Raw genomic sequence first — 225,445 nt, forward strand, 5'->3', positions numbered from 1 at the left:
AAGCGCCCCGGACCAAGTGGTCCGGGGCGCTTCTGCGTGCGCGGCTTTACAGTGCGCTAACGGCTACTCGTGCAGGTGGTCGTCATAGTCCTTGCCGGCGTGCTGCTGGCGCAGCTTCCGGCCTTCCTCAATATCCTTCTCTTCCTGCTCCTGGCGCTTCTCCGTCTGGCGGGTGTCACGCGGCGGAAGCTGCACGGATTCCTCTGCCTGGATGCCTGCCTGGAGTTCGCGGCCGCGCTCCACCTCGGCGTCGAACTCTGCGCCGAAGAGCAGGGAAACATTGGCCAGCCAGATCCACAGCAGCAGGACGATGACGCCGCCGATGGCGCCGTAGGTGGCGTTGTAGTTGCCGAAGTTTGCGACGTAGAAGCTGAAGCCAAGGGTCACGATCGCCAGGATCACGAGGGCAATCAGGGAGCCCATGCTCATCCAGCGGAACTTGGGCTGCTTGACGTTCGGGGTGGCGTAGTAGAGGACGGCGATGATCAGCACGGCGAAGATCACCATGACCGGCCACTTGGCGATGTTCCAGATGGTCACCGCTTCACTGCCCAGACCGATGACGTTGCCGATGGCTTCGGCGATCGGGCCGGAAATCACCAGCATCAGCAGCAGTGCGGCCGCCATCAGGACCAGGATCAGGGTCACGAGCAGCTGCGTGGGAAGCAGTTTCCAGGCGGGTCGGCCTTCCTCAACTTCGTAAATCCGGTTCAGTGAACGGCCAAACGCCTTCACGAAGCCGGAGGCGGACCAGAGGGCGCCTACGATACCAATGATCAGCGTGAGGCCGGCAGCACTGGAGGAGGTCAGCTGCTCGATGGGTCCCTGAATGACCTTGGCGGCGTCTTCGGGTGCAAACTGCTTAACGAATTCCAGCAGGGCATTGGTGGTGCTTTCGCCCTGTCCCACGACCCCCAGAATGGAGACCATGGCCAGCAGTGCCGGGAAGATCGCCAGGACTGTGTAGTAGGTCAGTGCTGCGGCAAGGTCGGTGCACTGGTCCTTGGAAAACTCGCGGACGGTCTTCTTGAGGATGTATTTCCAGTTGGGTTTGGAAACCTCGGTGGGTTTATCCGGCTTGCGTGCGTCGTCCGGACTGGGTGCTGTCTCGGCTTTGCTGTTCGTTTCCTGCGCCACTGCGGCCTCCTGCTGGAATGAGTGTTCTGACCCCCATGCTATTAGTAAGCGTTCTTAGCAACAAAGAGATACCGCTGATGCACCCGGGCCGAGCACTTCAGCGCAGACCGTAGTAGTCCATCAGGATGCTCTCTTCACCGGGGCTGAGCGGATTTTCCGGATTGGCCCCGGGCGAGTGCACTACCTGGTCCTTGGAATAGTTCACGAAGATGTCCTGCCCGTTGCGGCGGGAACTGAGCAGGGGAACATAGTGTTCCTCAGGCTGGAACAGGCCGAGGTCAACAGTGATCCATACGGGCTCTCCGGTCTTCCGGTCCAGGTGCACTTCCCCCACCAGACCCAGCCGCTCGCCGTCGTTGGCCCAGACGCTGGAGCCCTGGATTTCATGGAGCACAAAGGCATCGGCCATCTTGTCATCCCTTCGCCGGGCCCGGCCGAACTGCCGGGGTTCTTATTCCCGCCCTGCGCAGCGCCTCCTGTCAACACTTCCGGGGTGCCGTTCCGCGGGGACCGGCAAGTCAGCGGCGCCCGTCGCCGTCGGCGTGTTCTTCCCGTTCGGCGAAGACGTCCTCGCCGGGGCCGGAGAAATTCGCCCGGCGTCCCACGGCATCCAGGGTGCCGGTGAACAACTGGGAGTCGCTGGTGTCCTCGCTGCGCGGCTGCGGCGCAGTGCGCGGGCCGCGGTGTGCCTCGCGGGCTGGCTGGCGGACTTCCTCCCAGCGCTGGCGCGGCAGTGCTTCCGGGTGCCATTCCTGGAGGTGGCTCACCATGGTTTCGCGGATGAGGCAGCGCAGGTCGAAGAGGGTGCCGCTGTCCACCGCGCTCACGAGAATGCGGATCCGCACCATTCCCTTCACCGCTTCCGTCACCTGCAGGACGCCGGTCCGCTGGTCCCACAGGTCGGTGTCGGCCAGGATCTGTTTCAGCAGGGTGCGCAGCTCCCCGACCGGGACGCGCCAGTCCAGGTCCAGTTCCACCGTGCCCAGGATGTCCGACTGGCGGCGGGTCCAGTTCTGGAACGGAGTGGTAGTGAAGTAGGTGGAGGGCAGGATCAGGCGCCGGTCATCCCAGATATGCAGCACCACGTAGGTCATGGTGATTTCCTCGATGGTGCCCCACTCGCCTTCCACCACAACGACGTCGTCCACCCGGATCGCGTCGGTGAAGGCCAGCTGCATGCCGGCAAAGACGTTGGTCAGGGTGCCCTGCACGGCGAGGCCGGCCACGATGGACAGCACACCGGCGGAGGCGAGGATGCCGGCACCCAGGGCGCGGACCTCGGGAATGGTCAGCAGCACGCAGGCCACGGCGAGGCTGATCAGGACGGCAACGCCGACCCGCCGCCCCAGAATGACTTGGGTCTTGAGCCGGCGGAGCCTGCGGTTGTCCCGCGTATCGGTGCTGTATTTCGTGAGGACCATGGCCTCGATGATCAGCAGGAGCACCACCGCCAGCCACGCCACGGCGCCGATCAGTCCCAGCACCAGCACGTAGTCCACCGCCGGCAGCCAGGAGGAACCGGCTGCGGTGGCTCCCAGGGCGATTCTCGCACCGATCAGCGAGAGGCCCAGCCGCAGCGGATTCCGGGCCTTCACGGTGATCTCCCGAATGCCCGGAATCCTCCGGAATGCCCGATGGACCACGTCCCGCAGGATCCGGGCCAGGACAAGGGCAATACCCACAGCCACCAGGACGGCAAAGAGCGGTTTGAAGCTGACGGCAAGGGAAAGCAGGTCTTCCATGCCTTCGATCATTGCAAACAGCGGTGGGTGGCTGTCCAATCAGGGTCTCGCGGCGGACCGTGCGGAGCCGGCCCGCCGGGCGGTTAAACAGCGGACACCCCGGAGGGATCCGGGGTGTCCGCGCGCCTTCCGGAGAAGGCGGAGAAATCGGGGTCCTACTTGGCGTCGTCGGCTGCCGTGGCCGCGTCGGCGATCATCGGCACCACGTTGTCGAGGGCGTAGGGAATGCTGAGCACGTTGATGGCCGAGGTGGAGAAGACGCGCGTCGGGTCGGCGTCGGCCACGAGGCCGCCGTTCTTCACAGCGGGGATCTGCCCAAGCAGCGGATCGGAGGGGATGCTGTCAGCAACCTCTTCGCTCGCCACCCAGCTGACAAAGATGTCGGAATCCAGCTGGTCGAGGTTTTCATCCGACCACGGGATGTAGAACTCGTCTCCCTTGGTGTTCTCCGCTACCACCGGCGCCATGGTGAGGCCGAGGGCTTCAATGAACTTGGGCCGGTTGTCCAGGGCGGTGTAGACGGAATTCTCCGCACCCGGGGCGAGGTTGCCGTAGATGAAAGACTTGCCCTCGAGCTGCGGGTATTCGGCAGCCTTGTCGGTGATGGCCTGCTCGGTGTCCGCCACCAGCTGCTCCGCTTTGTCGCTCTTGCCCAGAGCCTCGCCGATCATGGTGGTGGTGTCCTGCCAGGACGTGCCGTAGGCAGTCTCGGGGTAGGCGACCACGGGGGCGATCTTGCTCAGCTTGTCGTAGTCCTCCTGGGACAGGCCGGAGTACGCGGCGATGATGACATCGGGATTGGTGGCGGCGACGTCGTCGAAGGCAATCCCGTCAGTTTCGGAGTACTGCGCCGGCGCATTCTCCGACCCGATGGGCGCGTCGAGGTCTTCGAGTGCCTCGTCGATCCAGGGCGTGGTGCCGTGGTCATTGCCGCCGAATTCGATCAGCGGCATCCCCACGGGAACCACATCCAGGGCGAGGGCGGTTTCGGCATTGGCCCAGGCGACAGCGGCCACGCGCTCCGGCACGCCCTCGATGGTGGTCTCGCCGAAGGCATGCTCAATGGTGACGGGGAACTGGTCTTCAGCGGCGGCAGCACTGCCGGAGGTTTCATTTTCACCCGTAGCTCCGGTGGAGCAGGCGGAGAGGGACAGAACGGCGACGGCGGCAGCGGCGGCAGCGCGGCGCATCCGGGACAGGGCCATGTGGGGCTCCTTGGATCACGTAAACGAACGGAACGGACCCGGCGGTCGCGGATCCAAAAATAACGTTATCCCAGGTTCTCCCCTATTACGCAACGCAAACCTTTCGTAATCCCTGCGCCGACCGGAACTCCTGCAGAACTGGCGTCCGAAGCCTCTGTTCAGGCTTTCCCACGGGCCAGCCGGCGCACGTCGACGGCCGGGTCCTGCAGCAGCGCCGGGTCGAGGACGCGGCCGGATTCGATCAGTTTTCTGGCCGCCCGGACGGCGGTTCCGCCGTCGACGGCGGCCACGCCGGCCAGCCTCCCGTCCAGGCCCAGCCGGAAGGCCGTGAAACCGGGACCGGGTTCCCCGCGGAGGACGGTCTGCCCGGGGACGACCATGCTGCCGGCCACTTCCAGATGCACGCCGTAGCGGTCGGACCAGAACCAGTCTGCCGCCCCGGCGGGAGGGTCGATGCCGAGCATCCCGGCCGCTGCCGCCTCGCCCGTGCGGCGTGCCGCGTCCCAGTGTTCAAAGCGCCGGCCGGGCACCCCGCCGGGGCCGAGCCGGCGGGAGGAGTCGCCGGCGGCGAAAATGCGCGGATGCGAGGTACGCCCGGAGCCGTCCACCAGCACACCGCCGTCCACGGAGAGCCCTGCCGCTTCGGCGAGCGCCGTTTCCGGTTCGCTGCCCGCCGCGACCAGGACGGCGGTGGCGGAAAGCCTGCCGCCGGCGGCCAGTTCCACCCCCAGGGATTGTCCTTCCGCGGTGATTGCCGCCGCGGTGTCCCGTATATGGGCGGTTCCATGCCCGGCGTGGAGCCCCTGCAGGTAGCCGGCCATTTCGGGGCCCACAACCTTGGCGGAGGGCAGCTCGGCAGGATCCACAAGGGTCACCGCCGCACCCAGTGTCCGGGACGTTCCCGCCACTTCCGCACCGACCAGTCCCGCACCGAGGATCACCAGATGCGTGCCGGGGACCAGATGCGCCTGCAGGGCCTGGGCGTCGTCGGCGCTGCGCAGGGTCAATACGCCGGGCAGATCCATCCCGGGCAGCGGCAGCCGGCGGGCGCGGGCTCCGGTGGCGAGCAGGACGACGTCGGCGGCCAGGTCCCTGCCCGAGCGCAGGAGGAGGACGGGCGGGGTTGCGTCGTCGCCGGGCTCAAGCTTGTCCACGGTGTCGGCGATAACGGAGGTGTCGTTGTCCTCATACCACTGGGCGGGGGCAAGCTGCAGGCGGAGCCGGTCCAGGGTTCCGGCGAGGAACGCCTTGCTCAGCGGCGGCCGGTCGTAGGGCAGCCCGGCCGGGTCCACGAGGGACAGGGTGCCTGTGTAACCCTGCCGGCGGAGTTCGCGGACGGCGCTGAAGCCGGCAATTCCGCCGCCCACCACGGCGATCGACGCGGGGGCAGCAGCCATCAGGCGTCGAGCGGACTCACGTTGGGGTACAGCCAGACGGCACCGTCGCGTACGTCGACGCGGTGCGCCTTGGTGTTGGTGAGGGCCGGCAGGCACAGGGCCTCGCCTGTGCGAAGGCAGAACCGCGCGGAATGGACGGGGCATTCCACCTCGTCGCCTTCGATCCACCCGTCGGCAAGGGAGGCATCCTCATGCGTGCAGGTGTCATTGAGCGCATAGAAGCGTCCGTTATCGCTGTGGAACACTGCTATATCGTCCGCGGTGCCAGCCGTTTCAGCATCCACCGTGAGGGCTTCGCCCTCATCTATCTCGTCGACATCGGCAACGCGGATTCCCTCGCTCATGCCCTTCCTTCCTCCGGCACCAGGCCAATAACGTATTGCTCTTGGGTCAACACGTTACCCTTGCGGGTCGGAAGGCGCCGCCAGCGGGGACCCGTCGGGCGTACCCGCGAGGAGCGGCTTGCCGGGTGCCCGCTGCTGCTTGCCGTGTTCGAGTCCGCGGATGAGCATGATCAGCTCCGACCGCAGCTCCGGGCCGATTCCGGCCGTGGACTCATCCTGTTCGAGGTTTTCAGCGTCGGCGAGCAGCTTCTGCCCGCGCTCGGAGATCGCCATCCATCGGCCGGACCGGCCAACGGTCTCGGCCGGGACCTCCTCCACGAGGCCCTGCCCGGCCATGCTCACCAGCGCCGTACCCAAGGTCTGGGCGGTGACGCGGAGACGCCGGGCCAGTTCTGCACGCCTCATGGGACCGTCGGCCAGGAGCACCCGCAGCACGGTCACCCGCTCCTGGGTCAGTCCCACGGCACGCAGTTTGTTATCTACTTCTCGTCTTACCAGTCTTGCAGCCGTTGAGAGCAGCCGCACGGGTTCCCAGTCCCCCTCGTTCTGCATCTTCCTGCTTCCCTGATACGTCATTGGTAGGCGGTCCTGCTCCGCTGAAACAATCAGTGTGCTTACTATTTCAACGGCAAAGAGGGGGTACTTGTCAAGCCGGGAGATATTAGTCCGCTGCCCACTGCCTGAACATACGGACCGCGTCACCCCCGCCTTCGATGCTGACATTGGCCGCCGCGCGCCGGCCCATGGCATGCAGGGCGAGGTCCACCACGTCCCCCGAGACCAGCACCGAGGACTTGCCGCCCTTCACCCGGCGCCGTCCGGAACCGGGCAGCGCCAGTTCAACTCCCACGGGGCTGCCGCGGTATCCCATCCGCGCCATCAGGCCCAGCTGCCTCCACAGCGCCTGCTGCTGTCCGGCGGGGAGTTCGCGCGGCGCAGCCGTACCGTCGCCGCGGCGGATGTCCTCGTGATGGATGACATACTCCACGAGGTTCGCCGCATCCAGCCGGTAGGGCGAAAACCGGGCCGGCCCGGCGGCGAACCGGTCCACCAGTGCGGCATATCCCTCCGGTGTGGACGCCGCCGCGGCCACGGCACCCAGCTGCTTTTCCTGGCCGGGCTTCGGCCGGCGCACCGCATCGGCGGCAATCTTCCAGGGCGCGTGCTCACGGAGCACCAGGTGGGCCAGCAGCCGGCGCACGTCCCAGCCTTCACACAGCGTCGGTGCCAGCGGATCAGCCTCCCGCAGCGTCCGGACCAATTCCGCGCGTTCCGTCTCCACCCATGCCATGAGAATCTCCTTCAGGTTGATACCGCTGCCGGTTTTCCGCCATTTCCAGGCGGTTCCCTCCGGCATTGCAGCCTGCCGCCAACATTAGCCACCGAACCCCCTTTACCCCTACCTACTGACGCGTAGCATGGTCCCCACAGTGAGCCGATGCTGCTGCGCCGGTGTCGGCATCCGCACCGGGCAGCGCGGCCGTGACGGAGGAGAAATCCCATGAGCACCACTGACATTCACGACGCCAGCCGGAACAGAAGCGCCCGCCGAATCAAAGAACGCGTGGTCACGGAGAAGGACGCACGCAACGCCACCGAAGCCGCCCGCGATACCGGGGAATCCCGTCCGAGTTTCGCTCGGGGAATCTATCTGGGCAGCTACAACCTGGATTTGCTGGGTTCCCTGCCGCCGGCGGACCCCGACGAAGAGGCCCGTGCCCGGCTGTTCCTGGAGGCATTGACGGATTATTGCCGGACCATGGACGGCCTGGCCATCGAGCGCACCGGCGTAATTCCGGATGAGAACCTGCGCGGGCTCGCGGACCTGGGGGTATTCGGCATCAAGATCCCCCAGCAGTACGGCGGCCTGGGCCTGTCCCTGCTTCACTACGGGCGTGCACTGATGGTCCTGGGCAGCGTGCACCCCAGCCTCGGGGCCCTGGTCTCGGCCCACCAGTCCATCGGCGTGCCGGAGCCGGTGAAGGTCTTCGGGAACGACGCACAGAAGGAGGAGTACCTGCCGCGCTGCGCCGCCGGCGCAGTGACCGCCTTCCTGCTCACCGAGCCCGACGTCGGGTCCGACCCGGCGCGGCTGCGCACCACTGCCATCCCCTCCGACGACGGCAGCGAATACGTGATTGACGGCGTCAAGCTGTGGACCACCAACGGCGTAATTGCCGAGCTGGTGGTGGTGATGGCCGCCGTTCCCCCGCACGGCGACTCCAAGGGCGGCATCAGCGCGTTCGTGGTGGAAATGGACTCACCGGGCATCTCGGTGGAGAACCGCAACAACTTCATGGGCCTGCGCGGCATCGAGAACGGCGTCACAAGGTTCACCAATGTCCGCGTTCCGGCAGCCAACCGCTTGGGCCGCGAGGGCCAGGGCCTGAAGATCGCCCTGACCACGCTGAACACCGGCCGCCTCTCCATTCCGGCCATGTGCGCCGCGTCCGGCAAATGGTCGCTGAAGATCGCCCGCGGCTGGTCCGGCGCCCGTGAACAGTGGGGCCGGCCGATCGGCAGGCACGAGGCAGTGGCCAAGAAGCTGGCCTACATCGCGGCCACCAGCTTCGCACTGGAGGCGGTCTTCGAGCTCTCGGCCGAACTGGCCGACGCCGGCACCAAGGACATCCGCATCGAGGCGGCGCTGGCCAAACTGTGGGCCAGCGAAATGGCCTACAACGTTGCCGACGAACTGGTCCAGGTGCGCGGCGGACGGGGCTTCGAAACCGCGGACTCCCTCGCCGCCCGCGGCGAACGCGCCGTCCCGGCCGAGCAGCAGCTGAGGGACCTGCGCATCAACCGGGTATTCGAGGGCTCCACCGAGATCATGCACCTGTTCATTGCCCGTGAGGCAGTGGACGCACATTTGTCCGCGGCCGGAGACCTGGCGGTGGCGGACGCCCCGGTGGGGGCAAAGGCCCGCGCGGCGCTGAAGGCCAGCGGCTTTTACGGCAAATGGCTGCCGACACTCGCGGCGGGCAAGGGCAACATGCCTCGGTCCTACGCCGAGTTCGGCGTTCTCGCCCGGCACCTGCGCTACGCCGAGCGGGCCTCCCGCCGGCTCGCCCGCTCCACCTTCCTCGGTATGGCCCGCTGGCAGGCCGGGCTGGAACAGCACCAGGTCTTCCTGGGCAGGATTGTGGATATCGGTGCGGAAATCTTCGCGATCTCGGCCTCCTGCGTCCGCGCGGTGAACATCCGGCGGGAGGATCCGGCGGAAGGTGCGGGTGCGTTCGAACTCGCGGATGCCTTCAGCCGGGAGTCCCGGGTGCGGATCGAGTCCCTGTTCAACGGCCTGTGGCACAACGCGGACGACGCCGACCGGAAGCTCTCCAAGGGGGTGCTGGACGGGCGCTACACCTGGCAGGAGGAAGGGGTGCTGGATGCGTCCGAGGGCACCGGACCGTGGATCTCCGAGACCGCCCTCGCGTCCGGGCCGAAGGAGAACCTGCACCGCCGGTACCGGTAGGTCCGGCGGTTACGGCGCCCCCACCGCGCCGCGGCAGATCTGCACGTAGCGCACCGCCAGTTCCTCCGGGCTGAGCGGACCGCCGGCGCGGTACCACTGGGCCACCCCGGTGCACATGGTGGTGACCGCCCGGCTGGCGTCCTTGGGGTAGCCGGTGGCGAAGCGGCCGCTGCGGACTGCTTCCGCCACGACGTCGTCGAGCAGTTTCTGCTGCCGGTCGCGGGCGGCAATATGCCCGGCCCTGGCGGTGCCTTCCAGGCTGCGGATCTCGCTGGCCGCGATGAATGCATGTTCCCAGCGGTAGGCGTGGACAAGCACGAGGCACTCGACCAGCAGCGCAAACCGCTCCTCGACGTCGTCCCCTGCCTCCGCCAGGGCGGCGGTGCTGCGGGCATAGAGGTCCGCCATCGCGGATTCGGCTATCCCCACGAGCAGCGCCTGCTTGGAAGGGTAGTGATGGTAGAGGCCGGGCACCGACAGGCCCGCGCGGGTGGCCACGGTGCGGATAGCCGTGCCGTGGTAGCCGTGCTCCACGAAGCAGTCCATCGCGGCACGCAGCAGCGGCGGGAGGGCGGGGACGGAGAAGTCCCGCCACCCGGGCTGCGTATCGTCGGCGGTCATGGTCCCCTCAATGGTGGAAGTGTGACCCTTGACACTTTACGGGGTCTGCACCAGACTATCCGTACCGAGCGGTCGCTCGGTAGTACTTGGAAGCGGAAGTTGGCGGAGCACATGACGGAACAGACGCCGGAGCAGTTTGCGCGCAGACCGCGGCTTGAGGGTAAAACCGCGGTCGTCACCGGGGCCAGCCGCGGCATCGGCCTCGCCATTGCCCGCCGGCTGGTGGCCGAAGGTGCGAAGGTCTGCATCACGGCCCGCAACATCGGTCCGTTGAAGGAAGCCGCCGCCGAGTTCCCGGAAGGCACAGTGCTCGCGATGGCCGGCAAGTCCGATGATCCGGACCACCGCGCCGAGGTGCTGGACACCGTGGCCGAAACGTGGGGCCGGCTGGACATCCTCGTGAACAACGCGGGGGTGAACCCGGTGTACGGCCCGCTGAGCGAACTGGATCCGGAGGCCGCCCGCCGGATCCTGGACGTCAACGTGCTCGGCACGCTCGCCTGGGTCTCCGCCGTCTGCGCCCACGAAGCCCTGGACTTCCGGGGGCGCGGCGGCTCCGTGCTGAACCTGTCCTCGGTCTCGGCCCAGACCCCGGCCACCGGCATCGGCTTCTACGGGATCAGCAAGGCCGCGGTTGAGCAGCTCACCCGGACCCTCGCCGTCGAACTGGCTCCCACCGTCCGCGTAAACGCGCTGGCACCCGCCGTCGTCAAGACCCAGTTTGCGCGCGCCCTCTATGAGGGCCGCGAGGAAAAGGTCAGCTCCACCTATCCGCTGAAGCGGCTCGGCACCCCGGAGGACGTTGCCGGGGCGGCCGCCTTCCTGGCTTCCGACGACGCCGCCTGGGTCACCGGGCAGATCATCAACCTCGACGGCGGCCTGCTCGTGGCCGGCGGCGCGGCCTGACCGTTTCCACCGCCTCCCCTAAGGACCTTTCATGAGCCCCGCGGCCCTCCCCCCGGAAATCGAAGACCTGCGCCTGCGCACCCGCGAATTCATCCGCGGCACGGTGATGCCCGCGGAACCGCGGCCGGGCGCCGTCGTGCCGGACGAGCTGCTGCAGGACCTGCGCACCGCCGCAAAGGCAGCCGGGGTGTTCGCCCCGCACGCGCCCCGGGAGTACGGCGGGCAGGGCGTGCCGCTGGAACACTGGTCCCCCATCTTCCAGGAGGCCGGCTACTCGCTGATCGGCCCCTCGGCGCTGAACTGCATGGCCCCGGACGAGGGGAACATGCACATGCTGCACCTGATCGGCAGCGAGGAGCAGAAGCGCCGCTACCTCGCCCCGCTCATCGCCGGCGAGGCCCGCTCCTGCTTCGGCATGACCGAACCGCACCCGGGCGCCGGGTCGGATCCCGCCGCCCTGCGCAGCAGCGCCGCGAAGGTGGACGGCGGCTGGCTGATCAACGGTCACAAACGCTTCACCAGCGGCGCCAACAACGCTGCGTTCTGCATTGCCATGGTGCGCACGGACGCGGTGGACGGTGCTCCTGCCGGGGCCACCATGCTGCTGGTGGACATGGATGCCCCCGGGGTGCGGATCGGCGAGCAGCTGCACACCATGGACCGTGCGATCGGCGGCGGGCATCCGCATCTGCACTTCGACGACGTGTTTGTGCCCGACGGCGCCGTCCTCGGGGCGCCCGGGGAAGGCTTCCGGTACGCGCAGGTCCGGCTGGGTCCGGCCCGGCTGACCCACTGCATGCGTTGGCTCGGCCTGGCCCGCCGGTCCCTGGACATAGCCCTGGACCGCACCAACAGGCGGGAGATCTTCGGGTCGGTGATGAACGAACTCGGCCTGGCGCAGGAAATGATCGCGCAGTCCGTCATCGATATTGAAACCTCCGACGCCATCATCACCAAGACCGCTGCCCTGCTGGAAACCGATGCCAAGGCCGGTTCGGCCTTGTCCTCAGTGGCCAAGGCCCACACCTCCGAGGCTGTGTACCGGGTGATCGACCGCAGTCTGCAGCTGTGCGGCGGCGACGGCGTCACCGACCGGCTGCCGCTGGCCTCCTACCTCAATGAGGTCCGTGCCTTCCGCATCTATGACGGTTCCAACGAGACGCATAAGTGGGCCATTGCCCGCCGCGCCTCCGCACGCCGCCGCCGCGAGGCGGAGCATGGCGCTCCGGACCTTGCCGATGTCTCCTCCCCGGTGTCCGACGCCGACCTTCCCGCCGAATCGAAAGCCTGAACCCCATGCACTCCGCCCCTGACGGCATCGAAGTTGTAGCCACCCGTTCCGACGCCGAGGCGCTGGCCTCTCCGCCGCTGCTGATCCTGGACGAGGTCACGGCGTTTTTCGACGCGCACGGCCTCGGGTCGGGTCCGCTGTCCTGGACCCAGATCGGGGACGGCCAGTCCAACATCACCTACCGGATCCGGCGCGGGCACGAGGACTTTGTGCTGCGCCGCGGGCCGCGCCCGCCGCTGCCGCGCTCCACCCATGACATGGTCCGCGAAGCCCGCATCCAGCAGCTGCTGCGCGTGCAGGGGGTACCGGTGCCGGAAATCCTGGCGGTCTGCGAGGACGAGTCCGTCCTCGGGGTGCCGTTCTACGTGATGGCGTATCTCGACGGACTTGTGATCACCAATACCATCCCGCCGGGCCTGTCCGCGATGGAGGACCGCCGGGCCACCAGCGCCGCCGTCGTCGACGCCCTGGTGCGCATCCACTCCGTGGACGTGAGCAGCGGGGACCTCGCCTCCTTCGGCAGGCCGGAGGGCTACCTGCAGCGCCAGGTGGCCCGGTTCTCCGGGCTGTGGGACGTCAACACCACGCGCAGCCTGCCCGAGGTGGCGCGCATCGGCAGCTGGCTCGCGGACAACGTGCCCGAGAGCTCCGCCGCGGCGGTGCTGCACGGGGATTACCGGCCGGGCAATCTGATGTTCGCGCCGCAGTCCCCCGCGCGTGTCATTGCCGTCCTGGACTGGGAAATGTCCGCCGTCGGCGATCCGCTCGCCGATCTGGGCTATCTCACCGCCACCTATTCCGAACCCGGCAGCGCCTCCACACCCCTGGAGCTGACCGGAGTGACCCGCCACCCGGGCTATTACACCCGGGCAGATGTCATCGAGGCCTACCGGCAGCGGATGGACCTGGATCTCGGTGCGCTGCCCTGGTACCAGTCCCTGGCACTGTGGAAGGCGTCGATTTTCTGCGAGGCCATCTACACCCGCTGGCTCAAGGGCGAGCGGCCCAATGACAAGGTGTTCGGTCCGTCGCTGGAAGCAGGGGTGCCGCAGCTGCTGCGCGCCGCCGCCGGGTTCGCCGGGCTGGCCCCGGCACCGCTGTAACTGCCGCTTGTTACGGGGTTACGGTACGACGACGGCGCGGCCGAGCAGCTGGTTGTTCTTCAGCTTCTCGTAGGCCGCGGGAGCTTCGTCCAGGCTGAAGACTTCGGTGTGGACGTTGATGCCTTCACCCCGGGCCAGGTCCAGCACCTCGAAAAGCTCCGACCGGGAGCCCCAGTACGGGGCGCGGATGGAGGTTTCCCACGCCGCGGTGGCACCCAGACCCACCGGAAGGGTGCCGGCGCCGACGCCCACCAGCACCTGGTCGCCCTGGGAACCCACCATCGCCTGGCCCATATCCAGTGTGGCCTGGTTGGTCACGAAGTCGAAGAGGGCATCCACGCCCCGGCCGCCGGTCAGATCCCGGACCAGGTCCACAGCCCCGGGCTCGGATGGGAAGGTGTAGTGCGCGCCGACGTCGGTGGCCAGGTTCAGCTTCGCCTCGTCAATGTCCAGCGCCACGACGGTGGCCGCGGTCATGGCCCGCAGGATCTGCACGGCTACGTGCCCCAGCCCGCCGACGCCGATGACGACGGCGGTGGCGCCGGAGGGCAGTTTCTCCAGCGAACCCTTGATCGCGTGGTACGGCGTGAGTCCGGCGTCCGTCAGGGACACGTTCTGCACGGGATCCAGGTCCCCGAGCGGGAGCAGGTGCCGGGGACTGTCCACGATCAGGTATTCGGCCATGGCTCCGGGAGCGCCGAGCCCGGGCGGGACTATGCCGAATTTCGCCGCGTTCCGGCAGTAGTTTTCCCGGCCGCTGGAACACTCGTAGCAAAGTCCGCAGCCCCACGGGCCGTAGACGGCCATGGACGTGCCCTCTTCGATGTACTGCACGCCGTCGCCCACCCGGTCCACGACGCCGGCGCCCTCGTGTCCCAGGGTCAGGGGCAGCCCGTAAATGTACTCGTTCTCGGGCAGGCTCATGATGAATTCGTCGGAGTGGCAGACACCCGCAGCAGTGACTTTCAGGCGCACCTGGCCGGGGCCGGGCTCCGGGGTGTCGATTTCCACCACTTCGGGCGGCTGGCCGATGGCGCGGTATTGAAGGGCCTTCATGGCATGCTCCTGCTCTCCGCACCGGCGCAGATCCACGGCACGGGTGGATGGACTTTGCCCCTTAAGCGTGCACCCGTGTCCGGAGTTCCCACAGCCCTCCGGCGGCAGGTACGGTGTGGGCCATGAAGAATGTTCCGCTTTCGCTTGCCCTTGCTGCTTCCTCGGGTCTGTTTACCCTGCAGCGTCCGGCCGACTGGTCTCCGCGGGCACGCCGTAGCTTTGTGCTCATTCCGGGGGCCGCCCTGGGTGCCATCAGCATCCTGGCTGTCCGGAGGGGTTATCGGATCGGGCGGGAACCGGCGGCCGCCGGGACAGGGACCTTCGTCGCTCCGGTGACGGCCGGGACTCTCGGCGCTGCGGCCGACGCCGACGCCGCGACCGCCGCCGCATCCCCCGCGCGGAAAACCGTCGTCGCCGTGGCGGGTGCAGTGATCGCCGGCACAACCGCAAGCGGAGTGCTGGCGCTAAGCCTGGTACTGGATGAACGAATCGAAATCTGGCTGGTCCGGCGCGGTGTGGCCCGGCCGCGGCGGGTGATGGCGGTGGTCGCGGCGCTTAGCTCGCTGCTCCTGGACGTAATTATGGATTCGAAGGAAGCCAAGGATTCAAAGCCCCGTCAGTAGAGCCGGCGGATAGCCGGCACCAGAAAGGAACAGCCGGCAAACGGAAGCTGCATGCTTCCGTTTGCCGGCTGTTCCTGCGGCAGAACCGGGATGTCGTCCCAGCTGGACGTCTTCATCCCCGCAGTCCATTCGGACCGGGTCTAGCCGAAGAGCGCCGAAGCCTTGGTCAGGGTCTGAAAAATCCCGTAGGCCAGCGGAGCTCCCACCAGCACCCAGCTCACTGTCAGCTTTGCCTTAGTCATTAGCGTTCTCCGTTTACGGTAGCGGTCTGTTGCGGAGCCGCCGGTGAAGACGTCGGCTCGTGGTAGCGGGATGACACCGGTGTCACCAGCAGGTTGGCGATAAAGCCCACCACCAGCAGGCCCACCATGGTCAGGAGCGCGGGCTGGTACGCCGCGGCCGTGAGTTCACCGGGGGTGCCCTGGGAATCCAGGAATGAGTTGACGATCAGCGGACCGGCAATGCCGGCGGCAGACCATGCAGTGAGCAGTCGGCCGTGGATCGCGCCGACCTGGTAGGTGCCAAAGAGATCCCGCAGGTAGGCCGGTGCCGTGGCGAATCCGCCTCCGTAGAAGGAGATGATGATGAACGCCAAAGCTACGTAGAGGAAGGTGGAACCGCCCCCGAACAGGGACAGCAGGATGTACAAGGTGGCACCGAGGCCGAGGTAGACCATATAGATGCGCTTGCGGCCCACCAGGTCCGACGTGGCGGACCAGACAAAACGCCCGCCCATATTTCCAATGGAAAGCAGGCCCACAAACCCACCGGCAACGGCGGCGGAGACCAGGGAGACGCCGTCGGGCTGGCGGAAGAAGTCTTGGATCATCGGGGCAGCCTGCTCCAGGATGCCGATGCCGGCGGTGACGTTGCAGAACAGCACAACCCAGACCAGCCAGAACTGCTTTGTCTTGATGGCGTTAGCCGCGGAGACGTGGTTCGTGGTGACCATGGCCTTGGCCTTGACCTTGGAGGGGTCGAAGCCTTCGGGCTTCCAGTCTGCCGCCGGCACGCGGATGCTCCACGCTCCGTAAAGCATGTAGACCAGGTACACCAGCCCCAGGGTCAGGAACAGTTTGCCCACGGCGTCGCCGCTGGCCACCCATCCTTCGGTTCCGGACTCCGGATCAAAGAAGCCCAGGAGGGCCGAGGACAGCGGGCTGGCGACCAGCGCGCCGCCGCCGAAGCCCATGATGGCCATGCCCGTGGCGAGTCCCGGACGGTCCGGGAACCACTTCATCAGGGTGGAGACCGGGGAAATGTAACCGATGCCCAGTCCAATGCCGCCGATGACGCCGTAGCCCAGGTACAGCAGCCAAAGCTGTCCGGTAAAGATGCCCAGGGCACCGATGAGGAAACCGCCCGCCCAGAAAACGGCGGAGACAAACATCGCCTTGCGGGGGCCGTTGCGGTCCACCCAGGTGCCCATGACTGCCGCGGAGAGCCCGAGCATCACGATGGCGATCGAGAAGATGACGCCAATCTGCGTGAGACTGGCGTCGAAGTACTCCACCAGAGCCGTCTTATACACGCTCGTTGCATACACCTGGCCAATACACAGGTGCACTGCTAGCGCCGCGGGCGGGATCAGCCACCGGTTAAATCCGGGCGGCGCGATGGTTCGGTCGCGGTCCAGCCAACTCATAAAAACTCCTCTATTTAGCTAAAAAATGTTTCTACAATCCACGATGCCCCATATGGGCCCGGTTACCCCGGCCGACACGCATCTATACCGCGCAACCTACTCGCCGGTAACTAATTTTGAAAAAGCCTTGCTTTGTTACCGGCGGGTAGCTTAGATGTAACAGACATCACACCTATTCCGGCCGGCGGCGTCTCGATGTGGCGGCGGACCCGGTCGCTTGCACCCCGCGCAGGCTACGCCCACAGGCATATTGGTTGCCTCGTAGCGGTCTCAAAAATCCGTAAGAAGCAGAAAAAGGACATTCAATGACGAGTTCCACGTCCGGGCGCACCACTAACCGCCCGCATACACTTTTAACCGTACTTTTGGCGTTGTTCCTCATCCTCTTGCTTGCCTTCTTCGTGCTCTTTACGGGCAAGGTTGCCAGCGGAGCAGCGGAGCTGAGCGACGGCGCCGAGCGGGCGTCCACCGGCGCCGGCGACCTCAAGGACGGAGCCGCCCGGGCGCAGACCGGCGCCGCCGACCTCACCGACGGCACCGAGCAGGTCGACGCCGGCGCCAATACCCTGGCCAAGGGCATCGGCTCCGCGAAAGCGGGTGTGACCACGTTGAAGGAAGGCGCCACCACCTTGGATGAGGGTGCCGTTAAGCTCCTCACCGGTGCCGAGGCTGCCAACACCGGCGCCAACAAGCTCGCCACCGGTGCCACCAACGCCCGGACCGGTGCGGGCACGCTGGCCGCCGGCGGCTACACCTTGGCGACCGGCGCCGGAACGCTGGCTGACGGCGGTGCCGCCCTCCAGAGCGGCGCAGTCCGGATCCAGGACGGCACCAAACAGCTGGCCGGTGGAACCGCAGAACTCAAGAAGGGCGCAGGGGACGCCACGTCCGGCGCCGGGCAGATTGCCGCCGGTGCAGACCAACTGGCAGCAGGTGCGGCAAAGCTAAACGATCCCGACAAAGGTGTGCCGTACCTCGCCGCCGGGGCCCAACAATTGAAGGCAGGCACCGACGAGGCTGTCATCGGCTCGAAGAGCCTGGAAGCCGGTGCGCTCCGGATCAAGAACGGTGCAGCCCGGCTGCAGGCAGGCGTCAATGACCTGGCCGCTCCTACAGCCGCACCTGCACTGGCAACCGGTGCAAACGGCCTTGAAGCCGGCATCAACCAGATCATCGCCGCTCCCGAGGCACTCAACAAGGGTTCCAGGGACCTGGCTGCCGGATTGCCCCGGCTTCAGGCTGGCGCTGGATCCCTTTCGGATAGTGCCGCCGGCCTGGCAGCCGCAAACGGGCAATCGGCAGCTGCCTCACAACAGACAGTTGAGACTCTGACGGCCCTTCAGAACTCCGCAGGAACCATGACCCCGGCCGAGCTCAACGCTGCATTGGCCGATGCCCTGCGCACCGCCACAGTGGCGAAGGAAAATGTTGACGGAATTTCCACTTACGCCACCGCCTTTAACACCGGTTACGGCCAGGTGGGCCCCGGCCTGGACGCATTTGTTACCGGAGCCGGCCAGTACTCTGCAGGTGCAACCGCGTACAGCCAAGGACTGACCAATGTGAAGGATGGTGCCGCGCAGGTTGCCGCGGGTGCCACTGCAGTAAATGACGGCATTCTGCAGGTCCAGGCGGGGTTCAACGTCGGTGACGGAACAAATCCCGGCCTCGTCGAGGGAACCGAAGACCTGCATGACGGGACCGTAGAGCTGTCGACGGGCGCTGCGGAACTCCAAGCAGGCGCAAAGCTGGTTGCGGGTGGAACTACCGAGGTCAAGGGCGGCGTCAAGCAGCTTTCAGACGGTATCCAGGTTCTGCGGCAGGGTGCAAAGGCCCTCGAAGCGGGTAACGGCAAGATTGAAGCCGGAGCCATCCAACTGGATGCGGGCGCCAATGAGCTGGCTTCAAAGTCGCCGGAGCTCACGGCTGGAGCCGGCAAGCTTGCTGCTGGTGCAGGAGAACTCAGCACCGGAGCCGGCAAGCTCGCCACCGGCGCAGGAACCCTGGCCACCGGCCTGGACACCCTGGAAACCGGCGCTTACTCGCTGGCCGACGGCAACTACAAGATCTACGAAGGCACCATCAGCCTCTCCGACGGCACCAGCCGCCTGGTCACCGGCACCGAGTCCCTGGACGAGGGCGTGGTGAAGCTCAACGACGGCGGCAAGACGCTGACAGCCGGCACGGGCAAGCTGAAGGAAGGCGCCGAGAAGCTGGCCGCCGGCAACACCGAACTGGCCGAAGGCAGCACGACCCTGGCAGACGGCAACGTCAAGATCTCCGAAGGTGCCGACACCATGCGGGCCAGCACTACGGCGCTGACCCCCGGCGAAATCTTCACCTCACCGAAGATCCTGGCCGTGCTCATCCCGCTGCTCCTGCTGCTGGTTCCGATCGGCATGCTGATTGCCGGCGCCCGCCGCGGGACCCAGCACTAGGGTTCGGGCACCACACAGCCAGACAGCACCACATCACCTCGCATCACTGAGAAAAGGGCAGGGACCGCAGCCGCGGCACCTGCCCTTTTCCGTGCCCGGGAAAGAACGTCCTAGCGGTTCAGCTCGGCGGAGATCTTCGCCGCGGCTTCGCGCAGCAGCGGCACCGCTCGGTCCGCGAAGGCCTCGTCCACGCGCGAGACCGGACCGGAGACGGAGACCGCCGTGGGGGTGGGGGCGTCGGGAACGGCCATGGCGAAGCAGCGCACCCCAAGTTCCTGTTCCTGTTCGTCCACCGAGTAACCGCGGTCCCGGATCCGGCCCAGATCCTCCAGCAACGCCTCGGCACTGCCCAGGCTGTAGCCGGTGGGGGTAGGCATCCCGGCCCGGCCCACGATGCCGCGGACCTGTTCATCCGGCAGCTGTGCCAGGATCGCCTTGCCGACGCCGGTGTCATGGGTGTGCACCCGCCGGCCCACTTCGGTGAACATCCGCATGGAGTGCCGTGACGGAACCTGCGCAATGTAAACCACCATGTCGGCGTCGAGCACGGCCATGTTGGAGGTCTCCCCCAGCTCGTCCGCGAGACGTTTCAGCTGCGGCATTGCCAACGCGCCCAACTGCAGGTTGGCGCCTTCGCCCAGCCGGATCAGTTTCGGTCCGAGTGCGTAGCGCCGGTTGGGCAACTGCCTGGCATAACCCAGGCCCACGAGTGTGCGCAGGAGACGGTGAATGGTGGGCAGGGGCAGGGCTGCGGCGGCGGCAAGTTCACTCAGCGTCACTGCCCCGCCGGCGTCGGCGATCAGTTCCAGCAGGTCAAAGACGCGTTCCACCGACTGCACGCCGGATCCGGCAGCACGCTCAGCCATCATTGAACCTTCCCGACGATTTGCCCCAACTTTATCGCAGGGCGGAAACTTTCTTCCTTATCCCGTGCAACTGCACCGGCGTCAGGGGGTGAATCTCGATCCCGTTCCGGCCCGCAGCACCGTGGGGTGCAACGTCACCGAGATGGCCCCGGACCGCGTGGTCTGCGGCTGGGAGATGCTGTAGGAGGCAGCCTCGCGGATGTCTTCGAAGAGCCGCTTGCCCTGGCCAACCACCACCGGAAAAATCAGCAGGCGGTACGCGTCCACCAGTCCTGCCGCCGCCAGCGCCTGGACCAGCTGATAGCTGCCGTGCACCTGCACCTCGCCGCCGTGCCGGGCTTTCACCCGTTCGACGCTGGCCACCACCTCGCCCTCGAGCAAATGGGTGTTGTGCCAGGGCACCGGCGGCATGGTTGTGGAGACCAGATACTTCGGCAGCCCGTTCAGTGCCGCGGCTATGGAGTCTCCGGGATCGGTCACTGCCTCCCAGTAGGGCTGCATCATGTCGTAGGTGTTGCGCCCCAGCAGTAGTGCATCCGCCATGCCGTACCACTCGGAAACAATCTGTTCCAGGTCGGGATCCGCGTGCGGGGTCAGCCAGCCGCCGCCGGTGAACCCCCCGGACGCGTCTTCCTCGTTGCTTCCCGGCGCCTGCATGACGCCGTTCAACGTCAGGAAAGTGTTGACCGTCAGCTTCACCGAGCACCCCGTTCCTAGGTCCCCCTGCTTCTAGGTTCGGCCCGGCATCCGGGGGTGTCAACGGTCCCGGAGAACGCCCGGGGCGGCAGCGACGCTTAGGCCCAGGTGTGCGGCGCGGGCCGGCGGGTGCTTGGCAGGGCGACGGCGGCACGCCACTCGCTGATCCACTCCGGCAGTTCCAGGTCCGACGGCGGGACGGCGCCCACTGCCTCGAAGATCTCCTCGTTGCTTACCGGGCCGCTCTTGGACACCAGCCGGGTGCAGATGACGGCACTGGCGTAGATTTCCCCATCGGCCACCATGCGCTGCTCGATGTAGATGGCACGCTCGTCGAAGCCGATGACCCGGGTTTCGATGCTGTACCGCTGGTGCAGCTGCAGGGATTTGCGGAAGCTGATGGTCTCGTTGTTCGCCACCGGGCTCCAGCCGCGCTTCTTCATGACGTCCCAGACGCCGCTGCGGACCAGCAGGTCAAAGCGGCCCAGATCCATCAGTGAGAAGTACATGCCGTTGTTCAGGTGCATCGCGAAGTCGATGTCCGTCACCAGGACCTTCAGCGGCACTGAGGAGGTATCGAAGAAACCGAGCTTGGGCCGGCGTCGGGCACGGAAGAGGATCAGGATGGTGCGCAGAATCAGGTGCATGTGCGCTATATTACCGCTCAGTAACATAGTGTCCAGATGCGACGCGGAAGTTTCTCATCCCCGGGCGCCGGGATGCTTACGCCGCCCTCTTCCCGAGACGCGCATGGTGTCCGGCAGGTCCGGCGTCGGCGGCACCCTGTCCCGCCGCCGCCGGCCGCGCTACGTTGTCCGGCATGCACACCCTCGTTGTTCTGTTTGGCCATCCCCGAAACCCTGAGGCCTTCCGCCGGCACTACCGCAACGTGCACCTGCCGCTGGTGCGCAACATTCCCGGGATCCGCGCTCTGCGGGCCTCGCAGGAGCTGGGCTCCTCGGCGGCCACACCCCCGTTTTTCGCGCTGTTCGAAGCCGATTTCGACGACGAACCGGCCATGCAGGAGGCCCTCACCACCGCCGAGGGCCAGGCCGCCAATGCCGACATCCCGAACTTCGCCAGCGGCGGGCTGACCGTGTTCACCTACCGGCAGTAAGGCACCGTCCGGCAGCTCCTTCAGGCTCAATCGTCGTCGCCCGGCGCCTCCCGGAACCCGCGCTGCTTCGCGTCCATCCACAGGATCACGTCCATGGCCCGCAGGGTGGAAACCCGCACCGGCAGCGCGGCCCGGTCCTGGACGGCGGCCAGGTGCCGGACCAAGTGCCGGTCGTCCGCGGTCAGCAGCGCATGCCATTCCTCCCACTGGGTGAGGGAGGTGCCCGCCCCGATGCTGCGGGCCACCAGCGGATCCCAGATCGGAATCAGTTTCGGGCGTTTGCGGGCCAGCAGCTTGCTGGTTTTCGTGGCGCCCATCCTCCACTGGCCGCCCCGGTAGCCGCGGAAGATGTCCCAGAGCAGCCACGCCGGGCTTTCCTTGCCGAGCACGTGGACGTATTCGACGCCGGTGACATCCGCCAGCTCCAGGGTCACCGGAATCAGTTCCAGCAGTTCGCCGATTTCCGGCGCCTTGGTTTCGAGCAGGCCCACCACCGCAGGTCCCTTGATGTCCTCGCCCAGGAGGGACAGCGCCAGCAGATCATCCGCGGTGATCCGGTTGGCGGCCCCCGGCGAATCTCCGCCGCCGGCCCAGGTGTCGAATCTCGCCCCGGTCCGCACATGCCCGGAGTTCAGCTTCTGCGTGTAGTAGCGGTGCAGCAGGTCCGCGGCGGCGTCGGCCCGGCCGGCGTCGAGAATGGCTGGCAGGTCCACGGTGTCCACCTCACTCGGGAGCGGTGATCAGGCCCTTCCCAACCATCCAGTCGAACGCGACGTCGGCGGGTTCCTGGCCGTTGACATCCACGGCAAGGTTCATCTTCCGCAGTTCCTCGTCGGTAAGCAACGGAGATACCTGCGCGAAGATGTCCACCAGCTCCGGATACTCCTCCAGCGCCTCGGTGTTGAAGACCGGAGCCGCGTTGTACGCGGGGAAGTATGCCAGGTCATCCTCGAGCACGGTCAACTCCAGCGAATCGATGCGTCCGTCCGTGGCGAAGACCTCGCCGAAGTTGCATTCGCCGGCGTCGGTGGCCGAATACACCGCACCGGTGTCATAGATCCCCACGTTGGCGTCCGGCACCCCGTTGGGGTCACCGCGTGGCATGCCGTACTTTTCCAGCATCGGGTTCATGCCGTCGGGGCGGGAGTTGAATTCCGCCTCCAGGCAGAAGGTGCGTTCCTCCACCGGCAGGGCAGCGATGTCGGAGATGCTGTCCACCCCCAGCTCTTCGGCGGCTTCACTACGGATGGCGAAGGCGTAGGTGTTGTTCAGCGGTGCCGGGTCTCCCCAGGTGACGCCGTTGGCCAGGTCCGCGTCATGCACGGCCTGCCACTGTTCCTGCTTGTCGGGGATGCCAGCGCTCTGGCCGAGGTAGGCGATCCATCCGGTGCCGGTGTATTCCCAGGTCATGCCGGCCTGTCCGGAGAGCAGCAGTTCCCGCGCCGGCTGGCTACCGGGCACGTTGGTGAGATCGGTGACCTCGAAACCGGCAACCTTGGTGGCCAGCACGGCGATCTTGCCCAGGATTAGCTGCTCGGTGAAGTTCTTACTCGTAACGGTGAGTTTCGCGTCGTCGGGCAGGCCCTCGACGGGCTGGATCAGCCCGGGATCCGCCTCCGGCACGTAGGAGGCGGCGGGCTGCAGGCCGCAGCCCGCAAGCAGCAGGCCGACGGCGGCGGCTCCGGTGGCAGCGAGGCGGACACGTGCGTTTGGCTGCTTTTTCATTAGAGTCCCTTCGGCCGGGCGATGTGCTCGACCAGGCGGCCGATCCAGTCGACCACCAGGGCCAGCAGGGCCACCAGCAGCGCGCCGGCCACCAGTACGGTGGTGAGGTTCAGGTTCACGCCGGTGGTAATGAGGATGCCCAGCCCGCCGCCGTTGACGAACGTGGCCAGGGTGGCGGTGCCCACCAGGAGCACCAGTGCGGTCCGGACGCCGGAGAGCATCACGGGCACGGCGAGCGGCAGTTCCAGCTTAAACAGCACCTGGGAGTTGCTCATGCCCACGCCGCGTCCCGCCTCCACAATGCGCGGGTCCACCTGTTGCAGGCCGACCATCGTGTTCCGCATAACCGGCAGGAGGGCGTAGACCACCAGCGCGCCGATGGCGGCCCAGAAGCCGAAGCCGACCCAGAAGGCCAGCAGCACCAGCAGGCCGATGGCCGGGGCGGCCTGGCCGATGTTGGCCAGGGCCATGATCGGGCCGGTGAAGCGGCGCATCCGTCCGCGGGTCAGCAGGACGCCCAGCGGGATGGCGATGACCAGCACAATCACCGCGGACACGCCGGTAAGCAGCAGGTGCTGCACGGTGTACTCCCAGAGGGCTGCGGGGTCCAGCGTGGTGCGCTCGGTGACGCTGAGCTCGGCGGTGGTCAGCCAGAGCATCAGGAGCCCGAAGGCCACCGCGATGCCGGCCAGCTGCAGCAGCAGCGGCCGCCAGGATGTCGGGCCGGCGCCGCTCCCGGCTTCGGTCCGGGCCTGGGCGGCCGTGGAAACGGCGGTCATCGGGTGCCCTGGCCGGCGGCAGCACCGGCGTCGTCCTGCACCGGGACCTCCGTTTCGGTGCGCCGGATGACACCGCTGTTAATCCCGACCGGTGCGCCGGAGGACCCCAGCTGCGCGGCGTCGTTCGCCGCCGTGATGGCCTCCATGACGGTCTGGACGGTGACCGTCCCGAGGAAACGGTCACGCTGACCCGTCACCAGGGCTGCACCGGTGCTGGAGACCAGCATGGTGTCCAGGGCGTCGTTGAGCGTGGAATGTTCGCTGATCACCGGAAGTTTGGAATCAACGGTGTCGCTGTGCCGGTCCAGCCGGCTGAGCTGGCGGCGGGAGAGCCACTGGATGGGCCGCTCCCTTTCGTCCAGCACCACGGCGTTCTGCTCGCCTGCACCCTGCAGGCGGGAGAGCGTGTCGCTGGCGAGGTCCCCGATGCCGGCCGTTATGGGGGACGTCAGCTCCACCTCGTTCACGCGGGTCAGGGTGAGCTGCTTCAGGCCGGCGCCGGAGCCGATGAAGTTTTCCACAAACTCGTTGGCGGGGTTGGCCAGGATGCGTTCCGGGGAGTCATACTGCACCAGCTGGGCACCCTCGTCGAAGATGGCAATCCAGTCCCCGAGCTTCACCGCTTCGTCGAAGTCGTGCGTCACGCAGACGATGGTTTTGTGCAGCTCGGACTGGATGTGCAGCAGTTCGTCCTGCAGCCGCTGGCGGGTGATTGGGTCCACGGCGCCGAACGGTTCGTCCATAAGCAGCACGGGCGGATCGGCGGCCAGGGCGCGGGCCACGCCCACGCGCTGCTGCTGCCCGCCGGACAGCTCCTTCGGGTAGCGGTCCCGGTACAGGGCAGGGTCCAGGGAAACCAATTCGAGCAGTTCGTCCACCCGGGCCTGGATGCGGTCCTTGTCCCAGTTGAGCATCTTGGGCACGACGGCGATGTTCGCCGCCACGGTCATGTGCGGAAAGAGCCCGCCGGCCTGGATGACGTAGCCGATCCCGCGGCGCAGCTGGTCGCCGTCGATCCCGGTGACGTCTTCGCCGTCGAGGATGATCCGCCCGCTGGTGGGCTCGATGAGCCGGTTGATCATTTTCAGCGTGGTGGTTTTGCCGCAGCCGGACGGGCCGACCAGCATCACAATGCTGCCCCGCGGAATCTCCATGGTCAGGCCGCCGACCGCCGGTTTGTCCTGCCCGGGGTAGCGCTTGGTGACGTCCTCCAGCAGGATGCCGGTGGCTTTGGTTACGGTGCCGGTTTCGGTGGCTTCGGCGCCGGTGATTGGGGTGGGAGTCTCAGACACGGATACCTCGCGGGGTTGTGAGCCGGCCGAGGCCGACCAGGAGAAGGTCAAGGATCAAGGCCAGCAGGATGACGCCGACGACGCCGACCACCACGGACTCGAGGGAGTTGGCACCGCCTAGACGGGAGAGGCCAGTGAAGATGAAGCCGCCCAGGCCCGGGCCGAGGGCGTAGGCAGCGATGGCGGCGATGCCCATCACCATCTGGGCGGACACCCGGACTCCGGCCAGGATGACCGGCCAGGCAAGCGGCAGTTCAATGCGCAGCAGCGTGCGCATCCGACTCATGCCGACGCCGCGGGCGGATTCGACGACGGTCGGGGAAATCCCCGCCAGGCCCACCACGGCGTTACGCAGAATGGGCAGGGTGGCATAGAACGCCACCACGATCACGGCCGGAAGCGCACCGAACCCGAAGGGAGCGATCAGCAGGCCGATCAGAGCGAAGGACGGCAGCGTCAGCCCGACCGCGGAGACGCCGTTGGCCACGCCGCTGAGGGTCTTGTTGCGGTACACCAGGGCCGCGATGACCACGGCAATCACCGTGGCCAGGACCAGGCACTGAAGAACCAGGCTGAAGTGCTGCCATCCGGCGAACAGGATCTGTTGATACCGGTCCGCTACGAATTCCCACACATCAAGACCTCTTCACTTTGGTTACGTATGTTTGGTCGACGCCCGGCCTCACTTAGCCTCCGGGCGAAAACTACCAAGCAACCTTACCGTTACCTCCCTCACATTAAGCGCCGAAAAGAGCCCAACCGGAACAACGTGACGCTTTCGCAACGGTTCGGGGCCGGGGTTTGCTGAGTCTTTGCGGGGAGACCGGGCAGGGTTTCGGGGTGGGCCGGGAGGGTTCGTGGTTGTCTGGACGGTTCGGGGTGACGGGGGGGTCGGGGTGAGGGGCGACGGGGGCGTCGGGCTCTCGTGCTTTCAGAGCTGCCGGGCTCCCCCTCTGTATCGCTGATGCTGTCCGCCGCGCTTCGGGGGCGACGGGACGACCCGCCTTCTGTGCAGGTGGTGCTGTCCGCCGCTGCCGGAATCTCGCCTTCTGTACAGCAGATGCTGCTTGGTGGGTTTCCAGGCGACATCAGCTGTACATTAGCGCCATCCACCGGGCTACGCCGGGCACAGTGTCCCACGAATTGTTACAGGTGGGTCTGGGGTGGTTCCACCTGTAACACCAGCACCGCCGGCCGGCATGTTCGGCCCTAATGGAGGGCTCCGGTGCGTTCATAGTGCAGTAGATGTCCCCCAGCCGGCTGGCAGCCAGCATCTACTGCACTATGAACCTGCGGTGCGGCATCTAGTGAGCAGAAAACGGGGCTTAGCTGCATCTACTGAGCAGATAACGCGGCTATTCAGTAGGGATAGGCCCGTTAGCTGCTCAGTAGATGCAGGCAGAGGCTAAGCTGCCCGTTATCACCGGCCGGGGGCTGGGGGCGTCCCGCCGCCGGTGCCGTGCATCCACAGGACCACGTCCATGGCGCGGAGCCGGGAAATCCGGTGGGGTAGTTCCGCCCGACGCTGGATTTCGTCGAGGCGGAGGGCGAGCACCCTGCTGTCCTCGGTGAGCGCCGTGTGCCAATCAAGTCACCGGGTCAGGGAGTCCTTCAGCTTCGTCTCGCTTTTCGCCACCGAATCCCCCGATGGGGATCAAGCGATTCCCGCACACCAATCCCGGCCGCCCCGCACCCCGTCCCCTAGAGTGATCGCCATGGACACTCCGACCCAGTTTGCCGTCATTGCGTTCACTGCCTTCGTAATATGCGTCGGTCCCGCCCTGCTCGTGCCGGGTGTTCTCGCATATTCCGGCCGTTGGACCTCTTGGGTAGGTCCGTCCGGCTCCCAGTCGACGGCGAAGCACTCCCGGCTGGGCTTCATGATGTTCTGGGCCGGTGCACCGATGACCGTGATGGATGTTCTCCTCGGCCTTGAGGCGCTGGGGGTGGACGCATCGCTGACAAGGGAGCTCGTCCTGGCACCCATGATTCTCTGCATGCCCATAGTGATGATGCACATCTTCTTCCTCCCGAAGCTCCTCCGGCCCCTCCTGCTGCCTCAGTGGTACCGGGACTGGGAGGACCCGATCAACGAGCGCGATGATCAGGAGACCGAGCTGCGCCGGGCCAGGCGGAAACGCCTCCGGAAACTGCCCCGGGCTGAAAGACGCCGGGTTCGGCTCCAGGAAAAGGGTGCGGCTGGCCGCCTGATCGTCGTCGAGGTTGATCAGAAGGTCATCTGGGAGAAAACCTCGCGCTACTAGCCCTTCAGCCCGCCCCGCAGCGCCTTCCACGCACCGGTGGACCAGAGTGCCCTACACAGCACCAGCAGCGGCTGGAAGAACAGCTGGGCACGGACCCCGCATCCCTGCTCGATTTGCCGGAAGACGGAGAAATTAATACGCGAACCTCAGGGCCGGGTTAGGGTTATGCGAGACTGAACTGGTACGTACAGTATAGTTCGGTTATCACGTCACCCACGAGAGGTATACCGATGTCGATGACGACAACGACCGCCCCCACAGCAAGCGAGCTCATCGCCCGCGCGGAAAAGCTGGTCCCGCTGTTGCGGGAGCGCGCATCCCAGGCCGAGAACCTCCGACGGCAGCCTGATGAGACCATCGAGGATTACAGATCAGCCGGGTTCTTCACAGCGATGGTGCCCGCGGAACACGGAGGCTCCGCACTCGGCCTCAGCGAGTTCGCCGACCTCGTCCGCGTCCTCTCGCGGGGCGACGCCTCTGCCGGATGGATCGCCGCATTCCTCATCTCGCACTCGACCCTCCTCTACCGCTACGGCGCGGAGGCACAGGGTGAGTTCTTCGCGGAGAAACCGTACGGCCTGACCGTCGCCGCTGCGGGCCCTCCCGGAGCCGCAACCCCTGTGGAGGGCGGATATAACGTCTCCGGCACCTGGCGCTTCGGTTCCGGTGTTCTCCACGCCGAGTGGGCCGCGCTCAGTGCGATGTCACCCGATGGTCCTCTCAGTGTTGTGGTACCCGTCAATGCGACCGAGATCGTCGACACCTGGCACGTCCCCGGGATGAAGGCGACGGGCTCCAACGACATCAAGGTAGAGGGACTCTTCGTTCCGCGCCACCGCACGGTTTCCTTCCCCACGTACTCGTCTGAGCACAACGAGGGTGCGGCCCTGACTGACTACCCGCTCATCGGCTACCCCATGAACCGCACGCTCAACCTCATCCATTCCGCCGTGGCCATCGGCACCGCGGACGCGGCCCTCGAGTTGTTCGCGGCCGGTCTCGGTAAGCGGGTCCGGATGCAGACACAGCAGAAGCAGATCGACGAGCCGATCACCCGCCAGACCTACGGCAAGGCATGGGATCTCGTACAGGTCGCGGGCCTCCAGCTGCACGACGCACTTGCGCACACTGACCGGGTTTACGGCAGGCACTCGACCGATCCCGCGACGCTCGCAGACCGCGCCCGCATCAATCTGGGGCTGACCGGATCCGGGCAGAAAGCCTTCCAGGCCGTCGACCTCGTGGTGCGGGCAGCCGGCGCCTCCATCTTCCGCACCGGGGACCCCCTGGAACGGATCGTCCGCGACACGCAGGTCATGCGCAATCACGCCGCAGTCGACTTCGAGACCATGGCATCGGTCGCCGGCGGAGCGCTGCTCGGCGTTGGCATCGGCGACTACGCCGAGCCCATGTTCTAAGTCGATCCGACTGCCCGCCACCAACTGAAAAGGAAGACCGCATGACCGACATTGCTGCACTTGAACGCCGGATTTCCCGAACCGAGGCCTACATCGAGATCTCGAACATCATGGGAAGGATCGAGTTCCTCCACTCGGCCTACGCGAACGAGCCGATTGTGCCGTACTTCAGCACACGGCCCGACACCGTAATCGAGCTCCCCTTCGGCCGCTACACCGGCTCCGACGCCGCGCAGCGCTGCTTCGTCGGCGCGCTCGACGAGGGCCTGCCGCCCCGCGACCTCAGCGGTGAGTACGTCGAGCACCTCTTGTCCACGCCCGTCATCGAGGTTGCCGATGACCTCGAAACGGCGAAGGCCGCGTGGATCACGCCGGGTGCCGAGGCGCACCACCTCGGCTGGGTCGAGGGCAATCCCCTCCACGGGTTCTGGTACTGGGGTCGCTACCATCTGGTCTTCCGCAAGGAGGAAGGTGCTTGGAAGATCTGGAAGTACCGGAACTCCCTCACGTTCGTTGCCGACTACTACAAGAGCTTCACGGACGGCAGCCTCCCCCGTCCCCCCGCCCCGATCGGCAACGGTGGACCGGACAGCGCTCCGCGGTTCCAGGTCGAGTACACCCCGTCGTGGGATCCCAAGGAACTCGTGCATGCGCCCGAGCCCTATGCCACTTTCGTCGACGAGGACGAGTTCTAGGCACGCAGGAACACCAAAAAGCGGCCGGGTGAACAATTCACCCGGCCGCTTTCCGTTCTGCTGATCAGCTGAGGCGTTCCAGCACGATTGCCATTCCCTGCCCGCCGCCCACGCACAGCGTGGCCATGCCAAGCGTCTTGTCCTCGGTGGACAGGCCGTTGATCAGCGTGCCGATCAGTCGGGTGCCGGTCGCACCGAACGGATGCCCGATGGCGATCGCCCCGCCGTGCGTGTTGAGCTGACGGTCCACGTCGATCCCGAGCTCCCTCGCAGAAGCAACGACCTGGACGGCGAATGCCTCATTGATCTCGATCAGGTCGAGGTCAGCGATGGTCAGGCCGGCCCGGCGAAGCGCCCGCCGCGACGACTCGACGGGTCCGAGCCCCATGATCTCCGGCGACAGACCCGAGACAGCGGTAGAGACGATGCGCGCCAGTGGCTGCAGACCGTGCGCCTTCGCATACCGTCCGGAGACAACCACTGCGGCAGATGCACCGTCATTGAGCGGGCAGGCATTGCCTGCCGTGACCGTTCCGACGGGCGAGAACACGGGCTTAAGCTCGGCCAGCACCTCCGCGGTGGTTCCCGGACGGAGCGAGTCATCCTGATCGAAGATCGACCCGTCCGGCCGCACCACGGGCACGATCTCCCGCGCCAGGTAGCCGCTGGCCTGCGCTTCCCCCGCCAGACGCTGCGAGCGCGCAGCAAAGGCGTCCTGCTCCGCGCGGCTGACTCCGGTCAGCCGCGCCACATACTCCGCCGTGTGACCCATCTGAATATAGGCGTCGGGCATCCCGCCGTCGGCGCGTGGGTCGTGCCACGGCGCCCCCGACAGCATCGCCTGTGCCGTGCGTTCGGCAGCTGCGTCGAACGCGGCATTACCCGCCCCGGCCGGCGGTGCCGCGTGGGATGTCGACTCGGTGCCTCCGACGAGGAACGCATCCCCTTCGCCGGCCTTAATGGCGTGGAACGCCATCCGGGTGGTTTGGATCGAGGACGCGCAGAAGCGGTTCACGGTTGTGCCCGGCAGCGTGTCGTAGTTGAGCAGCGTTGCCACGACGCGGGCCATGTTGAACCCCTGTTCACCGTCGGGTGCCGCCGTGCCGAGCATCAGGTCGTCGACGTCGTCGATTGACAACCCAGGTACACGGTCGATGACGCCGGCGAAGACCTGGCGCGCGAGTTCGTCGCCGCGCACATCGGCCAGACCACCCTTGCGGGCACGGCCGATGGCGGTACGGGCGATGGAGACGATGACGGCGTCGTCGTCGGTAAGAGTGGTCATGCGGACTCCCGTAGGTGGGTTGTTTCAAGGGCTGCCATGAGGTTTACGGCGTCGTCAACGGTCTTTGCCGAGGCGAACCCGTGGAAGTCGGGACGGTAGACGACGGCAACGGCCGTATCGAAGACCTCACCGTATCGGCCGTCGACGTCGCTGCCGCTGTGCCGGTTGCGGGCCGCGGTATCGGCGGGCATGACCTCGATGACCTTGCACGGGAATCCGGCGGGTCTGGCCGCACGGATACGCTCCGCATCGTCCTCGCTGACCACGCGCCCGTCGACGAAGGCCACGAACTCACCCCAGGTAATCCGGTCTGCGGCCGTCTCGCTGCCGTCGAGGCCGCGCAACCGTCCCTGCACGCCGATTCGGCCGGCGACCGGATCGGTCCCGGGCGCACCTCCGGGGAAGAAGCCCGGCCCGAGGATCTCCGGCGGCATGGGGGGAAGTGCGTTCCAGGGGAACGGCCCGGTACTGAGGAAGTGGGCGTCCCGCGCCTCGACCTTGGCGGGGTCGGTCTCGCAGATCATCCGGCCGAGTTCGAGTGACATCATCAGCGCATGCTGCACGTGTGCACCCCGCTCGCTCCCATAGGTGTCGAGCAGGCTGAGCGGTGCGAGCCCGCTCAGCACGTGGTCAATCTTCCACACCAAGTTCGCGACATCGCGGACCCCCGACACCATCCCCCGCCCGAAGAAGGGCGGCATTTGGTGCGCGGCGTCGCCGGCGACGAACACGCGCCCGCGGCTCCATTCGGTGACGCAGCGCGCGTTGAACCTGTACATCGCCAGACGCTCGAGGTCCGCGTTCTCGGGAGTGACCTCCCAGGGAGCGACGAGTCCCCAGGCGTTCTCCGTGCTGGTGAATGCCGCAGCGTCCTCGCCGGGCATCAGCATGAATTCGAAGCGACGCCGGCCAGGACCGCCGGAGACGACAGACGTCGGACGCAGGGGGTCGCAGATCTGGCCGTTCTCGGGCGTCCATTCACGCTCGGCCATCCGGAGATCCATCACCAGCCAGTCCGAGCTGAAGGCCAGATCCGTCATCGCCAGCCCGGCGAGTTCCCGCACGGCCGAGTTGGCGCCGTCGCATCCCACGAGGAATTTGGCCCGGACCGTGGCCCCGCCGGCAGGTCCGTTGACGACCGCCGACACCCCCTCGGCATCCTGGTCAAACCCGGTAAGAGCGGTTCCCCAGCGAATCTCGAGCCCTTCGGCCAGCTCCTGGTGCCGCCGCAGCGCGGCTTCGAGGTCGGGCTGGGCGAACATCGTGGACTCCGGCCAGCCCTGCGGCCCGTCGAGGGGTGCCGGGAAGGTCAGCAGGAGCTTCCGATCGGCGTTGAGCCAGTCGTAGCTCAGGGCAGGCTCGCTGAACGTGGCCTGCTCCTCCGCATCCAGGCCCACTCCGCCTAGGAAGCGGTTGACGTCCGGGTCGTAGTGGACCGCCCGAGGCAGAGAATACGGCTCGCGGTGCTGCTCAACGGCCAGCACCCGGTACCCGCGCTGTGCAAGGTAGAGCGAGGTCAGTTGCCCCACCACACCCTGTCCCACAACAAGCACATCGACATCGTTGTCGCTCATTTTGCTTCGATTCCGTTCTGTTCGTTGAACACTCGGGCGCGCTGGACGAACCAGTCGACCGTGCCTGGGTTCTGCAGCGATCCGCGGTTGACCGCCTTGGCCTGGTCATACCCCAGAAACACCTTCTTCAAGGGCACCTCGATCCGTTTACCGGAGTACGTGACGGGGATGCCCGGCGCTGCCTCGATCGCGTCGGGAACGTGCCGTGCCGTGGCCCGGGAGCGGATCGCGGTCCGGATCCGTGCCACCAGGTCGTCGCTGAGGTCGACGCCGTCGGCCAGTTCGACGAACAGCGGCATCCAGTACCGCCCGCCCGGCATTTCGATCCCCAGAACGACGCCGTTACGCACCTCGTCCAGCGTCTGCAGCGCCGCGTAGATCTCCGCGCTGCCGAGCCGCACACCGTCGCGGTTGAGCGTCGCGTCGGATCTTCCGTGCACCACCACACCCCCGCGCGGGGTGCGGCTGATCCAGTCGCCGTGCGTCCAGACGGAGGGATCGGCCTCAAAGTACGCCGCGCGGTACTTGGCGCCATCCTCATCGCCCCAGAAGCGGACCGGCATCGACGGCATCGGCCCGGTCAGCACGAGCTCGCCCACTTCGTCGTCCGCCGCCTCGCGGCCGTCCTCGGCGCGGACCTGGACGGGAGTTCCCAGCGTCGGCCCCTGCAGTTCACCGAGGTGCACGCGCTGCCAGGGGTTGCCCCCGATGAAACCGCTACAGATATCGGTGCCGCCGGAATCGCTTGAGAGATGGACATCGGCCTTGACCGCCGCGTGGACCCAGCGCCAGGTCGAGGGGGCGAGAACCGATCCCGTTGACATGATCGTGTCCAGGCACGCGAGGTCGTAACGATCCCCCGGGCGCAGCCCGGACTTCTCCACGAGGGCGAGATATGCGGCACCGGTCGCGAGCATCGTCGCCTGCGTCTGAGCGACGAGGGCGAACTGGCGGTCGGCATCCGGCCACATGGACGCACCGGGGAAAGTGACCACGGATGCCCCGACGCTGAGCGTGTTCGGAAGAGTGTTCCACACCATCCAGGAGGTGTTCGCGGCGGTGAAGTAGCGATCACCCGGACCAAGGTCGAACTGCAGCCCGATTCCCTTGGCGGATTCCAGCAGCATTCCGCCGTGTCCGTGCACGATCCCCTTCGGTATGCCCGTGGTTCCGGAGGAGAAGAGAACCCACAAAGGGTGGTCAAACGGGAGGCGCCGGTAGTCCGCGGGTGCAGGCGGCAAGGCATCGAGGCCGTCGAGGTACACGACGTCGGTCACCGTAGGCAGCGCGGAGCCGACCGAATCGACCAGTGGCCGGGAGTCGACCGCGCGGCCCTTGAACGTGTAGCCGGAGAAACCCAACAGCACGCGGGGCTCCAGCGGTGCGAGCCTGTCGACGATGGCGGGTTTAGCGAAGTCGGGTGAGCACACCGACCAGATGGCGCCGAGGGATGCGGTCGCGAGCATCGCAGCGATCGCCTCGGGGATATTCGGAAAGATACCCGCGACGACATCGCCCTGCTCGACGCCGAGGCCGCGGAGGCGGGCGGAGAGGGCCGCGACACGATCACGGAGACCGGCCCAGGTCCACTCGATGCGCCCGTCCTCGGCCAGTCCGACGATCGCCACCTCGTCCGGCCTTGTGTCCGCATGCCGCAGGACATTCTCGGCATAGTTCAGCCGCGCCTCCGGGTACCAGACCGCACCGGGCATGCGGCGCTCCGAAAGGGCAGGTCCCACCAGCCCGTCGCCTATCAGGCCTGCATGCTCACGTACGAGATCCCAGAATGCCCCGGGCTCCTCGACCGACCACCGCCAGAAGACAGGGTAGTCGTCGAGGAGCACGCCGTGGCGTTCCAGGGCCAGCTCACGGAGGGACCACAGCTGGGTCTGCCGGATACTCTCCTCGGTCGGAGCCCAGGTGACCTCGGGCGCCGCAGACGTCTCGGTCACGGTGCCGCGGTGAACTCGTTCGTAAACGAGCCGAAGCCGTCGAGGGTGCTGGTGAGGCGATAGCCCGGCCGCATCAGGATCCCCCGCGAGAGTCCCACACCCGCGGGCGTGCCCGTGAAGATGATGTCCCCGGGCAGCAGCGTCACGATCTGCGAGAGCCGGTGGATGCTCTCGTCAATCGGGAAGAAGAGCTGATCCGTGTCACCATCCTGAAGGGTAATCGTCTCTTCTCCCGGGCGCTCCAGCACCGCGTGGAAGGAGATGGAGTCCCGGTCCGGGAATTCGTCCGGGGTGACCACGAACGGTCCGAACGGTCCGAAGTTCGGGAAGGACTTGCCCATCGAGAACTGCGGTACGGGGGGACGACGCTGCACCGTGCGTTCCGAGTAATCCTGCCCGACGGCCATGCCGGCCACGTGCTGCCACGCATCGGCCTTCGGGATCCTGCGGCCTCCCTTACCGATAACCACGACAATCTCGGTTTCGTAATCGACGTCGTCGCTCGGCAGTTCGACCTGCGCGTTGGGGGCTGCGAGGCAGGATTGGAACTTCGTGAAGACGATCAGGTCTTCAGGTGCCGGGATGTTCGCCTCCGCGGCGTGGTCCTTGTAATTCACACCGATGGCGAGCACCTGCGGCGGCCTCGGGACCGGGATGCCGAGATCGGCCGGTTCGAAGGGCACAGCCGCCGGCAGGGTCGCCGCAGAAGCCCAGGCAACGAAGTCACTCCAGCGCTCGTACACATCCATCGGGTCGGGCCCGAAAGCGCCGTCGGAGGCTTTCGCGACGTCGACTGCTCCCCCCTCGGTAACGAGGGAGGCGCGGCCGTTCAGGTTGGCAATGCGCATGTGTCAGGCCTCCGCTGCGACCGGGAAGGGAACTCCGCGCAGGAGTTCGGGATTCGCCGCGATCTTCTCTGCCCAGCGGTCGGGGAATGACGGGTTGGGCACTTCGACGGCGGGACGGAACTCGCCGGCATACGCCCGGCGGTGGATCTCGTCGTGGTCCATCCCCGCCTCGCGTGCGGCAACCAGCTTGTCCGGGTCGAACTGCGGTCCGAGCTGGTCCTCCGCGAACTCGCGGGAGGCCCACATCCACTCGCTCGACTTGCCCCAGTCATGGAAGTTGTCCACCTGGATCTCGATGCCGTTCCCGTCCGGGTCGGTGTAGTACATGGACATCGTCATGCCGTGGTCCATGTTGAAGGCGGGAAGGATGTCCTGGTCGCGCAGGCGGACGTAGTTGTCCAGCCACGAATCGAAGTCGGGGTACTCGAACGCCGTGTGGTGGATCCCGGCCGAGTGGGGTTTGTTCACAGGCGGGACCGTGCCGGGAATCCGGAGAAGCGCGATGCGGTGGTTCGCCTCATCGTTGACCAGCCAGGCGGCGTTCTCCGAGTAGAAGATCGGCTGCAAGCCGCAGACTGCCTCGTAGAACTTCACCATGGGGTCGATCTCCATGGTCATGAAGGTCGCGTGGTGGAGCTTCGGGGCCCGGATAGGGCGCGGTTTCGGCGTGGTGGCGTAGACGGACTGGGACATCATTGTTCCTTTACTCAGCGGCTGCGCTGCAGCCGATTCATTGCTGTACTTACGACTCAGTTTTGTAAGGAGGCCCTCAGGCGGCCGGCTCCACCGGGGTGAAGTGACCGAACCGGCGGTGCTGATAAACGAGGCCGGCAACATCGAAGCTGTCCGCAGCACCGACGAGTCCCGTCACGATCGTGTGATCGCCCGCCCGCACCAGGTCCACGACCTGGCACGCTGCCCACGACGCGATGCCGGCAATACGCGGCAATCCCTGATCCATCACCCAATTCACGCCGGCGAACCGATCGAGCCCACGCCTTGCGAAGGTCGAGGCGATCCCCGCCTGGTCGAAGGCAAGGACATTGAGACCAAACCGCCCGGACCGCGTGATCAACTCGAGCAGGTCCGAGTCGTGTTGAAGCGATACGAGGACCATCGGCGGATCGAGCGACAACGACGCGAACGCACTGACCGTTGTCCCATGCGGGACACCGAGAGTGGTCGTCACGATGGAGACGGGTGTGGCGACGGCTCCCATAGCTGCACGGAATGCCTGTGGATCAACGGAAACTTCTGCGTGCGTATCCACCGGTACCTCCTCATTGAGATTCATAGTCGTACTGTACGGTGTAGTGCAGGTAAGCGCAATGGGTTTACTGCTGCGACCCGGGGAACGTGTCGTACGGCTCCGGGGCGAGCGTGAGCTCACGGGGGTCCCAGACCGGTGAGTACGGCACCTGCCCGCGGGGCGGAGCATCCGGTCCGTTCCCGTCGACCGGCGGCAACGGCGGAGGGCTCAGCTGCGCAGCGACATCCGTGAAGCTGGCGCTGTAGTCCGTGATGAAGGTGGCCGAGAGCCGGAAGTGCCAGAGCCGCCAGGCATCGTCTTCACGGACGAAATCCGCCGAGTAACGTCCCCAGTACCAAAGCGCCCGAAGCGGGTTGCCTTCAACCCAGCCGAGGTGATGCGCCTCGGCGCCCGGTGAGATCCATGCCGCCCGAGCGGTGCGCCCGTCCTGGGCAACTTCCACCACCGGAGTCGTGAGCAGGTGCTCAACGTACTCACCGGTCAGATCACGCGAGGGCGCCTTCATGGGGGGCGGCACCCACGCTCTCCGTGCGGCATCCCGCCCGGTGAACGTACCGAACGGCATCTCCACGACCAGGTCCTCCCGGTCCGCGAACAGCGGTGGAATCAGGTCATCCCGGTAGGCCGAGTGGTAGAACGCATAGCGCCCCATGAGGTTTTCGATTTCATGAACAGCTTCGAGGCGCTCCAGTCGGCGGGTGATATCTGCGAGTTCGGACATGATGCCCTTTCGTAACGGAGGGGATGGAGGGGCGGTGTCGATTAAAAGAGGGGCTCGGGGAAGTCGCCGAGATCCTGCCCGAGAAGGACACCGCCGGCAACAGCGCTCATGGTCATGAAGTCTGCGGACGCATGATTGCGGATGACCTGCACGTCCCTGCAGATGCGCTCCAGCGGGTCACCCGTGCGGAAGATAGAGGCCCCCGACGAGCGCACCACAAGGTCCACTGCAGCGAATGCCTTGGTGCCCGCCCCGGTGAGACCCAGGTTGATCACGGCGCGATTCTCAAGGCTTGCCTCCTGCGAGCGCTCAGGCCCGTAGATGGCGGCCGTCATTTCGAGCGCGTCCTTCATCTGCAGCTGCGCGACGTGCAGCAGATCCCACGCGTGGGCGTATGCCGACCGCACGAGGGGCTCGTCCACGATTCGCTGCCCGGTCTGCATGCGGACACGCTTACCGGCGTTTGTGCGGAACAGCTCCAGGGCCGCATCCGCGGTGCCGAGCGCAACGGCAGCCTGGATGACGGGCAGAATGCGGTTGACGGGGTACGCAGCGAGCGGGTAACCGGGGTGCAGCGCAGCAGCCCGTTCCGAGTCTGCGGAGAACAACGCGAACTCAATCGTTCGGTGCGCGGGAACGAAGACGTCCTGTGCCTCTACATCGTTGCTCCCGGTGCCCTTCATACCGGGGACCTGCCACGTGTCGATCACCGTCACGTCCTCAATGGGCACCGCCACCGAGAGCGGCCCGGTTGGAGAAACGGCGCTGACCATCACCCATTGGGCGTGCATCACGGCGGAGGCGAAGCGCCACCGACCGCTGACCAGGTAGCCGCCCTCAGTCGCCACCGCCGTTCCGGGAGGGGTAGCCGCCGCCGCTGCCAGCGCGTACGTGCCGCCCTGGAAGAAGTCGGCCTGCGCCTGGGCACCATAACGAGCGAGCAGGAGATTGTGGGCCATGAGGAATGCGCCGACCCACCCGGCCGACGCGTCGCCCCGGGACAGGGTCCGGACGATGTCCACATACTCGATGAGGTCGATCTGGGAACCGCCCAGTGTGGCCGGGAGCATCGCGCTGAACAGGCCGGCCTTCTCGAAGTCGGAGATCGTTTCGTCCGGGAGGCGGCGAAGCTCCTCGGTCTCGGCCGCACGCTCCCTCAGCAGGGGCACCAGCGCTTCGGCATTCGACAGGAGTTCGGCAGGGAGGGGGGCGGTAAGCAGAGGGGACATGACGGGGAACCTTTTCTTAGTGATGGGACGTGGGCGTTGTGAAGGGTACTGCCGGAGGATGCGGCTACGGCCGCGGCGGGGCCCCGGACGGGGACCCGGACGGGGACCCAGGCGGGGGCGACCCCTGCGGCGGGGTCGCCGGGGAGCTGAGAGCAGCCATCATCGGGAACGGCGGGAGCCCAAACAGGTCCCGGCCGTTGATCTCGGCCATCGGATCGATCCGGAACGCCCCATGCGTGGCCAGGACATGAATCTCCCGCACCGCGCGCTGGAGCGGGTTCGAGAGCGCAACCGCCGACGATCCCAGGGCGAGGAGGAGTCCGTCCACAGTATGAAGGCACTGATGGATCAGGTGGACGAGGTCCATGGTGATCTCGGGCTCTTCCGACGGCAGATAGTCCTCTCCCGCGAGCGCCCGCCGATCGGCCTCGTCCATGTGCCGGGCGAGAACGGCGTCCGCCGCGTTGATGACCGCACGCGCTTTGCCGGCGACCATCTGGATCGAGGCCATCTCCGACATAGTCGGGTAGGGCAGATTGAACGGCGGACGCTTCGCGGCCTGCGCCAGGAACGAGTCCAGTGCCCCCTGTGCGATCCCGATGGCCAAGGCGGCGAACGCCCCGCTGCTGCCGATCATCATCCCGAACGCTCCGTGCTTGAAGCCCAACCCCGAGTAGGCGCCGCGAAGGGCATCGCTCAGACGCGGAAGGTCAGCGGTGTGGACGACGCGGTAGTCGGGGACGAAGATCTCCTCGTCCGCCCGGATGCTGTTCGAGTTCGTTGCCTGAAGCCCCATGACATGCCAGTCGTCGACGATCGAGTACTGGTCTCTGGACAGGACCCCCATCGCGCGTCGCCGCTCGCCGCTTGCCGGGTCGTCATATTCGAAACCAACGGAGCCCCAGGCAGCGTGCTTGCTGCCGCTGCCGAACGACCACTTGCCCTTCACCTGGTAGCCGCCGGCCACCTTGCGGCCGTCGCCGACCTTCGGAGCGAAGACGGTCGCCCCGAACACGAGCGGACCGACCCATTCGTCGATTCCAGCAAGTACTTCGTCGCGGAGCTTCGCATCGAATCCAAGGATGTTCCGGGTCGCGCTCGAGACGATGACCAGCCAGGCGGCTGCCGCATCGCCCTTGCCGAGTGTCCGCACGACCTCCGCAGTGTCGCGGGCCCCGAGTGCGTAGCCGCCCAACTCTGTAGGGATCGTGATTTTGAAGGCACCGACCCGATTCACCGCCTCCAGGGTGGCAGGAGCCAGTGCGCCGAGCGCTTCCCCCTCGGCGGCCTGTTGGCGCAGCAACGGGAGGAGCTGGACAATCTCGTCCCGCATTCGGCGACCCTCATCACTCAGGTACGGCGACTCGGGAAACTTCGCCCTGGCGGCGGACGGCCCGTCCGGCAGGATCGGCTCTCCGTTGGGGAAACCTGCCGGCGGCATTGTGCGTGATGTTGTCATCGAGGGATCCATTCTCTTCTTTGAGGCTTCCGTGATTAGGGGCGGGGCGCCGGGGAGCCCGACGGCAGCGTCGGGGGCGGCGGGCCTTCGGCACGGAGCGGCCCCAGCGCATGCGTCCACCGCAGCAGTTCCGTCAGCATCGGTGCGACGGCACCCTGGGCGGAAGGCGGCGGCACGAAGTCGCCTTCCTCAAAGTTCTGCATAACAAGCGGCAGTACGACGCCGTCCGGCAGCGGCATCATGCGAACAGTCGTGACGATCTGTTTCATGACCTGGACTGCACGGAGACCTCCCGCGATGCCGCCGTAGCTGACGAAGGCGACGGGAGCATACATCCACTCGCGCCCGAGGTAGTCGAAAGCATTCAGCAGGGCGGCCGACGGCCCGTAGTTGTACTCCGGTGAAACGAAGATGAACGCGTCCGCTTCCCTGATTTTCGCGGCCCACCGCTGCGTGTGCCCATGCTCGTAGCGTCCCAGGACAGGGTGGTGGCGTTCGTCGAGGACGGGCAGTTCATACTCCGCGATGTCGACGAGCTCTACCTCGAATCTTCCATCCGCCTCCGCTCGCTCGAAGGCCCACTGCGCTATGGGTCCGGCGAGGCGGCCGGGGCGAGTACTGCCGACAATGATCTGCAGTTTCGGCATCGGTCAGTCCCCCAGCGGATCCTGGCCGGGGACTGCCTTGCGGAAAGTGCTCCAATGCTCGGCAAGCTTGCCGTTGTGCACCCGAAAAACGGTGAGGATGTTCCAGTCGTAGGAGGCCTCCGGAATGACAGGATCCGGGACGACCTCGCGCATCATGAGGCACGCAACCTCGCCATCAAGAATGACACTCACCACCGGCGGCGGAACGACCCCGGTGACCGGGACATGCCGGAAGTGCTCGATAAGGTTCCCGAGGCCGTTACCGGCCGCGTTCGGGTCGTGCTGGACATAGTCTTCGGCGGCGTATCTGGTCATCACCTCGACAACCTGTTCCTGCACCTTGTCGTCGCGGACCATACGGGCCAGGTCTGCTTCGAAGTCGATAAGCAGGCGCTTGACCGCGGTGCGTTCCGGCGAAGAATCAGCAGCGACCGCCGCCTTGAACTCCTCATTGTCGAGCCAGTTCTGATAAATCGCGGGATCACTGATCTCTGCGATTCCATTGATGACGGTAAATCCAGCCATGGTGCGGATCCTCTCTGCAGCTGTCGGCGTCGTGTCAGGGGCAGACACCGCATCGAAACGCCATCGTTTCGATCAGCTCGAGGGTCACGCTACTGCCACGCCGCAGGGAGCGCAACCCCCCCCCCCCTCACATTCGCAGCCTGCTCCCGGTGCAGGAGCTCAGTGGCTTGGCCGGTCGGTTCCGGCATGGTTTGCCGCCGATGACCCGTGTGCGTAGAGGGGTTGCCGCCGGAGCCGATGTGGCGCGCGTGGGCGACGTCGGGGCGCGAGCGTGAAGTGTCAGCGGTGCGAGAGCACCGGGATCAGAATCGTGTCGACAAAGCCGGCCAAGTACTCGCGGTCCGGAAATGTCCCCTCCGCCAGGTGTTTGGCGAGCGGCATGGATAAGAACGCATGATGGCAGTACCGCCGAACGGTCGCATCGACGGAGATTTCCCGCCGCTCGACGGCGCGGTCGATGGCGCGGTCGAGCGGGGAACCCGCGGGAGCCGAGAGCTGCTCACGCATCGTCTCCGCAAGTGCCTCATCGCGCATCGACGCGTGGGCGAGGGCCGCGAGGAGCGTCATCTCGGATTCAGCCACATGGGCGACCTGCTCCATGACGGCGAGTAGATCGCCGCGTAACGTGCCGGTGTCTACATCGGCCGGCTCCCCTAGCTGGGAGTGTGAACGGAGGGCGGCCATCACTAGGCCCGGCTTGCCGTGCCACTGGCGATAGATCGTCGCCGTGCTGCATTTGGAGCGTTTCGCCACGGCGGGCATGGCCAGACCTTCATAACCGACCTCTTCGAGGAGGCCAAGGGTCTCGGCGAGGATCTCCGCCTCACGGTGCGGCGAGAGCCGGCTGTGCCGAGGCCGTTCAGCGGGATCGCTCACCGTTGCACCCTTTCCACAATCATCCTTAGCCCAGCGCCGGGCCCCACGGATAGTCGTAGCCGGGCTTCAGCACCAGGTCCTGCTCCCCCGCAATCGGACGCAGCCCGCGCAGGAAGACACGCACAATGTAGTCAACATGGGCTTCGAGCAGCTCGTCGGAGACGTCGACGTCTGAGATCAGTGCATCGAACTCGATGCCGGACACCGTCATCCGCAGGAGCATTGAGGCGTGCGCCTCCGGCCGATCTACTTCGAAGCCGTGCTCGGAGCCATAATCAACGAGCAGCTGCGCGATGATGCTGATGATGTCCGAGACGTCAGGCATTGCAATGGTCGTGAACGCTGCCTGGATCTCTCGCCGCCGGTTGTGCTCAGCGATCATCACGCGGAAGTACGCGATCGCCTGTGCGCCCGTGCCGGCCCTGGTAGCCGCGACCAGCGCGCCTACCAGCCGATCCTCAGCGGACCCCTCTCCGGATCCGTCGCGCTGTCGAAGCTCGCGCAACCGCTGCCCGAGCTCCATGCTTCCATGCTGCAGAACAGCTTTGAAGAGCTCAAGCTTGTCCGCGAAGTGCGCATAGACCGTCGTCTTGGACACTCCTGCCCGAGCCGCCACCGCATCCATGGATGTGCCGTCATACCCATTGAGCAACAACAGTTCAACGGCGGCGTCGAGCACCGCGTCGCGCTTGCTGCGCCTGCCGCTTGGTTTTGCCCGTGGCATTCGGCTCTCCTCTGTTTACGCTCCGACTCGACTCGCACCTGCGAGTTGCCGCTCATCGCCATCTTATGCTCTGGACCGACCAGTACGGAAAGAGGGCATGGACAAGGGGCGCACTGATCCGTACAGTACAGGCCACCCAACGGACGGAGATAATATGACTGACACGATTCCCCAGCACTCTGACGAACTGAGTCCCGGGCTCCCCCCTGAGCGGTCGAGCCCCCTGGATGCACCGGCGTCGAGATATCTCAGTGCGGAGGGGAAACGGCTCGCCGACGGGGTGCGCGACCTCCAGCACCGCATTCGGGAGCTCGCCCCCGAGGCCGAGCGCCGCGGCCGTCTCAGCACGGAGATTGTCGAGGCCTTTACCGAACTTGGCCTCTACCGCGCCTGTGCCCCCATCGAGTACGGCGGATCCGCTCTGGGTGCTCGCGATATCGCTGAGATTGCGCGGGCACTCGGACGAGGCGACGCCGCGGCAAGCTGGACCTTCTTCGTGGGCACCAGCCTCCGCATGGTCAGCACCTTCCCGAAGCCCTTGGTGGACGAGCTCTACAGCCGTCAGCAGGGCCACATCGGCCCGCTCGCCGCCGGGGGGTCGACGTTTGCCGCCGTGACGGGCAAGGCGGTCAGGGTGGAAGGGGGATGGAGCATCGAGGGGAAATGGACCTACGTATCGGGGAATCACGACGCCGCCTGGCTCTTCGGCGGTGCCGCCTGGGTTGATGGAGACCGCAGCGGTCATGCACTTTTCATGATGGACCCGGCCGACGTCCAGCCGGTTGATGACTGGCATGTGGCCGGCATGATGGCATCCGACTCCAACTCCATCATCACAACGAAGCCGATGTTCGTGCCCGACCATCGCTTCATCGATATGGCAGAGTTCCCGATGCACCTGGACAGTGCGGCGGAACGGTTCGCAGGCCTTGCCTACCGGGCGAAGACACGGGCATCCATGATGACCGCCACGGTATTGAACATGGCCACCCTGGTCGGCATGGGCGAGGGCGCCTTGGAGGTGTTCCAGGAGCTCGCGCCGAAACGGAAGCCGTTCAGCCCGCCGTATGACACGGTTGCCGAAATGGCGTCCAGCCAGGTTGCAGCCGGTAAGGCAAAGGCGCTTCTCGGCGTTGCGGGCGCGGCCGTACTCCAGTACGCGGACGAGATCGACCATCTCGCGGTTCGCGGTGAAGACTACACCGGCGATGAGGAGGCGCAGGGCTGCACGGATCTCGCCTTCGCCGGCCAGCTTGCGAAGGACGCAATCGACCTCCTCCTGCGCATCCTGGGTTCGTCGGGTATGGCACTGTCCAACCCGCTCCAGCGTTACTCGCGCGACGCCGGCGTCATACTCTCCCACGGCGCAATGCGGCTCGAATCGCTTGCAGAGATCAGTGGGCGTCGCCTCCTCGGACAGCCCCCGTTCAAGATGTTCGCGGGTGGGCTGCAGGACAAGGGTGCGCAGAAGTAACCGGCGCGAAAGACGCTGAGGATCATGGGTGGAGCTTTCGTTCCACCCATGATCCTCTTTTCAGAGCTAGCCGTGAAAAAGGGGGAGGTAGAGGCGCTGGTCGCCCCGCCTCCCCCCTCTGCGTGCAGCTCAGGAGGCCAGCATGCCCTCTTGGACGGAGGCTCCCGTAATCCAGCCGATGACGCTTTCCTTGTCGACTGACTGCGTCGCGATATCTGCCACCTTGCGCCCGCGGTTGAGGACGACGGTGCGATTGGACACGGCGAAGGCGAGGGGAAGGTTATGCGTGACCACGACGATCGAGGTGCCTCGCGCCGCGAGGGTCTTGATGAGCTCCTCGACGAGTTCGGTCTGCTCGTGTCCGAGCGCAGCCGTCGGCTCATCCATGAGGAGGATGCCCTGCTCGGGCAGGCGCGCGCTTGCCCGAGCGATGGCGATTACCTGGCGCTGCCCACCGGACAGCATCTCGACGGGGCGAGTCACCGGCGCCGTCCGGATTCCCAGTTCGTCGAGTTCGCGCTCCGACTCGCGCCGCATCGCCTTGTGGTCGAGAAAGCCGAGCCATCCGAGAGGACCACGCTTGAGTTGCTCCCGGCCCAGGGTGAGGTTCCCGGCAATATCCATCGCCTCCACCAGTGCGAGATCCTGGTACACCATCTGGACCCCTGCCCCGGAAGCATCCCGCGGCGACTTGAAATCCACCGGGCGCCCGTGCACCAGGATCTCCCCGGAACTGGGGCTATGCGCACCCGACATGACCTTCAGAAGCGTCGACTTGCCGGCACCGTTGTCGCCCAACAGCGCGACGACCTCGCCTGGCCGGACAGCCAGGGATACTCGCTCCAGGGCGCGCGCATATCCGTAGTGAACAGAGATGTCTTTCAGTTCCAGTGCGGCGTCGCTCATCGTGTTCCTCTTTTCGCGCCGTCGTCGCTGCTGGCGAGAAGGAGCTTTGACGTTGTGTTTGTCGTCCACATGTTGAGGCCGAGACCGCCGACCAGCAGCACGCCCGTCACCACGGAAGACCAGTCCGCCGGCACCTTCGCCAGCAGCAGTCCGGCGGAGATTGTCGCTACCACGATCACGCCGAGTCCGACTCGAGGGAGGCTCCCCCGCCCACCGACGAACGGCACCCCGGCAAGCGCAACAGCTGTCATTGCGGTGAAGACGGTGCCCACGCTGGCGCTCGGGACCGCGGTCGTAATGTAGGCCGCCGTCACGATTCCTCCGAGGGCTGCGCACAGACCCGAGATCGCGAAGCCGAGGATGCGGTACCAGTTAACCGCGATGCCGACGCGGCGGGCGGCCTCGGCGCTGCCGCCGACGGCCAGCAGACGCGTCCCCCCGCGGGTGAACTTGAGGAACACAGTGAGGATGATGAAGAGGACCACCGCGATGTACACCGGTGCGGGAATGCCGAAATATGTCCGCGTTCCCATGAACACCAGCTGGGTGAGCCCCGAGATGTTGTAGCTGCCGGCGATCAGGAGCGATGCACCACTGAGCACGCTGAGCATGGCGATGGTGACGATGAGGGGATTGAACCCCCGGAGCACGACCACGGCGTTGACAAGACCCACGACGAGTCCCGTCAGCAAGCCGAACATGATCGCCGCCCCCACCGGCAGCCCCTCCTGAAGGAGGCGCCCGGTGACGACGCCGGCCAATGCGGCTGTGCCAGGCACCGAGAGGTCCAGCACTCCCGTCATAATCCCCACAGCGACACCCGCGGCGAAGATGCTCGCGATCGCTGCCGCGTTCAATATCGAGATAGCGGTGGGGAGGGTGAGGAAGTACGGTGCCCCCCAGAACGCGAAGACGATGATGATCGCGATGAAGAGTGCCAGGAGGCCTTGGTCACGGATCAGGAGCAGACCACGGATCTTCCACGGCAGGGCGTTGTTCGGCGAAAGCTGACTCACCGTGTCGGCCCGGGTAACCAGCGCCATATTCAGTTACCGCCCGTAGCCTTAACCGGAGTCTCGATGATCCCGCCCTTGGAGGTGGGGTCAGACATCAGGCGAATGAGGTCTGCTCCGGCCTCGTCAACGGCGGTGGAGTAGTCCCAGCTGACGACCGCCGTGATGTCTCCGGCCTCCTGCGCGGCCACGGCCGCGTCACCGCCGCCTCCGGCCACGATGCAGGCCGGAGTCTTGTTGGCAGCCTTGAAGGCACCCGCCGCACCGAGCGCGGTCTCGTCGCTCGCCGCAATGATGACGTTCGCATCGGGGTTGGCGATGAGGAGCTGCGAGACGGTGGTCTGTGCACTCGAAATGTCCGCAGCCTCGCCGGTCGCGACGATGGGGACGTCCGGGGCTCCGGCTGCAAAGGAATCTTCGATGGCACCGATGACCTGCTCTGTGCCGCCGGCGGCATCAGGCGGCATCAGGAACAGCGCCTCGCGCCCTTCGCCGTCAACGGCGCACGTCGCTGCGGTGTCGCCGATCATCGTCCCGTACTTCATGAAGTCCGGCTCGTCGAACGCGATTCCCGGCTGAGGTCCCTCTAATCCGACCGACATGGGCGGACCCTCCACAACCACGGGAATCTTCGCCGCCTGCAGCGCCGCGATGCTCTGAGCAGCGGTCTCAGGCGCCACGGGCATGATCCACGCCCCCACGATGCTGCGCGTGTCGATGGCCTGCTGGATCTGCTGGGCCTGCTTCACCGCGTCGAAGCCAGCGTCCTGGATGGTGACGGTGTACCCCTCACCCTCGAAGTACTCGACCACGCCGTCGGCTAGCGCCGCGACGACGTCGATCTGGGAGGACGGAGTGAAGAAGGCGATCTCTCCCTTCGACTCCGCGCCGGCGGAACCGGCGGGCTTGGCAGCCGCTTCCTCGGAGGCGGCACATCCGGGTAGGGTCAACAGGCTGACCGCGAGCGCGGTGCCTGCGATTGCGAGGGAGCGAGTATTCTTCATTGAATCTCCTTGTGCACGGGGCAGCATTGCCTGCGAAAGACACCAGACATTATCGGTTTCTGCACTGTACCGACCAGTAGCCTAATGCGCAATACCCCCGGCGCCCGCGGCTTTCCTCCCTAAACCCGTAGGACGCGACCGTGCGCAGCTGATGCTGCCTGCAGGGGGTTCCGGCGCGGTTTTCCCGCACTGTGTGACGACAGGGGCGCGTGTTGTTACAACGGGAAGCGGACACCAGTGGCTGGATGTTGCGCCGGATTCGAAGGCTCCGGCGCGTTCATAGTGCAGTAGATGTCCCCGCTCCCTGAGAGTCAGCCCTTCAGCCCGCCCCGCAGCGCCTTCCATGCACCGGTGGACCAGAGTGCCCACAGCACCAGCGGCGGCTGGAAGAACAGCCGGGCCAGCCGGGCGCCGTCGGACTCCAGGCCGAACGCGTCCGTATGCGTGACGTACTGGGAAATGTTGCCCGGGAAGATCGCGATGAAGAAGGCAGCCGCGGCCAGGCCCACCGGCACCCGCCGCTTCGGCAGCAGGATCAGCGCCGCGCCGAGGCTGATCTCGGCGACGCCGGAGAGCAGCACCACGGCGTCCTCCCCCAGCGGTACCCATTCGGGCACCTGCGCCTGGAACTCCTGCCGGGCGAAGGTCAGGTGCGAGGTGCCGGCAAAGGCCAGGAACGTCCCGAGGCCGACGGCGGCCCAGCGGCGGGGTTTCGACGTCGGCGGTGCGGGGCGGGCGGCAAGGGCAAGGACCTTCGAGAAGGGAGACATGCTCCCGACGCTAACACCCCCGCCCCGGCCGGGGCAGGGGTGCGGTCAACGGCAGGTGTGCTCAGGTGAGCCGGTTGTAGGCCAGCTGCGCCAGGGCGGCGGCCTGGTCCCCCAGCACCGCGTCGTCGAAGACCACCCGCGGGGAATGGTTCCAGGCGGCGGTGACCGGATTGACTTCCGGCGGCGTCGCTCCCAGGAAGAGGAAGGTGCCGGGAACCTCATTGAGTATCAGCGAGAAATCCTCGGAACCCATCAGCGGATCCCGGGATTCGAGCACCCGGTCCTCGCCGAAGATCTCCCGCAGTCCGGTGACGGCCTCGCGAGTCCGGTCCGCGTCGTTGCGGGTGACCGGGTACCGGATGGTGAAGTCCACCTCCGCGGTGCACCCGTGTGCGGAGGCAATTCCCTCGGCGAGCGCCTTGGACTCCACGATCACCCGGTCCAGGGATTCCTCCGAGAGGGTGCGGACCGAGGCGCCGAGGCTGGCGGTATCGGGAATAACGTTGATCGCCTCCCCGGCGGAAAGCTGTGTAACGGTGAGCACAATCGGATCGAACGCGGAAAACCGGCGCGTGGCCATAATCTGCAGCGCCGTCGCGATTTCGGTCAGGGCGGGCACCGGATCGATGGCTGTCTGCGGCTGCGAGCTGTGCCCGCCGGATCCCTTCACCGTAATCCTCAATTCGTTCGCTCCGGCCATCAGCGTGCCGGGCTTGGTCCGGAAGACCCCCAGCGGACCGGGACGCACATGGATGCCGTAGGCGGCGACGGGACGTTCCCCGGCGGCGTCGAGCACTCCCTCGTCCAGCATCAGGCTCGCACCGTCGTGCCCCTCCTCCCCCGGCTGGAACATAAAGATCACGTTGCCGGAGAGGTCCTGCTGCTGGGCACAGAGCAGGCGGGCGGCACCCACGAGGCCGGCCACATGCAGGTCGTGTCCGCAGGCGTGCATGGCGCCGTTGGTGGAGGCATAGTCCAGATCGGTCAGTTCACTCACCGGCAGTGCGTCCATGTCGCCGCGCAGCAGGACCGTCGGGCCGGGTTCGGCTCCGCGCAGTACGGCGACCACGGAGGTGGTCTTGACCCCCAAAGTGATGTCCAGGTCCAGCCCCTCCAGGGCGGCAAGGACTTTTTCCTGCGTCCGGGGCAGGTTGATTCCGGTCTCCGGGTCCCGGTGCAGCTCCCGCCGCAGGGCCACCAGTTCAGGCAGGATCGCCTGTGCTTCCTGTACAAACATGCTGTAAGTCCTGTCATCTACGCTGATGGCCGGCTGCCGTCCGGGCTGCCTCTACTACGCAGTAAATCACTCCTTTCGCTCCAGCACAGCGGTGCGGGTCCCTCCCGGGCCGTTTCCGGTACGACGACGGCGGCAGACTGGGCAGCCCACCGGCACCCGGGGCATCCCCGGGCGCCGGGCTCGAGCCGCACCCCAGCGGCAGACTCTCTCATCCCCCGGTCGCTCATCCCCGCGGCGGAGCCCCCGCGCACCGTGCGGCTCCTAGACTGGGCACCATGATCGAGACCATGGCCTTCGACCGGGCCAACGCCGCCGCAGAGCAGCACCAGAAGACGCGGCCGCGCTGGCTCACCCGCCTCCCCTGGCGGACCGGCGAGGACTGGGAACGCCCGGGGCCCACCCGCGACCAGCAGCGCCACGACGTCGTCGGAACCCTGGTCCTGCTGCTGGCCTCCGCGTTCATTTTGGAGGTGAGCCGCGGAATCGGCGCCCTGGCCGGGGAAACCGAGCCCATCTGGATCCAGCACCTGGCGCTGGCTCTGATCATCCTGCCCTTGGTGGTGCGCCGACGTTACCCGGTGGCGGTCATGCTGGTCTGCAGCGCCGTGTTCCTGGGCCTGGGACTGCTGGTGCCCATGGTCGCCACCCAGATGACCTTCCAGGCGGCCTATTTCGCCTCGCTCTACACCGCCGTGGCATGGGCGAAGGACCGAAGGATGCTCTGGCTCGGCACCACCGTGGTTATTGCGGTGATGGCCTTGTGGGTCATCCTCTCCTTCACCGTCTCGTCCTCCTATGACGGCATGCTGGAACGGATCACGGAAGGCGATGACACCTACCGCGGATTCCTGCCGCCGCTGGTTTCCCTGGCCCTGTACAACCTGGCGATCAACGCGGCGTTCTTCGGCGGAGCCATCATGTTCGGCATGAGTGCCTGGCGCAGCGCGCACCAGCGTGAACTTCTTGTCCGGCAGTCCGCACAGCTGGAACTCCAGGCGACGGAACTGGCCCGGCAGGCGGTGCTGGACGAGCGGCTGCGCATTGCACGGGAGTTGCACGACGTCGTCGCGCACCACATCTCGGTGATCGGCGTCCAGGCCGGCGCGGCACGGCGCGTGCTGGAGAAAAAGCCGGAAGCTACGGCGGGCGCCCTGCAGACCATTGAGGCCTCCTCCCGGGAGGCGGTCGAGCAGATGCGCTCCCTGCTGGGCGTGCTCCGCGCCGGCGAGGACCCGGGCCCAGAGTCCGACGGCGGTGCGCGGCGCAGTCCGGAGCCCGGCCTGGCGGACCTCCCCGAACTGGTGCAGGAGCAACCGGGACTGTCGGTGTCCTACCACCGGTCCGAGGACGCTCCCGGCGCCCTGGACCGGGTCCCCGCACCCATGGGCCTCTCCATTTACCGCACCGTTCAGGAGTCCCTCGCCAACGTCCGCAGGCACTCCACCGCAGGGGCCGCCGTCGTGGCGCTCCGGACCGGCACCACGGAGACAGGGAACCGCTGGGTGGAAGTCGAAACCGTGGACAACGGCAGGCCGCGCGCCGGGGACACTGCGGGGTCCGGCTTCGGCATCCGGGGCATCCGTGAGCGTGCTGACCTGCACGGCGGCATCGCCGAAATAGGTCCGCGGTCCGGCGGCGGCTGGCGCGTCAGGGTCCGCTTTCCGGTGCGTTGACCGCTACCGTGGGTGCCGGGGGCGGTACCGTGCCGTGGGCTGGGGCATGCCCCTGCGAAAAGGAGAGACACAAGTCGATGGAACCGATCCGGGTCCTGCTGGCCGATGACCAGGCCCTGCTGCGGGCGGGGTTTGCCATGATGCTTTCAGTTGAAGACGAAATCGAGGTGGTGGGGCAGGCCGCCAACGGCCGCGAAGCGGTGGACTTCGCTGCGGCGCATCCCGTGGACATCATCCTCATGGACGTGCAGATGCCGGTGCTCGACGGCATCCGGGCCACCGAACAGGTGGTGCAGGCCGGCACCGCGAAGGTCATCATCCTCACCACCTTTGAACGCGACGACTACCTGTTTGACGCCATCAGTGCCGGGGCGAGCGGCTTCCTGCTCAAGAACTCCGATCCGGATGACCTGGTCGCAGCGGTCCATGCGGTGGCCTCCGGCCATGCCCTGCTGGCACCGGAGATGACCGTCCGGGTGATCGAGCGATTCGCCCGGCAGCTGCATGCCGAGGCCGCGGGGTCGCCGACAAATCCGGCGGACACCCCGGCTGCCGGGATGCGTCCGCCGGCCGGCTCCAGCCAGCAGCGGAAACTGCTGGCTTCGCTCACCTCCCGCGAGCGCGAAGTGCTGGTGAACGTGGCCGCCGGGCGCAGCAATGCCGAGATTGCCGCGGGCATGTTTGTGGCCGAAGCGACCGTCAAAACCCACGTCTCCAACCTGCTGGGCAAGATCCAGGTCCGGGACCGGGTGCAGGCCGTGGTGTTCGCGTACGAGTCCGGCCTCATCCTCCCGGGGGATAAGCCCGCCGCCGGCTGAGCCCCGCAGGTTCCACCCCGCGGCCGATCCGCTCCGGCGCCCTTCTGCCTAAGCTCGAAGCAGAAAACAACCGCCAGGCCCGGCTTCCGCTGAAAGGAACAGCCCATGTTGCAGGTCCGCAACCTCACCCGACGCTTCGGGGACAAGACCGCCGTCGACGACGTCACGTTCGACATTCCGTCCGGCCGCATGACCGGCTTCGTCGGCGCGAACGGCGCCGGCAAGACCACCACCATGCGCATGATCATGGGCGTGCTGACCGCCACCTCCGGCGACGTGCTGCTGGACGGTTCCCCGGTGACCGCCGCGCAGCGGGCACAGTTCGGGTACATGCCCGAAGAGCGCGGCCTCTACCCCAAGCAGCCCATCATCGACCAGCTGGTCTACCTCGGCCAGCTGCACCGGATGAGCCAGTCCTCCGCCCGGCGCGAGGCACTGGCACTGCTGGACCGGTTTAATCTGGCCGACCGGAGCAAGGACAAGCTCGAATCGCTCTCCCTGGGCAACCAGCAGCGCGTGCAGATCGCCGCCTCGCTGCTGCACCGGCCCACCGCCCTGATCCTGGACGAGCCGTTTTCCGGACTGGATCCGATCGCGGTCGACTCCATGGTGGAGCTGCTGCGCGAACGGACCGCGGCCGGCGTGCCGGTGCTGTTCTCCAGCCACCAGCTGGACCTGGTGGACCGGCTCTGCGACAACCTCGTGGTCCTGCAGAATGGCCGCCTGATGGCCGCCGGCACCGGCGACGATCTGCGCGCCACGGCACCCCGGCGGCACCGCATCACGGTCTCCCCCGACGCCGGCTGGCTGCGCGAGGAAACCGGGCTCACCGTCATCGATGTGGCCGGTCCCTCCGCACTCGTGGAGTTCGACGACGACGTACACGCCCAGCGCACCCTGGCCGCCGCGCTCTCCCGCGGCACGGTGCAGGAATTCGCCCCCATCCGTCCTTCCCTGAGCGACATCTACCGTGAGGTGACAGCATGAGCACCGAAATCCGCACCCCCGTCGCTACGCCCGGGCAGACTCCGGAAGCCCCGGACAACACCCCGGCCTGGGCAATCGTGACGCTGCGCGAAGTCATGGTCAAAATGCGCGACCGCACCTACCTGCTTTCCACCCTGGTGACCCTGCTGCTGATCGGTGGCACCGTTTTCTTCAACGCCTACATGTCCGCCCGCGGCTCGGACCACACGGTGGCCGTGGCCGATTCCGCCGCCACCGAAATCATCGCCGCCGCGGACGCCGCCGGCTCTGAAAATGACGGCAATACCTCCTTCGAAGCCGTGACAGCTGACTCCCCGGAGGCTGCCCTGCAGCTGGTCCGCGACGAAGAGGCCGACGCCGCGCTGCTGCAGGAGGAGAACGGCAACTGGACCCTGACCGGGAAGGACGAGATCGATTCCGGGCTGCGCGGGCCGGTCTCCGAAGCCCTGACCGGCTATGTCATCAGTGCCAATGCCGCCGCCGCGGGTACCACGGCCGCGGAACTGACGGCAGGCAGCGAGCTGGACGAAGCCCTGCTGGAAGGCGACGCCGAGCAGGCCGTCATCGCCTCCGTCATTGGCTTCGCGTTCAGTTTCCTTTTCTACATGGCCACGATCCTGTTCGGCATGGCCATTGCCACCTCCGTGCTCGAAGAAAAGCAGAACCGGGTGGTGGAGATCCTGGCCACCGCCATCCCCATCCGCCAGCTCCTCTACGGCAAGGTCATCGGCAACACCATCCTGGCCGTGGTGCAGCTGGCACTCTACGGCGGGGTGGCCCTGCTGACGCTGAACCTCACCGGAACCGCGGATATGGTGGGATCCATCATTCCGGTGTCCGGCTGGTTCCTGGTCTTCTTCCTGGTCGGGTTCCTGATCCTCGCCGCCGGCTGGGCGATGCTCGGCGCCATGGCCAGCCGTTCCGAGGACCTGAACAGCAGCTCCACTCCGGTGATGGCCATCATTTTCGCGGCACTCTTCGCCGGTCTGTTCGCCAAGGGACAGCTGCTGGTCATCGCCTCGTTCGTGCCGGTCATTTCCTCCGTAGCCATGCCCATCCGGATGCTCAACTCGGACGTGCCGCTGTGGCAGACCCTCGCGTCGCTGGCCCTTGCGCTGGCCGCGGCCTACGCGCTGCTGTCCTTCGCCGCCAGGATCTACCGGCGGGCCGTCCTGCAGAGCGGAGGCGCACTGACCATGCGCAAGGCCATGAAGCTGGAGCAGTAGCCCCGGAAGGGATCATCACAAATGGCAGGCGGGGAGCATCGGCTCCCCGCCTGTTTCATTTGTGCCGCACTCAACCCGAATACTGCCGGCGCAGCTCAGCCTTGCGGATCTTTCCGCTCGCCGTTCGGGGAAAGTCCTCCACCATCGTCACGGTGCGCGGCACTTTGTACCGGGCCAGCCGGCCGAAGAGGTGTTGCTGTACTTCTTCGGCCGTCAGCCCGTATCCCTTCCGCAGGCTGATGACCGCACGGGGCACTTCGCCCCATCTGCTGTCCGGCACTCCGATCACGGCAACGGCAGCCACGGCCTCCAGTTCCGCAATGGCCTGCTCAACCTCGGCCGGATAAATGTTCTCCCCGCCGGAAATGATCATGTCCTTCAGCCGGTCGGAAATGAACAGGTATCCGTCGTCGTCGAAATAGCCCATGTCCCCCGACCGGAACCATGCATCCTCCGCGTAGGCCTCCGCGGTGGCGTCGGGCCGGTTCCAGTAGGAGCGGATGACGTTGGGGCCGGAAATCTGGATCTCCCCCACCTCCCCCGCCGGGAGCACCCCGCCGTCCGGGCCCGCGACCCGCACGTCGGTGAAAAAGTGCGGCAGTCCGGCGGAGCCGGCCTTTTCCCGGGACCGCGCGGCGGGAAGCGCCGTGGCGCCCGGAGCCGTTTCCGTCATTCCGTAGCCGTTGGAGAAGGACAGGCCGCGGGCTTCGTAGGCCTCCAGGACGCGCAGGGGCACTGCGGATCCGCCGCAGGTAATGGTGGTCAGCGAGCTGATGTCCCGCTTGTCCCAGTCCGGATGTTCGCACAGCATCTGGTACGTGGTGGGCACGCCGCTGATGTAGGTAGCCGCATACTGTTCAATCGCGGCCAGCGTGCGGCCCGGTTCGAACCTGGTTTCCAGCACCACCGTTCCGCCCTTGAGGAGCACCGGCAGCACGCCCATGTCCAGGGAGGCGACGTGGAACATCGGGGAGATCATCAGGGCGACCTCGGTCCCGGACACGTCATAGTCCACCAGCACGTTGTAGCAGTTCCAGGCCAGGTTCGCGTGGGACAGCAGGGCGCCTTTGGGCTGGCCGGTGGTGCCGGAGGTGTAGAGGATCATCGCCCCGTCCTCTCCCCGGACGGGCAGGTCCAGCCGGTCCGGGGACGCCCCGGCAATCACGGCGTCGAAGTCGGACACGGGCTCCCCGCCCGACTCGTCCACTGTCGCCTCGTCCGCGGCCGGACCGACCTCCGGCGCGGCGCCGTCGGCGACCTCCAGCCGCACCGCCACCGCGGTGCCGGCCGATCCCAGCCGCGCCAGCCGGGCCAGCGCACCGGTGTACGCCAGGACCGTGCTGCCCGAATCCTGCAGCGCAAACCGGATCTCGGGCGGTGCCAGGCGGGTGTTCAGCGGAACAAAGACGGCGCCCAGGGTTCCGGCGGCGAAAAACGTCTCCAGGAAGGCGGGATGGTTATCCCCGAGGAAGGCCACCCGGGAGCCGTGGTCCACGCCGGAGGCCCGCAGTGCCTGTGCCAGCCGGTTGATCCGCTCGTCCAGCTCCGTGTAGCTGATGCCCCGGCCCTGGAAGACCAGTGCCGTCCGGCCGGCGGACTTCAGGCGCCGGCGGTGTATCCATGATCCCAGCCCCTGGTTTTCCATGGCGCTACTGCACCGTCATGGCATCGACGTCCGGTTCCTTTGCCACAAACTCGTACTTCAGCATGAGGGCACCCATATCGTCCAGCTGGTCGCTTCGAAGTTCGGCATCGAACTCCTCCATGGCCAGGTTCTCGGCGACTGCCGGGTCCATATCCATGAACGCCGGAAGGGTGGCGCGGACGTCGTCGATGTTGGCCTGCGCCTGGGTGAGCGTTTCGGTGACGGCTTCCTTGAACGCCGTGACGGTTTCCGCGTTTTCCTCCGCGTACCGGCCGGAGGTAAACGTGACCATCGTAGGCATCCCGGGGACCGCTTCCTGGTTCGGATAGCCCACCAGGACATAGTCGGGATTGGCCAGGGCGCGGCTCAGGAAAGGCTCGGGCAGCCAGATTGCATCCGTGTTGCCGAGCTCGAGCTGGGCTTCCATATCCGGGAAGGGCAGCTCGTTGAACTTGATCTGCTCCGGATCGGCGCCGGCCAGGGCGGCGCTTTCCATGATGGTCAGATCACCCTGGGTATTGACCGCGTTGACGGTAGTGGTTTTGCCTTCCAGATCCGCGAAGGACGTGATCCCGGAGTCCGCGCGGGCCACCACGCCGTTGATGTCATTGCCCTCGGAGAGGGAATTCGAGTACCCGGAGACGATCTGCATATCCAGGCCCTTGTCCTTGGCCACCATGACCGACAGCGGGTTACCCACGGCAAAATGGATATCACCGGTGGAGACCGCGGGCAGCATGGCCGCACCGCCCTGGCCCCGCTGGAGCTCTATTTCCAGCCCGTGCTTCTCGAAAATCCCTTCGTCAATGCCGTACTGCATGGCTGAGGACGGCGCGATGGACAGCACCCCCACCACTACCTGCTGCATTTCACCGGTACCGGAACTTTCACTGCCCGACGGCGACGACTCGGCCTCGGAGCCGCCAGTCGAACCGGAGCAGCCGGTCAGTGCCAGTGCCAGCAGCACGCCGCCTGCCGCAGCGGTGGACAGTTTCCTGGTGATCGTGTTCCTCATGACCTACCTCTTCATTGTGGTGGTAAGAGTGGTGCCCTGGCCGTGACCCCGGACGGTGGCTCCATGAACCCGTGACGGCGGCTGGCTCCATGCCACCCCGGATCGTTGAGAATGTCAACAGTATTATTTTTCCCATACCGGCAGGGACCCCGGGAAGCGCACAAAAAAGCGGTGCGGTGGTCCGCAAGGCAGACCACCGCACCGGTGCTGAGACGAAATCTCCGCAACGCCCGGAGGCGAGGGCGGAGTGGAACCCTAGATCCCCTTCTGCATCAGGGCTGCCAGGGAGCGGAACCTTTCGTTCTGCTCCAGGTCATCCAGCAGCACCGCCTCGCCGTCGGGACCGCAGAGGGGGATCCGCCAGTTCGGATACTCATCGGCCGTCCCCGGCTGGTTTTGGGTCTTTTTCTCGCCCACCAGATCCGCCAGGGCCACTCCCAGGAGCACAGAGGGAGTCTGCAGGATGAATTCGTGCAGCGCCTCCACGGTCTGCTGCACTTCCTCGCCGTGCATTTGCCCGGCCACCTGATCCGAGGCGGACTCCGGCAGCAGTCCGCGCTGCCGGAGCGCGTCCAGCACGGCCTCCTGCGCCTCGCTGTCCGCCTTCCGCTCTTCCTCCACCGGCCGGTTGAGCAGGCCCAGGGATTCGCGCAGGTTCACGTGTTCGCCGGCCAGGTAGCCGGCAGTCGGCGGGAGGTCATGGGTGTTGACGCTGGTCAGCGCGCCCACCCGGTATTCCTCGGGTGCCCGGGGGCCGTCCTCGGTCTGCTCGAACCACAGGATGGAGGTGCCCAGCACCCCGCGCTCGGCGAGGTATTCCTGGACCCACGGCTCGAATACGCCCAGGTCTTCGCCGATGACGACGGCGCCGGCCCGCTGGGCTTCCAGCGCCAGGATGCCGATCATCGCCTCGTGGTCGTAGTAGACGTACGCGCCCTCGCCCGGCGACCCGGCCTCCTGCGGGATCCACCAGAGCCGGATCAGGCCCAGGATGTGGTCCACGCGGATACCGCCGGCATGCCGGAGGATGGTGCGGATCATGTCCCGGTAAGCGGCATAGCCGGACTCGGCCAGGCGTCCCGGATGCCACGGCGGCTGGCTCCAGTCCTGGCCGCGCTGGTTGAACATGTCCGGCGGAGCGCCCACGGAAATGCCGGAGGTCAGCACATCGCGGAGCATCCAGGCGTCGGCGCCGCTGGGGTGCACCCCCACGGCGAGGTCATGAATGACGCCGATTCCCATGCCGGCCTTCTTTGCGGCCCGCTGGACGGCTTCGAGCTGCTCGTCGCAGATCCACTGCAGCCACTTGAAGAAGTCAATCCGTTCCTGCAGCCGGGGCAGCTGCCGGATCACGTAGTCGCTGTCCGGGCCGGTGGCCTCGGCCCATTCCGGGGCGCCGGGGGCCAGTTCCTCGGCCAGGGCACACCAGCGGGCGAAGTTTTCCAGGCCCTGCCCGGCGTCGGCCTTGAAGGCGTCGAACTGCTTCTGCCGGCCCGGGCTGCGCTCCACCTGGTACACATCCTGCAGTGCCTGCAGTTTGGCGGCATAGCTGGCGTTGCGGTCCAGTTCCGCCGCGGAGGTGTTGGCCGGGTACAGCGATCGGGCCGCTTCTTCGGCCGCCTGGCGCCGGTCGTCGGTGAGGTAGGCGTATTCGGGTACTGCTTCCACCCGGATGTACAGCGGGTTGAAGAACCGCCGAGTGGTGGGGAGGTACGGGGAAGGCTCGATGGGGGGAACGGGCTCCGCAGCGTGGAGCGGGTTGATCAGGACGAACCCGGCGTCGTAATCCGTGCCCGCAACGGCGGCAAGGTCCGCCAAATCGGTAAGGTCTCCGATCCCCCAGGACCGGGAGGAGCGGACGGAGTACAGCTGCGCCTGCACGCCCCAGGCGCGGTCGGCTTCCAGCGCGTCCGCAGTGTCGAGTCGGTCCGGGGTGACCACCAGCACGGCGCTGCCGGAGGTGCCGCCGCTTACCGCTTCCAGGCGGTGCCAGCCCAGTTCCAGTCCCTTGGGCAGGGGAACCATGGTGCGTGCCACGGCTGAGCCGTCCACGTCGCGTTCCTCCTCGGGCGTGGAAGGCCAGTCCAGTTCCTGCTCCGAGCCGTCTTCCAGGCGGAGGGTCAGCTGCGCGGAGCTGCCCGGCGGCAGGTGGACCGGCACGCTGCCGGGCTGACCCTGGCGGACGACGACGGTGGGCGGCAGCGGGCGCTTCCATGCGGCTGCCTTTGACTCGGTCAGGGACCGCTCCAAGTCCTGCTCTGAATCGGTGGCCAGGCCCATGGCGGAAAGGACGCTGCGCAGCGTGGAGTCCGAAACCGGTTGCTCGGAACCGTCCCATCCGGTGAAGGTGGTGGCTACCTTGTGAAAATCGGCAAGCTGATGGAGAAGATCCGGGGTGGACGGGGCTTTGGGCTTTTCACTCATAAAACCAATCTATGGCCCCGGCCCCGCCGAACGCACCTCCGGGGTCCGCCGCCCGCCCGCTAGGGGTGTTCCTGCGTGAGGCGCCAATTGTCCTGAAAATCCGGATGGTCTTCGTGGACGGCAGCGAGGGCGGAGAGCGCCAGCCGCGTCCACTCCAGCTCCTCGCGGAACTGGGGATCCTCGTCGGGGTCCACCACCATGCGCGAAAGGGCATGGCGGCGGGCGCCCCCGATGATCTCGATGAGCATGAGCTTCGTTTCGCATTCCTTCAGCAACCGTTCCTCATACCAGCGGTCGGAGAGTGAAACGTCGGAGGATGCGAGTAGTTTGCGGGCTTCGGAAATGTCTTCCTGGAAACGGGTGACCAGGAAATCGACGATATCCATGGCCGAATCGTACCTGTCCGGCGCCCTCCGGTCAGGAGTCCATGCGTGAACGGGAATATTTAACAGCCAAGCCGTGGTTACTGTAAGCATCAACTAAACAGGAGACGCATTTTGCCGGTAGCTAACGCCCACTCCCAATCCACGACGTCGCGCGCCAGGCGCGTGCGCAGCATCCGTTCCCTTCGTCGCGGCGACACCATTGAAGCCCGCAGCGGCGGCACCACGTATTTGCGCGGCGAGGTCCAGGACACCGCCCCCGGCCTGTCCACGGTCTGGATCCGCGACGAGTCCACCGGTCAGCGGACGGCGGCCAGCATGGACGATTTCAGCCTCTGGAAAGAGTAGGGGTTCCCCTCCCGGGCGGAATCAGCGGTCAATCAGGGCACCGGCGCTGATGTTCAGCGTCGCCGCTGTCATGCTGGCGGCACGGTCCGAGGCGGCGAAGGCCGCCACGTTGCCGACGTCGTCCAGGGTGGCCGCGCGGCCCAGCATCGTGGAGCGGACCATGGCGTCGGCAATCTCGCCGGCGCCTTCCATGTTTTCCGGCAGTGTTTCCGGAACCCCGCCGCTGCGCAGGGTCAGCACCCGGATCCCGTAGGACCCCAGCTCGCTGGAGAGCTGGCGGCGCATGGACTCCATCGCCTCAAAAGCTGTCTGCAGCCCGCCCAGGAACAGGCCGGGCACCGGATCCCCCGAGCCGCCGAACACCAGAATCACCCCTGACCGCTGGCGCATCATATGCCGTGCTGCGGCCTGCGAGGTTAGGAAAAAGGTCTCGACGGCGGTGGCGACCGGCCGGAGATAATCAGCCACGGACATTTCGGCCATGGGCGTCCCCTGCACATCCCCGTGCTGGATCACGTTCATGGAGATGTCCAGGCTGCCGGCTGCCGCCACCACGTCGTCGGCATGCTCGTTAACCGCCCGCTCGTTCGTGGCATCCAGCAGGGCCGTGTCCGCCGTTCCCCCGGCCTGCCGGATCCGATCCGCCACCGCTTCGAGCGGTCCGGGCGTGCGGCCGGCGAGGAACACCCGCGCCCCCTCCCGTGCGAAGGCCTGCGCCACGGCTGAGCCAATGCCGCCGCCCCCGCCGTAAATCACCGCATTCTTTCCACTGAGGTCCATGGTCCCGCCTCCCGGTTGCCCTGCCTGCCCTGCCGGCCCCGCCTCGCTCCGGCTCGGCCCGCATACGGTCCCCATCATGGGCCGCTGCCCGGCGAGGACACAATGTCCCCGGCTAAGCCGGCGTCGGCCTAGCATGGAGACTACGGCCGCGGGAGTGATCCACGGCACACTTGATGGAACGGAGCCGCACAACATGTTCAACGCCCTCACTGTCCAGGAACCGGTGGCGCCCGCCGCACTGCTGTGCGACCGGCATCCCGCCGACTCGGTGGCCTTTACCGTCATTGAGCAGGACCTCTCGGCCACGGACCTGACCTACGGGGAACTACGGGAAAGCTCGGAGCGGGCAGCAGCTGCGCTTGCCCGGCTGGGGGTACGCCGCGGGGACCGGGTGGCAACGCTGATGGGCAAGAGCGGCGACCTGGTGACAGTGCTGCTGGGCCTGTGGCGGCTGGGGGCGGTCCATGTGCCGCTGTTCACCGCGTTTGCCACGCCTGCCGTTTCCGTCCGGCTGGCCGCCAGCGGAGCCCGGGTGGTGGTCGCCGACGCAAACCAGCTGGACAAGGTTTCACCGCTGGTTTCCGACCTTGGACTCACGGTCCTGGCCGCCGGGACCGCCGGGGATGCAGCCGCCGGGGTTCAAGACTGGCTTCAGCTGCTGTCCGCCGAGCAGCCCGGAATGCCCCCGGCAGTCCTGGACCCGGAGGACCTGCTGGTGGAAATCTTCACGTCGGGCACCACCGGGGCGCCCAAGGGAGTTCCCGTGCCGGTGTCAGCGCTCGAAGCGTTTTCCGCGTACTTCTCCTACGGATTGGATGTGCGGGAGGAGGACGTGTTCTGGAACGCTGCAGATCCGGGCTGGGCCTACGGCCTGTACTACGGGATCCTGGCGCCGCTGGCTGCGGGCCGCCGGAACCTGCTGCTGCGCGGCAGTTTCAGCGCGAAGCTGTGCTGGCAGGTCCTGGAGCGGTTCGGCGTCACGAACTTCGCCGCGGCGCCCACCATTTTCCGTTCGCTGCGGGCCGAGGCGCCCGACGGCGTCGGCCCCCTGGTGCTGCAGCGCGCCTCCAGTGCGGGCGAACCCCTGGACGCGGAAACCATCAGCTGGGCCACCCGCTGCCTGGGCACTCCCGTCCGGGACCACTACGGGCAGACGGAAATGGGGATGTGCATTGTGAACGGCTGGGAGGAATCGGTGTCCCGCGAGATCCGCCCCGGCTCGATGGGCCACGCCCTGCCCGGCTACCGCACCGAAGTGCTGTCGCTGGAAGAAGACTCTCCGGCCGCGCCGGGCGAGAAGGGACGGGTGGCCGTTGACGTTCCGGCCAGCCCGTTGATGTGGTTCCGCGGCTACACGGACAATCCGCAGAAGACCGCCGAACGCTACAGCAGCGACGGCCGCTGGTACTACACCGGAGACACCGGGTCACGCGACGCCGAAGGCTACACCTACTTCTCCGCCCGGGATGACGATGTGATCATCATGGCCGGTTACCGGATCGGCCCGTTCGAGGTCGAATCCGTCCTGGCCACGCATCCGGAGGTGGCGGAGAGCGCCGTGATCGGCGTGCCGGACGAGCTGCGCGGGGAACGGCTCGAAGCGTACGTGGTGCTCCGCTCCGGCTCCGGCTCCCCCGAGCTGGCGGCGGAACTGCAGCAGCTGGTCAAGACGCAGTATGCCGCCCATGCATATCCGCGGGCGGTGCACTTTGTGGAGGAGCTGCCAAAAACGCCGAGCGGAAAGCTGCAGCGTTTCCTGCTGCGTGCTTCCCGCCCGGCGTCGGAGTCCGAGCCTCCGGTGAACGCCTAGATCAGCGCGTCCGAGAGGAAGTTCGGCGTTCCGAAGCGGTGCGCGGTGATGCTGACGGCCTGCTCGTGCAGGAACGGCAGCAGCTCCAGGCGGCCGGATTCGGTGACGGGCTGGGCGTAGACCGCGATGTCCGGGGTGCCGCCGGTGGCTTCGGCCAGCGCCGGGGCGGAGCCGCCGATGAGCCGGACCCGACCGGAGGTCAGCGAGGCAGCCGAAGCCAGCCAGGCGGCGTCGTCCTGAATCTTGAACTCAAGTCCGAGTTCGGTCAGGACGGCCCGCACTCCGGCGGGGAGGTCGACGGCGGCGGACACGGACACGTTCGATCCTGCGGTCAGCGCTGCGGCCAGGACCCGGACGAGCCGGGCTGCGGGCTGACCTTCGGCGAGGCGCACGGTGACCGGAACGGGAACGTACCGGAACACGTTGCGCTCGGCGGACAGGGCGGACACGTCCTTCGCGGTGCCGAATTCACTGTTCCAGGCACGCGCGTCGCTGTTCGCAGCGCGGCGGAGGAAGGCGGCGTCGTCGGCAGTGAAGACCGAGCCGGCCGATTCTGCGGCGGCGACCAGGCGTGCTGCCGGCGCTGCTGCGGGCAGTTCAACGGCTGCTTCGGAGCTGCCGTTTACGGCTTCCCAGTTGCCCAGGCCGATCAGGTAGTTCGGACCGCCGGCCTTGGTGCCCGCACCCACGGCGGACTTCTTCCAGCCGCCGAACGGCTGGCGGCGGACGATGGCGCCGGTGATGCCGCGGTTCACGTACAGGTTGCCCGCCTGGATGCGGTTCAGCCAGACGTCCATTTCCGCGGGCTCAAGGGAGTGCAGGCCCGCGGTGAGGCCGTAGTCGATGTCATTGGCCATGTCGATGGCCTCTTCGAGGGTAGCGGCGGTCATAACGCCCAGGATCGGGCCAAAGTACTCGGTGAGGTGGTACTCCGAGCCGCGGCGGACACCGGTGCGGATGCCCGGGCTCCACAGCCGGCCGCTCTCATCGAGCTGTTCCGGCTGCAGCAGCCAGGTTTCGCCCTCGCCCAGTTCGGTAAGGCCCCGAAGGAGCTTGCCGGCGGCGGGCTCGATGACCGGGCCCATCTGCGTGGTGGGGTCTTCGGGGTAGCCGACCTTCAGTGACTGGACGGCGTCCACGAGCTGGTTCCGGAAGCGCTGGGACCGAGCCACGGAACCGACCAGGATCACCAGCGACGCGGCGGAGCACTTCTGCCCGGCGTGCCCGAAGGCGGACGCGGCGACGTCGCGGGCGGCGAGGTCGAAGTCCGCACTCGGGGTGACGATCACGGTGTTCTTGCCCGAGGTTTCGGCCAGGAGCGGCAGATCGGGGCGGAAGGAGCGGAACAGTTCGGCGGTCTCGTAGCCGCCGGTCAGGATCACGCGGTCCACGGCCGGGTGGGAGATCAGCTGGCGGCCGAGTTCCTTTTCACCCAGCTGGACGAGCTGCAGGACGTCGCGCGGAACACCGGCTTCCCAGAGGGCTTCCACCATGACCGCACCGCTGCGGGCGGACTGGCGGGCGGGTTTGATGACGACGGCGGACCCGGCGGCCAGCGCCGCAAGGGTCGAGCCGGCCGGGATGGCCACCGGGAAGTTCCACGGCGGGGTGACCACGGTCAGGCGGGCCGGAACGAAGCGGGCGCCCTCCACGTTGTCGAGTTCGCGGGCGAGCTCGGCGTAGTAATGCGCGAAGTCGATGGCTTCGGAGACCTCGGGGTCCGACTGGTCCAGGGTCTTGCCGGTTTCGGCTGCCATAACCTCCATCAGATCGGCACGGCGTGCCTCGAGGACTTCGCCCGCGCGGTGCAGGACCTCGGCGCGTTCGGCACCGCTGAGGGCACCCCAGGCCTTGCTCTTGGTGACGGCGGTGTTGATGACGGCGTCGAGCTCTTCCTCGTTTTGAACAGCTGCCGCTGCGACGGCGGCCTTGCCCAGTTCGGATCCGGGGACACGGGCGAGGATGCCCCGGCCCCAGGCCTGGTTGGCGGGCAGCGACGGGTCGCTGTCCGGGGTGTTGTCGAAGCTGTCCGTGGCCGCGGCCACGGCGGGGAGGCTCCGGTCCTGCACGCGGTGCGGGGCGGGAACGGCGGTGTCCAGGTTCTCCAGCGAGGCCACGAAGCGCAGCTTCTCGCGTTCGAACAATGCCTCGTTGTCGGCCAGCTCAAACACGGCAGACATGAAGTTCTCCGAGCTGGCGCCTTCCTCCAGCCGGCGGATCAGGTAGGCAATGGCGACGTCGAATTCCGCCGGGTGCACCACCGGGGTGTAGAGCAGCAGGCTGCCGACGTCGCGGCGCACCACCTCGGCCTGGCCCGCGGCCATGCCCAGCAGCATTTCGAATTCGATGCCGTCCCGCACGCCGCGTTCCCCGGCCAGCAGCCAGGCGAACGCGACGTCGAACAGGTTGTGTCCGGCAACGCCGATCCGCACGTTCTTGATGCGGTCCGGATGCAGGGCGTAGTTGATGACGCGCTTGTAGTTGGTGTCGCTGTCCGCCTTGGTGTGCCAGGTGGCCAGCGGCCAGCCGTGCAGGGAGGCTTCGACCTGTTCCATGGGCAGGTTGGCGCCCTTGACCACGCGGACCTTGATGGCGGCACCGCCGTCGGCGCGGCGGGCGGCGGCGAATTCCTGCAGGCGCACCATGGCCGAGAGGGCGTCCGGGAGGTAGGCCTGGAGCACGATGCCGGCTTCGAGGTCTTTGAACTCGGGCTGCGAGAGGATTCCGGTGAAGACCGCCATGGTCATCTCCAGGTCCTTGTACTCCTCCATGTCCAGGTTGATGAACTTCTTCACCGGGGACTGCGCGGCGCGGAGGAAGAGCGGGGTGAGGGAGTCGATGACGTGCTGCACGGCCTCGTTGAACGCCCACGGGGAGTGCGGGGCCACGGTGGAGGAGACCTTGATGGAGACGTAGTCGACGTCGTCGCGGGCCAGGAGGGCGTGGGTGCCTTCCAGGCGGCGGGCTGCCTCGTGCTGGCCGAGGACGGCCTCGCCGAGGAGGTTCATGTTCAGCCGGGTGTTGTCCTTGCGGATGCCCGCGATGGCCTTGCCGAGCTTGGCGTCGGTGGCGTCAACGATCAGGTGGCCGACCATTTCGCGCAGCACCTTGCGGGCGGCGGGGATGACCACCTGCGGCACAACCGGTCCGAGGATGCCGCCGGCGCGCACGGCCGCACGCATGTACCAGGGCAGGAATCCGGGTACACGGGGGGCCAGAGCGGCGAGGTTGCGGGCGGCGACGCGGATATCTTCGGGGCGCACAACGCCGTCGACGAAGCCCACGGTGAAGCCCAGACCGTCCGGGTCCTTGAGGACCCCGGCCAGCTGGGCGGCGGACGCGTCCACGGGCACGGCAGCTGCCTCGGTCAGCCAGCGGCGGACAAGGGCGACGGACTGCTCTGCCAGCTCGGCGCTGGGGGCGGCGTCGGCGGTGGCGCGGTCCTCATAGGTGTCGGTCATGACTTGGTGCTCTTTTCATCTAACAGGCGGTTATCCCCCCGGGGGTACTGGTCCAGTATCCGCTTGTAGTTCAATTAGATAAAGCGATCTTTTCCAACCAATACAGGTTGGCTCTCCTTATCAATTCGAAGGACGTCCCGCGTGCTTGATATCCGCCGCCTGCGGCTGCTGCATGAACTGAAAGTCCGGGGCACGCTGGCGTCCGTTGCCACGGCCTTGAACTTCAGCCCGTCCTCGGTGTCGCAGCAGCTGGCCCTGCTGGAAAAGGAGGTGGGGGTGCCGCTGCTGCGCAAGACCGGGCGGCGGGTCACGCTCACTCCGCAGGCCGAGATCCTGGTGGAGCACGCGGCCGGCATCCTGGATGCCATGGAGCGGGCCGAAGCGGGTCTGGCTGAGTCCCTGATCACCGTGACGGGAACGGTCCGGCTGGCTGTCTTCCAATCCGCGGCTCTGGCCCTGATGCCGGATGCCCTGACCATCCTTGGCCGGGATTATCCGGAGGTGCGAATCGAAATGACCCAGCGCGAACCGGAAACCGCCCTCTATGAAACCTGGGCCCGGGATTTCGACCTGGTGATTGCCGAACAGTACCCCGGGCACGCGGCACCCAGGCATCCCGGGCTGGACCGGGTGCAGCTCACCACGGACGCTATCAATCTGGCGGTGCCTGCCGGGGAGTTGGAGGGCGGTGAGGTCCGGTCCATCGCAGACACCGCGTCCCGTGCCTGGGTGATGGAACCCCGCGGGGCTGCCTCGCGGCACTGGGCTGAGCAGGCGTGCCGGCAGGCGGGGTTCGAGCCGGATGTCCGGTATGAAACGGCGGACCTGCAGGCGCAGATCCGGCTGATCGAGTCCGGCAACGCCGTCGGCCTCATGCCGGAACTGGTGTGGACCGGACGCACTCCGACGGTCCGGCTGCTGGATCTGCCGGGGCGGCCGCGGCGGACCATCTTCACCTCGGTCCGGGAGGCAGGAAGCCAGCGTCCGGCCATCCTCGCGTGCCGGGAGGTCCTGGAGCGGACGGCCCGGCTGGTGTCCTCCGTGTAGGTGGGGCCCCGTGCGCGCTGGGACCGACTCCCAGCACAGCGTCCCACCGGGTGGTGCTCCTGGTGCTGTTGGGACCTCAGTAGAAACCACCAGCCCCAAACCGTGGGACCCCGTGCGCGCCGGGGACCGACTCCCAGCACAGCGTCCCACCGTGGGACTCCGTGCACCCTGGGGTCTCCCCGACAGTACAGCGTCCCACCGGGTGGTGCTCCTGGTGCTGTTGGGACCTCAGCAGATACCACCAACCCCAAACCGTGGGACCCCGTGCGCGCAGACGACATTTAGTGTGCAGTAGATGCAGTCCGGCACCTCAACAGGCAGCATCTACTGCACTATGAACCCGCAGCTCGGCTCCGCGTCGGCTGGTTCACAGCTGAGGTCCTCTGCGGTTCCGCCAGGCAGCTTCAGCTGTACACAAGCGGCACCGGACATCCCGCTCGGTGGTGCTGCTATGGCAGAAGCAGTCCCACCAATAACATCAGCACCACTTGCTGGGATTCCGAGCCGGCTATACGCGCGATTCACGGTGCGGGACTGATCTACTGAGCAGATAATGCGCTTATGGCCACCGGACAACCCCGTTATGTGCTCAGCAGATCCCGGACCCCCGGGAAGAGCCCGTTATCTGCTCAGTAGATTCGAGGCCCCGGGGAATAACCCCGTTATCTGCTCAGCAGAACCCGGACCGCCGCGAATAACCCCGTTATCTGCTCAGCAGAACCCGTTGACCCCCGAATAACCCCAGCCCCCAAGCCAGCACAGCGGCCGCGCCCCACGGGCCTGCACCCCCCACCCCGCACAGCACAACGGCGGACCCCGGAAGCCCGGGACCCGCCGTCGTGCGCGTTGGAGAGTTGGAACCTAGCGGCTGCCGCCGGACCCGGACCCGGACCCGGAGGACCCGGACGAACCTGACCCGGAACCGGACCCGCCGGACTTCTTCCCGCGGCCGGAGGAGCTGTCGTTCACGTCCGTGTCGATCTGCTCCTTGCGGACCTCCTCGGAGACGCTCTCGGTGCCGGTGACCGTCTCGGTATCCAGGCGGACACGCTCCACCGGCTCGGTGTGCTTGGACACCACTGCTTCTTCGGCGTGGAGGGTCACTTCGTGCTCGTCTTCGCTGAGTTCGGCGCCGGAGAGGGCATCACCCGCATTGGCGTCCGTAATGGGCTCACGCTCGATCCGCACTTCCTCGTGGCTGACCGGCACCTGCTTGGTGACGGTCTCCGTCACGATGTACTTGCGCAGCCGCGCCTTGCCCACTGCCCGGCTCTCGGTGCCGACGTTGAGCCGTTCCTCCGAACGGGTCATGGCGTCGTCTCCGCTGGATCCCGAGCCCGAACCCGAACCCGAGCCCGAGCCCGACCCGGAGGACGAGGAAAGGCTGGACGTGCCCGAACTGGTGGACGTGCCGGCGGTCCGTGAATCCGAAACGGTACCGCTGCCCATGCTGCTGTCCCGCGTCTCAGTGATGGTGTCGGTTTCCGAGACGGACTCGGAGGATCCGTCGTCGTAACTGAAGCCGTAGTAGCGGTAGAGGGTGACTTCCTCGTCGGGGCTGATCGAACCGTCGCTTTCAATGTGCGGCGCGTTCTTAACCTCCTCCTTGGAGTAAGGCACCAGGACGTCGGCGCCCTCAACGGTTGCCTCGCTGAGGGGAATGAACGTTTCCGAGGTGCCGAAGAGGCCGGTGTTCACGGTGACCCATGCCGGTTCGTCGGTCTGGTCGTCCAGGTAGAAGGTACCTACGGCGCCGATCCGGTCACCGTTTGGACCCACCACATTGCCCGAACTACTCATGAGTCCTTCGACCTGCTGATTCGTGATCATCTTGTTCTCCTCGCGACAGCGAATCCGCCGAGTCGGTTGACCGACGGCAATTCACCACCGGCCTGAGCGGAGACAGCAGGGCGATCGGTAATCCGCCTGCGGCCCCGGGCCGGCTGGTTGACTGGTGAGGAACCTGGCACACATACCAAGCCCACTTACAATTCCAACCGCTGGCCCTTCAGGCCGTCAATAGGTACTTATAGAGAGGGAAGAACTACGCGTCCTGCAGCAGCTTGTCCCGCACCTGGCGGCGCAGCACCTTGCCCAGCATGGACTTGGGCAGTTCTTCAATGGCCACGATCCGGCGCGGCACCTTGTACGGGGTGAGCCGTTCGCGGCAGTAGGCGCGCAGCGCGGCCTCGTCGAGTTCGGCACCCTCCTGCAGGACGACGGCGGCCACCACCTGCTCGCCGCCGTCGGCCCGGGGCAGACCCACCACGGCGGCATCGAGGATGTACTGCTGCGTGCGCAGCACGTCCTCCACCTCCGACGGCGAGACGTTGAACCCGCCGGTAATGATCAGTTCCTTGCGGCGGTCCACCACCTTGACGAAGCCGTCCTCATCCACGGTGACAATGTCCCCGGTGCGCAGCCAGCCGCCGTCGAGCAGTATCTCGGCGGTTCCCTCGGGATTGTTCCAGTACCCGGCAAAGACCTGCGGTCCGCGGACCAGCAGCTCGCCGGGGGCACCGCGTTCAACGTCGTTCTCCGGGTGTTCCGGGTCCACCACGCGCATGTCGGTGCTCGGGAAGGGAACACCGATGGTGCCGTTGCGGCGCGATTCGGCGAACGGGTTGCCCAGGGCCACCGGGGAGGATTCGGTGAGGCCGTACCCTTCAACCAGCAGCCCGCCGGAGACCTCTTCCCAGAGCTTCACCGTGGCGGCGGGGAGGGTCATGGCTCCGGAGATGGCGTAGCGGATGGTGGACAGGTCCACGCCGCGCTTCTTGGACTCGTTGGCGGTCTTTTCGTAGATCGGCGGAACGGCGCAGAAGACGGTGGGCTTGGATTTCTTGGCTGCGGCCAGCACCAGGTCCACGTCGAACTTGGGGAACAACACCAGCCGCGATCCGGTCAGGACCGAGAAGGTTAGGTACAGGGTCAGGCCGAAGGCGTGGAACATCGGCAGGACGCCGTAAATGACTTCCTTGCCCTCCTGCGCGCCGTGCATCCAGGCCTTGCCCTGCAGGGCGTTGGACCGCAGGTTGTAATGCGTCAGCATCACGCCCTTGGGCAGCCCGGTGGTGCCGGAGGTGTACTGCAGCGCCGCCAGGTCGGTGACCTCCGGGCGCGGGTACTCCGCTGCCAGCGGTGCGTTGTCCAGCAGCTCTTCCCAGGACATGGTGTTTTCGGTCTTGGCCGTCAGGCCCGCCCGGGTGCGCCGCAGGGACGGAACGGGCAGCGCCAGCGCCATCCGCTTGACGCGGGGCATTGCCTTGGTGATGTTCACGGCCACGATGGTTTCCACGGCCACGTCGCCGGGGAAGTCCTGGACCTTCTCCACCGCCTTGTCCCAGACGATGGCCACCTTCGCCCCGTGGTTCTCGAACTGGTGGCGCAGCTCGCGCTCCGTGTACAGCGGGTTGTGGCCGACGACGACGGCGCCCAGCCGGAGCACGGCATAGAACGCGATGAGGTACTGGGGGCAGTTGGGCAGGATGACGGCGACCCGGTGTCCCTTGCGCACGCCCAGCTTCCGGAGACCTTCAGCGGCCCGGCGAATCCGGTCGCCCAGGTCCCGATACGTGGTTTCCGCGCCGAAGAATTCCAGGGCCACCTTGCTGCCGAACCGCTCCACGGCGTCTTCCATCATGGCTGTCAGGGACTCCGTGGGCAGCTCAATCTGCGCGGGAACGCCGGGCTGATAGTTCTTGACCCAATGCGGTTCCGGGGCAGCAGACATGGAGGACTCCTTCTGGTCGGACAATACTTCGACTATATCGAGGCACTAGCCCTGTGGATAAAAAAGTTGTGCCGCGCCACGCTATCCGACGGCGGGGTCCAGGGACGCCAGATACCGGGCCAGGGCACGGGGCGCGGACCGCGGTGCCACCGCTTCGACGGCGGCGTTGTAGTTCGTGTTGGTGTTCACGTCATAGGTGAGCAGCCGGCCGTCCGCGGCCTCGATGAACTCAATGCCGCAGACCTCCAGCCGGTTGCGCCGGGCGAATTCCAGGTACTTGCCGATCACGGGATGGTCGAAATCCTCGCGCAGGCTGAACAGCTGGGTGTCCGCGTCCGGGGCAATGGTGGCGCCGGGCGGCATGATCGGCTTGCCGGTGGACGGGTCGATGGCGCAGGCATCGGCGGGGCAGAGCTGGAATCCGCCGCGGGCCGTGTCTGCCTTGATGGCGTACAGGAATTCCCCGCCCACAATCTCCGCCCGGGTGATGAAGGGCTCGGCGGCAACGATGTACTCCTGGATCAGGGTGATGCCGTCCGCCGGCTCCTCGAACTCCTCCGACGCGACGTAGTCCGCCAGTTCGCCGTGGGATTCGAACTTCCGGACCCCGAGTCCCTTGCCGCCCTGGTTGTGCTTGGTGATGAACGGCGCCTCGAATTCCTTCGCTGCGGCCAGGATCTGGTGCCGTCCGACGGCGGCGACGGTGCGCGGAGTGTCGATGCCCGCGGCGCGCAGCGCGGTCAGCTGGTCCACCTTGCTCATTTCCAGTTCCAGGACGCGGCGGCCGTTGACCGTCCGGCGGCCGTGCGCTTCAAGCCAGGACAGCACCGCCCGGGCGTAGTCCTTGGACAGCCCGTGGTCCCTGGTGTGCGAGGAGGCGCTGATCCGGGACCAGAAGATCCCCTCCGGCGGCACGGAGTCCAGGTCCAGGACGCCGTCGGTGAGCAGCCATTCCTCCACGTGCACGCCTTCGGCTTCGAAGGCGCGGGCAAACGGCGGGAACCACTCGGGGTTCTCATGCAGGGCATAGACCGTGGGGGTGCTCATGGGACTCGCTTTCGCCGGTTCGTCGTCGGCCGGGAGGGCCGGCGGTGCAGGGCAACCCTAGGCCCGACGGCGGGGCGATGCCAGCTTCCGTGACGCCCGACGTCGGCCGCTCCCCTACCGCCCCCTGCCTGCCAGCTTGGCCACGAGAGCCTGCGGCGCCCGGTTGCCGACAGTGGCCAGCACCCGGTACCGCTTGGACGGAATGGAGATGCCCTTGCCCGCGAAGGCATCCGCGAGGGCTTCACGCACCACGCGGTCCGCATTGAGCCACATCCATTTGGGGTAGATGGTCTTGTCCATTTCCATCCGCGCGTGGAAATCCGTGTGGACAAAGCCCGGGCAGACGGCGGTCACGGTAATGCCCCGGTCCCGGTAATAGAGGTTGGCCCAGCGGCTGAAGTTGATCACCCAGGCCTTCGCGGCGCTGTAGGTTCCCCGCGGGATGAATCCGGCCACCGAGGCCACATTGACGATCCGGCCGCCGCCGCGGGAGGACATGGCATTCAGCGCGGCGTGGCTCAGCTGCAGCGGCGCGCCCACCAGCACATTCAAGTGGTCCACTTCGTCCTGCAGTTCGTTGCGGGCAAAATCGTTCTTCAGCCCGTAGCCGGCGTTGTTGACCAGCAGTCCGACGTCGGGTTTCCGCACGCGGTCCGCGACGGCGGCCACCCCTTCCGGGGTAGCGAGGTCCGCCGCAATCCACTCGGTCTTCACCGAGTAGTCCCGTGCCAGTTCCTCCGCGGTGGATTCCAGGCGCCCGGTGTTCCGCCCGGTGAGCACCAGGTTGTACCCGCGCTCCGCGAGCTGGCGGGCGAACTCCGCGCCGATCCCGGATGTGGCTCCTGTGATAACTGCTGTCTGCGTCATACCGCCACCTTTCTATGCCGCGGCGGGTTTGGCAACGCGGCCGGTTGTCCACACCCCTTGCCGGTGCCGGCGGCGGTCCCTAGCTTGGGAGGAGCACCTGGCCCGTTTCCCCTCACCGATCCGTCCCTTCCCATGTTCTTCTCCGCTTCTGCTTCCTCCGCCCGCTGGGAGGACCGTGCCGACGCCGGCCGGGACCTCGCCGTCGGGCTGGCCGCCTTTACAGGTGCACCCGGACTGCTGGTCCTGGGCCTCCCCCGCGGCGGAGTCCCCGTGGCAGCCGAAGCGGCGCGGGCATTGTCCGCCCCGCTGGACGTGGTGGTGGTGCGCAAGATCGGCTTTCCCGAGCAGCCGGAGCTGGCCGCCGGCGCGGTGGCGGGCATCGCGGGAACGGTCTGCACGGTCCGCAACGAGGACGTACTCCGCTACTGGCGCAGCCGCGATCCCGGCGCGGAGGACCTGTTTGCAGCCGCGGCCGAGGAACAGCTCGCCGAGGTCCGGCGCCGGGAGGAGCTGTTCCGGCCGGGAGCGCCGGCGCGGAATATCACCGGCGCGACGGTCATTGCAGTGGATGACGGGGTGGCCACCGGAGCGACCATGCGCGCTGCCCTGGGAGCGGTCCGAAAGCTGGGGCCGGGGAGGCTGGTCGCTGCGGCCCCGGTGGCCTGCGGCAGTACGGCGGGACTCCTCGTCCCGCCGGCCGACGACGTCGTGGTGCCCTGGCCGGACAGCGGACTGGACGCGGTGGGGCTGGCCTACCGCCGGTTCGGCCAGACCACGGACGCCGAGGTCCGTGCACTGCTGGGCGTCGAAGGGGATTGACCGCCGCCGGTGGAAGGCACCCCGCCAATCCCGTGCCGGGCCGGCCGGTTCCGGGACAGTTCCCTAGAGAAGCAGGCCCGCCGCGGCGGATACTAGGGGGTGACCGGCGTCCGCCGGACCGGGGGGAGAATCTCTCTGGAGGTCTTGAGAATGTCCGCATCAGGCAGCTCTTTCCATCAAGAGGGCGGGTTCGCGTTGGACGCCTTGAACCTCGCCAAGTCCGCCGTGCGGGGCATCCGCCTCGGACTGGGCATTACCGGGCTGGTTTCGGTGGTCCTGGGGCTGCTGGTCCTGTTCTGGCCCGGGGCGACGCTCGAGGTTCTCGCGGCCCTCTTCGGCCTGTATTTCGTAGTCGCCGGCGCCGTCCGCATCCTGCTCGGCATCTTCACCGGGCTGGGCGCAGGATTGAAAATCCTCAACATTCTGGTGGGCCTGGCCCTGCTGGTGGTGGGGGTTATTGCCGTCCGCAATCCCATGGAAACCCTGACGGCGCTGGGGCTGGTCATCGGGATCGCCTGGATAGTGGAGGGCGTTATGGCCCTGGCCGAGTCAGACCGCGGCGGGTCCCGCTGGTTCGCCATTGTCCTGGGCGTCCTCAGCATTCTCGCCGGAATAGTGGTGCTCTTCCTCCCCCTGGAAACCCTCGCGGTTCTGGTGATTTACGGCGGGATCTTCCTTGTGGTCCTGGGAGCCATCCAGATTGTCCGGGCCTTTGCCTTCGGCCGCGGCATGCCCCGGAACGCCTAGCTTCCCTGCTTCATGGCAGCTAGGCCGCCGGCCGCGCCCGAGCCGGGCGGCGCGCCGGCGGCATGCGCCAAGCCGGCCGGGCGTGCGCTGCGGGCGTGCGCACCGGAACCGGGCACATCCGCACCCAGCAAGCTCCCAGCAGACCTCCAGCCCGCGTTAACGCACCGCTAACCTCAAGGCGCTCCCGGCCGTAACATCCCGGCCCCACCCTTAAAGCAGCGCCGCTAATACCGGGGTGCCCGGCCGGCCGCGGGGGGCCGGCCCGTCCATATTCTCCGCCCGGCTGCGTCGGCAGAAGCAGAAACGGGCGCACAACCCGAACGGGAGTACCTCCATGGACTCTGGAAACACGGCCTGGCTGCTGGCCAGTTCCGCTTTGGTCTGCCTGATGATCCCCGGGATCGCCTTCTTCTACGGCGGCATGGTGGGCTCACGGCGGATCCTGAACATGATGATGATGTGCTTCGGCGGGGCCAGCCTCGTCGCCGTCCTATGGGTGCTTTACGGCTATTCCGCAGCATTCGGCGATTCGCTGGGCGGCGTGGGCCTGCTGGGCGACCCGCTGGAATACCTCGGCCTCTCCGCGCTCCTCGCTGAAGATCCCGCCGCGTCCATCCCGGTAGCGCTGTTCGCAGCCTTCCAGCTGATGTTCGCCTGCGTGACCACTGCGCTGGTGGCCGGTTCCGCGGCCGGGCGGATGAAGTTCGGGGCCTGGATGGTCTTCGCCGGTCTTTGGGCCACGCTGGTCTATTTCCCGGTGGCGCACTGGGTCTTCGCTTTCGACAACGCGGAAGGCACCGTCGTCGGCGGCTGGATCGCCAACCGGCTGGGCGCCATCGACTTTGCCGGCGGCACCGCGGTGCACCTGAACGCCGGTGTTGCTGCCCTAGCCCTGGCGCTGGTCCTGGGCCGCAGCAAGGGCTGGCCGAACTCGCACGGCCAGCCGCACAGCCGGCCGCTGATCCTGCTGGGTGCAAGCCTGCTGTGGATCGGCTGGTACGGCTTCAACGCGGGCTCAGCCCTCAGCGCGGGCCATTCCGCCGCCGTCGTCTTCCTGAATACCGCTGTCGCGGCCGCCGCCGGCCTGCTGGGCTGGATGCTGATGGAACGGCTGCGGCTGGGCCGCTCCTCGAGCCTGGGTGCGGCGTCGGGCCTGATTGCCGCGCTGGTGGCCATCACCCCGGCGTGTGGCGCGGTGAGCCCGCTGGGCGCCGTCGCCATCGGTGCGATCGCCGGGCTGGTCTGCTCGCTGGCCATCGAACTGAAGTTCCGCCTCGGGTTCGATGATTCGCTGGACGTGGTGGCCGTGCACGCGGTCGGCGGTCTGCTGGGCACCCTCCTGATTGGCCTGTTCGCCACGGAGGCAGCACCCAACGGGGTGAGCGGCCTCTTCTACGGCGGCGGCTTCTCCCTGCTCGGCAGCCAGGCCGTCGCCTGCGGTGCCGTTCTGGTCTACTCCTTCGTAGTGACCTGGGTGATTGCCAAGGTGCTGCAGCTGACCATCGGCCTGCGCATCCCGGAGGAGAGCGAGCTTCGGGGCATCGATCTCATGGCCCACTCCGAATCCGCCTACCTGAATGATGAAGAACCCGTGGAGCTCGGCGCACCCACCCGCACCTAGGTCCGGGGTACCGAAAGGAGGAACGGGCGCACCCGCTGCGGGTGCGCCCGTTCCCGTGTTCCAGGAGCTGCTCCGGCCCCCGGCAGGCTCAGAGATCCCGGTAGAGTCCCTCTTCCTGCTCCAGGTAGATATCCAGCAGCCGGCGGGCATGCTCACCCGCGGCGCCCTCCTGCGCCAGTCCGTCCTTCATGGTCTCGGCCTGGGCGGCACCGCTGGGGAACGGCGGCAGCAGCGGCACCGCGGGATCGGTGACCACTTCGATCAGGAACGGCCGCGTGGCGGCGAGCGCCACATCCCAGGCCTCGCCCAGCAGTTCCGGATCCTCCACCCGGATGCTTTCCAGCCCCAGCAGCTTGGCGTACTCGGCGTACGGAAAGTCCGGCAGCGACTGGCTGGCCTCGAACCGCGGATCGCCCTCCATCTCGCGCTGTTCCCAGGTGACCTCGGCCAGCTCACGGTTGTTGAGCACGCAGAGAACGAAGCGGGGGTCCTCCCACTTCTGCCAGAGCCGGCTCAGGGTGATCAGTTCGGTCACCCCGGCCATCTGCATGGCGCCGTCGCCGGAGAGCGCCACCACCGGACGGTCCGGGTACGCCAGCTTCGCGGCCAAACCGTACGGCACGGCGCAGCCCATGCTGGCCAGCGTGCTGGACAGGTGCGCGGGCACGCCCTCCGGAAGGTGCAGGTGCCGCGCGTACCAGTACACGGAACTGCCGACGTCGACCGCCACCTGCGCGTTGTCCGGCAGGCGCCGGTTCAGCTCGTACACCACCCGTTCCGGGTTCACCGGATCGGCGGGCGTCATGGCCCGCTTCCGGGCCAGCTCGTGCCAGCGGCGGACGCTTTCCTGCACCTGCCGCCGCCAGGGCGCGTCCGGCCGGGCTTCCAGCAGCGGAATCAAGGCGTCCAGGGTGGCGACGGCGTCTCCGGTGATGCCGACCTCCACCGGGTAGCGGTTGCCGACCGCGGACGCGTCCCGGTCGATCTGCACTCCCCGCGCGGTCCCGGGCCTGGGATAGAACTCCGTCCACGGATCGCTGGATCCGATGATCAGCAGGGTGTCGCAGTTATCCATCACGTAGCCGGCGGAACTGGTGCCCAGATGGCCCATGGTTCCGGCGGAAAGCGGCAGCGTTTCATCCACGTACGGTTTGCCGAGCAGGCTGGTGGTGATGCCGGCACCGATCTTGTCGGCCAAAGCGTAAACCTGGGCGCGGGCATCGCGGGCACCCTGCCCCACCAGCAGGGCCACCCGCTCGCCGGAGTTGATCACTTCCGCGGCGGCACGGATATCCGCTTCAGCCGGTGAGGTCCGCGCGGGGCTGAACACCGGGACGGTGTTGAGGATGCCGTGCTCCTGTTCCAGCTCCGGCGCCGGTGCCTGCTGCACGTCATGCGGAATGATGACGACGGCGGGTGTTCCGGTGGCCAGCGCCTTCTTGAATGCGCGGTCCAGCACCAACGGGACCTGTTCAGGGGAGTTGATCTGCTGGCGGAACGCCGAGGCCACGTCCCTGGTCAGGTTCATCAGGTCCACTTCCTGCATGTAGGAGGACCCCAGCACGCTGCGGGACTGCTGGCCGACAATGGCCACCACCGGCGCCCCGTCCAGCCGCGCGTCGTACAGGCCGTTGAGCAGGTGGATCGCGCCGGGCCCCTGAGTGGACATCACCACGCCCACTCCGCCCGTGTATTTGGCATGTCCCACGGCCATGAAGGCGGCGTTTTCCTCGTGCCGGACCTGGATGAACTCGGGGTCGCCGCTGCGGCGCATGGCACCCAGGACGGTATTGATGCCGTCTCCGCTGTAGCCGAACACCCGGTCCACGTTCCAGGCCTGCAGGCGTTCGACAATCAGATCCGCTACGAGCCGCTCACTCATGGTTTTCCCTTCCGCGCTTCCGCCCGACCCGTTGCTGCCCCCCCCCGCCGAGACAACAAATGATCAGGCTGCTTATGGTCAATGCCTATCAACCTATCCCAGAAGGCTTCGCTGGGTACCGGTGCACCGTTATCCTCGTCCCATGCAAAAGGTCATCTATTACGTTGCCGCCTCCCTGGACGGTTTTATCGCTACGGAGGACAACCGCCTGGACTGGCTGCTCCAGTTCGGTTTCGAGGCCTTCCAGGACCATTACAACCGGTTCATGGCCGACGTCGGCGCCGTGGTGATGGGCGCGGAAACCTACCGCTGGCTTCGGGCGGAGGAGCCGGAGAGCTGGGAGTATTCGCAGCCGTGCTGGGTGCTCAGCCACCGGGAGGAACCGGCTCCGCCGGAGGGCGACATCCGGTTTGCCTCGGGGCACGTCCGGGAGATCCTGCGGGAAGTCCGTGACGCGGCGGGAGAGCGCAACATCTGGGTTGTGGGCGGCGGCAACGTGGCGGCCCAGTTCGCCGAGGCCGGCCTGCTGGATGAATTGTGGGTGACCTACATGCCGGTGGCGCTGGGCAGTGGCCGGCGGCTGCTGCCGGTGTCCGGGCCCACCGCGCCCATGCGCCTGCTTGCCGCCACCTCGTTCGACGGCGGCGCCACCGAACTCCGATACGGCGTATCGAAAGCGCAATAGCCCGGCGTTTAGGGCACCGGCAATGCGGCACTTACCGTTTTCGCGGACAATGACAGACATTCTGCACTCGCACGGCGTAAATGGTGGCTGATTTGTTGCCACGATGCTTGTTTACATTCCAGCCTGTCCGCCACGGCATTCCACCCGCGTCCCGGCTGGCCGCTTATACCCAAGTGGACCTGTAATGTTTGCTGTGACTCCGCTCATGGTATTGCGGGCACGGCATAAGAAAAGCAGGCGTACAGGTAAATGAAGACTGATATCCGCACCCGGAACAACGTTCAAGTGCTGGGACGAGCGGACGGACCCGTGCTGCTTTTCGCCCATGGATTCGGTTGCGACCAGGGAATGTGGTCGCGGGTACTGCCCCGCTTCACCGATGACTACAAAGTGGTCCTCTTCGACCATGTAGGGGCAGGCGGTTCCAACCTGGATGCGTATACCCCGGCTAAGTACTCCACCCTGGACGGCTACGTGGCCGACGTCCTGGAACTGTGCGAGGACCTGGACCTGCAGGACGTCACCTTCATTGGTCACAGCGTCAGCGCCATGATGGCCATCGCGGCCGGTGCCACCGCGGCCGAGCGTCTTGCCCGGATCATCCTGGTTGCCCCTTCGCCCAGCTACATGGACTATCCCGAGGACGGCTACGTGGGCGGCTTCAGCAGGGCCGATCTGGATGAACTCCTCGAATCCCTGGACACCAATTACCTGGTCTGGGCCGCCACCATGGCCCCGGTAATCATGGGCAACCCCGCCGCACCGGCCCTGGGCACCGAACTCGAAGGCAGCTTCTGTCGGGTCAACCCTGGCATTGCCCGGCAGTTCGCCCGCGTGGCGTTCCTGACCGACGTGCGGAGCCTCCTGCCCAAGGTGGCCGTGCCCTCACTCATCATGCAGGCTTCAGCGGACCTTCTGGCCCCGGACCATGTGGGCCGCTACCTGCAGGAGCACCTCCCGCAGAGCACCCTGGTGCAGATGAAGGCCACCGGGCATCTCCCCCACGTCAGTGCACCGGAGGAGACCGCGGACATCATCCTCGGTTACCTGCAGCAATCCAAGTAGGCCGACCGTGGACCTGGATTTCCAGCTCGACTACCGCGCCCTGTCCCAGTCCGCTCCGTCGGGGTATTTCGTCACCCTGGCGGACGGTACGGTGGTGGACGCCAACGGCACGGCACTAAGGTGGATCGGCAAGAGCCTGGAAGAGGTCCGAGGCACCAGCCTGTTGAAGCTTCTGCCCGTGGGCGACCGGATTGTGTACACCACCCATGCAATGCCTCAGTTACAGCTGAACTCGGCGTTCGCCGAACTCGCTGTCGACCTCCTGGGGCCGGACGGCCAGCGCATCCCGGTCCTGCTTTCCGCGACCCGTTCCCCCGCCGCAGACGGGCGGCCGGTCCTCGACCAGGTGGTTGCGTTCTACGCCCACGAGCGCCGGCTGTATGAGCGGGACCTGATTTCCGCTCTGCGCACCGCCGAGGACGCCGAGGCCGCCCGTGCCGAGGCGGAAGCCAGCCTCACCGCGCAGGCAGTGGTGCTGCAGGAAAAGGACGTGGTGCTACAGGCCTCGCTGCTCGAGAGCCTCCGGAAGGAGTCGATGCTCGAGACCATCCTGAATACGGTTCGGGTAGGCGTGGTGGTTATTGGCGAGGACGGCCGGCGCATCCTGACCAATTCCCACCAGATCCTCCACGAACGCCTGGCCCGGCCTACCTACACCATCAATCCAACCGAAGCCGAGATGCTGATCTTCGGTCCGGACCGAACCACCCCGGTCCCCAGGGACCAGCGCCCGGTGTACCGCGCAGCCCAGGGCCACTCCTTCTCGGACCAGCTGGTCTGGTACGGGAACGGCGAGGAACAAAAGGCACTGAGTGTTTCGGCCCGGTCCGTCAAGGGCGACGACGACGCCTTCCGCGGCTCCGTGATCGCCTACAGCGACGTCACCGGTCTGGTAAACGCCGTGGCGGCGAAGGACGACTTCGTGGCCAATGTGTCCCACGAGCTGCGCACGCCGCTGACTTCGATCATGGGCTATCTGGAACTGGCTCTGGATGAAGAAGACGCCATCCCGGCCTACGTTGCGTCCTCGCTGAAGGTGGCACAGCGGAATTCCGAGAAGCTCCTGCACCTGGTCTCGGACCTGCTGAGCGCCGCGGCCGGATCCGCCAATGTCCAGCAGGAACGCACCGATCTCAGCGAACTGGTCCGCGCCGGCATCACCTCCGCCGCCCCCCGCGCCGAAATCAACGCGGTGACCATTGTCGCCGAGGTCCCCGAAACCCTGCCGGCCATGGTGGATCCCAAGCGCATCTCCCAGGTACTGGACAACCTGCTTTCCAACGCGGTGAAGTACTCGCCCGACGGCGGCCGGGTCACGGTCAGCGCGTGGCGCAGCGAGGACGGGGCGACCGTTCTTCAAGTGGCGGACTCCGGGATCGGCATGACCGCGGCCGAACAGTCCGAGGTCTTCACCAAGTTCTTCCGCTCGGGTACCGCGCGCCGGGCCCAGATCCCCGGCGTCGGGCTGGGCCTGGTCATCACCAAACGCATTGTGGAGGAACACGGCGGCACCATCACCATGCAGAGCAAGGCCGGCAAGGGCACTGTCTTTACGGTCACACTGCCCTGATTCGGCTTGCATTTGCGCGGATTTTGAGGCCAAATACGCTTTGTGCCATTATCCGAAAGGTAAAAGTCCTTCCCCGCGTGCCCGCACCCGGTGAGGGCAGGAAGCTGCGTCCCGCAGCAATGCGTTGAATGGATTTTTCGGTAATGGCAGAAACCAGCAAGGTGCGCAGAGTCGTCCGCCGGCTGGGCTCGTTTTCAGCAGTCGGCGCCGTCGCCTTCGTGGTTGACGTAGCCCTGTTCAATATTCTCTCTGCCACGCTGGTGCCCGATCATCCGATCGTGGCCAAGACCATTTCCGTGCTGGCCGCCACCACTGTTTCGTGGCTGGGCAGCCGGTACCTGACGTTCCGGAAGCTGCGTACCCGGAGCATCCGCAGCGAGACGCTGCTATTCGCCCTGACCAACCTTGTGGGCCTGCTGATCTCCACGGGCTGCCTGTACATTTCCCACTATGTGCTGGATTTCCGCAGCACCTTTGCGGACAACATGTCCGGCAATGTGGTGGGCATCGCCCTGGGCAATATTTTCCGCTACTTCGCGTACCGGTACGTGGTGTTCAACGGGCCGAGCGACCGCGCGGGGCAACCGGAAACAGAACCGGAAAGCACCCGCGCGGCCTAGCCGCTTCCGCGGGGGTTACTTCTTCTGCGGGGTACGGATCAGCTTCTTGTTGACGAACTCGGCCATGCCGAACCGGCCCAGCTCACGGCCGACGCCGGAGCGCTTGACGCCGCCGAAGGGCAGGTCCTCCTGCGTCCCGGAGGTGCCGTTGATCCAGACCATGCCGCTTTCCAGTTGGTCGGCTACGTTCAGGGCGCGGTTTTCGTCCGTGCTGAACACCGCGCCGCCGAGGCCGAACGGGGAATTGTTGGCCAGTTCAATGGCTTCTTCCTCGCTGGAGACCTTGTAGATGACGGCCGCGGGGCCGAACAGCTCTTCGGAGAACGCCCGCATTTCGGGCGTGACATCGGTCAGGACGGTGGGCTGCACATAGGCGCCCGGGCCGTCGATCAGGCTGCCGCCGGTGTGCAGGGTGGCGCCCTTGTCCACGGCGTCGCGGATCTGCTCCACCAGACCGTCGGCTGCCGCCTGCGTGGAGAGCGGGCCGAACCGGGTTTCCGGCTGCAGCGGATCGCCGGGCTCAATGGCGGCCATCCGCGCGGTGAACTTCTCCACGAAATCGTCGTAGAGGTCCTCCATCACAATGAAGCGCTTGGCAGCGTTGCAGGCCTGCCCGCCGTTGCCCATCCGGCCGAGGACAGCGGCCTTGACCGTGGTGTCGAGGTCCTCGGTGTCCAGGACGATGAACGGATCGCTGCCGCCGAGTTCGAGGACGTACTTCTTCAGGTTCCGGCCGGCGACCTCGGCGACGGCGGACCCCGCCCGCTCGGAACCGGTCAGGGAAACGCCCTGGATCCGCGGATCGGCGATGATGTCCGCAGCCTGCTCGTTGGTGGCGAACAGGTTGATGTAGGCACCCTCGGGCACTCCGGCGTCGGCGAAGATCTGTGCCATCGCCAGGGCGGACTGCGGGCAGTTGTTGGCGTGCTTGAGCAGCACCGTGTTGCCCAGCATCAGGTTCGGACCGGCGAAGCGGGCCACCTGGTAGTACGGGTAGTTCCAGGGCATGATGCCCAGCAGGGCGCCCACGGGCTCGGTGCGGACCACGGCGTTGCCGCCGCCCTTGACGTCCAGCTGCTCGTCGGCCATGAAGCCGGGGCCCTGGGTGGCGTAGTACTCGTAGATGTTGGCGGAGAGGGCAACCTCGCTCTTCGCCTCGCGCAGCGGCTTGCCCATTTCCAGGGCAATCAGCTTGGCGAGCTCGTCGGCACGCTCCCGGTACAGTTCCGCAACGCGGGTGATGACCTTGGTGCGGTTTTCCATGGGCTCGTTCCGCCAGCTGGCGAAGGCCTCATGTGCTGCAGTGACGGCCTGGTTGATTTCGGCGTCGGTGGCTTCAGCGAATTCCTGAAGGGTTTCTCCGGTGGCTGGATTTACGCTCTTGTAAGCACTCATATTGGCCACGCTACTCCCGTAAATCGGGTCTGCAAAAGCCTGGAATTACGGGACTAAATCCGCCTCAGCGCTTGTTGTAGGGCAGCCGCGGACAATCGCCGGAAGGCGGCCGGGAAGGGTGCAACCAGGCCGGTTGCCGGTGCGTCAGCGGCGCAGGCGGGCTTTCCAGAACCTCGGGCGCGGCCAGCCCTGGGCCGAGCTGCGGCGGTCCTCCGTCCGGGGGCGCCGGCTGAGCCGGACACTGAATTCCCCCGGTCCGGGCAACCGCCAGCCGCGCCGGCGGGCCACGGTGCACAGCACGGCGCAGGTGCCGATGGCCACACCCATGCCGACGTTCTGCAGACCCAGCTGGTAGAGGATCACCATTTCGACGGCGGCCACCAGCGCGCCCGTGGCGTACAGGGTGTTGCCGCCGAAGATGGCCGGCACCCGGCCCACCACGATGTCGCGGATCATGCCGCCGCCCACCGCTGTGACAACACCGATCAGGATGGCGGGAAGCCATTCGAGCCCCAGTCCCAGCGCCTTGGCCGTGCCGGTGGCGGCCCAGCAGCCCAGCGCGAAGGCGTCGATCACAATAAGGAACCGGTTGGCCCACTTGCCCTTGAGCTCAATGGCATAGGCAATGGCGGCCCCGGCGATGGCCGCAAAGAGATAGGCGGGGTTTGTCAGCGCTACGGGCGTGCCGGCCTGCAGGAGGGTGTCACGCAGCACACCGCCGCCCAGCGCCGAGGTGAGCGCCAGGACCAGGAAGCCCACCGGGTCCATCCGCAGCTGCCGCGCCACGGCGCCACCGAGGACGCCGTTCGCCAGCACACCGGCGAGGTCAACGGCGTCGAACACCGCCCTCGGGTCGAAAAGATCCACGCCGCTCCTGCTGTTTCCGTTGCCCGTTCTGCCGCCGCCCATTCTACGTGGCTAGCGCGGGGACACACCCATCAGCAGGTAGCCGCTCAGCCTGGCCTGCCGGGAAATGCCCGGCCCGGCGGTCAGCTGTCGTCCCCCTGGGGATACTCGTCGTCGTTCCCGGGGACGTCCGCTTTCTGTTCCAGGATGTCCGCTTCGGACCCCTCGGGATGGGCCGGCCCCTCGGGCCCGGCGTCCCCGGTGCCTGGAACTGCTGGAATCTCCTGCTCAATGCCGTCTGCCTCGGAACCGTCCCGGTGGACTTCTCCGGCCGGGCCGGCATCGTCGGCGCCGGGGACCGCGGGCAGTGACTGCTCCGCCCGGTCGGCCTCCGAACCGTCGGGAAGAACCGGTGGGTCAGCGTCCTTACGCATGTGCGTGCCTCCAATGCGGGTTGCCGTGGCCGCCGCGGGCGGCTTCAGTCTCTTCTGTCTATCACCGAAGCCGCCCGGTAGAAATACCCCGTCGAACCCTCTAGGAGTCCTGCAGGTCCAGCACTACCTTGATGTCGCCGTCGCGGTCCTCGAAGGCCTGTGCATAGTCCGCCAGGGGAACGCGGCGGGAGATCAGCTGCTCCAGCCAGCGGGCGTCACTCTTGGCGAGGGCCGCAGCGGCTTTGAGGTAGTGGCGGCGGTTGGCGTTGACGGTGCCGAAGACCACGCGGTTGTCCATGACCAGGTTCAGGTTCAGTTCGCCCAGGTCCACGGGCTGCTCGCCGCCCGGCTCGGAAACCCCGGTGAGGCAGGTGACCGAGTTCTTGGCGCCGTGCTGCAGGACGTCGCGGATTACCGTTGGCACGCCGGTGCATTCGATGATGATGTCCGGCTTGATGCCGGACTCGGGGAGGGTATCCGTGTGGAAAACGGCGCCCAGGTCCTTGGTCAGCTTCTCCTTCGGCCCGTCCTCCTCCAGATCGAACACGTGCACCTCGAGTCCGCGCTGGACTCCGAACAAAGCACCGAGCAGTCCGACGGGGCCGGCTCCGGTGACAGCGACTACCTGCGGCCGGAAGTAGGCACGGCCGCCGATCCGGTCAATCTGCTCCCAGGCCTTGGCCAGGATGGTGGCCGGTTCCAGCAGCACGCCTACGCGTTCCAGCGAGGGTTCCAGCTTCACCATGTCCTCGGGGTCCCCGCGCCAGTATTCGCGCGCGAAACCGTCGAGCCCTTCGATGCCGTGCTCGGTGTAGGTGCCGGTCAGGCACATGTCCCATTCACCGGCGGCGCAGGCCCGGCAGTTCTCGGCGCAGGGGCGGCGGACAATCCCGACCACGAGGTCTCCGGCGGCGAGGTCGGAATCCTCGGGGGCCTCGACGACGCGGCCCAGGTTCTCGTGTCCCATCACCAGGTAGTCCCGGTCCTCGGGCGCGGTGCCGAATTCGGCAGCGATAACCTCACGGTCGGTGGCGCACAGGCCCACCGCGAGGGTCTCCACCAGCACGCTGCCCTCGGTTGCCTCCGGCTCCGGCAGGTCCCGAAGCTCCAGCGAATCCTTCTGCCCCGGGGTGATGATTAGTGCCTGCATGTGTTTCCTTCCCGTGGCTGCCTGCTGTCTGTATCCCAGATTAGCGGCACGGCGGCAGTGCCCGGGAAACGGCTGCGAACCGGGGTCGCAGCCCGCCCGGACACAGAGAAGGCCTGCCCCGGAGGGCAGGCCGTCAAAGTGGTGGAGATGGGGGGAATCGAACCCCCGTCCGGTGCTGTATTGCCAGGGCTTCTCCGGGCGCAGTATGCGTCGGATTTTCTCGGCCCCGGCCATCGTGCATACGAGTGGCTGATCCGGGCCCAGCCGTCAAAATGTCCCGAACACTCCGACGGCGGAAGTGTTCAGCAGTGGCCCTCTAAACGACGCCAGCATCCGGAGCGAGAGCAACTCCGGGCTGACGGACTACTCCGGCTGCTTAGGCAGCGAGAGCGAAGTCAGTGCGCATAGGTTTGGCACTTATTGTTTTGCAGAGAGCGTTAACGAGATAACTCTGCGTTCTCGGCCCGCTTCCCCTGGCTCAACAAACATCGTCGAAACCGATCATCCCCGTATTGAATTACCAATTTGAATTACCAATCCAGCTGCAGCCACCGGCTGCCCGGTGCTGCGTTACGCCCCTTTCGGGACGTCCAATGGTTTTAACGACGCCGGCCCGCGGATCATTCCCGCTGGATCGCACCTTTTTGATGCTCGTTCCGACGCACCGGGAGGGATCTGCGGGCCGGCCGAACGGCTAGCGGCGGCGGCCGAAAACCAGGGAGGCCGCGGCCACGGCACCGGTGACGGTGTAGACGGCAGGCCAGGCACCCATCTTCTTGGCCAGCGGGTGGGACAGGCCGAAGGCGGCCACGTAGCCGGCGGTCAGGGCCGCGGCGGTGCCCGTTCCGGCATCGCGCTTCCAGAGGGCAAACGCACCGGCGCCTGCGGCGGCGAGCACCGCCCCGCCCAGCTGGCGGTTACCCGTGGAACGTGCGGTCTTGTAGCCGCCGATCAGGCCGGCGGTGGTGATCAGGGGGGTCAGCAGGGACAAGGTTTTCTCCTCAAATAGGCAACAGACCCAGCTTATGCCGGGCCCGACGGAGCCGTCTAAGCACCGTTGGTGGCTGTCGGGGGCCCTGCCGCAACCGTCATAGACTGGTCCTCCCCAGGAACAGCCCTGTGAGCGGAGGACCGTGCCAGATTCCCTGACGACTTTGACAGAGCTGAAAAACCGGCTCTCGGCGTTGACTGAGCGGCAGGCAGGAACCGTGATCGTCGGCGTCGCCGGTGCCCCGGGCGCCGGGAAGACCACCCTGGTGGAAGCATTGGTCCGCGAGTTGAACGGCGCTTCGGACGACGCCGAGACGCAGCAGTTTGCCCATGTACCCATGGACGGCTTTCACCTCTCGGACCGGGAGCTGGCCCGGCAGGGCCTGCTGGCTCGTAAGGGAGCCCCGGAAACCTTCGATGCCTGCGGCTATGCGGCGCTCCTCGACCGTCTCCGCGCCACGCGGACGGCGGTGGTGTATGCCCCCGGTTTTGAACGGACGCTCGAGCAGCCGCTGGCCGGCGACATTCCTGTCTTCCCGGCGGCGAACGTGATCCTGACCGAGGGGAACTATCTGCTGCTGGACCGGCCCCCGTGGCAGGAGGTCCGATCCCGGTGCTCGGAGGTCTGGTACTGCGAGCCCGACGATGAGCTGCGCGTGCAGCGACTGGTGGAACGGCATGTGCGGTTCGGCAAGGCGCGGGACCGGGCCGCTGCCTGGGTCCGCGACGTGGACGAACCCAACGCCCGGCTGGTGCAGGAGTCCAGGGAACGCGCCGACGTCGTGATCCGCATGCCCTGGACCTGACCGCCCCGGAGCAGGCCGGCACGGAAAACCGGGCGGGCTTTGGGCCGCCGCCCCTGCCTCGCGTATAAAAGGACGCAGACTGCAAGGACGGAAACGGGCCCTCGATGAGCCGCCCTCATAAGGAGACACAAGCATGGACGCACGCCCCTCGACACTGCTGGAAGACGGAGCCTCGCTGGAGCAGGTGGGTACGGGCGCGGTCTGGGCCGAAGGTCCCACCTGGATTCCGGAGCGCAACGCCGTGCGGTACAGCGACGTGCGGTCCAACCGGATCCTCGAATACAGCGAAACCACCGGCGAGCTGAGCGTCTACGGCGCCGACGTGGAGTTCACCAACGGCCGGGCCCTGGATCCGGACGGGTCCGTGGTGCAGTGCTCGCACGGACGCCGGGCCGTCGAACGGGACCGCAGCGGCAGCGTGGAAACCCTGGTGGACCGCTTCGGCGATGTCCGCTTCAATTCGCCCAACGACGTCGTGGTGAAATCCGACGGCACCATCTGGTTCTCGGATCCCTCCTACGGCATCGACAATCCCGCCGAAGGCCACCCCGGCGAGCTGGAGTACGGGGACCGGTATGTGTTCCGCTTCGACCCGGCCAGCGGGGACCTCTCCGCGGTGATTACCGACATCATGGCCCCCAACGGCCTGGCATTCTCTCCGGACGAGTCCGTCCTCTACGTCTCGGACACCGCGGAGGAGGCCGTTTCCCCTCACGGCCCGGCGCAGTCCGACGGCAATCCGATCCGCGCCTACGACGTCGTCGAAGGCCGGCAGGCGAAGAACGGCCGGGTGTTCGTGCGGGTTGGCCCCGGCGTGCCCGACGGATTCCGGGTGGATACGGACGGGAACGTCTGGTCCTCCGGCGGCGACGGCGTGCGCGTCTTCTCCCCGGCCGGCGAGCTGCTCGAACACATCCCGGTGCCCGAAACCGTCAGCAACGTCTGCTTCGGCGGGCAGGACGGCCGGACGCTCTACATGACGGCGACCACCAGCCTGTACCGGATCCGCACCACGGCCAGCGACGCCGCGGCCGCCCTGCGCGCGAACCGGTAGCGGTAGCGCGAACCGGTAAGGGGCGGCGGCGCAGACCGGGCAGCCGTTCGCCCGCCCTAGACTGGGGATATGTCAGCGCCGCTAGGCAGTGCATTGGCGCAACGCGTCGTGGACCGCATCTCCCCCACGCTTCACCACAACGTCAACGTCATGGACGCAGCAGGACTCATCATCGCCTCGCGGGATGCCTCCCGCATCGGGACACTGCACGCGGGTGCCCGGGAGGCCGCAGCCACGGGGAAACCCGTTGTCATCCGGCCCTCCGCGGAACGCGACGGCATGCGGGCCGGTGTGAATTGTCCGATTGAACTCGACGGTGCCGTTGTCGGGGTGGTCGGCCTGACCGGCGCCCCCGACGTGGTGATGCCGCTGGCGGACGTTGTGGTCCTGACCATCCGGCTACTGCTCGAGCGCGACCGCGAGATGGACAGTACCGCGTTGCGTGAGGCGCGGGACAGGGAACTGCTCGCGCGCCTGGTCAACGGCGGCTCCCCGTCGGCCTCCCTGGAACAGGAGCTAGCGGCGGGTTCCCCAGCCCTGCCCGGACCGTGGCGACTGGCCGCCGTCCTGGACCGCACCGCCGCAGGTCCGCCCGCCCACCGGCTCCCGCTCCGTTCCGGCCCGGTCGGTGATCTGGTGTCCCGGTCGGGCCGCTACCGCTCGGCTTCGTTTCAGGGTGCCCTCTGGATTCTGCTGCCAGCCCACGACGCCGGAGCGCTCCGCACCGCGGCGTCGGACAGCGGCTCGGTGCTGCTGCTGGGCGATACCTGCACCGGGACGGAGTCGCTGCAATCGGCCGCGAGGTCCCTCGGCCTCCTGGTTGCCCGTCCGGAGATCCTCCCCACGGCATCCGCCGTCCTCCATCTTCGGGAGTTAAGCGCCGAACTGGCCGTGGCCTGCATGCCCCGCGAAACTGCCGGACACCTGGCCGCCCGCATAACTGACCTGACCGACACCCAGCGGACAACGCTGTCCGCTTTCCTGGACGCCGGCGGATCCTTCTCCGAGGTTTCCCGCGTCCTCTACGCCCACCGGAACACCATCATCCAGAGACTCGACCGCATTGCGGAGGTGACGCAGCTGAACCCCCGGAACGCACATCAGGCGTTAACGCTGCGGCTGGGCCTGGTGGCTGCACGTGCATAACCAGTGCGTTATGACCACTAAACAGCTCTAAAAGAAAATAATAAGTGGTCATTTTCGCCATAGGACTGTGAGTATCAACACTCTAATGTTGACAGAGTGCCCAATTCCCGCCCACCCGTAGTTGTTGTCGCGCCAGATTCGTTTAAGGGCAGCGTTTCCGCCGCCGGTGCCGCCGCAGCCATGGCCCGCGGGGCGCGCTTGGCGTTCGGCGCGGCTGCCGAGATCGTTGAGCTGCCAATGGCCGACGGCGGCGAGGGGACACTCGACGCACTGCTGGCAACCTGGCACCGCCCGCCGTTGAGCACGGCGACTACCGACGCGCTGGGACGCCCGAAGACGGCCCGCTACGGCAGCTCTGCAGACGGCCGGGTCGGCATCATCGAAGCCGCCGAGGGAAACGGTCTCCCTGATGTCTCGGACATTCCCCTGCAGCCGCTGCGGGCGGACAGCCACGGGGTAGGCACTATCGCCAAGCGGCTTCTGGATGACGGCGCCGAGGAGATCCTGCTGTGCATTGGCGGTTCAGCCAGCACGGACGGCGGAACCGGCCTGCTCACAGCCTTGGGGGCACGCTTTCTGGACGCAGCCGGCAATCCCGTAGCGCCAGGCGGCGGCGGGCTCACCAGTATCTGCTCCGTCGACACGTCCGGCCTGCATCCGCGTGCGGCCACCGTGCAGTGGAGGATCGCCGTCGACGTGGACAATCCCCTGTGTGGGCAACGAGGAGCGGCGGCGGTTTTCGGGCCGCAGAAGGGTGCAGGCCCGGCGGACATCGAGTTGCTTGACGCCGGTCTCGCCAACCTTGCCCGGATCCTTGCCGACCTCGCTGCAGGAACCCGGCCACCGGCGGAGGACAAGTCCGGCCGTCAGGGTCCGCCCTATCTCTCCACCCCCGGTTTCGGTGCTGCCGGCGGCCTGCCCTTGGCGCTGGTGGCCCTGCTCGGAGCAGAAACCGTTCCGGGGGCGGAACTGGTGGCAGACGCGGTCGGCCTCGACGCCGCCCTGGCGCGCGCCGACGTCGTCCTGACCGGTGAAGGCTGCCTGGATACACAGTCGCTGGGCGGCAAAGTGGTAGATGCGGTCCGCCGCCTCGCGCCGGCGTCCGCCCCCGTCCTTGTGGTCGCCGGAACCGTCCAGCTCAGCGCGGCGCAGTGCCGGGAGGCCGGCATCACTGCTGCCGTGTCCATCGCCCGGGGAGCCTCTACGCTCCCCGAACTTACGGCCGCTGCGGACATCCTCATTGAGGACGCCGCCGCCCACATCTGCTCCGTGCTTGCGTTCGACTCCGCCGCACCAAGGAGTTTGGGACTTCACGAAAACTCGTGATTCCATGATTTGCCCTGTTGATAAACACCGAAGTTTTTCACTTTAAAGGAACCCCATGATTGATCTGCTGATATTGCTGCTGCTGGTAATCGGCATCGTTGCCGTCACGGCGAAGCTGAAAATCTCGCCATTCCTCGCCCTCCTCGCAGCCGCCTTTATCGGGGCACTGGCGTTCCGCCTGCCGGTCGAGGAAATCATCCCGACCATTACGACGGCGTTCGGCAACACCATGGGCAACATCGGCCTGGTGATCCTTTTCGGCACGATGATCGGTGTGATCCTTGAGCGGTCCGGCGGCGCGATTGCCATGGCTGACGCGCTGATCAAGGTCCTGGGGACGCGGTTTCCCACCCTGACCATGAGCATCATCGGCTACATCGTGTCCATCCCCGTGTTCTGCGATTCCGGGTTCATCATTCTCAACTCGCTCAAGAAAGCCATGGCTGAGCGGGCCAAGGTGTCCCTGGTCGCCATGTCGATAGCGTTGATGACCGGCCTGTATGCCACCCACACAATGGTTCCGCCCACTCCGGGTCCGCTGGCCGCCGCGTCCAACCTGAATGTGGTGGACAGCCTGGGCCTGCTGATTGTCCTCGGCCTCGTGGTGGCCGCAATTTCGGCGGGGGCCGCCCTGCTCTTCGCCAACCGGTTCCTGAACAAGGACGTTGAACTGCTGCCCGTTCCCGCCGAAGAGGCGGACGTCAGCTACGAGGATCTGCGGACCCAGTACGGAAAGCTGCCAAGCGCCTTCATGGCCTTCCTGCCGATCCTGCTGCCCATTGCGCTCATCTGCCTGTCCTCGATAGCCAAGCTGCCCGGCGCGCCCATGGGTAGCGGCGGCCTGGCCGCAACCGTGAATTTTGTCGGCACCCCCGTGGTGGCGCTGGCGCTCGGCTTGGGGGCGGCGGTGTTCCTGCTGCGCGGCAAGGGCAAGCTCGAGTCCTTCAACACCCAGATCACGGATTCCATCGTGCTGGCAGCCCCCATCCTGCTGATCACCAGTGCCGGAGCAGCCTTCGGCGGAGTGCTGGGCAAGAGCTCCATCACCGCTTTCCTGTCCGACAACCTCGCAACGCTGGGTCTGGGCATTGCAGTGCCGTTCGTGATCTCCGCGGCGCTGAAGACGGCGCAGGGCTCCTCCACAGTTGCCATGGTGACGACGTCGGCCATGCTCCTGCCGCTGCTGGAGCCGCTGGGTCTGGCCGGTGGTGCAGGCCCCGTCCTCGCGGTGCTCGCCGTCGGTGCCGGTGCCATGGTGGTGTCACACGCCAACGACTCGTACTTCTGGGTGGTCTCCCAGTTCAGCCGTATTCCGACGGCCACCGCGTACCGCACGCTGACACCGGCCACTGCCGTGCAGGGCGTTGCCGGCTTTGCAGCGGTATGGGTCCTGAGCCTGTTCCTGCTCTAAGGCTGACGGTGCCCGGCGGAATTAGCCGGCGGGGGTACCCGGCCGGCGGACGCAGGTCCATACTTCTGCCGTAGCTGGTGCCGTACACCTTGATTCCGGCCCTGCCGCCGGGCACGGAGGGGAGCCGATATGTCCACAGTCGCCGGAGGCGGCGGGTCCGTTCTTCGCCGCAAGCCCATTGAGGAAATCGACGAGGAAAAAACCGGGAACAAGCTGTTCAAGAGCCTCGGCCTCTGGCAGCTGACCGCCATCGGCGTGGGCGGCATCATCGGCGTCGGGATCTTCACCCTTGCCGGGCTGGTGGCCAACGGCGGTCCCGACGCCGCCCCCGTGGGTCCTGCGGTCCTGATCTCGTTCCTGGTGGCCGGCTTGGCCAGCGCTGCTGCGGCCCTGTCCTACGCCGAGTTCGCGGGATTGGTGCCGCGGGCCGGGTCCGCCTACACCTACGGGTATGTGGCGCTGGGTGAACTGATCGGATGGTTCATCGGCTGGGACCTGCTGCTGGAATACACTGCGATCGTGGCGGTGGTGGCCATCGGCATCTCCGGCTATTTCGCCGAGTTCCTCGCCGGTTTCGGCATCGACATGCCGGTCTGGATGCAGGGCACCGGAGATACCGTGGAGGGCGGACTGATCAACCTGCCCGCCGCCGTCGTCTGCCTGTTCATCACGTGGATTCTCAGCCGCGGAACCAAGACCTTCGGCCGCTTTGAACTGGTGGCCGTGGGCCTGAAAGTCCTGCTGATTGTGTTCATTGTGGGGCTGGGCTTTTTCTACGTGGACACGGACAATTACACGCCGTTCCTGCCCAGCGGTTTCGGCGCCGTGTTCACCGGGGCAGCCACCGTGTTCTTTGCCGTCTTCGGCTATGACGCCATGAGCACCGCCGCCGAGGAAGCCACGGACGGCAAAAAACACATGCCCAAGGCCATCCTGCTCTCCCTGGCCGTTGCGATGGTCCTGTACATCCTGGCCACGCTGGTGCTGACCGGCATGCAGAACTACCAGGACATCAGCCCCACCGCCGGTTTCGCCTCGGCCTTCCAGTCCGTCGGACTGCCCGTCATCGCCACCGTCATTTCCGCCTTCGCCGTGCTGTCCATCCTCACCGTGATGCTCACCTTCCTGCTCGGTGTCACCCGGGTCTGGTTCGCCATGAGCAGGGACGGGCTGCTGCCGGCCTGGTTCTCCGGAACGGACAGGCGCGGCACCCCGCAGCGCGTGACCTGGATCGCCGGCGGCACCTCGGCCCTGCTGGCCGGGTTCTTCCCCATCCGTGCCGTGGCCGACCTGACGAACATCGGCATCCTCGCCGCCTTCGTGGTGGTCTGCGTGGCCGTGATTGTGCTGCGCTACCGCCAGCCGGACGCCCCGCGTGAATTCCGGCTGCCCCTGATGCCCTGGGTGCCGGCGTTCGGCGTGCTGGCCTCCGGGTTCCTGATGCTGCAGCTGCACTGGGAAACCTGGCTGCGGTTCGGCATCTGGCTGGTGATCGGGATGCTGGTGTACGCGGTCTACGGGTACCGGCATTCCCTGCTCAACCCCAACAGTCCGAGGCACCTGCCCCTCCGCGCGAATCCCCGGCCGGAAAACTGACCGTACTGCCCCAACACGCAATGTTGCCGGGCATCATATCTTCCAATTCAATAAATACCGGCTATTATCTGCCTTACGGGTTCCGAATCTTGAAACCCTTAGCCGGGGGGAATAATCAAATGGGCAGTCAGTCTCAGGCCATGCCTGCTGCGCGGAGGCGGTCCGCCATGCTTTTCCGCCGGGCCCGCAGCGGCCTAGTGCTCATTGCCGTTTTCTGGACCTGGATGCTTTTCGACGCAGCTGATTTTATTGCCGCTCTTTTCGGTTCGCCCATACATGCTGCTCTTGCCGTATTTGCTCTCGGCACATTGACACTTATATCGCTGCTTTTCCTCCCCATTTGTCTTGCGTACCTCGTGCTCAACCGGCCGTCGCTGCAGGCGGGGTCGCCGGCCGCACCCGCCCGCCGGACGCAGGGCAACGGCCTGGCACCTGTGATCCGGATGATGCCCCGCCGCGCCGCTGCCCGTGGCGAGACCGTCCGCGCAGCCGCTAAACGGCGGGACCTCGCTTCCTAACCAGCGCGGCCGCCCCGTCCTTAGAGGCTCTGTGCAGGAATGTCAGAGGCAGTTGCCATTGTGGAGGGCATGAGTTCCTCCATAGGCACCGGGATGCCCTCCGCCCCCGCCGCCCCTGCCGGCCCTGTCACCCACGCCCACTACCGCCGGGAACCCTACGTCCGCTGCCGGACCGGAAACGGCACCGTTGATGCAAAGGCCGTGGCCTGGACCCGCACGGAGGTCCTCCTGCACTGGATCGACGACGACGGCCAGGCCCACAACCGGTGGACGCCGGCTCCCACAGTGCGCCGGATTGCCCGCGATGAATCCGTCTGGCGTGACCCCTATGACGACTTCCGCTTCTATTACCAGGCCTCCCCCGCCGCTGCCTGACCCGGGGGCTCCGGGTACTCCGGGTACTCCGGGTACTCCGGGACAGGACAAGAACCGCAGCACGCGAAACCCTATTCCGTCGATACTTGCGCCGCGCATCCTTAATTTTCCGAGTTATTCACTGCAGCTGGAAGTGGCGGGATCCCTGCCCCGGAAGCGTCCGGCGGGACCCCTGACAGACACGAAGGAATAACGGTTCACTAAAGGAGGGGTTTGACCTTGACATCGGCGTCCGAACAAATATCGTTCTCGGCATGATCAATTCAGTCTCGAGCCTTCCGTTTGTCATTTCTGCGTCCGAATTCACCACCACAACCACCGATCCTGCCGTAAGCGCCGGCGCTCTTTTCGGTGGCTTCCTCGTTATGCTGGTCATCTCCGCCGTAGTCGGCGGCCTTGCAATGATGGGCATGTTCAAGAAAGCCGGCCGCAAAACCTGGGAAGCGTTTATTCCCGTGTACTCCACTGTGGTGCTGTTCCGCATAGCGGGCATGTCCGGCTGGTGGCTGCTGGCCCTCATGGTGCCGATCCTGCAGATCGTGGCCATGGTGCTCCTGGCAATCAACCTTGCGAAGGTCTTCGGCCAGACCGCGGTCATTGCGGTGCTGATTGTCCTGTTCAGCTTCGTGATGTACTTCTACCTCTCCTACGGCTCCGCCCGCTACCTCGGCCCGCAGGCCAGCAAGGGCCCCTTCGGTGCAACCGGCAACCAGAGCAACCCCAGCTACACGCCGGCCAGCCGCTAACACCCTTCCTATCCGTCCAAGGCGCGCATCCCCGCACGGATGCGCGCCTTTTCCTTTGCCCGCGGACCCCTCCGGGACGGCACGCCGGGCAGTGGGTTCCGCACTGCAGAGGGGACCCACGAAGAATTGTTAGGGGCGCCGAACTTTAGGTGCTAGGTTGCTGTCATGGCACGTACCGTCCCGCTCCCCGACACCACCGCGCGCCCCGCAGCCCGTCCCCGCAACATCCTGTGGCTGCTCGGCCCCGCACTGGTGGCCGGCGTCGCCTACCTGGACCCGGGCAACGTCGCCAGCAACATGACCGCAGGAGCGCAGTTCGGCTATCTGCTCGTCTGGGTGGTGGTAACCGGCAACGTCATGGCATGGCTGATCCAGTACCTCTCGGCCAAGCTCGGCCTGGTCACCGGCCGCAGCCTGCCCGAGCTGCTCGGTGAACGCATCGGCAGGAAACCGGCCCGGCGGCTGTACTGGCTACAGGCCGAACTGGTGGCCATGGCCACCGACGTGGCGGAGGTGATCGGCGGCGCCGTCGCGCTCTGGCTGCTCTTCGACCTCCCCCTGTTCCTGGGCGGGATCATCACCGGCGGCATTTCCATAGTGGTGCTGCAGCTGCAGAACAGCGGCCGGCACCGGAGCTTCGAATATGTCATTGTCACGCTGATGCTGGTGATTGCCGTCGGCTTCACCGCCGGTGTCTTCCTCAACCCGCCCGACGGCGGTGCGGTGGTCGAAGGCCTCGTGCCCCGTTTCGAAGGCAGCGAGTCGGTGCTGCTCGCGGCGTCCATTCTGGGCGCCACCGTAATGCCGCACGCCATTTACGCGCATTCCGCCCTGACCCGTGACCGGTTCCCCGGACGCACCGCGACCCTGACAACTACCCGGCTGATCAAGGCCACCAAGTGGGACGTGACCATCGCGCTGGCTGTGGCGGGGTCGGTGAACCTGGCCATCCTGCTGCTCGCCGCCGGGTCGCTCCAGGGCGTGGCGGGAACCGACACGCTCGAGGGTGCGCATGCTGCCATTGCCGCCTCGCTGGGCGGGGTGGTGGCCACCCTGTTCGCCGTCGGGCTGCTCGCGTCCGGTTTGGCTTCGACGTCGGTGGGCGCGTATGCGGGCGCCGAGATCATGCAGGGCCTGCTGAAAATCCGTATTCCCATGCTGCTGCGCCGCCTGATCACCCTGCTTCCCGCACTGGCGATCCTCGCCCTCGGCATCGATCCCACCTGGGCGCTGATCCTCAGCCAGGTCATCCTCTCCTTCGGCATTCCGTTCGCCTTGATTCCGCTGGTCTGGCTGACCGCGCAGCGGGACCTGATGGGGAGCCACCGCAACCACTGGTGGACCACGGGCCTGGGCGTGCTGGTCTCGGTGCTGCTGGTTGGACTGAACGTCACCCTGCTGGTGCTGACCTTCACCGGTGCCTGAGGCTAGCCGTTCAGCGAACCCTCCACGAGCGCGGTGGCGATACTGTCCGCATCCGCCTGCGCCGCCAGGTAGCGTTCGGCATCCAGTGCCGCCGAGCAGCCGGTGCCGGCTGCGGTGATGGCCTGCCGGTAGCGGTGGTCCACGGCGTCGCCGCACGCAAACACCCCGTCCAGGTTGGTCTGGGTGCTCGGGGCGGCCACTCTGATGTAGCCGTCCGGATCCAGCTGCACCTGTCCGGCCAGCAGATCGGTGCGCGGAGCGTGGCCGATGGCCACGAAGATCCCCCGCACCGGCAGCTCGCGCGTTGCACCGGTGACGGTGTCCGTGAGCGTCATTCCGGTGACCTGGTCCGAGCCGTGGATGGCGGTGACCTCGCTGTTGAACTCGAACCGGATCTTGGAATGGTCCCGTGCCCGCTGGGCCATGATGCGGGAGGCGCGCAGGGCGTCCCGGCGCACGACGACGGTCACCGAGTCCGCGAAGCGGGTCAGGAAGAGTGCTTCCTCCATGGCCGAATCCCCGCCTCCGACCACCGCAATGTCCTGGCTGCGGAAGAAAAAACCGTCGCAGGTGGCGCACCAGGAAATCCCCCGGCCGTTGAGCTGCTTTTCCTCCGGCAGCCCCAGCTCCTTGTAGACGGATCCGGTGGCGAGGATGACGCTGCGGGCCTTGTGGCTTTTCCCGCCGCCGGTGACCACGCGTTTGGTGTGCGTGCCCAGATCCACCGACACGACGTCGTCGTACTCCACCAGTGCACCGAACTTCTCCGCCTGCCGGCGCAGGTTGTCCATCAGGTCCGGTCCCAGGACGCCGTCCGGGAAGCCCGGGAAGTTCTCCACTTCGGTGGTGTTCATTAACGCGCCGCCGGCGGTCACGGAACCGGCGAGGATGCGCGGTTTCAACCCTGCACGGGCTGCGTAGATCCCGGCCGTGTAACCGGCCGGTCCGGACCCGATGATGAGGACGGAATCAGTGCCCATCTGCTTTTCCCTTCGCTGCGGCGTTCTTCAAGTCTGGCCGGGGGCGGGTTAGGGTCGGTACCCCGGGCGCGTTTAGCGATGCCGGAAACGGCAAAGGAGCCAGCAGTGGCAGCAGCACTCAAGAACATTCAGCTGATTCAGCTTCCCCGCGGAGTGATCGATGCGCTGGCCGCCGGGAATCTGCCCGCGGCCAACCGGGAGGCGCCGCTGGAACTTACCGAGCATTTTTCCCGGGACCGGCAGCCGCTGTGGCGGATGAGGAGCGAGCAGCTGCGGGAAAATCCGGGCGATGCAGTCTGGATTACCCGGGCGATCTTTGACCCAGAAGTCGGACGGGCCGTGGGCCTGGCCGGTTTCCACGGGCCGCCGGATGAGGCAGGCATGGTGGAGGTGGGCTACTCCGTGGACCCGGCCTACCGTCGCCAGGGCTACGCCCGGGCCGCTTTGGAAGCCCTGCTTGCGGTGGCTGCCCGGGAACCGTCAATCCGGACCGTCCGCGCCACCATCAGCCCGGATAACGATGTTTCCCGGAAGCTGGTGGAGCAGTACGGGTTCGCCGCCAACGGCGAGCAGTGGGATGACGAGGACGGGCTGGAGATTATTTACGAAGTGCCCGCCGGAGACAGCTGACGTCGGTTCCCGGGACCACTCGGGGGCCGCTGCTCAGCGGATGCGGGAACGGATCCGCAGCGCCGCCAGCAGGACGAAGACCACTACCATCGCCGCCAGGATAAACACCACGTACCCGGCGGATACCTCCCAGTTCCCCACCTGTGCAGTAATTCCAAAGATGTCCTGCACCGCGGCCACGGCGTCGGGCTGGTCCGTCACGGCGCCCATGGGTCCGGCGGTCATTTCCTGGCGCACCACCATGGAGGCCTGCATAAAGGGCAGCGCGCTGACGAAGTTCTTCACGCCCTCAGGGAAGGCACCCACGGGAATGTAGGACCCGGCAGCGAAGCCGAGGATGGTGCCTACCAGCGTGGACAGTGCCGCGAAGGACCCCGGGGTGCGGACGAAGGTGACAATGAAGGCGCTGAGCGATCCGAAGGCGACGCAGCTGAGCACCAGATAGCCGTAGGTGCGGGCCAGCTGACCCGCTGTGAGCACCACCCCGTCCACCGCGGCCAGGTATCCAAGACTCACGGCCAGCACGATGGTGGTCATGATCAGCGCGACCGTGACAGTGGACAGCAGATACCCCAGGACCAGCTGCCCCCGGGTGATGGGTGACACCAGGAAGTCCCGGAAGCGCCCCGAAGCGGTGTCGTCCACAATCACGTTCACGGCGGCGAGCCCCGTGGTGATCGCGGTGATTCCCACAATCCCGGCGAACATCCACGCGTCCACCAGGCCCTTGACGTCCTCCTCGGCGGCCTGCGGAAACATTTCCTCCAGGCCCTCGGTCTGCTGGTTGCCCAGGAACAGGGTGTAGAGCAGGAACAGGACCAGCGCGCCGAGAAGGGAAAAGAAGAGGTTCAGCCGGTCACGGAAGTACAGGCGCAGGTTCCGGCCGGTGATATCCAGGACTACGTTCATGCTGCTTCCCCCTGCCGGCCGGTGAGGGCCAGAAAAACGTCGTCCATGGTTCCGTGGCGGAATTCGAAGTCCAGCACGCTGTCGCCGTGCGCCGCGAGGAGGCGGCGGGCGGTGTCGGACCGGTCCACCCGCAGCCGCAGCACGTTGCCGTCCGAGCCGGCGACGTCGACCCCGGCGTCGCGGGCGAGGTCCGCCAGCGCCTGCGGTTCGGCGGAGGTGATGGAGAGGATGCTGCTGCTGTATTCGGCCCGCAGCGTGGTGGGCGTACCGTCGGCGACGATCTTCCCCTTCTCAATCACGCAGACCCGGTCCGCTTCCTCGGTCTCCTCCATGTAATGGGTGGTCAGGAAGACCGTGAGTCCGTGATTTTCGCGCAGGTCGTGGATGGTGGACCAGACCAGGGCACGGCTGCCCGGATCCAGGCCGGCAGTGGGTTCGTCCAGGAAGATGATCGACGGCGAGTGCAGCAGCGCGCGGGCGATGTCCACCCGGCGTCGTTCCCCGCCGGAATAGGTGGCATAGCGACGGTCGAGGAAGTCTCCGAGGCCAACCAGCCGGCCCAGCTCGTCAATGCGGGCATTATTGGCAGCCTTATCCGGGGAGTAGAACCGTGCCCGGGTCTGAAGGTTTTCCCTTCCGGTGAGAATGGGATCCAGCAGTGAATCCTGGAATACCACGCCGATGGCCTCGCGGACACCGCCTCCGCTGCCGCGTACGTCGTGCCCCGCCACCTCGACAGTGCCGGCGTCGAACGGGAGCACCGTGGTCAGGCAGGAAATGGTGGTGGACTTCCCGGCGCCGTTGGCACCCAGGAAGGCAAATACGCTTCCTGCCTGCACCTCGAAGGACAGGTCGTCCACGGCGGCCACCCCGCCGAACCGTTTGGTCAGTCCCCGGACGGAGATTGCGGCGTCCGTAGTTCCCATTTGGCTCCCCTAGCTTTTGCGGTTCCATGCGTCCAGGAGCAGGTCGTCGAATTCCAACGGAGTCACTGTGTTGTTTTCCCAGTCCGAGCGCAGTATCGCATAGGCCACGGAGGCAAGCCGGGACCCATCCGCCGTCGGCCACGCCTGCCGGTAGTGCGCTTCCTTGACGAACCCGGCGCGCAGGAAGGTTTTGCGCATGGCAATGTTGTCTTCCCGGGTCTGCCCTTCGAACCGGACGAGATCCGGCAGTTCGGTGAAGGCAAGCCGGCACAGGGCCCGCACGACGTCGGTGCCCAGGCCTCGGCCCCGGTGGTCTTCCGCCAGCCGGAGGTCAAAGTCGACGTTCTCGTCGGTCAGTCCCTCCATGACTGCCAGCCCGATGTCTTCGCCGTCGTGCTGCACCCAGTAGCCCTGGGATTCCCCGCTCCAGAAGTGCCCCTCCGCCACCCGCTGGTTTGCGGAGGACTCGCCGGGGGCCGGATTCACGTGGAAGGGAAACCGGTTGGATGCCAGGAACGCTGCGACCGCTCCGGCGTCGTCGGGCGTCATGCTGCGGAAGGTGATGGTCGTGCCGGGAAGTGTAGTCTGCGGGCGTTACGCCGCCGAGAAGCCTGCCCCGCCTCGTCCCGGCAAAGCAAAAACCCCCGGTTTCCCGGGGGTTTTCCTGTGGAGCTTAGGGGAATCGAACCCCTGACCTTTTCATTGCGAACGAAACGCTCTACCAACTGAGCTAAAGCCCCGGAACTGCACCGCGCGGCGTCGGACCGTGGTCCAACCGAAACCGAACAACCGGCCCCGCCAGGCTACACCGATTCTAATCACGCTCTTCGGCCCGCGCCAAACCCCCGGCTCCCTTGGAATGCCACCCCGCCCTCGCTACGGTCGGGGAACCGGCACGGCCAGCCAGGGAAAACGGTCCTGCCAAATGCCCCGGAACCAAGGAGGACCCATGGCCCTGATGACCGAAATGCTTGAGAACCGTCCCGGCGGACCCCGCACCCCGGACCCGCGGCTCCTGGCCGAGTGCCTGCGGGCCTGCGCGGAATGCGCCCAGGTGTGCAATGCCTGTGCGGATGCCTGCCTTGCTGAGGAGATGGTGGCGGATCTGGCCGGCTGCATCCGCATCGATCTGGACTGCGCCGGGATCTGCGCAACCACCTCCGCGGTGTTGTCCCGGACAGGGACCACGGGTCCGGCGACCGCGAGCCTGCTGCACGCGTGCATCGCGGCCTGCGCTGCCTGCGCCGAGGAATGCCAGCAGCACGCCTCCATGCACCAGCATTGCCGGATCTGTGCGGAGGCCTGCCGGCGCTGCCTCAATGCCTGCGAAAAGCTCCTGCTCTCGCTCGGCTAGCACGGACCCCCTGGCCTCACGCCGCCTGCGCCAACACCATGCCCCGGACGTAGGCCGCCTGCCCCACATGCTCCAGACAGTCGGCCAAGGTGCTTACCAGCCGTATGCCCAGCGTCACCGGCGGGTCCCAGGCCCGGTCCACAATCTGCTCCAGGTCCTCGCCCGACAGTCCCGAGACGAAGGCCGCGGTGCGGGAGTGCACGTCCCCGTAATAGCCCACCAGCAGCTCCGCGGACTGCACTTGGACCAGTGCCACCTGCTCGGAAGTGTGCCCGTACCCGGTGTCCTCCACCGCGAGCGGCAGCCCCACCCGTTCCGCCCAGCCGTTGGCGGTCCAGACCTGTTCCTGCCCGGCCACCTCGGCAACCTGATAATCCTCCACGCGGGACAGATGCCAGATCAGCCAGGAAACGGAGTTTCCGTCCGGATAGGGGCGGTGGTTGAGGGTTCCGGCATCGAGGTTGTTCACGGCCCGGCGGACGGCGCTGGGCAACCGACCGAAGGCATCAACAAGAAGATCGCTCTGGTTCATGGCGGCAGGTTCCCTCGGAGTCGGCGGCACGGTTTCGCCATCTTTTCACGGTGGCCGGGGTCCGGGAAGAGCCGTTTCGGTGCCAAAGCAGAAAACCCGGGACCGAACGGTTCCATTGACGGCGTGCGGTCCTAAAATTGCTCGCATGAGCTGGACAGACGAACGTCCCGCATGGCTTCCGCCCATCCCGCCACCGCACCGCGGCCAGGTCCGGATTGTCCTGGGAATGATCCTGGTCTGCAGCGCCATGCTGACCAGCCTGGTGGTCGCCGCCTTCGGGGCCCTGCTGAGCATGTACATTCTGTGGCCGCTGGCCGGCGGGCTGCTGCTGCTTATGTCCGGGCTGCTCAGCCGCCGCCGCGGCGCGTAGCGGCACGTCCCGGGGCCTGGCTCCGCGGCAGGTGCGCGCCGGCGTGCGCTTAGGATTGGCCCATGACACCCCCCGAACCCACCGGTGCCGGCTCCCAGTCCCAGACCCTCTCCCGCGGAATCCGGGCGCTGGAACTCCTCGCCGAAGCGGAGAACCCGCTGAGCATCGCCGAGCTCTCCGAAGGACTCGGGGTACACCGTTCCATCGCCTACCGGATCCTGCGCACGCTGGAGTCCCATTCGCTGGTGATGCGCGACGACGCCGGCCGGGTTTCGGCCGCACCCGGCCTGGCGGCACTGGCCCGGGGCGTCTCGCGGGACCTGCAGTCGGCGGCCCTGCCCGAGCTCAGCATCCTGGCCAACGAGCTGTCCATGACTGCCTTCGTTGCCGTCTGGGACCGGCAGAACTGTGTCACCCTGATGACGGTGGAGCCCACCCACAGCCGCATGGCCCTGATCCAGCGCCCGGGCACCCGCCACTCCTTCACCGCCGGTGCGCCGGGCATCGCCATCCAGTCCGCGATGACCGAGGACCAGTGGGACCGGCTGGCCCCCGGCCAGAACTACCGCAGCGAAAGCCGGACCGCCCGCGAGCGCGGCTATGCGGTCAGCCACAACGAGGTCATCGAAGGGGTCTCCGCTGTGGCCGCACCCGTGACGGCCTCCGGCCAGCTGCCGGCCGCCGTCTCCGTGGTCTATTTCGGCTCCGGCAAGGACGAAGACGCCATGGGGCTTCGCCTGGCGGAAACCGCCCGGCGGATCGAAGCCGCGCTCCGCTAGAACGACGGCGGCCGCCCTGCGCGCCCCGGAAGTTAGGCAAGGTTTATCTTGCTGGAAACTGCTCGGCGGCAGGCTTAAAACGGAAGACATGTGGAGGAGGATTCGGGGCGCGGTGCGCCGTTATCCGCTGGTGTTCACCACGCTGCTGGTGGGCCTGGCGGTCCTTGCCCTGCAGGCGGCCGGCGCCGGACCCGCCGCGGCCTGGACCGCAGGTCTGTATGCGGGTGCCGTGGCGCTGAAGACCGCCGCGGAAATGCTCCGGAACATCCGCGCCGGGAACTGGGGGCTGGACATCCTGGCCGTCATCGCCATCCTCAGCACCGTCGTCGTCGGTGAATACCTGGCCGCGCTGATCATTGTCCTGATGCTCTCCGGCGGGGAAGCACTGGAGGACTATGCGGCCGGCCGGGCACGGGGTGAGCTTGATGCCCTGCTGGACCGGGCGCCGCAGGTTGCGCATCGACTGCCCTCCCGCGCCGGGGGGTCGCTGCCCGGGAACGAGCGCATCCCCCGGGGTGCGGCGGAAGACATTCCGGCCACCGAGGTGGCTGCCGGGGACATCCTGCTGATCAAGCCGGCCGAAGTGGTGCCGGTGGACGGCGTCCTGCTGGATCCTGCGGCGGAGTTTGACGAATCCTCCCTCACCGGCGAGCCCCTCCCGGTGGCGCGCAAGGCCGGAGCCACGGTGATGAGCGGTTCCGTCAACGGCACCCATGCGGTTTCCCTCCGCGCCACGGCGACGACGGCGGACAGCCAGTACCAGCGCATCGTGGCCCTGGTGCAGGAAGCTGCGGAGTCGAAGGCACCGGTCGTCCGGCTGGCGGACCGGTTTGCCGTCCCCTTCACCCTGGTGTCGCTGCTGATCGCCGGCACCGCCTGGGCCCTCTCCGGCGATCCGGTCCGGTTTGCCGAGGTACTGGTGCTGGCCACACCCTGTCCGTTGCTGATCGCCGCTCCGGTCGCCTTCATGGGCGGCATGAGCCGGGCGGCCCGCAGCGGCATCATCGTCAAGGGCGGGGCGGTGCTGGAGCAGCTGGCGCGGGCACGGAGCGCTGCCTTCGATAAGACCGGAACCCTGACCTACGGCCGGCCCGGGCTTGTCTCAGTGAATCCTGCTCCCGGCTTCAGCCCGGACGAGCTCCTGTCACTGGCAGCCTCCGCCGAGCAGTATTCCTCCCACGTCCTGGCCGCCGCGGTCCTGGCCGCCGCCCGGAACCGGGGGCTGCAGCCGGCTCCTGCCGACACGGCGCAGGAGGTCACCGCCAACGGCGTCGAAGCGCTCATCGGGGGCCGGACCGTCCGGATCGGGAAGCGCCGGTTTATCACCGAAACGGACCCGCAGGTGCCTTCTGCGGACCTCGCCCCCGGGCAGATGGTGGTGTATCTCAGTGTGGACGGCCGGTTCGCCGGCACCCTGGTGATGAGCGACGCCGCCCGCACGAATGCAGCCGCCACCCTGAGGCAGCTGCACGGGCTGGGGATCCGCGAAACGGTGATGCTCACCGGCGACGGCCCGGCCACCGCGCGGGCCGTCGGCAATACGGTGGGGATTACGGATGTGCGCGCCGGGCTGCTTCCGGAGGACAAGGTGCGCGCCGTCGCAGCCCTGCCGCTGCGTCCGGTGGTGATGGTGGGCGACGGCGTCAATGACGCGCCGGTGCTGGCGGCGGCCGACGTCGGGATCGCCATGGGTGCACGGGGTTCCACGGCTGCCAGCGAGTCCGCCGACGTCGTGATCATGGCCGACGATGTTTCCAAGGTGGCCACCGCGGTGGAAATCGGCCGGCGAACGATGCAGGTGGCCCTGGGCAGCATCTGGCTCGGCATTGTCCTGAGCCTGGCCCTGATGCTGGTGGCGTCCTTCGGTTACATTCCGGCGGTCGCCGGTGCCCTGACCCAGGAACTGGTGGATCTGGCCGCCATCCTCAACGCCCTGCGTGCCCTTCACGGCGGGGGACGCCGCCCGTCCCGCCCCGCACGACGGCAGGGGCCCGGCGAACAGGGATAATGGACACTGGCCGGCGTCCATGCCCGGCCGGTGACAGGTTTAGACGCTAGGGGAATGTCCATGACGTTGGTCGACAATGCGGTGTATGTGGACGGCAAGCGCTTCCACAATCCGGACAGCCTCGATGAGACCTTTGAACTGACCCGCAGTTCCGGCGGCATGGCCTGGATCGGTTTGTACCGCCCGGACGAGGTGGAGCTGCTGGCCGTGGCCGAGGAGTTCGGCCTGAACCTGCTCATTGTCGAAGACGCCCTGGCCGGCCACCAGCGCTCGAAGCTTGAACAGTACGGTGACCAGCTGTTCCTGGTCCTGCGTCCCGCCCGCTACCTTGACGACGTCGAACGCGTGGAGTTCGGCGAGCTGCACCTGTTCGTGGGACCCAACTTCGTGGTGACCGTCCGGCATGCCGAATCCCCGGACCTCACCCGGGTCCGCAAGCGGCTGGAACAGGAGCCGGAGCTGCTCGCGCTGGGGCCGCAGGCGGTGCTCTACGCCGTGCTGGACCAGGTGGTGGATGAATACGCGCCCGTGGCGGCCGGACTCGAAAACGACATTGACGAGATCGAGGACCAGCTGTTCGGCGGCGACGCCGAGGTTCCCCGCCGCATCTACGAACTTTCCCGCGAAGTCATCCAGTTCCACCGTGCCATCAGTCCGTTGGAAAACGTGGTGGGCGAACTGCGCCAGAACGCGGACCAGTACGGCATTCCCACGGACCTGCACGACAACCTCGGCGACGTGCTGGACCATGTGCTGCGCCTGGTGGACCGGGTCAATGCGTACCGCGCGATCCTGGAGAATGCGCTCACCCTCTCCTCCACGCTCGCGTCCAACCGGCTCGCAGAAACCAGCATTGAACAGAACGAACAGGTGAAGCGGATCTCCTCCTGGGCCGCCATCCTCTTTGCCCCCACCCTGGTGGGCACCATTTACGGCATGAACTTTGAGCACATGCCCGAGCTCGGCTGGGAATTCGGATATCCGCTGGCGATCCTGGCGATGTTCGGGATGGGCTTCGTCCTGTACATGACCTTCAAGCGGAACAAGTGGCTCTGACGCGCCGGGGCGCCGCCGTCGACGGCGGTACCCCGGCGGACCGGTGGCAGCGAGCGCGGCGGACCGGCAGCCGCTAGCGGCGGGAGTCCTGCTTCGGAGCATCCTCCACGTGCAGGTCGTTGCCCTTGGTTTCCTTCACCATGGTCACCGCGACGAGGGACACCACGCACAGCACCATGATGTAGATGCCGATCGAGGGCGACCAGCCGGTCTCGTTCAGCAGTGCCTGGGCAATGGTCGGCGCGAACGCCCCGCCCAGGATGGCCCCGAGGGCGTACCCAATGGAGACCCCCGAGTACCGCACCCGCGCCGGGAACATCTCGGCGTACATGGCGGACTGCGGGCCGTAGGACAGGCCCAGGCCGATGGTCAGGACAAAGATCGCCACCGCAAACAACACGATGTTGGTGGTGTCGATGAGCAGGAACATCGGAACCGACCACAGGAACACCCAGGCGTAGCCGATCTGGAACGTCCGGACCCGGCCGATCCGGTCGGACAGGATTCCGCCGTAGAGCGTGAAGATCAGCCAGCCGAAGGACCCCAGCGTGGTGGCCAGCAGCACCGAGGGCCGGTCCATGCCCAGCCCGCCCGTCTCCGGCTTGCCCGTGGCATAGGAGGCGAAGAACGCAATGACCAGGTACCCGGCCGCGTTGTTTGCAACGAAGATCAGCGCGCTGAGGACCACCTCGCGGCTGTTGTGCCGAAACAGCTGGCCCAGCGGCGCCGAGGATTCCTTCTTCCGCTCCTGGATCTCCTTGAACACGGGGCTTTCGGCCACCGAACGGCGGATGAAGTAACCCACGGCGATCAGCACCACGGAGAGCAGGAACGGAATGCGCCAGCCCCAGGCCATGAACTGCTCCTCGCTCAGGCTGGTGCTGAGCACGTACATGACGAACGTCGCCAGGATCATGCCGATCGGCACGCCGATCTGCGGATACGCGCCGAACAGTCCGCGCTTGTTCACCGGCGCATGCTCCACCGACAGCAGGGCCGCTCCGCCCCATTCCCCGCCCGCAGAGAAGCCCTGCAGGATGCGCAGCAGGATGAGCAGGATGGGGCCGGCGATGCCGATCTGCGCGTAGGTAGGCACCACGCCGATCAGCGCGGTGGAGGCACCCATCATGATCAGGGTGAACACCAGCATCTTCTTCCGGCCGATCCGGTCCCCCAGGTGTCCGGCAACCACGGCGCCCAGCGGGCGGAAGAGGAAGCTGATGCCGATGGTTGCGAAGGAGACCACCTGCCCCAGCGGCCCGTCATTGATGGGACCGAAATACAGGGTGGCCAGAACCAGGCCCGCAGCCTGGGCGTAAATAAAGAAGTCGTACCACTCGATGGTGGTGCCGACCAGTGTCCCGGCGAGGACCTTGCGTTCCTCCCGGCTCATCGGCCCGGAAGAGGGCACGGCGGACGCGGCGTTGGTGCTCATCTAAAACTCCATTGTTTTGAGACGGATAAAAACCGGAGAGCGATCACTCCCACATCCGGATGCCCGCATCGTACGCCCGCCGCAGCCGGCGGGACCTGCACCGGAACCGGCGAGTTTCAAAGCTGCAGGGTTTGCCACGAACCGCCCGGGGGTATGCCGTGCACGGAAGTAGGTCCACAATGGACTTCGGCTCTTTTTGCGCCTCTTCCACTTTCTCGACTGAAACGGCACCAACGCACTGTGAATACCTCCAAGCCGGACATCAAACCCTGGCCGGCCCTCTGGTCCCTGGTCATCGGATTCTTCATGATTCTGGTGGACTCCACGATCGTCAACATCGCCACCCCGGCCATCATGGCGGATCTGGATGCCGGCCTGGATAAGGTCATCTGGGTCATCAGCGCCTATCTGCTGGCCTACGCCGTGCCGCTGCTGATCACCGGCCGTCTCGGCGACCGGTTCGGCCCGCGGCGCGTCTACCTGATCGGACTGGTGGTCTTCACCCTCTCCAGCCTCTGGTGCGGCTTCGCCAACAGCGTGGACGCACTGATCCTGGCGCGCGTCTTCCAGGGCTTCGGCGCCGCGCTGATGACTCCGCAGACCATGTCCGTGATCACCCGGATCTTCCCGCCGAACAAGCGCGGCACTGCGCTGGGCCTGTGGGGCGCGACCGCCGGCGTCGCCACCCTGGTGGGACCCATCCTGGGCGGCGTCCTCGTGGACGCGCTCGGCTGGGAATGGATTTTCTTCATCAACGTGCCCGTCGGCGTCGTGGGCTTCATCCTCGCCTACCGCCTGGTGCCGAAGCTTGCCACGTCCGTGCACCGCTTCGACTACCTGGGCGTCCTGCTCAGCGCTGCGGGCATGTTCGCCCTGGTGTTCGGCATCCAGGAAGGCGAGAGCTACAACTGGGGCACCATCGCCGGACCCGTCTCCGTCTGGTCCCTGATCATTACCGGCATCGTGCTCCTCGCCGCGTTTGTGCTGTGGCAGCGGTTCAACCGTGCCGAGCCGCTGCTGCCGCTGAAGCTTTTCCGGGACCGCAACTTCTCCCTGGCGAACATCTCCATCACCGGCATGGGCTTCGCCGTGACGGCGTTCTCCCTTCCGCTGATCCTCTTCGCGCAGAACGTGCGCGGGTTGAGCCCCACGCAGGCGGCCCTGCTGCTGGCCCCCATGGCAGTGCTGTCCGGGGTCCTGGCCCCGATCGCCGGCAAGACCGTGCAGCGCGGGAACCCCAAGTTCATTGCCGTGTTCGGCTTCGCGGCCATGGCGGCGTCCCTCATCTGGCTCGGCGCGCTTCTGAGCCCGGACGTGCCCTACTGGCAGCTGGTGCTTCCGATGCTCCTGATGGGCCTGGCGAACGCGTGCATCTGGCCCTCGGTTTCCCTGACGGCCACCCGGAACCTGGCGGCCGACGTCGCCGGTGCCGGTTCCGGTGTCTACAACACCACCCGGCAGTTCGGCGCGGTGATCGGCAGCAGTGCCATCGCGGCCATTATGCAGTCCCGGCTGACGGCGCATCTGGGCGGCGGAGCGGCCGACGGCGGCACGGCGCCGGCCGCGGGCGCGTTCCCCGAAGCGCTCAAGGCAGGATACTCCGAGGCAATGGGCCAGTCCCTGTACCTGCCCGCCGCGGTTATTCTCCTGGCCCTGCTGGCGTCGCTGTTCTACGCCAAGCCGGCCCCGGAGCTCACCTCCCGCGGTGCGCGGGAAGCCGCACCGACCGTCTCGAAGGGCTGACCGCGCTGCCCGGACAGCAGGAAACCGGGCAGAGCCCCCGCTCCGCCCGGTTTTCGGGCTATTCCTTCTTCAGCTTGTCCTGCGCAGCCCCTGCTGCCTTCTCCACGGGGTTGGGCACATCGGTGGTGCCGTAGAACCGTGCGTCCGGGCGGGTGGGGGGCGGCATGGGGGCCCGGGTGGTGGGACCGTCGTGGTAACTGAACTCGCCCTTCCCGTCCGGGGCGGGCCCCTTGGCCCAGGAACCTTCCTTCGCATGCTCCCCGTCGGAGAAGTTCAGGTACTGGTAGGACACCTCGCGGTGTTCCTTGTTGAGCGGGAAGTTGCTGGGTACCGGTAGCTGTTCCATGTTCTCCGCCTGAAGTTCCAGGGCCGCGGTGGTCCACTGGTTCTGGTGCATGGTGTCCCGGGCCAGCAGGAACGCCAGCAGGTCCCGCACCCCGTGGTCATCGGTCATGTGGTAAAGCCGGGCGACGGCGAGGCGGCCCTGCATTTCAATGTTGGCGTTGGACGTAAAGTCCGCCAGCATATTGCCGCTGGCCGTGATGTACCCGCCGGTCCACGGGTTACCGTTGCTGTCCACCGGACGGGCACCGGCACCGGCCGCGATGGCGTGCTGCACATCCATGCCGCCCACCACTGCTGCAACCGTGGGATCGTCCTGGACCGCGTCGCCGGTGATCCCCAGCGGGGCCTTTTCCAGCAGCTGCGCAATCATGACGGCTAGCATTTCCACGTGGCCCATTTCCTCGGCGGCGATGCCGTACAGCAGGTCCCGGTATTTGCCCGGGATGTGCGCATTCCAGGATTGGAATCCGTACTGCATGGCTACCGTGATTTCGCCGTACTGTCCGCCCAGGGCCTCCTGCAGCTTCCGGGCGAATACGGCATCCGGCTTATCCGGGGTGGCTTTGAACTGGAGTTCTTGTTTGTGGAAAAACATGCAATTCCTCCGCACCTTGTGGACCGGCGCCGAAGTCGGCTGTCCCTCGGTCGGGGGTGCCGTGGCCGGTCACGGTGATTCCAAAGTAGACCCGCGCCGAAGCCCGTGGAAGACCGTACCCCGGACTTGCCGGAGCGTGGCAGGGAACCGCCCCGTTTCCTTGCCGGAAGAAGGGCTGCAGCACCGATAGTGTCCTTGCCATGGTCTCCCAGGAACATTCCGAAACCCCCGTCCGCCCCGGCCCGGATGCAAACCCCGCACCGGATGTCACCGATGACTTCGCGGTGCGGCGGCACACCCTGCCCTCGGGTCTGGCGTACACCACCACCGCCGGCCGGATGGTGTTCCGCAAGGAAGAAGTCCGCGACGGGAAGTCGGACGGGTTCCTGCCCAAGGCGGAGATCTTCGTGGTTGCCTACACCGCTGATGCCCCGGAGACCGGCCCCAACCGCCGCCCCGTGGTGTTCGCCTTCAACGGCGGGCCGGGATCCTCGTCCGTGTGGCTGCACATGGGGCTGCTGGGCCCGCGGATGGTGGACTCGGGCGACGCCGGCGCGCTGACCCCTCCCCCGTTCGGTCTGGTGGACAACCCGCAGACCCTGCTGGAACACGCGGACCTGGTGCTGATCGACCCCGTGAACACCGGTTTCTCCCGCGTGGTGGACGGCAATGACGCCGCCGAGTTCCACGGGTTCGAGGAGGACCGGGACCTGGTGGCCGAAGTGATCCGGCTCTGGACCACACGCAACAACCGCTGGCTGAGCCCGAAGTACCTGGTGGGCGAGTCCTACGGCACCCTGCGCGCGGTGGCCGTCGCCGGGAAGCTGTTCGACGCCTACGGAATGGCGGTCAGCGGACTGGGCCTGATCTCCACGGTGCTGAACCTGGCCACCCTGGATTTCGCACCCGGGCGGGACACCCCCTACGCCCTGCATCTGCCCACCTACGCCGCCATCGCGCATTTCCACGGCCGGCACCCGGGACGCGAGCTGGCCGACGTCGTCCGCGAAGCCGAAGAGTACGCCTCCCGTGACTACGGCTACGCGCTGACCCAGGGTGCCCGGCTGGGCGCAGGGGAACTCGACGACGTCGTTACCCGCCTGGCCGCGATCACCACCCTGAGCGAGGGTTTCATCCGCCGCACCAACCTGCGCTGGGACTACGCCATGTTCTCCGCGGAGCTGCTCCGGGACCAGAACCTGGCGGTGGGCCGCATTGACGGCCGGTTCACCGCGGCGCCGGCGCATCAGCAGGACTGGATCAACTGGGATGACCCCAGCCTGGTGGCCATCAACGGACCCTACTCCGCGGCAATCAACCACTACCTCCGCACGGAGCTCGGCTACGAGAACGATCTCCCGTACGAAATCCTCACCGGCCGGGTCCAGCCGTGGAGCTACAAGGCCTTCGAGGGTGTGCCCGTGGACGTCACCGGCACCCTGGAACGGCTGCTGGTGCACAACCCGGGCCTGCGGGTGCACGTGGACTACGGCTACTACGACGGCGCCACGCCGCACTTCGCCGCCGAGTACGTGTGGGCCCACATGCGGCTGAGCGAGGAAGCACGGTCCCGGTTCACGCACCACTACTACGAGGCCGGGCACATGATGTACGTGAAGCCCGACTGCCGGGCGGACCAGCTGCGGAACCTCGCTGGGTTTGTGACTGGAGCCTAGGGTTCGGCCCTCCGGCGGGCGGCGGAACAGTGCCGCGAAGGCTGTTTCGCTACGGAGGGACGCCGGTTTAGCGGGTCGCGAAGTGAAGCCAGACTGCTCCGCCCCAGAGTCCACCTGCGGTCAGCGCCAGCGCGAGCTCCGCCAGGATCCCGAGGCCCATCGCCTTCAGGGTGGCCACGCTGGAGGACCACGCGGTGGGCAGGTCCCGCTTGCGGAGCCACTCGCTGAACAGCAGGCCGACGGCGAATCCGATGAACAGCCCGACGGCGGGAATGGTGAACATGCCGACGATGCCCACGCCCACGCCGGCCACAATGGAGCGCTTGGGGATTTCCCGTTCCTTGAGCCGCCGTCCGGTGAGTAACGCGCTGGAGAGCATTCCGGCGATCAGGAGGACCGCGCCGATGCCGAAGGCCCACCAGGCAGGCGCGCTCTGCACCCCCAGAGCCCAGCCCAGCATGGCAATGATGATCAGGATGCTGCCCGGCAGCACGGGCAGCACAATGCCGATCAGACCCACGGCGATGACCAGGGCTGCGGCAATGGTTACAAGAAGGTCGGGATCCATGCCCCCAGTGTTCCACCAGCGGCCTGCGCTGCTGTGTATTTGCGGGCCGGGGTGGCTGCATTTTCCCGGCCGCATTTTCCCGCCCGCCGCCGCATTCCGGGAAGTGGCCGGCAACGTGCGCTGGCGCACAACGGTGCGGTCAGGTGGAGGAATTACTAAGGATGCTTATAAGGTGGCATCTTCAGCCCGATTCACCGGACGGAAAACAGGAGAGCAGTAAATGAGCACCGAACCAGGGAACACAAACGCTTCCAACACCGGACGCGGCGCCTCTGAGGGCGGCCCGTTCCGGGACCGGTCCGACCGGCCGGCACCCGTTGACAACAGCCAGGCCGTTCCCGTGGACGGACACCGGGAGGACACCGCCACCCGGGCCATGGACACCGACGCCGCTGCGCTGCACACCTCCAGCCGGCGCTCGGGCAGCCATGCTGCCGAACCCGCCGCCGGCTACGTCGACGACGACGCCGCCAACCGCCCGACGTCTGCCTCCGATTCCCGTTCGGACTCCGAAGATACGCGCACCCGGGTCGCACCGGTCGCCGCAGGTTCGACCGGCACGGACGGCACCGGTGAACACCGGGGCGCTACGTCGGTATCCGCCGTGCGCGACCACCGTGATGCAGACACCGACCGCGACGCGGACCGCGACGCTGAGAACCGGCACGAGACCGCTGCCCGCACTTCCGCGGACGGCCGTGACTCGGACCGAGACAACGGCCGGAACGGGAAGCATGACGGCGACGTCGTGCGGACCGGCAACCGCCGGCATGATGACCGGGACGCTGAGCACACCCGCGGGGCTGCCCTGCCCAACCGCGAGGCACTGCTCGCCCGGGAAAAGGAACGCTTCGGCGGCTTCAAGTTCGGTGCAGCGTTCTTCGGCTGGTTGACCGCTACGGGCATGGTGGTGCTGCTTTCGGCACTGGCCGCGGCCATCGGTGCCGCAGTGGGTGTCTCGGCTGAAACCAACCTGGGCCAGGCCCTGGAATCCGCCGCAGCCAACCAGTCCGCCGGCATCATCGGCGCTATCATCATGCTCCTGGTCCTGCTGCTCTCCTACTTTGCCGGCGGGTACGTCGCCGGCCGCATGGCCCGCTTCAACGGCGCCAAGCAGGGCCTGGCCGTCTGGCTGTGGGCACTGGTGGCGGCCGCCGTCGTCATCATCCTGGGTTTGATCTTCGGCAGCGACATCCGCAGCATCAGCCAGCTCAACTCAGTTGCCCCGCTGCCGGAGAACCTCGAAGGCGTGGACGCCGGCACCTGGATTGCCGTCACGGCGAGCCTTGTTGCGACGCTGCTCGGCGCCATCCTCGGCGGCCTGGCCGGTATGCGTTACCACCGTCGTATTGACCGTGCGGACTTCCGCACGGAGGAGACCACCGTCCGCTAAGACGCGGCTTTACGGTACCAGCGGCCACTGCATCCCCGGTTCCGGGGTGCGGCGGCCGCTTTTGTTTTTGCTCGGGCAGCACCCCCTCCAGCACGGCATTCCAGCCAGCAGTGGGATCCTGTGCCGTCCCGGTCGCTCCCAGCAGCACCACCAGCACCATTCCGTGGGACCCTGTGCCGTCCCGGACCCCATCGCCAGCACGGCATCCCAGCCGACGGGACACTTGTTGCCTCCTGGGACCCCATCGCCAGCACAGCATCCCAGCCGGCGGGACACTTGTTGCCTCCCGGGACCCCACCAGCACCACCAGCACCATTCCGTGGGACCGCGTGCTGTCCCGGCCGCTCTCAGCAACACGGCATCCCAGCCGGTGGGACACTTGTTGCCTCCTGGGACCCCACCAGCACGACCAGCACCATTCCGTGGGACCCTGTGCCGGTCCCGGCCGCCCCCACCAGCACGGCATCCCAGCCGGCGGGATACTTGCTACCTCCTGGGACCCCACCAGCGCCACCAGCACCATTCCGTGGGACCCTGTGCCGCCCCGGACCCCATCGCCAGCACGGCATCCCACCCGGTGGGACACTTGTTGCCTCCTGGGGCCCCACCAGCACCACAGGCACCATCCCCTGGGACCCTGTGCTGCGGCGCCGGCCTCCCAGCAGCACGGCATCCCAGCCGTTGGGACACTTGCTACCTCCTGGGACCCCACCAGCGCCACCAGCACCATTCCGTGGGACCCTGTGCTGCCCGGGGCCCCACAAACCAACTGGACCGGACGCGCCCGCCACCTTAAACACCTGAGGCCCCGCAACTTAAACATCTGAGGCCCCGCAACTGCGGAGCCTCAGATGTTTAGCAAACCGGAACCGTTACGGGGACGGGGTTCCGCCGTTGACGTTCAGGGTTTCGCCAACCACGTAGCTGGATTCCGGGGACGCCAGGAAGACGTAGGCCGGGGCCAGTTCGGTGGGCTGTCCGGCACGGCCCAGCGGGGTGCTCTGGCCGAACTCCGTCAGCGCTTCCTTCTGCTGTCCGTCGGACGGCTGGAGCGGAGTCCAGAACGGACCCGGCGCCACGGCATTCACGCGGATGCCCTTGGGCGCCAGCTGCTGACCCAGACCCTTGGTGAAATTGTTGATGGCCGCCTTGGTGCTGGCGTAGTCCAGCAGATCGGCGGACGGGTTGTATGCCTGGATCGAGGTGGTGTTGATGATGGTCGATCCGGCCGGCAGGTGCTTCAGCGCAGCCTTCGTCACCCGGAAGAAGGAGTAGATATTGGTCTTGAACGTGTGGTCCAGCTGCTCATCGGAGAGATCTTCGAGGCTCTCCACGGCAATCTGCTTACCCGCGTTGTTGACCAGGATGTCCAGCCCGCCCAGGGCCGAAACGGCATCCTCGACCAGCTGACGGCAATACTCGGGATCCTTGAGATCACCGGGAAGCCGCACCAGCTTACGGCCGGTCTTCTCGACCACCTCGGCAATGTGCTGGGCGTCCGGCTCCTCCTCGGGAAGGTAGGAGATGGCGACGTCGGCCCCCTCGCGGGCGAAGGCAATGGCCACGGCCGCACCAATGCCGGAGTCGCCGCCGGTGATGAGCGCCTTGCGGCCCTCCAGGCGGCCGGTGCCGCGGTAGGTGTCCTCGCCGTGGTCCACGTGCGGGGTCATGTCCTTGTCCAGGCCCGGCTCGGGCTGGTCCTGGATGGGCGGGGCGATGGACGGGTAGCGGTCCACGGGGTTCTGGAAGGTGTACTGGTCCGACTTGTTGCCGTTGGTCATAGAAGTTCCCACTTTCGGTAGGTCAGTCCATTCGGGCGGTCCTGTCCGGACCGCCGTAATAGGCGGGCGCTCACGCTAACGTAAGCATGCTTATTACCCTATGCCCGATTGATGGTTCTGCTCAAGTCCGCGGTTCCGCCGCACAAATCGCCGCTGCTCTGGCCCTGCCCGCTGCCGGGGGCGCAAACTGCTGCTTATCCAACTGCTTGGAAGGAACACCATGACTGAGGGAACCCGGAAACGGATTGTGGTCGGAGTCGATGGCTCAGAGGAGTCGCTGGAGGCGCTTCGCCTCGCACGTCGGCTGGCGGACCTGCTGGACTGCCGTATTGATGCCATCACGGTGTGGGAGTTTCCGGCAATGCTGGCCACGCCGTTTCCCACCGCCGATTGGTCGCCGCGGGTGGAAGCCGAGCGGGGCCTGGCCGAGGCGGTGGAAGCAGCCTTCGCAGGGGTGGGCACTCCTGAGGATCTGACCCAGTCAGCGGTGGCCGGGCAGACCGCCGGGGTGCTGATGGACGCCAGCCGCGGGGCGGAGATGCTGGTGGTGGGCAACCGCGGTCGCGGCGGTTTTGCCGGGCTGCTGCTCGGTTCCGTCAGCACCACTGTGGCCGCACATGCCTACTGCCCGGTACTGATCGCCCGGCCGCACCGGGATTAGCCCGACAATATCGGGACTAGCGGGGCCGCATCAGGACTAACGGAGCGGACTAGGCCGCATCAGGACTAGCGGGGCGGAAGCCCGGCCACATCAGGACTAACGGGGCCGAATCCCGGGCCGCACCAGGACTACCTGCACCGGGACTAGCGGTGAGCCGGAACCCGGCGCAGCAGCACCGCAGCCCCAGCGGCAGCCAGCACCATGGTGATCACGCCGATCAGCGAGGTGATATTGACGCCGGAATCGAAGGCGGCCTGCGCGGAATGCAGCAGCGCCGAGCCCGTCTCGGCAGGCAGTCCGCGGGCAGCCTCCACCGCCCCGCCGAGGGTTTCCCCGGCCGAAGCAGCCTGTTCGGGGTCCAGCCCGGACGGAACGGAGACGCCGCTGCGGTAAGCCGCGGTGAGAATGCTGCCCAGCACCGCGGTGCCCAGGACGGATCCGATTTCGTAGGCGGTCTCGGAAATAGCCGAGGCGGATCCGGCACGGGACGGCGGAACGCTGGCCAGGATCAGGTCATTGGAAATGGTTTCCGCTGCCCCCACCCCGACGCCGAGCAGCAGGAACGCGATGACCAGCTGGAGCACGGTCACCGACTCCCCCGCGGCAAAGACCAGGGCATAGCCGGCTCCGTTGAAGAGCAGACCGCCGGCCACCACAACCGCAGGGCGGACCCGCTTGACCAGGGGCACCACGGCCAGGCCGGTGATGATGGTGAGCACCAGCCCGGGAAGCATGGTCAGGCCGGCCTCGATGGGCGTCTGTCCGACCACCAGCTGCAGATGCTGCGAGAGGAAGAAGATGAAGCCCACCATGGCGAACAGGCTGAGCAGGTTCGCAGCGATGGAGCCGCTGAAGACCGGGTTTCGGAACAGCCGGACGTCGAGCATCGGCTTTTCGCGCGAAAGCTGGCGGCGGACAAAGAGGAAGCCCAATACCAGGCCGACGGCGATGAACGGCAGGCCGGCCGCGGCGCCGTCGTGCGCGAATTCCTTGATCCCGTAGGTGACCGAGAGCATGGCACCCATGACCAGCACAACGCCGAGCACGTCGACGGCGCCGGGGCTGGGGTCCTTGGATTCGGGCAGCAGCATCGGGGCGAAGATCAGCAGCGGCAGCAGCACCGGGATGGACAGCAGGAACACGGAGCCCCACCAGAAGTGCTCGAGCAGTACGCCGCCGACGATCGGGCCGAGGGCCGCGCCGCCGGAGAAACCCGCAGCCCAGATGGCCACCGCGATCCGGCGCTGGGACGGATCGGTGAAAATGTTGCGAATCAGCGACAGCGTGGCGGGCATCAGCATGGCACCGAAGACGCCCATCAGGGCGCGGGCCACAATCAGCAGGGCCGCCGAAGGGGCAAAGGCGGCCACGAGGGAGAAGACGCCGAAGCCCACGCTGCCGATCATCAGCAGGCGGAGCCGGCCGATCCGGTCACCGAGACTGCCCATGGGCACCAGCAGGCCGGCCAGGACCAGGGCGTAGACGTCCACGATCCACAGCAGTTCGACGCCGGTGGGCGCCAGTGCCTGCGACAGCGACGGGATGGCGAAGCTGAGGACGTTGTTGTCAATGGAGATGAGCAGAACGGGCAGCATCAGGACTGCGAGCCCCCACCATTCGCGCGTGCCTGCACGCGTAACTGCGGGATTTTCCTGGACCGCCAGCACAGCGTCCTCCTTCTGGAACATCGTTGGGGATTCATCACGGGAAATACCCGAATCTCTACTGTACCGTCTAGACTGTACGGTGGCGAATCTGCGACAGTATGGTCAGCTGATGGCGTAGCGTGAAGTCATGTCCAACTCTCGCCCCGCCCGGGACCGCATCCTCGACGCCTATGAGGAACTGCTCATCAACGAAGGCCCCCGCGGCGCCACCCTGGACGCCGTCGTCGCGCGCGCCGAGGTTTCCAAAGGCGGCCTGCTCTATCACTTCAAGAACAAGGAAGCGATGGCCGGTGCCCTGATCGAAAAGCTCCGCGGCCTCGCCGCCACCGACCTGCAGACCATGCGCGAGGACCCCGAAGGCCCCGCCCGGTACCTGGTCCGCAGCTCCGTCTATGTGGGCAGCGAGCTGGACCGGGCCCTGATCAGCGTCGTCCGCCTGGCCCAGGCCTCGGACCCCGTGGCGTCGGACCTGCTGCAGGAGATCCACCGCAGCTGGTTCGATCTGGTCCATGACGAGGTGGGCGATCCCGGCATTGCCCGCGCCATCACCCTGCTGGCAGACGGGCTGTACTACAACGAGGGCCTCCCCGGCGGCTGGCCGCAGGCCACCCGCGACAGCAGCCCGCACTCGGTGACGGACCTGCTGGAAATCGTGGACGTGCTGAAGTCCCACGCCCGGCAGACACGCGCGTAACCTCCGCATGCCAACACTCGGCGCGCATTTCCCTGCGGTTTGGGAAGCACCCTGCGGTTTGTGACAATCCCTGCGCTGCGCAGTGCAGGGATCCGGACAAACCGCAGGGCCACGGACAAACCGAGGGGCCGCGGTTGATCCGGCAGCGCCCGGCGTGGCAGGGACGCTCCCCACACGCCGTCTGTCACAGTGGTGCCATGAAAACGAGCACAGCTGACCTTTTCGACGAACGCGGCGACGAGCTGGCGTCGGTGTCCCTGCAGTTCCAGGACCTGGGCGGGCAGGTGAGTTTCACCGGCCCGATCCGCACCGTCCGCTGCCTGGAGGACAACGGCATCATCAAGACCCTGCTGAACTCCCCCGGCGAGGGGGCAGTCCTGGTGGTCGACGGCGCCGGATCCCTAAACACCGCTTTGATGGGGGACCTGATTGCCGGGGCTGCCGTGGAGAACGGCTGGGCCGGCGTCGTTATCAACGGAGCCATCCGTGACCGCGCCGCCGTCGCAAAGCTGCCTCTGGGCGTGAAGGCGCTGGGCTCGAATCCCCGCAAGAGCGCCAAAAACTCTGTCGGCGAGGTGGATGTACCCGTAGAGTTCGGCGGCGTCACCTTCCGTCCCGGTGCGGTGCTCTACGCCGACGAGGACGGGATCCTCGTCGAACCCTAGGAGACCCGATGGCCAACGTCCTGCTTTTCCACCACGCACTCGGCCTGACCTCCGGCATGGATGCCTTCGCCGAGGTCCTGCGCGAAGCGGGCCATACGGTGACGGTGCCCGATCTCTATGACGGGCGTACCTTCACCGATCTGGAGGACGGGGTGGCCTATGCCCAGGAGATCGGCATGGACACCATCGAGGAGCTGGGCGTCAGTATTGCGAACCGGTTCCCGGAGGACATGGTCTATATCGGCTTCTCCCTCGGCGTGATCCCGGCCCAGCGGCTGGCGCAGACCCGCCCCGGGGCCCGTGGTGCGGTGCTGATCAGCGCCTGCATCCCGCTTGGTGCCTTCGCCGACACGTGGCCGGACGGTGTGCCGGTGCAGATCCACGGCATGGACGCCGATGAGGAATTCGTGGACAGCGGGGACCTGGACGCGGCCGAGAATCTGGCCGCGTCCACACCGGATGCGGAGCTCTTCCTCTATATGGGAGCGTCACACCTGTTCGCGGACATCAGCCTGCCGGATTACGACATGGACGCCGCGTTCACGCTCACCCGGCTGGTGCTGCAGTTGCTCAGCCGCGTGGACGGAGAAGCTTAGGCGTTCCAGAGTCCGTAGGAGTCCGCCAGAGAGGAGATCTTCTGGGCGCGGGCCAGGCGCGGCAGGTAGGAGCCGTCGCCCACCACCGCGCCGGCGGCATGCGCTTCCAGCAGCTCGTGGGCCCAGGTGATTTCGGATTCGCTCGGTGAGAGGCCCTGGTTGATGAAGTCCGTGGCCTCGGGCATCAGGCACAGCTTGCCGGTCATGCCCATGCTCTGGGTGACCTTGCAGGCGTCCAGCAGCTTTTCCCCGAGCGCGCCGACGGTGGGACCGTCGATCGGGCCGGGCAGCTGGCCGACGCGGGAGGCGACGACGAGCTTGGAGCGGGCGTAGGCCAGCGCCATCGGATCGTCCGAGGCGCCGGTGTCGCGGCGGAAATCGCCGACGCCGAAGGCGAGCCGGAATGTGCCCGGTGCGCTGGCGATGGCGGTGGCGTTTTCAATGCCGAGGGCCGATTCCACCAGTGCGAGCACCGGCGTGCCGGCCTGCAGCCGCATGGCCGTGTGGGTGACCTGCTCGGGCTTTTCCGTCATCGCGAGCATCACGCCGCGCAGCCCCGGGGCCTTCGAGAGGGCGGCGAGGTCATCGGCCCAGTAGTCGGTTTCGATCCCGTTGACGCGCACCCAGGCGGTCATGCCGGTGGAGAGGGCCTCGACGACGCGTTCGCGGGCGTCGGCCTTGCCGCCGGCGGGAACGGCATCCTCCATGTCGAAGACCACCGAGTCGGCCTCGGACGCCAGCGCCGGTGCAAAGTTCGCTTCATCTGCGGCGGAGGCCAGCAGCCAGGAACGGGACAGTTTTGCGGGAAGGGCAGCGGCGCGGCTGTTTCGGAAGGGGGCCATAAATAAGACATTACTTTCAGGATCGGCGGTTCCGAAAATGCGACGGGCGTCATGTGGGCACCGTCACCAGCATCCTGGAGCTAAGGTGACGCCAACGTCCGCGACGGAGATCCGCGACAACCCCATCCTTGGACTCAGGACCCTGCATACTCCTCCGAACCGATTATAGAAAAGCGGGAACACTGAACTGGAACTACTACTGCGCCTGCTCAGTCTCACGGAAGAGGACACAAATCGACAGCAGAATGGATGGCAGGGTGGCGGTGATGGCAACTATGGCTAATCCAGGTATCCCGCCCATAAACGCCAAGATCATGTCAACAAACACCAACCCTGCAGAAGCCCCGAGCAACATACCCGGGATTGGTTTGGACCTGCGGCGGTGCTGGACAATCACCATAATCCCGAGCGTCAGCACGGCAAGAGCACCGATCAGATGGAAGAAGATCAGGAACCCGGCCCCCAAGTCACCGGAAAGCATGTCGGAGTATGCGACTAGACCCATGAGCATGAACATGCTCCAACACCCGAGAAGGATCCCGAGTATTCCTGCGGAGATCCGCAACCCCGATGACGGAGGAAGAACCGCCGACTGAAGATATGGCTGCGGATATCCCGATTGGCCGTGGTTGTACCCCGGTACTGGCTGAGACTGAACATATACGACCTGCTGGCCGGGCTGCAGGTACACAACCTGCGGAACCGGCGGATACGTCGGCTGGCCGGGCGGCTGTGGCGGGTTGCCTAGATGGTTCTCCATGGTGCCTTTCGAGACAAAGTTGTTGTGCCACCGAGCGGCACGGAGATAGGGACCGAGCCTACCTGCTGCCGCGCCTAGCGGCCGTCAGGCTCGGGGCTAACCGTTGGCTTCGACTATGCCCCGCCCCGGTGCAGCAGCCGGCCGGCGGGAACGGCAGGGTCGACGTCGACGCCGGCCAGCAGCGTCCGGCGCACGACGCCGGTGAGCCGCTTCCCCGCGTACGGCGTGACCGGGTTCCGGTGCTGCAGGGCGGGCGGGTCCACGGTGAAGGTTTCCTCCGGCGCGAAGACCGCGAAGTCGGCGTCCTTGCCCGGCACAATGCCGCCCTTCCGGTCCAGCCCGGCCAGTGCCGCGGGAGCCGCGGACATCCAGTGCAGCACCCGTTCCAGCGGAATTCCGCGGGAACGGCCCTCGGTCCAGATCAGCGCCAGGCCCAGCTGCAGCGAGGACACCCCGCCCCAGGCGACGCCGAAATCTCCGCGCACCAGGTCCTTGAGGTCAGAGGTGCTGGGTGAATGGTCGGACACGATGCAGTCAATGGTGCCGTCCGCCAGGCCGGCCCAGAGCTGTTCCCGGTTCGCCTCCCCGCGGATGGGCGGGCAGCATTTGAACGCCGTGGCGCCGTCGGGGATCTCCTCAGCTGTCAGGGTCAGGTAGTGGGGGCAGGTCTCGGCGGTGAGCCGGACGCCGTCGTCCTTCGCCGCGCGGATCAGGGGCAGCGCCTCGGCCGAGGACAGGTGCAGGATGTGCGCCCGCGCCCCGGTGCGCCGCGCCGCGTCGATGACCCGGCCGACGGCGGTGTTCTCCGCTTCCGGCGGCCGCGAGGCCAGGAACCCGGCGTACCGGGAACCGGCAGGGGTGGGTTGGATCTTGCCCGGATCCTCGGCGTGGACGATCAGCAGCGCGTCGAAGGTTTTCAGTTCGGCGAGGACCGCTTCCATTTCCGCCGGTTCCAGGTGCGGGAATTCGTCCACGCCGGAATGGACCAGGAAGCATTTGAAGCCGAAGACCCCGGCGTCATGCAGCGGGCGCAGGTCGGCTGCGTTTCCCGGAACGGCGCCGCCCCAGAACCCGACATCGACGGCGGCCTGCGGCTCCGCACACGCCCGTTTGGTCTCCAGGGCGTCCACGGTCACGGTGGGCGGGATGCTGTTCAGCGGCATGTCGACCAGGGTGGTGATGCCGCCGGCCGCCGCCGCCCGGGTGGCGGAGGCGAATCCCTCCCATTCGGTGCGGCCCGGTTCGTTCACGTGCACGTGGGTGTCCACCAGTCCGGGCAGCAGGACTTCCTCCCCGGCCAGTTCCAGCAGCCGCTCCCCCGCCAGCCCGGTGCCCAGCGGCACGACGGCGGCAATCGATCCGTCCCGGACGCCGACCTCCGCCGGTCCGATCCCGCCGGGGGTCAGCACGGCGCTGCCGCGGATCACCAGGTCGTACCCCGCGCCGTCGTTGTACCCCGCGGCGTCGTGCATCACCGGCCCCCGAGCAGGACCTGGCGGTTCACGTCCTTGTACAGGAGGTAGCGGAAGTTCGAGGGACCGCCGGCGTAACAGGCCTGCGGGCAGAACGCGCGCAGGGACAGGTAATCCCCCTCCTCCACCTCCACCCAGTCCTGGTTCAGCCGGTACACGGCCTTGCCCTCGAGCACGTACAGTCCGTGCTCCATCACGTGGGTTTCGGCGAACGGAATCACGGCTCCTGGTTCGAAGGTCACCACGTTCACGTGCATGTCATAGGCGACGTCCTCCACCGGCATCATCCGGGTGGTACGCCATTTGTTGTCGGTGCCGGGCATCGGCGTCGGTTCAATCTCCGACTCGTTGCCGAACACCGGCGCCGGGGTGTGCCCCGGCAGCGGCTGGTGGGCCTTGCGGATCCAGGTGAACTTGGCCGGTTCCTGCCCCTCGTTGAACGCCCCCCACAGCGTTTCCGGCGGCAGGTAGGCGAACCCGCCCGGGGTCAGCACGTGGTCCCGGCCCAGGCGGCGGACGGTGAGCGTGCCCTCGAGGACAAAGAGGAAGGACTGCACTTCCAGTTCCGGTTCGGGCGCCCGGGAGCCGCCGCCCGGGGCAATCTCCATCAGGTACTGGGCGAAGGTGGTGGCGCCGCCGGCCACGGGCCGGTTCAGGATCCAGGCACGGGTGCCGGTCCATTCAGGCAGCACGCTCACCACGATGTCCCGCAGCACCCCGCGCGGAATCACGGTGTAGGCCTCGGTGACCACGGCGCGTCCGGTGAGCAGGTCGGTCTGGGCGGGCAGGCCGCCCTCGGGGGCGTAGTAGCGGGGGCGATTCACTTTTGAACCTTTTCGTCGGCGGCGGTGGGACGGGCAGCGGCCAGGGCGGTAAGTTCGACGCCGGTCAGCCCGGTTTCCTGCGTAATTTCCGTTTCGGTGAGCGCTCCGCAGAGCAGGCCGCGGCGCACGAAGCGGGCCAGGGCACGGGCCGTGGCCGGTTCGTCGAGCACGCTGCCGCCGCGTTTCTGCACGTAGTTGCGCAGGCGCGCCGCGGCGACGTCGAACCCTTCCCGGTAGAAGGCGTACGTGGCCAGGAAGCGGGTGGGCAGCTGCGCCGGATGCAGGTCCCAGCCCTGGTAGAAGCCGCGTTCCAGGGAGCGGCGCACCAGCCGCGCATGCAGCTGCCAGGCCGACCGGATCTCGTCCGGCGTGCCCAGCGGCAGGATGTTGGTGGAGCCGTCCGAAAGCCGGACGCCGGTGCCGGCGGCGGCCACCTGCATCACGGCCTTGGCGTAGTCCGCGGCCGGGTGCTCCATGGACTGGTAGGGGGCGGCGATCTGCACCGCGTCGGAATAGTCGTAGGTGCCGTAGTGCAGGGCCGAGACCCGGCCCCGGCCCCGGTGGATCAGCTGCGCGGCGGGCACGGTGCCGTTGGCCGCCAGGATCAGCTGCGGGGTTTCCACCTGCACCTCGAACCGCAGCCGCCCTTCGGGCAGGCCGTGGGCATCCTCCAGCAGTTCACAGACGTAGACCATGGCCTCGACCTGGTCCACGGTGGAAACCTTGGGCAGGGTCAGTACCAGTCCGTCCGGCAGCGGCCCGGCAGCGAGCAGCCCGGCGAGGAACAGGTCCAGGGTGCGGACGCCGCGGGCCCGGGTGCCTGCTTCAAAGGACTTGAACCGGATGCCGACAAACGGCGGGGCGGTGCCGGCCGCGACCGCCCCGGCCACGGCGGCGGCCGCCTGCCGGGCGTGGCCGTCCTCCTCGTCGTCGGGCCGGGAGCCGTAGCCGTCCTCAAAGTCCAGGCGCAGGTCCTCGATGGGTTCGGTGCGCAGCTTCGCCTCCACGAGGGGCACAACGGCGCCGGCCACGTCCGGGTCGAGGCCCAGCCGGTCTGCCAGCTCGGCCAGGGATCCGTAGGCCGCCAGGGCGGCCAGCGCGTCCTCGCCCCAGGTTCCGGGCAGGGCCGGCACGCAGCGGTCCGCCGGGATGTAGACGGTGGAGACGGGCTGGCGGCTGCCGTCGTCGCCCGGGTAGGCGGCGGCGAGCAGCCGGTCGGTGTCCGCGAGGGCGGCGTCCAGCCGGGCCAGATGGTCGGCGCCGAGGACGGATTGGGGCGGGTTGGAGTTCCCGGACCGAGGGGACATCAGCAGAACCCACCCACGGTGTTCCACACCTGGGCATCCGGGTCCGTGCCCTCGCGCAGGACCGAGGCTTCGATCAGCCCGTAGGGGCGGTCCGCGGCGAAGAAGACCTCGTTGGGGTTATCCAGGCCAAAGGGTGACAGGTCCACCAGGAAGTGATGGTTGTTGGGCAGGGAGAGCCGCACTTCCACAATCTCCGGATGCGCGGCAATCACGGCCTTGCCCATTTCATACATGCTCTGCTGCAGGGCCAGGGAATGCGTGGTGGCGAAGGCGTCCAGGAGCAGGGTCCGGGCCGAGGCGTAAAGGTCGTTGAAATCCAGGCCGGCCAGGTCCGTCTCCGGGGCGTAGCGCCATGTGGCCGTGACGTCGGTGGCGAGGATCCGGTCGGTGGTTTCGGCGAGGGTGGTGTAGCGGTCCCGCGGGAAGCCGTGGAACTCCGAGCCGGTGGATTTCAGCACCGTGAGGCCGCTGATCCCGGAGACGAGGTGCTGCTGACCGGCGGCGGACAGCAGCAGCGCGGTGCGGACTTCGGACTTGTCCTTGGCGAAGGCATGGTCATGGTCGCTGATCCGGTTCCAGAAGTACTGCTCCGCGGCCCAGCGTCCGCCGGTGACCCAGTCGAACCCGGCCGTGAAGTGCTGCTCCAGGCGCAGCAGGAACGCCTCGGGCGAGCCGACGCCGTCGCGCGCGAAGGCATAAATGGTGTTCTTCTGCGTATCGGTGGCCACCACGGAGGAGTTGTCGCCCTGCGTGTGCGCCGCATCGAAGTCGCCGTGCAGCTGCGAGGTGACGCTGAGGTCCTCCAGGGAATGCCGGGCGGTGTCGCGGGTGACCTTCACCAGCCGGACTTCGGCCTTACCGTACTGGTTGCGGCCAAGCACGATCGCGGGCGGGTCGGGAACCACAGCTGCGGCAGGGTCCGCTGCAGGGGCGTGCATTGCTTCTGTCATGGCTCAGCTTCCTCGGTAGGTGGAGAAGGCAAACGGGCTCAGCAGCAGCGGCACGTGGTAGTGCTGGCCCGGGTCGGTGAGGCGAAAGGTCAGGGAGACGCTGGGGAAAAAGGTCTCGGTTCCGGCCGCCGCGAAGTAGTCTCCGGTGGCGAAGTCGATCCGGTAGGTGCCCGGTTCCAGTTCCGCCGGGCCGAGGCTGCCGACCCGGCCGTCCCCGTCCGTGGTTCCCTCCCCCACCCGCGTCTCCCCGCCGCCGCGCAGGGACCACAGGGAAACGGCGACGCCGGCGGCGGGCCTGCCGGCGCCGGTGTCCAGGATGTGGGTGGTGACGTGGCTGCCGGTCATGCGTTCAGGAGTCCTTCGAGCCGGAGGATGGCAATGTCGCGCAGCTGGGCTGCAATGACGGGGAGTTCCTCAGTGTCGGTGTGCTGCAGCCGTTCCTCCAGGACAGCCAGGATGTCCTCCGCGCTGCGGCCTGCCGCACGGAGGAGGAAAACGCGGCCAAACCGGTCCTCATACGCCCGGTTGCCGGCCTGCAGCCGGTCCTGGATCCCCTCCAGGCCGCTGACGGACGCCTGCTCGCTGCGGGAGAAGCGGGCTTCGGTGCCGGAGCCGGACGGGCGGTCGCCGAGGCGCGGATGGTGGACCAGGGCGGCGTCGATCTCGGTCTCGGTGAAGTCCGGAGCGGCGAGTTCGGCGAAGCTCAGCAGCTCTCCGGGCGTGGCGAACGGGCGGGCGGCAGCCACCTCGTTGCACCAGCGGGGAATGTCGACGCAGGGCCGGAGCATTGCCTCCGCGTCCCGCCGGGACGCGGTATTGAACGCGGCGAGGAAATCCGGTGCTTCTTCAGTCGTATCTTCGAGGGGCACGGGTGTCAGCTTTCAGTCAGAGCTCATCCGCCGCCGGCGCTGGACACCCTTGACCATCGGCGTCGCCGACTTGATTCGATGTTCCGGAACGGAATTTATATTTCGGACAGTCTGTGCGCCGCCGCAGTATCTGTCAAGGAACTGCCAACTATTGAAACCCGTCCTATTACCGCGGATTGATTTGCGCACTGTTCCGCGGGCACTTCCGGCAGGGCGCGACGGCTTCCACAATGGCTTCTATGGACTCCTCCAACGAACGGGGCCGGCCGCAGGCAAGGAAGGCAGGCCGCCGGAGGACCCCGGCCGGGCTCGGGCGTGCCTGTCTCTGGACGGCATGCGCCGCCGGGCTGCTGCACGCGGCATTCAGCCTCTACTGGGCAGTGGGCGGCCGCTGGCTGCTGGACACCGTGGGCCAGTGGGCAGTGCAGGAATCTGCAGACGCTCCACTGCAGACCGGGCTGCTGCTTGGAGCCGTGGCCCTGTTCAAGGCTGCCGCCGCACTGATTCCGACGGCGTCCGCATACGGCCGGGTGCCGTGGCCGGGCCTCTGGCGGGCGGTGAGCTGGATCGGTGCCGTGGTGCTGGTGCTGTACGGCGGCGCGAACACGGTGGTCAGCAATGCCGTGCTGGCGGGGCTGATCCGCCCGGACACCGGGTATAACCGCATGGCGACGATCGGGCATGCCTGGCTCTGGGACCCGCTGTTCCTGCTGTGGGGTGCAGCCCTGCTCGGCTATCTCCTGTTGTCCCGTGCCGGGCGGGACAGCCGCCGGGAACGCGCCCGCTGAGGGAGAACACGCCCTTTCCGGCGGGGTATCTTCCGGAAAGAACTGCGTGGTACGCTTCCCTGCAATTACCGGACCCCGGCGCTTTTGGAGCGGATTTACGGAGCCGGAAGAACATTCTTTTGATACCCGCACCTGCAAAGTAATGCGCGTTTGAAATGTTTCATTGTTTTGCGGATTCAAGCCTCTGTCCGGGATTTCCGGCAGGGGAACTTCCCGCATTGGTTACTGGGCTAGCCGGTGGCGGTTGCCACCCCTCGCCGGAGGGTAGGCCGCAGTGTTGGACATGCTGGAGGAGCTGGCGGCCGCCACGGCCGGCGGCATCCCCTGTGCCGCGGCAACCATCGTCCGCGCCTCCGGCTCGGTGCCCCGGCCGGTCGGCACCACCATGCTGATCAGCGGCACCGGGATAATCCACGGGTCCCTTTCCGGCGGCTGCGTGGAGGCCGCCGTCGTCGCCGCGGCCGAAGAGGTCCTCGCCGAAGGCCGCCCGCGGCTTGAGTCCTTCGGCTACAGCGACACCGACGCGTTCGCCGTCGGACTCAGCTGCGGCGGCACCCTGGAGGTGTTCATCGCTCCCGTCTTCCCCGGCACTGTCCCGGCCGTCCCGGATGCCGGCGCTCCCTGCGTCCTGATCCGGCGGATCGACGACGGCGGAGGTACGGTTCCGCTGCTGATCGAGGACCCGGCGGAGGCAACGCCTGCAGGTCTGCTTTCCGCCCACGGTCCGGCACTGGCCGCGATGCTGGGCACGGATCCGGCGCGTGCCGCCGCCCGCCTCGCTCCACTGCTGGCCGCCGGGCGCACCGGCGTCGTCGAGCTGGGCGGCAGGCAGCCGGGCGAACCGGAGTGCGGCGGCGGCAGCGCCGTCCTCTTCCTGGAGTCCCGACTCGCGCCGCCGCGGCTGGTGCTCATCGGCGCCAACGACTTTTCCGCCGCGCTCGCCCGGCAGGGACGGCTGCTCGGCTACCGCGTGAGCGTCTGTGATGCCCGGCCGCTCTTCACCACCCCGGACCGTTTCCCCGACGCGCACGAGGTGCACGTGCAGTGGCCAGACTCGTACCTGCGCGGGGAGGCATCCGCCGGGCGGCTGGATGCCCGCACCGTGGTGTGCGTACTCAGCCACGACGCTCGGTTCGACGTCCCGGTCCTGGCCGAGGCCCTGCGCCGGGACTTCGCCTTTGTGGGCGCCATGGGATCGCGCCGCTCCCACGACGCCCGGCTGGCCGCCCTGCACGCAGCCGGGCTGACCGCCGCCGAGCTGGCGAAGCTGCACTCCCCCATCGGGCTCGATATCGGTGCCGCCACCCCCGAAGAGACGGCCGTGTCCGTTTTCGCGGAGATCGTGGCCGCCCGGTCCGGTGCCGCCGCCAGCGGGCAGCCGCTGCGTGCCGTGTCCGGCCCCATTCATCCGATCAACCGGCTCCGCGCCAGCTGAGGACAGCCCATGGACCTGCCCACCGTCTCCGAGCTGATCCGCACCGCGGACCCGCAGCAGTGGCGCCCCGGCGACGCCTGGCTCGCCGGCGGCACCGTGCTGTTCTCCTACGGCAGCGAGACCCTGCAGCGCCTGCTGGACCTCACCGCCGCCGGGTGGGAACCGCTGGTGATGAACGACGGCGGACTCGAGATTGCCGCCACCTGCACCATCGCGGAACTGTATGCGTTCCCGGACGCTGTCCCGCCGCGGCTGCGGGCGGCCTGGCCTGCCCTGGATCTGGTGCGGCCGTGCTGCGACTCGTTCGTCGCCTCGTTCAAGGTCTGGAACGTGTCCACCGTGGGCGGGAACATATGCACCGCCCTGCCGGCCGGGCCGATGACCTCGCTGACTGCGGCGCTCGACGGCGTCGGCCTGGTTCATTCCCCCGACGGCACCACCCGCCGGGTGCCGGTGGCCGAACTCGTGACCGGCGACGGCCGCACTTCGCTGGCGGCGGGGGAACTGCTGCGCAGCATCACGCTTCCGGCCGCCGCGCTGCGTGCCCGCACCGCGTTCCGGCGGCTCTCGCTGACGAACCTGGGCCGGTCCGGGGTGCTGCTGATCGGCCGGCGCGACGAGGACGGCGGTTTTGTGCTCACCGTCACCGCGGCCACAAAACGCCCGGTCCAACTGCGCTTTCCGGCCGTGCCGGACGCCGCCGAACTGCAGGCGGGGCTGGAACTGGACCCCAAGCTCTGGCACGACGACGTCCACGGGCTGCCCGCCTGGCGGCGGGACATGACCCACCGTCTTGCCGAGGAAATCCGGGCGGAGCTTGCCACGCCAGCAGCCGCTTCCGGGTCCGCACCCGCGCCCGCGCCCGTGTCCGCGCCCGCGCCGAAGGACGGTTCCCCGTGACGTACCGGATCAACAACGTCGAGGTGGACGCCGTCCCCTTCCCCGGCCAGTGCCTGCGCACCTTCCTGCGCGAGCAGGGCAACCTGGGCGTCAAGAAGGGCTGCGACGCCGGTGACTGCGGTGCATGCACCGTGCATGTGGACGGCCGGCCCGTGCACAGCTGCCTCTATCCTGCGGTCCGCGCCGCAGGCCGGGAGATCACCACCATCGAGGGCCTGGCCGACGGCGACTCCCTGCATCCGATGCAGCAGCAGTTCTTGGATGCGCAGGGTTTCCAGTGCGGATTCTGCACCGCCGGCATGGTGATGACCGCCGCCACCTTTGACGAGCAGCAGAAGGAGAACCTGCCGCGGAACCTCAAGGGCAACCTCTGCCGGTGCACCGGTTACCGGAGCATAGAAGATGCCGTCTGCGGGCACCGGCATACCGAGTCGAGCACCGCAGGCACGGGATCCGCCGATGAACCGGACTCCGCCGGCGCGCCGCAGACCGTCGGGGCCAACGTGGCCGCCCCGGCGGGTCCGGACATCGTGACCGGCCGTGCCCGCTACACCCTGGATGTTCCTGCGGAGGAGCTGCCCGGGCTGCTGCACCTGAAGATCCTCCGTTCCCCGCATGCGCATGCCCGGATCCTGTCCATTGACGCGGGCGCCGCCCTGGCCGTGCCCGGCGTCGAAGCGGTGCTGACCCACGAGGACGCCCCGGAGAAGCTGTTCTCCACCGCCCAGCACGAACTCCACACCGACGATCCCGATGACACCCGGGTCCTGGACTCCGTGGTCCGCTTCCGCGGCCAGCGGGTGGCCGCCGTCGTCGCCGACACCGTGGGCGCCGCAGCGGAAGGGGTGCGTGCGCTGAAGGTCGAGTACGAGGTGCTGCCCGCGGTGCTGGATCCCGAGGCGGCCCAGGCCGACGGCGCTCCGGAGGTCCATTCCGGCACCGCGGGGAATGTCGTGGCGGAACTGCACTCGGACCTCGGCGACGTCGACGCCGGACTCGCGGCGGCCGACGTCGTGCACGAAAACACCTACTACAGCCAGCGGCTGCAGCATGTGGCGCTGGAGACGCACGGGTCCATTGCGTTCTTCGATGACCTGGGGCGGCTGGTGGTGCGCACGTCCACGCAGGTGCCGTTCCTGGTCCGGCGGGCGCTGTGCCGGGTGTTCGGGCTGAAGCCCGCGTCGGTCCGCGTGCTGACCGGCCGGGTGGGCGGCGGCTTCGGCGGCAAGCAGGAAATGCTGACCGAGGACCTCGCCGCGCTGGCCGCGCTGAAGCTGAACCGGCCGGTGCAGCTGGAACTGACCCGCGAGGAGCAGTTCACCGCCAGCACCACCCGGCACCCCTTCGCCGTGAAAGTCCGGGCCGGTGCCGCCGCGGACGGTACCCTGACCGCGCTGGCCCTGGATGTCACCGCCAACACCGGCGCCTACGGGAACCACGCCCCCGGCGTGATGTTCCACGGCTGCGGGGAATCCGTGGCCGTCTACCGGTGCGCCAACAAGAAGGTGGACGCCCGCTCGGTCTACACCAACACCCTGCCCTCCGGGGCGTTCCGCGGCTACGGGCTGAGCCAGATGATCTTCGCGATCGAGTCCGCGATGGATGAACTCGCGCGCGGGCTGGGCATGGATCCGCTGGACTTCCGCCGCCGCAACGTGGTGGCGAACGGTGACCGCATGGTCTCCACCGCCCCCGAACCGGCCGAGGACGTGCACTACGGCAGCTACGGCCTGGACCAGTGCCTGGAGCTGGTGTCCGGCGCCCTGGCCGCGGGCCGGCAGCGGCCGGAGACCTCCGGGGCGGAGCTTGCGGTTTCGTCCGGGCCGGCCGGCGCGGCCGACGACGGCGGGTGGCTGATCGGCGAGGGCACCGCCGTCGCCATGATCGACACCGTGCCGCCGCGCGGACACATCAGCCACGCGAAGATTTCCCTGCGCGGGGACGGCCGGTACGGGCTCGACGTCGGCACGGCCGAGTTCGGCAACGGCACCACCACCGTGCACGCGCAGCTGGCCTCGACGGCGCTGCGCACCACCGCGGACCGGGTGGTCGTCCGGCAGTCGGACACTGATCTGGTGGATCATGACACCGGTGCGTACGGCTCCACCGGCACCGTGGTGGCGGGCAAGGCGTCGCTGGCCGCGGCGGAGGAACTGGCCGTCCTGCTCAGGGGCTTCGCCGCCTCCCTGTTCCGCAACACCTCGGCGCAGGTGCAGCTGCTGGCGGACGCGGTGGAGTGCGGCGGCGAGCGGGTGCCGCTGGCCGACGTCGCCGCCCGGGCCCGCGAGGAAGGCATCGACCTGTCCGCGGAGGGCCGGTGGGGCGGCACCCCGCGGTCGGTGGCGTTCAATGTGCAGGGCTTCCGGGTGGCGGTACAGGCCGGGACCGGGGAGCTCCGGATCCTGCAGAGCGTGCACGCCGCGGATGCCGGCGTCGTCGTCAATCCGCTGCAGTGCCGCGGCCAGATCGAGGGCGGCATCGCCCAGGCCCTGGGGGCGGCGTTGTTCGAGGAGGTCCGGATCGACGCCGAGGGTACGGTGGAAACCCGAATTCTGCGCGAGTACCACATCCCCACCTTCGCCGATGTGCCGCGGACCGAGATTTTCTTCGCGGACACCGATGATTCGCTGGGTCCGATGGGTGCCAAGTCCATGAGCGAAAGCCCGTTCAACCCCGTGGCTCCCGCGCTGGCCAATGCCCTGCGGGATGCAACCGGGATCCGGTTCACCGGAACGCCGTTCGCCCGGGACCGGGTGTATCTGGAGCTGCGGGCTGCACGGGGGCTTTCCGCCGAAACAGAAGCACCCGCGCCTGCGGTGTAGCGGCTACGGCTGCTGCCGAAAACGAAACCGGACCACCCCCTGAGGGGTGATCCGGTTTTTACGATGTCCGCGAACTAATGCAGTAGCTGTGGCAGAGTTCGGAACTTACACGCGGTGCGTGCTGGCCAGCGGGCAGGCCCACGTATCGACCCCACCGCGGCCCACCCTGTTGATATAGGCGGTGACGTCCCGCAGGGATTGGCCAAACGCGGTTTCGGTGTACTTCACACCCAGCTGATCACAGTGCTGGCGGACCAGCGGGGCGACTTTTCGCAGATTCGGACGGGACATGGAGGGGAACAGGTGGTGTTCAACCTGGAAGTTCAGTCCTCCCATAAAGGTATCCACCCACCGGCCTCCGGTGATGTTGCGGCTCATCAATACCTGACGGCGCAGGAAATCGATGCCCGCTTCCCGAGGTGCAATGGGCATGCCGATGTGGTTCGGGGCGAAGGCAATACCCATATACAGCCCGAAAACGGCGAGTTGGACGCCGATGAACGCTGCGCCCTTGCCCGGTGAAAGCACGAGGAAGACCAGCGCCACATAACTGACCAGGCGCACGGCGATGAAGCTAAGTTCCACCCACCGCCGCTTGATCCGGCCCTTTCCCAGTACCCGCTTGATGCCCTGCACATGCAGGTTGACTCCCTCAAGCAGGAGCAGCGGGAAGAAAAAGTAACCCTGTTTGGTGGCAAGCCAGCGCGTGACACGGTTCGTGCGCGCTTCGGCTGCCTCGGGGGTGAAGGCGAGCACGCCGGGAGCGATGTCCGGATCCGTGCCGATTTTGTTCGGTGCAGCGTGATGCTTGCTGTGTTTTGCATTCCACCAGCCAAGGCCCATGCCGGCGAAGAGATTGACCACGATCAGTGAGACCCACTCATTCCACTTCGGCGACACGAAGATCTGCCGGTGTGCGGCGTCGTGGCCCAGAAACGCGATCTGTGTCATCAGCAACGCCAGCACCACCGCGGTCACCATCTGCCACCAGGTATCCCCGAGCAGGATGAAAGCCACGGCCAGCACCAGGCCCATCAGGGTTAATCCGATCAGCTTGGCCCAGTAATAGCCGTAATTCCGGCGCATATAGCCGGCTTCCTGGACCTGGCGGGTCAAAGCGGTGAAGTCACTGAGATGCCGCTGGCGGGCCGGGCCAGCCGGCCGCTGTTTGCCTTCTGCACTCGAATCCACGCTGGTACCCGTCATAAGGGCGTCTTCCATAATTCACTCTCATATCGGCGGACAAAGTCCATGTCATATTAACCAAAACCCCTGCGTCCGCAGACTCCGGGCCGTGCCCCGGGTGGAACGCGGCACCGGATTCCCGCCCCGGCAGTAGATGCCGAGACACTGTTTGGGATGCAGAAAAGCACCGGATTCGCTCCCCGGGCTTTGGCTGGGATGCGAATCCGCTGGTTTGGAATTTCCGGCTGGTGGTCGGTATATGCTAAGCGTGCTTAGCGTATATGAAAGACAGCTTATCCGGTTTTTCCGGTGAATAAGGACCGGCGAAAACTAACGCAATGTCGTGTCCGGCCGCACCCGTCACCAACGCGGATGCGGCACTGCGTCCCCAGACACCTGATTTGGGGCGTCTTTTGCGGCGCCCTGACTCGATACGGTTTCCATTCCGGCCAACCGTGACCCAACCGTTATATCCTTTTCTTCCCTATATTCAGTTTTTCTGACTATCGTTCTGGGCATGAGCAAGCATGAGATGCGCGAACCGACCTTCCTCGTCCTCTCGGCCCTGGCCGACGGCCCCAAGCACGGCTACGCCCTGATCGCGGAGACAAAGGACCTGTCCGGCGGTCGGGTAAAGCTGCAGCCCGGCACCCTCTACGGCGTGCTGGACCGGCTGCGTGAGGACGGGCTGGTGGAGATTTCCGGCGAGGACGTGGTGGACGGCCGCGCCCGCCGCTACTACCGGATTACCGACGTCGGCGCCATCACCCTCGCTCGGGAAGCAGACCGCCTGGCAGCCAACGCCCGGCAGGCAATGTCCAAGCTGCGGCTGCGTGCAGCGCAGGCCGGAGCATGACCGGCGGAACCTCCAAGCTGGAGGCCACCTACACTCGGGCGCTGGGCGCCTACCCGCGCCGCTGGCGCCGGGAGCAGGGCGAGGAATTGATCGGCGTGCTGCTCTACGTCGCCCGTTCCGAGCAGCGCACCAAGGCCACCCCCGCCGAGCTGTTCAACCTCGTGGGCAACGGGCTGGCAACCCGCGGCCTTGAACTGCTTGGCAGCGTGGGCAGGCGGCGGCGCAACGGCATCGCCTTCACCGCCACGGTGCTGGCCACCTACCTTGCGCTCACCCTGACGGTGCTGGGCGAATGGGGTCCGTGGGTTCGGCCGGGCACGCTGCGCTGGCGGCCCACCGGCGAGGGCTTCGGGGAGGCGTTCCTGGCTGCGGGACCGTTCACGACGGCGGCCGCAGCAGTTTATCTGGCACTGCTCGCCGGATTTGTTGCCGCGCTGGCCGGCCGGTCACAACTGCGCCGGACCCTGCACCTCAGCGCGGCAGCCACAGCTCCGTTGATTCCTCTCTCCGGCGCGGTGACGGGAATCCTCGCACCGCCGCTCACTCCCATGCTGGTGCTGAGCGGCCTGGCACTGCTGGCCCTCATCGGCAATCCCGCTGCCAGCGCTTCCCGCCGCGTCCTGCTGGCTGCCGTCACGGCCGGTGCCTCGTTGGCGGGTCTGCTGCTGGCCGTAAGCCGGCTGGCCGGCGGCTCCGCACTGTTCTTCTACGATGCCACCAGCGTGCTGGCCGTCGACGCCCGGTCCCTGACGCTGGCAGCGGCGGCACTGATGCTGACGGTTGGAATGGTCCTGGTCAGCGGAACCCGTCTGATCCCCTGGACTGCTGGCCTGGCTGTGGCCGCCGTGCCGCTGCTGGTCCGGCTCTGGTCCGGGGATTCCCTGGAGACGTGGCTTGCCGGGGCTGGCCTGGCCGGCCCGGCTGCCGCCCACTGGGAATGGGGCTTCCTCGTACTGGCCCTGGCCACGGCAGCACTTACCGCCGCCGGCCAGCAGCTGCGGTCCCGGCGGCTCCAACCCGCCTGAACTGCGCATCAACACTTCCTGCACAGAACCGCCTGCTCCACCTGATAACCGCTGTTGTTCTACGGACATGCTCCCGATGAGCTGGTCCGGCACCGCCCTGGCTTCAGTCTCGAAAGGCATCCCATGAACCGCAACCGCCTCTCCCCTGTCCTGTCCGCATCCGCCGCCGCACCCGGCGTCCCGGCCCGCCGTCGTCGCTACCTGGCCGGCCTCGGGGCCATCGCCTTCGGAGCCGCCGCGCTCACCGGCTGCGCGGCCGAGGCAGCGCTGACCCCGGTCGCGGATTCCTCCTCCGATCCGTTCGAGGCGTATCTGGCCGAAGACATGGACGTCATCCACTTTGCCCAGGATGTCCTCCGCTTCCAGTGCTACGCGGACAACGGCTACCCGGAATACGAGTCCTTCATCCCCGAGGAACCGGCAGTGCAGTGGCGTGCTGATCTGCTGGACCAGCTGACCGTCGCGGACGGGTTCTTCGACAGTGTCCAGGACGCCACGGCCAGCGGCCTCCGCGGTGAACAATCCGACCCGTCAACGGCCAAGGTCTTTGTGCACGATGACGCCTTCGAGGCCGTCGCCGAAGCCTGCAACACGAAGGCCTGGGCAGCCTTGGGGAAAGACGCCGAGCAGAGCCTCGTTGATTACAACCGGCTCAGCAGCAAGCTGGCCGGCGGCCTGGCCGACCGGACGTTTGAGGCACTGGCACCCCTCCAGCAGGAAGTGGTCCAGTGCCTGGTCGACGCCGGGGAACCGGTGAAGCCGGCGTCCGACAAGCTGTACGGCTTCACGTCGGACATCGAGCTCGGTGCGCCGGTGGAATATCCGGAGCGCAGCGGCCCGAAGAAGACGTCCGGGGTGGAGATCATTCCGGCCGACGTCGAAATCACCTATGCACCTACTCCCGCGGAAGCAGCCCTGGCCGTGAAGTACTACAACTGCTCCCTCGAAACCGGCGTGCGGGACGAGTTTGCGGCCCTGATTCTTGAGGCCAAGAAGGAAGCTGTCGCCGAGCACGCGGCGGAGCTGGAGAAATCCAACCCCCGAATCGCCGAGCTTGCTGACACTGCCCGCGAAATCACCGGCCGTTAGCCCCTCCCCGACGCCGGTGCCCGCCCGAGTGACGGGCACCGGCAGCGGCGGCTCCCCGTCGGCGGTGCCCGTTAGGCCGAGTCCAGGCCGCTGAGCACCAGCGCGAGCCGGGCCTGCGCTGCTTCCCCAAGCGGCTGCAGCGGTGCCGGCAGATTGTCCTGCGGCAGCAGGTCCAGCTGCGCGGCGATCGCCGAAGTCACGCGCAGGCTGCCGAACTCCGCGAACAGGTTCCAGAGCGGTTCCAGCTGTGCCGACAGCTGCCGGACGGTGCCGGCATCCCCCGCCTGTGCGGCCCGGGTGATCGCGAGCGCCCGGTCCGGCAGGATGCCTCCCAGAACACTGAACCAGACGTCCGCTCCGGCGCTCAGGGCCGGGCCGGAGAACTCGTCGCCGCTGACGCCCAGCGCAACCTTTGCGGGCAGCACGGCCCGGACCTGCCGGGTTCGTTCGGCTGCCTCTGCAACAGGGCGCGGCGGAATCTTCACAGCCTCGACGTGCGGCAGGGCGCCTATCCGGGCATACAGCTCATCCGTGAAGGCGAACCGGGTGGTGGTCGGATTGTCATAGATGCAGATGGGCACCGAACTGGCCGCGGACACCGCTTCAAACAGGCCGGCCACTTCGTCCTCGGTCAGCGGCTGGTAGGACACCGGGGCAAGCAGCAGCCCGGCGGCCCCGGCATTCTGTGCATCCTCGGCTCCGCGCAGCACGTCCGAGGTGCGCAGCGCGCCGATGCCAACGATCACCGGCACGTCACCGGCGGCCTGGACCGCGGCCTCCGCCACGCGGCGTCGTTCTTCCCGGGACAGGTAGGCGTAGCTGCCGGTGGAACCCAGGGCGCCGATGGAATCCGCTCCCGCCTCTGCCGCCCGGCGAACCAGCGCAGCGGACAGGTCCAGATCGACGGTGTCATTGATGACCGGGGTCAGGGGAAAGGCGGACAGACCGGTGAACACGGGACCTCGCTTCAGCGTCGGGTAACTGACCGGCCCAGCACACCACGTGGGCGCAGCGCCGCGGCGGTGGCACGCCGATGTCACTTCTTGGTCAGGACCACCCCGGCCAGCATCGCCACCGCTCCCCCAAGCGCTGCCGCCGGGGCGGCCGGGCCCGGGTGGGGCACGCCGTCCTGAAGTCGGCCCGCAGGGGATAGAGCCCACGGCCGGGGGAACGCCGGCGAGCGAATCCCTGCGGTTTGTCCCGTTCCCTGCGATCTGTCCAGTTCCCTGCGCCGCGCAGCGCAGGGATTGCCACAAACCGTAGGGTTTCCCCCAAACCGAGGGAATGCGGGCTCTATCTGGTCCTTCCTGGTCTGATCAGCAGCACACTGGCCGGCGGGCTCACCGTAGCGGTGGTGCTCAGTGCCTGGCTGGTCACGGTCTCCACCTACGCCGTGCACTACGCCCGGCTGGACAGCGCCGAGGACTCGTTCGACCTGCCGGGCTCTGCGCCAGGCCCGGTCTTCGCCGACTATTACTACTTGGCCGCGCAGATCGCCACCACCTTCTCCTCCTCCGACGTCGACGTCCTGACCACCCGGGCCCGCACCACCGTCACCGGACAGTCCTACATTGCCTTCGCCTTCACCACCTTCATCATTGCCCTGCTGATCACCCTGCTCTTCCAATAACCTGCCGGAACGCCGGCGTCTAAACTGGCAGGCATGGCCTTATCAACGGCGGACTCCCGCGCGGACCCGGCACCCAGTACCCGCACCCGGATTCTCTGGTTCGCCCTCGGCCTGCCCGCCGCGCTGGTCCTGGTGATCCTCGGCGCGCAGATCCACGGCCTGGATTTCACCGTGTACCGCGAGGGCGCACGGGCGTTCCTGGGCCTGGGCGAGCACCGGCTCTATGATCCGAGCCTGGTCCAGACGGACACCCGCGGCCTGCCGTTCACGTATCCGCCCTTCGCCGCCCTGCTGCTGACACCGTTCGCGCTCCTGCCCGAGGCCGTCGGGCTGTTCCTGCTGACCGCGACGTCATGCCTCTGCCTGGTGCTGACCGCGTTCCTCGTCTCCCGCTATCTGCAGGAGAACAAGGTGCTGCCGCCGAAGCTGCGCACCGCCCTGGGCGGCAGCGCCGGCGTCGCCGTCCTCGCCACCCTGCTGATCGGAATACTCGGGCCGTGGCGCGAAGGCCTGGGCTTCGGGCAGATCAACCCGATGCTCATGCTCCTGGTTCTGGCGGACCTGCTCCGCCCGGCGTCGTCCAAGCTGCCGCGCGGCATCCTCATCGGGCTCGCGGCCGGCATCAAGCTCACCCCGCTCGCGTTCGGGCTGATTTTCCTGGTCCGCCGCGACTGGCGGGCCATCCTGACCATGGGCGCCGCGTTCGCCGCCACCATTGCCGTCGGCTGGCTGGCCTCCCCGGAGCAGTCCCGCACGTTCTGGCTCGACTCCCTCTTTGATTCCACCCGCGTCGGGGACACCACGGACATGTACAACGTGTCGCTGAATTCCTTCCTCGCACATCTGGGCACCCCCGACGCGCTGCAGCGTCCGCTCTGGCTGCTGGCCAGCGCCGCCGTCGTCGTCCTGGGCTTCTTCGCCATCCGCCGCTCGGACGCCCGTGGTGACACGGTGGCGGCCATCAGCGCGAACGCCGTCGTAATGCTCGCAATCTCCCCGATTTCCTGGTTCCACCACTGGGTCTGGATCGCCCTGGTGCTGCCGGCGCTGTGGGTGGCGGTACGACGACGGCGGGCCGGGGTCCGTGCTGCCGGCACCGCGCTGCTGGTGGCGCTGGTGCCGGTGTTTATGCTGTCCTCGATCACCGTCACCATGATGCTGACCGGCGTCGTGAGCGGCCAGGGCCCGGCTGCGCTCGAGCTGTTCACCGGCCTGGGCGTGGTGCTGCCGGTCGCGGCGCTGGGGTTCTGGGCGACCGCGCCGGCACCGGCGCGTTCGGCCGTCTAAAAGCGAACCGGTGAAAATCGAGTACATTCTGCTCCCCACCGGATGGCAACGCATGTTAGCTTGTCGGGCACTGTCGGGAATCAACGGCGTTTCCTGACTCGACGCATGAAGGAGTCCCTCATGGGCAAGCTCGACGGAAAAGTAGCATTCATCACCGGTGCGGCACGAGGCCAGGGTCGAAGCCACGCTATCAAGCTGGCGGAGGAGGGTGCCGACATCATTGCCGTCGACATCTGCAGCCAGATTGAGTCAGTCGAATACGACATGGCGACCCCGGAGGACCTTGCCGAGACGGTGCGCCTCGTCGAAGCTCTCGACCGCCGCATCTTCGCCCAGGAGGCTGATGTACGCGACCTCGCCGCGCTCGAGAAGGCGGTCAAGGAGGGAGAGGTTACGGTCGGCCCCATCGACATCATCCTGGCCAACGCAGGCATTGCACCTATGGGACTGAGCGGTGATCGCGAGCAGCCTTTTCTCGATGTCATCGACGTCAACCTCACAGGTGTCTACAACACGGTGATTGCTGCGGTGCCAAGCCTCATCGCGAAGCAGGCGGGCTCCATCGTCCTGACGAGTTCCACCCAGGGCCTCAAGGGAACCGGGGGCAACGGTGGAGCCGGAACCGGCTATGCCGCCGCCAAACACGGAGTCGTGGGGCTCATGAGATCGTTCGCCAACTGGCTCAGCCCGCAGAACATTCGCGTCAACTCGATCCACCCGACGGGAGTCGCGACCCCCATGATCCAGAATCCGGTCCTCGAGAAGCTGTTCGCTGACAACCCGGAAAGCGGCGATGCGGTCAAGAACCTGATGCCTGTTCCGTGGGTCGAGGCGGTCGATATCTCCAACGCGGTTGCTTTCCTGGTGAGCGACGACGCCCGGTATATCACCGGCGTTACCCTCCCCGTGGACGCGGGCTTCAACGCTCGATGAGGCCGAGGGGCCCGCGTGTGGAGGAGGCCGGTCGGGCCCTTCGCCGCGGGCCCGCTCCGGCCATCCACCGCACGGATACCTGACATAGGGAAAGAAGACTTCCGCGGATATATGATCGGCGTCACAGTTAGGTTCTGAATTACTCAGCAACTAACGAATGTGAGTACGCCTGTGGAACGACTCCTCTCCCATCTGGCACACCTGGAAATCACCAGCCCCGACGTTGACGCCTCCACGCGTTTCTACGTGGAAAAGTTCGGCATGCACCTGGTTGATTCCGTCGACGGCGCGTCCTACCTGCGCTGCTGGGGCGACTACTACCGGTACAGCCTGGTGGTACGCCCCGGAGACGAACCGTCCCTGGCGTCCATGGCCTGGCGCACCGCCTCCGCAGAGGCACTGGAAGCGGCGGCAGCGAACGTGGAAGCCGCGGGCGTGCAGGGCGAATGGATTCCGGGCGGGCACGCGCACGGCAAGGCCTATCAGTTCACCGGCCCCTACGGGCACCCCATGAAGCTGGTCTATGAGGTGGAGCAGTACGTTGCCGAGCCCGGCTTCGAATCCACCTATCCGGACCGGCCCGAGCGCCGGAGCAGCCACGCCGCCGCGCCCCGCTTCCTGGACCACGTCACCATCGCCAGCAGCGACGTCCGCGGCTTCGCCGACTGGTACAGCACCACACTGGGCTTCCGGATCATGGCCTTCACCACCCTGGACGAGGCACCGATCACCGTCTTCTCCGTGCTCACCACCAATGAAAAGTCCCACGACCTGGGGGTTGTCCTGGATACCTCGGGCCAGCCGGGCCGGGTCAACCATATTGCCTTCTGGGTGGACAGCCACGAGGACCTGCTCCGCGCAGCGGACGTGCTGATGGAAAACGGCACCCCGATGGAATACGGCCCCTCCATCCACGGCATCGGCGAGCAGAACTTCCTGTACTTCCGGGAGCCGAGCGCGCTGCGGGTGGAACTGAACTCGGGCGGCTACCGCAACTACGTGCCGGACTGGGAACCGCGGACCTGGACGCCTTCCCTCGGTTCGAATAACTTCTACCGCAACGGGAGCATGCCGCATTCCCTGACCGAATCCTTCCCCCTCGCGGACGGGTTCACCGCCACGGAGGAAGGCGTCTCGGACGAAATGAAACAGGCCCTGATCAACCCCTACGCCCAGCATGGCCAGGGCTAAGGCGATGACATATTCACTGATCACCTTCCGGGACCCGGCCACCGGCGATGCCCGGACCGGTCTGGAATCCGCGGGCCGTGTCCTGCCGCTGACCGACGCGAATCTGGATCTGCCCGGCAACGACGAGCCCACTCTGGAGTCCGTCATTGAGCACTGGGACAAGGCCGAGGGCCAGCTGGACCGGCTCGCGGAAGGCGCTGCCGGCGGCTCCGTGGACTGGCTCGACTACGCAGACCTCACCGTGCTCGTTCCGCTGCGGCCGCAGCAGATTCTGCAGGCCGGCGCGAATTACCGCCAGCACGTCATTGACCTGGCGGTGGCGCACCGCGACGGGGAGGGCACCGACGAGGAAATCCGCGCGCGGACCGCCGCCACCATGGACCGGCGGGCAGCCGAGGGCACCCCATACTTCTTCATCGGCCTGCCGACGGCGATGGCCTCTGCCACCGAGGACCTGGTCCTCCCGGGCTACAGCCGGGCGCACGACTGGGAACTGGAACTTGCTGCCGTGGTCGGCAGACGTGCCTTCCGCGTGAACCCCGAAGAGGCCCTGGACTACGTCTTCGGCTACACGATGGTCAATGACATCACCACCAGGGACCTCGTATTCCGCAAGGACATGCCTGCCATCGGCAGCGACTGGTACCGGTCCAAGAACGCCCCGGGTTTCCTGCCGACCGGTCCCCTGGTGCTGCCGGCCAAGTTCGTCGAAAATCCGCAGGACCTGATGGTTACCCTGCGGCTCAACGGCGACACCATGCAGGCCGAATCGACGGCGGACATGCTCTTCAGCGTGGCCCAGCTGATTTCGCATGCCTCCCAGCAGATGCCGCTGCTGCCCGGGGACCTGGTCCTGACCGGCAGCCCGGCCGGCAACGGAGCGCACTGGGGCCGGATGCTCCGCGACGGCGACGTTATGGAAGGCACCATCACCGGACTGGGCACGCAGCTCGTGCACTGCAGGGATGAGGTGGCACCGTGACCGGAGTTAATGCCGAAGACCGCGAGGTGATCCGCCGGGACGATGCGCTGGGGAGCATCGAGGCGATGGCCGCCGCGCACAACAACTGGGGCCGCTGGGGACCGGATGACGTCCTGGGCACCCTGAATTTCATCGACGAGGCGAAGCGGGTCGAGGCCGCCGGGCTGGTCCGCACCGGGCAGACGTTCTCCCTCTCCCAGCCGTTCGACACCAACGGCCCCCAGAAGGGCTGGCGCCGCCGGACCAACCCGGTGCACACCATGACGGATACCGGCACCGATGCGGAGTTCGGCGACCAGGGGTTTCCGCACGGCATCGGCGGAGCCGACGACTACATCGCCATGCCGCTGCAGTGCTCCACGCAGTGGGACGGACTCGGCCACATTTTCGACCGCGGAAAGGCCTGGAACGGCCGCCGCGCCGGTTCGGTGGTGACCAGCGAAGGGGACCTGGTCACCGGGATCCAGACCGCGGCGGCGCAGATCGTGACCCGCGGCGTGCTGCTCGACGTCGGGCGGGCGCTCGGGCCCGCGCTGGGCAGTGACGACGGCGAGCTGCCGGACGGATACGCCATCACCGCCGAGGACATCGAAGCGACCATCGAGAAGCAGGGGCCCAGCTCGGCGGTCCGGCGCGGGGACATCGTGGTGCTGCGCACCGGCCAATACGCCCGAACCCTGCGCCAGGGGTGGGGCGAGTACGCAGGAGGTCCGGCGCCGGGACTGTCCTTCGGCATGGCGCCCTGGCTGCATCGAAGCGAGATCGCCGGAATAGCCACCGACACGTGGGGCTTCGAGGTCCGGCCCAATGAGTTCGACACGGCGTTCCAGCCGCTGCACCAGATCGCCATCCCCAACCTCGGCCTCTTCCTGGGCGAAATGTGGGATCCGGAGCAGCTTGCCGCGTCCTGCGCCGCCGACGGCCGGTACGACTTTCTGCTGACGGCGGCTCCGCTGCCCATCACGGGTGCTGTCGGCTCGCCGGTCAACCCCATCGCCGTGAAGTAACCCGCTACATAATCCGCCGGAATGAAAACAAAGGAGTTTGCATCATGGCAGCTGTGAGCAAGGTAGGCATTGTCGGTTCGGGCGCGGCCGGGTTAACGGCGGCGATTCTGCTGGCCGACGCGGGCGTGGATGTGGAAGTCCTGGAGAAGGAATCCGGTCCGTCCCCGCTCGGGTCCGGGATCACCCTGCAGGGCAACGCCCTGCGCATCTTCCGCCAGCTCGGCATCTGGGAGGAAATCGCCACCAAGGGCTTCGCCTTCAGCGAGCTGGGCCTCCGCGCCCCGGATCCTGCGGGCACCGTGCTCTCCGTGGTTGACGACGTCCGGACCGGCGGGGCGGACCTGCCCGCAACGCTGGGGATGTACCGGCCGGACCTCGCCGATGCCCTCCGCCGCCGCGCCGCCGACGCAGGAGTGCGCATCAGCTACGGCAGGAAGGTCAAGGGCGTGGAACAGGACGGCGGAACGGTCACGGTCATTACCGACGACGGCGAGCGCCTTCCCTACGACCTGCTGATCGGCGCGGACGGGCTCCACTCGGCAGTGCGTGCGGCGATCGGCATCACCACCGAACCGCAGCCCACCGGGATGGGCATCTGGCGGGCGTTCGTGGAACGGCCAGCCGATGTGGTCCGCACCGACCTGACCTATGGCGGGCCCTGCTATATCGCCGGGTACTGCCCCACCGGCCAGGACAGCATGTACGCCTACCTGGTTGAGGATGCCCAGGACCGCAGGGTCGAGGACGGGCCGCAGATCATGGCCGGTCTCGCCGCGGCCTACGGCGGGCCATGGAAGGAAATCCGGGCCAGCCTGGACCACAGTGCGAGGATCAACTACACCCGGTTCACCACCCATCTGGTGGACGGACCCTGGCACCGGGGCCGGGCCGTGATCATCGGGGACGCCGCGCACAGCTGCCCTCCCACCATTGCCCAGGGTGTTGCCCTGGCCGTGGAGGACGCTGCGGTCCTGGCCGATCTGCTGACCAGCCGCGACGAACTGGATGACAGTCTCTGGGCGGCCTTCACGGAGCGGCGGCTGGAGCGGGCCAGGACCGTCATCCAGGGATCGGTGCAGCTGGGGCAGTGGATGCTCGACGGGCAGATCCGGGACGCCGACGTTCCGGGCGTGATCGCAACGGTGGCGGCAGCCGTAAGCCAGCCCGCATGAGCGGGCAGCAGTCCGGCGCCCCGGTGGTGGACGTGCATGCCCACGTCCTGCTGCCCGCGCTGCAGGAGTACGTGGCGGCCAGCGCTCCGGCGGAGTTCGCCGCCGCGCAGGAGCTCGATGCCCGGCGGCAGGGACCCGAATCGCTGACAGTCTCCGGCGCCATGATCCGGGACCGCTGGCCGCGGCTGGTGGACCTCGCCCGCCGGCTCGCGGACATGGATGCCGCGGGCATAGACGTGCAGCTGGTGTCCCCCTCGCCGTCGCACTATTACTACTTCGCCGGTCCCGGGCTTGCGGAGGAAATCGCCCGCCGGGCCAACACCGCCGTCATGCAGCTGGTGGCGTCCGCCCCCGACCGGCTTGCCGGACTGGGACTCGTTCCCCTGCAGCACCCGGAAGCCATGGTGTCCGCCCTGGACCACGCGGTGCTGGACTGCGGCCTGCTGGGGGTCGAGATCGGTTCCTACGCGCCCGCCGTTGACCGTCTTCCCGGGCAGGAACCGAACGCCGGGACCGTGGAATTGTCCGACCCCCGGCTGGAACCTTTCTGGGCCCGCGCCGAAGAACTCGGCGCGCTGGTTTTCCTGCATCCGTTCGGCTGCTCGCTGGATGAGCGGCTGGACCGGTTCTACCTGGCCAACACCGTGGCGCAGCCGGCGGAGAACGCCGTCGCGCTCTCCCACCTGATCTTCTCCGGCGTGCTGGACCGCTATCCGAAGCTGCAGCTCCTGGCCGCGCACGGCGGCGGGTACCTGCCCACCACGCTCGGCCGGTCCGACCACGCCTGGCGGATCCGGCCGGACGCACACGGGTGCGCCGCCCCGCCGTCGTCCTATCTGCGCCGGCTGTGGTTCGACTCGCTCACCCACAGTCCGGCCGAACTGCGGGCCCTGGCCGGCGCCGCCGGAACGGACCGGATCCTGCTGGGCTCCGACTATCCGTTCGACATGGGCTCCGAAGACCCGGCAGGGGAGGTCCGCGCCGCGGGCCTGTCCCCTGAGGAGGAACAGCGCATCCTCGCAGGCAATGCCGCCGCGCTGGGGATTCGGCCCGGCTACCGGGCCTCCGCCCCGGCCATGAGTGCACCGCGCACGGAAGGACACGGAAACGATGGTTAAGATCGCACGCTGGAACGACGGCGGGGAGGTCCGCTCCGGCTTCATCCATGAGGACCGGGCCTACCCGCTGCCCGCCGGACAGACCGTCAACGATCTGCTCGACGAGGGGCTGGAGGAGACCCTGGCACTCGCCGAACGGACCATCGGAGGGGCCGCGGCCACCGGCGACGGCGCGGCGCACCCGCTGTCCGGCGTCGTACTCCTGGCTCCGCTGGTGCCCGCCACCCTGCGCGACTTTGTGGCCTTCGAGGAACACGTCGAGGGCATGCGGATCAGCATCGACGGCGCCGCCGGCGTGATGGAGGAGTGGTACCAGGCCCCCACGTTCTACTTCAGCAATCCGCACACCATCCGTGGCACGGGTGAAGAGATTCCCATTCCGGCCGGCTGCAGCCAGCTGGATTTCGAAACGGAGGTCGCCGCGGTCATCGGCCGGGCCCCCGGCAGCAGCGGCACCAACCTCAGCGCCGAGCAGGCGCAGCGGCACATCTTCGGGTACACGGTCTTCAACGACTGGTCCGCCCGGGACCTGCAGCGCCGGGAAATGAAAGTCAGCCTGGGTCCCTGCAAGGGGAAGGACTTTGCTGGCACCCTGGGCCCCTGGATTGTCACCGCCGACGAATTCACGGACCGGCAGGACGCCGACGGCTTCCTCGGGCTGCGGATGAGTGTTGACGTCAACGGTTCCCGGGTGGGCGAGGATCTGCTCTCCAACATGGGCTGGCCGTTCGCCGAGCTGGTGGCCTATGCCTCGCAGGACTCCGTGGTGCTGCCGGGAGATGTGCTGGGATCGGGTACCTGCGGCAGCGGCTGCCTGGCCGAGCTGTGGGGCCGCCACGGTTCGCAGACGCCGCTTCCCCTGCAGACCGGGGACACCGTCAGCATGACGGTGGAAGGCATCGGCACCATCACGAACACTGTGGGCACCCGCCGCGAAGCATCCACCTTGGTGCGTGCCCGTCCCCGGCAGCGGTTGCCGCGCAGTTACGACGGCGCCGCGGCGGCGCGGGGCTGACTCCGGGCGCGGGGCTGAACCGTCAGGGCCGCGGTCTCCCGGCGACCTCCGCCAGGCGGGTCACGACGGTACTCTCCGGGTGCCGCTGGGCGCAGGCGCGCTGGACCACTGAACGGAGCCACAGGCTCGCCGGGTCTTCGGCCCGGGTGGGGTGCCAGAACATGGCCTCCACCAGCACAGGTCCCGATTCCGCGGGAAATTCGATGATCGAAATCCCTGCTCCCCGCTGCGATTTGAGGGCGAGCATTTTCGGAACCACCGCCACCAGGTCCGTCCCTTCGACGAGCAGCGGGAGGGCAAGCAACCCGGATACCTGCGCGGCGACCCGGCGTTCAACCCCCAGCGTCTCCCAGAAAAGGTCCGCAGGGGTTTTGATCGATGCGCCGAAGTTGCCCACCGCGTGCGGAAGCCCGCCCAGATCCTCCGCACGGAGGGGGTCCGCCTGCAGGATGGGGTTCCCGGAATCGACCACCGCCACAAAACTGTCCCGGAAGACCGCCTTTTTCTCCCCCGGCAGGAAATACCCGGTGGGTCCGACCATCAGGTCGCAGCGGGTGAAATCTGCCTGGTGCAGGGGCATCGCTTCTCCGGAGACAACGTTCACGCTGACATCGGGTGCCTCGACCTGCAGGATGCGGCGCAGCGGTTCCAGAACCACCGTTGCTGCGTAGTCCGACGCTGCAATGGTGAACTCTCGGTCGCTGGTGAAGGGATCGAACCTGCTCCGGATGCCGGTGACCCGGTCCAGGCCCTGCAGCGCTTCGTCCACCAGCGGGATCAGGTCCTGTGCCAGCGGGGTCAGCTCGAAGTGCCTGCCGGAACGGACGAGCAGCTCGTCGTCGAAATAGCGGCGCAGCCGGGAAAGGGCGGCACTTGTAGCCGGTTGACTCAGCTGAAGGTGTTCCGCCGCCCTCGAGACATTGCGCAGCCGGAGCAGGGCCTGAAGCGTCGGCAGGAGGTTCAGATCGATGTACTTCATGCCCTGCCGCTACGTCCCTTGGCCCGAACGACGCCGGCCGAGATAACTGGACAGCCCGACGGCCACAAGAAGCGCCACGCCGTTAAAGACCTGGTCCACCCAGTTGGCAGCGCCGCTCAGTGTCAGGCCGCTGACGCTGACCGCCACGAACAGGACTCCGAACACGGTTCCGACAACGTTGAAGCGGCCCGGCAGTATGGCGGTTGCTCCCAGGAAGACAGCTGCCAAGGCAGGGAAAAGCAGGTAGGTTCCATTGTCCGCATTGGCCCCGCCCGTTCGTGCCGCAAGGATGACTCCTGCCAGCCCGGCCAGAGTGCCGGAGAGGCAAAAGGCAGTCTGTGTGTACCGGCGCAGCGGCAGGCCCACCAGGACGGCGGCTCGGTTGTTGGACCCAATGGCGTACAGGGCGCGGCCGAAGGGAGTATGTGTCAGGAGATACCAGGCCAGGAAAGCTAGCGCTGCCACCACGAACACCACCCGAGGCAGGCCCAGCCAGCTGCTGCTGCCGAACGTCGTGAACGCCGGGTCCACGCCGATGATGGCTAGCCCGCCGGTGTACCACTGGATGAGGCCGCCCAAGAGTGTGGCCATGCCAAGGGTGGAGACGAAGGCGTTCATACCAAAGCGTGCCACGAGGAGCCCGTTTACCGCCCCCACAACCGCAGCTACTGCCACTCCGAGCAGGCAGGACAGCCACAGCGGCAGCGAGAAATGCGCCATGGAGGCTGCAGTGACAACGCTGCTCAGGACCGCGATACCGCCAACCGAGAAATCAAAGTGTCCTGCGACAAGGGGAAATATCAGGGCGAGGGCGACAAGGGTGACGACGGACTGGTTTGCCAGCACCACGGAGACGTTGGCTCCGCTGAGAAAGATGGTGGAGCTGGCCGGCAAAATGCCAAAGAAGGCGATGATCAGGACCAGAAGCAGCGGCAGGGCAAAACGTTCCAGTTGCGCGCCCAGAAGCCGCCCTCCCGCCCTGCGTTGCGGCCCGGCGTGGGAGCTTTCCGACCCAGCCTGGCCGGGAACTTTGGCCTCCCGGGTCTCGAGGGATCCTGCCGGTGTGTGACTGCTGTCCATTAGTCTTCTGATCCTTCTTGAGGGGCACGGACGGTGTGATTTGCGGCCATCACGGCAGCGGCAAGCGCGCTGCGTCCGGTGTCCGCGGGGTCAAGATCGGCGACGATTCGGCCTTCCACCAGGACCAGGATCCGGTCGCACAGCTCGGCGAGTTCGTCGAGGTCGCTGGAGGCCACCAGCACTCCGCACCCTTGTGCTGCGATGTTCCGCAGCGACTGGTAGATATCCCGACGGGAGGTCACATCGACTCCCTGCGTTGGTTCGTCGAGCAGGAGCAGCCGGGGTTTTCGCCGCAGCCAGCGTGCCAGGATCACCTTCTGCTGGTTGCCGCCGGAGAGCCTGCTGATCGGGATCTCTATTCCGTCAGCGCGAACCGAATGGTCGGCCAGCAGCCGGTGGGTCTCATCACGTTCCATCCGCAGGTTCATCACGAGCCTGCGCCAGTAGCGCCCGATAACGGTGGCGGAGGCGTTTTCCCTTACTCCGAGGTCCAGGAAGGCTGCGTCCCGGTGGCGGTTTTCCGGTACGAAGACGACACCTGAACGGACAGCGTCCGCGGGAGAGGACGGTGCATGGGGCTCGCCGTCCAGGCTCATGCTTCCGCCGGTCAGGGAGGTGTCTCCGAAAACTGCGCGCAGGACGGTAGAGCGCCCTGACCCGGCCAATCCGGCCAGGCCCACGATTTCTCCGGATGCCACCGAAAGGTTTACGCCTGTCAGGGGGTATTTGGAAAGATCCCTTCCTTCGAAGAGAGGGATCCGCGCGACGGCTCCCGGCGGCGCCGGAGTTCGAAGCACAGCTTCGCTGCTGGCGGGTCCGGCGGAAAGACCGGCGCCCGACATCATGGCAACGATGGCAGCGATGGACGTGTCAGCTACGGGCCCGCCGCCGGCAACGACGCCGTCGCGGAGCACTGTTACGTGGTCTGCAACTTCCTGGATTTCACGGAAACGGTGCGTCACCAGCACAATTGTCTGCCCGTGGTTGGCACGGGCGCGCAGTGCCGCCATCAGTTCCCTGGACTCGTCCTCGGCGAGAGACGCCGTCGGCTCGTCCAGCAGCAGCGTATATTCGCTGTCCTGCTGGTCGGCCAGGGCTCGTGCCACAGCCACCATGGTTTTTTGGCTGGGCCGCAGCGCCCCCAATCTGTCGGTTGCTCGGGCCGCTATGGCGTACTGCGCAAGCAACCCGTCCACCCGGTTCTGCAATTCCCGCCAACGGATTCCGTGCAGCGGATTGGTGGGGAAGCCCGCGTCCAAGGCGAAATTCTCCGCCACACTCAGGGAATCGAACAGGCCAAGGTCCTGATGAACAAACCTCAGTCCGGCGGCACGCGCGCGGCGCGGGGTCACCTGCCGGGCCGGAAGGTTTTCTCCGTGGATGCTGATCGTGCCTGCATCAGCCTGGTATACGCCGGCGAGGCACTTGATCACTGTCGATTTGCCCGATCCGTTGCCCCCGAGCAGCGCATGGATGGTTCCGCCGTTGACCGTCAGGTCCACGCCCGAGAGTGCAGTGGCGCCGGCGAATGACTTCACCAACCCGTGTGCGGCCAAGGCAACCGTCCCTGTTTGGTCATCCACACGTTCCGTGCCCGCGGCTGCCGCAGGCACGGAACGGCGGTTTTCGTTATGAGCAGCCACTACTTGCCCCAAGCCTCCAGATAGGCCTGCTTGAAATCGATTTCCGGGTTGTACGTGAAGGGGGTGCCGGCGGAGGGCATGTTGGTTTCCGCGTCCACCACCTGGAGCCCCACACCGGAGGCGGCAATCTCCTGACCAGCCAGCAGCCGGAGAGCGGTGTCCACACCGGACCAGCCGTCCCACTCCAGGCTGAAGGTAACGGATGCATCCTGGCCTTCGCCGGCCGCAATCAGGTCCAGGTTGCTGCGTTGACCGAAGGTGCCGATGACGGCCAGCTCGTCAGAACGCTGGGAAGACACAATGGCCTGCGAGAGCCCTGCCAGGAACCAGCCGTCCAGCGGAACGGAGATTGCATTGGCGTCCGGCGCCTGGAGCAAGGCGGTGGAGAGCTTCTGGGCCATGGTGCCGCTCGCCGCGTCCTGATTGCTCAGCTGCAGTGTTCCCACGACTTCGCAGGTGTCGCAATCCGCAAGTTCGGCGTTCAGGCCGGCGCTGATCCAGGGTCCGAACCTGGCGTCGGCGAACGTCACTTCCAGCAGCTTCAGATCACCGTCGGTCTGGCCGATCAGCCAGTCTGCCTGCAGTTTGCCGACCATGTTCCACCACTGCTCGTTGTCCAGCCCGTCCAGCTTCTTGGTGATGCCGGAGTACAGCGGCTCGCCGCCGTCGATGTCACAGTCGTTTGCCCCGACCCCCACCGTAGTAATTCCTGCTGCGCGGGCCTCCTCGAGGGGGCCTTGGAAACTGGAGCAGTCCTGGCCCATCACTAGGATGACGTCCGCGTTGGCACCCACACCCTGACGGATGCAGCTGGCCCAGCCGTTGGGATTGAGTTGGCCGTCACAGACGTTACTCTGCCAGCCGATGGCTTCCGCTGCATCCGCTGCGGCCTGGGCAGGTGTCGAGCAGGTCACCTGCGACTGTCCGCAGGAGACAATCCAGGCCGTGAGGCCTTCAGGGACTGGAACCGATTCGGTGGGCGGGGTGCCGACCGTACCCTCATAGGCGGCAGCCAAAGCGTCGGTGTTCCCGGAGGTGGCTGCCGAAGCGGTTGGTGCCTCAGCGGGTTCATTCTCTGCAGTTGCCGTACTGCAGGATGCTAGAGCGAGGCTGGCTATCAGCAAGGCGCTGAGTGCGCCCCGAACCTTCATTCTCGGCTTCATGCTTCTCATCGGGTCTCCATTGACAGTCAAAGTTGAACGTGATGCACATCACGTTTCAACCACTGTGAAGGAGCCGGACTATATGAGGAAGAGACTAATGGGGGATACCTCGTATTTGCGAAACGGATAACCACGTGTGCGGACTACACAAAAGAACATCTGGGCCGGCTGTTAACGGGAGGCTCTGCCGGGGATGGGAACCAGGAACCGAGGCGGGACTGACCGTAGTCTTCTCAAGCGCTAGGACGGGTCTCCGCCGGAATTCCCCGGCCAGCCCACGGACAAGTACATCTCCGGCACGCCGGCATACTCCCGGTCCAGTCCGGGAAAGTGCGTCAGGCCGGCGGCGAGGGCGGTCCGGCGCGAGCCGGTGTTCGTCGTCGTCGTGCGGGCCAGGATCGGCAGCTCCGGCAGCAGCGCCCGTCCGCGGCGCACTGCTTCACCTGCTCCCTCCGTCGCGTAGCCCCGGCCCCAGACCGCCGGGTCGTAGCGGTAATACAGATTCAGGATGGTCCGGCCGTCCACCATTGCGCGCTGCAGCCCGGTGAATCCGACGACGATGCCCGGCGCCTCCCGTTCGGCCACCGCCCAGTAGCCAAAACCCTCCCGGTCCCAGTGGTCCAGGAAATCCTGCTGGGACCTTGCCGCGGATTCCACCGTCGGGGTATGTGGATTGTGCCGGTTGGTTCGAAGGTCCGTATGGATCCGGATGGCGGCATCGTAGTCCGCGCGTTCGAGGCGGCGCAGCAGCAGCCGCCCGGTGGTTACGGGGGTCCAATCGGTCGGGTCTTGGCGCATGCGCCCATCCTAAGCAGGGCCTCCCCCGGTTCCTGGCGCCTTGGCTCAACTACCGACGGCAATCTACGCACTGACACGTCCGCAGCGGCAGAAAGGCCAGGTCCTGACCGGCCGGGCAAAGTCCTGTCTGGCCCTGTCCCTTGTCGGTGCGCTGGCAATTCTGGTTGGAACGGCCCTGATATTAATCAGCCCCTAGGCCAACCCGGGACGCTGCGGACGGCGGGGTATCCCTCACGGACCCGGACTAATCCAGCACCCGCCCCACGTGCTCCAGCCAGCGCGCGACGACGGCCAGCTCCTGGGCGCTGAACCCGTCGGTGATCTTCCCGTTCAGCTCGCCCAGCGCCGACTGTACGACGCCGAGCGCCGCCTTCCCGTCGGCGGTCAGGTTCACCCGGATGGTCCGGCGGTCCGCCGGATCCTGCGCCCGGGTGAGAAGCCCGGCCTTTTCCAGCCGGGACAGCAGCCCGCTCAGCCCGGCCGGGGAGGCGTCCACTGCTCCGGCCACCTCGCCGGTGCTCGCGCCGGGACGGGTGGCCAGATACAGCAGCACCCCGGCGGCTGCCGCGCTGATCCCGCGGTCCTCGCCCCGGCGTCCGATCCACCGGCGCAGCCTCCGCTCGGCGGTCAGCGTCAGGAAGACCAGCCGCGGCGGGCGCCGCACTCCGCCGTCGTCCGTCCCGCCGGCGGCCCCGCTGCCCGCCCCGCTGCCCGCCCCGCTGCCGCCCGTCCAGCCGCTGTCCGGCCCGCCGGCGGCGCCCTGCATCACAGCTGCTTCGCGATCCGTCCGTCCAGCCAGGTGAGGACCTCGGGCCACAGCTTGTCCTTGACTCCGCGGCGGAAGAAGCCCATGTGTCCGATCGCGGGCACCCCGGCGTCGTCGGGCGAGTAGGTGCGCCGCTCCAGCGGAGCGTTGGTGAGCCGGCTGTAGATGGCGTTGATCTGTCCCGGCGTGGCCCAGAGGTCGTCGGTGAAGCCGATGGACAGGACCTCGGCCTTGACCCGGGCTGCGCGTTCGGCGGCGTCCATGCTCGGATCGTCGAAGAAGTAGTTGGGCCGGCGGGACCAGGAGCTCCACTCGAGCATGGCACCGCCGGGCATGTCCTCGCCCAGGCCCATTTTTCGGCCCGGCACTGCGCCGAGCAGCCGGCTGGCAAGTGGACCGAGGACCCGCAGGACCAGTCCCACGCGCAGCCGTTCCTTGGGATCCTGAATGGCCTTGGTGACACCGGCGTGCGAGGCCACAGCCACGAATCCGAGCAGTCCGTCGGTGCCGTTGCCCAGGGCCATCGCGTGTCCGCCGATGCTGTGCCCGACGGCCAGGCGCGGCAGCTCGGGGAACCGCGCGGCCATCCAGCCCGCGGCAGCGGGCACGTCCTGGCTCATCCAGTCACGCATGCGCAGCGTCCGGTTGGCCTTCGGGCTGCCGGACGCGCCGGTGCCGCGGTAGTCGTAGGTCAGCACCGCGTAGCCGTTTTCGGCCAGGTATTCGCTGAAGCCGGTGTAGAGCCGTTCGGCTACCGCTGTGGCCGGATGGACGACGACGGCGGCGCGGGGTGCGGCGTCGGCCGGCAGGCGCAGGGTGCCGGCGAGCGCACCGCCCGCGGGGACGGGGATGCTGATCCGTTCGGACGTGACCGCTGCCACACTATTATTTCGCATGCGAAGTAATCTACACGGGACAGAGGGTTTCGGATACCCGGCAATCGAAAAGGCATTAGTTACCGTTTTCAGGTCGAAAAGCGGTAACTAATGCTCTTTCGATTCTCCGGAGGGGTTTTGCGGTGCCGGACTGTCAGGTCTCCACACGGCCGACGACGTAGATGTTGCCCTGCTCATCCAACCGCGCAAGGTCGCCGGTGTGAAGCCAGCCGTCCGCCAGTGCCGCAGCCGTTGTTTGAGGGTCGTTCCAGTAGCCCAGCATGAGCCCCTCGCCGCGGGTGACCAGCTCACCGACCTCGCCTTCAGGAACGTCGTTGGCAGCACCGTCCAGAATGCGCACCTCCATCCCCGGTACCGGTTGGCCGACCGATCCAGAGCGCCGCTCCGGAACCGGAGCATTGAACGAGACCAAGGCTTCGGCCAGCCCATATGCCTCCAGGACCTGTAAACCGAAGGCCTGTTCGACGCCCTCCAGGCTCTCGCGCGGCAGCGGCGCCGTACCGGAGATTCCCCAACGCACACTGGATGTATCGGCCTCCCCCAGGGCCGGATGCTCCAGCATTGCCGCGTACATCGCCGGAATCCCGGCGAAGATGGTGGCCCCATCCCGCTCGATTATCTGCAGCGCGGTTCCCGGTTCGAACCGCGGCAGCAAGCTGACGGAAGCTCCCGCCACTACGGCCGCGTTCATCACCAGGGCCTGCCCGAAGCCGTGGAAGAGCGGCAGTCCCCCAAAAAGCACGTCGGAGTCCTGCACCGGCAGCAAGCCGCTAGCAGCATCGGCGGTGCTGCGCAGATTGGCGTGCGAGAGCGTGGCACCCTTGGGCGGACCCGTGGCTCCCAAGGTGTAGAGGATGACGGCGGCGTCGTTATCGGCTCGATCCACCACCCCCGGACGCGGCGCCGCGGCGGCGAGCAGCTCACGGAAGCTGCCGGTGTTCACGGGGATGACATCGGCGCCGGCCTCCGCTGCGCCGTCGTCGGCATGGGCAAGGATGTCCTCGTAGCCGAAGGCAAAGAGCAGCCGGGCACCGGAATCCGCCAACTGGTGCGCGATCTCCCTGGCAGCGAGCAACGGGTTCATCGGCACTGCAACCGCCCCTCGCCGCAGGATCCCGTAGTACAGGGCGGCCATCGGCGGAACATCGGGCAAAAGAAGCGCCACCCGGTCACCGGACCCGATGCCGCGGGCTGCAAGCAAACCGGCGGCACGGGCACTCAACTCATCCAGCGCCGCGTAACTCATCACACTGTCGCCGATCCTCAGCACGGGACTGTCCGCTGAGCGGGCTGCGGTATCGCTGAGGATACTGGCGAGATTCGGCACGGCAGTCTCCCTTGGTCCGACGGGCGTGCAGAAAAAGCTACACCACCACAAGCTCCGTTTTATCCACCCCGTGGTCGGCCATCGCCACGCTCTGGATTGCCGGATCCTCGTAGGTGTTCCAGTAATAAGTGTTCGTGCGGGAGGAGAAGAGTCCGGTGTAGGTGGTCTTCTCAAACTCGCCCGACCCCATGGCCGCGCTGCCCTCCACCATCGCGACCTGCTGCAGGGTGTGGAACGCACGGCTGACGTTCTCCTCTTCGCTCGCCTTGGGCGGGTAGTGCGCGTGGACGTAGGCCGCGCGGACAAACCGTGACGGCGAGTAGTAGTCGCCGGGGATTCCCCGCATGAGTGACCCTGAGCCGAATGGGGTCAGATGCGCCTGGTTGAGCACAACCTCCTCGGGGAAGTCGGGCGACGTGTTGAGGTAGTTGCGCAAGTTCTCGTGGTGCCAGCCGAAGCCGGGCTGGTTCGCTAGGACGTCGACGTCGTCGTGGAAGACGTGCATGCCGTCGCTCGTGTACTCCACGACGATCGCGCGGGTCGAGTCCCCGATCAACCAGTGCAGCAGCGAGCTCGGGTACTTTTCGTTGATCGGGCGGTCCACGATGACAACGTTGTCCAGGGCTGCCTCAACCTCGTCGACGGTGGCGAATTGGGAAGCCACCCAGAGTGGAAACTCAAACGCGGCGACATTCGTGGCGCCGTCGACCGGTGCCGACGCGTACTCCGCATATCCCGGAAAGTTGAGGCCGCCGACGGCGAGGCCTGCGTCATTGCCGCAGTCGAAGTACAGCGGCGTATCTTCCTGAACAATGCCCATGCCGATGACGGCATGCTCAATCTTCGGCACTGCTCCGAAGGGCGACTTGGTGGCATACCCCGTGGGTGTCATCACCACCCGCTCCCCGAAATCGGACGTCCAGTCGAGGTTTCGTGCGAAATAGAGGTTGCCGCTGCCGTCGGTGAACCTGATGCCTGTGCACATGGTGACGCTCCCTGTTCCGGCGAAGCCCTGACGGAGTTTCGCCTGTCCGGTGGGCAGATGTCCAAAGCTGCCGGAGGAACGGGGCTGGCCGCCCGTCGTCCCTGCCCTTCTCAGGGTAGGCCCGGACCCCCGCTGACGGGAGGCTCCTCCCCAAACCCGAGCCCGGACCGACGCAGGTCACCGTGCAGGTTCTTTCGTCACGACCTGGCAGCACCGAAAGAAACAAACCACGCGGGCGAATAATGTGCCCTGTGCCACAAGTCACACTATGGTTGGGGGCATGTTCGAATCCGATGTCTGGGGGGCCATCATTAAGGACGCCCACCGATACCCGTCGCCGCACAATTCACAACCAATAAAGGTGCATCTGCGCAGCCAAACGCAGGCAGCCGTTTATTACGACCTCGATCTGGGCTTACCCGCGGAATCCTATGGAATTCCCTTCGGCCACGTTTGTGCCGGAGTTTTCCTGGAATCCCTCCGGGTCTGCGCCCAGGCCCGCGGATATGGGCTCCGCGAAGAACTTCACCTCAGTGACATGGACTTCGACTCAAAGGACCGGCTGCATTTCATCGGCCTAGTCACCCTGGTGCCCCAGGCTTCCGACCCCGAGGACCAGGCCGATTATGAAGCCTTCCTGGTCCGGCAGACCTCCCGCCGCCCCTATGACAACACCCTGGTCGACCCCGCCGCCGTCGCTGAAGTCGAAACCACGGCGAAGCGACACGGCCATGTCTTCCGCAGTTCCAGCGATCCCGCGCTGGTACGTTCCGTAGTCCACGTCAACCAGGCCACTCTCTTTGACGATCTGCGCAACGACGCCGTGCACCGGGAAATCCTCACCTGGCTCCGGTTTTCGCGTGCCGAGGCCAGGCAGCGCGGCGACGGCCTGAGCGCCGAAACCATGCTGATGCCCGGACCCGTGCTGCGTTTCGCCATGCAGCACCGCGGATTGTGGGAGGCTCCGGTGGTCGGTGCACTCATCCGCAGAATCTACCTGAACACCATGCGCGGGGTGCGGCAGCTGGGCTGGTTGGAGGGGCCGTTCGACGGGCCGGCCGACTACGTGGAAGCCGGCCGCACGTTTATGCAGGTCTGGCTGGTGTTCACCCGGCACAATGTCTATCTGCACCCGTTCGGCACCGTGATCACCAACCAACACTCGCATGCGGAGTTCGTAGCAGCCGCCGGAGCCGAGGAGGCTGACGGGCGGAAGGCATGGATGCTCTTCCGCTTCGGCCACAGCACTCCCCCGCCCCCGGCGCACCGGCGCCCCGCGTCCGCCATGATCCTTCCCGCTGCCCAGGAGCTGCATTCATGAAAAAGGTCTTGATCTTCGCTTTCCTCGCCGTGCAGGAACGCTTCGTACGGCTGTTTATGCCCCGGGTCTCCACGCATCAGCTGCTGCTGCTGCCGGGAATTGAATCCCTCCGCTGGACGCTGGGCCGGTGGCGCGCCTGGCGGACCTTCGAACTCGCGGCGAAGAAGGTCCCCGCCTACCGGCAGTTCCTGGCGAAGCACGACTTCCCGGGCCGGCTTCCGGGCAACGGCACCGTCTACGACGAGTTCTCGCAGATTCCGGAAATGGACAAGGACAGCTACATCCGGCCCTGGAGCACCGAGGAACGCTGCCTGGGCGGCAAGCTGCCCCGCCGCGGCGTCGTGGTGGATGAATCCTCGGGCAGCTCCGGCGTCCCCACCAGCTGGGTCCGGGGTCCGGACGAGCGCGAGGCCACCCGCCAGCTGCTCCAGCTGGGCTTTGCCCGGACATCCAAGGCCCTGGACAAGCAGCCGTTTGTCCTCAATGCGTTTTCCCTGGGGGCCTGGGCCACCGGCATGAACGTCACCTCGTCGCTGACCGATGTCACCATGATCAAGTCGATCGGTCCGGACAAGGACAAGATCATCCAGACCATGCAGGAGTTCGGCACGGGGTTCACCTACATCATCCTGAGCTACCCGCCGTTCCTGAAGGCCCTGTTCGAGGACACCCGGCTGCGCTGGCAGGACTACGACATTGTCGCGGCGTTCGGCGGCGAGGGCATCAGCGAGAACATGCGCGCCCACATCAACAAGTACACGCACGGCGCGTTCGGCTCCTACGGCGCCTCCGACCTGGAAATCAACCTGGCGATCGAAACGGACTTCTCCGTCGCCCTGCGCCAGGCCGTCGCGGAGCACCCGAAGCTGGCCGCGCTCATCACCAAGCAGGACGAGTACGGCGTGCTGCCGATGATCTTCCAGTTCAATCCGTACGGCTACCTGATTGAAACCAACGACGCCGGCGAACTGCTCGTGACGATTGTGCGCCGGGAAAACATCAACCCCCGCATCCGCTACAACATCCACGACCGCGGCCACGTGATGCGGGTGCGCGACCTGAAGCCGATCCTGCGCGAATACGGCCTCACCCGCGTACTGAGCGAGCAGCTGCTGGATCTGCCGCTGCTGTTCCACTACGGCCGGTCGGATCTGTCCGTGGACTTCAACGGCGCCGTCGTGGCCCCCGACGCGCTGCGGGACGTCATCTACAACGAGCAGGCGCTGCTCGACGCCGTCGAAAACCACCGCCTGATCAGCTACGAGGATGCGCAGGGCAACCGTCAGCTGCACATCGCGCTGCAGCTGAACGAGCAGGCCACCGAGTCCAAGGAGCTCGACGTCGAGCGGTACCTCGGGCACGTAGTCACCGAGCTGCGCCGGATGAACGGGGATTTCAACAACGCCATCCGGACCGCCCCGGACTCCACCCTGCCCACCGTGGCCTTCTATCCCTACCGGACTGGTCCTTTTACCGACGACGGACGCAAGCTTAAGAATGAGTACGTCTGGCAGCTGGACGGCGACGAAGTCGGGGACTGGGAGCTGGACTTCTCCTACGCCGCACAGCAGTAGGGGCACCGGCGGGGCGTCGTCGTTCATCACCGCGAGAGGATCCGCCATGAAAATCCCCGACGCCCCGCTGGCAGTCTCCCTCCCGTTCAGCGGGACCTGGAAGGTGCAGAACAGTCCCCTGCGCCGGGTGCCCAGCCACGGCACGCATCTCCTGGCCACCACCTACGCCATCGATTTTGTGGGCGTGGACGACGCCGGCCGGACGGCTCCCACGGTCAGCTGGCACACCGCGTTCGGCACCGAGCCGCCGGAGCTGTTCTTCGCGTTCGGGCGCCCGGTCCTGGCGCCGGTTCCCGGGCAGGTGGTGACCGTGCACGACGGCGAAGCGGACCATGAGGCCCGCCGGTCGCAGCTGACCCTGGTGCCCTATGTGCTGGGACAGCAGGGCCGGCTGCGGCAGGGAGCCGGTGCGATTGCCGGGAACTACGTCCTCATCGCCACGCCCGACGGCGGCGCGGTGGTCGGGGTGATGCATCTGCAGTCCGGGTCGATCCGGGTTTCTGCCGGGCAGCACGTCCGCGAGGGCGAGCATCTCGGGGACTGCGGAAACTCGGGCAACTCCACCCAGCCGCACGTGCATGTGCAGGCGATGGACCGGGCCGATCCGTGGACCGCCCGAGGGCTGCCGCTGGTGTTCCGGTCCTTCGGGGAGAAACCTGCCCGCGGACGCACGTTTGTCCGCCGCGAGAACATGCTGCCGCAGGAGGCCTCGACGGTATTGGCGCCCTGACGCGGGTTGAGGCCCCTAGACATTGCCACCGCGGCTGGCGCCTCCCGTCGGCACCTGACATCGGCACATCGGGCCTGCGCGCAGCACAGCATCCCAGGGAATGGTACGGCTGTTACCTAAAGGGGAAACACCTGCCCCACCAGCACCATCCCGTGGGACACTGTGCAGTGGCCGACACAGCATCCCAAGATGTGGTACGGGTGTTACCTAAAGAGGAAACACCTGCCCCACCAACCCCACCCCGTGGGACACCGTGCGGGCAGCGGTGACTGCAGCAAATCGAGAGTGCACAAATTACCGATTTTCGGCCGGAAGACGGTAATTTGTGCACTCTCGATTCCAGGAAAGCCCGATCCAGCCCGGTCCCTCGCGGACTCGCAGTCCACCCGGCCGCATGCCCGCCCGGTCCTCCCGCTCCCAGTCAGCCCGTCCTGCCCGGTCCAGCCCCGTCCGGCCACATGCTCGCCCGGTCCGCCCGGCCAGCCCGCCCACCCCGTCCACAGCGAAGGCCCGGCAGGTTAGGGAATCGATCCCCCGACCTGCCGGGCCCCGGCTAAAGCTCGGCGGCTAGCGGGTTGCCCCCGCAGCCGATCCCGCACCCGGCGCCGTGTCATCCGTCGACACCCCGCGGCGCTTGTCGAAGATGGTTGCCCCGACTTCCTGCTCGGCCTGGTTCCGGATCGACAGGTCGATGCCCGGCCGGTCGCGGAGCATGAGGGTGGCGGCCGAAGCGAGCACGATCATCACCAGTAGGTAGGCGGAGACCGCCGTCGTCGAACCGGTTTCCTTGACCAGCGCCGCGGCGATGGTCGGCGCAAACGCCCCGCCGATGATCGCACCCAGCGCATAGGACACCGAGACGCCGGAGAAGCGGATCGAGGCCGGGAAAATCTCGCTGTACCAGGCCGCCTGCGGGCCGTAGGTCAGGCCGAGACCCACGGTGAACAGGGCCATGCCGAGGAACAGCATCCCGATGTCGCCGGTGTTGATCAGCCAGAACAGCGGGAAGACCGTCAGGGCCAGGGCCGCAAACCCGATGAGGTAGGTCTTCTTCCGGCCAATCCGGTCCGCCATGAACCCGCTGACCAGGGTGAAGACGAACCACAGGGCCGCGGAGCCGGAGACGGCCAGCAGCACGTCCGTGCGGTCCAGGGCCACGGGGCCGTCCGGGTTGGTGGAGTAGTTCAGGATGAATCCGCCGGTGGTCATGTACCCGGCGGCGCTGTTGCCTGCGAAGACCAGGGCGGCCAGGATGACCAGCTTCCAGTGGTTCTTCATCAGTTCCACGATGGGCATCTGGGTCTGCTTTTTCTTCTCGGCAATTTCCTCGAAGACCGGGCTTTCGCTCACGGACATGCGGACCAGGAAACCGACCACAATCAGCACGATGCTCAGCAGGAACGGCAGGCGCCAGCCCCATTCCACAAACTCGTCGCCCGGGGAAATCACGCCGGTCATCAGCGCGGTCACGCCGGAGGCCAGCAGCATGCCCAGCGGCACACCCAGCTGAGGGAAGGAGCCGAAGAGCCCGCGGCGGTTGCGCGGGGCGTGTTCCACGGACATCAGCACCGCGCCGCCCCATTCGCCGCCGGCGGAGATGCCCTGGATGATGCGCAGCAGTACCAGCAGGATGGGCGCCCAGATGCCGGCGGTGGCATGGGTGGGCAGGACGCCGATCAGCGTGGTGGCCCCGCCCATGAGCAGCAGGGTCAGCACCAGCATGGCCTTGCGGCCGATCTTGTCGCCGTAGTGCCCGGCCAGGAAGGCGCCGAGCGGACGGAACAGGAAGCTCAGGCCCACCGAGGCGAAGGTGACCAGGGTGGCGAACTCGCTGCCGGCAGGCTTGAAGAACAACTCGGAAAAGACCAGTCCCGCGGCGGTGGCGTAAATGAAGAAGTCGTACCACTCAACGGTGGTACCGATCAGAGTTGCGACCGCAACCTTGCGGGTGTCCCGCGGAGTGGATTGAGGACCGGACCGAGGGGAACGCGGGCCGGCGGCGGTGCCGGAAGGTGCAGCCATGGAAAGTCCTTGTCAGTAACTCGCGCGGACGTCGTCGTCCGCGGCAGGGAGGTATTTCGCGGCCAGGGCTTCGCTGCCCCGGGCCAGAAGGGCGACGTCGGCGCCCACCAGGATGAAGTCCACGCCGGCCTCGATGTAGCGGCGGGCAGTTGCTTCGGCGAACGCGTTCACGCCCACCGGTTTCCCGGCGGCCTTCACCACCCGGATGCAGTGCTCGACGGCGGCAATCACGTCGGGATGCTCCTGCTGGCCGAGGAGGCCCATGGACGCGGCAAGGTCCGCCGGCCCGATGAACAGGCCGTCCACCCCGTCGACGGCGGCAATCGCCTCCACGTTGTCGACGGCGGCGGCGGTCTCGATCTGCACCAGCAGGGTCACGGATTCCGCGGCGTTTTCGAGGTACCCCTCGATCCGGTTCCAGCGCGACGCGCGGGCCAGGGCGCTGCCCACCCCGCGGATGCCCAGCGGCGGATACCGGACGGCACGGACCAGCTCGGCCGCCTGCTCCGGGGTGTCCACCATGGGAATCAGCAGGTTCTGCGCGCCCAGATCCAGGTACTGCTTCAGCAGCACCGCGTCCCCGCTCGGCGGGCGGACCACCGCGGTGACCGGATACCCGTGCACCGCCTGCAGCTGCGCGAGCAGGGATTCCAGCCCGTTGGGGCTGTGCTCGGCGTCGATCAGCAGCCAGTCCAGCCCGGACCCGGCACAGATTTCAGCGATCAGCGGGCTGCCCGAACAGACCCACATGCCGGTCTGCCGGCCCCCGGCCAAGCGGGCGGAGAAGGTTTCCTCTACTCGAAGCGGCATGTGATGGTTCCCAACGGTCCGTAGTCGGCAAAGACGGTGTCGCCCTTGTATACCCACATCGGGCGGGTGAAGGAGCCGGCGAGGATGATTTCCCCGGCCTCCAGCGAGGTGCCGTGCACGGCGAGCTTGTTCGCCAGCCAGTACACGCCGGCGGCGGGATGGTTCAGCACCCCGGCGGCGACGCCGGTTTCCTCGATGCCCTGGTTCCGGTAGAGCAGCGCCGAAACCCAGCGCAGGTCGACGTCGGCCGGCTTCACCGGGTTCCCGCCGACCACCATGGCGCCCATCGCCGCGTTGTCCGCGATGGTGTCCACGATGGTCCGGCCCTCCATCTCGATCCGCGAGTCCAGGATTTCCAGCGCGGGGACCACGTAGTCCGTGGCGTCAAGGACGTCGAACAGGGTGCAGTTCGGCCCGGACAGCGGCTTGCCCAGCACGAACGCCAGTTCCACCTCCACCCGGGGATGCGTGTAGCGGTCCCATTCCAGGGTGCAGCCGTTTTCCAGCACCATGTCGTCGAGGATGACGCCGTAGTCGGGTTCGGTGATGCCGGTGGCGGCCTGCATGGCCTTGGAGGTGAGGCCGATCTTGTGGCCGGCGAGGGACCGCCCGGAGGCGATCATCCGTTCCCGCCACAGGTTCTGCACGGCATAGGAGTCATCGATGGTCATATCCGGGTAGCGCGCGGTCAGGCGCGGCACCGGGGTGCGGGTGCGTTGGGCTTCGAGCAGCTCATCGGCCACCGCCCGGAGAGTTGATTGATCTAGCACGGCGATTCCTTTGGGTTCAGAGGGTGCAGCGTGTTCGGAGGCGTGTCGGAGGGTGCGACGACGACGGCGCCGGGCTGGCGCCGTCGTCGGGCGCGGTCTAGAGCTGGGTGCCGATCTTGAAGCCCTGCGCTGACTCGCCGGAGGAGCTGCCGGCGTCGTCGTCGGGGCGGGTGTAGGAGAACCCGTCGGCACCGATGGTGACCGCCATTTCGGAGGTCTCTGTGCGCTTGGTGAGCGGCTGCGGGTTGCCGTCCAGGTCCAGCACCAGGGAGGCCTCGGTGTACCAGGACGGGACCACGGGGTTGCCCCACCAGTCACGGCGCTGGTTGTCGTGCACGTCCCAGGTGATGGTGGGGTTGTCCGGATCGCCGGTGTAGTAGTCCTGCGTGTAGATCTCGATGCGGTGGTCGTCCGGATCCAGGATGTAGAGGTAGAAGGCGTTGGAGACGCCGTGCCGGCCGGGGCCGCGTTCGATCCGGTCGGAGATGCGCAGGGCGCCCATCTTGTCGCAGATCTGGATGATGTTGTGCTTTTCGTGCGTGGCGAAGGCCATGTGGTGCATGCGCGGGCCGTCGCCGCCGGTCAGGGCGGTGTCATGCACGGTGTGCTTGCGGTGCATCCACGCGGCGTAGGTGACGCCGTCGGAATCCTTGATGTCTTCGGAGACGCGGAAGCCGAGGTCTTCCAGGTAGGCGCGGCCGCGGGGTACGTCGGGGGTGACCTGGTTGAAGTGGTCCAGCCGGACCAGTTCCCCGGCGGAGTAGAGGTCGTAGCGCTGGGTGAGGCGTTCCACGTGTTCGGTTTCGTAGAAGAACTCGTAGGGGAAGCCCAGCGGGTCCTCCACGCGCACACTGTCGCCGATGCCCTTCACGAAGCCGTCCCTGCGGCGTTCGGTGCGGCAGCCCAGCTCCTTGTAATAGGCCTCGGCCACGTCCACGTCTTCGGGGGTGCGGACGCGGTAGGCCAGGGCGGCGACGGCGGCCACCGGACCCTTGCGCAGCACCAGGTTGTGGTGGATGAACTCCTCGAGGGAGCGCAGGTAGATGGCGTTCTCGTCCTCTTCGGTGACGTGCAGGCCGAGGACGTCCACGTAGAACTTCCGGGACCGTTCCAGGTCGGTGACCACCAGGTCGGTGTAGGCGCAGCGGACGATGTCCGGCGGGGCGATGCTCGGGGTGGGAATGCGGTTTTCGATATCCATGGTTTTGCTCCTTTGCAAACGGCGGGGGAAGTGTCGGGGAGGGGTTAGCCGTCGACCTTGGCGGCGTCGTCGGTCCCGAACTTGGGGGTGTGGACCTTGCCCAGGGAAATGTGCACGGCCTGCTGGTCGGTGTAGAAGTCGATGGAGCGGTAGCCGCCCTCGTGGCCGAGGCCGGAGGCCTTCACGCCGCCGAACGGGGTGCGCAGGTCGCGGACGTTGTGGCTGTTGAGCCAGACCATGCCAGCCTCGGTGTTCTGCGCGAAGTTGTGCGCGCGGGTGAGGTCGGAGGTCCAGATGTAGGCGGCGAGGCCGTATTTGGTGTTGTTGGCCAGTTCCAGGGCTTCGGCTTCGGTGTCGAAGGGGGTGATGGCGACGACGGGGCCGAAGATTTCCTCCTGGAAGATCCGGGCGTCGGGGGCGACGTCGGCGAAGACGGTGGGGGCGATGTAGTTGCCTTCTTCGAGGCCTTCGGGGCGTCCGCCGCCGGCGAGCAGGCGGCCCTCGGTCTTGCCGAGCTCCACGTAGGAGGCGACCTTGTCGAAGTGTTCGGGGTGCACGAGGGCGCCCACCTGGGTCTTCGGATCGTGCGGGTCGCCGACGACGATGGTCTTGGCGCGGGCGGCGAAGCGTTCGCAGAATTCGTCGTAGACCGGGCGTTCGACCAGGATGCGGGAGCCGGCGGTGCAGCGTTCGCCGTTGAGGGAGAAGACGCCGAACAGGGCGGAGTCGATCGCGGCATTGAGGTCCGCATCGGCGAAGATGACGCAGGGGCTCTTGCCGCCGAGCTCCATGGACATGCCCTTGAGGTTCTCCGCGGCGTTGCGGAAGATCGTTTTGCCGGTGGTGGTTTCACCGGTGAAGGAGATCAGCGGAACCTGCGGGTGCTTCACCAGCGCGTCGCCGGCTTCCTCGCCCAGGCCGTTGACCAGGTTGAACACCCCGGCGGGGACGCCGGCGTCGGTGAAGATGTCGGCCCAGAGCGAGGCGGAAAGCGGGGTGAATTCGGCCGGCTTGAGCACCACGGTGTTGCCGGTGGCCAGGGCCGGGGCGAGCTTCCAGGACTCGAGCATAAACGGGGTGTTCCACGGGGTGATGAGCCCGGCGACGCCGATGGGCTTGCGGTTCACGTAGTTGATCTGGCTGCCGGGGACCTTCATGGCGTCGTCGAACTGGGCCACGATCAGGTCCGCGAAGAAGCGGAAGTTCTCCGCGGCGCGCAGGGCCTGGCCCTTGGCCTGGGTGATGGGCAGGCCGGTGTCGAAGGTTTCCATTTCGGCCAGGCGTTCTTCCTGGGCCTCGACCGCGTCGGCGATCCGATTGAGGATGCGGGCGCGTTCGCGCGGCTTCATCTTCGGCCAGGGGCCGTTCACGAAGGCTTCGCGGGCGGCGGCGACGGCGGCGTCGATGTCTTCCTTCTGGCCCGCGGCGGCGGTGGCGTAGGTCTTGTTGGTGACCGGATCCAGCACGTCGAAGGTGGCGCCGCTGGCGGAGTCCACGAACTTGCCGTTGATGAAGTGCTGGATGTGGGTGGGCAGGTTCTCCGGGACGAAGTGCGTCGTCATGGGGTGTTCCTCTTTCTGCGTTGAAATCGTGGAAGTCTTTAGACCGGGGAGGGCGGCTGGTGGTTCTGGGCCAGGAAGGCGTTGAGTGTGTTGGTGCGGTGCGCGCGGGCGGCGTGCTCGACGTCGGCCGCTGCGGCGTGTGCCTCGATCAGGTCCAGCAGGTGATCGTGTTCCTGTACCGAAGCGTGTGCCCGGTCCGGGACGTACCGGAAGACGGAGCTGCGCATGCGGCCCAGCCGGTTCCAGCCGCGGTGGACCAGGTCCAGGATGTGCGGATTGGGGCAGCGGGCGTAGAGCAGGGCGTGGAACTCGGTATTCAGGGCGGTGAAGCGGACCGGATCGAAGCGATCCAGGACCTCGCGCATCTGGTTGTTGAGCTCCCGGGCCCGGGTGAGTTCCTCGGCGCTGATGTCCGGGGCGGCCAGGGCGGTGGCAGCGCCTTCGATGATGCTGAGGGTCTGCATGGTGTGCAGGTACAGGTCCGGGTCAATGCCGGCCACCGTGGCGCCGACGTTGCGGACAAAGTGCACCAGCCCTTCGGCTTCGAGCCGCCGGATGGCCTCCCGGACGGGGACCACGCTGCAGCCCATCTCGGTGGCGATGCTGCTGAGCACCAGGCGGTAGCCCGGGCTCATTTCGCCGCCGAGGATCCGGTCCTTGAGCTGGGTGTAGGCCTGCTCCGATTTGGAGCCGGTGCCCGTGGTGGTGCTGCCCGCTTGCCCAGTGCTGCTTGTCGCGGAGCTGCTCATGCCTGTTCCGCTGCCCAGGCCTCGTACTTTTCCTTCCAGGCGGCGTTCATCGGGTAGAGCCCGTCCACGCCGTGGCCGGCCTTCACCATTTCAGCGATGAACTCTTCCTGGTGTTCCTGCCGAATGCACGCCTCCACCAGCTCTTCGGCGAGGGCCGGCGGGATCACGAGGATGCCGTCGTCGTCGGCCACAATGATGTCGCCGGGCTGCACGGTGGCACCGCCGCAGGCGATGGTGATGTCGGTGTCCCAGGGGACGTGCTTGCGGCCGAGGACGGCGGGGTGCGGGTTGGCGCAGTAGACGGGCAGGTCGATGCCGGCGACGGTGGAGTAGTCACGGACGCCGCCGTCGGTGATGATGGCTGCGGCGCCGTTGTGCTTGGCGCGCAGGGCGAGGATGTCGCCCAGGGTGCCGGTGCCTTTTTCGCCGCGGGCTTCCATCACCAGGATTTCGCCGTCACCCACGGAGTCGATGGCGCGTTTCTGCGCGTTGTAGCCGCCGCCGTGGGACTTGAAGAGGTCCTCGCGGTTGGGCACAAAGCGCAGGGTGCGGGCGGTGCCGACTACCTTGCGGCCGGGGCGGGTGCCGGTGAGGCCGTCGATGGAGACGTTGTTCAGGCCTCGGGCACGCATCTGCGAGGACAGGGTGGCGGTCGCGACGGATTCCAGCTTCGCCTTGAGTTCCGGGGTAAGGGTTTTTGGCTGTTCCTGCTGCGGGGCGAGGCCGGCCTTTGCGGCGGAGCCCCAGGCTTCTTCGCGCTGCTTGTCGTCGATCTTCGGCTGCGCGCCGAAGCGTGCCAGCGGGGTGATGCCGTCGGTGACGGTGGTGGCCAGGCGGCCTGTGGTCTTATCTGTGCCCGGGACGTCGACTTCGACTTCGAGGCGGTCACCGGGGACGGCCACGGAGGCTCCGGCGGGGGTGCCGGTGAGGATCAGGTCGCCCGGTTCCAGGGTGAGCAGCTGGGAGAGGTCCGCGACCAGCTGGGCGAAGGGGAAGAGCAGGTCCGCGGTGGTGTCATCCTGCGCGAGTTCCCCGTTGACCCAGGTGCGGACGCGCAGTGCGGCGGGGTCGACGTCGGCCGCGTTGAGGATGTGGGGGCCGACGGGGGTGAAGCCGTCGCCGCCCTTGGAGCGGAGGTTGGAGCCTTTGTCTGCCCAGCGCAGGTCGTACACGCCCAGGTCATTGCTGGCGGTCACTCCCACGACGTAGCTCCAGGCGTCTTCGATCGAGACCCGGCGGGCGGTCTTGCCGATGATCAGGGCAATTTCGCCTTCGAAGCCGAGCAGTTCGCAGCCGGCCGGGCGTTCCACGCTGCCGCCGGTGAGGGCCAGGGAGGAGCTGGGCTTGAGGAAGTAGGAGGGCTGTTCCGGGGTGCGTCCACGTTCTGCTGCCCGGGAGGGGTAATTGATGTGGACGGCGATGACCTTGCCGGCCTGCTTCAGCGTGTCCTTGGTGGCGGCGTTGCCCATGTCTCTCCTGGATCAAGTACGAAATCGTATATGATCAGGGTTACATGTGGTGCGGGTCACGTCAAGGTGCGGATTGTAGATCTATGGCCGACGCCTATTGGGTGGCTGTAAAACTCCCTGAAGAACCACTTTCGGCGGAGGGTACGCTGAGTTATTAAGGAGTCATTCCGGAAGCCGGTACAAGAACGTCGAACTGCCACATTGGCTTCATCCCGATAAGGGCGCTGATGCTCCGACGCCCTGGACGCATCAGACGACTCTAAAACCGTCGCCGAAATAAATCGCTAGTTGGAATATTGATTGGGTGCAACCATCCGTGCCGACATCGAGTGCTGAATTATCGATTGTTCGATCATGATTAAAAATCCTCCAGCGAACATCGTGGCGATCGCACCGCATACGGCGATACCGAAGGTTCCCCACGCTCCCTGCGTCATAGAGGTAATAGCGAGAATCGCGAACCCGATGACGTATAGAACGGATAGAAACTTTACGATTTTAAGGATGAATATCGAGAACATACCTCCGACCAATCCAATAACCTAGCTACCTACGATGGCGGCAATCGGGCCCCAGAGCGCCCACGTGTCACCCCATCCATAGCTCACAAAGCCGAAAATAATGTCAGCTACTAAAAGTGCGAAAAAGAAGAGGGCGAGGAACCAACCGGCTGGACGAAGGGGCATAAACGAGACTCTACTGCGAAAACGAAGCCTCTTCAATCACGAGAACATCACAACTTCCAACGGGTTAGAGAAACCGCCTCGAGCGACGTCAATGATTTCCCTGTAGCCGGACACGCGCGTTCAAAAACGAAATAACTGCTGCTTCAACAAAGTATCTACTATCGACCCGATCACTGCGGTTACAGGTGCACGGAAAAACCAAGGCCGGCGAGTTCTCTTCCTAGGTCGAGTTTCCAATCTTCTTTGCCGATATAGACAAGGCCGCTGATGTCTCCAGGAAGCTCTACCCCAAAGTTGACAACTATAACGTTTTCACGTCTGAGCTTGCCGTAGAAGTACCCGAGTTCGAACACGACGTTCTGGCGAGCCCGCGCTTCAATCTCACTTGTGTGCTCACGCTTCGCCCTCGCTTCGTCGTCCGGGGTCATAAGGACGATCGCACAGGCTGCGTTTTTGGAGTACGACTCGAACTTCTCAATCAGTGTTTGACCCTTGTTGAGCTGTTTTCTCAGGATGGTGGGCTTTACCCCGATCAGGTCATGGACCCAATCGGATACCTCAAGCACTGCCATATCGTCATGGCCGTGTACCAAGAAAACTTCCGCTGGAGGAGTCTTGTCGGTCTCAACTCTGAGGATCTCTGCTTTCTCTTGGGACGTTATTTCAGTTTTCGCTGCCATATGAGCGTGGACAGCTGACACTGCTGGCGAAATCCGGCTCCGTTCCCCTTGCCGAGAGGCTATTGCGACACTTTCTTTTGGCTCATCCGCCAGTTCGAACTCATCGTTCAGAAGATACCCCGCTGACTGTATGGTCTTGCGAAGCCGTTTGCCCGCGTCCATGTCCTCCAAGTTACCGCGTGAATAAGGTCCGTTTGAAAACTCCCGGAGAGCTTCGAGTAGCCCACGCATCAGTTCGTACGCTTGGCTATCGTTCGCAGCAAGGAAAGCATCTACGATTTTCCGTTCTTTGCTGACGTCGGGCGTCGGCATGAGCCCGGCGGCAGCGATCTTCCGGTCAATAACCGTGTGCTTTGGACCGTCACCTCCCGCCCAAAACTGTGCGAAAGCGTCAACGAGAGACGGACCCAGGTTCGTGCGAAGTTGCTCGGCGTTAGATGCGGAAAACATTTCATCATTATTCATGACGCGCTCCGAAACCTGATCTATCAGCCCACCTGTTGTCAGCGTGGCGACGCTTTCCTTTTAGACAGGTTGGCACCGCAGCGCGGCGGAAATAGATGCAGCCGTGGGGCTGCGGCGCCGAAAGCCGCGGCATCCACGGGCAGTTTGCTCTAGGTCACACCTGTCACATAGGTTTCAAGCGATAAGGTCTGCTGAGCGAAAGATCCACACATGAATAACGCGGCGATGCTGGGCTCGCTCATCCTTTCCGCCGGGCTGTTGCTCGGCACCACCGGCTGCGGAAACAACGCGCCGGCGGCGGACGGCGCCACGGCTGCCGCTGCTGCCGAAGAGACCCCGCGGGATCCGGCCGGTGTCGTGCAGGCCATCGAGGGATTCTTCGCGGAAACCACCACGGATGAAATCGCGGCCGCCTTCCCGGACGACGCCGACGAGAAGACGTTCTCCGCGGCCGTCCGGTACACCGATCCGGCCGCCGGCTCCGAAGACGTGGCCGCCGCGATGGCCGACTTTGCCCTGCTGAAGGTCCTGGACCCCAAAGCGCAGTTCTCCATCACGGTGGACGAAAGTAAAGTGAGCCTAGGGGACCGGACGGCCACCGTTCCGGTGGAGGCCATCTCTGTGAAGTCCGGAGACACGATTGTGGCCAACTCCGCGGCGCTGGCGGAGGAGGCCAATGACCTGGTCTTCCACGACGGAGCATGGCTCATTGCGTTCCCGACGACCTCAGAGACTGCGGAAGCCTCAGCCTCTCCCGCATCCTCTCCCTCCGCGTCCGCCGGTTCCACGAAGTAACCGGCGATAACGATGATGATGAAGCGCGTACTGGCCGCTGCCAGCTCCCTGGCCCTGCTCAGCGGCGGGCTCCTCCTCGGTGCCGCCCCGGCCCAGGCACTCAGCTGCCCTCCCGGCCAGGTCATGGTCGACCTCGGCGCAGGCGGTCAGACCTGCATCCCTGCCGGAGGCGGCGGCAACAATGGTTCCGGCGGCGGAGACTACGGTGGAGGCCCCGGCAGCGGTCCCGGCACCGTCACCGGACCTCCGGCAAACAACGGCGGAACCTACGGACCCACCCCCGGCTACAAGCCGCCGGTCCCTTCATACAACCCGCCGGCTCCTGCACCGGGATACGCCCCTCCCGCACCGGTCTACAACCCTCCGGCCCAGTCGCACACCCCGCCTGCGCAGAACAACGGTGTGCCTCCGGCCGCAGGTAGTGCCCCGCATGTGAACCCGGATACGGGTGCGTCCGTGACGCAGAACACGTCGGGTGCCTGGGTGGATTCCAGCACGGGCGCTGAAGTCGATGCCGGCGTCGCTGCAGAGGCAGCCGCCGCAGCGGAGAACCGGGACACGGACACGGCAGCCGATAAGGCTTCCGCCGACAAGAAGGCGGAGGAACAGAAGGCCGCAGAGAAGAAGGCGGCGGATGTGAAGGCAGCTGTCACGGCCGCGGTGAAGCTCTCAGCCCAGAGGGCTGTCGTTTACCAGCGGATGCTTGCCGCCGGCGAGGCCGCAGCCGCACGCCGCTAGGAAACCCTCCGCAAGCGCACCCACCGGATCCCCGGGCACACGACAGCGGAGCCGGGATCCCTTGGTCCGGGATATCCGGCTCCGCTCCCTCGGCCTCCTTATTCGTCTGAGGCTTCCCCTCGCTCCGCCTGTGCCTCGGTGCGGTGGTCGGTGATGATGCGCTGCACGTCGCTGAGCGTGTAGCCCCATTTCCTCCAGTTGGCTCAGGTAGTAGCGGGCAGTGTCGCCGGATGCGACGAAGGAGCAGCCGGTTACTGGCCGGAGCGCGCAGCGCAGGACCGCTTCCCTGATGCGAGCGAGTACCAGGACGCCCTTCCGCCGGGCACGAGGATGGCCTTCGGAGCCGCCGTCCACGCACTCAAGGGATTCGCAGTCACGAGAGCGGGCTGTTCCCTTGCCCCCGGGCCTCCTGCCCCATCCCTCAGTCCCCCCTCGGCTTGGTTCAGCGCCCCGGATTATGAGCACGAGAGTCGCCAAAGAACCTATTGACAACATAATCGCCGCCCCGGAAAATCAGGCATCTGCAGCAGCCGATTCAGGACCCGCGGTTTTTGACGCCCCAGGGAACAAGCAATAAAGGAGGAATAATGACTCTTCAGGACTCGCAGATCCCCGCGGGCTCTCTCCCGGATTTGGTAACCCGGGGCCAATTGTTCATCAACGGTGACTGGCGCCCAGCGTCCGGAGCCAGCAACTCGTCGATCGTGAATCCTGCCACCGGCCAGGAAACGGCTACCGTTTCCGCTGCCACCACCGCCGACATCGATGCCGCCGTCGCTGCAGCAAAAACCGCTTTCGAGGACGGCCGCTGGTCGGGTTTGAGCGGCCGGGAACGCTCCCGCATTCTCCACAGGGCATCGCAGATCATGCGCGAACGATCCGAGGAACTGGCACTCGCTGAAAGCACCGACGTCGGCAAGCCCATCACGTTCGCGCGGGCCGTGGACGTCGCGACAGCCATCGATCAATACGAATATGTCGCCGCCCTGGCACAGCAACTGGACGGGTCGGTCCGGGAAACGCCGCTGGCAGCCCATGCATTCACCAAGCGTGAACCCCTAGGCGTAATCGCCGCCATCACCCCGTTCAACTTCCCGCTCATCCTCTCCAGCACCAAGATCGCCCCAGCCCTAGCCGCCGGAAACACAGTGGTCCACAAGCCCGCCGGAGATACACCCCTCAGTGCCCTGCTGATGGCCAAGATCCTCACCGAGGCCGGCGTTCCTGCCGGAGTTTTCAACGTCGTTACGGGTTCCGGCAGCGCACTGGGTGATCATCTGGTCGCGCACCCGGACGTCAACAAAGTCGCCTTCACCGGCTCCACCGAAATCGGGCGCCGCGTCGCGGCCCTAGCCGGCGAGAACCTGCGCCCCGTGACGGCGGAACTTGGAGGTAACGCCGCCAACATCCTCTTCGCCGACGCCGACTTGGAAAAAGCAATTGGAACCATCATCAGTGCCTTCGTTTTTAACTCAGGTCAGTTCTGCATGGGGGGACCTCGCCTGCTTGTCGAACGGCCCATCTACGAAACGGTTCTGGGAATTCTGAAAGACGCAGTCGCAGGCGTTCCTGTCGGCGACCCCCTCGATCCCGCGACCGTCATGGGACCAATGTCCAGTCAGAAGCAACTGGATAAGGTAGCTCGTTATGTGGACGGAGCCAGGGCAGCAGGCGGCCAAATCATCGTCGGGGGTCAGAAGCTCGACTTGAATGGCGGATTCTTCTACAAGCCAACGGTTATCGCCGGGCTGGGCAACGACGCCGAAGCCGTTACCGACGAGATTTTCGGCCCGGTGCTCACTGTCCAGCCCTTCGACACCGAGGAAGAGGCCATCGGTCTGGCCAACAGCACGAAATACGGCCTCGCAGCAGGCGTCCAGACCTCCAGCATTTCGCGGGCTCACCGGGTCTCCTCGAAACTCCAGGCCGGCATCGTCTGGGTTAATGCGTGGGCACTACTCGACCCGGCTGTTCCGTTCGGCGGGGTAAAGAACTCCGGTTGGGGCCGCGAGTACGGACCGGAAGCCCTCGATTCCTACACACGGACAAAGTCTGTCGTCATCGCTACCGACTAGGAGCTTCACTCACGCCGTCCAAGACCGGAGCAGCGATTGTTTGTGCCTATCTATCGGCGGCGAAGGGTGCCTGTCGCACGAATTGCTCAGTGGTGGTCTGTCCGTCTACGAGGTGTGGCACGCGGATCCGGGTTCTTCCAGCCCGCTGGCCTGCCACGCCTGGTGCTCACGGGGCAGCGCTTCGCCCGCCTGGACTAAGCACGGCCCACCATATAAGAGCTCATCGTGAAACACCGCCTAACCGGAGGCCTCGGGTGTGACCTCAAACGTGGCGCGGAATATAGCAAGCCCTTCGCGCGGTTGTCGCTGAGTAGATAAACCCTCCTAGTGAGACCTCTCTTGGCCCCACGCCACAAAAAGGAACCACCACGTGAAACTCTTTACCCCGCTGACCGTCGGCACCATGGAACTGCCCAACCGCCTCGTCATGGCACCGATGTCCCGCGTGCGCGCCGACCGCAACGGCGTGCCCACCGACATCATGGTCGAGCACTACCGCCAGCGCGCCTCAATGGGCTTGATCATCAGCGACGGCATCTACCCCTCCTTCACCGGCCAGGGCAACCCCCTGATGCCCGGCCTGGTCACCGAGGAGCATGTCGCCGGCTGGAAGCGCGTCACCGACGCCGTCCACGCCGCCGGCGGCAGGATCGTCGCCCAGTTGATGCACTCCGGCCGCGTCGCGCACGAAAACATCAACGGCGGCCGCCAGCCGGTGGCCCCCAGCGCCATCGCGCTCGAAGGCATGGCGCACACGTACGACGGCAAGCAGCCCTACCCGGTGCCGCACGCCCTGACCGAAGCCGAACTCCCCGGCGTCGTGCAGGACTTCGTCTCCGCCGCGCAGAATGCGATGAAGGCAGGGTTCGACGGCGTGGAGCTGCACGGTGCCAACGGCTACCTGCTGCAGGAATTCCTCTCCCCCGTCTCCAACACCCGCACCGACAACTACGGCGGATCGCCCGAGAACCGGGCCCGCCTGGTCATCGAGGCCTTCCGTGCCGTGGCCGAGGCCATCGGCGCCGAGCACACCGGCATCCGCATCTCCCCGGAACACAACATCCAGGGCGTGCTGGAAACCGACCGCGCCGACGTGACCGCCACGTACACCGCCCTCGTGGACGGCATCGCCGATCTGAAGCCGGCCTACCTGTCCATCCTGCACGCCGATCCGGCCGACGAGATGGTCCAGGGCCTGCGCCACCGCTTCGGCGGCCCGGTGCTCATGAACACCGGCTTCGGCACGGTCACCACCCGCGAGGACGCCATCATGCTGCTCGAGGGGAACCTGGCCGACGCCGCCGTCGTCGGCCGCCCCGTCATCGCCAACCCGGACCTGGCCCGCCGCTGGCAGGAGGACCACCCGCTGAACGAGATCGACCAGGCCACCGTCTACACCGACGGCGCCGCCGGCTATACGGACTACCCGGAGCTGGCCCCGGTTTCCTAGCCGACTAACGACGACGGCAGCCTTCCGCATAATGCGGGAGGCCTGCCGTCGTTTAGGGGCCTTCTGCTAACCGTTTTAGCCCTGCAGTCCGCGACTCCAGCCGACAGGGCTACGGAGATTTGTCGGAAAGGCCTGAACGGTGATCCTCCTGCGCGGGTTACGGCCCCGGGGGCGGCGGCTGCACCGGGGGCGGCGGGGACTGTCCGCCGTCGTACCCGGGCCCACCTTTGTGTCCCGTGCCCGGGCCGAGGTCATTCCGTGATGCCGTGCTTACCCGCCGCCAGGGGCGCCGGTCGTAGATCGCAAGGAGCTGCGCGCCGATCCCGAGGAAGACCATGCCCAGCCATACGGCGATGTTCAGCCACGGAATATGCAGCGCAACGATGAGGATCGCCCCGCCGACGAGCGCCTTGACCACCGGACGCTGGCGGCCGCGGAACACCAGCCTTCCGATGTAGTAGGAGCTGAACACGAATGCCGCGAGGGTGAGCGTGATCCAGACCAGCAGGATGGCCAGCGCGAGGGGTGCGCCGACGAAGGTGAACAGCAGAAGCACAATTGCAAACGGAACGACGATCGAGGCCACGAACCCTACGAGCAGAGCCTTCCAGGGAGTCGGTACAAGACGGTCGGTAACGTTGTGCAGCAAACGGGGGAAAAGTAATCCCGCGAGGAGGGTGATGAGGCTCAGCGCAACCAGCGCGTAAAGCAGGCCAAGCAACCAGCCGACGAACCGTTCTCCCTGCGTTGGCTCGTCGGAGTCTGGCGGGGCGATGCGCTCCACGGTGCCGCTGACCGCCCCGTCGGCGATGCTGGCGTCGTCGTTGGAGCTGTAGGTGAGGTCACCCCCGACCGTCCCGTCAATGGTGAGGTCGCCAACACCAACCTGCACATCACGGCCGACCGCGCCGGCTATCTCGACATCGCCCGCGGCACCCACCAAGTCGTCTCCGAAGGAACCGCTGTCGGTAAGATTCACCGTCGAAGCGAAGATGGTGCCGCTGCGCGAGATCTCCCCGCTGATGGTCACATCCTGCCCGGCGAGACGCACATTGCCGTCAACGATTCCGGTGATGTCGATCGTCTGGCCGGCGGCGATGACGTCGCCGGTCACGTTGCCGGAGATGGTGATCTGCTGGGCCGACACGTACACGTCCCCGGAGACATCGTCCCGCACATCCACGTTTATGCCGTTGTAGAACTGCGGACCCGTATTGTCGTTCTGGTCATTCGGCGCAGCCGGCAGCGACTGCGGGACCGGGGAGAAGGCGAATGCGCCTGATCCGGTTCCCAAAATCAGAATGATGGCGGCGAGGATTGCGGAGAAAGCCCGCCCTGGCGAAGGAGAAAGTCTCATTGGGTCGCCTTTCAGGTACCTGCATATGGACGCATCCATGACGCTCTTGATCCTGGCTGTGCGGCAAGCATCTTGGCAGAGGTGCCATGCGCCCATGGTCACGCCGTCGGAGGGTGCTGTAAAGGTGCGCGTGCTAATCCGGGAACCTGCCGACTGCAGGACGCGGGATGTCCGGGGAGGGCAGGCGCCGTCGTCGCGAAGACCTTCACACCCTCTGGGCGAGCTGAGACCGGGTTCGGAAGCCGGTAGCCCTCACCACCCGCGACGACGCGATCTGCTGCTCGAAGAGGACCTGGCCGACCGAAGTGCCACGCCGACGACGCCGAAGCGCCATGTGCACGGCATCTCACCCGGTCCAGAAGCGCCGCTGCCGGAGCTGTGGCATGTCAGCATTGGGCACAGCCGGGGCCGGGCTGTTTAACCGTGCTCTCCGGACCTGACTTCCGGCTAGCAGTACCGCCCGGCGGAACGCTGCGGCACCATGGCAGTGAACGGCCACGCTTTTCCGCCAACGCAAGGAGCACACCAGTGATCCTGAACGAGAATTACACACTGGCCAACGGGCAGCCGATTCCGAAGCTGGGCCTGGGCACCTGGTTTATCCCGGACGCCGCAGCAGCGCAGGCCGTCCGGGAGGCGGCGGCGATCGGCTACCGCAACATCGACACCGCGCAGGCCTACGGCAACGAGCACGGCGTCGGGGAGGGGGTGCGCAGCAGCGGCATCCCGCGCGGGGAGCTTTTTGTCTCCAGCAAGCTGGCCGCCGAAATCAAGGACTACGACGGCGCGGTGGCGGCGATCGACGGCTCGCTCGCCACAATGGGCCTGGACTATCTGGACCTCATGCTGATCCACAGCCCGCAGCCCTGGAACGACTGGCGCGGCGGGTCCTATGCCGAGGGCAACCGGGAGGCCTGGCTGGCGCTCGAGGAGGCACAGATGGCGGGCAAACTCCGCTCCATCGGCGTCTCCAACTTCGAACGGCAGGACCTGGAGAACATCCTCGGCTCCTGCACTGTCGCCCCGCAGGTCAACCAGGTGCTGCTCCACGTGGGCAATACCCCGGATGACCTCCTCGCGAACTGCGCAGCGCAGGACATCCTCATCGAGGCCTACTCCCCCATCGCCCACGGCGAGATGCTGCGGAACACCGACGTCGCCGCCATGGCGCAGCGCTACGCGGTGACCGTCCCGCAGCTGTGCATCCGCTACGCCCTGCAGCTGGACACGGTACCTCTGCCCAAGACGGCCAACCCGGAGCACATGAGGAGCAACGCTCTGGTCGACTTTGTCATTTCCGACCCGGACATGGCCACGCTGCGGAACCTGCGCATCAGCGACTACGGCAGGTCCAGCCGGTTCCCGGTCTTCAGCGGCAAATAGCCGCCCGGATGAGCGGCAGATCGGGCAAAGGAATAGCCAGAAGCAACCCTGCCCGCTTCTGGCTATTCCTTGAACGTGCCGGAGACTCCGGCGGAGGAGACTACTTCAGGTTCTGAATGGCGTAGTCGGCTTCCTCGGGGGTGAACTGCTCACCAAACTCGGAGGTCAGCTGGTCCCGGATCGCGTCGGGGGACATCGCCATATCGTTCTGGTACGTCTCCGCCTTCTTAAGCGCGTTGGCATTGAAGTCCGTATCGAGGTTGTCCACTGCGTACTGGGCTGCCTCCGGGCTGAACTTCCCGGCGACGTCGGAGGTCAGCTGGGCGTAGATGCCGGCCTTGCTCATGTACATCATGTCGGCGTAGGTCTCGGCCTGCGTCAGCGCCGACTGGTATTCCTTGGGAACGGAGGGGTCAGCTTCGGGTGCTGCCGCCTCGGCTACCGTGCCGTTGCTTCCCTGAGATACGGCCGGGCTGTTCTCAACGGCCGAGCCCACTGCCAGTGCTCCGGTGAGGAGCAGGATGAGCGAAACGACGACGTTGAGAACCCAGATGATGGCCGTGACAATCCAGGCCATCTTCTTGCTCTCCTGGTATCCGGCGAGCGGCTGGCCCTTCTTGTCCTTCTGGTTGCCGGTCAGGGTGATGATCAGGTCCACCAGCGACCAGATGCCCAAGCCGCCACCTGTCAGGAGCTTCAGGACGCCGGTGCCGATCTTGCCCAGGTAGAAGCGGTCGATGCCCAGTCCGCCCAGGAACAGCGCCAGCAGCCAGGTCACAACGAAGGACTTCTTGGTGGCGGTAGTAGTCATATAGCTTGTCTCGGTAGTGCTCATAGCGGGGTATGCCTTTTCTGTAATGAGGTCGTGCTTTAGGCGCGCAGCGCCATGTTTTACGGGTTCGGCTTCTGCTCATGGAAACATTTCGGCCGTGCGGTTTCGCGAGGGGAAATCATGTCACCCACGCATATCCTCCGGCGGAACCCGCCAGCTTTCCGCATCGAATCACTGACGATGCCTGCTGAGACGGCGACGAAGACGCGTAACCTTGATGAGCTGTGCAGCTTCGAAAAGAGGCAGCGTCTCCCGTGAGTAATTGGCTGCCGGGAGTTTCATGCTGCGGTCAGCACTAAACCAAATGAATAACTAAATTTACACCTAAAAGCTGCCGCGTTATCCAAACGGCAATCCCCATGCCTGCGGTACTTCGTTTGAATGCTGTCCTTCATCAGGATCGGGTACGGAGACAGCGGCACACCGGCGCCGCTAAAAACATGGAATGATCCATCAAATGACATCCAGCTGGAATCCCGGACCCGAACCTGTCGCTCAAAAGTTTGAGGCTGCCTGGCGCGTATCCCCCGGTTTTCGGCTGATTACAGCCACCGCCACCTCGATGCCGGTTGCGCCTGCCGGCCGCGCCCTGATCTGGTAGACGGATGGAACCCATGTCCGCAGGAGAATCGCCCGAAAGCAGCGCCTCAACGATGGAATCGAAAGTTGTCTCCGTCAGTCAAAGCAGCAAGCACACCTTCAGTAAGGACCGGGTTGAATCGGTTCTGCTGGTAGAAGGGCTCGGCGTCGAGGGAGACGTGCATTCCGGCACCACCGTGCAGCATGTGTTCAGAAAGCGGTTCCATCCGACGGAGCCCAACCTGCGGCAGGTGCATCTGATCCAGGCGGAGCTGTTCGAGGAACTCGAGCAGGACGGCTTCGAGGTGGGTCCCGGCGACCTCGGGGAAAACATCACCACCCGCGGCATCGACCTCCTGAACCTGCCCGAGGGAGCACTCCTGCGGATCGGGCCCGACGCCGTCGTTCAGGTAACCGGCCTGCGGAATCCCTGCCGGCAGATCGACCGCTTCCAAACCGGGCTGCTCAAAGCGGTGCTACCCCTCGACAGCAACGGAAAAGTCGTGCGCAAAACGGGAGTCATGGGCATCGTACTGACAGGCGGGTTGGTGAACATCGACGATGAAATACGTGTTGAGCTTCCGGCCGAGCCGCACCGTCACCTTAAGTGTGTCTGAGTCCTGCCGAAGGGACGGACCATGTCCTCCGGGCAAAGGAATAGCCAGAAGCAACGCGTGCGCTTCTGGCTATTCCTTGAAGGTGCCGGAGGCTAAGGCGACTTACTTCAGGTTCTGAATGGCGTAGTCGGCTTCCTCGGGGGTGAACTTTGCGCCGTACGTATCGGTGCTGGCGAGGTAATCCCGCAGCTCATCCAGGGGCTGCGGGGTCTCCTCCTGCAAAACCTTCGCGGATTCCAGCGCGTTGACCTTGTAATCGGCCTTGAGGTTGTCGATGGCGTACTGCGCGGCCTCCGGAGTGTACTGGCCGTACTCCCCACCGAGCTGCTCGTAGATGGCGGCCTTGCTCATGTGCAGGGAGTCGCTGTAGAACGTGGCACTGTTCAGCGCCTGCAGATTGTCATCATTCTTGGGAACGGCGGGAGCGGCGGGTGCTGCCTGAGTGGGTGCGGAGTAGGTCGGTGCCGGGCTGGACAGCGTATTGCTGTTCGTCCCCGGTACCTGCCGGCTTTCCTCGATGACCGCTCCGATTGTCGCCGTCAAAGTAAAGATCGTGACCACCGAAATAATGGCGTTGAGAACCCAGACGACGGCGGTGACAATCCACGCCATCTTCTTGTTCTCCTTGTACTCGGCGAGAGGCTGACCGTATTTGTCCTTCTGGTTGCCGGTCAGGGTGATGATCAGGTCCACCAGCGTCCAGATACCGAAACCGCCGAACGTCAGGAGCTTCACGACACCGGTGCCGATCTTGCCCAGGTAGAAGCGGTCCACGCCAAAGGTGCCAAGGAAGAGCGCGAGCAGCCACGTCACGACGAAGGACTTCTTGGTGGCGGTAGCGGGAATATAGCTTTTTTCGGTGGTGCTCATAACGGGGTTATGCCTTTTCTGTGGTGAGGGTCGTGCTTCCCTGGGCGACAACTTCCAGCGGACAGCCCATTACTTGTAGTAGATAATGCCATCTATTCGATGCCCAGCAGCGCAAAAAAGGTCGCCCCGACGGAATCAAATGAGTAACGAAGGTGCTTTCCCCTCAAGGGCCGCTGCTTCACCCCGAGCTGGATTATTTCGGTGTGGTTTTTGGTCAGCAGCGGTGTGAAGGTGGATGCCGACGTCGTTCAACCGGTACCGCCTACGCCGTCATTTCTTACCCGGCTTTGACGGCTTCGGCGAGCGCTCCTCACCGGAATACTGCGCTTCAATGTCCTTGCTCCAGGCCCGCGCGTATAGGCCGAGGACGGCCTGTTCCCTGAACGGGAAGCCCAGCCGGTTGAGCGCTAACTGGCTTGCCCCCGTAGCCAGCTGCTGCGCGCTGCGACTGATGCGTTGCTTGTCTGCCCGGTACAAATAGTCATCGATGGCCCTTGCCCACCGCTTCCGCCAGATATCCACTGCCGGCTCTGAGGCCAGGGCGGCCATCACTCGATGTGCGGGTACAACCCGGGGTGCCATCCGGGCCATCATTGCCCTGCGCGCTTGCTCAGACTGCGGGCCGTAAGATCCCGTGCAGGCGTGCAGATGGGCGTTCCAGTAGTAGTCCCAGCTTGTAGTCCTGCGGTCGGGCCAAACGGCGGACCGGGGTCCCCGCATCATGGCGTGGCCGGTGTCGAAGAGAAGCAGTGCGGCCAGCATCGAGCGCATGTTGAGGCTGGGAAAGCGGTTGACTGCCCACACGGCCAGGTCCGAGGACACCTCGCAATTCTCGGCTATCAGCTCCAGGCCCTTTGGTCCACCGAACCGTGCAAGTGCGGCTTCCACCACCTCAGGTACCGGTTCGCCCGGAGGTGGCGGATAAGCGATGCCCGGAGAGTGGGAGATCTTTACGGTACCCAGCGTGGCAACGTTTTCGTCCGCCAGCGCGTGCGCAAACTTCCATAGGCGCTTAACGGCATCGTCGGGAGCACGCAAATGCAGGAGCACGGCCTGATGGTCGGATTCCAGGCTGCGTGAAAACCGAAACCGTCCCCCCTCCCCGGTCCGTAGTTGGGAAGTCAGAGGGGCCACAATATGGCGGACTATTTCGTCGCCGACATTCTTACGCTCCGGCTCAATGGTCAGGATGGACCACAGGGTGGTGGTGCTGGGGTGCTGCTGCGCAGGAAGGGTAGCTGCTCCTCGATGAACTGTATTCGATTGCATGACGCGGCTCGTTTCATCCCCGAAAATGATTTCTGGACTTCGCTAGGTGTAGTGCCTACACACTGTGGTCCCGAAATGTGAATGTCCATACTGGCTCCTAGAAATTCTCCGTTTGTTCAGGAGCTCTTTTCCTGAGTACGCAGAGCGACTATGGGTTTTGCGAACCAGCAACGCGCACTGCACCGGACCTTCCTGCTACCCACGCCCCATTGAGACGCGCAATCGGCACCTGGCCGACGAGCTCGCCCGCGGTTGAGGCAGGACCTTCACCAAGACGCCTGGATGCGCCTGGCCCGCCGCCTCACCGCCGCATCCGAGCGTGCCTTAGCCGCGGAAGCAACGCCGCCGCCCCCGAAGAAAAGCGCACCCGCGGTCCACCAGCTCCCATACCGGTGTTCCCAGCCCTCGATGACGGCGTCGGACGGATCATCGGGGTTATAGAACACGTTCACGGGCTCTCCCGAATGAATTGCCGGCGCGTTCCGCCGGGCGACAGGCCACCCCTTCCGCACCACGTGATCCAGCCGCTGCGGAGACGGACCATACCGGCTCTGGGCGGAGAAGCTCACGCTGGCGATGGTCTCTCGGATGCGTCCGGCAGGCCGCTCCCGCGAAGAGAGCACCGTGCCGACGGCGACCGTCCCGCCGTCGATCAGCTGCCGGTCCGCGTGTGCACCGTACACCCCGTACCCGCCCATCAAGGCTCCCATCAGGATGGAGACGACAGCCAGCAGCATCGGCCGTTCCAGCCGCGGCCTTCTATTCCGCCTCCACGCACGCATTCCTCTTCACCCCGGCGCCATAATACTGCCCTCGGGCGTGGCCGTGAGGCGTCGCACCGCGGCGGGACGACGGCTTAACCGTCGAGGGGGCGGATTACCCGTGCCGGTGAACCCACGGCCAGGGACCGCACCGGAACGTTCTTGGTGACGACGGCGCCGGCGGCCACCACGGAATCGTCGCCGATGCTGACGCCGGGCAGCGCCGTGACATTGGAGCCGAGCCAGACGTTCCGACCCAAGGTCACGGGTGCGGGGTGCATGTCCGCGCGCCGGCCCGGTGTCAGATCGTGGTTCAGCGTGGCGAGGACGACGTTGTGGCCGATCAGGCAGTCGTCCCCGATGGTGATGCCGCCCTGGTCCTGGAACCGGCAGCCGGCGTTGATAAACACCCGTTTCCCCAGCGTGATGTTCCTGCCGAAATCGGCGGAGAACGGCGGGAACAGGGCCACGGACTCGTCCACCGGCTTCCCGGTCAGCTGCGACAGCAGCTCCCGCACCCGGGCCGGTTCGTGATAGCCGCTGTTGAGCTCACCGGTGATCCGCAGGGCAGCCTGGCTGGCGGAGTGCATAGCTTCATGCAGGGGCGATCCGGCGGTAATCGTTTCGCCGGCGTTCAGCGCTGTGAGCAGCTCGTCGAGGTCCATGGGAGTCCTTGTCCGTTGACGTACGTTTTCATACGGTTTCACCGGCGCGAGAGGCTGGCTGATGGAGCAGACTATATAAAGTCATCTTTATACTCGTTGATACTTTTTACGACCCAGAAACTAAGAGAAGCTCGGGTGCAGAACACCGTGACCGCGAAAGTGGCCGAACCACGGCTCCGAGCCGCCTGATCGAGTTCAAGTTGCGCTGCTTAGATTAGGCTGAAACGGTGACGCACAGCTTCGATAAGGATTACTGGGAACAGCATTGGCACGAGGCCCCCGAGACGGCCACGGCCGCTCCTGAAGCGACCCTGCCGAACCCCTACGTCCAGCGCATCGCCCGCGAGCTGTCCCCCGGCACGGCGCTCGACGCCGGCTGCGGCACCGGCACCGAAGCCCTGGAACTTGCCGCTCACGGCTGGAACGTCACCGGCGCGGACTTATCCTCCACAGCCCTCGAAACGGCCGCCCGGCAAGCCGCCAACCGGCCCCTTCCCGGCAGCGTGACCTGGATCGAAGCGGATCTGGTCTCCTGGGAACCGGGACGCCGGTTCGAACTCGTGATGACCAACTATGCCCATCCGGCCATGCCGCAGCTGGCGTTTTACCAGCGGATCATGGACTGGGTGGCCCCCGGCGGGACGCTGCTGATTGTCGGCCACGCCCACGACCCGGCCGCCATGACCGCCCACGGGCACCATCCGCCGGACGAAGCCACCGTCACCGCTGAAGACGTTGCTGCACTTCTGGATCCGGCGGAATGGACAATCACCATTGCCGACCGGCAGTCCCGCACCCTCACCGCGCCGGACGGGCAGACCGTCACCCTGCCCGACGTCGTCGTCTCCGCCACCCGGCGGAACTAGGCCACCCGGCCACGCACCGGAGCCCGGCGCCCCGCGAACCTAACCGTCGCGCCAGGAACCCCGCAGGGTCTCAATGCCGTCCAGCAGCACGTCCAGCCCGACAGCGAACTCCGCGTCGTAGTCGTAGCCTTCCTTCGCCAGCTCACCCACCACTTCGAGCAGGTACGGATAGCGGGCCGCGGCCTCCGCAGATTCACCGTCGCGGGTGGCCGCAGCCGCCGCGGCCGACTCCTCCGGGGTCTCGAAGGACAGGGTCTTCTGCTGCAGGGCGAAGCCGTACACGTAGGCATCCAGCAGGCTGGTGACGTGGACGGTGCTGCGGAAGGAAAAGCCGCTCTCCCGCAGGCAGCCCAGCAGCGCGTTGTGCTGGCGTAGGTTCTCCGGCCCCGGCCGGCCCGCCGCCTCCATCAGTCCCACGGCCCAGCGGTGCGTAACCAGCGCGGACCGGAGTGAAGCGGCACGAACGCGCAGAGCCTGCTTCCAGCCGTGCCCGCTGTCCGGCTCCGTGACCTCCGCCCAGACCAGGTCCACCATGCCCTCGAGCAGTTCCTGCTTATTCGCCACATGCTTGTACAGCGCCATCGGCACCACGCCGAGTTCCTGGGAAAGCGTGCGCATGGTGAAGCCGTCGATGCCCGCCTGATCGGCCAGTACGACGCCGGCGCGGAGCACGGCGTCCCGGTTCAGGCGCGCGCGGCGCGCGGACGCTTCCTGCTGCCGTACCTTCGGTACCTGTCCCACAGAGCCGCCTTCCTGGAATTTGGTGCTTGACAGAGTGTACGTCATACACCTAGGTTCGTCGCATCAGGTGTACGCAGTACACCTTCGGCCGACAGGAGCACCATGCACGCCTCCAACCGGACCGCCCGGACCGCCGGGATCCTCTTCCTCCTCACCTTCGCCTCCGCCATCGCCGGGGCTGCGCTCTACGCACCGCTGCTGACCGACCCGGACTACGTCGCCGGACCCGGTGCGGACACCCGGATCCTGCTCGGAGCGGTCTGCGAACTGGTGCTGATCGTCGCGAACATCGGCACCGCCGTCGTGCTGTTCCCCGTCCTCCGCCGGCACAGCGAGACCGCTGCGGTCGGCTATGTCGCGGCGCGAATCATGGAATGCGCGCTGATTGCCGTCGGGATCCTCAGCGTGCTCACCGCCGTGACGCTGCGGCAGAGCGCCGGGGCCGACGCCGGGGAGTATCTTCCCGTTGCCCGGGCGCTGGTGGCGGTGCACGGCTGGACCTTCCTGCTCGGCCCGGGGTTCGTGGTGGGCATCGGTAACGGGCTGCTGCTGGGGTTCCTGATGTACCGCTCGCACCTGGTGCCGCGGCCGATGGCCCTGTTCGGCCTGATTGGCGGTCCGCTGATGTCACTGTCCGGCCTGGCCGTGCTTTTCGGCGCCTACGGGCAGTCCTCGGTGCCGTCCGCGCTGGCCACCCTTCCGGAGATCATCTGGGAGGCCTCGCTGGGGATTTACCTGACAGTGGCCGGCTTCCGCCGGCCGCGGAAGGCCCGCACGGACAGGGTGCTTCCGCGCCACTCTGTGCGCCGGCTCGTCGGCATGCTCCACTGATCCCTGACAAGCAACCACGCCCCAATGAAGGAGCACACCCCCATGCCCGCCTCCGAATCTTCCCTCACTAGCTACGCGGACCTGCTCGCCGCCGTAGCCCCCGCCGGCGACTCCCGGCCGATTCTCGATCCGGCCACCGGTGAACTCGTCGCCGAGGCCCCAGTGCACACCGTCGATGATCTCGAAAAAGCCGTCGCCGCCGCCCGCGCCGCCCAGCCGTCCTGGGCCGGCCTCGGCCATTCCGGCCGCCGGGAATCGCTGAACCGCGCGGCCGACGCCATTGACGCCGCTGCCGAAGGGCTCGCCGAGCTCCTCTCCCGCGAGCAGGGCAAGCCGCTGAACGGACCGAACGCCCGCTTCGAGGTCGGCGGGGCAGCCGCGTGGCTGCGCGCCGCGGCGTTGTTCGATCTGGAGCCCGAGGTGCTGGTGGACGACGACGGCGGCCGCGCCGAACTGCATTACCGCCCCCTCGGCGTCGTGGGCGCCATCGGGCCGTGGAACTGGCCCATGATGATCAGCATCTGGCAGCTCGCCCCCGCCCTGCGGATGGGCAACACCGTGGTGATGAAGCCCTCCGAATACACTCCCCTGTCCGTGCTCGCCCTGGCGGCCGTACTCAACCAGGTACTGCCGGCCGATGTGCTGCATGTGGTCTCCGGCGGCCGCGACGTCGGAGAAACCCTCGCCGCCCACCCGGACGTGGACAAGATCATGTTCACCGGGTCCACCGCCACCGGCAAGGCCATCATCCGCTCCTCCGCGGACACCGTGAAGCGCCTGACCCTGGAGCTCGGCGGCAACGACGCCGGCATCGTCCTGCCCGACGCCGATCCAAAGACCATTGCCGAAGGCCTGTTCTGGGGTGCGTTCATCAACACCGGACAGACCTGCGCCGCGATGAAGCGCCTCTACGTGCACGAGGACATCTACGACGACGTCGTCACCTCCCTCGCCGAGGTCGCCAAGGCCATGCCGATGGGCGTGGGCCTGGACGAAAACAACGTGCTCGGCCCGCTGCAGAACAAGGCCCAGTACGACATCGTCGCGCAGCTGGTGGACGCCGCCCGCGACGCCGGCGCCCGTATTGTGCTCGGCGGCAATCCGGAGCAGGACCAGCCCGGCTACTTCTACCCCGCAACGCTGGTGGCGGACATCGACAATGACAATCCGCTGGTCGCCCGGGAACAGTTCGGCCCGGCCCTGCCCATCATCCGGTACTCCACCGTGGACGAAGCAGTGGAGATGGCCAACGGGCTCGACGTCGGCCTCGGCGCCTCCGTCTGGTCCTCGGACAAGGATGCCGCCCGCGAGGTGGCCGCCCGCATACAGGCCGGCACCGTCTGGATCAACAAGCACGGCGCCGTTGATCCGCGGGTTCCCTTCGGCGGCGCGAAGCAGTCCGGCTACGGGCTCGAATTCGGCGTCGAAGGCCTCAAGCATCTGGGCGCCCCGCAGGTCATCAGCTACTGATCCCCCCATACCCGCGGTGTCGGACCGGGGTTCCCCCCTCACCGGCCCGGCACCGTGTTGTCCTTCCCCGCAGTGAAAGGTTCTCCGTGAACTCCTACATCGTCATCGGCGCCGGTTCCGCCGGCTGCGTGATTGCCCGCCGGCTGCTCGACGCCGGCCACACCGTCACCGTCCTGGAAGCGGGCGGCGAGGACACCAACCCGGTGATCGCCGACGTCCACGCCGCCGGCGGCCTGTGGCACGGCCCCGAGGACTGGGACTACTACACGGTGGAGCAGCCCGGCGCCTCGAACCGGAAGATCCATCTGCCCCGCGGCAAGGTCCTGGGCGGCTCGCACGCCCTGAACGCAACCATCTGGGTCCGCGGCGCCAAGCAGGACTACGACACCTGGAACTACCTCGGCTGCCCGGGCTGGGGCTGGGAGGACGTGCTTCCGGTCTTCCGCGCCATCGAGAACTACGACGGCGGCGCCTCCGAAAGCCGCGGCACCGACGGCCCGCTCGACGTCGTCGGGGATTTCCCGATGAACCCGGTACAGGAGTCCATCCTGGCCGGCGCCGCGGAAATGGGGATCAAGCTCAACGAGGACTACAACTCCGGGGACGTGGAGGGTGCCTCGAAGATGCAGCTGAACATCCGGGACGGGAAGCGCTTCAACACCTGGCATGCGTACCTCCGCCCGGTGGCCAATGACCCGCGGCTGACCCTGCTGACCGGGGCCACCGTGCGGCGGCTGCTGATCGAGGACGGCGCCGTGACCGGCGTCGAGTTCGAGCAAGACGGCGAGGTGCGGACTGTCCGCGCCGACGAGACCGTGCTGGCCGGCGGCGCGTTCGGCTCCCCCGAGGTGCTGCTGCGTTCGGGCATCGGACCGGCCGAGGAGCTGCGGCAGGCCGGCGTCGAACCCGTCCTGGATCTGCCCGGCGTCGGCAAGAACCTGCATGACCATCTGCTCTCCCCGGTCATCTTCACCACCACGGCCAAGCCCGTGCCGGCACCGGAGGTGGGCGCGGCGGAGACGCATCTGTTCTGGAAATCCCGTCCGGACCTGGCGGTGCCGGACACCCAGCCCATCCACTTCTCACTGCCGATGTATTTCCTGGACTCGATGAGCGGACCGGACAACGGGTTCTCGCTGGTGGCCGGCATTGTCCGTCCGCTCAGCCGCGGCGAAATCACGCTTTCCGGACCTGAACCGGAAGACCCCATCCGCATTGATCTGGGCGCCCTCACGGAGCAGGCGGACGTGGACTCGCTGGCAGCTTCCGTCCGGCAGTGCCGCGAACTGGGCCGAACCGCTGCCCTGGCCGGGGAATGGGGTGCGGAGGAGGTCTACCCCGGTCCGGAGGTCTCGGACAGTGCCGAAGACCTGGAGCAGTACGTCCGGGACACTGCCGTGACCTATCACCACCAGGTCGGCACCTGCAAGATGGGTCTGGATGCCCTGGCCGTGGTGGATCCGCGGACTCTGCAGGTGCACGGGATGTCCGGCCTGCGGATCGCCGACGCCTCGGTCATGCCGCTGGTACCCACGGGCAACACCAACGCACCCACCATCATGATCGCCGAGCGGGCCGCGGAGATGATCCTGAGCTAGTCCCCAGCGGCTCCATAAAGAGGAGAGGCCATGCGGGGTTCAGCACTGATCGTTGGAGCGGGTATTGCAGGAACCGCAGTTGCGCGGGGGCTGCTCCTCGCCGGATGGTCGGTCCAGGTGCTGGAACGCGGTGCAAACCTGCCCGGCAGCGGAACGGCGCTGGCCATGTGGCCCGAGGCGATGCGGGCTCTCGACGCATTGGGTGCCGGTGACGCAGTCCGCGCCGGTTCGGTGGAAGAGCACGGCGCACGGATCCTGAAACCCGACGGCAGCCAGGTTGCGGCCATGGGTCGCAGCCGGACCGCTCGCTTTGTCCCACGCACCGTCCTGCTGGACGCTCTCTCCGGGGATTTGCCCGCCGGAGTTATCGAATGGAATTCGCCGGTCGCTGAGCCCTCAACCCTGCCCTCTGCCGATGTTGTGGTGGCCGCCGACGGCATCTTCAGCCGCCTGCGCACCGCCTGCAACGGAATATCGCCCCGGGCGCTGGGAACAGTGGCCTTTCGCGGCGTTGTCCCCGGCCCGGCCGGCGGGGTCAGCGAGACGTGGGGGCACGGCCGGCTGTTCGGCATTACGCCGCTGGATGCCGGCAGCACTAACTGGTTTGCCTGTCTCCGCTCCACCGACCTTCCTCCGCTGGGTTCCCCGGAGGCTATCGGCGCCCAGGGGGCAGACCTGCTGCGCAGCCTCTACCGCGGGTGGCATCCGGACGTCGCCCGGGTTCTGGGAAAACTGGACGGAAGCCCGCTAGATTACCGGGAGCTGTTCGACGTTCCGCCGCTCGCGTCCTATATTTCCGGCAACTTGGCGCTGCTGGGCGACGCTGCGCACGGCATGGCACCGAACCTTGGCCGCGGCGCCTGCGAGGCTCTTCTGGACGCGGTTGCCCTGATTGACGCACTCAGCTCGGCTCCCGACGTTACCGCCGGCCTGCAGCGCTACGACGCCGGCCGGCGTCGGCGGGGAAACCTCATGGTCCGGGCGGCACGGCTGCTGAACCGTGTCGCCACGGCCGAGCATTTCACCGGAGCCCGCAACCTCGCGATGGCCGCCGGGGCACGGTTCGCCTAGTACTTTCCGCCGCCCCGAAGCCGCCGCAAAGCCGCCGTCAGGGGCGCCGTTGACGTCCCGGGGAATTCCACCGCAGCAGGAGCAGTTTCCTCTTTTGAGGGGCTGCCGGAGGACATCCGTGCCAGTCCAGCCGAACATCATCGAAGGGATACGCAATGTCGACATTGGGAATCATTGGGAGCGGGAACATCGGATCCGCGGTTGCGCGGCTCGCGGTTGCGGCGGGCATGAACGTCGTTATTGCCAACTCGCGGGGACCTGAAACGCTCTCGGACCTGGTAGCCGAGCTCGGGCCGCTTGCCCAGGCCGGCACGGTGGAAGACGCCGCGAAACTCGGCGACGCCGTCGTGCTTTCCATTCCGCTGAACGCGGTTTCCGCTCTTCCGGACGGACTCCTGGCCGGCAAGATCGTCCTGGACACCAGCAATTACTACCCGTCCCGGGACGGGCGCATCGCCGAGCTTGATGACAGCACGGTGACCACCAGCGAACTGGTGCAGAGCCGGCTTCCCGGAGCGCAGTATGTCAAGGCCTTCAACAACATCCTGGCCCACCACCTTCCGCTTCTGGCCCGTCCCGCCGGGTCCGCTGACCGCTCCGCGCTGCCCATCGCCTCCGACGATGACACGGCCAAGGCTGAGGCGGCGGCGCTCATCGACGGGCTGGGCTACGACGTCGTCGACGCCGGCACCGTCGCCGAGAGCTGGAAGTTCGAGCCGGACTCCGCAGGCTACACCCGTCTTTACCTCGCGGATGCCAGCACACCCGACGACCAGCTGATGAGCTCGGATCCGGGCACAACACCCAAGGAGAAGGTCGAATCCGCGCTGGCGTCGGCCACCCGGGTGAACGTTGCCGACCGTCTCTTCTAGGCGGTAGCTAGCTGGGTGCGCGGCGGCCGGGTGCGATCCGGGCGCCGCGCAGGCCGTCGCGCAGCAAACACCGCCTCAGCCCACGGCGTAGGTCACCCGGACTCCCCCGTTGTCGAGGCGCTGTTCCCGCAGCAGGCGAAGGTTCAGCGACAACCCGTCGGGCAGGGCCCGCGTGCCGCCGCCGGCAATGACCGGACAGATCACCAGCGACACAACGTCCACCAGGCCCATCCGCATAGCGCTCTTGGCCAGCTCCGGACCGCCGATCGTCACGTTTCCCGCGGCCTTGGCCCGCTCCACGGCATCCCGTGTCAGGGCAGATTCCAGGGTGGTCCGGCCGGTGTAAACCTCCGGGAGTGTGGAGGAAAACACCACCTTGGGCACCGCCGTCCAGGCCGCCGCGAACCGGTCCGTCCCCGGCGGCCCTCCGGCCAAGGCTGGATCGGTTTCCCAGACGGCCATGGTTTCGTACATCCGCCGCCCGTAGAGCACGGCGGCCGCGTCCTCCAGGTCCTCGGAATGTGAAACAAGAAAATCCTCGGTCGGCTCCAGCCAGGCGAAGTTACCGTCAGCGTCGGCGCTGTATCCGTCCAGTGAGCAGTTCATGGAGTACATCAGGGATCCCATCCCTTCACTCAACCCCCGGGTCTTCCCGCTGCACAAGGGTGCCGGAACGCAGGGGTGTGCGGCGGTCCTACTTCGGCCGCGAGTACATCACCAGCAGGACGCAGACCGCGGAAAAGCCCGCCTGCGCCAGGAGCAGCACCATAGGAACGTAGCCCAGGAACAGGCCCAGCAGCAGCGGCACCGCGGCCAGCAGAATGGTGTCCAGCCCCTGCGCCAGCGATCCGGTCTGCGCGGTGGGCACCGGCCCGAACACGGTTTCCACCGGCGGAGCGGTCCAGTCGGGCAGTGGCCGGTAGGCACCCCGCACCGCCGCGGCGCCGAACCCGATCCCGGCGAGCGCACCAAGCCCGATCAACGCCGGAGTGCCCGTGCCCAGCAGCACCAGGACGGCGCAGAACACAGCGGACCAGAGTGCCAGGACGGCGGCGGGCAGGACCGTGCGGCTCAGCCGGACCAGTGCCGGGGACAGCGGCAGCAGGGCGTCCAGGCCCGGGGTGATGGCGGTCTGCCGGGCCAGGGCACCCGGGGCCGGAACCACCGCGCAGACGGTGAGCAGGATGATGACCAGCTGCAGCGGCGCCGGCTGCTGGCCGGCGGTAAGCAGCACGGCCACGCACAGCAGGAGCAGCAGCACGGGACGCCCCCAGATCCCCGGGGTGCGCAGAAACGCGGTGGCATCGGCCCGCAGCAGCGCACTGAACGGAGTGCGCGCGCCCTTCGCGTACCAGCGCCGGGCACGGGAAGACGTCCTTCCGGGCGTCCCGGCGAACGCCCGTCCCAGCTCATTGGTGTCCATCAGGTACAGCGCGGCACCGGCATGCCCGGACACCCCGCCGCCGCGGATCAGTTCCCGGCCCGGGATCTCACCCATCCGCGTAAACACCAGCACTCCCAGTCCGACGACGGCGGCCAACGCCGCGGCGGCAGGCTCCAGTTCCCCGGCCGCGGCTCTCCGGGGCAGGAAACTCAGCAGGGCCAGCAGCACCAGCCCGCCGGCCGCACCCGCTGCTCCCGCCGGGAAACCGTTCCCGGCAGACTGCCGCAGCGCCGCCAGCAGCAGCGCGCAGGCCGCGGCCAACCCGAAGACGGCAGCGCCGAGGAACTGCCCTTCCACCGTTGCCGCCAGATCCGTAATGAAGCCGACCGGCAGATACAGGACCGCACCCGCGGCCCAGACCAGGCCCACCCGTCGGACCAGCCCTCCGACGAGAAACGGACGCCGCTCCACAGGCAGGCTCAGCCACCAGTACCCCTCGGCCGACGCGACGGCCACCGGCCCGAGCTTCCGCGCCCCCGCCATCACAGCGGCCAGCGCGGCGAACAGCAGCACGGTCGCCGCGGCGCCGTCGGGCAGGGCGGTCCATTCCGCGGTCACAACGGTGCGGCGGCCGCCGGTGCCGGTCCCCAGGGCCTTCGCGACCTCGTTCCGCATCGCCAGCACCAGTCCCCCGGCCAGGGCGAGGATGGTCCCGGCGCCCAGCAGTGTGGCATAGGCATCCAGCAGCACATCCCGGACACGGACACTGCCGCGGCGGATGTCCCGCGAGGCAACGCGCGTATAGCGGGCCGGATTGAACTCCGTGGGTAATGGATCGGCAGACGCTTCGGTCCGGGCCACGGGTTACCGGCCCGCGATCTCGGCGGCGGCCAGTGCCGGTTCGATCTCCCGCACCTCGTCATCGATCAGCAGGCAGCGTCCGGCGGTGGCCAGGAGCAGCGCGGGGTCGTGGGTCACGAGCAGGACCGTGCCGCCGTCGTCGGCGTACCGGCGGATCCGCTCCCCCACCCGTTCGCGCATCACCGGGTCCAGGCGCTGCTCGGGTTCGTCCAGGATCAGCAGGGAGGAGGGCCGGATCAGGGCCGAGGCGAGCAGCAGCCGGCGGCGCTGGCCGGAGGAGACGGACTCCGGAACGGCGCCTGCGCGCTCCTGCAGGCCGAAAAAGTCCAGTTCCGCGTCGACGGCGGCATCCGGGTCCGCGACGCCGTGGCCGCGGGCAACCAGCTGCAGATGTTCCCGCAGCGACAGGGAGGGGAAGAACGCGTCCTCGTCGAAGAGGGCGGCCACCTGCCGGCGGAACGGAATGGCGTCCTCGTTGGCGGGCAGCCCGTGCACGCGCACCTCGCCGTCCAGCATCAGCTGCTTCCCGGCGATGGTGCGGGCGGCGGTGGATTTGCCGGCGCCGTTGAAGCCCACGACGCCGAGGACCTCCCCCGCATCCGCATGCGCGGTGATGGCGCCGCACACGGGCGCCCCGGTGTACCCCACCAGCAGATTCGAAATCTCGAGCACGGCCCCCGGAGCAGTCATGGCCCTAATCTAGCGGGCCGGGAAGGCCTCCGCGTGGAGCGACTTCAGCCCGATGACGGACCGCGTTACAAACCCGGCTCCCTCCGGGCCAGGGCGATGACCCGCTCGGCGGCGCGCACCATCGCAACGTCGATGAAGGTGCCGTCCGCGAGCACGAAGGCGCCGGTGCCGTCGGCTGCGGCGGTTTGCACGCGGTCGACGATGTGCTGGGCCCGGGCCACTTCCGAGGGACCCGGGGTGAAGACGCGGCGGATGACGCCGAGCTGGCGCGGATGCACGGCGGTGCGCCCGCCGAAACCGAGGCCGCGGCCGGTGCGGCAGCTGGCTTCCAGTCCGGCGGCGTCCACGACGTCGGCGTACACCGCCATCAGCGGGGCGGGCAGGCCTGCAGCAGCTGCGGCATTGACGATGCGGCTGCGCGACCAGGCCAGGCCCGCCTCTCCGGCCGGGCCGGCGGGAACCCCGAGTTCGGCGCGCAGGTCCGCTTCTCCGGTCGCGATCGAGGCCACCCCTGCGCCGGCAATCGCGAAGGCCCGCTCGACCGCCAGCGCCGATTCGAGCAGGGCGTGGACCTCACGTCCCGGCAGCGCGGCGCGGAGGGCGGCGACGTCGTCGGCCGACTGCGTCTTCGGCAGCCGGACCCCGAAGGACGGAGGGAGCTCGGCTACCGCAGCCAGGTCGGCGTCGTGCGCGGAGGATCCGAGAGCGTTCACCCGCACCTGGACTGCGGGCGCGGCCGCGCCGGAGGCCTCCCACAACGCCGCGAAGTCCTTCAGCGCCGCACGGGCCTCCACCTTGCGGGCGGCGGCCACGGCGTCTTCGAGGTCGACGATCACCGCGTCCGCGCCCGCGCGCAGCGCCTTCCCGAACCGTTCGGGACGGTCCGCGGGTGCGTAGAGTGCAACCATGATCGGCCGGGTCATCCGATGCTTCCGTTCCCGCGCAGCGCGGCGATTTCGCCGGCAGAGTACCCCAGCTCGGCCAGCACGGCGTCCGTGTCCGCCCCGGGTGCCCGCCCGGTGAAGGCGATCGTCGCCTCATCCCGCGACATCCGGAACAGCGGTCCCTGCATGGCGATGTCACCCAGGTCCGCGTCTTTGATGCGGTGGATGGTTCCGAGCGCGTTGAACTGCGGATCGGCAACAATGTCCGAGGGGTCGTAGATGGGCGCGACGGCGGCGTCCGCTGCCTCGAACGCGGCGATGACCTCGTCGCGGGAATGCCGGGCGATCCACGAGCCGACGGCGTCGTCGAGGAGGTCGGCGTGCTCAGCGCGGTCGGCGCCGGTGGCGAACCACGGTTCGTCGGCGAGGTCGGGCCGGCCGACGAGGGCGACGACGCGCTCGGCAATGGACTGTGCACTCGTCGACACCGCCACCCAGGACCCGTCGCCGGTGCGGTAGGCGTTGCGCGGCGCGTTGTTGACCGAGCGGTTGCCCGTGCGCGGCTGCACGGTGCCCAGCGAATCCCAGCGCGTGATCTGCGGACCCAGCATCGCAAGGATCGGCTCGATGATCGCGACGTCGACCTCCTGGCCCCTGCCGTCCCGGTCCCGGGCGTGCAGGGCGACCATGACCGCGTAGGCGGTCGCGAGGGAGGCGACGCCGTCGGCGAGCCCGAACGGCGGAAGCGTGGGCGGTCCGTCCGGTTCGCCGGTGGAGGACGCGAAGCCGCTCATTGCCTCGGCCAGCGTGCCGAAGCCCGGCCGGTGTCGATACGGGCCCATCTGACCGAACCCGGTGACCCGGGCAAGGACAAGCCCGGGGTTGTCCGCGGACAGGGCTGCGTAGTCCAACCCCCAGCGTTCGAGCGTGCCGGGCCGGAAGTTCTCAATCACCACGTCCGCGGTCCGGGCCAGGCGCAGAAACGCGTCACGTCCGCCCTCCGTGTGCAGGTCGATGGCCACGGTGCGCTTGTTGCGGCCGAGTGTTTTCCACCAGAGGTTCTGCCCGTCCTTGCTCGGTCCGTGGCCGCGTGCCGGGTCCGGCCGGTTTGGATGCTCGACCTTGACGACGTCGGCACCCATGTCGCCCAGGTGCATCGCTGCCAGCGGGCCGGCAAACAGGGTGGAGGCGTCCACCACCCGCAGGCCGTTGAGCGGATTCATCCGGTTTCCCCTTCGTCAGTGGCCGGGTCGGTGCAGATGCGGAAACCGATCGACGTGGACGCGTCCAGGCCGAGTCCGGGCAGCAGCAGCTTCGCGCTGAACTCCGGATGCTGCACTCCGCCGTCGAAGTACCAGTTCGACCCCTCGCAGCGGTAGGCGCTGCCGCCTTTGAGCATGACGAAGCGGGTACGGCCGTCGGAGTGCTCGGATTCGGTCCAGTTCCACACCTCCGGGGTGCGGCGGACGAAGCCCGGCCGGATTGCCGCGAGCTGCCACTCGTCCTCCGAGGGGAGGCGTCCTCCGGCCCAGGCCGCGTACTCGCGGGCCCGGGCGAACGTCACCTTAGTGGCCGGACGCCCGGGGTCGCGGGCCTCCGTGTGCTCGCCGATGGCGTCCAGGAAACGGGCGTATTCGGCCTCGGTCACTTCGGCCGCGGCGACCCGGACCGGGTGTGGAATCACGACGGAGCGGTCCAGCGTGCGCTGGTCGTGAAGCCGGGGGGACAGCGGCTTCCACTCATCGACGTAGGGTGCGCCGTCGTACATGCCGGTTTCCCGCATCCGGAACCGCACGGTCAGCGTGTACTGGCCGGGCGGAACCGTCACCGTGTCCATGGGCGGAACCGTATCCGCACGAAGGAATGCCGGTGCGGCCGGACCGGTCCGAGGCGGCGCACTTCTCCGCCGAGCGGAGCGGTGCCGGAAGGACGCATCGTGCTGGGCGGGTTCGCCGGCGAGAGCGGCCTGAACCCTGCCGATCTCCCCGGGGACCTCGGCGCCGGGGCGAACCCGCACCGCAGCGGCTATACCGTTTGCAGGCACGGTAACCGTGTCGGCGGTGTCCCCGACGTGCAGCGCTGCCCAGCCGCTGCCGGCCAACCGGTACTCGGCGTCCGACCCGGACGTGTTCGCCAGCAGCAGCAGTGTGGCGCCGTCCAGCTCGAAGGTCGACCCGACGAGCGGGGCGGTGGTGACGGTGAGCGGCGTCCACTCGCCCTCCACCAGCCAGCGGTGGAATCCGCGCTGGACGGGAAGCATGCGGCGCAGCGTCGCGGCATCGCGGTCATTCCAGCCGACCCAGGAACCGAAGACGACCTCCCACACCACAATGCCGACGCCGTTGAGCCAGGCCGAGCGGAGTTCTTCGGCGTGGTTCCGGTGCCAGCGGCGGATGTGATGCTGCATGTGGCGGCGTTCGAACCACCGTGCACGGAGGACGCCGGGGGTGTCGGAGTCGGCGAACCACTGGGCCCAGGACAGTGTGTGGTCGGCGATCCGACCGGTCGTGAGCTTTGATTCGCCCTCCAGGCCGATGCCGGGCCGTGCAGCATCCAGGACCTCGACGAGCGTCCGGTCGGCCTTCTTCAGCGTGTCGAGGAAAACACTGTCGGCACCGATCCGGCGTACGGCCGCCGCGAGCTCAGTGGCGTCGTCGCCGCCGCGGCGCGTTCCCGTGTCCCACGGCATGTAGGCCAGGAACACTGCGACGCCGGCGGCGCGCAGTTCGGCGGCAGCGTCGGCAAGGCCCGGCACGTTGTAAAAGTCCCACTGGTTGCGGTTGTCGATGCCGATGACCGGATAGGCGTGCCACAGCACAATGCCGTCAAGGCCGCCGAAGCGCCCGCGGGCGTCGGCAAGGAAACGCCCGGGCGTGAACCGCTGCGCTTCGAAGTCGAAAAACAGCTCGTCCCACAGCCAGACCTGCGCCACGGCGAAGCACCGGCTCGCCCAGGCGGACGCGCCGTCGTCGTACCGGCTGGGACCGAGGTGACGGGCCCACGCGCCGTTCCGCCAGGCGGTGAGCTGGGCGCGCCACCGGGCCAGATCGCCGAAGTCGGCCGGAGCCGCGAAAATCTTCGCGTCGTCGAGGGTAAGTGCCGCATCCCCGACCGCCAGATCCGTCTCGAGCGGCACCCGGGTGGGCAGGTCGAATTCGCGGGGCCGCAGGGGGTCGAACCCACCACTCATGCGTTCGTCCTTTCGATGGCGGTCATAACGTTCCCTGGGATAACCGGAGGGTCCGTTCGGCCAGTTCGTGGATGGACCGCTCCGCCCCGCCCGGGAGGGAGGTGGCGATGCGGTCCTGAAGCGGAGCGGTCCAGGCCTCGTCGATCGCCCCGGCGCCCAGGAGCCCGCCGACGACGGACCCGACGGTCGCGCCGACCGAGTCGGTGTCCCATCCGCCCGCGACGGCGAGGGCGACGGCGGCGTCGAAGTCACCGCCGTAGGCCTGAAGGGCGCAGGCGGCGAGTGCGGCGTTGTTGAGGGTGTGGACCCAGTGCATCCCGGCGAACTCCGTGTGGAGTACGTCGAGTGCGGCAGCAGCGGTCAGTGAGCCTTCGGCCAGGGACCGGCCGGTCCCGCGGCCGAGGTGCACCGCGGCGGCGAGGCGCGATGCCGGCGGCAGGACGGTGTCGGCCGCGTCCAGGGCGGCGTCGGCGGTGGTTTCGGTGAGGGAGGCGGAGCAGAGCGCCGCGGCCCACATCTCCCCGTAGATGCCGTTGCGGGTATGGCTGAGCCGGGCATCGGTCCAGGCCGAGGCGGCGGCGGCGCGGATATCTCCGGGATGTGCCCAGCCGTGCACGTCGGCGCGGATGAGCGCGCCGATCCATTCACGGAACGGATTGTGGTGCCGTGCCGTGTCGGGGATGGTCCGGGCGTCGAGGAGGTTCCGGTAGGCCGCGCGTTCGGCGGTGAAGATCCTCCCTGCGGGCAGCTCCGCCAGCCACGCGCCCGCGATGTGCTCCGTCGTCAGGTTCCCGCCGTGGGTCTCGATCAGCTCGAGCGCGAGGATGGCGAAGTTCAGGTCATCGTCTTCGGGCATGCCGTGGATGTTCTCGGCCAGCGACGTCGGGGCGGAGCGGCGGTTCCACGGCCAGCGCTGCGCGAGGTCCCGGGACAGCCCTGCCGCGGTGAAATAGGTGTGGATCGGCCAGTTCCCGGTGGCCCGGGCGAGCTGTTCGATCCCTTCGCGGGGAATCTTCTCCACGGGCTTTCCCAGCAGGCAGCCCGCCGACCGGCCCAGCCAGGCCCCGTGCACCCGTCCGAAGGACACGGATGCCGCCGGGGGCGGGGCGGGCGGCGGTGGTGCGGGCGGGACGGGCGATGGCAGCAGGGCGGCGATGTCGTTCCACTCGTCCGGTTCCTCCGCGCTCGGCACCTGCAGAATCTGCAGCTCATCAAGCAGGGTGCGGGCGAGGACGCGCATCGCGGGCGGGGCCGGGATGTCGCCTGCCCCGGACGGCGTGGGCCGGATCGGGCCGCCGGCGTCCGTCCACCGCTGCTCGATCGGCGCGATGCCGCTCTCCGCAACGCCCTGCTCGCGGAGTGCGGTCAGCTCGCCGGCGACCAGGTCCTCCGGCTGCGCCCAGGTCAGTCGCATGCCGCGTCCTCCCTTCCCAGCAGCGTGTGCAGTGCCGCGGCCCGCTGCTCGGCGCGGTCCGCGTCGGCCTTCGCCACGTCGCGCACCACCTCCGTCATCACGCCCACCACTGCGTCGAGATCGAGGCGGCTGGCGGTGGTGACGTCCGCCAGCCAGTCGGGGGGCACGGCGTCGATCCCGTGCAGTCCGCCGCAGACGGCCCCGGCCATCGCCGCGATGGAGTCCGCGTCGCGGCCGTAGTTGACGGCGTCGAGCACCGACGCCCGCAGGTTCCCGCCGCGGGCCGCCACGAAGCCGAGCGCTACGGGCAGCTCTTCAATGGACTTGGTGCGCGAGGGCAGGCGGGCGTCCATTGCCGGGGCCCGGTAGTGGTCCCCCACGGTGTCGAACGGTGCGACGGCGGCGCGCACGATCCGGGCGACGTCGCGGGGGTCCTCCGATCCGCCGTCGGCAAGGAAGGCGTCGACGGCGTCGAAGACGGCGCGGATCGCTGCGGCGGTGCCGTCGTGGGCCAGCTCCAGCACGGCTTCGCGCACGTGGGCGACGGTGGCCCCGGGGGCGGCGGATGCTGCCACCGCCGCCGCGAACACCCCTGCGGCCTCGCGTCCGTAGGAGGACTGGTGGGCGCCGGCGAGGTCGATGGCCTCGGCGTAGGCACCGCGCGGGTCGCCGATGTGCACGAGCCCGACCGGCGCCATATACATGGTGGCGCCGCAGTTGACGATGTTGCCCACGCCGGCCTCGCGCGGGTCCGCATGGCCGTAGTGCAGCTTCGCGACGATCCATTTCTCCGCCAGGAAAACGCGCTGCAGGATCAGTGCGGAGTCTTCGAGTTCGGGAACCCAGCGGCGTTCGCCGATCATCAGCGGCACCAGATCGCCGGCGACGTCGTAGGCGTCGAGGTGGCGGCGCCGCTTGGCGTACACCTCTACGAGGGCGTGGGTCATGAGGGTGTCATCCGTGATGTGCCCGTCGCCCTTGTGGTACGGCGCGATGGGCCGTGCGGTTTTCCAATCGGAAAGGAACGGGCCCACGATTCCCTCGACCCGGCCGCCGTGGCGCTCCTCGATCTGCTCAGGGGTCCAGCCCTCCGTCGCACCGCCCAGGGCATCCCCGACGGCAGCGCCTGCCAGCACTCCGGCCACCCGGTCCCGCAACAGGTTCATTCCCACTCCTCGGTTGCCTCTGAGAGCGTCGACGGTTCGGGGGCGGACCGTCGGCCCGCCCCCGAATCATCAGCCGGCGATATCCGTCCAGCCGTCGGAGAGCTGGGCCGACAGCTCCTCGCTGGTGATTTGATCGGCCAGGTACTGCTGGTACGCGGGGGTCGCGATGGTGTCCTTCCACTCCGTGTACTTCTCCACCTTGAGGAACGGCGGTCCCTCGAGTCCTTCTCCGGAGGCCAGCACCTGGGTCCAGGCCGGGTCATCCGCGGCCAGGGTCTCCACCTCGGTGCGGGCCGAGCCGGACGAGGGGATCAGCGCGTCGGCGTAGGCGATCGAGGCGAGGTTCTCACCGTTCATAAAGAAGTTGAGGAACTCGGCCGACTCCTCCACATACTCGGAATCGATGTTCACCGAATAAGTCTGCGGATTGGCCGCCTGAATGGCACCGGCTGAGCCCTCCAGCGGCGGCAGCGCCACCCAGTTGAAGCCCTCGGGGGCATCGGCGGCGATGTTCGCCGCCTGGAAGGAACCCTGCACGGTCATGGCGACCTTGCCGCCGTAGAACGAGGCCAGCACGTCCGAGCCGGACTGCGTCAGCGACGTGGGCTCAATCGACTTGTCCGTGTAGGCCATCTCGTGAATGAGTTCCGGCACGGCAAGCTCACCGTCGCCGACCTCGATCGAAGCCTCGGCGCCTTCGCCGTCGAAGAACCCGCCGTCGAAGCCGAGCGACAGGCTCATCATCGCCGCCGTCGGCGACGCGAGACCCCAGCCGAGGCCGTAGTTGCCGCCCGTGGTTGTTGCCCGGGCTATCTCCTGCAGCTCCTCCCACGTCATCGTCTCCCCGCTGGGCACCTCCACCCCGGCGGCCTCAAGGAGGTCGGCATTGGCGAAGACCATGTAGGACTGCAGCGTCGACGGGTACGCGATGATTTCCCCGTCCTGGGTGACGGAATCCCAGACGCCCTCTGAAATGTCCGACTTCAGGTCGGCGTCGATATGGTCCGTCAGATCGGCGAGGTAGCCGTCGGACGCGAAGGAGACGATGGAGCTGGCCTCGTAGTGGATGATGTCCGGTGCGGTTCCGCCGGCGAACTGGGTGATGAGCTTGTCGAACGTCCCGTCCCATCCGGCCTGGACGATCTCGACCTGGACGTCTTCGTTTTCCGCATTCCAGGTGTCGACGATCGTCTTCACGGCTTCCTGGGTCGCGGGTTGGTCGGACAGCGACTGGAACTGGAGGGTGACAGCGCCGTCGCCGTCGCCCTCGCTGTCCGATCCATTGCTGGCGCTGCCCTGCTGGCAACCGGTCAGCGCAAGGGCGACCGCGCCCGCAAACGCGACGGCGCCGATGCCTCGGATTCTCTTCATGATGCTCGCTTTCTCAGTGGTGATGCGTGGAGTGGTTCGTGCGGGGTCAGCCTTTGACTGCGCCGGCGAGCATTCCGCCGGTGAGTTTTCTCTGCAGGAGGGTGAAGATGATGAGCGACGGAATCGTCGCCAGGATCGCTCCTGCCGCCAGCGGGCCGAGCTGCATCTGCCCCTCCGCGCCCAGGAACGAGCGCAGCGCGATCGGAAGCGTGTAGAACTCGGGGCTCTGCAGCAGGACGAGGGCGAGGAAGAATTCGTTCCATGCCGAGACGAAGGTGAACATGGCCGTCGCGACGAGTCCCGGTGCGAGCAGCGGAAGGATGATCGTCCGCAGGATCGTCATGCGCGACGCTCCGTCCATCTCTCCGGCTTCCTCGAGTTCGGTCGGTATCGCGGCAACGTAGCCCTGCAGCATCCACAGGGTGAAGGGCAGGGTGAAGGTGACGTACACCAGGATCAGGCCGAACAAAGTGTCATTGAGCTGGATCGAGCGCAGCACCAGGAACAGCGGGATGATGATGAGGATCGACGGAAAGACCTGGCTGGTCAGGATCCATACCGTTCCGGCGGCGCGCAGCCGCCCCTTGAGGCGGGCGAGGGCGTAGGCCATCGGCATCGACAGCAGCACGGTGATGACCATCGTCGCGACTGAGACCAGGAGCGAGTTGCCGGCGGCGGGCAGGAGGTTCTGCCGCTCCAGCGCGGAACGGTAGTTGCTGAAATCCCACTCCGCGGGCAGAAGGTTGACGGCCAGGGAGTTCAGCTCTCCGGAGGATTTGAAGGACGCGGACAGCAGCCACAGCAGCGGGAACCCCAGGAAGAAGAGGAACCCGGCGAGGGCGACGTACATCAGCGCCGTCGCGTACCAGGGGCGTCTGGTGGTCATGAACGTGCTCCCTTGGTCTGGCGGAACTGGTTGACGAGGTACAGCGACAGGATCAGCAGGATCGCGATCACGAGCACGTCGCCCATCGCCGACGCGTAGCCGATTTCACGGTTGCGGAAGGCTTCGAGGTAGGTGAACAGCGGCGGAATCATGGTGCGCCCGCCGGGGCCGCCTTCGGTCAGCACATAGATCAGGCCGAAGGAATTGAACTGCCAGATGAAGTCCAGGGCGGTCACGGCAAGGATGATGGGGCGAAGGCCCGGGAGGGTGATGTGCCAGAACCGGCGGAACGCTCCGGCGCCGTCGACCGCCGCGGCCTCATGCTGCTCGGTGGAAATGGACTGCATGCCCGCCAGCAGCAGCACGGTGGTCTGCGGGATGCCCGCCCAGACGCCCACCACGATGACAGCGGGCAGCGCGGTGGAGAAGTCCCCGAGCCAGTTGACCCCGGGAATGCCCACCGCTTCGAGCGCACCGTTGAGGGGCCCCGAGTTGGGGTTGTAGATCATCCGCCACACGATGGCGATGACCACCGGCGGCATCGCCCAGGGGATCAGTGCCAGGACCCGGGTGAGGCCCTTCAGACGGAGATCACTGTTGAGCAGCAGCGCCAGTCCCATTGCACAGACGAGCGTGAGGAGCGCGACCGCCCCGGCCCACACGACGCCGATGCCGAACGAGCCCCAGAAACGGTTGTCGCCGAAGAGCTCGATGAAGTTCCCGAAGCCGATGAAGTTGATCTCGGCGTTCCGGCCCAGCGTGGCATCGGTGAAGCCCAAGGCCACGCCGCTCACCAGCGGAATGACGGAGAAGATGATGATGGGAAGCAGGGCGGGAATCACCAGGACGATGGCTTCGCGCCGCTGCGCGCGGGCGCGGTGACCGACCCGCTTCACGGCGCGCGGCGTCTCCGCCGCCTCGCGCCTGGTTTTCGTGGCGGTGCTCATCGGGCTGGCCTCTCGTTGTTGAGGTCGGGTGCTTCGGCGTCGGATGTTCCGGCGTCGTTCGGGAGGCGCGCATGGGATGACCCGCGGACCACCAGCGCGGGGGCGACGGCGACCGTGTGGGCCGGGCGTTCCGGTTCCGCGATGCGCGCGAGCAGCAGCTCCGCCGCAACCCGGCCGCGTTCTTCGGCGCCGAGGTCGACGCTCGTGAGGCCCGGCCGGATGATGCCTGCCAGTTCCGTGTTGTCGACGCCGGTGACGGTGATGTCTCCGGGGACGGCCAGGCCAAGGTCTTCGGCGGCCCGGATCGCGCCGATGCCGATCAGGTCATTCGCCGCAACGATGGCGTCGGGGCGGTGGTCGTCGTGCAGGGCGCGGCGCGCGGCGTCGTAGCCGGCCGTGATTGTGAAGTCGTCGGCGTCGACGCTGCGTGCCGAGATGGCCGGGTGCGCCACCACCGCCGCAGCGAATCCGTCGCGGCGGAAGGCACCCGGGGTGGTGTCGCTGGGTCCGTTCACGAAGGCGAGGTCGCCCCGTCCCTCCGCAACGAGGTGTTCCACAACAAGCCGCATGGCTGTGAAGGAGTCAGCGGGCACGGTGTCGAGGCTGGCGTCGTCGGGCAACCGTCCGAGAACGACCACCGGCACCGGCGCCTTGGCGAGTACCGCGAGGAGTTCATCCGTGACGCGGAGCGGCGAGAGGATCATACCGTCGACATATCCGCGGCCGAGATCGCGCACCACGTCGACGGATGAGGAAGACGTGCCCGTGGACGACATCACCAGCCGGTAGCCGGACGCCGAGACAACGCGTTCGATCGCGGTCATCATCTCGATGTAGACCGGGTTGCCGATGTCGGCGACGGCATAGGCGAGCTGGTTCGTGCGGCCCCGCTTCAGCGACTGCGCCGTCGCGTCCGCCACATAGCCCAGTTCCTCAGCGGCGTGCTGCACCTTCGCAACGGTCTTGGCGCTCGCGGCCTGTCCGTTGAGCGCCCGTGAAGCGGACGCCACGGAAACGCCGGCATGCGCGGCGACCTGTGTGATGGTGACCCGGACCAACGCTCCCCTTTGAGTGTTGTAAACGTTTCCAGCTGTGAGCCAGACCACCATGCCACCGGGTTCGCGGCGGTGTCAACTAGTGCAGGGTTTTCAGTCCGACCACGCCGCCGACAATCATGGCCAGGAACAGGATCTTCAGCAGGGAGACGGATTCCGCGCCGGTGGCCATGCCGTAGACCACGGTCAGGGTGGCGCCGATGCCCACCCAGACGGCATACGAGGTTCCCAGCGGCAGTTCCCGCATGGCGTAGGCGAGCCCGGCCATGCTGGCAATGAGGGCGGTGACGAAGATGGCGGACGGCCAGAACCGGCTGAATCCCTGCGACCTGTCCAGAGCCGTGGCCCAGACCGCTTCCAGAACGCCGGACAGCACCAGAACAATCCATGACATGACAATCTCCCATGGGCCGTCTTGTCGCACACCGGGTACGGCACCCCTCGTCCGGGAGACCGTGTCGCGGCCTCCCCTCCACGGTTGCACGTCCCGTTTTCGGGGGCAACCTGGCTTCGCGGCGGGTGAAAACGCGGAGCGCGGGCTGAAGTAGACCTTGGCACCAAGACCGCTGGCCGTCCGCTAGCATGCCTCCATGATGAACATCGTCTGGTGGGAAGTTGAGACCGAAGCCCCCGAGAAGTTCATGTCGTTCCATTGCGATCTCCAAGGTTGGACGTTCGCCCCCGCGTTCGAGGATTCAGAGCTCGACGCGAGCTACTGGATCATCAGAAGTGGCGAGTCGGGAATTGGCGGTCTTCAACGCGCAACCGAAGGAACTGCGCCTACGGCCGGAACCCGGGTCTATTTCGAAACTGATGACCTCGAAGGCTTCCTCTCACGAGTCCGAGAGCTCGGCGGCCAGGTCGAACGAAGCAGAACTGATCTCGGCGGCGATGACCGCTGGTTCGCAACGTTCCAAGATTCATGTGGGGTGTCCTTCGGCATATGGACTGATAGAGCCCCCAACGAGTAACAGCGCCTCTCGCTGCAACGAAAGTGCAGTAGTTACCGTTTCCGGAATCGAAAGTGCAGTAGTTACCGTTTTTCGGCTGAAAATCGGTAATTTGTGCACTTTCGATGCAGCGCACCCTCCCCGGGGAGCCACTACAGTGACCCCATGCCCGAGCTGATCAGCCCCGACGCCGCCTGGCATCATGCCTGGCGGCAGGCACACCTCGAGTGGGGTCCGGGCCTCCACGAAGACGGCTTCGGGCTCCTGCCCGGCGACGACGTCGAAGCTCCGGCCGGATTCGATTCCTGGCTGCACCGGCTCGCCGCCAATACCCGGTGCACCTACCTGTGGATCACCGAGGACGGCCGGGTGCTGGGCGGGATCGCCCTGCGGCACGAGGAGCATGAGGCCGTACCGCGTGCCGGGCACCTGGGTTACGGAATCCGACCCTCCGCCCGCCGCCGCGGAGTGGCGGCCTGGGCCGTGGAGGCCATGCTCAACGAAGCACGCAGGCTCGGGATGTCGCAGGTGCTGGCGGTCTCCGCGGCGGACAACCGCGCCTCGGTCCGGACGCTTGAAGCGGCGGGCGGCGTGCTCCAGCAGGACGACGACGGCGGGCAGGTGCGCCGCTATGTGCTCGCCGCCGCACCGGGCAGCGAATAACAGGGCCGGACCGTCAGGTTGGTGCAGACCGTCGACCAGCAGAGGTGAAAGTGCCAGAGTTTTAGCCATGACCGATGAACAGTTTGAGCGCGATGACCTGGGCATTGCCGAGTGGTGGCCGATGCTCGCGTCCGAGTCCCGCGAGTGGCTGACCGCCAACAACGGTGACGCGGTGGAGGCGTGGGTGGTGGAGGACATCTCCCGCAGCCGCGGCATGGCTTCCGACGGCAGCGGCGCCTATTTCCTGCCGGATGCCGCCGTGGACTGGATCGAGGCTCGGGCAAACGGCGAAATGCCGGGGCTATGACGTCCGGATGACCCAGCGGGGCACCTCCGCGGAGCCCGACGGCGGGCCGGCGGCAACCGCCGTCGACTGGGCTTTCTTCACGTTTAGCGGCATCGGTGCAGCCTGGTTCGCCGTGCTGCTGCTGGAGGAGAGCCTGCAGCAGCGGCATATCTGGTTCCTGGTGGTGTTCTGGGCTGCGCTGGCGTACTTGGTGCTGCCGCGCCTGGACCGGGTCCTGACGCAGATTTTCATTCCCAACTACTTCATGGGCCGCACCCGCACCAATGCTGGGCTGTTCGGCGACGCAGTCAACCTGGCCTTTCTGGGCACTGAGGCGCAGCTGCGGGGCGCCTTGGAAAAGGCCGGCTGGCACCTCGCGGACCCGGTGACCCTGGCCAGCAGCTGGCGGATTGTCTCCTCCACCCTGCTGCACCGCAGCTACGACCATGCCCCGGTCAGCCCCCTGCTCCTGTTCGACCGGCAGCAGGATTTTGCCTACGAGCAGGAAATACACGGCAACCCGCGGCAGCGCCACCATGTCCGTTTCTGGCGCTGCCCCGAGGGCTGGATGCTCCCCGGCGGCATCGCCGCGGACTGGCTGGGTGCCGCATCCTTTGACCGTGCCGTCGGTTTATCCCTGTTCACTCTGCAGGTCACGCACCGGGTCGGCGAGAATATCGACGCCGAACGGGACTACCTGATCGACTCGATTCGGGATTCCTCTCCGGAGGTGTCCGTGGAAGTGATCAAGAACTTCTCCACCGGCTACCACTCCCGCAACGGCGGCGGGGACTCGATTGTCACCGACGGGGACCTTCCGGTAGCCAACCTGCGCGATCTGCCGGAGACCGGCCCGGCCGTCCCGACGGGGGCAGCAGCTGTCCGCCGGGAACGACCGCCGGCACCCGTCATTTTCGGTACGGTCCTTGTATTGCTGCGCGGATTTGCTGCCCTGGCGGTGGCGGCACCCTTCCTGGTGCACGTGACCGATGTTTCCCTGGTGATTAACCTGCTGGGCACACAGAGCCGCGGCCTTGCCGAGCTGGGCAGTGCCTACGCTCCCACCAGCGTTTCTCTCACCGTGTTCGCCGGGGTGGAAACCGTGCTGGCCGTGCTCATTCTGCGAGGCAGCAACTTCGCCCGGGTTACGGCAATGTCGCTGAGTTCCATCGCTATTGCCGTCCAGATAGCAGCCGTGTCCGCCGGCCCCGAAGCCGCGCTGCGGACCAACCTGTTCGGCTACGCGTTCGATGTCCTGCTGATCCTCGCCCTGTCGAGTGACGGGGCGAGGATTTACGCGCGCTCCCGCCCCCGCCGTCGTCGTCCGCCGGACTCCGCCCCGAGCGCGGGTGCTGCCGGTCCGCCCCGCTAGTGCGCGGGCTGCAGCCGCCCCGCTAATCCGCGGGCTGCAGCGCACGCACCCGGGACCGGCCTGCGGGGCACGGGCACCGGCGACCGTTAGCATGGCCCGATGACAACACCTCCCCTGACCGGCCGCACCGCCGTCGTCACCGGCGTGAGCCGCCGCCGGGGCATTGGCTTCGCCGTCGCCGCCCGCCTGGCCGACATGGGCGCCAGCCTCTACCTGCAGCACTTCGCACCGCATGATGCCCGGCAGCCGTGGGGCGCCGAGGACATTGACGAGGTGATGGACCTGCTGCGGACGCGGCTGCAGCCCGGTGCCCGGCTTGCCCACGGCGAACATGATTTCGCCGCGCCCGATGCCCCCGACGCCCTGATCAACGACGCCGCGGCAGCCCTCGGGCACCTGGACATCCTGATCTGCAACCACGCCCGCAGCGGCGGCGACGGTCCCCTACAGGCGCAGAATGCCGCCATGCTGGACGCACACTGGGCCGTCAACGCCCGCTCGGTGCTGCTGGCCACCGCCCGCTTCGCCGACCAGCACGACGGTCGTGCGGGCGGGCGGGTCATCTGGTTCACCAGCGGACAGCTGCTGGGCCCGATGCCCGGCGAAATTGCCTACGCCGCGTCGAAGGCCGCCCTCGCCGGCATCACTCCATCGGTTTCAGCAGACCTCGCCGACCGCGGAATCCTGCTCAACACGGTCAATCCGGGGCCGGTCAACACCGGCTACCTTGATGCAGAGACGGCCGACCGCCCGCTGGAAGTCCTCGACGACGTGGGGTCCGCTTTCCCGGGCGGCCGCTTCGGCGCCCCTGATGACCCGGCACGGCTGATCGCCTGGCTGGTGTCCGACGAGGGCCGCTGGGTGGTCGGCCAGACCATCAGCACCGAGGGCGGTTTCCGGCGCGGCTAACGGGCCGTCGGCGCCGCCCCGGCGGGCCGGACCACCTCGAAGCGTTCGAACACGATTTCCTCGGACGGTGCGGTTAACGCGGGACGACGGCGGCACCTGGGGCGCCGCCGTCGTCGTACGTGGAAAAGGAGTTACGCCTGCGGCTGGCGGGCCGGCAGCAGGGGTGCGAAGAACTCGGTGAGCTCGGCCGAGGCAGTCAGCGGCAGCACGTTGGCCACGTACTGGTCCGGGCGGACCACCACCACGGCGCCGTTCCGGGAAATCCCGCGCTGCTCGAAGATGTCGGCGGTCGGGTCCGCGCCGTAGACCTTCGCCAGGTTGTCGAGCTGGAACGGTCCGACCTGCGGCTTGAACAGCGCCGGCACGGCGCCGAGGTCGATGCCCGTGTGGTCCTGCTGGTAGATGACCTTCACATCGAACCAGGCATCCCGGTCCGCGCCTTCCGGCGTGGCCGCGAGCGGAGAGTCCGGGGCGGTGTCCAGCCATTCGGCCAGCTCGGTGACGGCCGACGGGGTGCCGGCGGCTGCGGCGTCGGCGAAGACGTAGATCCGCCATTTGCCGTTCGCCCGCGCCTGGTGGCCCAGCTGCACCGGGTTGGTGTCGCAGACCCGCAGCACGGGTGCGGACTTGAAGCGCTTGCCGAGGGGGAAGCCGGCGGCCAGTTCCTGGTGCCGAGGCTCGGCAATGAGCACGGAGGGGGTGTACTCGGTCATGAACCCGGCCGGGAACTCGGCGGTGCGCACGTAGAAGTCCTCCAGGTCCGAGGGGTTCTCGAACTCTTCGGGCCTCTTCGCCATGAGCGTGGACCACTCTTTGTCGAAGTCGATGAGGTTCTTCGCGACCACCTGGCGTTCCGCGGAATAGGTGGAAAGCAGGCTTTCCGGGCTGCGGCCGTCCAGCACGTGGCCGAGTTTCCAGCCCAGGTTGAAGCCGTCCTGCATGGAGACGTTCATGCCCTGGCCGGCCTTGGCGCTGTGCGTGTGGCAGGCGTCGCCGGTGATGAAGACGCGCGGGGTGCGGGTGCCGAGATCCTCGGTGCGGACGTCGTCGAACCGGTCGGTGAGCCGGTGACCCACTTCGTACACGCTGTGCCAGGCGACGTTGCGGACGTCGAGCGTATACGGGGCCATGATGCCGTTGGCCTTGGCAATGATCTGGTCAATGGAGGTCTTTCGGACGGCGCCGTTGTCGTCTTCGGGCACAACGCCGAGGTCCACGTACATGCGGAACAGGTGCCCGCCCTCGCGCGGGATGAGCAGGATGCTGCCGCCGTTGGAGGACTGGATGGCGCACTTGGTGCGGATATCCGGGAAGTCGGTGTTGGCCAGGACGTCCATGACGCCCCACGCGTGGTTCGCCTTGTCTCCGGCCATGGTGGCGCCGATGGATTCGCGGACCTTGCTGCGGGCGCCGTCGGAGCCCACCACGTACTTGGCCCGCACCGTGCGTTCGGTGCCCTCATCCGGACCGGCGGTGGACAGGAGGGTGACGGCGACGGGGTACTCGGCGTCGTCGTCGACCTCCAGGCCGCGGAACTCGAAGCCGTAGTCGGGCCGCATACGGGTGGGCGAGTTGGCCATGAACCGGGCGAAGTAATCCAGCACGCGGGCCTGGTTGACGATCAGGTGCGGGAATTCGCTGATCCCGGCCGGATCATCCAGGGCGCGGCCGGAGCGCACGATGTTCTCCGGGTGCTCCGGGTCCGGACGCCAGAAGCACATTTCGGAGATGCGGTAGGCCTCGGCGGTGATTTCCTCGGCGAATCCGAAGGCCTGGAAGGTTTCCACGCTGCGGGCCTGGATGCCGTCCGCCTGGCCGATCGCGAGGCGGCTGTCCCGTCGCTCCACAATGCGGGTGGTGATACTCGGGAACTGTGACAGCTGTGCGGCGGTGAGCATCCCGGCGGGGCCGGAGCCGACGATCAGCACGTCCACTTTGTCGGGCAGGTCGGCGGGCCTGTCGATACCGGTGCCGGCCGCCGGCTCGATGCGGGGGTCGCCGGATACGTAACCGTGATGGTGGAACTGCACGGGGGTCCTCACTTCGTTGTGCCGTAGGTGCCCGCCGATCGTGTTCGTTATTTGAACAGAACGTTCGATAGTCGAACCGCCGGTGGTCTAGTCACCGTACCGGAGACATGACGTGCGTCACAAGCAGGACCGCGCCGTGCGTCTTTCCGGTGTCACTCCCCCTCGGCCTGCCGGAGCCGGGACACCGTAATCCCCACGAATGCTCCCGCTGCGGCCACCAGCAGCAAAGCGAGGGCGATCATGGCGATTCGGATCGGAAGCGGGGAAACCGCGACGCTCGAAAGGGAAATTCCCGTACCCATCAGTGCGAGGAAAATCGCTGCAAAGGCCGGGGTTTTCGCTGAGGTGCTCATTGCTTCAATATTCAGCGGGAGCGGATTCCTGTCAACTAAGGGGATATGCCGCCGGAGCGGCGGAGTGCCCGTGGTTGCAGCCGGGCACGGTAGCTTGGTGCCCATCAGGCCAACCGCCAGCAGGGAAGAGTTCATGACTGTTACATGCGCAGTGATCGACGATTATCAGCAAGCCGCCACCCGGTTCGCCGACTGGGAACAGCTGGCTGATCAGGTGGAGCTGACCGTCTTCTCCGACCACCTGGCCGACGAGGACGCCGTCGCCGCACGCCTGGCCGGGTTCGACGTCGTCGTCGTCATGCGCGAGCGCACCCCCTTTCCGGCGACCCTGCTTGCCCGGCTGCCCCGCCTGAAACTGCTGGTGACCACCGGGGCGCGCAACGCCTCGATCGATCTGCCGGCAGCCCGGGAGCAGGGTGTGACCGTCTGCGGGACGGCCAGCAATTCGGCCCCGCCCGCAGAGCTGACCTGGGCGCTGATCCTGGGACTCTCCCGGCACCTGGTCCCGGAGGCAACCGCGCTCCGGGACCGCGGACCCTGGCAGCAGACCATCGGCACCGATCTGGACGGCGCCACGCTCGGGCTGCTGGGGTTGGGGAAAATCGGCTCACAGGTTGCACGGGTAGGCGCGGCGTTCGGGATGGACGTCCTCGCCTGGAGCCAGAATCTCACCGCCGAACGTGCCGAAGCCGCCGGAGCCCGGCTCGCTTCCTCCAAGGAAGCGCTGCTGGCGGCGTCCGACATCGTGTCCGTCCATCTGGTGCTGAGCGACCGAACGCGCGGGCTGCTCGGGGCCGGGGAGCTGGCGCTGATGAAGCCGGGCGCTTTCCTGATCAACACCTCCCGGGCCGGGATAGTCGACCAGCCCGCACTGCTCCATGCGTTACGGCAGCAGATGATTGCCGGCGCCGGGCTGGACGTGTTTGCCGAAGAGCCGCTGCCCGAGGATTCCCCGTTCCGCAACCTGCCCAACGTCCTGGCAACCCCGCACCTCGGCTACGTCACCGAGCTGAACTACCGCACGTTCTTTCCGCAAGCGGTGGAGGACATCTCCGCGTTCCTGGCAGGCACCCCGATCCGGACTCTATAGCCGCCGCGGACGTTCGGCTTTCCGCCCGCATCGTCTTCTGGCCGGGGCCGCGGACTCCTATTCTTTGTGCCATGCCGCATCTGCCGCGCCCGCCGCTTCCTGCGGCTCGCATTTCGGACGAAACGCACCGAGTCACCACCTTTGAACTCTTCTTCGACCTGGTCTTCGTGTTCGCCTTCACCCAGGTCACCGGCTTTATGGTGCATGAGTATTCGTTCCTGGGGGTGCTGCAGGGGATGGTCATCCTGACCCTGCTGTGGTGGTCCTGGGCGCCCTTCTCCTGGCTCGCCAACCAGGCACACGCCGATGAAGGACTCATGCGGTTCGGCCTGTCCGCCGTCATGGTGGCCATTTTCATTGCCGCACTGGCCATCCCCGAGGCCTTCAAAGACCTCGACGGCGGCCTCGACGGTCCACTGGTCCTTGCCCTGGCATACACCGCGGTCCGGATCCTGCACCTGGGGCTGTACGTGTATGCGGCCGGAAACGATCATCCGCTGCGCCGCCAGGTAGCCAAGCTGACCGTCACCGCCGCCCTGGGAGCGGCACTGGTCATCACCGGGGCGCTGCTGGGCGGAACCGCGCAGACCTGGTTCTGGCTCGCCGGCATGGCGTTGGACACCGGCATCACTTTCCTCATCTCCTGGCCACGGGAACTGGCGGGTCCATTCGGCGGCGCACTGGACCGAGCGGTACGGCCTCGTCATCATCCTCGCTCTCGGCGAATCCATCGTCTCCATCGGCGTGGGCGCCTCCGAGGTGCCCGTCAGCATCCCGGTGCTTGCCGGTGCGGCGGCAGGTATCTGCTTGTCCATCGGGCTCTGGTGGCTCTACTTCGACGTCACGGCAGTAGCTGCCGAACACCGTTTCGCCGCACTGCGCGGAGCCGTCCGGTCGTCGGCCGCCGTCGTCGCGTACACCTACCTGCATCTGCCCCTCGTGGCCGGCATTGTCCTCACGGCCCTGGGCGTGGAGGACGCGCTGGCCCATGTGGAGGAGGGCAAGACCCTGGGCCGCGTCGGGGCTTTCGCGTTGTTCGGCGGACCGGCACTGTACCTGCTCGCCAGCGCGGGCTTCTGGCGGAGGATGGGCGGCGGCTGGAAGAAGTGGCGGCTGGGCACGGCTGTGCTGATGCTGGTCCTGATAGCTGCTGCTCCGTCGTTGACCTCCCTGGCGGCGCTTCTCCTCGTCACCGCACTGATTGTGGCGCTGGTTGCCGTGGAGAGCCTGCTCTACCGCGAGGTCCGGAACCGTGTACGGGGCGCGCACGCGGGCTGACGCGGGGTGCGCACGCGGGCTGACGCGGGGCAGCACGGGCTGGAGCCTGCGAACGGCGTGACCTGGTGGTTGGATTCCCTGCGTTTTGGGCAAATCCCTGCAGTTTGTGACAATCCCTGCGCTGCGCGCCGCAGGGATTGTCACGAACCGCAGGGATTCCGACACTGTGCAGGAAATCCGGCGCTGGCCGACTGGCCACACGTCCGCATCCCCCGGCCGCCCGTCGATCCCCCGCCCCCCTCCGGTCGCTCCCTTCCAAACCTGCGGCAGGATGGATGCCATGACCGTTGCAAAAACCATTCTGCTGTTCCTCCTGGCCGCTGCCGCCGAAATCGGCGGAGCCTGGCTGGTGTGGCAGTCCGTGCGGGAGGACCGGGCGTGGTGGTGGGCGGGTCTGGGAGTGATGGCCCTGGGCGCCTACGGTTTCGTGGCGACGCTGCAGCCGGACGCACACTTCGGCCGGATCCTAGCCGCGTACGGCGGAGTCTTCGTGGCCGGATCGCTGGTCTGGGGCATGGTCTTCGACGGCTTCCGGCCCGACCGCTGGGACCTCTTCGGCTCACTGATCTGCCTCGCGGGGTGGCCGTGATTATGTTCGCGCCCCGCAGCCCGGTGTCATAAAAGATCTCAGGAGCCAGGGAAGCAGCCCGGAAAGACGGCGGCGTCCAATCTTCCCGACCCCGGACCCATCCCCTCGGGGAGGCCAATCCGCTATTCTGTGGACGTCGGCCGCCGTACAGTGTCCGACCCCCGCGAGACCTGCCGGACGGCGCAACAAGCCGCTGCAGAGAGGCCGCCGATTATGGACACCAAGGTTCAGCACCCGAGCGTTGCGGACCGCGTGGCAGTTGGCAAGGATCGCCGCCAGGCAGCACCCGTCTCCGCCCACCAAGGCTGGGTTCCCGCGTCCGCCCGGCCGGACCCCGTCGCGCTCCTCGAAGAACAGAACCTCACCCGCGATCCGGACCTCGTGCCGGTGCGTCACGGCCGGATGCTTGATTCCCCGTTGACCTTCTACCGGGGTGCAGCCAAGATCATGGCCGCGGATCTCAAGGACACCCCTCGATCCGGCCTGGCCACCCAGCTGTGCGGCGACGCCCATTTGTCGAACTTCGGGGTATTCGCCTCACCCGAGCGCACCCTGCTGTTCGACCTGAATGACTTCGACGAAACACTTCCGGGACCATTCGAGTACGACGTGCTGCGGATGTCCGCGAGTTTCACCATTGCGGCCAGGAACAACTCCTTCACCGACGAAGAGGCGCGCTCGGCAACCCTTGCCGCGGTTCGGGCTTACCGCGAAGCGATGCGGGAGTTCGCACAAATGGGAACCATGGACATCTGGTACGCGCGTCTGACGGAGCAGGACATTTTGTCAACGATCCAGCTGGGGGCGGACACCGGCAAGGGCAAGGCGGCCAAAAAGGCGGCGAAGCAGATGGGCAAGACGGCGAAGAAGACCGCTCGGAAGGCTCGTTCCCGGGACAGCCTGCAGGCTCTCGCCAAGCTGGCTGAGCTCGTGGACGGGAAGTACCGCATCATCAGCCAGCCGCCGATCGTCATCCCGCTCAGGGAGTTCGGTGATTCGTTCGGTTTGTCCGCGGATCAGATGTGGGAGGAATCCCGCGAACAGCTCCGGTCCTACCGGACCACGTTGCAGGATGACAGGCGCCACCTCCTCGAGCGCTTCGAGATTGTCGATATTGCCCGCAAGGTGGTGGGTGTGGGCAGCGTCGGCACGCGGGGCTTCATCGCGTTGCTTCAGGGCCGCGATTCAGACGACCCGCTGTTCCTGCAGGTGAAGGAAGCAACACGGTCGGTCCTTGAGGACCACCTGCCCAAAAGCAGATACCGCCAGCCGGGCCAGCGCGTGGTGCAGGGCCAGCGAAGAATGCAGGCCGCCAGTGACATTTTCCTGGGCTGGACCAAGGGAGTGCAGGAAAACCGGTACCTGTACTGGCGCCAGCTGCGGGACATGAAGGGCTCGGTAGTGGTGGAAACGATGAAACCCCGCGGGATGCAGTTTTACGCCCGCACCTGCGGCTGGACCCTGGCCCGGGCCCACGCCAGATCGGGAGATCCGATCGCGATTGCCGCCTATCTTGGCAAGAGCGAGAAGTTCGACAACTCGGTCACCGACTTCTGCGAGCGGTACGCAGATCAAAACGAGCAGGATTACCAGACCTTCGCGGACGCGGTACGTTCCGGGCGGCTGCCCGCGGTCGAAGGGGTCTAGCCCGCAGCCCGGCTTCTTGAGGAGAAACCGGCAGCGAACCTCATCCCGCCACGTACGCCGCCAGATGCTCCCCGGTCAGCGTGGACGCGTCCGCGACCAGATCCGCAGGTGTCCCCTCAAACACGATCCGCCCGCCGTCGCGCCCGGCGCCGGGACCCAGGTCGATGATCCAGTCGGCATGCGCCATCACAGCCTGGTGATGCTCAATCACGATCACCGACTTCCCGGCATCCACCAGCCGGTCCAGCAGGGCCAGGAGCTGTTCGACGTCGGCCAGGTGCAGGCCGGTGGTCGGCTCGTCCAGCACGTAAATACCACCCTTGCCGCCCATGTTCGTGGCCAGCTTCAGCCGCTGCCGCTCCCCGCCGGACAGGGTGGTCAGCGGCTGCCCCAGATGCAGATAACCGAGCCCGACGTCGGCGAGCTGGCCCAGGATCCGATGTGCGGCAGGGGTGGCGGCCTCCCCTTCGGCGAAAAAGGCCTCAGCATCGGTGACCGACAAAGCCAGCACCTCCGCAATGTCCTTGCCGCCCAGCCGGTATTCCAGCACGGAAGCCTGGAAGCGGCGGCCCTCGCAGTCCTCGCAGACCGATTCCACCGTGGCCATCACACCCAGCTCCGTATAAATGACCCCGGCACCGTTGCAGGCCGGGCAGGCCCCCTCGGAGTTGGAGGAGAACAGGGCCGGCTTCACCCCGTTGGCCTTCGCAAACGCCTTCCGGATCGGTTCCAGCAGGCCGGTGTAGGTGGCCGGATTGCTGCGCCGGGAGCCGCGGATCGGGCTCTGGTCCACCGTCACCACACCCTCCCGGCCGGACACCGACCCGGTGATCAGCGAGCTCTTGCCGGAGCCGGCCACCCCTGTCAGCACCACCAGCACCCCCAGCGGAATGTCGACGTCGACGTCGCGCAGGTTGTTGGTGGCGGCGGCGCGCACCTGCAGGGACGACGACGACGGCCGCACCGACTCCTTGAGCCGCGCCCGGTCCCCCAGATGCCGGCCGGTCAGCGTACCGCTGTCCCGCAGTCCGGCGAGCGGGCCCTCGAAGGTGACCGTGCCGCCGTCGGTGCCGGCACCGGGTCCCAGGTCCACCACGTGGTCCGCAATGCCGATGGTTTCGGGCTTGTGCTCCACCACCAGTACGGTGTTGCCCTTGTCCCGCAGCTGCAGCAGGAGCTGGTTCATCCGGGCAATGTCATGCGGATGCAGGCCGATGGTCGGCTCGTCGAAGACGTAGGTGACGTCGGTGAGCGAGGAGCCCAGATGCCGGATCATCTTGGTCCGCTGCGATTCGCCGCCGGAGAGGGTGCCCGAGGGCCGGTCCAGGGACAGGTAGCCCAGCCCGATTTCCGCAAACGCGTCCAGCAGGTGCTGCAGGCCGGTCAGCAGCGGAGCCACGGAGGGTTCCTTCAGCCCGCGAACCCAGCCGGCCAGGTCGCTGATCTGCATGGCGCAGACGTCGGCGATGTTGACGCCGTCGATCTTCGAGGAACGTGCCTCCGGACTGATCCGGGTGCCGTCGCATTCGGGGCAGGTGCTGAAGGTGATGGCCCGGTCCACGAAGGCGCGGATGTGCGGCTGCATTGCTTCGGGGTCCTTGGACAGCATGGACTTGGAGATCTTCGGGATGAGGCCTTCATAGGTGAGGTTGATGCCCTCCACCTTGATCTTGACGGGCTCCTTGTAGAGCAGGTCGTGCAGCTCGCGCTTAGTGAACTTGGCAATCGGCTTGTCCATGTTAAAGAACCCGGAACCTGCGTAGATCCGCCCGAACCAGCCCTCCATGCTGTAGCCGGGCACGGTGATCGCGCCTTCGGACAGCGATTTCGCGTCGTCGTACAGGGCCGTGAGATCGAAGTCGGTGACCGCTCCGGTGCCCTCGCAGCGCGGGCACATGCCGCCGAGCCGGTTATAGGTGGCCTTCTCCGCCCGGGTCTTGCCGTCGCCGCGCTCCACCGTAATGGCGCCGGACGCCTTCACGGACGGGACGTTGAAGGAATAGGCGTTGGGCGGGCCGATGGAGGGTTTCCCCAGCCGGCTGAACAGGATCCGCAGCATCGCGTTGGCGTCCGTGGCGGTGCCGACCGTGGAGCGCGGGTTCGACCCCATCCGCTCCTGATCCACGATGATCGCCGTGGTCAGCCCCTCCAGCAGGTCCACCTCCGGGCGGGCGAGTGCGGGCATAAAGCCCTGCACAAACGCACTGTAGGTTTCGTTGATCAGCCGCTGGGATTCGGCGGCCACGGTGCCGAACACCAGCGAACTCTTGCCGGAGCCGGATACCCCGGTGAACACCGTCAGCCGCCGTTTGGGGATCTCGATGCTGATGTCCCGCAGGTTGTTCACCCGCGCCCCCTGCACCCGGATCACGTCGTGGCTGTCCGCTGCATGCGCTCCCTGCCCGGGACCGGCGCCGCCGCGTGTGCCTGTCCCGGCGGTGGTGTCCGTGCTCATTGCCGCTCCATCTGTCCGCGGTGCCGCCCGAATGCGTCCTCCGTCAAACCGTCCGTCTGATTCTGCCCGGTTGCCCCGGGTGCGGCAACGGTTATCCGGAACGACGACGGGGCCGTCTGCCCGCGCTAGCAGGCTCCCTGCTCCTGTGCGACGGGCGCCGGGGTTGGTGCATCCTGGTCGAACTCCGGCAGGGCGTGGTCGGAAAAGTCGGAAACTAGCCGGTTTATTCTCTCGCCCGTCTCATCCAGGTACTCCACATCCCATTCTTGAAATCCGTTGGTCAGCTCGTAATAGCTGCAATCCACCAATTGCCCTACTTGCTGGTTCAATTCCCGAAGACTTTCCGGCGCAATCATCCGTACGCTCCAGATTGAAGTGACTGCCTTCCGGTAGCTCCCCTCGGCGGTGTTTAAAGCCGCCACCACTTCCTGCGCGTCCTGGGTCCCGCCAAGGCGTTGGGCGATTTCTCCGTATCTGTCCGCGTCCACGATAAAGGTCTGCACGTCACTGACTGCGGAGGCATACATCGCCAATCTCTGCGTACGCAGGAATTCCGTCCGAGCCTGTTCGGCTGCGTTGTCCGCGCTGATCTTAATGCCCACAAGGGAGAGACTCCCTGTCAGAACTGATCCGACGACGACGCCTACGAACCCCCATACCGCCGGATTGGACTCTTTGGCCAAGGCGTTTGAAGCCGTGCCGTCTGGACCAGGCGACCGTCCTGAGACCTCGTCCCCGGCATCCCTGCCCGGACTCTCTTGCCGGGCGCCAGATGTCCCCTGAACGGACGCACCTTTCCGGCCCGGCAGCCATTTGCCTTTCATGGGCAAGATGGTACTCACATAGCCCACAATTGCCTCCCCTGCGGGCCGCTTTCGGCCGCGGTGGGGAGCATTTTTGTCCCGAAACCCCGAACCCGGCGACACCAGCGCAAGGCTCGCCGAGCCTCGGCTAGAGCCTGTGCGTTTTGGAAAGGCCAGCTCAGCTATGCACCCTCCCCCGATCGAGTCACGTTGAAATCCCCGGTTCTGCCGGTATAGATCCGTAAACTGCCACTGTTATGGGCGGCGAGGGTACTTACCGACGGAAAGGCACCAACATGGCAAAGCTGGATCTGCGGGTACGGCTGGTGGGCAAGGTACTGGCCAGGACCTCCATTGCCCATAAGAGCGAGGAGCAGATCCTTGCCGACCAGCAGCGCATCATCAAGCACAACCCGGTGGTGGACTGGGTGCTGGGCGGCGTCGCCTCCGGGGTGAAAATGAAGGACGAGACCGCTGCGGGAGCCGGGGGCCGGATCCCCGTCCGGGTGTACCGGCCAAAAGATGCCGACGGCACATTGCCGCTGGTGGTCCTGATCCACGGCGGCGGCTGGACCATCGGCAACCTGGACATCTATGACTCGCTGGCCAGCACCATCGCCCGGGACGCGCGCGCCGTCGTCGTTTCCCTCGAGTACCGGCTGGCGCCTACGCACCCCTGGCCCGCCGCCGCGGAGGACTGCTATGCCGCGCTGCTCGAGGTGGCCGCCCGCGCCGATGAATGGGAGGCCGACGCCGGCCGGCTCGCCGTGGTGGGCGACAGTGCCGGCGGCAATCTTGCTGCGGTGCTGACGCTGATGTCCCGGGACCGGTCCGGTCCCGGGATCGCTTTCCAGGGGTTGATCTATCCCGCGACCGATATGACTTTGGGCAGCGCGTCCATCGAGGAGAACGCCCATGCCCCCATCCTCACCAAGGAGGAGATCCTCCGCTACGGCAGCCTCTACGTCCCGGATCCGGCGGACCGCAGCAACCCGTATGCCTCGCCGCTGCTCGCACTGGACCACACCGGGCTGCCGTCGGCGTTGATCCAGGTGGCCGAGCATGATCCCATCCGCGACGACGGGCTGCGCTACGCCGAAGCCCTGCGCAAGGCCGGCGTTGTCGTCCGCGTCACCACTTATGTGGGGATGCCGCACGGGTATCTGGCCTTCCCGCGGCTGTGCCGCAGCGCTCCGCAGGCGTTGGCGGAGCTGTGCGCTGAGCTGCGGCGGCATCTGGCACCGGCAAGGGTCCGGTAACGTCCCGCACGCGCCGCTGCCGGATCCGGCTTGAGGATGACGGGGTACCCTCGCTGCCATGGGGAATTCTGCCGTGAAACCGCTGCTTCTACCCGCCGTCGTCGCCGCTCTCTGGCTGCTATCCGGGCTGGGATACTCCGTGCTGGTCAATGACGGCCGGCTACCGGCCGCCTTCACCGCTTTGGTTTTCCCGGACACGCTGCCGATCCGCGCCCAGGTGCTGCTGGACAATCCGGGACGGGTGCTGGTGGCCGGGCTTACCGCACTGGCCGTCGCGGCCGCCACGCTGGCACTTTTGCCGGCGCCCGGAAGGACCGGCGCCACGCCGCGGCGCACCAGGTTCCTGGCAGCATGGATGTCCGTCGCCCTGGCTGCCGTGGCGGGGTCGGCGGCGCTGGGCACGGGTATGGTGCTGGCCGATTGGCCGACCGGACAAGAGGCATGGGTTTTCACTATGGTCTCTCCGGTTCTGCTCACCGGGGCGTACTGGGGCATCGCCTGGGGGTGGCTCCCCGCCCTCGTGTCACTGGCCGCCCGCACTCACGACGACGACGCCCTGCCGCCGGAGGCGCGCAGCACGGGCCCCCGGCGCACGTGGGCCCTGGGCGCCTTCGTCCTGTTCTCGGCAGCCGTTCTGGTGGCACTGCCGCTCACCGCCCGAAGCCTGTAGCGAGGCTCCCGAACCCTCACGGCCGAGGCGCCCGCCGGGCTAGGCCTTTCCGGCGGCCATGACCCCGGCCTTGGACCGCGAAGACATGATGGACCCGACGGACAACCAGGACATCACCGCCACCGCGGACAATGCCGAGCCGATGGACAGCACCGACCCGAAGGACCCGATCGAACCGATCGAACACGCCGATCCCACGCTGCCGACCGACAACACCGAATTCTTTGATCCGATGGACAGCACCGATCCGGATGACCACAGCGACAGCACCGAACGTTCCATGTCCGCTCCTCTTCTGGGAGTGCACCGCTGATGGCGCACCATTCCCAGCACCCTAGCCGCGGCGGATCGGCCATGCCCGGGTACCGGGAGCCGAAAAATAAAGTGTCAACAAACTGTTGACATGAGGTTCGTGTCAAGCTTTTATTGACACATGAAAACTTCTCGTAGCTACCTGATCGCCATGGCGTCAGTTTTCCTCCTGTTGGGTTTCGTCCTGGGCGGGCTGTATCTGTGGCTCGATCTGAACGGATTCGTGGGCGGCATGTTCACCGGAGCGTCGGTGATGCTGATGATCTGCGGCGTCTATGTCCTGGTGCGGTATGTCTGGTGGGGACGCGGACGAAACGGTACCGACAGCGCCGACTGGCTGCCCAGCCGGGAACGGACGGATAAGCCGTGACGGACCGGAACGGCACAAACCCCGGCCAGCCCGGCCCGGACCTGCAGGAACAGATCGGCGCATTGATTCTCGGCGCCTACGACGACGCCGGGAACCTCACCGAGGCGGACCACCTTGCCCTGGTGGCGCGGGCGGGCGCCGCCGAGCAGGCCAGCCAGCAGCTGCAGCACCGGGCGGTCGCGGCAGCACGCCGCGCGGGGGTCAGCTGGGCGGCGCTCGGCCGGGAACTCGGCATGACGCGGCAGGCGGTGCAGCAGCGTTTCGGCGGCCAGCAGGAGGAGCCGGCCCCGGGATCCCGGGAACGCTGGCTCGGCCCCGTCACGGCCTTCGACGAAATGAACGAGTTGAAGGTGGCCGGGCAGCTGGGATGGCGCACCATCGGCGTCGACCTGCTGCGGCACCGGATGCTGCAGACCGATACCCAGTGGGAACACCGCCGTGTGCTCTGGACCCGGCCGTCTTCCCACTACGAAACGGACGGCTGGGAGGTGGGCAGCCGGTCCTTCCCATGGCTCTATCTGGTGCGGGACCTGCAGCGGGCGCCCGAACCTACTCCAGTCTGACTCCGCTCAGGCGGGCCACGGCCTCCGGGTCCCGGTGGTCGAAGAACAGGGATTTCCCGGTGTCGAGGTCGGCGATGGAGGCCATTTCCTGGGGGCTGAGCTCGAAGTCGAACACGTCGAAATTCTCCGCCATCCGATCCGGACGGACAGATTTCGGGATCACCACTATTCCGCGTTGGATCAGCCAGCGGAGCACCACCTGAGGGATGGACTTCCCGTGGGCCCCGCCGACGGCCGAGAGCGTGGGATCCGAGAAGAGGTTGTTCTTCCCCTCGGCGAACGGCGCCCAGGACTCATGCCGGACGCCACGGTCGGTCATTAGCTGGTTTTCGACCGCCCGCTGGCAGAACGGGTGGGTTTCAATCTGGTTCACGGCCGGAACCACGTCGTGGTGCAGGATCAGATCGATCAGCCGGTCCGGGGTGAAGTTTGAAACCCCGATGGCCCGCGCGGCGCCGTCGTTGTAGAGCTGTTCCATTACCCTCCACTCGCCGTAGACATCACCGAAGGGTTGGTGGATCAGGTACAGGTCCACATACTCCATGCCCAGGTTCTGCAGCGAAGTCTCGAAGGCGCGCGTGGTGGTGGCCTCGCCGTTGTCCTGGATCCAGAGCTTGGTGGTGATGAACAGTTCATTACGCGCCAAACCGCTCTTCTGCACGGCGCGCCCCACGGCGTCTTCGTTTCGGTAGGCCGCGGCAGTGTCCAGCGAGCGGTATCCCGCGGCCAGGGCATTGGTTACGGCCTCTTCGGTCTGGTCCGGCGGGACCTGGTACACGCCGAAGCCCAGGATCGGCATTTCGACGCCGTTGTTAAGGGAAACATTTTCCATCGGTTTTCCTCTCTTGGGTCATCCGAAATCAGGACCGGGCACCGTATTCCTCATCGGTGACGAGTTCACCCCAGTCGGACTCCGCGCCGTCGTCCGGCGGGGCCTCCCACATGGCCAGGTGGGTCATGAGGTTGTCCGGGGCGGCGCCGTGCCAGTGCCACTCCCCCGGCGGGGTGTAGACGGTGTCGCCGGGACGCATCGTCAGGACGTCTCCGCCGCGGGACTGGATCAGGCCGTAGCCTTCGGTGACGTGCAGGGTCTGCCCGACGGCGTGGACGTGCCAGGCGGTGCGGGCACCGGGGGCAAAGTGCACGGCGTTGACCCGCATCCGGGACGGTGCCGGCTGGGGTGCCGCAATGACTTCGAACCAGACGTCGCCAGTGAACATGTGGGCCGGGCCCTTGGTGCTGGGTCTGCGCGGTTCCAGTTGCATGAGGTCTCCCTGGGGCCAACGGGTTCGATGCGGCACCCGCGTGGATGCCGGGGTGCGGCGCTTAGTCGGATCCGCCGTCGGCCCTTCGAGAGTACAAGCATTGAGCGGCAGGCGGGAGGGCCTCCCCCGGACTCGGCACCGGACGGTGACATCATGTTCCGGCAGTTCGGCGCCGCAGCCGCGCGTGGCCGGTTAGAGAATTGCCGCCGAGGCCCGGCGCTCCTCATCGCTGCGCAGGATGCAGAATTCGTTGCCCTCGGGATCTGCGAGCACGACCCATCCGGTGCCGTCCGCGTTGCGCCGGTCGTCGACTTTGCGGGCTCCCAGCCCCAGGAGCCGCTTCAGTTCCTGGTCGCGGGTGCCTTCCGCGGGCTTCAGGTCCAGATGCAGGCGGTTCTTGATCTGTTTGGCGTCCGGAACCTCGATGAACAGCAGCCGCTGCGTGCCGTCCTCAGAGAAGATCATGCATTCCTCCTCGCCCGGCCGGTTCGGGTCCTCCGGGTCTTCCCTGAAGCCGAGGATCCGCCGCCAGAACACGGACTGGCCGTAGGCGTCGAG

General features: G+C 66.9%; 208 protein-coding genes, 1 tRNA gene, 1 other RNA gene, 4 pseudogenes and 1 riboswitch (1 of these 215 cut by a window edge). Of the genes and pseudogenes, 93 read left to right on the forward strand and 121 right to left on the reverse strand.

The features are described 5' to 3' along the window. Positions 1-63 precede the first annotated feature (63 nt). The 8 genes from NNX37_RS03545 to NNX37_RS03580 all read right to left on the reverse strand — a co-directional run bounded on the left by NNX37_RS03545 (position 64) and on the right by NNX37_RS03580 (position 7,116). Positions 64-1,137 carry a YhjD/YihY/BrkB family envelope integrity protein gene (locus NNX37_RS03545; protein WP_255790924.1) on the reverse strand — a complete coding sequence of 358 codons (1,074 nt, stop codon included), beginning with the start codon at positions 1,135-1,137 and terminating at the stop codon, positions 64-66. 97 nt (positions 1,138-1,234) lie between these two features. After that, a complete protein-coding gene (locus NNX37_RS03550; protein WP_255790925.1) occupies positions 1,235-1,546 on the reverse strand; it encodes a PRC-barrel domain-containing protein in 312 nt (103 codons plus the stop codon). 109 nt (positions 1,547-1,655) lie between these two features. Next, complete coding sequence (locus tag NNX37_RS03555) at positions 1,656-2,879, reverse strand: mechanosensitive ion channel family protein (protein WP_255790926.1); 1,224 nt, start codon at positions 2,877-2,879, stop codon at positions 1,656-1,658. A gap of 155 nt (positions 2,880-3,034) precedes the next feature. Beyond that, positions 3,035-4,084 (reverse strand): iron-siderophore ABC transporter substrate-binding protein, encoded by a 1,050-nt coding sequence (locus NNX37_RS03560; protein WP_255790927.1) that lies wholly within the window; start codon positions 4,082-4,084, stop codon positions 3,035-3,037. Between the two features lie 158 nt (positions 4,085-4,242). Then, positions 4,243-5,481: an NAD(P)/FAD-dependent oxidoreductase gene (locus NNX37_RS03565; RefSeq protein WP_255790928.1), complete on the reverse strand. Its 1,239-nt coding sequence runs from the start codon at positions 5,479-5,481 to the stop codon at positions 4,243-4,245. Beyond that, a complete protein-coding gene (locus NNX37_RS03570; RefSeq protein WP_255790929.1) occupies positions 5,481-5,825 on the reverse strand; it encodes a bifunctional 3-phenylpropionate/cinnamic acid dioxygenase ferredoxin subunit in 345 nt (114 codons plus the stop codon). The genes NNX37_RS03565 and NNX37_RS03570 overlap by 1 nt, the downstream gene beginning before the upstream one ends. A gap of 54 nt (positions 5,826-5,879) precedes the next feature. Further along, entirely contained in the window at positions 5,880-6,287 is a 408-nt protein-coding gene (locus NNX37_RS03575) for a MarR family transcriptional regulator (protein WP_255790930.1), read from the reverse strand. 199 nt (positions 6,288-6,486) lie between these two features. Further along, positions 6,487-7,116, reverse strand: coding sequence for a TIGR03085 family metal-binding protein (locus NNX37_RS03580; RefSeq protein WP_255790931.1), 630 nt, complete (start codon positions 7,114-7,116; stop codon positions 6,487-6,489). 210 nt (positions 7,117-7,326) lie between these two features. On the opposite strand from NNX37_RS03580, the gene NNX37_RS03585 reads away from it, so the two are divergent. Beyond that, complete coding sequence (locus NNX37_RS03585) at positions 7,327-9,297, forward strand: acyl-CoA dehydrogenase family protein (protein WP_255790932.1); 1,971 nt, start codon at positions 7,327-7,329, stop codon at positions 9,295-9,297. Positions 9,298-9,306: 9 nt separating this feature from the next. On the opposite strand, the gene NNX37_RS03590 is transcribed toward NNX37_RS03585, so the two are convergent. Next, complete coding sequence (locus NNX37_RS03590; protein ID WP_255790933.1) at positions 9,307-9,918, reverse strand: TetR/AcrR family transcriptional regulator; 612 nt, start codon at positions 9,916-9,918, stop codon at positions 9,307-9,309. Between the two features lie 111 nt (positions 9,919-10,029). On the opposite strand from NNX37_RS03590, the gene NNX37_RS03595 reads away from it, so the two are divergent. Genes NNX37_RS03595 through NNX37_RS03605 form a run of 3 tightly spaced genes read left to right on the forward strand, consistent with a single transcriptional unit; the run spans position 10,030 to position 13,218 of the window. Further along, positions 10,030-10,824: an SDR family oxidoreductase gene (locus tag NNX37_RS03595; RefSeq protein WP_255790934.1), complete on the forward strand. Its 795-nt coding sequence runs from the start codon at positions 10,030-10,032 to the stop codon at positions 10,822-10,824. A gap of 31 nt (positions 10,825-10,855) precedes the next feature. Then, on the forward strand, positions 10,856-12,115 hold the full coding sequence (locus NNX37_RS03600; protein WP_255790935.1) for an acyl-CoA dehydrogenase family protein: 1,260 nt from the start codon (positions 10,856-10,858) through the stop codon (positions 12,113-12,115). Between the two features lie 5 nt (positions 12,116-12,120). Continuing rightward, on the forward strand, positions 12,121-13,218 hold the full coding sequence (locus tag NNX37_RS03605) for a phosphotransferase family protein (RefSeq protein WP_255790936.1): 1,098 nt from the start codon (positions 12,121-12,123) through the stop codon (positions 13,216-13,218). 18 nt (positions 13,219-13,236) lie between these two features. Here NNX37_RS03605 and NNX37_RS03610 read toward each other — a convergent pair whose 3' ends face one another. Then, entirely contained in the window at positions 13,237-14,274 is a 1,038-nt protein-coding gene (locus NNX37_RS03610) for an NAD(P)-dependent alcohol dehydrogenase (RefSeq protein WP_255790937.1), read from the reverse strand. A 122-nt stretch (positions 14,275-14,396) separates the two neighbouring features. Here NNX37_RS03610 and NNX37_RS03615 point away from each other — a divergent pair, with 122 nt between their 5' ends. After that, positions 14,397-14,897 (forward strand): hypothetical protein, encoded by a 501-nt coding sequence (locus tag NNX37_RS03615; protein WP_255790938.1) that lies wholly within the window; start codon positions 14,397-14,399, stop codon positions 14,895-14,897. A gap of 140 nt (positions 14,898-15,037) precedes the next feature. Here NNX37_RS03615 and NNX37_RS16655 read toward each other — a convergent pair whose 3' ends face one another. Both NNX37_RS16655 and NNX37_RS03620 read right to left on the reverse strand, forming a co-directional pair. Continuing rightward, positions 15,038-15,139, reverse strand: coding sequence for an MFS transporter small subunit (locus NNX37_RS16655; RefSeq protein ID WP_442860216.1), 102 nt, complete (start codon positions 15,137-15,139; stop codon positions 15,038-15,040). Beyond that, complete coding sequence (locus NNX37_RS03620) at positions 15,139-16,542, reverse strand: OFA family MFS transporter (protein WP_255790939.1); 1,404 nt, start codon at positions 16,540-16,542, stop codon at positions 15,139-15,141. Before NNX37_RS03620 ends, NNX37_RS16655 begins: the two co-directional genes overlap by 1 nt. A gap of 305 nt (positions 16,543-16,847) precedes the next feature. Here NNX37_RS03620 and NNX37_RS03625 point away from each other — a divergent pair, with 305 nt between their 5' ends. Next, a complete protein-coding gene (locus tag NNX37_RS03625; RefSeq protein WP_255790940.1) occupies positions 16,848-18,980 on the forward strand; it encodes a YhgE/Pip domain-containing protein in 2,133 nt (710 codons plus the stop codon). Between the two features lie 110 nt (positions 18,981-19,090). On the opposite strand, the gene NNX37_RS03630 is transcribed toward NNX37_RS03625, so the two are convergent. The 3 genes from NNX37_RS03630 to NNX37_RS03640 form a co-directional block, all read right to left on the reverse strand. After that, the gene (locus NNX37_RS03630; protein WP_255790941.1) at positions 19,091-19,846 is read right to left on the reverse strand and encodes an IclR family transcriptional regulator; all 756 of its coding nucleotides are present in this window, start codon (positions 19,844-19,846) and stop codon (positions 19,091-19,093) included. Between the two features lie 81 nt (positions 19,847-19,927). Next, positions 19,928-20,545: a dihydrofolate reductase family protein gene (locus tag NNX37_RS03635; protein WP_255790942.1), complete on the reverse strand. Its 618-nt coding sequence runs from the start codon at positions 20,543-20,545 to the stop codon at positions 19,928-19,930. Between the two features lie 95 nt (positions 20,546-20,640). After that, positions 20,641-21,189, reverse strand: coding sequence for a thioesterase family protein (locus NNX37_RS03640; RefSeq protein WP_255790943.1), 549 nt, complete (start codon positions 21,187-21,189; stop codon positions 20,641-20,643). Between the two features lie 173 nt (positions 21,190-21,362). Here NNX37_RS03640 and NNX37_RS03645 point away from each other — a divergent pair, with 173 nt between their 5' ends. Next, positions 21,363-21,659, forward strand: a complete 297-nt coding sequence (locus NNX37_RS03645; RefSeq protein ID WP_255790944.1) for an EthD family reductase — start codon at positions 21,363-21,365, stop codon at positions 21,657-21,659. Between the two features lie 26 nt (positions 21,660-21,685). Here the strand turns inward: NNX37_RS03645 and NNX37_RS03650 are convergent, their stop codons facing one another. From NNX37_RS03650 to NNX37_RS03675, 6 genes and pseudogenes are all read right to left on the reverse strand, one after another. Continuing rightward, a complete protein-coding gene (locus tag NNX37_RS03650; RefSeq protein WP_255790945.1) occupies positions 21,686-22,372 on the reverse strand; it encodes a DUF6308 family protein in 687 nt (228 codons plus the stop codon). A gap of 10 nt (positions 22,373-22,382) precedes the next feature. Continuing rightward, the gene (locus NNX37_RS03655) at positions 22,383-23,384 is read right to left on the reverse strand and encodes a glycine betaine ABC transporter substrate-binding protein (protein ID WP_255790946.1); all 1,002 of its coding nucleotides are present in this window, start codon (positions 23,382-23,384) and stop codon (positions 22,383-22,385) included. Then, entirely contained in the window at positions 23,384-24,163 is a 780-nt protein-coding gene (locus NNX37_RS03660; protein WP_407079915.1) for an ABC transporter permease, read from the reverse strand. The genes NNX37_RS03655 and NNX37_RS03660 overlap by 1 nt, the downstream gene beginning before the upstream one ends. Then, positions 24,160-25,455: an ABC transporter ATP-binding protein gene (locus NNX37_RS03665; protein WP_407079916.1), complete on the reverse strand. Its 1,296-nt coding sequence runs from the start codon at positions 25,453-25,455 to the stop codon at positions 24,160-24,162. The genes NNX37_RS03660 and NNX37_RS03665 overlap by 4 nt, the downstream gene beginning before the upstream one ends. Further along, complete coding sequence (locus NNX37_RS03670; RefSeq protein ID WP_255790947.1) at positions 25,448-26,089, reverse strand: ABC transporter permease; 642 nt, start codon at positions 26,087-26,089, stop codon at positions 25,448-25,450. The genes NNX37_RS03665 and NNX37_RS03670 overlap by 8 nt, the downstream gene beginning before the upstream one ends. A 786-nt stretch (positions 26,090-26,875) precedes the next feature. Then, positions 26,876-27,028, reverse strand: a pseudogene (locus NNX37_RS03675) (DUF6308 family protein); the annotation flags it as partial. Between the two features lie 142 nt (positions 27,029-27,170). Here NNX37_RS03675 and NNX37_RS03680 point away from each other — a divergent pair. The 3 genes from NNX37_RS03680 (at position 27,171) to NNX37_RS03690 (ending at position 29,832) form a co-directional block, all read left to right on the forward strand. Then, the gene (locus tag NNX37_RS03680) at positions 27,171-27,719 is read left to right on the forward strand and encodes a hypothetical protein (protein ID WP_255790948.1); all 549 of its coding nucleotides are present in this window, start codon (positions 27,171-27,173) and stop codon (positions 27,717-27,719) included. A gap of 236 nt (positions 27,720-27,955) precedes the next feature. Further along, complete coding sequence (locus NNX37_RS03685) at positions 27,956-29,137, forward strand: acyl-CoA dehydrogenase family protein (protein ID WP_255790949.1); 1,182 nt, start codon at positions 27,956-27,958, stop codon at positions 29,135-29,137. A gap of 41 nt (positions 29,138-29,178) precedes the next feature. Next, positions 29,179-29,832, forward strand: coding sequence for a nuclear transport factor 2 family protein (locus NNX37_RS03690; protein WP_152271280.1), 654 nt, complete (start codon positions 29,179-29,181; stop codon positions 29,830-29,832). Positions 29,833-29,896: 64 nt separating this feature from the next. On the opposite strand, the gene NNX37_RS03695 is transcribed toward NNX37_RS03690, so the two are convergent. From NNX37_RS03695 to NNX37_RS03755, 13 genes are all read right to left on the reverse strand, one after another. Further along, positions 29,897-31,117 (reverse strand): acetyl-CoA C-acetyltransferase, encoded by a 1,221-nt coding sequence (locus NNX37_RS03695; protein ID WP_255790950.1) that lies wholly within the window; start codon positions 31,115-31,117, stop codon positions 29,897-29,899. After that, complete coding sequence (locus NNX37_RS03700; protein WP_255790951.1) at positions 31,114-32,691, reverse strand: bifunctional 3-(3-hydroxy-phenyl)propionate/3-hydroxycinnamic acid hydroxylase; 1,578 nt, start codon at positions 32,689-32,691, stop codon at positions 31,114-31,116. The genes NNX37_RS03695 and NNX37_RS03700 overlap by 4 nt, the downstream gene beginning before the upstream one ends. Then, positions 32,688-34,643 carry an acetoacetate--CoA ligase gene (locus NNX37_RS03705; protein WP_255790952.1) on the reverse strand — a complete coding sequence of 652 codons (1,956 nt, stop codon included), beginning with the start codon at positions 34,641-34,643 and terminating at the stop codon, positions 32,688-32,690. Before NNX37_RS03705 ends, NNX37_RS03700 begins: the two co-directional genes overlap by 4 nt. Then, on the reverse strand, positions 34,640-35,491 hold the full coding sequence (locus NNX37_RS03710; RefSeq protein WP_255790953.1) for a fumarylacetoacetate hydrolase family protein: 852 nt from the start codon (positions 35,489-35,491) through the stop codon (positions 34,640-34,642). The genes NNX37_RS03705 and NNX37_RS03710 overlap by 4 nt, the downstream gene beginning before the upstream one ends. 3 nt (positions 35,492-35,494) lie before the next feature. Then, a complete protein-coding gene (locus tag NNX37_RS03715) occupies positions 35,495-36,184 on the reverse strand; it encodes a VOC family protein (protein WP_255790954.1) in 690 nt (229 codons plus the stop codon). A 76-nt stretch (positions 36,185-36,260) separates the two neighbouring features. Next, positions 36,261-36,785 carry a flavin reductase family protein gene (locus tag NNX37_RS03720; RefSeq protein WP_230022071.1) on the reverse strand — a complete coding sequence of 175 codons (525 nt, stop codon included), beginning with the start codon at positions 36,783-36,785 and terminating at the stop codon, positions 36,261-36,263. 40 nt (positions 36,786-36,825) lie between these two features. Further along, a complete protein-coding gene (locus NNX37_RS03725) occupies positions 36,826-37,482 on the reverse strand; it encodes a nuclear transport factor 2 family protein (RefSeq protein ID WP_255790955.1) in 657 nt (218 codons plus the stop codon). Between the two features lie 41 nt (positions 37,483-37,523). Then, the gene (locus NNX37_RS03730) at positions 37,524-38,711 is read right to left on the reverse strand and encodes an acyl-CoA dehydrogenase family protein (protein WP_255790956.1); all 1,188 of its coding nucleotides are present in this window, start codon (positions 38,709-38,711) and stop codon (positions 37,524-37,526) included. Between the two features lie 64 nt (positions 38,712-38,775). Beyond that, the gene (locus NNX37_RS03735; protein WP_255790957.1) at positions 38,776-40,170 is read right to left on the reverse strand and encodes an acyl-CoA dehydrogenase family protein; all 1,395 of its coding nucleotides are present in this window, start codon (positions 40,168-40,170) and stop codon (positions 38,776-38,778) included. Between the two features lie 35 nt (positions 40,171-40,205). Next, the gene (locus NNX37_RS03740; RefSeq protein ID WP_255790958.1) at positions 40,206-40,817 is read right to left on the reverse strand and encodes an NADPH-dependent FMN reductase; all 612 of its coding nucleotides are present in this window, start codon (positions 40,815-40,817) and stop codon (positions 40,206-40,208) included. Positions 40,818-40,820: 3 nt separating this feature from the next. After that, complete coding sequence (locus NNX37_RS03745) at positions 40,821-41,342, reverse strand: hypothetical protein (protein WP_255790959.1); 522 nt, start codon at positions 41,340-41,342, stop codon at positions 40,821-40,823. Between the two features lie 279 nt (positions 41,343-41,621). Beyond that, complete coding sequence (locus NNX37_RS03750) at positions 41,622-42,218, reverse strand: TetR/AcrR family transcriptional regulator (protein ID WP_255790960.1); 597 nt, start codon at positions 42,216-42,218, stop codon at positions 41,622-41,624. A gap of 25 nt (positions 42,219-42,243) precedes the next feature. Continuing rightward, entirely contained in the window at positions 42,244-42,942 is a 699-nt protein-coding gene (locus NNX37_RS03755) for a TetR/AcrR family transcriptional regulator (protein ID WP_255790961.1), read from the reverse strand. 154 nt (positions 42,943-43,096) lie between these two features. On the opposite strand from NNX37_RS03755, the gene NNX37_RS03760 reads away from it, so the two are divergent. Further along, on the forward strand, positions 43,097-44,416 hold the full coding sequence (locus NNX37_RS03760; RefSeq protein ID WP_255790962.1) for an acyl-CoA dehydrogenase family protein: 1,320 nt from the start codon (positions 43,097-43,099) through the stop codon (positions 44,414-44,416). 129 nt (positions 44,417-44,545) lie between these two features. On the opposite strand, the gene NNX37_RS03765 is transcribed toward NNX37_RS03760, so the two are convergent. The 5 genes from NNX37_RS03765 to NNX37_RS03785 form a co-directional block, all read right to left on the reverse strand. Beyond that, positions 44,546-45,322 (reverse strand): ATP-binding cassette domain-containing protein, encoded by a 777-nt coding sequence (locus NNX37_RS03765; RefSeq protein ID WP_255790963.1) that lies wholly within the window; start codon positions 45,320-45,322, stop codon positions 44,546-44,548. Next, positions 45,319-46,338 (reverse strand): ABC transporter permease, encoded by a 1,020-nt coding sequence (locus tag NNX37_RS03770; RefSeq protein ID WP_255790964.1) that lies wholly within the window; start codon positions 46,336-46,338, stop codon positions 45,319-45,321. The genes NNX37_RS03765 and NNX37_RS03770 overlap by 4 nt, the downstream gene beginning before the upstream one ends. A 29-nt stretch (positions 46,339-46,367) precedes the next feature. Further along, entirely contained in the window at positions 46,368-47,339 is a 972-nt protein-coding gene (locus tag NNX37_RS03775) for a sugar ABC transporter substrate-binding protein (RefSeq protein WP_255790965.1), read from the reverse strand. Between the two features lie 311 nt (positions 47,340-47,650). Beyond that, positions 47,651-48,109 carry a DoxX family protein gene (locus tag NNX37_RS03780; RefSeq protein WP_255790966.1) on the reverse strand — a complete coding sequence of 153 codons (459 nt, stop codon included), beginning with the start codon at positions 48,107-48,109 and terminating at the stop codon, positions 47,651-47,653. Positions 48,110-48,170: 61 nt separating this feature from the next. Continuing rightward, on the reverse strand, positions 48,171-49,346 hold the full coding sequence (locus NNX37_RS03785) for a M20 metallopeptidase family protein (RefSeq protein WP_255790967.1): 1,176 nt from the start codon (positions 49,344-49,346) through the stop codon (positions 48,171-48,173). A 275-nt stretch (positions 49,347-49,621) separates the two neighbouring features. Here NNX37_RS03785 and NNX37_RS03790 point away from each other — a divergent pair, with 275 nt between their 5' ends. From NNX37_RS03790 to NNX37_RS03805, 4 genes are all read left to right on the forward strand, one after another. After that, entirely contained in the window at positions 49,622-51,019 is a 1,398-nt protein-coding gene (locus NNX37_RS03790) for a sensor histidine kinase (RefSeq protein ID WP_255790968.1), read from the forward strand. 77 nt (positions 51,020-51,096) lie between these two features. After that, entirely contained in the window at positions 51,097-51,837 is a 741-nt protein-coding gene (locus NNX37_RS03795; protein WP_255790969.1) for a response regulator, read from the forward strand. A gap of 105 nt (positions 51,838-51,942) precedes the next feature. Next, positions 51,943-52,824 (forward strand): ABC transporter ATP-binding protein, encoded by an 882-nt coding sequence (locus NNX37_RS03800; RefSeq protein WP_255790970.1) that lies wholly within the window; start codon positions 51,943-51,945, stop codon positions 52,822-52,824. Next, a complete protein-coding gene (locus tag NNX37_RS03805) occupies positions 52,821-54,050 on the forward strand; it encodes an ABC transporter permease (protein ID WP_255790971.1) in 1,230 nt (409 codons plus the stop codon). The genes NNX37_RS03800 and NNX37_RS03805 overlap by 4 nt, the downstream gene beginning before the upstream one ends. A gap of 70 nt (positions 54,051-54,120) precedes the next feature. On the opposite strand, the gene NNX37_RS03810 is transcribed toward NNX37_RS03805, so the two are convergent. From NNX37_RS03810 to NNX37_RS03825, 4 genes are all read right to left on the reverse strand, one after another. Continuing rightward, the gene (locus NNX37_RS03810) at positions 54,121-55,695 is read right to left on the reverse strand and encodes an acyl-CoA synthetase (protein ID WP_255790972.1); all 1,575 of its coding nucleotides are present in this window, start codon (positions 55,693-55,695) and stop codon (positions 54,121-54,123) included. A gap of 4 nt (positions 55,696-55,699) precedes the next feature. Continuing rightward, positions 55,700-56,710, reverse strand: a complete 1,011-nt coding sequence (locus NNX37_RS03815) for an ABC transporter substrate-binding protein (protein WP_255790973.1) — start codon at positions 56,708-56,710, stop codon at positions 55,700-55,702. 255 nt (positions 56,711-56,965) lie between these two features. Beyond that, entirely contained in the window at positions 56,966-59,134 is a 2,169-nt protein-coding gene (gene malQ, locus NNX37_RS03820; RefSeq protein WP_255790974.1) for a 4-alpha-glucanotransferase, read from the reverse strand. A 59-nt stretch (positions 59,135-59,193) separates the two neighbouring features. Beyond that, positions 59,194-59,520, reverse strand: coding sequence for a DUF6221 family protein (locus tag NNX37_RS03825; protein ID WP_255790975.1), 327 nt, complete (start codon positions 59,518-59,520; stop codon positions 59,194-59,196). 111 nt (positions 59,521-59,631) lie between these two features. Here NNX37_RS03825 and NNX37_RS03830 point away from each other — a divergent pair, with 111 nt between their 5' ends. Then, positions 59,632-59,865 (forward strand): hypothetical protein, encoded by a 234-nt coding sequence (locus tag NNX37_RS03830; protein WP_255790976.1) that lies wholly within the window; start codon positions 59,632-59,634, stop codon positions 59,863-59,865. A gap of 21 nt (positions 59,866-59,886) precedes the next feature. Here NNX37_RS03830 and NNX37_RS03835 read toward each other — a convergent pair whose 3' ends face one another. Further along, positions 59,887-60,645 (reverse strand): SDR family NAD(P)-dependent oxidoreductase, encoded by a 759-nt coding sequence (locus NNX37_RS03835; protein ID WP_255790977.1) that lies wholly within the window; start codon positions 60,643-60,645, stop codon positions 59,887-59,889. 133 nt (positions 60,646-60,778) lie between these two features. On the opposite strand from NNX37_RS03835, the gene NNX37_RS03840 reads away from it, so the two are divergent. After that, positions 60,779-62,455: an AMP-binding protein gene (locus tag NNX37_RS03840; protein ID WP_308206301.1), complete on the forward strand. Its 1,677-nt coding sequence runs from the start codon at positions 60,779-60,781 to the stop codon at positions 62,453-62,455. Here NNX37_RS03840 and NNX37_RS03845 read toward each other — a convergent pair. Beyond that, positions 62,452-65,916, reverse strand: a complete 3,465-nt coding sequence (locus NNX37_RS03845; RefSeq protein WP_255790978.1) for a bifunctional proline dehydrogenase/L-glutamate gamma-semialdehyde dehydrogenase — start codon at positions 65,914-65,916, stop codon at positions 62,452-62,454. The two genes, NNX37_RS03840 and NNX37_RS03845, sit on opposite strands and share 4 nt — an antisense overlap. A gap of 141 nt (positions 65,917-66,057) precedes the next feature. Here NNX37_RS03845 and NNX37_RS03850 point away from each other — a divergent pair, with 141 nt between their 5' ends. Next, positions 66,058-66,963 carry a LysR substrate-binding domain-containing protein gene (locus NNX37_RS03850; protein ID WP_255790979.1) on the forward strand — a complete coding sequence of 302 codons (906 nt, stop codon included), beginning with the start codon at positions 66,058-66,060 and terminating at the stop codon, positions 66,961-66,963. A gap of 861 nt (positions 66,964-67,824) precedes the next feature. On the opposite strand, the gene NNX37_RS03855 is transcribed toward NNX37_RS03850, so the two are convergent. From NNX37_RS03855 to NNX37_RS03870, 4 genes are all read right to left on the reverse strand, one after another. Then, the gene (locus NNX37_RS03855) at positions 67,825-68,793 is read right to left on the reverse strand and encodes a YsnF/AvaK domain-containing protein (protein WP_255790980.1); all 969 of its coding nucleotides are present in this window, start codon (positions 68,791-68,793) and stop codon (positions 67,825-67,827) included. Positions 68,794-69,007: 214 nt separating this feature from the next. Next, entirely contained in the window at positions 69,008-70,720 is a 1,713-nt protein-coding gene (locus tag NNX37_RS03860) for a long-chain-fatty-acid--CoA ligase (protein ID WP_255790981.1), read from the reverse strand. 57 nt (positions 70,721-70,777) lie between these two features. Next, positions 70,778-71,743: an ATP-grasp domain-containing protein gene (locus tag NNX37_RS03865; protein ID WP_255790982.1), complete on the reverse strand. Its 966-nt coding sequence runs from the start codon at positions 71,741-71,743 to the stop codon at positions 70,778-70,780. A gap of 114 nt (positions 71,744-71,857) precedes the next feature. Then, positions 71,858-72,610: an SDR family NAD(P)-dependent oxidoreductase gene (locus NNX37_RS03870; RefSeq protein WP_255790983.1), complete on the reverse strand. Its 753-nt coding sequence runs from the start codon at positions 72,608-72,610 to the stop codon at positions 71,858-71,860. A gap of 84 nt (positions 72,611-72,694) precedes the next feature. Here NNX37_RS03870 and NNX37_RS03875 point away from each other — a divergent pair, with 84 nt between their 5' ends. The 3 genes from NNX37_RS03875 (at position 72,695) to NNX37_RS03885 (ending at position 75,797) form a co-directional block, all read left to right on the forward strand. Continuing rightward, positions 72,695-73,429, forward strand: a complete 735-nt coding sequence (locus NNX37_RS03875; RefSeq protein WP_255790984.1) for a phosphoribosyltransferase — start codon at positions 72,695-72,697, stop codon at positions 73,427-73,429. A 150-nt stretch (positions 73,430-73,579) separates the two neighbouring features. Continuing rightward, entirely contained in the window at positions 73,580-74,176 is a 597-nt protein-coding gene (locus tag NNX37_RS03880) for an HdeD family acid-resistance protein (protein ID WP_255790985.1), read from the forward strand. A 334-nt stretch (positions 74,177-74,510) separates the two neighbouring features. Beyond that, positions 74,511-75,797: an ammonium transporter gene (locus NNX37_RS03885; RefSeq protein WP_255790986.1), complete on the forward strand. Its 1,287-nt coding sequence runs from the start codon at positions 74,511-74,513 to the stop codon at positions 75,795-75,797. An 88-nt stretch (positions 75,798-75,885) separates the two neighbouring features. Here NNX37_RS03885 and NNX37_RS03890 read toward each other — a convergent pair whose 3' ends face one another. Next, positions 75,886-77,679, reverse strand: coding sequence for a thiamine pyrophosphate-requiring protein (locus NNX37_RS03890; RefSeq protein ID WP_255790987.1), 1,794 nt, complete (start codon positions 77,677-77,679; stop codon positions 75,886-75,888). 142 nt (positions 77,680-77,821) lie between these two features. Between NNX37_RS03890 and NNX37_RS03895 the strand changes: the two genes are divergently transcribed. From NNX37_RS03895 to NNX37_RS03910, 4 genes are all read left to right on the forward strand, one after another. Beyond that, positions 77,822-78,364, forward strand: coding sequence for a dihydrofolate reductase family protein (locus NNX37_RS03895; protein WP_255790988.1), 543 nt, complete (start codon positions 77,822-77,824; stop codon positions 78,362-78,364). A 249-nt stretch (positions 78,365-78,613) separates the two neighbouring features. After that, positions 78,614-79,429, forward strand: a complete 816-nt coding sequence (locus NNX37_RS03900) for an alpha/beta fold hydrolase (protein ID WP_255790989.1) — start codon at positions 78,614-78,616, stop codon at positions 79,427-79,429. Positions 79,430-79,436: 7 nt separating this feature from the next. After that, on the forward strand, positions 79,437-80,999 hold the full coding sequence (locus NNX37_RS03905) for an ATP-binding protein (RefSeq protein WP_255790990.1): 1,563 nt from the start codon (positions 79,437-79,439) through the stop codon (positions 80,997-80,999). Positions 81,000-81,142: 143 nt separating this feature from the next. Next, positions 81,143-81,619 (forward strand): GtrA family protein, encoded by a 477-nt coding sequence (locus NNX37_RS03910; protein ID WP_255790991.1) that lies wholly within the window; start codon positions 81,143-81,145, stop codon positions 81,617-81,619. 15 nt (positions 81,620-81,634) lie between these two features. Here the strand turns inward: NNX37_RS03910 and NNX37_RS03915 are convergent, their stop codons facing one another. The 6 genes from NNX37_RS03915 to NNX37_RS03940 form a co-directional block, all read right to left on the reverse strand. Beyond that, positions 81,635-83,014 carry an NAD-dependent succinate-semialdehyde dehydrogenase gene (locus NNX37_RS03915; protein ID WP_255790992.1) on the reverse strand — a complete coding sequence of 460 codons (1,380 nt, stop codon included), beginning with the start codon at positions 83,012-83,014 and terminating at the stop codon, positions 81,635-81,637. Positions 83,015-83,158: 144 nt separating this feature from the next. After that, positions 83,159-83,881, reverse strand: coding sequence for a trimeric intracellular cation channel family protein (locus NNX37_RS03920; protein ID WP_255790993.1), 723 nt, complete (start codon positions 83,879-83,881; stop codon positions 83,159-83,161). Between the two features lie 122 nt (positions 83,882-84,003). Continuing rightward, positions 84,004-84,294, reverse strand: coding sequence for a hypothetical protein (locus tag NNX37_RS03925; protein WP_255790994.1), 291 nt, complete (start codon positions 84,292-84,294; stop codon positions 84,004-84,006). A 100-nt stretch (positions 84,295-84,394) separates the two neighbouring features. Next, the gene (locus NNX37_RS03930) at positions 84,395-85,444 is read right to left on the reverse strand and encodes a glucose 1-dehydrogenase (protein WP_255790995.1); all 1,050 of its coding nucleotides are present in this window, start codon (positions 85,442-85,444) and stop codon (positions 84,395-84,397) included. 139 nt (positions 85,445-85,583) lie between these two features. Beyond that, positions 85,584-85,953: a transfer-messenger RNA gene (gene ssrA, locus NNX37_RS03935) on the reverse strand. A 185-nt stretch (positions 85,954-86,138) separates the two neighbouring features. Beyond that, entirely contained in the window at positions 86,139-86,435 is a 297-nt protein-coding gene (locus NNX37_RS03940) for a hypothetical protein (protein ID WP_407079917.1), read from the reverse strand. Positions 86,436-86,598: 163 nt separating this feature from the next. Here NNX37_RS03940 and NNX37_RS03945 point away from each other — a divergent pair, with 163 nt between their 5' ends. The 10 genes from NNX37_RS03945 to NNX37_RS03990 all read left to right on the forward strand — a co-directional run bounded on the left by NNX37_RS03945 (position 86,599) and on the right by NNX37_RS03990 (position 96,837). After that, positions 86,599-87,240 (forward strand): nucleoside/nucleotide kinase family protein, encoded by a 642-nt coding sequence (locus tag NNX37_RS03945; protein WP_255790996.1) that lies wholly within the window; start codon positions 86,599-86,601, stop codon positions 87,238-87,240. Between the two features lie 133 nt (positions 87,241-87,373). Continuing rightward, positions 87,374-88,294: an SMP-30/gluconolactonase/LRE family protein gene (locus NNX37_RS03950; protein WP_255790997.1), complete on the forward strand. Its 921-nt coding sequence runs from the start codon at positions 87,374-87,376 to the stop codon at positions 88,292-88,294. Between the two features lie 69 nt (positions 88,295-88,363). Beyond that, complete coding sequence (locus NNX37_RS03955; protein WP_255790998.1) at positions 88,364-89,440, forward strand: CdaR family transcriptional regulator; 1,077 nt, start codon at positions 88,364-88,366, stop codon at positions 89,438-89,440. Between the two features lie 96 nt (positions 89,441-89,536). After that, positions 89,537-90,766: a glycerate kinase gene (locus NNX37_RS03960; RefSeq protein ID WP_255790999.1), complete on the forward strand. Its 1,230-nt coding sequence runs from the start codon at positions 89,537-89,539 to the stop codon at positions 90,764-90,766. 55 nt (positions 90,767-90,821) lie between these two features. Continuing rightward, positions 90,822-92,177: a GntP family permease gene (locus tag NNX37_RS03965; RefSeq protein ID WP_255791000.1), complete on the forward strand. Its 1,356-nt coding sequence runs from the start codon at positions 90,822-90,824 to the stop codon at positions 92,175-92,177. Between the two features lie 129 nt (positions 92,178-92,306). Beyond that, positions 92,307-93,773 (forward strand): amino acid permease, encoded by a 1,467-nt coding sequence (locus NNX37_RS03970; protein WP_255791001.1) that lies wholly within the window; start codon positions 92,307-92,309, stop codon positions 93,771-93,773. A gap of 119 nt (positions 93,774-93,892) precedes the next feature. Next, positions 93,893-94,291: a hypothetical protein gene (locus NNX37_RS03975; protein WP_255791002.1), complete on the forward strand. Its 399-nt coding sequence runs from the start codon at positions 93,893-93,895 to the stop codon at positions 94,289-94,291. A gap of 39 nt (positions 94,292-94,330) precedes the next feature. Then, on the forward strand, positions 94,331-94,666 hold the full coding sequence (locus tag NNX37_RS03980) for a hypothetical protein (RefSeq protein ID WP_255791003.1): 336 nt from the start codon (positions 94,331-94,333) through the stop codon (positions 94,664-94,666). Positions 94,667-94,920: 254 nt separating this feature from the next. Continuing rightward, a complete protein-coding gene (locus tag NNX37_RS03985) occupies positions 94,921-95,412 on the forward strand; it encodes a DUF5684 domain-containing protein (RefSeq protein WP_255791005.1) in 492 nt (163 codons plus the stop codon). Between the two features lie 165 nt (positions 95,413-95,577). Then, positions 95,578-96,837, forward strand: a complete 1,260-nt coding sequence (locus NNX37_RS03990) for an Nramp family divalent metal transporter (protein ID WP_255791007.1) — start codon at positions 95,578-95,580, stop codon at positions 96,835-96,837. 2 nt (positions 96,838-96,839) lie between these two features. Here the strand turns inward: NNX37_RS03990 and trxB are convergent, their stop codons facing one another. After that, positions 96,840-97,817, reverse strand: coding sequence for a thioredoxin-disulfide reductase (gene trxB / locus NNX37_RS03995; RefSeq protein WP_255791008.1), 978 nt, complete (start codon positions 97,815-97,817; stop codon positions 96,840-96,842). Between the two features lie 105 nt (positions 97,818-97,922). Between trxB and NNX37_RS04000 the strand changes: the two genes are divergently transcribed. Further along, complete coding sequence (locus NNX37_RS04000) at positions 97,923-98,447, forward strand: GNAT family N-acetyltransferase (RefSeq protein WP_255791009.1); 525 nt, start codon at positions 97,923-97,925, stop codon at positions 98,445-98,447. 33 nt (positions 98,448-98,480) lie between these two features. On the opposite strand, the gene NNX37_RS04005 is transcribed toward NNX37_RS04000, so the two are convergent. The 4 genes from NNX37_RS04005 to NNX37_RS04020 all read right to left on the reverse strand — a co-directional run bounded on the left by NNX37_RS04005 (position 98,481) and on the right by NNX37_RS04020 (position 101,022). Then, positions 98,481-99,356: an ABC transporter permease gene (locus NNX37_RS04005; RefSeq protein ID WP_255791010.1), complete on the reverse strand. Its 876-nt coding sequence runs from the start codon at positions 99,354-99,356 to the stop codon at positions 98,481-98,483. Continuing rightward, positions 99,353-100,282: an ABC transporter ATP-binding protein gene (locus NNX37_RS04010; protein WP_255791011.1), complete on the reverse strand. Its 930-nt coding sequence runs from the start codon at positions 100,280-100,282 to the stop codon at positions 99,353-99,355. The genes NNX37_RS04005 and NNX37_RS04010 overlap by 4 nt, the downstream gene beginning before the upstream one ends. Positions 100,283-100,291: 9 nt before the next feature. Then, the gene (locus NNX37_RS04015) at positions 100,292-100,846 is read right to left on the reverse strand and encodes a GNAT family N-acetyltransferase (RefSeq protein WP_255791506.1); all 555 of its coding nucleotides are present in this window, start codon (positions 100,844-100,846) and stop codon (positions 100,292-100,294) included. A gap of 103 nt (positions 100,847-100,949) precedes the next feature. Next, a tRNA-Ala gene (locus NNX37_RS04020) sits at positions 100,950-101,022 on the reverse strand. 209 nt (positions 101,023-101,231) lie between these two features. Between NNX37_RS04020 and NNX37_RS04025 the strand changes: the two genes are divergently transcribed. Further along, the gene (locus NNX37_RS04025; protein WP_407079918.1) at positions 101,232-101,636 is read left to right on the forward strand and encodes a four-helix bundle copper-binding protein; all 405 of its coding nucleotides are present in this window, start codon (positions 101,232-101,234) and stop codon (positions 101,634-101,636) included. Positions 101,637-101,652: 16 nt separating this feature from the next. On the opposite strand, the gene NNX37_RS04030 is transcribed toward NNX37_RS04025, so the two are convergent. Then, on the reverse strand, positions 101,653-102,168 hold the full coding sequence (locus NNX37_RS04030; protein ID WP_255791012.1) for a mycothiol transferase: 516 nt from the start codon (positions 102,166-102,168) through the stop codon (positions 101,653-101,655). A 145-nt stretch (positions 102,169-102,313) separates the two neighbouring features. Here NNX37_RS04030 and NNX37_RS04035 point away from each other — a divergent pair, with 145 nt between their 5' ends. The 4 genes from NNX37_RS04035 to NNX37_RS04050 all read left to right on the forward strand — a co-directional run bounded on the left by NNX37_RS04035 (position 102,314) and on the right by NNX37_RS04050 (position 106,381). Further along, a complete protein-coding gene (locus tag NNX37_RS04035; RefSeq protein ID WP_255791013.1) occupies positions 102,314-102,538 on the forward strand; it encodes a hypothetical protein in 225 nt (74 codons plus the stop codon). A 62-nt stretch (positions 102,539-102,600) separates the two neighbouring features. Next, the gene (locus NNX37_RS04040) at positions 102,601-103,317 is read left to right on the forward strand and encodes an IclR family transcriptional regulator (RefSeq protein WP_255791014.1); all 717 of its coding nucleotides are present in this window, start codon (positions 102,601-102,603) and stop codon (positions 103,315-103,317) included. An 88-nt stretch (positions 103,318-103,405) separates the two neighbouring features. Continuing rightward, positions 103,406-105,325, forward strand: a complete 1,920-nt coding sequence (locus NNX37_RS04045) for a heavy metal translocating P-type ATPase (protein WP_255791015.1) — start codon at positions 103,406-103,408, stop codon at positions 105,323-105,325. A 60-nt stretch (positions 105,326-105,385) separates the two neighbouring features. Beyond that, complete coding sequence (locus tag NNX37_RS04050; RefSeq protein ID WP_255791508.1) at positions 105,386-106,381, forward strand: magnesium and cobalt transport protein CorA; 996 nt, start codon at positions 105,386-105,388, stop codon at positions 106,379-106,381. Positions 106,382-106,454: 73 nt separating this feature from the next. Here the strand turns inward: NNX37_RS04050 and NNX37_RS04055 are convergent, their stop codons facing one another. Continuing rightward, a complete protein-coding gene (locus NNX37_RS04055) occupies positions 106,455-107,816 on the reverse strand; it encodes an MFS transporter (RefSeq protein ID WP_255791016.1) in 1,362 nt (453 codons plus the stop codon). A 153-nt stretch (positions 107,817-107,969) separates the two neighbouring features. On the opposite strand from NNX37_RS04055, the gene NNX37_RS04060 reads away from it, so the two are divergent. Then, a complete protein-coding gene (locus tag NNX37_RS04060; protein ID WP_407079919.1) occupies positions 107,970-109,559 on the forward strand; it encodes a DHA2 family efflux MFS transporter permease subunit in 1,590 nt (529 codons plus the stop codon). 58 nt (positions 109,560-109,617) lie between these two features. Here NNX37_RS04060 and NNX37_RS04065 read toward each other — a convergent pair whose 3' ends face one another. Continuing rightward, positions 109,618-110,499: a manganese catalase family protein gene (locus tag NNX37_RS04065; protein WP_255791018.1), complete on the reverse strand. Its 882-nt coding sequence runs from the start codon at positions 110,497-110,499 to the stop codon at positions 109,618-109,620. A 200-nt stretch (positions 110,500-110,699) separates the two neighbouring features. Between NNX37_RS04065 and NNX37_RS04070 the strand changes: the two genes are divergently transcribed. Next, positions 110,700-112,175 (forward strand): S10 family peptidase, encoded by a 1,476-nt coding sequence (locus tag NNX37_RS04070; protein WP_255791020.1) that lies wholly within the window; start codon positions 110,700-110,702, stop codon positions 112,173-112,175. A 67-nt stretch (positions 112,176-112,242) separates the two neighbouring features. Here NNX37_RS04070 and NNX37_RS04075 read toward each other — a convergent pair whose 3' ends face one another. Further along, complete coding sequence (locus tag NNX37_RS04075) at positions 112,243-112,743, reverse strand: DUF456 domain-containing protein (protein WP_255791021.1); 501 nt, start codon at positions 112,741-112,743, stop codon at positions 112,243-112,245. 220 nt (positions 112,744-112,963) lie between these two features. On the opposite strand from NNX37_RS04075, the gene NNX37_RS04080 reads away from it, so the two are divergent. After that, positions 112,964-114,136 (forward strand): hypothetical protein, encoded by a 1,173-nt coding sequence (locus tag NNX37_RS04080; RefSeq protein ID WP_255791022.1) that lies wholly within the window; start codon positions 112,964-112,966, stop codon positions 114,134-114,136. 872 nt (positions 114,137-115,008) lie between these two features. Here the strand turns inward: NNX37_RS04080 and NNX37_RS04085 are convergent. Beyond that, the gene (locus NNX37_RS04085) at positions 115,009-115,917 is read right to left on the reverse strand and encodes an SDR family oxidoreductase (RefSeq protein ID WP_255791023.1); all 909 of its coding nucleotides are present in this window, start codon (positions 115,915-115,917) and stop codon (positions 115,009-115,011) included. Positions 115,918-116,137: 220 nt separating this feature from the next. Here NNX37_RS04085 and NNX37_RS04090 point away from each other — a divergent pair, with 220 nt between their 5' ends. Next, entirely contained in the window at positions 116,138-116,578 is a 441-nt protein-coding gene (locus tag NNX37_RS04090; RefSeq protein ID WP_255791024.1) for a universal stress protein, read from the forward strand. 143 nt (positions 116,579-116,721) lie between these two features. Here the strand turns inward: NNX37_RS04090 and NNX37_RS04095 are convergent, their stop codons facing one another. Further along, positions 116,722-118,266, reverse strand: a complete 1,545-nt coding sequence (locus NNX37_RS04095) for an MFS transporter (protein ID WP_255791025.1) — start codon at positions 118,264-118,266, stop codon at positions 116,722-116,724. A gap of 106 nt (positions 118,267-118,372) precedes the next feature. Between NNX37_RS04095 and NNX37_RS04100 the strand changes: the two genes are divergently transcribed. The 3 genes from NNX37_RS04100 to NNX37_RS04110 all read left to right on the forward strand — a co-directional run bounded on the left by NNX37_RS04100 (position 118,373) and on the right by NNX37_RS04110 (position 120,200). After that, positions 118,373-118,939: a TetR/AcrR family transcriptional regulator gene (locus tag NNX37_RS04100; RefSeq protein ID WP_255791026.1), complete on the forward strand. Its 567-nt coding sequence runs from the start codon at positions 118,373-118,375 to the stop codon at positions 118,937-118,939. 197 nt (positions 118,940-119,136) lie between these two features. Continuing rightward, on the forward strand, positions 119,137-119,604 hold the full coding sequence (rraA, locus tag NNX37_RS04105) for a ribonuclease E activity regulator RraA (protein WP_255791027.1): 468 nt from the start codon (positions 119,137-119,139) through the stop codon (positions 119,602-119,604). A gap of 8 nt (positions 119,605-119,612) precedes the next feature. Continuing rightward, entirely contained in the window at positions 119,613-120,200 is a 588-nt protein-coding gene (locus NNX37_RS04110; protein ID WP_255791028.1) for a dienelactone hydrolase family protein, read from the forward strand. Here the strand turns inward: NNX37_RS04110 and NNX37_RS04115 are convergent. The 8 genes from NNX37_RS04115 to uraD form a co-directional block, all read right to left on the reverse strand. Next, positions 120,197-121,042, reverse strand: a complete 846-nt coding sequence (locus NNX37_RS04115) for an HpcH/HpaI aldolase/citrate lyase family protein (protein WP_255791029.1) — start codon at positions 121,040-121,042, stop codon at positions 120,197-120,199. The two genes, NNX37_RS04110 and NNX37_RS04115, sit on opposite strands and share 4 nt — an antisense overlap. A 196-nt stretch (positions 121,043-121,238) precedes the next feature. After that, positions 121,239-121,559 carry a hypothetical protein gene (locus NNX37_RS04120; RefSeq protein ID WP_255791030.1) on the reverse strand — a complete coding sequence of 107 codons (321 nt, stop codon included), beginning with the start codon at positions 121,557-121,559 and terminating at the stop codon, positions 121,239-121,241. A 356-nt stretch (positions 121,560-121,915) separates the two neighbouring features. After that, the gene (gene allB / locus NNX37_RS04125; protein WP_255791509.1) at positions 121,916-123,274 is read right to left on the reverse strand and encodes an allantoinase AllB; all 1,359 of its coding nucleotides are present in this window, start codon (positions 123,272-123,274) and stop codon (positions 121,916-121,918) included. Then, complete coding sequence (locus NNX37_RS04130) at positions 123,274-124,098, reverse strand: bifunctional allantoicase/(S)-ureidoglycine aminohydrolase (RefSeq protein ID WP_255791031.1); 825 nt, start codon at positions 124,096-124,098, stop codon at positions 123,274-123,276. The genes allB and NNX37_RS04130 overlap by 1 nt, the downstream gene beginning before the upstream one ends. Then, the gene (locus NNX37_RS04135) at positions 124,095-125,405 is read right to left on the reverse strand and encodes a DUF6986 family protein (protein ID WP_255791032.1); all 1,311 of its coding nucleotides are present in this window, start codon (positions 125,403-125,405) and stop codon (positions 124,095-124,097) included. The genes NNX37_RS04130 and NNX37_RS04135 overlap by 4 nt, the downstream gene beginning before the upstream one ends. After that, positions 125,405-126,343: a factor-independent urate hydroxylase gene (gene pucL / locus NNX37_RS04140; protein WP_255791510.1), complete on the reverse strand. Its 939-nt coding sequence runs from the start codon at positions 126,341-126,343 to the stop codon at positions 125,405-125,407. Before pucL ends, NNX37_RS04135 begins: the two co-directional genes overlap by 1 nt. A gap of 15 nt (positions 126,344-126,358) precedes the next feature. Beyond that, positions 126,359-126,700 carry a hydroxyisourate hydrolase gene (gene uraH, locus NNX37_RS04145; RefSeq protein WP_255791033.1) on the reverse strand — a complete coding sequence of 114 codons (342 nt, stop codon included), beginning with the start codon at positions 126,698-126,700 and terminating at the stop codon, positions 126,359-126,361. Continuing rightward, positions 126,697-127,224, reverse strand: a complete 528-nt coding sequence (gene uraD, locus NNX37_RS04150; protein ID WP_255791034.1) for a 2-oxo-4-hydroxy-4-carboxy-5-ureidoimidazoline decarboxylase — start codon at positions 127,222-127,224, stop codon at positions 126,697-126,699. Before uraD ends, uraH begins: the two co-directional genes overlap by 4 nt. Positions 127,225-127,463: 239 nt before the next feature. Here uraD and NNX37_RS04155 point away from each other — a divergent pair, with 239 nt between their 5' ends. The 4 genes from NNX37_RS04155 to NNX37_RS04170 all read left to right on the forward strand — a co-directional run bounded on the left by NNX37_RS04155 (position 127,464) and on the right by NNX37_RS04170 (position 133,169). After that, positions 127,464-128,012, forward strand: a complete 549-nt coding sequence (locus NNX37_RS04155; protein ID WP_255791035.1) for a DUF3995 domain-containing protein — start codon at positions 127,464-127,466, stop codon at positions 128,010-128,012. Between the two features lie 283 nt (positions 128,013-128,295). After that, a complete protein-coding gene (locus NNX37_RS04160) occupies positions 128,296-129,447 on the forward strand; it encodes an XdhC family protein (RefSeq protein ID WP_255791511.1) in 1,152 nt (383 codons plus the stop codon). 9 nt (positions 129,448-129,456) lie between these two features. After that, positions 129,457-130,347, forward strand: a complete 891-nt coding sequence (locus tag NNX37_RS04165; RefSeq protein WP_255791036.1) for an FAD binding domain-containing protein — start codon at positions 129,457-129,459, stop codon at positions 130,345-130,347. Further along, positions 130,344-133,169 (forward strand): molybdopterin-dependent oxidoreductase, encoded by a 2,826-nt coding sequence (locus NNX37_RS04170; RefSeq protein WP_255791037.1) that lies wholly within the window; start codon positions 130,344-130,346, stop codon positions 133,167-133,169. The genes NNX37_RS04165 and NNX37_RS04170 overlap by 4 nt, the downstream gene beginning before the upstream one ends. Before the next feature lie 105 nt (positions 133,170-133,274). On the opposite strand, the gene NNX37_RS04175 is transcribed toward NNX37_RS04170, so the two are convergent. After that, positions 133,275-134,375 carry a fatty acid desaturase family protein gene (locus NNX37_RS04175; protein ID WP_255791038.1) on the reverse strand — a complete coding sequence of 367 codons (1,101 nt, stop codon included), beginning with the start codon at positions 134,373-134,375 and terminating at the stop codon, positions 133,275-133,277. Between the two features lie 496 nt (positions 134,376-134,871). On the opposite strand from NNX37_RS04175, the gene NNX37_RS04180 reads away from it, so the two are divergent. The 3 genes from NNX37_RS04180 to NNX37_RS04190 all read left to right on the forward strand — a co-directional run bounded on the left by NNX37_RS04180 (position 134,872) and on the right by NNX37_RS04190 (position 137,324). Then, positions 134,872-135,210: a PadR family transcriptional regulator gene (locus NNX37_RS04180; RefSeq protein WP_255791039.1), complete on the forward strand. Its 339-nt coding sequence runs from the start codon at positions 134,872-134,874 to the stop codon at positions 135,208-135,210. Continuing rightward, positions 135,207-136,235, forward strand: a complete 1,029-nt coding sequence (locus NNX37_RS04185; RefSeq protein ID WP_255791040.1) for a hypothetical protein — start codon at positions 135,207-135,209, stop codon at positions 136,233-136,235. Before NNX37_RS04180 ends, NNX37_RS04185 begins: the two co-directional genes overlap by 4 nt. Before the next feature lie 123 nt (positions 136,236-136,358). Further along, a complete protein-coding gene (locus NNX37_RS04190; RefSeq protein ID WP_255791041.1) occupies positions 136,359-137,324 on the forward strand; it encodes a hypothetical protein in 966 nt (321 codons plus the stop codon). A 71-nt stretch (positions 137,325-137,395) separates the two neighbouring features. Here NNX37_RS04190 and NNX37_RS04195 read toward each other — a convergent pair whose 3' ends face one another. After that, positions 137,396-138,280, reverse strand: coding sequence for a dihydrodipicolinate synthase family protein (locus NNX37_RS04195; RefSeq protein WP_255791042.1), 885 nt, complete (start codon positions 138,278-138,280; stop codon positions 137,396-137,398). A 239-nt stretch (positions 138,281-138,519) separates the two neighbouring features. On the opposite strand from NNX37_RS04195, the gene NNX37_RS04200 reads away from it, so the two are divergent. The 9 genes from NNX37_RS04200 (at position 138,520) to NNX37_RS04240 (ending at position 147,659) form a co-directional block, all read left to right on the forward strand. Further along, complete coding sequence (locus NNX37_RS04200; RefSeq protein ID WP_255791043.1) at positions 138,520-138,954, forward strand: DUF1345 domain-containing protein; 435 nt, start codon at positions 138,520-138,522, stop codon at positions 138,952-138,954. A gap of 33 nt (positions 138,955-138,987) precedes the next feature. Further along, entirely contained in the window at positions 138,988-140,241 is a 1,254-nt protein-coding gene (locus tag NNX37_RS04205; RefSeq protein WP_255791044.1) for a glycosyltransferase 87 family protein, read from the forward strand. A gap of 120 nt (positions 140,242-140,361) precedes the next feature. After that, a complete protein-coding gene (locus NNX37_RS04210) occupies positions 140,362-141,174 on the forward strand; it encodes a mycofactocin-coupled SDR family oxidoreductase (RefSeq protein WP_255791045.1) in 813 nt (270 codons plus the stop codon). Positions 141,175-141,345: 171 nt separating this feature from the next. Next, entirely contained in the window at positions 141,346-142,365 is a 1,020-nt protein-coding gene (locus tag NNX37_RS04215; RefSeq protein WP_255791046.1) for a VOC family protein, read from the forward strand. A gap of 4 nt (positions 142,366-142,369) precedes the next feature. Next, positions 142,370-143,347, forward strand: a complete 978-nt coding sequence (locus NNX37_RS04220) for a fumarylacetoacetate hydrolase family protein (protein ID WP_255791047.1) — start codon at positions 142,370-142,372, stop codon at positions 143,345-143,347. Positions 143,348-143,412: 65 nt separating this feature from the next. Next, on the forward strand, positions 143,413-144,354 hold the full coding sequence (locus NNX37_RS04225; protein WP_255791512.1) for a cyclase family protein: 942 nt from the start codon (positions 143,413-143,415) through the stop codon (positions 144,352-144,354). Between the two features lie 44 nt (positions 144,355-144,398). Continuing rightward, on the forward strand, positions 144,399-145,526 hold the full coding sequence (locus tag NNX37_RS04230) for an FAD-dependent monooxygenase (RefSeq protein WP_255791049.1): 1,128 nt from the start codon (positions 144,399-144,401) through the stop codon (positions 145,524-145,526). Continuing rightward, positions 145,523-146,644 (forward strand): amidohydrolase family protein, encoded by a 1,122-nt coding sequence (locus tag NNX37_RS04235; protein WP_255791050.1) that lies wholly within the window; start codon positions 145,523-145,525, stop codon positions 146,642-146,644. The genes NNX37_RS04230 and NNX37_RS04235 overlap by 4 nt, the downstream gene beginning before the upstream one ends. Next, positions 146,637-147,659, forward strand: coding sequence for a fumarylacetoacetate hydrolase family protein (locus NNX37_RS04240; RefSeq protein WP_255791051.1), 1,023 nt, complete (start codon positions 146,637-146,639; stop codon positions 147,657-147,659). Before NNX37_RS04235 ends, NNX37_RS04240 begins: the two co-directional genes overlap by 8 nt. A gap of 22 nt (positions 147,660-147,681) precedes the next feature. Here NNX37_RS04240 and NNX37_RS04245 read toward each other — a convergent pair whose 3' ends face one another. From NNX37_RS04245 to bsh, 9 genes are all read right to left on the reverse strand, one after another. Continuing rightward, positions 147,682-148,638, reverse strand: coding sequence for a LysR family transcriptional regulator (locus tag NNX37_RS04245; RefSeq protein ID WP_255791052.1), 957 nt, complete (start codon positions 148,636-148,638; stop codon positions 147,682-147,684). A gap of 9 nt (positions 148,639-148,647) precedes the next feature. Then, on the reverse strand, positions 148,648-149,718 hold the full coding sequence (locus tag NNX37_RS04250) for an ABC transporter permease (RefSeq protein ID WP_255791054.1): 1,071 nt from the start codon (positions 149,716-149,718) through the stop codon (positions 148,648-148,650). After that, positions 149,718-151,361: a sugar ABC transporter ATP-binding protein gene (locus NNX37_RS04255; RefSeq protein WP_255791056.1), complete on the reverse strand. Its 1,644-nt coding sequence runs from the start codon at positions 151,359-151,361 to the stop codon at positions 149,718-149,720. The genes NNX37_RS04250 and NNX37_RS04255 overlap by 1 nt, the downstream gene beginning before the upstream one ends. Beyond that, positions 151,361-152,533, reverse strand: a complete 1,173-nt coding sequence (locus NNX37_RS04260; protein WP_255791057.1) for a sugar ABC transporter substrate-binding protein — start codon at positions 152,531-152,533, stop codon at positions 151,361-151,363. The genes NNX37_RS04255 and NNX37_RS04260 overlap by 1 nt, the downstream gene beginning before the upstream one ends. 231 nt (positions 152,534-152,764) lie before the next feature. Beyond that, a complete protein-coding gene (locus tag NNX37_RS04265) occupies positions 152,765-153,322 on the reverse strand; it encodes a GNAT family N-acetyltransferase (RefSeq protein WP_255791058.1) in 558 nt (185 codons plus the stop codon). A gap of 244 nt (positions 153,323-153,566) precedes the next feature. Next, complete coding sequence (locus NNX37_RS04270; protein WP_255791060.1) at positions 153,567-154,088, reverse strand: MarR family winged helix-turn-helix transcriptional regulator; 522 nt, start codon at positions 154,086-154,088, stop codon at positions 153,567-153,569. Further along, the gene (locus NNX37_RS04275) at positions 154,088-154,984 is read right to left on the reverse strand and encodes an alpha/beta hydrolase family protein (RefSeq protein WP_255791061.1); all 897 of its coding nucleotides are present in this window, start codon (positions 154,982-154,984) and stop codon (positions 154,088-154,090) included. The genes NNX37_RS04270 and NNX37_RS04275 overlap by 1 nt, the downstream gene beginning before the upstream one ends. Positions 154,985-155,117: 133 nt before the next feature. Then, positions 155,118-156,311 carry an AMP-binding protein gene (locus tag NNX37_RS04280; protein ID WP_255791062.1) on the reverse strand — a complete coding sequence of 398 codons (1,194 nt, stop codon included), beginning with the start codon at positions 156,309-156,311 and terminating at the stop codon, positions 155,118-155,120. A 37-nt stretch (positions 156,312-156,348) separates the two neighbouring features. Next, a complete protein-coding gene (bsh, locus tag NNX37_RS04285; RefSeq protein WP_255791063.1) occupies positions 156,349-157,296 on the reverse strand; it encodes a choloylglycine hydrolase in 948 nt (315 codons plus the stop codon). A gap of 280 nt (positions 157,297-157,576) precedes the next feature. On the opposite strand from bsh, the gene NNX37_RS04290 reads away from it, so the two are divergent. The 3 genes from NNX37_RS04290 to NNX37_RS04300 are packed head-to-tail and all read left to right on the forward strand — an operon-like array spanning position 157,577 to position 160,921. Further along, entirely contained in the window at positions 157,577-158,617 is a 1,041-nt protein-coding gene (locus NNX37_RS04290) for a nitroreductase family protein (protein ID WP_255791064.1), read from the forward strand. Next, positions 158,614-160,191: a phenylacetate--CoA ligase family protein gene (locus NNX37_RS04295; protein WP_255791065.1), complete on the forward strand. Its 1,578-nt coding sequence runs from the start codon at positions 158,614-158,616 to the stop codon at positions 160,189-160,191. The genes NNX37_RS04290 and NNX37_RS04295 overlap by 4 nt, the downstream gene beginning before the upstream one ends. A 46-nt stretch (positions 160,192-160,237) precedes the next feature. Then, a complete protein-coding gene (locus NNX37_RS04300; protein WP_255791066.1) occupies positions 160,238-160,921 on the forward strand; it encodes a M23 family metallopeptidase in 684 nt (227 codons plus the stop codon). A gap of 567 nt (positions 160,922-161,488) precedes the next feature. On the opposite strand, the gene NNX37_RS04305 is transcribed toward NNX37_RS04300, so the two are convergent. The 8 genes from NNX37_RS04305 to NNX37_RS04340 form a co-directional block, all read right to left on the reverse strand. Continuing rightward, positions 161,489-162,943 carry an MFS transporter gene (locus tag NNX37_RS04305; protein ID WP_255791067.1) on the reverse strand — a complete coding sequence of 485 codons (1,455 nt, stop codon included), beginning with the start codon at positions 162,941-162,943 and terminating at the stop codon, positions 161,489-161,491. A 12-nt stretch (positions 162,944-162,955) separates the two neighbouring features. Further along, the gene (locus NNX37_RS04310; RefSeq protein ID WP_255791068.1) at positions 162,956-163,753 is read right to left on the reverse strand and encodes an HpcH/HpaI aldolase family protein; all 798 of its coding nucleotides are present in this window, start codon (positions 163,751-163,753) and stop codon (positions 162,956-162,958) included. After that, on the reverse strand, positions 163,738-164,523 hold the full coding sequence (gene hpaH / locus NNX37_RS04315; protein ID WP_255791069.1) for a 2-oxo-hept-4-ene-1,7-dioate hydratase: 786 nt from the start codon (positions 164,521-164,523) through the stop codon (positions 163,738-163,740). The genes NNX37_RS04310 and hpaH overlap by 16 nt, the downstream gene beginning before the upstream one ends. A gap of 97 nt (positions 164,524-164,620) precedes the next feature. Beyond that, entirely contained in the window at positions 164,621-165,718 is a 1,098-nt protein-coding gene (gene hpaD / locus NNX37_RS04320; RefSeq protein ID WP_255791513.1) for a 3,4-dihydroxyphenylacetate 2,3-dioxygenase, read from the reverse strand. Positions 165,719-165,768: 50 nt separating this feature from the next. Beyond that, entirely contained in the window at positions 165,769-167,286 is a 1,518-nt protein-coding gene (gene hpaE, locus NNX37_RS04325; protein ID WP_255791070.1) for a 5-carboxymethyl-2-hydroxymuconate semialdehyde dehydrogenase, read from the reverse strand. A gap of 38 nt (positions 167,287-167,324) precedes the next feature. Further along, positions 167,325-168,035, reverse strand: coding sequence for a GntR family transcriptional regulator (locus NNX37_RS04330; RefSeq protein ID WP_255791071.1), 711 nt, complete (start codon positions 168,033-168,035; stop codon positions 167,325-167,327). Beyond that, positions 168,032-169,504: a fumarylacetoacetate hydrolase family protein gene (locus NNX37_RS04335; RefSeq protein ID WP_255791072.1), complete on the reverse strand. Its 1,473-nt coding sequence runs from the start codon at positions 169,502-169,504 to the stop codon at positions 168,032-168,034. Before NNX37_RS04335 ends, NNX37_RS04330 begins: the two co-directional genes overlap by 4 nt. A gap of 865 nt (positions 169,505-170,369) precedes the next feature. Then, positions 170,370-171,335, reverse strand: coding sequence for a TIR domain-containing protein (locus tag NNX37_RS04340; RefSeq protein WP_255791074.1), 966 nt, complete (start codon positions 171,333-171,335; stop codon positions 170,370-170,372). A gap of 210 nt (positions 171,336-171,545) precedes the next feature. On the opposite strand from NNX37_RS04340, the gene NNX37_RS04345 reads away from it, so the two are divergent. The 4 genes from NNX37_RS04345 to NNX37_RS04360 all read left to right on the forward strand — a co-directional run bounded on the left by NNX37_RS04345 (position 171,546) and on the right by NNX37_RS04360 (position 176,393). Next, entirely contained in the window at positions 171,546-172,130 is a 585-nt protein-coding gene (locus tag NNX37_RS04345) for a hypothetical protein (RefSeq protein WP_255791075.1), read from the forward strand. Between the two features lie 15 nt (positions 172,131-172,145). After that, complete coding sequence (locus tag NNX37_RS04350) at positions 172,146-172,868, forward strand: hypothetical protein (RefSeq protein ID WP_255791076.1); 723 nt, start codon at positions 172,146-172,148, stop codon at positions 172,866-172,868. Positions 172,869-173,455: 587 nt separating this feature from the next. After that, complete coding sequence (locus tag NNX37_RS04355) at positions 173,456-174,943, forward strand: aldehyde dehydrogenase family protein (RefSeq protein ID WP_255791077.1); 1,488 nt, start codon at positions 173,456-173,458, stop codon at positions 174,941-174,943. Positions 174,944-175,313: 370 nt separating this feature from the next. Continuing rightward, positions 175,314-176,393 carry an alkene reductase gene (locus NNX37_RS04360; protein ID WP_255791078.1) on the forward strand — a complete coding sequence of 360 codons (1,080 nt, stop codon included), beginning with the start codon at positions 175,314-175,316 and terminating at the stop codon, positions 176,391-176,393. 157 nt (positions 176,394-176,550) lie between these two features. Here the strand turns inward: NNX37_RS04360 and NNX37_RS04365 are convergent, their stop codons facing one another. Further along, positions 176,551-177,750, reverse strand: coding sequence for a hypothetical protein (locus NNX37_RS04365; RefSeq protein WP_255791079.1), 1,200 nt, complete (start codon positions 177,748-177,750; stop codon positions 176,551-176,553). 528 nt (positions 177,751-178,278) lie between these two features. Here NNX37_RS04365 and NNX37_RS04370 point away from each other — a divergent pair. After that, complete coding sequence (locus NNX37_RS04370; protein ID WP_255791080.1) at positions 178,279-179,133, forward strand: aldo/keto reductase; 855 nt, start codon at positions 178,279-178,281, stop codon at positions 179,131-179,133. 100 nt (positions 179,134-179,233) lie between these two features. Here the strand turns inward: NNX37_RS04370 and NNX37_RS04375 are convergent, their stop codons facing one another. Beyond that, positions 179,234-179,944: an Ltp family lipoprotein gene (locus NNX37_RS04375; protein ID WP_255791081.1), complete on the reverse strand. Its 711-nt coding sequence runs from the start codon at positions 179,942-179,944 to the stop codon at positions 179,234-179,236. Positions 179,945-180,579: 635 nt separating this feature from the next. Here NNX37_RS04375 and NNX37_RS04380 point away from each other — a divergent pair. Continuing rightward, entirely contained in the window at positions 180,580-181,161 is a 582-nt protein-coding gene (locus NNX37_RS04380) for an MOSC domain-containing protein (protein WP_255791082.1), read from the forward strand. A gap of 102 nt (positions 181,162-181,263) precedes the next feature. On the opposite strand, the gene NNX37_RS04385 is transcribed toward NNX37_RS04380, so the two are convergent. The 4 genes from NNX37_RS04385 to NNX37_RS04400 all read right to left on the reverse strand — a co-directional run bounded on the left by NNX37_RS04385 (position 181,264) and on the right by NNX37_RS04400 (position 184,726). Beyond that, positions 181,264-182,031, reverse strand: coding sequence for an Ltp family lipoprotein (locus NNX37_RS04385; protein WP_255791083.1), 768 nt, complete (start codon positions 182,029-182,031; stop codon positions 181,264-181,266). Between the two features lie 270 nt (positions 182,032-182,301). Then, positions 182,302-183,300 carry a lantibiotic dehydratase C-terminal domain-containing protein gene (locus tag NNX37_RS04390; RefSeq protein WP_255791084.1) on the reverse strand — a complete coding sequence of 333 codons (999 nt, stop codon included), beginning with the start codon at positions 183,298-183,300 and terminating at the stop codon, positions 182,302-182,304. Positions 183,301-183,566: 266 nt separating this feature from the next. After that, entirely contained in the window at positions 183,567-184,037 is a 471-nt protein-coding gene (locus NNX37_RS04395) for a DUF3592 domain-containing protein (RefSeq protein ID WP_255791085.1), read from the reverse strand. Positions 184,038-184,156: 119 nt separating this feature from the next. Then, entirely contained in the window at positions 184,157-184,726 is a 570-nt protein-coding gene (locus NNX37_RS04400) for a DapH/DapD/GlmU-related protein (RefSeq protein ID WP_255791086.1), read from the reverse strand. A gap of 227 nt (positions 184,727-184,953) precedes the next feature. Between NNX37_RS04400 and NNX37_RS04405 the strand changes: the two genes are divergently transcribed. Further along, positions 184,954-185,592 carry a class I SAM-dependent methyltransferase gene (locus tag NNX37_RS04405; protein ID WP_255791087.1) on the forward strand — a complete coding sequence of 213 codons (639 nt, stop codon included), beginning with the start codon at positions 184,954-184,956 and terminating at the stop codon, positions 185,590-185,592. A gap of 39 nt (positions 185,593-185,631) precedes the next feature. Here the strand turns inward: NNX37_RS04405 and NNX37_RS04410 are convergent, their stop codons facing one another. Next, positions 185,632-186,378, reverse strand: coding sequence for a TetR/AcrR family transcriptional regulator (locus NNX37_RS04410; protein WP_255791088.1), 747 nt, complete (start codon positions 186,376-186,378; stop codon positions 185,632-185,634). Positions 186,379-186,435: 57 nt separating this feature from the next. Between NNX37_RS04410 and NNX37_RS04415 the strand changes: the two genes are divergently transcribed. The 5 genes and pseudogenes from NNX37_RS04415 to NNX37_RS04435 all read left to right on the forward strand — a co-directional run. After that, a complete protein-coding gene (locus NNX37_RS04415) occupies positions 186,436-187,164 on the forward strand; it encodes a DUF4386 domain-containing protein (RefSeq protein ID WP_255791089.1) in 729 nt (242 codons plus the stop codon). 42 nt (positions 187,165-187,206) lie between these two features. Then, positions 187,207-188,634: an aldehyde dehydrogenase family protein gene (locus tag NNX37_RS04420; protein WP_255791090.1), complete on the forward strand. Its 1,428-nt coding sequence runs from the start codon at positions 187,207-187,209 to the stop codon at positions 188,632-188,634. 86 nt (positions 188,635-188,720) lie between these two features. Beyond that, positions 188,721-190,232 carry a GMC family oxidoreductase gene (locus tag NNX37_RS04425; protein ID WP_255791091.1) on the forward strand — a complete coding sequence of 504 codons (1,512 nt, stop codon included), beginning with the start codon at positions 188,721-188,723 and terminating at the stop codon, positions 190,230-190,232. A 30-nt stretch (positions 190,233-190,262) separates the two neighbouring features. Next, positions 190,263-191,303 carry an FAD-dependent monooxygenase gene (locus tag NNX37_RS04430; RefSeq protein WP_255791092.1) on the forward strand — a complete coding sequence of 347 codons (1,041 nt, stop codon included), beginning with the start codon at positions 190,263-190,265 and terminating at the stop codon, positions 191,301-191,303. Positions 191,304-191,443: 140 nt separating this feature from the next. Then, positions 191,444-192,175 (forward strand): annotated as a pseudogene (locus NNX37_RS04435) (NADPH-dependent F420 reductase); the annotation flags it as partial. Between the two features lie 75 nt (positions 192,176-192,250). Here NNX37_RS04435 and NNX37_RS04440 read toward each other — a convergent pair. From NNX37_RS04440 to NNX37_RS04500, 13 genes are all read right to left on the reverse strand, one after another. Next, positions 192,251-192,802 (reverse strand): dihydrofolate reductase family protein, encoded by a 552-nt coding sequence (locus tag NNX37_RS04440; protein WP_255791093.1) that lies wholly within the window; start codon positions 192,800-192,802, stop codon positions 192,251-192,253. 67 nt (positions 192,803-192,869) lie between these two features. Next, positions 192,870-194,420, reverse strand: coding sequence for a DUF6297 family protein (locus NNX37_RS04445; protein WP_255791094.1), 1,551 nt, complete (start codon positions 194,418-194,420; stop codon positions 192,870-192,872). Positions 194,421-194,423: 3 nt separating this feature from the next. Further along, a complete protein-coding gene (locus tag NNX37_RS04450) occupies positions 194,424-195,110 on the reverse strand; it encodes an ABC transporter ATP-binding protein (protein WP_255791095.1) in 687 nt (228 codons plus the stop codon). 65 nt (positions 195,111-195,175) lie between these two features. After that, positions 195,176-196,033 carry an HpcH/HpaI aldolase/citrate lyase family protein gene (locus tag NNX37_RS04455; protein ID WP_255791096.1) on the reverse strand — a complete coding sequence of 286 codons (858 nt, stop codon included), beginning with the start codon at positions 196,031-196,033 and terminating at the stop codon, positions 195,176-195,178. Further along, complete coding sequence (locus tag NNX37_RS04460) at positions 196,030-197,217, reverse strand: CaiB/BaiF CoA transferase family protein (protein ID WP_255791097.1); 1,188 nt, start codon at positions 197,215-197,217, stop codon at positions 196,030-196,032. Before NNX37_RS04460 ends, NNX37_RS04455 begins: the two co-directional genes overlap by 4 nt. Continuing rightward, positions 197,214-199,184 (reverse strand): SUMF1/EgtB/PvdO family nonheme iron enzyme, encoded by a 1,971-nt coding sequence (locus NNX37_RS04465; protein WP_255791099.1) that lies wholly within the window; start codon positions 199,182-199,184, stop codon positions 197,214-197,216. Before NNX37_RS04465 ends, NNX37_RS04460 begins: the two co-directional genes overlap by 4 nt. 22 nt (positions 199,185-199,206) lie before the next feature. Then, the gene (locus NNX37_RS04470; RefSeq protein WP_255791100.1) at positions 199,207-200,598 is read right to left on the reverse strand and encodes an ADP-ribosylglycohydrolase family protein; all 1,392 of its coding nucleotides are present in this window, start codon (positions 200,596-200,598) and stop codon (positions 199,207-199,209) included. Then, positions 200,589-201,764, reverse strand: coding sequence for an ADP-ribosylglycohydrolase family protein (locus NNX37_RS04475; protein ID WP_255791101.1), 1,176 nt, complete (start codon positions 201,762-201,764; stop codon positions 200,589-200,591). Before NNX37_RS04475 ends, NNX37_RS04470 begins: the two co-directional genes overlap by 10 nt. A gap of 69 nt (positions 201,765-201,833) precedes the next feature. Further along, positions 201,834-203,135 carry an ABC transporter substrate-binding protein gene (locus tag NNX37_RS04480; RefSeq protein ID WP_255791102.1) on the reverse strand — a complete coding sequence of 434 codons (1,302 nt, stop codon included), beginning with the start codon at positions 203,133-203,135 and terminating at the stop codon, positions 201,834-201,836. A 46-nt stretch (positions 203,136-203,181) separates the two neighbouring features. Next, positions 203,182-204,021, reverse strand: a complete 840-nt coding sequence (locus NNX37_RS04485; RefSeq protein ID WP_255791103.1) for a carbohydrate ABC transporter permease — start codon at positions 204,019-204,021, stop codon at positions 203,182-203,184. Then, positions 204,018-204,968, reverse strand: a complete 951-nt coding sequence (locus NNX37_RS04490; protein ID WP_255791104.1) for a carbohydrate ABC transporter permease — start codon at positions 204,966-204,968, stop codon at positions 204,018-204,020. The genes NNX37_RS04485 and NNX37_RS04490 overlap by 4 nt, the downstream gene beginning before the upstream one ends. Next, on the reverse strand, positions 204,965-206,077 hold the full coding sequence (locus NNX37_RS04495; protein WP_255791105.1) for a LacI family DNA-binding transcriptional regulator: 1,113 nt from the start codon (positions 206,075-206,077) through the stop codon (positions 204,965-204,967). Before NNX37_RS04495 ends, NNX37_RS04490 begins: the two co-directional genes overlap by 4 nt. 25 nt (positions 206,078-206,102) lie before the next feature. After that, the gene (locus NNX37_RS04500; RefSeq protein ID WP_255791106.1) at positions 206,103-206,417 is read right to left on the reverse strand and encodes a DMT family transporter; all 315 of its coding nucleotides are present in this window, start codon (positions 206,415-206,417) and stop codon (positions 206,103-206,105) included. A 10-nt stretch (positions 206,418-206,427) separates the two neighbouring features. Next, a riboswitch (guanidine-III (ykkC-III) riboswitch) is annotated at positions 206,428-206,494 on the reverse strand. Positions 206,495-206,613: 119 nt separating this feature from the next. Between NNX37_RS04500 and NNX37_RS04505 the strand changes: the two genes are divergently transcribed. From NNX37_RS04505 to NNX37_RS04525, 5 genes are all read left to right on the forward strand, one after another. Then, positions 206,614-206,994: a VOC family protein gene (locus NNX37_RS04505; protein WP_255791107.1), complete on the forward strand. Its 381-nt coding sequence runs from the start codon at positions 206,614-206,616 to the stop codon at positions 206,992-206,994. 144 nt (positions 206,995-207,138) lie between these two features. After that, complete coding sequence (locus tag NNX37_RS04510; protein WP_255791108.1) at positions 207,139-207,636, forward strand: GNAT family N-acetyltransferase; 498 nt, start codon at positions 207,139-207,141, stop codon at positions 207,634-207,636. 67 nt (positions 207,637-207,703) lie between these two features. Next, entirely contained in the window at positions 207,704-207,943 is a 240-nt protein-coding gene (locus NNX37_RS04515; protein ID WP_255791109.1) for a hypothetical protein, read from the forward strand. 7 nt (positions 207,944-207,950) lie between these two features. Next, complete coding sequence (locus NNX37_RS04520; protein ID WP_255791110.1) at positions 207,951-209,294, forward strand: LssY C-terminal domain-containing protein; 1,344 nt, start codon at positions 207,951-207,953, stop codon at positions 209,292-209,294. A gap of 99 nt (positions 209,295-209,393) precedes the next feature. Continuing rightward, a complete protein-coding gene (locus NNX37_RS04525; protein WP_255791111.1) occupies positions 209,394-210,203 on the forward strand; it encodes an SDR family oxidoreductase in 810 nt (269 codons plus the stop codon). A 131-nt stretch (positions 210,204-210,334) separates the two neighbouring features. Here the strand turns inward: NNX37_RS04525 and NNX37_RS04530 are convergent, their stop codons facing one another. Continuing rightward, on the reverse strand, positions 210,335-212,233 hold the full coding sequence (locus NNX37_RS04530) for an FAD-binding monooxygenase (RefSeq protein ID WP_255791112.1): 1,899 nt from the start codon (positions 212,231-212,233) through the stop codon (positions 210,335-210,337). Between the two features lie 152 nt (positions 212,234-212,385). Next, on the reverse strand, positions 212,386-212,586 hold the full coding sequence (locus NNX37_RS04535) for a hypothetical protein (protein WP_255791113.1): 201 nt from the start codon (positions 212,584-212,586) through the stop codon (positions 212,386-212,388). A 133-nt stretch (positions 212,587-212,719) separates the two neighbouring features. Between NNX37_RS04535 and NNX37_RS04540 the strand changes: the two genes are divergently transcribed. The 4 genes and pseudogenes from NNX37_RS04540 to NNX37_RS04555 all read left to right on the forward strand — a co-directional run bounded on the left by NNX37_RS04540 (position 212,720) and on the right by NNX37_RS04555 (position 217,190). Beyond that, a complete protein-coding gene (locus NNX37_RS04540; protein ID WP_255791114.1) occupies positions 212,720-213,676 on the forward strand; it encodes a D-2-hydroxyacid dehydrogenase family protein in 957 nt (318 codons plus the stop codon). Positions 213,677-213,747: 71 nt separating this feature from the next. Continuing rightward, a pseudogene (locus NNX37_RS04545) lies at positions 213,748-214,954 on the forward strand (low temperature requirement protein A). A gap of 280 nt (positions 214,955-215,234) precedes the next feature. Continuing rightward, positions 215,235-215,575 (forward strand): annotated as a pseudogene (locus NNX37_RS04550) (YnfA family protein). 181 nt (positions 215,576-215,756) lie between these two features. After that, positions 215,757-217,190, forward strand: coding sequence for a DUF2252 domain-containing protein (locus NNX37_RS04555; protein ID WP_255791115.1), 1,434 nt, complete (start codon positions 215,757-215,759; stop codon positions 217,188-217,190). Between the two features lie 40 nt (positions 217,191-217,230). Here the strand turns inward: NNX37_RS04555 and NNX37_RS04560 are convergent, their stop codons facing one another. Both NNX37_RS04560 and NNX37_RS04565 read right to left on the reverse strand, forming a co-directional pair. Then, positions 217,231-219,645 (reverse strand): ATP-binding cassette domain-containing protein, encoded by a 2,415-nt coding sequence (locus NNX37_RS04560; RefSeq protein ID WP_255791116.1) that lies wholly within the window; start codon positions 219,643-219,645, stop codon positions 217,231-217,233. A gap of 125 nt (positions 219,646-219,770) precedes the next feature. After that, positions 219,771-220,247, reverse strand: a complete 477-nt coding sequence (locus tag NNX37_RS04565; protein ID WP_255791117.1) for a hypothetical protein — start codon at positions 220,245-220,247, stop codon at positions 219,771-219,773. A 497-nt stretch (positions 220,248-220,744) separates the two neighbouring features. Between NNX37_RS04565 and NNX37_RS04570 the strand changes: the two genes are divergently transcribed. From NNX37_RS04570 to NNX37_RS04590, 5 genes are all read left to right on the forward strand, one after another. After that, entirely contained in the window at positions 220,745-221,707 is a 963-nt protein-coding gene (locus tag NNX37_RS04570) for an alpha/beta hydrolase (RefSeq protein WP_255791118.1), read from the forward strand. 58 nt (positions 221,708-221,765) lie between these two features. After that, entirely contained in the window at positions 221,766-222,377 is a 612-nt protein-coding gene (locus NNX37_RS04575) for a hypothetical protein (protein WP_255791119.1), read from the forward strand. A 58-nt stretch (positions 222,378-222,435) separates the two neighbouring features. Next, on the forward strand, positions 222,436-222,690 hold the full coding sequence (locus NNX37_RS04580) for a hypothetical protein (protein ID WP_255791120.1): 255 nt from the start codon (positions 222,436-222,438) through the stop codon (positions 222,688-222,690). Between the two features lie 120 nt (positions 222,691-222,810). Further along, a complete protein-coding gene (locus NNX37_RS04585; RefSeq protein WP_255791121.1) occupies positions 222,811-223,059 on the forward strand; it encodes a hypothetical protein in 249 nt (82 codons plus the stop codon). Then, on the forward strand, positions 223,056-223,622 hold the full coding sequence (locus tag NNX37_RS04590) for a hypothetical protein (RefSeq protein ID WP_255791122.1): 567 nt from the start codon (positions 223,056-223,058) through the stop codon (positions 223,620-223,622). Before NNX37_RS04585 ends, NNX37_RS04590 begins: the two co-directional genes overlap by 4 nt. Here the strand turns inward: NNX37_RS04590 and NNX37_RS04595 are convergent. From NNX37_RS04595 to NNX37_RS04605, 3 genes are all read right to left on the reverse strand, one after another. Continuing rightward, positions 223,609-224,454 carry an aldo/keto reductase gene (locus tag NNX37_RS04595; protein ID WP_255791123.1) on the reverse strand — a complete coding sequence of 282 codons (846 nt, stop codon included), beginning with the start codon at positions 224,452-224,454 and terminating at the stop codon, positions 223,609-223,611. The genes NNX37_RS04590 and NNX37_RS04595 overlap by 14 nt on opposite strands. Before the next feature lie 28 nt (positions 224,455-224,482). Continuing rightward, positions 224,483-224,887: a (R)-mandelonitrile lyase gene (locus NNX37_RS04600; RefSeq protein ID WP_255791124.1), complete on the reverse strand. Its 405-nt coding sequence runs from the start codon at positions 224,885-224,887 to the stop codon at positions 224,483-224,485. A gap of 192 nt (positions 224,888-225,079) precedes the next feature. Then, a protein-coding gene (locus tag NNX37_RS04605; protein ID WP_255791125.1) for a VOC family protein crosses the window boundary here: on the reverse strand, positions 225,080-225,445 show its 3' portion. 36 nt of this gene lie beyond the right edge of the window; the window shows 366 of its 402 coding nt (coding positions 37-402); its start codon lies off the right edge, out of view; it ends in the stop codon at positions 225,080-225,082.

Origin of the sequence: Arthrobacter zhaoxinii, from assembly GCF_024385505.1 — a bacterium.
GTDB classification, from domain to species: domain Bacteria; phylum Actinomycetota; class Actinomycetes; order Actinomycetales; family Micrococcaceae; genus Arthrobacter_B; species Arthrobacter_B zhaoxinii.

Bases quoted from the DNA above. Each gene is read 5' to 3' on its own strand.
- NNX37_RS03730 (WP_255790956.1), bottom strand. From the start codon at position 38,711: ATGTCCCCTCTGCTTACCGCCCCCCTCCCTGCCGAACTCCTGTCGAAT.
- NNX37_RS04515 (WP_255791109.1), top strand. From the start codon at position 207,704: ATGACCGATGAACAGTTTGAGCGCGATGACCTGGGCATTGCCGAGTGG.
- NNX37_RS03720 (WP_230022071.1), bottom strand. From the start codon at position 36,785: ATGAATCTCAATGAGGAGGTACCGGTGGATACGCACGCAGAAGTTTCC.
- NNX37_RS04375 (WP_255791081.1), bottom strand. From the start codon at position 179,944: ATGACTACTACCGCCACCAAGAAGTCCTTCGTTGTGACCTGGCTGCTG.
- NNX37_RS03740 (WP_255790958.1), bottom strand. From the start codon at position 40,817: ATGCCGAAACTGCAGATCATTGTCGGCAGTACTCGCCCCGGCCGCCTC.
- NNX37_RS03790 (WP_255790968.1), top strand. From the start codon at position 49,622: ATGATCGAGACCATGGCCTTCGACCGGGCCAACGCCGCCGCAGAGCAG.
- NNX37_RS04070 (WP_255791020.1), top strand. From the start codon at position 110,700: ATGGTCTCCCAGGAACATTCCGAAACCCCCGTCCGCCCCGGCCCGGAT.
- NNX37_RS04395 (WP_255791085.1), bottom strand. From the start codon at position 184,037: ATGCTGCTGGCTGTCGTCTCCATCCTGATGGGAGCCTTGATGGGCGGG.
- NNX37_RS03885 (WP_255790986.1), top strand. From the start codon at position 74,511: ATGGACTCTGGAAACACGGCCTGGCTGCTGGCCAGTTCCGCTTTGGTC.
- NNX37_RS03925 (WP_255790994.1), bottom strand. From the start codon at position 84,294: ATGCGTAAGGACGCTGACCCACCGGTTCTTCCCGACGGTTCGGAGGCC.
- NNX37_RS04455 (WP_255791096.1), bottom strand. From the start codon at position 196,033: ATGACCCGGCCGATCATGGTTGCACTCTACGCACCCGCGGACCGTCCC.
- NNX37_RS04555 (WP_255791115.1), top strand. From the start codon at position 215,757: ATGGACACCAAGGTTCAGCACCCGAGCGTTGCGGACCGCGTGGCAGTT.
- NNX37_RS03870 (WP_255790983.1), bottom strand. From the start codon at position 72,610: ATGACGCAGACAGCAGTTATCACAGGAGCCACATCCGGGATCGGCGCG.
- NNX37_RS04090 (WP_255791024.1), top strand. From the start codon at position 116,138: ATGACTGAGGGAACCCGGAAACGGATTGTGGTCGGAGTCGATGGCTCA.
- NNX37_RS03970 (WP_255791001.1), top strand. From the start codon at position 92,307: ATGTCCACAGTCGCCGGAGGCGGCGGGTCCGTTCTTCGCCGCAAGCCC.
- NNX37_RS03700 (WP_255790951.1), bottom strand. From the start codon at position 32,691: ATGAGCGACAACGATGTCGATGTGCTTGTTGTGGGACAGGGTGTGGTG.
- NNX37_RS03775 (WP_255790965.1), bottom strand. From the start codon at position 47,339: ATGAAGAATACTCGCTCCCTCGCAATCGCAGGCACCGCGCTCGCGGTC.
- NNX37_RS03615 (WP_255790938.1), top strand. From the start codon at position 14,397: ATGAAGAATGTTCCGCTTTCGCTTGCCCTTGCTGCTTCCTCGGGTCTG.
- NNX37_RS04030 (WP_255791012.1), bottom strand. From the start codon at position 102,168: ATGAACCAGAGCGATCTTCTTGTTGATGCCTTCGGTCGGTTGCCCAGC.
- NNX37_RS04310 (WP_255791068.1), bottom strand. From the start codon at position 163,753: ATGCCGCTTCGAGTAGAGGAAACCTTCTCCGCCCGCTTGGCCGGGGGC.
- NNX37_RS03975 (WP_255791002.1), top strand. From the start codon at position 93,893: ATGGGCAGTCAGTCTCAGGCCATGCCTGCTGCGCGGAGGCGGTCCGCC.
- NNX37_RS04450 (WP_255791095.1), bottom strand. From the start codon at position 195,110: ATGACTGCTCCGGGGGCCGTGCTCGAGATTTCGAATCTGCTGGTGGGG.
- NNX37_RS03950 (WP_255790997.1), top strand. From the start codon at position 87,374: ATGGACGCACGCCCCTCGACACTGCTGGAAGACGGAGCCTCGCTGGAG.
- NNX37_RS04185 (WP_255791040.1), top strand. From the start codon at position 135,207: ATGACCGGCGGAACCTCCAAGCTGGAGGCCACCTACACTCGGGCGCTG.
- NNX37_RS04355 (WP_255791077.1), top strand. From the start codon at position 173,456: ATGACTCTTCAGGACTCGCAGATCCCCGCGGGCTCTCTCCCGGATTTG.
- trxB (WP_255791008.1), bottom strand. From the start codon at position 97,817: ATGGGCACTGATTCCGTCCTCATCATCGGGTCCGGACCGGCCGGTTAC.
- NNX37_RS04165 (WP_255791036.1), top strand. From the start codon at position 129,457: ATGGACCTGCCCACCGTCTCCGAGCTGATCCGCACCGCGGACCCGCAG.
- NNX37_RS04365 (WP_255791079.1), bottom strand. From the start codon at position 177,750: ATGAGACTTTCTCCTTCGCCAGGGCGGGCTTTCTCCGCAATCCTCGCC.
- uraH (WP_255791033.1), bottom strand. From the start codon at position 126,700: ATGACCGGCAGCCACGTCACCACCCACATCCTGGACACCGGCGCCGGC.
- NNX37_RS04230 (WP_255791049.1), top strand. From the start codon at position 144,399: ATGGCAGCTGTGAGCAAGGTAGGCATTGTCGGTTCGGGCGCGGCCGGG.
- NNX37_RS03835 (WP_255790977.1), bottom strand. From the start codon at position 60,645: ATGGACCTCAGTGGAAAGAATGCGGTGATTTACGGCGGGGGCGGCGGC.
- NNX37_RS03785 (WP_255790967.1), bottom strand. From the start codon at position 49,346: ATGTTTGTACAGGAAGCACAGGCGATCCTGCCTGAACTGGTGGCCCTG.
- NNX37_RS04295 (WP_255791065.1), top strand. From the start codon at position 158,614: ATGAAAAAGGTCTTGATCTTCGCTTTCCTCGCCGTGCAGGAACGCTTC.
- NNX37_RS03745 (WP_255790959.1), bottom strand. From the start codon at position 41,342: ATGGCTGGATTTACCGTCATCAATGGAATCGCAGAGATCAGTGATCCC.
- NNX37_RS04410 (WP_255791088.1), bottom strand. From the start codon at position 186,378: ATGACGTACACTCTGTCAAGCACCAAATTCCAGGAAGGCGGCTCTGTG.
- NNX37_RS04055 (WP_255791016.1), bottom strand. From the start codon at position 107,816: ATGAGCACCAACGCCGCGTCCGCCGTGCCCTCTTCCGGGCCGATGAGC.
- NNX37_RS03580 (WP_255790931.1), bottom strand. From the start codon at position 7,116: ATGGCATGGGTGGAGACGGAACGCGCGGAATTGGTCCGGACGCTGCGG.
- NNX37_RS04240 (WP_255791051.1), top strand. From the start codon at position 146,637: ATGGTTAAGATCGCACGCTGGAACGACGGCGGGGAGGTCCGCTCCGGC.
- NNX37_RS04390 (WP_255791084.1), bottom strand. From the start codon at position 183,300: ATGCAATCGAATACAGTTCATCGAGGAGCAGCTACCCTTCCTGCGCAG.
- NNX37_RS03805 (WP_255790971.1), top strand. From the start codon at position 52,821: ATGAGCACCGAAATCCGCACCCCCGTCGCTACGCCCGGGCAGACTCCG.
- NNX37_RS03685 (WP_255790949.1), top strand. From the start codon at position 27,956: ATGACGACAACGACCGCCCCCACAGCAAGCGAGCTCATCGCCCGCGCG.
- NNX37_RS04210 (WP_255791045.1), top strand. From the start codon at position 140,362: ATGGGCAAGCTCGACGGAAAAGTAGCATTCATCACCGGTGCGGCACGA.
- NNX37_RS03955 (WP_255790998.1), top strand. From the start codon at position 88,364: ATGTCAGCGCCGCTAGGCAGTGCATTGGCGCAACGCGTCGTGGACCGC.
- NNX37_RS03865 (WP_255790982.1), bottom strand. From the start codon at position 71,743: ATGAGCACCCCCACGGTCTATGCCCTGCATGAGAACCCCGAGTGGTTC.
- NNX37_RS04115 (WP_255791029.1), bottom strand. From the start codon at position 121,042: ATGGCCCCCTTCCGAAACAGCCGCGCCGCTGCCCTTCCCGCAAAACTG.
- NNX37_RS03810 (WP_255790972.1), bottom strand. From the start codon at position 55,695: ATGGAAAACCAGGGGCTGGGATCATGGATACACCGCCGGCGCCTGAAG.
- NNX37_RS04560 (WP_255791116.1), bottom strand. From the start codon at position 219,645: ATGAGCACGGACACCACCGCCGGGACAGGCACACGCGGCGGCGCCGGT.
- NNX37_RS04510 (WP_255791108.1), top strand. From the start codon at position 207,139: ATGCCCGAGCTGATCAGCCCCGACGCCGCCTGGCATCATGCCTGGCGG.
- NNX37_RS04385 (WP_255791083.1), bottom strand. From the start codon at position 182,031: ATGAGCACCACCGAAAAAAGCTATATTCCCGCTACCGCCACCAAGAAG.
- NNX37_RS03620 (WP_255790939.1), bottom strand. From the start codon at position 16,542: ATGAGTTGGCTGGACCGCGACCGAACCATCGCGCCGCCCGGATTTAAC.
- NNX37_RS03800 (WP_255790970.1), top strand. From the start codon at position 51,943: ATGTTGCAGGTCCGCAACCTCACCCGACGCTTCGGGGACAAGACCGCC.
- NNX37_RS03825 (WP_255790975.1), bottom strand. From the start codon at position 59,520: ATGGATATCGTCGATTTCCTGGTCACCCGTTTCCAGGAAGACATTTCC.
- NNX37_RS04065 (WP_255791018.1), bottom strand. From the start codon at position 110,499: ATGTTTTTCCACAAACAAGAACTCCAGTTCAAAGCCACCCCGGATAAG.
- allB (WP_255791509.1), bottom strand. From the start codon at position 123,274: ATGCACGACGCCGCGGGGTACAACGACGGCGCGGGGTACGACCTGGTG.
- NNX37_RS04110 (WP_255791028.1), top strand. From the start codon at position 119,613: ATGGCCAACGTCCTGCTTTTCCACCACGCACTCGGCCTGACCTCCGGC.
- NNX37_RS03590 (WP_255790933.1), bottom strand. From the start codon at position 9,918: ATGACCGCCGACGATACGCAGCCCGGGTGGCGGGACTTCTCCGTCCCC.
- NNX37_RS04570 (WP_255791118.1), top strand. From the start codon at position 220,745: ATGGCAAAGCTGGATCTGCGGGTACGGCTGGTGGGCAAGGTACTGGCC.
- NNX37_RS04420 (WP_255791090.1), top strand. From the start codon at position 187,207: ATGCCCGCCTCCGAATCTTCCCTCACTAGCTACGCGGACCTGCTCGCC.
- NNX37_RS04495 (WP_255791105.1), bottom strand. From the start codon at position 206,077: ATGGTGGTCTGGCTCACAGCTGGAAACGTTTACAACACTCAAAGGGGA.
- NNX37_RS03565 (WP_255790928.1), bottom strand. From the start codon at position 5,481: ATGGCTGCTGCCCCCGCGTCGATCGCCGTGGTGGGCGGCGGAATTGCC.
- NNX37_RS03690 (WP_152271280.1), top strand. From the start codon at position 29,179: ATGACCGACATTGCTGCACTTGAACGCCGGATTTCCCGAACCGAGGCC.
- NNX37_RS04480 (WP_255791102.1), bottom strand. From the start codon at position 203,135: ATGAAGAGAATCCGAGGCATCGGCGCCGTCGCGTTTGCGGGCGCGGTC.
- NNX37_RS04080 (WP_255791022.1), top strand. From the start codon at position 112,964: ATGAGCACCGAACCAGGGAACACAAACGCTTCCAACACCGGACGCGGC.
- NNX37_RS04380 (WP_255791082.1), top strand. From the start codon at position 180,580: ATGTCCGCAGGAGAATCGCCCGAAAGCAGCGCCTCAACGATGGAATCG.
- NNX37_RS03645 (WP_255790944.1), top strand. From the start codon at position 21,363: ATGCACACCCTCGTTGTTCTGTTTGGCCATCCCCGAAACCCTGAGGCC.
- NNX37_RS04275 (WP_255791061.1), bottom strand. From the start codon at position 154,984: ATGCGAAATAATAGTGTGGCAGCGGTCACGTCCGAACGGATCAGCATC.
- NNX37_RS03980 (WP_255791003.1), top strand. From the start codon at position 94,331: ATGTCAGAGGCAGTTGCCATTGTGGAGGGCATGAGTTCCTCCATAGGC.
- NNX37_RS03780 (WP_255790966.1), bottom strand. From the start codon at position 48,109: ATGTCTCCCTTCTCGAAGGTCCTTGCCCTTGCCGCCCGCCCCGCACCG.
- bsh (WP_255791063.1), bottom strand. From the start codon at position 157,296: ATGTGCACAGGCATCAGGTTCACCGACGGCAGCGGCAACCTCTATTTC.
- NNX37_RS04260 (WP_255791057.1), bottom strand. From the start codon at position 152,533: ATGAGAAGCATGAAGCCGAGAATGAAGGTTCGGGGCGCACTCAGCGCC.
- NNX37_RS04475 (WP_255791101.1), bottom strand. From the start codon at position 201,764: ATGAACCTGTTGCGGGACCGGGTGGCCGGAGTGCTGGCAGGCGCTGCC.
- NNX37_RS03655 (WP_255790946.1), bottom strand. From the start codon at position 23,384: ATGAAAAAGCAGCCAAACGCACGTGTCCGCCTCGCTGCCACCGGAGCC.
- NNX37_RS04100 (WP_255791026.1), top strand. From the start codon at position 118,373: ATGTCCAACTCTCGCCCCGCCCGGGACCGCATCCTCGACGCCTATGAG.
- NNX37_RS04175 (WP_255791038.1), bottom strand. From the start codon at position 134,375: ATGACGGGTACCAGCGTGGATTCGAGTGCAGAAGGCAAACAGCGGCCG.
- NNX37_RS04525 (WP_255791111.1), top strand. From the start codon at position 209,394: ATGACAACACCTCCCCTGACCGGCCGCACCGCCGTCGTCACCGGCGTG.
- NNX37_RS04430 (WP_255791092.1), top strand. From the start codon at position 190,263: ATGCGGGGTTCAGCACTGATCGTTGGAGCGGGTATTGCAGGAACCGCA.
- NNX37_RS03880 (WP_255790985.1), top strand. From the start codon at position 73,580: ATGTCCGCATCAGGCAGCTCTTTCCATCAAGAGGGCGGGTTCGCGTTG.
- NNX37_RS04160 (WP_255791511.1), top strand. From the start codon at position 128,296: ATGCTGGAGGAGCTGGCGGCCGCCACGGCCGGCGGCATCCCCTGTGCC.
- NNX37_RS03595 (WP_255790934.1), top strand. From the start codon at position 10,030: ATGACGGAACAGACGCCGGAGCAGTTTGCGCGCAGACCGCGGCTTGAG.
- pucL (WP_255791510.1), bottom strand. From the start codon at position 126,343: ATGCACGCCCCTGCAGCGGACCCTGCCGCAGCTGTGGTTCCCGACCCG.
- NNX37_RS03735 (WP_255790957.1), bottom strand. From the start codon at position 40,170: ATGACAACATCACGCACAATGCCGCCGGCAGGTTTCCCCAACGGAGAG.
- NNX37_RS04085 (WP_255791023.1), bottom strand. From the start codon at position 115,917: ATGACCAACGGCAACAAGTCGGACCAGTACACCTTCCAGAACCCCGTG.
- NNX37_RS03660 (WP_407079915.1), bottom strand. From the start codon at position 24,163: ATGACCGCCGTTTCCACGGCCGCCCAGGCCCGGACCGAAGCCGGGAGC.
- NNX37_RS03915 (WP_255790992.1), bottom strand. From the start codon at position 83,014: ATGAGTGCTTACAAGAGCGTAAATCCAGCCACCGGAGAAACCCTTCAG.
- NNX37_RS04060 (WP_407079919.1), top strand. From the start codon at position 107,970: ATGCCGTGCACGGAAGTAGGTCCACAATGGACTTCGGCTCTTTTTGCG.
- NNX37_RS04350 (WP_255791076.1), top strand. From the start codon at position 172,146: ATGATGAAGCGCGTACTGGCCGCTGCCAGCTCCCTGGCCCTGCTCAGC.
- NNX37_RS04415 (WP_255791089.1), top strand. From the start codon at position 186,436: ATGCACGCCTCCAACCGGACCGCCCGGACCGCCGGGATCCTCTTCCTC.
- NNX37_RS04245 (WP_255791052.1), bottom strand. From the start codon at position 148,638: ATGAAGTACATCGATCTGAACCTCCTGCCGACGCTTCAGGCCCTGCTC.
- malQ (WP_255790974.1), bottom strand. From the start codon at position 59,134: ATGAGTGAAAAGCCCAAAGCCCCGTCCACCCCGGATCTTCTCCATCAG.
- NNX37_RS03845 (WP_255790978.1), bottom strand. From the start codon at position 65,916: ATGACCGACACCTATGAGGACCGCGCCACCGCCGACGCCGCCCCCAGC.
- NNX37_RS04265 (WP_255791058.1), bottom strand. From the start codon at position 153,322: ATGCGCCAAGACCCGACCGATTGGACCCCCGTAACCACCGGGCGGCTG.
- NNX37_RS04025 (WP_407079918.1), top strand. From the start codon at position 101,232: ATGGCCCTGATGACCGAAATGCTTGAGAACCGTCCCGGCGGACCCCGC.
- NNX37_RS03910 (WP_255790991.1), top strand. From the start codon at position 81,143: ATGGCAGAAACCAGCAAGGTGCGCAGAGTCGTCCGCCGGCTGGGCTCG.
- NNX37_RS04305 (WP_255791067.1), bottom strand. From the start codon at position 162,943: ATGGCTGCACCTTCCGGCACCGCCGCCGGCCCGCGTTCCCCTCGGTCC.
- NNX37_RS04045 (WP_255791015.1), top strand. From the start codon at position 103,406: ATGTGGAGGAGGATTCGGGGCGCGGTGCGCCGTTATCCGCTGGTGTTC.
- NNX37_RS04205 (WP_255791044.1), top strand. From the start codon at position 138,988: ATGGCCTTATCAACGGCGGACTCCCGCGCGGACCCGGCACCCAGTACC.
- NNX37_RS03760 (WP_255790962.1), top strand. From the start codon at position 43,097: ATGACTGACACGATTCCCCAGCACTCTGACGAACTGAGTCCCGGGCTC.
- NNX37_RS03630 (WP_255790941.1), bottom strand. From the start codon at position 19,846: ATGGCTGAGCGTGCTGCCGGATCCGGCGTGCAGTCGGTGGAACGCGTC.
- NNX37_RS03550 (WP_255790925.1), bottom strand. From the start codon at position 1,546: ATGGCCGATGCCTTTGTGCTCCATGAAATCCAGGGCTCCAGCGTCTGG.
- NNX37_RS04220 (WP_255791047.1), top strand. From the start codon at position 142,370: ATGACATATTCACTGATCACCTTCCGGGACCCGGCCACCGGCGATGCC.
- NNX37_RS04540 (WP_255791114.1), top strand. From the start codon at position 212,720: ATGACTGTTACATGCGCAGTGATCGACGATTATCAGCAAGCCGCCACC.
- NNX37_RS03900 (WP_255790989.1), top strand. From the start codon at position 78,614: ATGAAGACTGATATCCGCACCCGGAACAACGTTCAAGTGCTGGGACGA.
- NNX37_RS03985 (WP_255791005.1), top strand. From the start codon at position 94,921: ATGATCAATTCAGTCTCGAGCCTTCCGTTTGTCATTTCTGCGTCCGAA.
- NNX37_RS04575 (WP_255791119.1), top strand. From the start codon at position 221,766: ATGGGGAATTCTGCCGTGAAACCGCTGCTTCTACCCGCCGTCGTCGCC.
- NNX37_RS04180 (WP_255791039.1), top strand. From the start codon at position 134,872: ATGAGCAAGCATGAGATGCGCGAACCGACCTTCCTCGTCCTCTCGGCC.
- NNX37_RS04585 (WP_255791121.1), top strand. From the start codon at position 222,811: ATGAAAACTTCTCGTAGCTACCTGATCGCCATGGCGTCAGTTTTCCTC.
- NNX37_RS04345 (WP_255791075.1), top strand. From the start codon at position 171,546: ATGAATAACGCGGCGATGCTGGGCTCGCTCATCCTTTCCGCCGGGCTG.
- NNX37_RS04465 (WP_255791099.1), bottom strand. From the start codon at position 199,184: ATGAGTGGTGGGTTCGACCCCCTGCGGCCCCGCGAATTCGACCTGCCC.
- NNX37_RS03680 (WP_255790948.1), top strand. From the start codon at position 27,171: ATGGACACTCCGACCCAGTTTGCCGTCATTGCGTTCACTGCCTTCGTA.
- NNX37_RS04340 (WP_255791074.1), bottom strand. From the start codon at position 171,335: ATGAATAATGATGAAATGTTTTCCGCATCTAACGCCGAGCAACTTCGC.
- NNX37_RS03965 (WP_255791000.1), top strand. From the start codon at position 90,822: ATGATTGATCTGCTGATATTGCTGCTGCTGGTAATCGGCATCGTTGCC.
- NNX37_RS04485 (WP_255791103.1), bottom strand. From the start codon at position 204,021: ATGACCACCAGACGCCCCTGGTACGCGACGGCGCTGATGTACGTCGCC.
- NNX37_RS03560 (WP_255790927.1), bottom strand. From the start codon at position 4,084: ATGGCCCTGTCCCGGATGCGCCGCGCTGCCGCCGCTGCCGCCGTCGCC.
- NNX37_RS03585 (WP_255790932.1), top strand. From the start codon at position 7,327: ATGAGCACCACTGACATTCACGACGCCAGCCGGAACAGAAGCGCCCGC.
- NNX37_RS04235 (WP_255791050.1), top strand. From the start codon at position 145,523: ATGAGCGGGCAGCAGTCCGGCGCCCCGGTGGTGGACGTGCATGCCCAC.
- NNX37_RS04595 (WP_255791123.1), bottom strand. From the start codon at position 224,454: ATGGAAAATGTTTCCCTTAACAACGGCGTCGAAATGCCGATCCTGGGC.
- NNX37_RS04225 (WP_255791512.1), top strand. From the start codon at position 143,413: ATGGCCGCCGCGCACAACAACTGGGGCCGCTGGGGACCGGATGACGTC.
- NNX37_RS03610 (WP_255790937.1), bottom strand. From the start codon at position 14,274: ATGAAGGCCCTTCAATACCGCGCCATCGGCCAGCCGCCCGAAGTGGTG.
- NNX37_RS04470 (WP_255791100.1), bottom strand. From the start codon at position 200,598: ATGCGACTGACCTGGGCGCAGCCGGAGGACCTGGTCGCCGGCGAGCTG.
- NNX37_RS04095 (WP_255791025.1), bottom strand. From the start codon at position 118,266: ATGTTCCAGAAGGAGGACGCTGTGCTGGCGGTCCAGGAAAATCCCGCA.
- NNX37_RS04520 (WP_255791110.1), top strand. From the start codon at position 207,951: ATGACCCAGCGGGGCACCTCCGCGGAGCCCGACGGCGGGCCGGCGGCA.
- NNX37_RS03890 (WP_255790987.1), bottom strand. From the start codon at position 77,679: ATGAGTGAGCGGCTCGTAGCGGATCTGATTGTCGAACGCCTGCAGGCC.
- NNX37_RS04460 (WP_255791097.1), bottom strand. From the start codon at position 197,217: ATGAATCCGCTCAACGGCCTGCGGGTGGTGGACGCCTCCACCCTGTTT.
- NNX37_RS04580 (WP_255791120.1), top strand. From the start codon at position 222,436: ATGACCCCGGCCTTGGACCGCGAAGACATGATGGACCCGACGGACAAC.
- NNX37_RS04600 (WP_255791124.1), bottom strand. From the start codon at position 224,887: ATGCAACTGGAACCGCGCAGACCCAGCACCAAGGGCCCGGCCCACATG.
- NNX37_RS04535 (WP_255791113.1), bottom strand. From the start codon at position 212,586: ATGAGCACCTCAGCGAAAACCCCGGCCTTTGCAGCGATTTTCCTCGCA.
- NNX37_RS04075 (WP_255791021.1), bottom strand. From the start codon at position 112,743: ATGGATCCCGACCTTCTTGTAACCATTGCCGCAGCCCTGGTCATCGCC.
- NNX37_RS03725 (WP_255790955.1), bottom strand. From the start codon at position 37,482: ATGTCCGAACTCGCAGATATCACCCGCCGACTGGAGCGCCTCGAAGCT.
- NNX37_RS03570 (WP_255790929.1), bottom strand. From the start codon at position 5,825: ATGAGCGAGGGAATCCGCGTTGCCGATGTCGACGAGATAGATGAGGGC.
- NNX37_RS03715 (WP_255790954.1), bottom strand. From the start codon at position 36,184: ATGTCCCAGTCCGTCTACGCCACCACGCCGAAACCGCGCCCTATCCGG.
- NNX37_RS03855 (WP_255790980.1), bottom strand. From the start codon at position 68,793: ATGATCACGAATCAGCAGGTCGAAGGACTCATGAGTAGTTCGGGCAAT.
- NNX37_RS04300 (WP_255791066.1), top strand. From the start codon at position 160,238: ATGAAAATCCCCGACGCCCCGCTGGCAGTCTCCCTCCCGTTCAGCGGG.
- NNX37_RS03815 (WP_255790973.1), bottom strand. From the start codon at position 56,710: ATGAGGAACACGATCACCAGGAAACTGTCCACCGCTGCGGCAGGCGGC.
- NNX37_RS04330 (WP_255791071.1), bottom strand. From the start codon at position 168,035: ATGAGCAGCTCCGCGACAAGCAGCACTGGGCAAGCGGGCAGCACCACC.
- NNX37_RS04155 (WP_255791035.1), top strand. From the start codon at position 127,464: ATGGACTCCTCCAACGAACGGGGCCGGCCGCAGGCAAGGAAGGCAGGC.
- NNX37_RS03640 (WP_255790943.1), bottom strand. From the start codon at position 21,189: ATGCACCTGATTCTGCGCACCATCCTGATCCTCTTCCGTGCCCGACGC.
- NNX37_RS03765 (WP_255790963.1), bottom strand. From the start codon at position 45,322: ATGAGCGACGCCGCACTGGAACTGAAAGACATCTCTGTTCACTACGGA.
- NNX37_RS03755 (WP_255790961.1), bottom strand. From the start codon at position 42,942: ATGCCACGGGCAAAACCAAGCGGCAGGCGCAGCAAGCGCGACGCGGTG.
- NNX37_RS04040 (WP_255791014.1), top strand. From the start codon at position 102,601: ATGACACCCCCCGAACCCACCGGTGCCGGCTCCCAGTCCCAGACCCTC.
- NNX37_RS04035 (WP_255791013.1), top strand. From the start codon at position 102,314: ATGAGCTGGACAGACGAACGTCCCGCATGGCTTCCGCCCATCCCGCCA.
- NNX37_RS04050 (WP_255791508.1), top strand. From the start codon at position 105,386: ATGACGTTGGTCGACAATGCGGTGTATGTGGACGGCAAGCGCTTCCAC.
- NNX37_RS04010 (WP_255791011.1), bottom strand. From the start codon at position 100,282: ATGGGAACTACGGACGCCGCAATCTCCGTCCGGGGACTGACCAAACGG.
- NNX37_RS03990 (WP_255791007.1), top strand. From the start codon at position 95,578: ATGGCACGTACCGTCCCGCTCCCCGACACCACCGCGCGCCCCGCAGCC.
- NNX37_RS03695 (WP_255790950.1), bottom strand. From the start codon at position 31,117: ATGACCACTCTTACCGACGACGACGCCGTCATCGTCTCCATCGCCCGT.
- NNX37_RS04500 (WP_255791106.1), bottom strand. From the start codon at position 206,417: ATGTCATGGATTGTTCTGGTGCTGTCCGGCGTTCTGGAAGCGGTCTGG.
- NNX37_RS03600 (WP_255790935.1), top strand. From the start codon at position 10,856: ATGAGCCCCGCGGCCCTCCCCCCGGAAATCGAAGACCTGCGCCTGCGC.
- NNX37_RS04400 (WP_255791086.1), bottom strand. From the start codon at position 184,726: ATGGACCTCGACGAGCTGCTCACAGCGCTGAACGCCGGCGAAACGATT.
- NNX37_RS03930 (WP_255790995.1), bottom strand. From the start codon at position 85,444: ATGCAGGCACTAATCATCACCCCGGGGCAGAAGGATTCGCTGGAGCTT.
- NNX37_RS04190 (WP_255791041.1), top strand. From the start codon at position 136,359: ATGAACCGCAACCGCCTCTCCCCTGTCCTGTCCGCATCCGCCGCCGCA.
- NNX37_RS04440 (WP_255791093.1), bottom strand. From the start codon at position 192,802: ATGGGATCCCTGATGTACTCCATGAACTGCTCACTGGACGGATACAGC.
- NNX37_RS04270 (WP_255791060.1), bottom strand. From the start codon at position 154,088: ATGCAGGGCGCCGCCGGCGGGCCGGACAGCGGCTGGACGGGCGGCAGC.
- NNX37_RS04290 (WP_255791064.1), top strand. From the start codon at position 157,577: ATGTTCGAATCCGATGTCTGGGGGGCCATCATTAAGGACGCCCACCGA.
- NNX37_RS04005 (WP_255791010.1), bottom strand. From the start codon at position 99,356: ATGAACGTAGTCCTGGATATCACCGGCCGGAACCTGCGCCTGTACTTC.
- NNX37_RS04250 (WP_255791054.1), bottom strand. From the start codon at position 149,718: ATGGACAGCAGTCACACACCGGCAGGATCCCTCGAGACCCGGGAGGCC.
- NNX37_RS03840 (WP_308206301.1), top strand. From the start codon at position 60,779: ATGGAGACTACGGCCGCGGGAGTGATCCACGGCACACTTGATGGAACG.
- NNX37_RS03895 (WP_255790988.1), top strand. From the start codon at position 77,822: ATGCAAAAGGTCATCTATTACGTTGCCGCCTCCCTGGACGGTTTTATC.
- NNX37_RS04335 (WP_255791072.1), bottom strand. From the start codon at position 169,504: ATGGGCAACGCCGCCACCAAGGACACGCTGAAGCAGGCCGGCAAGGTC.
- NNX37_RS04135 (WP_255791032.1), bottom strand. From the start codon at position 125,405: ATGTCCCCTCGGTCCGGGAACTCCAACCCGCCCCAATCCGTCCTCGGC.
- NNX37_RS04505 (WP_255791107.1), top strand. From the start codon at position 206,614: ATGATGAACATCGTCTGGTGGGAAGTTGAGACCGAAGCCCCCGAGAAG.
- NNX37_RS04120 (WP_255791030.1), bottom strand. From the start codon at position 121,559: ATGTTCATGCTCATGGGTCTAGTCGCATACTCCGACATGCTTTCCGGT.
- hpaE (WP_255791070.1), bottom strand. From the start codon at position 167,286: ATGACGACGCACTTCGTCCCGGAGAACCTGCCCACCCACATCCAGCAC.
- NNX37_RS03710 (WP_255790953.1), bottom strand. From the start codon at position 35,491: ATGCGCATTGCCAACCTGAACGGCCGCGCCTCCCTCGTTACCGAGGGG.
- rraA (WP_255791027.1), top strand. From the start codon at position 119,137: ATGAAAACGAGCACAGCTGACCTTTTCGACGAACGCGGCGACGAGCTG.
- NNX37_RS03625 (WP_255790940.1), top strand. From the start codon at position 16,848: ATGACGAGTTCCACGTCCGGGCGCACCACTAACCGCCCGCATACACTT.
- NNX37_RS04490 (WP_255791104.1), bottom strand. From the start codon at position 204,968: ATGAGCACCGCCACGAAAACCAGGCGCGAGGCGGCGGAGACGCCGCGC.
- NNX37_RS03555 (WP_255790926.1), bottom strand. From the start codon at position 2,879: ATGGAAGACCTGCTTTCCCTTGCCGTCAGCTTCAAACCGCTCTTTGCC.
- NNX37_RS03795 (WP_255790969.1), top strand. From the start codon at position 51,097: ATGGAACCGATCCGGGTCCTGCTGGCCGATGACCAGGCCCTGCTGCGG.
- NNX37_RS16655 (WP_442860216.1), bottom strand. From the start codon at position 15,139: ATGACTAAGGCAAAGCTGACAGTGAGCTGGGTGCTGGTGGGAGCTCCG.
- NNX37_RS03605 (WP_255790936.1), top strand. From the start codon at position 12,121: ATGCACTCCGCCCCTGACGGCATCGAAGTTGTAGCCACCCGTTCCGAC.